We start from the raw sequence: 230,686 nt of genomic DNA on the forward strand, positions 1-230,686 counted from the left end.
TCAATCTCTCAATGAACTTGTGCTTGTTAGCGGGTGCAAAAGTAACACTTCTTTTGTCTTTTCAAAGACTTATTTCTTACTTTTTTTATTCTTTTTCTTAACTCTTTGTTAACGTGAAGCTTGGAGAGTGAAGTTTTTTAGCCCCCTAACCCCCAAAGGGGGAATTCCAGGCATCTGTTACTAAAAATGGCGCAATCCCGATAGCTATCGGGAGACAAAGGCTTACTCTTATATATAAGGTGACACGAATTGCACTTATTTGCACGAATTCGTAACTATACATAAGAAAGGAGCCAGGACGGAATTGCAAACACAAAATCCCAACGGCTTTTAGCCCCGATAGGAGCGGCACCACGCCAACCGTAGGGCGGCGTGTACAGCGGATAGCGGGCGCGACCTCTGCTAATATGCGCATGCGATAACTGCTCCTTATATATAGGTGTGTATTAATGAAACTTTGCAATGCCTAAACGTATTGTTGTTATAGCTATATACAAAAACTCACTCTTACTATATTATAATAAGAGTGAGCCAATAATAATGTTGACTATGGCAAGCTTTACAACTTACTAATATAACTGCCATAAATATCTTTAAACTGGTAACCTTCGTCAAGGCGGTCTTTACTTAGTTTTTTATACTCGGCAAGACCCCATAGTATAAATTCTTTAAAGAAGTATTGGTCTTCTACAGCAATATTTGGCTGATATTTTTGCAATAGCTGTTTAAGCGGAATAATAGAATCGAGTTGCTTTTTATATTCTTCATCGGTAGTATCATCCAATAACTCAAAACCACTTTCGTTAAAAAACCAGTCTATAATTTCCTGGTAAGGGCTTTTTTCATTTGGTTTTTCCAACTTTTCTATCTTAGGGAAATATCCAGGGAAGAAACTCTTTATCGCACTACCTATCAGTAACTCTGCAACTACGGCAGCTCCCTCCTGCTCCCCTTCATACACCAACTCTACCTTACCGGTAATTGCAGGGATAATTCCCATAAAATCGGCCAGACGAACGGTAGTCTTTTCTGTACCAGTACGTAATGCCCTACGCTCTGCAGTACTTAGCAAATTTTCGAAAGCTGTTATACTCATACGGGCGCTTACTCCACTTTTATAATCTATAAATTCGCTCTCGCGAGCCTCAAAACCTATTTGCTCTAAGAGGTCTTTGGCTAAAGATGGTACATGTATAATATCACTCTGGCGGCCGTCAAGGTTTGCTTCCTGCTCTGTAATAGTACGGGCAATGGCTACTGTTTCAGGATAATGCGTTAATATTTGCGAACCAATCCTGTCTTTAAGCGGTGTTACAATGCTTCCACGGTTTGTATAATCCTCGGGGTTTGCAGTAAATACAAACTGAAGGTCTAAATTCATACGTACTTTAAAGCCTCGTATTTGTATATCGCCCTCAGATAATATATTGAACAACGCCACCTGAATGCGAGCCTGTAAATCGGGCAACTCATTAATAACAAATATACAACGGTTAGCACGCGGTATCATACCAAAGTGTATAACCCTGTCATCTGCATAAGATAATTTGAGGTTAGCTGCTTTTATGGGGTCAATATCTCCAATCAAGTCGGCCACGGTAACATCGGGCGTAGCGAGTTTTTCATAAAAGCGATCGCTGCGGTGCAGCCAGCTTATTGGAGTATCGTCTCCTCTTTCTTCAATAAGATTTTTTGCATAGCGTGAAATAGGCTGTAGCGGGTCGTCATTAATTTCAGACCCATCCACTACAGGTATGTATTCATCAAGCAGGTTTATCATTAATCGGGCAAGGCGCGTTTTTGCCTGTCCACGCAGACCCAAAAGGTTAATATTATGGCGTGATAATATGGCCCGTTCCAGCTCTGGAATAACGGTATTCTCAAATCCCCATACACCTGTAAATACTGTTTCTCCTTTACTAATCTTGCTACGCAGGTTAGTCCTTAATTCGTCTTTAATGCTTTTACTTTCGTATCCGGCCTTTTTTAAGGCACCTAATGTTTTTATATTCTGTATATCCATTATAACTTTCTAATTTTTATTATTGACAATTGATGTGTGCTTACTGCCAATTGCCTTTTCTTTCTTCTATTGTCTCTCGTCTATTATCTTAAGTCTCTCCCTCTTTAACTGCGACTGCGACTAAAATCTACTTAACCCTCTTCTTTCTATTGGTTTCATAATCTTCAAATATCATTTCCCCAAGTCCTTTAAGTCCGGTATAAAATGCCTTGCCCTGGTTAGCCTCTGTAAATGCATTTACAAAACGTTGCAGGTAAGGGTCGCTGGCAATCATAAACGTAGTAATGGGTATGTGCAACTTGCGTGCCTGAGCCGCCATGGTATAACATTTATCTGTAATATACTCGTCAAGGCCGTTACTGTTCATGTAATAAGTACCGTCTTTTTCTTTAATACAGCTTGGCTTACCATCTGTAATCATAAAAATTTGCTTATTGGTATTACGTTTTCGGCGCAAAAGATCCATTGCCAACTGAAGTCCGGCAACAGTATTTGTATGGTACGGCCCCACCTGAAGATACGGTAAATCTTTAATAGCAATGGGCCAGGCATCGTTGCCAAAAACCAAAATATCGAGTGTGTCTTTAGGGTAGCGGGTGGTTATTAATTCGGCAAGTGCCATGGCTACTTTCTTGGCAGGGGTAATGCGGTCTTCGCCGTAGAGTATCATACTGTGGCTAATGTCTATCATTAGCACTGTACTCATTTGCGATTTATGCTGGCTGTCCTCTACTACCAAATCCTGTTCGGTAAGCATAAAAGTCTCAGTACCATTGTTTATCTGGGCATTCTTTAAGCTTTCGGTAAGCGATATCCTGTCTAACCCATCGCCAAAATGGTATTCCCTTAACTCACCGGTATGTTCATCACTGCTACCGGAATGTTTGGTTTTGTGGTTACCACTCCCGCTTTTTTTAAGGTTGCCAAAAATTTGGTTAAGTGCCTGCTGCCGAATATTACGCTCTGTTTTTGCTGTAATTTTTAGGCCGCCCGTACCATCATCTTTAACTTCATCTTTTATATAACCTTTCTTTTTAAGGTCTTCTATAAAATCATCAATGGTGTAGTTCTTATCTGTAAGTTTATATTCTTTATCAAGTTCCCGCAACCAGTCGAGCGCTTCATCAAGATCGCCGGAAGTATGCGTTATCAGTTCGGTAAAAATTTCAAAGAGTTTATCAAACGGAGACACATTGGGAGCTTCATATTGCCTGAATATAAAACCTTTTTTATTGCTTGTTTCCATAGCCTTAAAATTAAGGCAAAAACTTTAATTATAGTGTTAAAGAAAAAACGCTGTAACTATAATATTTTATAGGAGGCTATGAAGGCTAATTTAACTAATTGACACCCGCTTTTTAAATTAGGAATTTATAGAGAGCCGAATTTATACAGCATCTTACTAATTTTTATACCTATTTAATATTATTTATAAATTGGAGCAATTCTTCAACACCAAGAACAAAATCAGGTGTTACATTCTCTAATGCGGTGCGGGGCATAAAAGGCATTTCTGCAGTTGCAGGATCTTGTATTACAACCGTACCACCCTGCTGTTTTATAACTTTAAGTCCGTTAGTACCATCTGAATTAGCGCCAGATAGCAATATACCGGTTAACTGAGGCCCGTAAACTTCGGCAGCCGATTCAAAAGATACATCAATACTCGGCCTGCTGTAATTTACTTTTTCGGATGTATCAAGCGATAGCTGATGGTGAGTTTCAAAAAGCAAATGATAATCTGACGGTGCAACATATATAAAACCGGGTAGTAATGGTGTTTTATCTTCTACCTGCTTAACAGGAATAACGGTTTTCATGGCTATAAGCTCTTCGAGGGTACTGTCTTCGGCACTTTTTCTATGCAAAACAAATACAAGGGCAAATTTAGACATAAGGGTTAGCTGTGGCAATACCTTCATAAGTACTTCCAGGCTTCCGGCAGACCCGCCTACAATAACTACTTTAAAACCTATTTTATTTTCTTCCATATCTTTTCCTTATGAATCTGCTCATAGCGATCCTGCATGGATGAAAATTTTATAGTTTCCTTAGTACCCAGTGCAAGGTATCCAAGTTTAGAAAGGCTGTCATCAAAAAGCTGTAAAGCGCGTTCCTGCAAATCTTTATCAAAATAAATAAGCACATTGCGGCACAGTATAATGTCAAACTCATTAAAAGAACCATCCGACACTAAATTGTGTAGCGAAAACACCATTTTTTCTGAAAGGTCTTCGCTAAATTTTGCAAGCCCATAGTTAGCAGTGTAATATTGCGAAAAGTCGTTTTTACCTCCCATTGCCATATAATTTTCTGAATAGGATTTTATCATCCTTAACTGAAAAATACCTTTCTTGGCAGTATCTAAAACCAAAGGATTAATATCTGTGGCATAAAGTAATGATTTGTGCAGCAGGTTAGCTTCTTTAAGTAAGATAGCCATAGAATATACTTCTTCTCCTGTTGCACAGCCGGCATGCCAAAACCGTATAAATGGTTTTGTGGCAAGTATAGGTAATATCTCTTCGCGAAGTATTTTATAAAAGTGGGGATCACGAAACATCTCGGTAACATTTACCGTGATCTCCTCTACCATGTGTTTAAAGTAAGCAGCATCTGACCTTACTTTAGAGAGAAATACTGCAAAATCAGGGAAACCGTCCAGTTGAATTAACCTGTCTACACGACGCTTTAACGATGCACGCGAATAACCGCCAAAGTCGAAACCATGGTACTCATATACATCGTTAATAAGCACTTCGAGCTGTCGGTCGTTAACCATAACCGTATTAAATATTGCTTAATAATTCAAGTAATTTATCCATATCTATAGGCTTAGAAACGTAACCGTCTGCACCGGCAGCAAGGCATTTTTCTTTATCGCCATTCATGGCAAGAGCCGTAACAGATATTACAGGAGTACTAACCCGCGAAGGTATCTTTTTTATAAGAGGAATAGCCTCATACCCATCCATTTCGGGCATCATCATATCCATTAGTACTGCATCAATATGCTCATCTGTGTTAAGTAGTTTTAAGGCTTCTTCTGCACTAAGGCAGGAAACACAATCAAACGACCGCGACCGCAGCGTTGCACTAAGCGCAAATATATTACGCGCATCATCATCAACAATTAAAACTCTCTTTTTCGTCATTTTGTAATAAGCAATATATTAATGCTGGTCGTAAAGCCAAACCCTAAGCAGGGATAATAACTGGTCTATATCTACCGGTTTAGTAATGTAATCAGATGCACCTGCATTAATGCATTTTTCCCTGTCACCTGTCATAGCCTTTGCTGTAACGGCAATAACCGGCAGGGTTTTATACTTTTTATTTTCACGAATATGGGTTGCTGTTTCATAACCATCCATATTAGGCATCATCATATCAAGCAATACAACGTCTATTTCAGGGTGTTCTTCTAAAGCTTTTAGTGCTTCTTTACCATCTATAGCCGTTACAATGTTCATTTTTAACGACTCGAGCGATTTTGTAAGCGAATAAATATTACGCACATCATCATCAACTACCAGGACAGTCTTATTATGAAGTACGTTATTTAGCAGGCTTAGTTTTTTATAATGCTCTTTTTTTCCTTCAGATCCTTTATTTTCTTCTACAAGGTGCAGGAATAAAGAAACTTCATCAAGCATACGCTGATAGGAGTGTGCCGTTTTAATAACAATAGAGTCGGCATATTTTTTAATCTTAAGCTCTTCTTTCATAGAAAGGCTCTTGCCTGTAAATACAATTACCGGCAGATTTTCAAGCCCTGGATTTTTCTTAACACTTTCAAGTATATCATACGCCTGCCTGTCCGGTATTCCCATATCAAGTATTACGCAATCTACATCAGTCTGTTTAAGCGCGCTTACGCCTTCTTCTATCTCGCTCTTAATTTCCGAATTTATATTATAGGTCTCTAAAAAGTAAGCCAGGGCCTTAGCATGCTGCGGGTTATCTTCAAGAATAAGTACCTTTTGAGATTCGCGGCTTATAATATGCTCTATCCTTTTAAATACCTCGGGCATTTGCTCAAAAGCAACAGGTTTATCAAGAAAGTTTACCGCACCCTTAAGCAGGCTTTCCTGTTTAAGTTTATGCGAAGACATTATGTGTACCGGTATGTGTTTGGTTTGGGAGTTGTTTTTTAAATCTTCCATTACTTCCCATCCGCTTTTTATAGGCAACTGGATATCAAGCAAAATTCCGGCCGGTTTGTAAAGCATGGCAAGGTTTAAAGCATGGTCACCCCTTACAGATACTATACCTTTGTAACCGCGTTTTCGGCTAAATTCTAACAGCGATTTTGCAAAGTTTACATCATCTTCAACAATAAGCACTACCTTGTCTTTATCTGCAATAGTATCCCTGTCGTCAGGAACACTTTCCGGAATAAACGGGCTTATATAGCGGTATCTTAAATCAGGCTTTTCTTTGTCGTCATCTTCTCCTTCTGTAATTACCTGCGGAGCCTGTATTTGCCTGTCTTCAAACTCTTCCGGCTGTAGTAACATCGAACCTATTACCGGAATATTAAGTGTAAATTCGCTACCTTCATCAACAACGCTGCTAAGGCCTATTTCGCCACGTAATAATTTAGCAAGCTCACGGCTTATAGATAAACCTAAACCGGTACCACCATATTTACGTTTTGTAGAACCGTCTGCCTGCTGGAATGCCTCAAATACAAGAGGCTGTTTTTCGCGCGGAATACCAATACCCGTATCTTTTACAGAAAATAGTACCCGTTTTTCGTCGGTAGCATGTTTTTTAACTATAAGCGTAACAGAACCTTCAGATGTGAATTTTAATGCGTTTGATAACAAATTCTTAAGTATCTGCTCCAGTCGCATTTTATCTGTCCTGATAACTAATGGCGCATTTTCATCATCTATCTTAAATTCAATTCCTTTTTGCTTGGCTACCTCTGTAAACATGGCTTTCATGCCATCTGTAATTTCTTTAGTAGAAATATCAATTAACTCAAGTTCCATTTTACCGGCCTCTATCTTACTAAGGTCCAGTATCTCATCAATAAGTCCTAAAAGACCGTTACCGGAACTTTGTATCACCTTAGCAAATTCTATTTGCTCTTCGCTCATGTTATGGTCTATATTCTCAGACAACAACCTGCTTAATAGTAATATGGAGTTAAGAGGCGTACGCAACTCGTGCGACATGTTTGCCAAAAACTCAGACTTGTAACGTGTGGTTAACTCAAGGTCTTCCGATTTTTTTTGTATCTCGGTATTCTTTTCTTCCAGTAAAACACTACGTTCGGCAAGCTCCTCATTGGTTTGCTGCAACTCTTCCTGTTGTACGCGCAGTTCTTCTTCAGATGCCTGAAGTTTTTGCGTTTGCGCCTCAAGTTCGGCATTCATGCCTTCCAGTTCGCTGTGCTGTGCTTTAAGCTCTTCACTTTGCGCCTGTGTTTCTTCAAGCAATTCCTGTACACGTTTTCTGTTTTGGGCAGCTTTAATAGCAATACCTATATTATTAGCTACAGATTTTAAGAATTCTATTTCGCGTTTGCTATAGTTGCGCACGGCAGCAAGCTCTACAACGCCCTCTGCCTGATTATCCATTAATGGCACAGCAATAACGTGGGCAGGGATAACTTCGCCCAATGCGTAAGATATTTTTATATCATCGGCAGCGATACCTTTAAGTTCGAGCATTTTGCCCGATGCTACAGCCTGGCCCGTTAAGCCCTCGCCTATTTTAAAACGTTTTCTTTCATGATCGGCAATATAACTGTAACCAGCCGAAGCTACCAAAGAGTTGTCTTCCAGTAAATACAGTACGCCTGCATTACTATTTGTATAAACAGCAAGATACTCTATAATATCATTAGTAAGGGTTTCAAGGCTTTTTTCGCCTATCATTACCTGGTTAAGCTCTGCAATACCCGATTGCCTCCACTCGTTGTCAGACAGGGATTTAAAAGAGCTGCTAAGTGCAGCAGCCATATTATTTAAAGATACTGCTACACTACCCAAGGCATCGCCCTCGCTATCCTCTACCCTAACATCATAATTACCCTGAGATATTTGCCCTGCAATACCACTTATAACACGTATTCTTTCTGCAGTTTCTTTGTCACTTTTCTCTAATGCCAACTGTAATAAAATACGCGAATTATAATCTCTAAGTATCCTTACAAAGAATAACAGGCTTATAAACAACGCTATTAGTGCCGCAACAACTATAAGTACAGAGCTATAGGTACCATAATTTTCAGATGTACTTACCCTTTCTGTAAGCAATCCCTGCTCCTGGTTTTCCATGCGTTTTAAAATAGTACGCATTTCATCCATCAGGCTTTTACCGGCATCAAGGTCGGCCGCAAGAGATAACTGACCTCTCTTTTTTTCGTCTATACGCAGTTGCAGGTACTTAAAAAACTCTGCCATATATGGCTTAAGTTCTTTAATACTTGCCTGCTGTTTAGGGTTATCTATTGTTAACTCCTCTACATTGGCAAAGTAAGAGGCTGCATCTTCCTGAGTATTTTTATACTGCTCTAAAAATTCGGTATTACCGGTAACTAAAAAGCCACGCATACTGGTTTGTGCATCTACCAGTTCTGAGCGGCCTGCGTTAATATTATAAATAACTTCCTGTGTATGGTTTACCCACGAATTACTGTCCAGCAGGCTTCTTATACTTACAAAAGAGGCAATAGAGCTTACAAGAAGTATAAGCATTGATGCCCCGGAGCTAATAATTAAATTCCGTTTAAAAGTACCGTTCATGCAGTTATTTTACTAATGTTATTATTTTTTTAAGGATTAAACGGGCAGTATTATTATAAAACTTGCACCGTTACCATCGTGGCTTTTAGCCGTTATTATACCATTATGTTTTTCTACTATTTTTTTTGCAATAGCAAGCCCTATACCGGTACCCTCATAGCTGTTGCGATCATTAAGGCTCTGGAATATCTTGAAAATTTTATCCAGATATAGCTCATTAAACCCAATCCCATTATCGGCAACAATAATACGACAATAATTCCCTAATGCCGTAACCGGACTATTAAAATCTTTATCATTTATACGTTCGGCAGTAATAGTTATTTGAGGAATTGTATCTGGTTTTGTGAATTTGAGGGAGTTACCAATTAAATTTTGAAACAGCTGCCGTAACTGGCTTGGTACGCCGGTTATATTTGGCAGGTTATCTATCTTTATTTGTGCCTCTTTTTGCTCTACAAGATGATCAAAATCAGACAGCACTTCCTGTAATACATCATTTAACACTACCGTTTCCGGCAGTACATCAGATGATAACCTTGAATAGTCCAGCAAATCAGTAATCAGTTTACCCATTCTTTGAGACGAACGTACGGTACGGTTTACATAGTCTACAGCCTTTTCATCCCTTACTAAATAGCGCTCCTTTATAATTTTTATAAAAGTCTCTATTTTACGCAACGGCTCTTTTAAATCGTGCGATACTACCCATGCAAACTGCTGTAGCTCATGATTACGCATTTCCAGCTCCTCATTTTTTTCACTTAATTCTTTAGTACGCTCAGCTACCTTAAGCTCCAGGTTTTCCTGAGCTTCTTTACGTATTTCTATTTCTTTAGAGAGTAGGTCGCGTATATCTTTAAGTTCATTTTTTTGCTCATAAAGCTTTAAAAATGTCTTTACTTTTAAGATAAGCAAATCAGGGTCTACGGGCTTGGTAATATAATCTACCGCACCGGTTTCGTACCCTTTGGAAATGTATTTTTTTTCTTTACTGATGGCAGACAGAAATATTACCGGGATGTCCTTTGTCCTGTTACTGCCGGATAATGCCTCTGCCACTTCAAAACCATCCATACCGGGCATTTGCACGTCCATTATTATAAGCGAATAGCTTTTTTTAAGGATCATCCTTAATGCCTCCTCACCAGATTCTGCCGAGTCTGCCTGAAGGTTATGTAAATCCAGTATTTTAATAAGGGGAACAATATTTTCCCGTTTGTCATCTACTATAAGTATCATAAGGTATGGTTACATGTAGTTTTTACTTGCGGTATACCTTGTGTTACAATACTTTTTAAGGCGTTGCAAAGTTGGGCAAAATCGTTTGGCTTTTCCATATAATAAACTGCGCCGTTATTAAAACATTCCTTTTGGTAAGCCGGCGAGCATGAGGTAGAGTACATAATAACAGGAATATCTTTTAAAACAGGATTTTGCTGCATTTCTTTAAGGCAGTCTATTCCGTTCATCCTTGGCATATTAACATCCATAAAAACAAAGTCTGGCATTACCGTAAAATCAGAATTCAGTTTGACTAATGCATCAATGCCGTCCGTAGCCGTACGGCATAAAACCGTAGCATCGGCTTCATAAAGAGCCTCAGAGAAAAGCAGCTGATCGTCCGGATCATCGTCTACTAAAAATATTGTTTTGTATGTTTGATGCACAATTCAAAAGTATAAAATCATGTGTTAAAAGGTTGTTAATTCAACAACCAAATATTAACACTTTAAGTAAATATTTCACAAAGTTTCACATTCATAAACATTATACTACATACCAGTCTGTTAAGGCTAATTTACTTCATTTAACAGTACGTAATTAATGGATTTTTAATATAAACTAAAATTTTATTAGTCTACTAAAACTATAGGGTTTGTATTTTTTAAATTAATTACTACATTTGGCACCGTTAACCAGCCCAATTGTACACGATGAAACACAACTACTTTAGCATACGCCTTACCATGGCTATTGCATTTTTTTTAATGATCTTTAGTATCCTGCCAATTTTCGCACAGGACCAGATTGTAGAGATTACAGGGGTTGTTAATGATAACGAGGTTAATGGTCCGTTGCCCGGGGTAACCGTTAGCATAAAAGGCACAGCAACAACAACCGCCACAAACGAGAAAGGCGAATTTTATATTAAGACCAATATAACCTATCCGTTTACTTTAGTGTTCTCGGGCGTTGGTTTTAAATCTCAGGAACTGCAGGTGCTGTCTGCCCAAAGTAAAATATCTGTAAATTTAAATACAGAGAATACCCTGCTTAACGAAGTAGTGGTTTCTGCATCGCGGGTTGAAGAACGCATCCTTCAATCGCCTATTTCCATCGAAAAAATAGACATCAAAGCTATTAAAGACAGCCCCGCACCCACTTTTTATGAGGCGTTAGATAATATAAAGGGTGTACAACTGCTTACATCGAGCCTTACCCTTAAAGTACCTAATGCACGTGGTTTTAATGTACCTAACAACTTTAGGTTTATGCAGCTTGTAGATGGTGTAGACGTACAGGCAGCTACACTGGGTGTACCGCTTGGCAACGCCATAGGCCCTACAGAACTTGACATACAAAGTGTAGAAATTACCCCTGGCGCAGCATCTGCACTATATGGTATGAACGCTATTAATGGCCTTGCGAGCCTTCAAACACGCAGCCCGTTTACCTACCAGGGGCTAAGCCTTTACCAGCGTACAGGTGTTAACCATGTGGGCAATGATGAAAAAGACCCTGCTCTGCTTACCGAGTTTGCCCTGCGATATGCAAAGGTGTTTAAAGAAAAATTTGCCATTAAGGTAAACGGCTCCTTCTTTAGGGGAACCGACTGGATATCGAACACGTTAACCGACCAAAACCCTAATAACCTTGCCACGGCAAACCCTACTGTCCCATCACTTGATGGCGCTTTTAACCCGGCTGCCGATTTATGGAACAACTATGGCGATGAACGTAACAACAGGGTTACTGTAAACGCCACGGTAGATGGTGTATCTAAAACCTACAATGTGTCGCGTACCGGCTACTTGGAAAAAGACCTTGTAGACCCTACTGTTACAAATATAAAATTTGATGCCGGTGGTTATTATAAAATTAAAGACAACCTTGAGGCATCTTATGTATACCGTTATGGCCTTATGGACGGTACTTTTCAGCGTGGTAATAAGATAAGGCTGGATAATGCTGTGGTGCAAAACCATAAAGTAGAACTTAAAGGTGAAGAATTTTACATTCGCTGTTACGCGTCTCTTGAAAGTACAGGCGACTCCTACAACCTTAAACCCCTTGCCGATAACCTGGACCTTACCCATGCCAGTAATACCAATTGGAGAAATACATTCCAGTCGGCACTGCAAAGCTCTATTAACAGTGGTACAGCTTTGCAACAAGCCTTTGAAGATGCCCGTGCTGTTGCTGATGCCGGCCGCGTAGAACCCGGAACGCCCGAATTTGAAGCACTTAAAAACACCATAATTAAAACCAATAACTGGGATCATTTAAACTCTGGTGTTGCCGGTGCTCCTGCAACAGGTGGTGCATGGTTAAAGCAAAAATCGGCTTTATACCATGTAGAGGGCCAGTATGACCTCTCTAAATATGTGCAACTATTCGACCTGCAGGTGGGTGCTGATTACAGGCAATACCTTGTTACCCCTGATGGCAATAACTTCGTAGATTTTGCACGCCCCGTGGCAGAACGTAATGTTGCCCTGCCCGATGGTAGCTTTGGCGATAAACAGCGTTATGAAAAATACGGCATTTTTGGACAGGTAACCAAACGCTTTTTTAATAACAGGTTAAAAATAAACGCATCGTTGAGAGCCGACCGCAACCCAGAATTTGATACAAAACTTAACCCAAGGATTGCCTTAGTATATTCGCCAAAAGAGAACCACAATTTTAGGGCATCTTTCCAAAATGGCTTCCGTTTCCCGTCCTTGTTTGAGGCCTTATCGTTTGTAAATAATGGTAATGTAAGGCGTGTAGGCGGCTTGGCGCGCGTAAACCAGGGCATCGGCTTCTTAGAAAATTCTTATACACTAACTTCTATAGATGCTTTTAACGCGGCCGTAAACACCGCTGTAGATGCAGGCACCCCGCGCGCCCAGGCTGCCCTTGAGAACCGTAATGTGCTTGAAAAAGCAAACCTTCCTGTTATGAAACCGGAACAGATAAATTCTTTCGAAATTGGTTATAAAAGCGTTGTACTTAACAACTCAATATCTATAGACTGGGATGCTTACCTTAATATTTACGATGGCTTTTTAGGCCAGGTAGAAGTTGCCGTACCAAAAAATGGTGTTGTTGGGTCTGATGCTTCTGTAACAGATATGCTTACCCGAGCCAACCAGGACCGTTACCGTGTATTTACTAATAGCACCAACAAGTATAAAAGTTATGGATCTACATTTGGTATAAAATATAACTTTTACGAAAATTATAATGCAGGCTTCAACGTAAGCTACAATGATTTGATAACCAACAGTAAATCGGATATTTTTCTTACATCGTTTAATACCCCTAAATGGGTAACCAACCTTTCTTTTGGCAACAGGCAGATTATTAAAAATGTAGGCTTTAATATTACCGGCCGCTGGCAGGATGCCTTTTATTGGGAAAGTACATTAGCAAACGGCGATGTTCCTGCATATGTTACACTTGATGCCCAGGTTAACGTTAAGATACCTGTTATTTATGCTACAGCAAAAATAGGTGGTACTAACATTCTTAATAACAGGTACTACCAGTACGCTGCTGGCCCTACCATAGGTGGCCTGTACTATGTGGCATTAACTTTTGAACTTGCTAATTTGTAATATAAGTTATACGATTTCTTTTTTTGTTTGTTTGTTTAAAGGCCTGCCTGTAAAAGGGCAGGTTTTTTTATGGGTTAATGCTTACCTCGTCATAAATTACATCTATTGGCACTATTGATATATCATTAAAAGCCTGCTCTGCTTTTACCCGCCCCCTGCCTGATGCAAAACTATGGGCAGCACCCACAAAACTTCCTAATGTAAAATACCAGGACAGCTCTGTAACAGGAATGTTTCCAAGCACGGTTACACCAAGTTTAGTTCGTGCAAGAAACCAGTATGAGTCCCAATAGGAAGGATTAACTACGTTAAAAAGCAAGGCATATACTGGTAATACAACAAGTACTGTTAACACGCCCGATGTAATGGCCTGCAACAGTAAATCTGGCCGTAAAATAAGTATGAATATAGTAAACGCAACAAAAACAGCACAGCTTACTATAATAGAATTTATTCCAAATACTATGTTAAACAGCATTAAAGAAATTACTCCAACTAAAAACATGCGGCCAAACAATTTTTTACGTTTCTTATAAACCTGTTCTTTGGTTACAGAAAAAGCAAACTCATAAACACTTACTGCAATACCCATTATAGTAAAGCCAAATAAAAAATCTTCTATAGAAACAATAGATTGCCCCATTAACGTAGGAGGATGCCAGTAATCCTTAAAATACCAGTACTCTGCTACAAAACCGGCAAGACCTCCCATAATGCTTACCTTAAGCATTTTTTTACGCAAACTTTTTCTCAGCCCATACATTGTCAGCCAGGGAAAAAACAGCATTACAGATAGTAGTAAATAGGTATAGGTATCCATAGGCTTTATTAAATAGTACGGGCAACCTTAAGATTTTAGATAACTGAGGGCATTGCAACAATCTGGATATCAAATATAAAAACAAATTTAACATAATTTTTGTATTACCAATATTTTTAATCTATTTAATTTACAACAGCAATAATTATTTCAATTATAATCAGATAATTATTGTGCCAAACAACCATTTGTTGTAGATATTAATTACAAGTTTATACAACGATTTAGAACTAATAAATTGTTAAAGAAACGTGGTCGAGGGTGTTTTAGGGATATGATTTTTTAATTTGGCGAATTAATATTTAAAAAACCGGGATAAATTTCAGCATACTCAAATGCATTATCCTGATGGAAATAACGATTAAACCTTATTATATGAACTTTGAACTTGAAACCATTATAGGCATTTTGGGAGCCATACTGTCGTCATTATCATTCTTACCGCAGGTAATAAAAATATGGAAAACAAAATCGGCCGATGATCTCTCTATGCCCACTATTGTACTCCTTGCTGCTAATGCCGCAACATGGCTTACTTATGGCGTTATTAAGGATGCTATGCCACTTGCTATAACTAACGCATTAATGCTAACCATGCTACTGGTAATTATATTTTTTAAACTAAAGTTTAAACCAAAAAATAGTTAGTGGATTTTATAATTGTGTTGATTGGGTTATAACAATACGATAATTTGGAATATAACTTAAGGTTACAATTTTAAAACTTTGCAACTTAGTTACTCTGAAACTTTAAAACTGTTCAAAAAAAAACGCCTTATCGATTACTCAATAAGGCGGCTAATATTATGAAACAAAATTTGTTATGCTTTTTTACGGGCGATAACTTTCTGTACAGCTTTAACAATATGTTCAGCATCAAGGCCGTATTTAGTCATAAGTTGTGCAGGAGTTCCGCTTTCGCCAAAACTATCATCTACAGCAACATATTCCTGTGGCGTAGGATTGTTTACAGCAAGAAGCTGGGCAATACTGTCACCAAGTCCGCCAAGCCTGTTGTGCTCTTCGGCAGTAACCACGCAGCCTGTTTTGGCTACTGATTTTAATACTGCTTCTGCATCAAGAGGTTTAATGGTATGTATGTTTATAATTTCTGCATCAATACCAAGTTCAGCAAGTTTTTCACCAGCCTGTATAGCTTCCCATACAAGGTGGCCTGTTGCAAAAATACTTACGTCGGCACCTTCGTTAACCATCCACGCTTTACCAATTTCAAACTTCTGGTCGGCATCTGTAAATATTGGCACCACAGGGCGGCCAAAACGCAGGTAAACCGGGCCTTCATACTCTGCAATTGCAATAGTAGCGGCTTTAGTCTGGTTGTAATCGCACGGATTGATAACGGTCATGCCCGGAAGCATTTTCATTAAACCGATGTCTTCTAATATCTGATGTGTAGCACCATCTTCACCAAGCGTAAGGCCCGCGTGAGAGGCACATATTTTTACATTCTTGTCAGAATAGGCAACACTCTGGCGAATCTGGTCATAAACCCTTCCCGTAGAAAAGTTTGCAAACGTACCTGTAAAAGGTATTTTACCACCTATTGTAAGGCCGGCAGCAATACCTATCATGTTAGCCTCTGCAATACCTACCTGTACAAAACGCTCCGGAAACTCGTTAATAAAGTCCTGCATTTTTAAAGACCCAACAAGGTCGGCACACAAGGCCACTACCTGGTCGTTCCTTTTACCGGCTTCCAGAAGGCCGTCGCCAAACCCGGAGCGGGTATCTTTTTTATCTGTGTATGTGTATTTCTTCATCTTAAATTTCAGATTTATGATTTCAGATTTCAGATTGCCACTTTTATGTGAGTTAGATGCCGGATAGTTTGATTTTGCAGTGTTAAGAACTCATTGCGCCACCGAAGCTAAATCTGAAATCTACAATCTAAAATCTTAAATCCTTTTAGTAGTCTCCCAAGGTTTCCTCTAATTGTGCTAATGCCGTTGCAAGCTGAGCATCGTTAGGCGCTGCACCGTGCCATTTATGGCTTCCCATCATGTAATCTACACCATGGCCCATACCTGTTTTAAGCAGGATCATGATAGGTTTACCCTGACCTGTAAGTGATTTAGCTTCTTCAAGTACTTTAACTACCTGTGCCATATCGTTACCCTCACTTTCAAGAACTACCCAGTCAAAAGCAGCAAATTTAGCTTTAAGGTCGCCTAAAGAAAGTACCTGGCTTGTAGGCCCGTCAATCTGTTGGCCGTTGTAATCTACCGTACAAATAAGGTTATCTACCCTGTTGTGCGGTGCAAACATAGCAGCTTCCCATATCTGGCCTTCCTGTAGCTCTCCATCGCCGTGAAGTGTGTAAACTATAGATTTATCGCCATTAAGTTTTTTAGCTAAAGCAGCGCCTATGGCAACACTCATACCCTGCCCTAACGAACCTGATGCAATGCGAACACCCGGAAGGTGCTCATGCGTTGTAGGGTGTCCCTGCAAACGCGAATCAAGCTTACGGAACGTAGCAAGTTCTGACTTATCAAAGTAACCGGCATGTGCTAAAACACTGTAAAATACCGGAGAAATGTGACCGTTAGAAAGGAAGAAAAGATCTTCGCCATAACCGTTCATATCAAAACCTTCTTTGCGGTTCATAACCTCAAAGTAAAGGGCAACTAAAAAATCAGCACATCCAAGAGATCCACCCGGGTGGCCGCTCTGGCAGCTGTGTACCATGCGCACAATGTCGCGGCGAACCTGCGATGCTATGCTTTCTAATTCTTTTATTTCGTGTTTCATATATTATTTTGCTGTAGCCGCTGCTGCTTTGGCATGGTCTGCAAGAAATTGCGCAAGGCCGTTATCAGTAAGCGGGTGTTTAAGTAAAGCTTCGATAGCACTTAGAGGCCCTGTAATAACATCGGCACCAAGTTTAGCACAGTTAATAATGTGCATTGGGTGGCGTACAGAAGCTGCAAGGATCTCCGTTTCATAACCGTAGTTGTCATAGATAAGGCGGATATCCTCGATAAGCTGTAAACCATCGGTAGAGATATCGTCAAGGCGGCCTACAAATGGCGATACATAAGTAGCACCTGCCTTAGCAGCAAGCAATGCCTGCCCTGCAGAGAATACTAATGTTACATTGGTTTTTATACCTTTTTCAGAGAAATATTTGGCAGCTTTTACACCGTCTTTAATCATTGGCAGCTTTACCACAATGCGCTCGTGCAATGAAGCAAGCTCTTCGCCTTCGGCTACCATTTCGTCAAATGTTGTAGCAATTACTTCGGCACTCACATCGCCATCGGTAATATTGCAAATATCAACATAATGTTTTAGTACCCTGTCTTTACCGCTAATGCCTTCTTTAGCCATAAGCGATGGGTTTGTTGTTACTCCATCAAGTACACCAAGTTCGTGGGCCTCCTTAATTTGGGCAAGGTTTGCCGTGTCAATAAAAAATTTCATATTGTTATTTTTAGGTTTGTTCTACCAAAATGTAATGTAAAGGCCTGCAACGCATAATAGTGTTACTACTATAAGAGCCAGTGTAGATGGTGCTACCCTGAACATTGTTGTATCAAGACCAAAGGCTTTAGGGTTAATTTTAGGGCCTGCAAGGCTCATACCTATCATTAATATCATTGTAAAGAAGAATGACCAACCCATACAGATAAGGAAAGGTATTTCGAAAACACCTGATGTATTTTGATAAGCTGTCCATAAAATGGTTTCAGGTCCAAATACATTTACCGCGTAGCTGTTAAAGAAGATAGACAATACAAATCCTGTTATAACACCCGCAACGGCTGCAGATCCTGTTGTACGTTTCCAGAACATACCTAAAAAGAACATGGCAAAAACACCCGGGCTAAAGAAACCTGTATATTTCTGGATAAAAGTAAAGCCTCCTTCGCCACCTATTCCTAAAGCATCATTCCATGTAAGGGCTACAGAGAATATAATTGCTGCTAAAATGGCTAAACGCCCAACGATTACCAGTTTTTTCTCTTCGGCGTCTTTATTAATATACCTTTTATAAATATCCAGTGTAAAAATGGTTGATATACTGTTTGCCTTACCTGCAAGAGATGCAACAATAGCTGCCGTAAGAGCCGCTACTGATAAGCCTTTTAATCCTGTAGGAAGGAAACCAAGTATAGCCGAATAAGCGTTGTCAGCCTTAAAGGCTTCGCCTATACCCATTTCTGTTTGTAGTGCGCCATTTTTGTATAGTACATAAGCTGCAATACCCGGTAACATTACAATAACCGGCATGGCAAGTTTCATGAAACCTGCAAACAGGATACCTGTACGAGCCGTTTTAAGATCGGCTCCCAGTGCGCGTTGTGTAATATACTGGTTACAACCCCAATAGTTAAGGTTAACAATCCAGATCCCTGCAAAATACATGGCTAAGCCCGGTAACATAAGGTATTTATTAACATCGGCCTGTGTAGCGTTAGGACCCGGTTTTTGCACCATTAGCTGAAAGTGGTCTGGTGCGTCATGCATCATGGCTTTAAAACCTGCAATAGCATCGGTACCAAGGCCAAAATGGTCGCTTACAAGAGTAAGTGCAACATAAGTTGTTGCAAGGCCCCCTATTACAAGTACTACTACCTGTATAACATCGGTAAAGCCTATTACCTTCATACCTCCTAAAGTAATGATAAGCGAGAATATAGCCATCGCGATTACGATTGCGTGAAAATATTCAGGACCGGCCATAGCTGCAATAGCGATTGCGCCAAGGTATAATATCGAAGTAAGGTTTACAAATACATATAAAAACAGCCAGAAAATAGCCATAATAAGGCTTGCCGTCTGGTTATAACGCGTTTCAAGAAACTGCGGCATGGTAAATATCCTGTTTTTAAGATACACAGGTATAAACCAAACAGCCACTATAATTAGTGCAATGGCAGCGATCCACTCGTAGGCTGCTACTGCAACACCAACAACAAAGCCGTTACCGCTCATACCTATAAACTGCTCTGCAGAGATATTTGATGCAATAAGCGAAGAACCAATGGCCCACCATGTTAATGAACCTTCGGCAAGAAAGAAATCTTTAGAGTCGGATACTTCTCCCTCTTTTTTCTTCTTGCTTGTATAAATGTAATACCCGTAGCCGGATACCAGTAAGAAATAAACAATGAAAATAACATAATCTATTGTAGAAAACTTGCCCATAACTTTAAAATAAGTTTTGTTAAAAAGGCCGCAATTTTACATTGCGGCCAGGGTTAAAATGCTATTTGTAAGCAATATCGTTCCATCTAAGTTCGTTTCTAAACTCGCTTAAACGTGTATCTTTACCAATTAGTAAGTATTCAATATCTGCCATATCTGCAAAATCCTGTAACAACTCTGCCGATAGGTTCTGGCTATAAGCAGTGTGGTGTGCACCACCACCATATATCCATGCTGCACATCCGGTTTTCATATCCGGGTACGGCTGCCATAATACACGTGCCACAGGCAGTTTTGGCAATTCTTCTGTAACATCTACTGCTTTAACAGTATTTACAAGCAAACGGAAACGGTTACCCATATCTATTAACGATGCGTTTAACGCTTCGCCACCTGCAACATTAAATACAAGCCTTGCAGGGTCTTCTTTACCGCCAATACCTAATGGATGTACCTCAAGGCTTGGCTTTGTAGCAGCTAACGACGCATCAATTTCAAGCATGTGAGAACCAAGCACTAAAGAGTTAGCCGGGTCAAAATGATACGTATAATCTTCCATAAATCCGTTACCACCTTCAAGGCCACTGCCCATTACTTTAAATGCACGCACTAAAGCAGCTGTTTTCCAGTCGCCTTCGCCTGCAAAACCGTAACCATCAGCAAGCAAACGCTGTACTGCAAGTCCCGGTAATTGTATCATTCCATGAAGGTCCTCAAAGGTATCAGAAAATCCTTTAAAACCACCATCAACCAAAAATTTTCGTAAACCTATCTCTATCCTTGCAGCCTCATATACTGATGAATGCCTTTCGCCACCCGGTAGTAAATCATCTGCCATTGTATAAGTTTCCTGATATTCAGCAACTAATGCTTTTATATCGTTATCGCTAACAGCATCAATTAAAGCAACAAGGTCGCCAATACCATAACTATTTACAGAGAAACCAAATTTAAGTTCTGCCTCTACCTTATCGCCATCTGTAACAGCAACAAAACGCATATTATCGCCAAAACGTGCAAATTTAGCACCCTGCCAGTCGTTCCATCCTGCAGCAGCCCTTGTCCATGAACCTATTTCAGCCAATGCCTCAGGATCCTGCCAGTGGCCTACAACTACTTTACGGTTTTTACGCATGCGCGATACCATGAAACCAAATTCCCTGTCGCCGTGTGCACTCTGGTTAAGGTTCATGAAATCCATATCCATAGTACTCCATGGTATGTCGCGGTTAAATTGTGTATGAAAGTGAAGTAATGGTTTTTTTAAGATACTAAGACCACGAATCCACATTTTAGCAGGAGAAAAAGTGTGCATCCATGTAATAACTCCTATTACATTCTCGGCAGAGTTTGCTGCTAAAAGAGTTTCATATATTTCATCTGTCGTTTTTACTGTCGGCTTAAATACCACACGAACAGGTATTTCATTAGCACCATCTAAACCTGCGGCGATAGCTTTAGAGTGCTCTGCAACAAGGTTTAATGTTTCTTCGCCATATAAATGCTGGCTTCCTGTTATAAACCAAACTTCGAATGTTTTTAAATTGATCATGCTGTTTATTATAAAATTAATTTGTGTCTTGTGATTAAACCTCTTATTCCCAAAAAGTTATTAACGCAAACGTTAATAAAAATAAAAAATTAATAAGTGTCGAAATAACACTAATTTTTTGACATACACAAGTGTTTGGTAAAAAAAATAAACATTACACAATTTTAACATCATAAATTATAAGTATAAATACATTTTGACCATAATAGATCGTAAAAAATTATAAATACGACTTAAAGTAGGGACAAAAGCTTAAAAACATAAAGCAGGTTTTGAAATTCGTCTTAACATATTTTTTTAATTTTAAACATTTCGAATTTTAACAATTATAGAAAACAATTAACTTATAGTCAAAAATACCATAATTAAGTTACATCGCAATTTTTTTCTTTAAATTTTAATGCTACATTGAATAAGATAATAAGTGTATAATTTATACTTATTATTTTATCTTTGCTTCAATTGCAAACATTATCATTTTCTACCAATGAAATACTCTCCTAAAGTAGCCCGCGCTGCTGTTGCTGCCATGTTTTTTATGGCTGGGCTTGTTTTTGCCAGCTGGGCATCGCGCATAGCTACTATACAGCAAAAACTTAATTTATCCGACGCAGCATTAGGTGCCGTACTTTTTGCATTACCGGTAGGTTTAATGCTGTCTCTTCCCCTCTCAGGATGGGCGGTTACAAAAATAGGCAGTCGCAAAGTAGTTGCCGCGGCCTTAGCCTTATATGGTGTGGCACTTGTATCTTTAGGCCTAGCAGATAATGTTTTTTTACTAACGTGCTGCCTTACTGTATTTGGCCTTGCGAGTAATGCCGTAAATATATCTGTCAACACACAGGCTGTTGCTACTGAGGCAATGTACACCAAGCCAATAATGGCATCGTTTCATGGCTTGTGGAGCCTTGCCGGATTTATAGGTGCCGGTATAGGTACTTTTATGATAGGTAAAGGTATTCTCCCTACCCCCCACTTTACAGGCATAGCAATTGTTACCATAATTACTATTTTTATTTGCTGGAAATACCTCCATCATGATCATAACCCTGAAAGTACCGGACCTGCTTTTGTAAAGCCAGATAAATCACTTATAACTTTGGGGCTCATAGCTTTTTGCTCTATGGTTATAGAGGGCGCCATGTTTGACTGGAGTGTTATTTACTTTAAAAAAATTGTTCTTGCGCAGGGTGCCTGGATAGGTGCCGGTTATACCGCCGGCATGTGCTTTATGGCTGCCGGGCGTTTTGTAGCCGACTGGTTCTCGCACAAATTCGGGCTTAAGACAACTTTACAGGTAAGCGGATTTTTAAGCACTGTAGGTTTGCTAACCGTTGTGGTATTCCCTACCCTTGTGCCTGCAATAATTGGGTTTATGTTTGTAGGGGCAGGTATATCATCGGTAGTGCCTATGGTGTACAGTGCCGCCGGAAAATCGACTACTATGAAGCCCGGTGCTGCCATTGCTGCTGTTTCTACCATTAGTTTTTTAGGGTTTTTAATAGGCCCGCCGGTAATTGGCTTTCTTGCCGGATTATTTACCTTGAAAATTTCTTTTATCTTCCTCGCTGCAATGGGTGTTAGCGTTGTTGTATTCTCTACTAAAGCTAAGATTTAAAGCATATCTATAGATGATAGACTAACATGAACCTTTTAATTTGTAAATCTTACGATTTACAACCTTTACAGGTAATAAAAAATCATTTAATTGTAATACAACTTCAAATTAAAGCTACACGGCAAATTACAATGAAGTGTAATTTCTGAAAAAATATTTATAAGCCTGCCTATTAACTTAGATGGGCTTTTTTATTGCCTCAAATTGAACTCATATCTAATTGCTGTTAAATTATGTGATTTGTGGTTAAAAAAACAAAAAAGCCGGCTTCATTACTGATGCCGGCTTTCTCAAACTTAACCCTTTAACTTAACAAAATATGTCCCAATAATTTGTTGTGTACTACATTCTTAATATTTAATGTGGTAATGCCTCCTGAGAGAAATATAGCGTTGCGCTAACCTTAACAAACCCAAACAATGCCAAGATTAAACGTTATAAGCAATTACTTTACAGAAAATTTATAAGTGGTTTTTGTAGTATATTTTTCTCCGGGGCTTAACACAGTCGAAGGAAACTTAGGCTGGTTAGGTGCATCCGGGTAATGTTGTGTTTCTAAACAAAGGCCACTGCGTTTTTCGTAGTTGCCACCAGTTTTACTGGCTTTTGTGCCATCAATAAAGTTACCGCTGTAAAACTGTACGGCAGGCTGGTCTGTATATACCTGCATATAACGGCCAGACGCTTTGTGATATACACTTGCTACTTCTTTCAGCTTGTTGCTGCTGTCTGTAAATACCCAGCAATGATCGTAACCGCCACCTTTTTTAAGCTGGTCATCGGTAGCATTAATATCTTTACCTATTTCTTTAGCAGTAGTAAAGTCAAACGGTGTACCCGCAACAGCTTTAAGTTCTCCCGTAGGGATAAGCGTAGCATCTACAGGAAGAAATTTATCTGCTTTAATTTCTAACACATGGTCTGTAATAAGTTTACTAAAATCTCCCGAAAGGTTAAAGTAAGAGTGCTGCGTTAAGTTAATTACAGTTTTCTTATCAGTTTCAGCTTCGTAGCTTATTTCAAGTGCGTTATCATCAGTAAGCACATAAGTAACAACGGTTTTAAGATTACCAGGGTATCCTTCTTCGCCATCTTTAGCGGTGTAGCTTAGCTTAAGTGTAGGGTTAGCACCTGCCACCTCTTCGGCAGTCCATACCCTTTTATCAAAACCCTTACCACCGTGAAGTGAGTTAGGGCCATCATTTACCGGCAATTGATATGCCTTACCATCAAGGGTAAATTTACCTTTAGCAATACGGTTGCCATAACGGCCTATAACGGCACCAAAAAAATAAGGGTTGCCTTTAAAATACTCGTCTTTGTTTTTATATCCCAGAACAACATCTTCATACTTGCCATCTTTATTTGGCGCAGTAAGCGATGTAATAATACCACCCAGGGTAATTACATTTACCTTCATGCCTTTGGCATTTGTAAGTGTATATTCTCCTATTTTAACCCCTTCAGGCGTTGTACCATAGTCTGCTTTTGTAATGCCCCCTTTAGCGGCAGCAACTTGTTCTGTTTGTTCCGGCATGGTAGTTTCTTCTTTTTTTTCTTCCTTACAACCTACAAGCATAGAGCCGGTAAGCAAAAGGCAAACACCCATTTTTACTGTGTTCATAATTGGTTATTGGTTTGATTGTTTATATTTCCGGGACAGGCGCCCATCTCTCTCGTAAGATAACGCACCTGTACCGGCAATAGTATTGCTATGTGGGCAGCAACACGTAATCTTAGCTTTGCCCGTAGTACGAATCGGTTCCGTGTTTACGGTCGTAATGCTTTTTAATAAGCGAGTCTTTAAGCCTTGGCGCATTAGGGTTTATCTGCAACGTTAGATAAGCCATTTCGGCAACTGCCTCAAGAACCTTGCTGTTGTATACTGCCTTAGCAGCATTTTTACCCCAAGTAAACGGACCATGGTTACCCAGGAGCACCATCTCTACCTCTTCGTAGTTAAGACCCTTTTCCTTAAAGCAATCCAGTATTTGTATACCGGTGTTGTGTTCATAATTACCCTGTATAAGGTGGTCAGCCATTGGTGCAGCAGCAGGAATATCAGTTGTTAAATGATCGGCATGCGTAGTACCAAAAATAGGTATGTCGCGCTGCGCCTGTGCCCATGCCACAGCATAGGTAGAGTGTGTATGTACTATACCCCCTATTTTTTCCCAATGCTTATAAAGATAGGCATGCGTTTTAGTGTCGGATGACGGACGCATACTGCCTTCTACAATATTATTATCAAAATCAACGATAACAATATCTTCAGGTTTTAAAATTTCATAAGGAACACCGCTCGGCTTAATGGCAAAAATGCCTTTACTCCTGTCTACGGCGCTCACGTTACCAAAGGTATATATTACAAGTTTTAATGCATCAAGCTGCATGTTAGCCTCATAACACTCTTCCTTAAGGTCTTTATATATGGAACTCATAGTTTTTAGATTTTATTACCGTTTCTACAAATTCTCCCAACTGTATGTACGATTGTATTTGGCCTTCAAATTTAGCAACCTGGTCTGCCTGAGGGAAATATTCTGCCTCAAAATCGCTGCCCATTACTTTACTTGCCTCTATTACATTACTGTAAACACCGGCAGCAACAGCAGCATAAATAGCAGCTCCAAGAGCAGGTGCCTGGTCAGATTCTGCTACTTTTATAGGCATATCGAGTACATTAGCAAGTGTCTGCATAATAAATGGCGACTTACGTGCCACACCACCGATACCTATAACACTGTTTATTTTTACACCTTCGGCCTCAAAACGGTCAACGATCATTTTAGAACCAAAGCAGATAGCGTTAACCAGTGCTTTAAATATATGCGGCGCTTTAGTACCAAGAGACAAGCCTGTCATAGCGCTTTTAAGTTCCTGGTTAGCATCCGGCGTACGGCGGCCGTTAACCCAGTCAAGTGCTACAGGTACAGCCTCAGATAAAGGAATATGTTCTGCCTGTAATGTAAGCGTACGGATAAAGTTATTGTCTATTTCTACTTGTAGCTTAGCTTTTTGCTCGGCAGAAAGGATATCCGATTTCATTACCAGATTGTCTATTGGCCATGAAAGGATGTCTTTAAACCATGCAAGTACATCGCCAAAAGCTGACTGGCCTGCTTCAAGACCAATAAGGCCCGGAATAACAGAACCATCTACCTGGCCGCAAATACCTTTTACGGTATTGTTACCAATGATGTCAGATTGAGAGATCATGATATCGCAGGTAGAAGTACCCATGATGCGTACAAGCACGTTCTCGTCTACCTTAGCCCCTACTGCACCGGAGTGTGCATCAAAAGTACCTACAGCTACAACAGTATCTGTATTTAGGCCCAATTTTGCAGCCCATTCGGCATTAAGGTTACCGGCAACAAGGTCAGACGTGTAGGTTTCATCATATAAATTGCCACGAAGTGCAGCAAGGTACGGGTGCAGTTGCCCAAGGAATTCCTCAGACGGTAACCCGTTCCAGCTTTCATGCCACATAGCTTTATGGCCTGCAGCACAACGGCTGCGTTTAAAGCTTTTAAGGTCTTTATCGTCTATTAATAAATACGTCATAAGGTCGCAATGTTCCATCCAGGTATGCGCCGCATTTTTAACCGCTTCGTCTTCCCTAACAATGTGAAGTATTTTTGCCCAGAACCATTCAGATGAATAGATACCGCCTTCAAATTTAGTGAAGTCTTCTCCACCCCAAGAGGCAGCAAGCTCATTAATTTCATTAGCTTCTTTTATGGCTGTGTGGTCTTTCCATAAGATCATCATAGCATTAGGATTCTCTTCAAAACCTTTAACCAATGCCAGCGGAGTACCATCGGCGGCTACAGGAATGGGAGAAGAACCGGTGGTATCTATACAAATACCTACTACAGATGCAGGGTTAACCTCGCTTGTAGAAACTACCGATTTAATTGTATGCTCTAAACCTTCTATATGGTCCAGAGGATGTTGCCTGAAACGGTTAGTCTCAGGGTTACAATATTGTTTGTTTTTCCAACGGGCGTACATGTGCACTTCTGAGGCAAGCTCAGCACCGTTTTCAGTATCGATTAACACGGCGCGAACAGAATCTGTACCGTAGTCTAACCCAATTACATATTTTTTCATTAGTTTTTATTTTATTAGCTAACGCGATAGCCTTATACTATCACGTTAGCGTATATTTTGTTGCTATGGCAAATATAACATGAAAAAAATAATAAATGTGCTTTTAACACTTAATATTTTTAAGAAAGTTTAACTTTTATAACTACAAAAGACTGAGCAGGTACAGTTACATCTATAGTACTGCCATTAAGCTTAAATTCAGACTCTTTAGGAGTAATAGGCTCTGCATCAAAAGAATTCTCTGCAGACAGGTTATCACTCATTAGTGTAATGATTTTACCAGTCTTAGCCAGCTTATTTCCTTTAACGCTCATGTTAGTCCTCTGAGCTTCTTTAGAGGTATTTACAACCTTAACGATAACTTCTTTAGTATTTTTATCGGTAACGGCAGTTGCAAATAAACCATTTTGGCCTGTAATAGCTTTACCACCTTCAGTCACGGCAACAAGGTCGGTACCCGGGTTATTGCCATACAATTGCTGTACATAATAGTTAGGTGTAGCGTAGCTCTTAAGGTTATTGAACCAAATAAGGTCCGGGGTCCACTGCCATCCATCGGCATGGGCAAACAAAGGCGCATAAGACGTTAGGTTAACAACCTCAGCATTACGCTCAAGGCCAGTCATAAAAGCAGCTTCGGCAAGGGCGCCGTCCCAGTTGTTTTTATTCTCAGGACTTGCAATAGCCTTACTTTGCACAGCATATTCGCCTGCAAAAACTTTAGGGCCTTTACGGTCGTACTTGTCATAACGGGTTGCGCTGTTTTTAAACCATTCTGCTGTATTGTAAAAATGCTCATCAACTATTTTTACACCCAGCTTAGAAAGTTCTTTCCAACCATAGTCAAAATATTCACCGTCAGGGAATGGACCCGACCCCGATACTATTGTAATGTCCGGGTATTTACCATGTATGGCTTTTTCGAACACTTTATAGCGCTCTACATAATCAGGTCCCCATTGCTCGTTACCCACACCTATGTATTTCATGTTAAATGGTTTTGGGTGCCCCATGTCGCTGCGCAGTTTACCCCATTTAGTTGTAACCGCCCCGTTAGCAAATTCTATAAGGTCTGTAGCATCCTGAATGTATGGGTCAAGCTCTGCCATTGGTACCATTTCGCCGGTATTAAACTGGCAGGCAATACCACAGCTAAGAACCGGTAGCGGCTCTGCCCCTATGTCTTCCGACATCTGGAAGTACTCATAGAAACCTAAACCAAACGTCTGGAAATAATCCGGTGCCGGGCGGTGGTCAAACTCTGTATTCCAGCGGTTGATTATAAGTTCACGATCTTCAACCTTACCTACCGATTTTTTCCACTGGTAGCGTTGCTCCAGCGTGCGGCCCTCTACAATACAACCTCCGGGAAAACGAAGGAAACCAGGGTTAAGGTCGTATAATTTTTGAACAAGGTCTTTACGCAATCCTCCCGGACGGCCTTTCCAGGTATCCTGCGGGAATATCGATATCATGTCAAGGTTAATAGTTCCTGTTCCTGTAAATGATATTTTTAAATTTGCTTTAGCCTCTGTTTTTGTGGCTTTAATTTGAGCGGTATATTTTTTAAGCTCTTTGCCGGATGGGCTTACTGTAGTTTCGCCAATTATATTACCGGCAGCATCTGTAAACTGAAATTTGATTTGAGATATGTTACCTTCCTGGTTCGCAGCCATTACAGATACATTGTACAAATCGTTAGCCTTAACGCCCATACCACGGAAACCTTCGTTAACCAAAGTATAGCCTTTATCATCTTTTACCTGAACGCGTAAAAGGTGTTTGTTTACAGGATGATCGTTCTCTATAGCACTTGCATAGCCCGATTTATCGTTTAGCTTATGCCTGTCGCTGTTAGGCTGTTTCCATCCCATTAAAGGGTCGTCAAACTCAAACGAGCGGTTCTTTACCATCTCTGCATAAAGGCCACCATCTGCACCAAAGTTAATATCTTCAAAAAAGATACCGTACATGGTAGGCTGAATTTTTATGCCTGTATTAGCAAGGTTAAGTACCAGTTTGTGTTCTTTAGCAGCTGTTTTGCTTTGCGCATTGCACAGCATTGTACCGCTTAATGCAAAAGCAGACAACGCTGCAATTTTAAAAAAATGATTTTTCATTATGGGTTGTTATTGTTTAATACGTATTTATTTTGAAGCCTCCGGTATCCAGACTTCCATTTTGTTAACACCACGGTTAGACCATGAATAGTAGGGTATTGCCGTAAACTTTTGGTTACCCGTAGTTCCTTCTATTGTAAAGATGCCGTTAAGCATATCTGGCTTATGGGCTATTGCAAAAGTAGTGGTGTTATTTACCGTAATATCTTTAAAATTTTTGGCGTTGTCTTTTTCTTCCAGGGCATATACCAGCGGGCCATACTCTAACGATACTTTATTTTTATTGTCTTTAATTTTATCGCTGCTTACAACCTCACGCACCGCCATAGGGAAGTTAACTTCTACAACGTCTTTTTGTTTCCACTTGCGGTTAATTACAAAGTAACCGTTTTCTACCTTAGCTGCAACAGCCTTGCCATTCACACTAACAGTAGGCGCAGGTGTAGCGGCATTTTTGTAAGTATATAATCCGCCCGGCATAACTTCGTTACGTGCCCAGCCCGGAACACGCATTTTTACTGTAAATGAGCCTTCTTTTTCCGGGTCTACAGATAGTTTTACAGCACCATTCCACGGGTAGTTTGTTTGTTGTGCCACTTTTACCTTATGCTTATCTAATGTTACATCAGCAGTATTAGACATATACAGGTTTACATAAAGCGTATCTTTTTGATGTGCATAGATAAGCCCCGGTATTGCCGGAATAAACCGGATAAGATTTGTTGGGCAGCATGAACAATCGAACCAGCCCGAACGCGTGCAGGCACCTTTGTTGAACTCAAACTTAGCATCAGATTCCATCGGGTTAGGGTAAAAGAACTCTGTACCTGTTAAAGATATACCCGATATTAACCCATTATACATAGTACGTTCTAAAACGTCGTTATACTTAACATCGCCGGTAAGGTTAAACAAACGATTATTCCAGTACACACTGCCTATTGCAGCACAGGTTTCGTTATAAGCCGTAAGGTTTGGCAATTCGTAGTTAGCCCCAAAAGCTTCTCCATCATGCAGTGCACCAATGCCTCCTGTTATATAGGTTTTCTTTTCGGTCATGTTATGCCAAAGCTTGTCTACTGCGTTACGGTATGCTGCATCTTTTTCTATGGCAGCAATATCTGTCATTCCTGCATACAGGTAAACAGCACGTACAGCATGGCCCACAACCTCATCCTGCTCTATTACAGGCTTATGATCTTGTGCATAAGCACCATAGTTTTCTTTATTTTTAGGATCACCCCTATGGTCTAAAAAGTATTTAGAAAGTTTTAAATACTCTTTTTTACCTGTAATTTCATAAAGTTTTATTAAACCCGTTTCTATAATTTCATGGCCGGGAACAGCATGGATTTTATCATCGCCATCGCCAAAAGTTTTTACAAACAAATCGGCATTTTTAAGGGCTATGTCTAAAAAGTTGCGTTTACCGGTAGCTTTATAATGTACCGCAGCTGCTTCATACATGTGCCCTGCATTATAGTCTTCATGGCTCATGTTCATGTATTCCCAACGAACACCTTTTTCTACCTTAACCCAGGTAGCTGGTGGTTTTGCCGGGTTAATAGTACGCCACGTACAAAGATATCCATCTTTTTCCTGACCCACTTTAACAATCGCAATGATAGAATCCAGCTGTGCCTCCAGTTTAGGATTTGGTGAGCTTATAAGCGAATTTGATGCACCCTCTATTATTTTATAAACATCAGAATCATCAAAAGGCATCACGCCTCTCACAGTACCTTTCTTTTTACCTCCGGCAATCAAAAAATTTTCAAAACGCCCCTCCTCACTGCATTTTTTTATAGCATATTGGATGGTTTTTTCCTGGATGGTTTTAATGTACGGCAACCAGAAATCATCTGTTACCTTAACCTTACTAATTTCTACAGGCTGTATAGGATAGCCCGATATGAGTACGCTTTTATCTGCCTCAGCAACAGTTTCGGTTTTGTTTTTAGAGCAGCCAGCTATTACAAGAGCCAATGCCAGGCAGCTTAAAATTGTTTGTTTATTCATGATGGTTTTATATATAAATAGTAAATGAGTAAGCTCCTTACATAGTATTGTGACTATTGCAGGAACTTACCCAATTGTTTTGACTAACTAAAAATATAACTGCAATGCCTGCTTAACGAGCAAGCATAAACATTTGATAATTTATCTTCTTTATAAAGCATATAATTAATCCATAAGTGTTACTGTTGGCCAGCTATCTTCCCATTTAATCTCTTTTATTTTAAGCTTAGGTGCGCCATGCTGGGCAACATCATAAGCATGAAAAACCATATAATCTTTACCGTTAAAGGTATAAGTACTATTATGGCCCACCCCTGCCCAGTTTTTGTTACCTTCTATTACTAATGTACCTCCACCTTCATTAAGAGGTTTTCCGGCTGCATCCAGGTAAGGCCCCTGTACAGTTTTGCTCCTGCCTACCACTACTTTATAAGTGCTTTTTTCTCCGCGGCAGCAATAATCCCAGGAGAGGAACAGGTAATAGTAATCGTTCTTTTTAAATATAAACGGAGCTTCAAGCGCGGCATCTCCGGGATCTTTATCTTCCAGTTTAAAACTGCGCTCACGCCTTGCAACGGTATACCATTCCTCCGGTTGGGCAGGTGTAAGTAAGTCTTTATTAAGCTTTACCATTTTAAGTCCGTCCCAAAAAGAACCAAACGTTAGCCACGGTGTATTGTTCTCATCATATATAAGGTTAGGGTCTATGGCATTCCATAAATCCCTGTTAGGTACAGAGCGCACTACAATGCCGTGGTCTGTCCATTTATAATTTTTATCGGCTGGGTTTAGGGTTTTGTTTGTCGCTACACCTATTGCCGATGTATTTTTTGCAAACGCCGATACTGAATAGTATAAATAATATTGCCCGTTATGGTATGAAACATCCGGAGCCCAAATGTGGTTTTCAAACTTAGGCACTACGCCTTCTACCCAGGCAGGTGCAGTTTCAAAAATAGGTTTTAATTGTGTCCAGTTCGTCATGTCTTTAGACGAGAACATAGAGATACCCTTACCGGTACAAAACAGGTAGTACGTACCATCCTGTTGTATCATAACAGGATCGTGTACAATGGTTTCATTTATGGGCAGTGTTTTCTGCGAAAAAACACTGCCATAAATAAACAAAACCCAAACATAAATATTTAATCTAAAACTAACTCTCATAATTATTGCTGTATTCCTTCGGTAGTCATGATAACACGTTTCATAGTACCGTCCTGATTATAATAAAGCCTGTCTACACAAACCGATCGCCTGAAGCTGCCTCCATGAGGCTGGCTTGCCCCATTATGATAAATAAAGTATGATTTATCTTTAAAATCTATAATTGCCTGGTGGTTTGTGTTACTGTTACCGGCCAGTTCGTTAAGGATACCTTTATACTCCCATGGCCCCGTAACCGATTTACTCATTGCATAAGCTATCTTTTCCGGAAACTGGTACGCATAAGACAAGTAATACCAGTCGCCATGTTTATGTATCCACGGAGCTTCGGTATAGTTAGGCAGGTCTACAATTTGTATCTCTCCATCTATCTCTATCATATTTTCTTTAAGCTTAACGTAGTGGCACACCGTATTGCCCCAATATAAATAAGCCTGACCGTCTTTGTCTATATAAACCGTAGGGTCTATATCATCCCAGTCTATTTTGGTTTGCTTAGTCATATCATTAGTGATAAGTGCTTTGCCTATGGCATCTTTAAAAGGCCCTGTTGGCGAATCTGACACTGCTACACCAATAGCTTTACCGGGAATGGTAGCGTGTGTTACTGTAGTATACCAGTAAAACTTGCCGTTACGCTCTATAACCTGTGCTGCCCATGCATCGCCACTTGCCCATTTAAAATCGGTAGCTTTTAGCGGCACCTTATGTTCTTTCCAGTGTACTATATCGGCAGACGAATATACCAGCCACTCGTTCATCTTATAAAAGTTGAAATCGTTTGGCGCTTCATCGTGCCCTGCATACAGGTAAACCGAATCTTTATATACCATGGCAGCGGGGTCGCCGGTATATTTATCTTTAATAATAGGATTGTTAGGTTCTGCTGTTTTTGCGGTAGCTTCAACCTCCTTACTTTCATCTGTCGATGCTTTTTCTGCAGTTTCATTTTTACACGAAAAGAATAAAAAAGCACTCAACATAACCAATGCAACTTTCTTCATTTGTTTTATTTGGTATGTTAATCTATTTTTTTGCCCCAAATTGCCGTACCGCTATTATTTAATCCGGAAAGCAATATGGTAGATGTTTTACTGTTTTCCCAGTCGCGGCCACGCTCTACATGCAGTTTATCTGTAAAGCCGTTACTCCACGTAAGTGTTAACCATGATCCTGTCAAAGTCCATCGGCTTGCAACATCAGTATTCATACTACCATCTGCATTAAGCTTTAATGCTATCGACGTTTGAAAATTAGGATCTGTCTGTTCGGCTGCATAACCTGGAACAACTTGGTAGCCAAGTATAATTTGCTCATAGTTACCCACAAGGTCTGCAGTGGCAATTGCCGTTTGCTCTACACCGGCATAACGTTCCGGCGACACTATAGGCCAGCCTTCTTCTGTCCAGTACATAGGGCGAACATGCAAATCCATGTAATAACTGTCTATGCCCGGCCTGCCCTGGTGTGCCATAAAATACTGGCTGCCATCATCTTTAAATACAGCACAGTGCGATACGCCCTGCCAGCCGGAATGTCCGTTAAATTTATAAGGTGCCAGGATCATAGGAGAATCATCCAGGTTGTTATTAATATCTGCACCGGCATAATCAAGAAAAGGCCCCTGGGGAGAATCAGACCTTCCTACCCTTACATTATATTTTGTCTGTAACCAGTCATACGCTATAAACAGGTAATATTTATTAAACTGAGCATTGTAAATAACCTCCGGCCCCTCAATGTTACCATTAATGCGGTTTCCGGTAAAGCCACGTTGTGCTACCCTCACACCTTTATCTCCTCCACTTTTAGCGAGTCCCGTATCCGGGTTAAGCTCCAGCATATAAATACCGTCCCATGCAGATCCATAATACATCCAATGTTTACCCGACTGGTCTATAACTACAGTAGGGTCAATGGCATTAGTTTGTGTTGTACCGCTTGTATCTGGCGGAGATGTTACGGCGAGCCCTCTCTCTGTCCAGGGGCCCAAAGGTGTAGATGCTGTAGCAAGGCCAATTACACTAAGCCTGCCTACCTCTGATGATAAAGAGTAATACAAACGGTATTCGCTACCCACTTTTATAATATAAGGCGCCCAAAGCGAATTAAACGGCTGAGTACTTGTATTAGTCCTCGGATTGTTAAAAGAGCGTATGTATTGTGAGCCCATAGCCGGTAGCTGGTCAAAAACCCATCCTACAAAGTCCCATTTAATAAGATCTGTAGATTTACGTACCTGTATGCCCGGCCTTATATCTGCCCCATAGCATACATCTGTACTGTAGCAGTAATAAGTATCTCCATCTTTAATAATAGACGGGTCGTGCACATTACGGTAGCCCCATTGGTAAACTGTAGCCGGGCCATACCCAGGATATGTATCTGTTATACTTGCAATGTTAAAAGCAGCTGGTGTACCGCCATCTACAGGAGGTGTTACCGTAGCTGCAGGATCATCTTTAGAGCATGAAACTGTTACTATTGCCGCGAGAAATAAAATTCCTGCAGGAATTTTATTTTTTAGAGGATTATTAAATTTCATAGACTCTGTTATTTAGACTCTAACACTACTACCGAGAATGGTGGCAGGGTTACAGATAGTGTTCCTTTTTTAAATTTAAAATCTTTAAAATCTTTTGGAGTAATTGCATTTGGATTTTCAAATGTATTATGGTCCTGTAGTTTTGAAGATGAGATTATCTTAGCCGTAAAATCTTTAAGGTTTAGTTTAGCCAGGTCGATATCTACAGTAATTTTGTCTTTAGCATGAATGTTTACCAGAGATATATGCGTTTTACCATCTTTAACCGATGCCGAAGCTGATATTGCCGAAAGTTTTTTATCGCCAAATTTATATTCCGGAGAATCTACTTTTATTGGGATAAGCTTAGCATCCTGATGCACTTTGTATAAATGCATTACATGATACGTAGGTGTAAGCAGCATTTTATCGCCTTTAGTAAGTATTACTGCCTGTAGTACATTTACCGTTTGTGCAAGGTTAGCCATACGCACGCGGTCACTGTGATTATTAAATATATTTAGGGTTGTGCCTGCAATCATGGCATCCCTCATAGTATTTTGCTGGTATAAAAAGCCCGGGTTTGTGCCCTCTTCTACATCATACCATCCGCCCCACTCATCTACAATAAGCGCAATTTTTTTAGCAGGGTCATATTTATCCATTATTTCGCTGTGCTTTGTAACCAGTTCTTCCATTTTAAGGGCTGTTTCCATGGTAGCAAAATACTGTTCTTCATTAAATTTAGTCGACGATCCTTTTTTCTCCCATGTTACAAAAGAATATGAGTGAAGGGCAACGCCCTCTATAAGGTTTTTAGGAATGTCGCGCATAAGCACTTCTGTCCAGTGATAATCGGCCACGTTAGCTCCCGATGCAATGCGGAAAAGCTTGTTGGTATTATCCCAGTCGCTCATAAAAGTAGAGTACTGTTTAAAAAGGTTGGCATAATACTCTGGTGTCATGTTACCACCACAACCCCACATTTCGTTACCCACTCCCCATATAGAAACACCCCAGGCTTTCTCCCTGCTGTTCTTCTTTCTCAGGTCGCTCATAGGGCTTTTGCCACTATGGTTTACATATTGTACCCAGTCTGTAAATTCTTTAACGGTACCACTGCCCACGTTTGCAGCAAGGTAAGGCTCTGTACCAAGAATTTCGCACAGGTCTAAAAAGTCGTGCGTACCAAAGCTGTTATCCTCTGTAGTGCCACCCCACCATTGATTAACCATTGTGGGTCTTTCGTCTTTAGGGCCTATACCGTCTTTCCAGTGGTAGGTATCTGCAAAACAGCCACCCGGCCAGCGCAGGTTAGGAATCCCTAAATCTTTTAATGCTACAATGATGTCGTTACGAACACCATTGGTGTTAGGTATTTTGCTGTTTTCGCCTACATAAAAACCATCATATATACATCGGCCCAAATGTTCTGCAAAGTGGCCATAAATGTGTTTGTTTATTGTAGGTGCATTGTCTTGTGAGGCAAGGGTAATAGTTGATTTTTGTTGTGCGGATAGAGATAATACGGCTGATAAAAAAAATGCAGCTGTGAATAGTTTTTTCATATTGGGTTATGTTTAAAAACCGTAGAAGCTGAAATCAGCTTCTACGGCATAAATATTTAACAGGAATTAATTTGCAGAGTTAGGCAATGCATTAGGATTTACATCAAGCTCTGCTTGGGGTATTGGTAAATATTCTTTACCAGGAGTCCACGTCTCAAAATCTGAGTCATGAGATTTTAATAAAGTAAGCTTTTCAGCATTATATAACCATCCCCAACGGATTATATCGTGTATACGAATACTCTCTATAGAAAGCTCTAAAGCGCGCTCGTGTGCAAGTTGGTCCCTCATTTGGCTTTGCGACATTCCCGGACGGGTTACGGCAAGATTAGGTAAATTAGCACGGCTTCTTACCTGCTGAATGTATTGATAAGCCTGGGCAGTTTGTCCTTGCTCATTAAGAGCTTCGGCATACATTAAAAGTACATCTGCATAGCGCATTAAGCGATAGTTAATTTCGCTATATTCTACACCACCCTGGCTCTCTGTAGAAACACCAAAACCGTCGTGAGTATATTTACGTGGATAAATATTTCCCTGTGGATTTACCCATGGTGCGCCATTATATACTGTAATAGAATTTTCTGAAGGCTCATACGATGCTATAGATACTAATAAACGAGGATCTAAATGACCATCTACCGTACGCTCCTGCTTGTATTCATCATAAATCCAGCGAGTAGGTAAAAAGTCGGAATATCCATAACCTTCCATAGCGTAAGTATGTCCTACCGAGCTTACCTGCATCCAGGCTGATGATGGTTCGCCTCCATAGTTTTTAATGGTACCGGATCCTGTCTGAAACTGAATCTCAAATAGAGACTCTGAATTATTTTCTGTATATGGACCAAAGTTATCTTTATAGTTAGCTGTAAGGCTATAAACATTTAATTCTGGTCCATTTATAAGCTTATTAAACTCTGCCGCAGCCTGAGCCCATTTCTGAGTGTATAAATAAGACTTACCTAAAAAGCCTGTTGCAGCACCTTTTGTTGCCCTTCCTATCTGGTTAGTATCTAATCCTGAAAGATCCTGATAAGATACAGGTAACATAGTTTGCGCAGCAGTGAAATCGGCTATAATTTGTGCCCATATTTGTTCATTGCTAGCTGTAGCATTATAATACTCTGTTACATTTGTAGGTACAGAAGTAATTAAAGGTACTTTCTCATAATTTGTAACTAGGTTAAAATAAGCGAGCCCCCTTAAAAAGTGTGCCTGCCCAATACAACGTGCTTTAACAGCTTCATCCATTTCTATTGCAGGCACATATTCTATTACCTGGTTAGCGCGATAAATAGCCTGATAATAAGCAGACCACATCCAGGTTATTGGCCCCGATGTAGGTAAAATTGTAAAATTAGCAACCTGTACTAAATCCAGCCATGGGCTGTCTCCTTTAAAATCGTCTCCTCTGCCATCTGTAAGTGCAGGTGTCATACGCATATAAGACCCATCAACTATAAAGCTGTTATAAATGGCATTCACACCTTTAACGGCATGCTCTTCTGTTTGCCAAAATGATTCTGTAGTAGAGTAGTTAGGATTTGCAATGTTTAATTCGTCATCACAGCCAACTGCTGCAAATAGCAATGATATAAATAATATTGTCTTTTTCATGATCTTAAATTTTACTGAGATTAAAATGTCATTTGTACACCTACCAAATATGTTCTTGGCCTCGGATAGCTTCCTCCATCAAATCCCGGGCTAAATACTCCTGAATTAAAGTCTGGATTAAATCCTTTGTACTTAGTAAAGGTATGCAGGTTTTGTACCGTACCATATATCCTCACCGATTCTACAACTTTACCAAAAACGGCAGGCAATTTATAACCTAAAGAAACCGTATTTATTCTAAAATAGTCTCCTCTTTGTAACCATCCCGGCCTATTAGAATCTCTGTTATTAATATTTGGATCTGTAGCTGTCAATCTCGGAATATCAGTGTTAGTATTTGTTGGTGTCCATCTGTTAAGTATATCAGTACTGGCGTTTACAGCATCTCCAGACCACATTAATGTTCTGTACAATGCACTATTTATATAGTATCCTCCTGCACCAGAGCCAAATGCAGTAATGTCGAAGTTCTTATATTTTGCTGTAATATTAAGTCCATAAGTAAATGCAGGTATGGCACGACCTAAAAACGCTCTGTCATCAGCATCAATTACACCATCTCCATTCACATCTTTAAACTTTATATCTCCGGGAGCTGTACCGGCACTCTGAAATGCATGGCCCGCTACTTCTGCCTGTGATTGAAAAATCCCTTCATACACATATCCATAATGCTCACCTATTCTGCCTCCAATAACAGTTTTAGATCCTGTACTATAAATAGGCTCATTATTACCACCAAGTGCCAAAACTTCATTTTTAATAGTACTAAAGTTTGCAGAAACATCTAAGCTAAAATCACTTTTAGTAGTATAGTGGTAAGCTAATTCTAAATCAACGCCACTGTTACGAAGGCTCCCTGCATTAACAACAGGAAAAGTATTAAGAGAACCTGTTGATAAAGGAATAGGTACACCTACCAGAATATCTGTCGTTTTTTTAGTATAATATTCAGCCGTTATATCTAATGCACCATTAAATAGCGAGGCATCTAAACCAAAATTTCCAGATGTTGTAGTTTCCCATTTAATATTCTCTGTAACCACACTCGTTTGAAGCCCACCAATAACTGTATTTACACCACCGGTTGGCGTCGCAAAATTATAAAGTATGTTGTTATTTATAACCGCCTGGTATAAGTAATCACCAATGTTTTGATTACCTAACTGACCGTAGCTACCACGTAATTTTATTTGCGATACAATATCTTTAGAAACATTAAAGAATTTTTCGTTTGATAATTTCCAACCAGCCGATACTGACGGAAAAGTTCCATACCTGTTTTCTTTTGCAAAACGGGATGAACCATCTCTTCTTACAGTTGCTTCAAATAAATATCTATCATCAAAACTGTATGTAAGACGGCCAAATAACGATGAAAGATTGCTATTATATTGCGAACCACCTACTGTTTGGTTAATCCCGTTTGAAAGTACCGGTAAGTATGGCATAGGCAAACTTTCTGAATGTGCCTGTCTGTTTACAGCTTCTGTAGTTTGATAAGTTTGTCCTAATATTACATGTACATCATGTTTACCAAAAACTTTTTTATAATCAAGAGTATTTTCAACTAATGTATTTGTATATATTCTTGAATTATCATCAAGTAATGATTTACCTGAATTAAAGAAATATCCCATATTAAACTGTGGTACAAAAGAAAAATCTCTTGTCTGAGTCTTATCGTAACTTAAATTTAATTTATAAGTTAACTCATGACCGCCGCTATTTACAAGCTTAAATTCCGGATTAATAATCGCAAAAGTTCTATCTACCTCTACAGTATTAGTAAACAGTGAGTTTATACCAGGTACATTTAAAGATATAGCACCCTGCACCTCTGCTTTTGTACCACCCCAGCCACCTATGTTATTGGGATCATATAACGGCATAGTTGGTACCGCCAGCACAAGATCATTAATTAGCGGAGGCCTGCCTCCTGTTAATACATCTCCTCTAAATGTTAATGAATTTTCGAATGAATGCGTGTAGTATAATGAAGGCGACATTTTAAATATACCTTTTTCAAACGTAACATTAATACGTCCTGAATACCTTTCGTAGTTAGGACCATTACCTACAAACATTCCTTTATTACTAAAATAATCCATCGATGCATTGTAAGTCATATTTTCACCACCTCCGGAAAAGTTAAAATTCTGGTTTTGGCGTGAACCGCGCTTTAATCCAATACTCTGCCAGTCATTATCTGTATTAGAGACAAACAAAGGAGAAGTAGGGTCATTACCTGCAAGAAGCGGAACATTTGCATTCGTACGTTTTTCATTCGTAATCATTTGGTATTGTTCCCTGTTTAATACCGATATTTTTTGTGGCACCTCATCTACACCATAATAAGAACTATATTCTATTTTAAGAGGCGAATTCTTCCTGCCCCCTTTAGTAGTAATAATAACTACACCGTTTGCGGCACGCGAGCCATAAATAGCACCGGCAGCAGCATCTTTTAATATCTGAATGCTTTTAATGTCATTAGGGTTAAAATCCCTTACAGATGTACCTACAGGAACACCATCTACTATATATAATGGCTGGTTATCACCAAATGTACCAATACCTCTAATCCTGATGTTTGGAGCTGCACCGGGCTGGCCATCGTTAGTAACTGTTACACCGGATACTCGCCCCTGAATAAGCGATGACACATCACTATTAGATGTTTTAAGTGCTTCATTTACATTAACAACAGCAACAGACCCAGTTAAATTGGCTTTTTTCTGGGTACCATACCCAATAACCACAACCTCATCCATCTCTGTCGCATCTGTAGATAAGGCAACATTAATTACTGTCTGTGTTCCTACTGTAACTTCTTTGTTTGTAAAGCCAATGTAAGAAAAAACTAATACATCGTTTGCGTTGGCTTTGATAGAAAATTTGCCATCAAGATCTGTAGATACTCCGTTTGAGGATCCTTTTACAACTACGTTTGCCATTGGCAAAGTGCTGTTGTCGGTACCGGATGTTACTGTTCCTGTTATAGTGCCCTGCGCATGCAAGCCAGAAACAGATAATAAAAGAATCACAAAACCTGCAAGCTTCATGTAGCTAAACCTGCCGGAAATGTGTTTTAATAATTTGGTAATTCTCATCATAATCATTAAAATTTGGTTAGTATAATAAATGTGTTTTTTACACTTCCAAATTTAACAAAACATTTTCATAAAAAGCAAATAAAAATTTCGAAATATTAAATTTTAACATAAATAAAGTATCAACCCCATAATACTATAACGTAGTAGCGTTAACTATGCGTATTTTGCCGATATTCGCAAAAGTTTTGCAATTTACAGCCAATGTTAGTATCTTGCTGCGTTTTTATAAGGTACAAATGGATAACTATAACGATCAGGAAAAAGTATTACTTGCTGTAGACTGCATAATTTTTGGCTTTGATAACCAAAATTTAAAGATACTACTCATAAAAAGAAATTTTGAGCCCGAAAAGGGCCGATGGTCACTTATGGGAGGGTTTTTACAAAACGATGAAAACCTGGATGATGCTGCCGTAAGAGTGTTAAACCAGCTTACAGGATTGCATAATATATATATGGAGCAGCTACGTGCTTACAGTGCCATAAACCGTGACCCGGTAGACAGAACAGTATCCATATCCTACTATGCACTTATTAATATTATAGAGCATACTGCAGAAATTAATGAGAATTATTCGGCAAAATGGTTTAATATAGACGAAGCTCCGCACCTTATATTTGACCATAATATAATGGTAGCCAATGCAATGCTTCGCTTAAGATATCGCGCATCTACAAAACCCATTGGATTTGAATTGTTGCCAAAAAAGTTTACCATGAAACAGCTGCAAACACTTTATGAAGCAATTTTAGGCGAAACTTTAGACAAGCGAAACTTTATAAATAAAATAAATGCCCTTGATATTTTACTTAAAACCGAAGAGAAAGATATGGGCTCGTCCAGGAAAGGTTCTTACTTTTATATGTTTGACGAAGTAAAATATAAATTAAAAGTATCTGACGGATTTACGTTTAAATTATAAACCTTTCAACTTATTTTTTTTGAGTTTAAAAGTATAGACAAAAAACCTGATAACCTCAGGTCTTTTTGTCTATTTTGCTATGCAATTTTATAGTTACAAATAATTCGAAGCTTAAATTTTTTTCTTCGCAAGATCACCCCCACAATCAGCACAAACACACAAAAAATTAAATGTTACTTACACACTTAATTACATTAAGACCATAAGGTTAATTTTGTGTTAAGAGAATAAACTTCAACTTGTGGCGAATTGGTATTTAGTTGTCTTTTTTGTTCCTCTCGCGCCACACTTTTTTTAATGCAACATAATCTATTTTTAAGGCAGGCTCCTGTCTTGGCAGTTTATGCTCATCAAAAGCTTTAAGCAGGAAACCTTCTATCAGGAAATCTTCGGCAACGGCATCCGGGCTGTATTTTGCCTTAATATCTATACTAAATGCCTTCCCAATCTTGCTGTACCAAAAAGCTTTCCAGCCACTTTTGTGTTCTTTTATTAAATCGAACGTAGATTGCCCGGTTTGCCTGTAAACAAGCTTAACGAGTATTTGCCCTTCCTTGCGCGATAATTTTTTTAACTGACCTTCAAATTCTTCCTCCATGTATTTCTCTACTATCTTACTGTATTTTTTCTTTTCCCTGTCGGTCTTTAGCTTGCTCATTGTAGAGTTAAGAATAACAAGGCGTTCGGCCGCAACTTTAGCAAAAGGATATACCTTTAAAACCCGCCTCCTTAGCAGGAGCAGTTGTTTTTTTGTTTCTTCAGATAATGTATCCTTAACATTAGAAAGTACTATTTCCTGCAGTTGCATATTAAACGCTATAGAGTCGGTCGCTATGCTGTCCTGCACCGGATCCTGCGCCTTTGCAGCAAACCCTAAAAACAAAAGTACTATTGAAAAAATCCCTGCCTTCATCTTCAAAAATTTATGTCAAAATTATACAATAATACACAACTCTGTAATCAAATTTCTATTTTAGCCAAAAATTAAATTTATGTCGTCGAAAACTATACTAAATGATGCTTCTCTTACTTTTTTAGAGCAATATTTAAACAATGCTTCACCCACAGGTTATGAGTCTGCCGGACAAAAACTATGGATGGAATACCTTACCCCTTATGTAGACACCTTTATTACCGATACGTATGGCACTGCTGTGGGGGTTATAAACCCAGATGCACCGTATAAAGTGGTTATAGAAGGCCATAGCGACGAAATTTCATGGTATGTAAATTATATTACAGATAACGGACTGGTATACGTAATTCGTAACGGTGGCAGCGACCACATGATCGCCCCGTCTAAGCGTGTCAATATCCATACCAAAAAAGGAATTGTAAAAGGTGTGTTTGGCTGGCCGGCAATACATACCCGTAATCGTGGTAAAGAAGAGCCTGCAAAAATTGAAACTATTTTTATAGACCTGGGCTGTAATACTAAAGAGGAAGTAGAAAACCTTGGGGTACATGTGGGCTGTGTTATTACCTATCCTGACGAATTTATGGTACTTAACGAGAACAAGTTTGTATGCCGCGCTATTGATAACCGCATTGGCGGGTTCATGATTGCAGAGGTGGCCCGCCTACTTAAAGAAAATGGTAAGAAGCTACCTTTTGGTTTGTATATAACAAATTCCGTTCAGGAAGAAGTTGGCCTGCGTGGTGCCGAAATGATCACTCAAACCATTAAGCCTAATGTTGCTATTGTAACCGATGTATGCCATGACAGCACAACCCCAATGATTGAAAAACGTATTGAAGGCGATACCCAGATAGGCAAAGGCCCGGTTATTACCTATGCCCCTGCTGTACAAAACAACCTTCGTGAGCTTATACTTGATACTGCCACTAAAAACGAAATTCCGTTTCAGCGCCTGGCATCAAGCCGTGTGACGGGTACTGATACCGATGCTTTTGCATACAGCAACGGCGGCGTGGCTTCGGCATTAATATCGCTGCCGCTACGTTATATGCACACTACGGTAGAAATGGTGCACCGCGAAGATGTAGAGAACGTTATTAAACTTATTTATGAAACGCTACTGAATATAGAGAACGAGGAAACGTTTTCTTATTTTAAATAAAAAGCACTGAGGTACTTAGTATCTTAGAGACTTAGACATCAAAAATCCCGTGGCAATAATTGCTAACGGGATTTTTTTATGGTATGGGCGTTAAATAATTTATAAAACACGTTAACAAAATCTTAGTACGATTTTAGGAGCAGATTATTTTGTAAATTTATCTGTCAAAAAAACGGTAAACACTCATGGATTTTATAGATTACTACAAAGTACTTGGCCTGGACAAAAGCGCCACACAAGCCCAGATTAAAAGTGCTTATAAAAAAATGGCCCGCAAGCTGCACCCGGACCTTAACCCGGATGACAAGGACGCTAATGCAAAATTTCAGCAACTTAATGAGGCCAATGCTGTACTTACAGACCCCGAAAAAAGGGCGAAGTATGATAAGTATGGCAAAGACTGGGAGCGCGGCGAAGAGTATGAGCAATACCAGCAAGCGCAGCAGCAGCAAAGCCGTTCTCAGGGTGGTAGCGCAGGTGGCTTTGGAGGTTTTGAAGGAAACTTTGGCGGTGGCGGCGAAGACTTCTCTGATTTCTTTAGTTCGATGTTTGGCAGGCAGTCCGGTGGTGGGCGAAGCAGGGCACAATATAAAGGCCAGGATTATAACAGCGAGGTAAGCCTTACGGTGGAAGAAGCTTACACAACCCATAAGCAAACGTTTAGCGTTAACGGCAAGAGCATACGCATAACTGTTCCTGCCGGTGTAGCAGATGGACAGGTTATAAAACTTGGCGGCCAGGGTGCCCCCGGCAGTAACGGAGGCCCTAATGGCGACCTCTATATTACCTTTACAGTTACTAATAATGCGCAATATAAGCGTGTAGGCAATGACCTTTACATCACTAAAGAAATAGATCTGTTTACCGCTGTACTAGGTGGAGAAGCCCTTATAACCGCAATGAGCGGCACTATAAAGCTAAATGTAGCCCCCGGAACTCAAAATGGAGCAAAGGTGCGGTTAAAAGGCAAAGGTTTCCCGGTGTATAAAAAAGAAGGAGAATTTGGCAACCTGTATGTAACCTACACTGTTATTATACCTACAGACCTAACCGATAAACAAAAGGAATTATTTAACGAGCTGGCCGCTATCTCTAAAAAAGACTAATTATGGAAAGCAATGAATTAATACCCGTACAAATATTTCATCTTCATTACCATGTAGAGGAAACCTTTATAACATCTTTATACGACCTGCAATTAATTGAAATCACTACAATAGATAATGTTCAGTATGTCGCCATTACCCATTTACCACAGGTTGAAAAACTAATCAGGCTACACAGCGATTTTAACCTTGATGCAGATGCCCTTGCCATAGCAGCACACCTGCTCGAAAAAGTAGATACCCTGCAAACCGAATTGAATACATTGCGCAGCAGGCTGCGTGTGTATGAAGATTAGAATCACAAGCGTTAGGTACAAAAACAAAAATCCCGTAAGCACTACACTCACGGGATTTCATATCTCAGGCACTTAGATTCTTAGTCTCTAAGTGTCTTAGTTATACATTTTCTTTCTTAACTCCTGTACTTTTTCGTCGTCAAGGTATTCGTCAAAGGTCATGTGGCGGTCTATAACACCATTAGGAGTAATTTCGAACACACGGTTTGCAACCGTTTGTGCAAATTCGTGGTCATGCGTTGTAAACAACACAGATCCTTTAAAGTTTTTAAGCGAGTTGTTAAACGCCGTAATACTCTCAAGGTCTAAGTGGTTTGTAGGCTCATCAAGCATTAATACGTTAGCGCGCATCATCATCATGCGGCTAAGCATGCAACGCACTTTTTCTCCGCCCGATAGTACGCGGCCTGTTTTAAGTGCCTCTTCACCGCTAAATATCATTTTACCAAGGAAACCGCGTAAGTAAACCTCATCGCGTTCTTCTTCGGTCTTAGCCCACTGGCGCAGCCAGTCAACTAATGTAAGGTCATTTTCAAAGAACGAGTGGTTATCGCCCGGCAGGTACGACTGTATGGTAGTAATACCCCAGTCGAAGGTACCGCTATCGGCAGCCTGGTTACCATTAAGTATTTCATAAAAGGCAGATGTAGCACGGCTATCTTTAGAGAAGATAACAATTTTATCGCCTTTGTTCATGTTAAGGTCTACGTTTTTAAACAACACCTCACCATCTACAGATGCGCTTAGGTCCTTTACGTTAAGTATCTGGTCTCCGGCCTCACGCTCCTGATCAAAAATAATGGCAGGATAACGGCGGCTCGATGGTTTAATATCATCAACCTTAAGTTTTTCAAGCATTTTTTTACGGCTTGTTGCCTGCTTGGATTTTGCTACGTTAGCGCTAAAACGCATAATAAATTCCTGTAGCTCCTTCTTTTTTTCGTCGGCTTTCTTGTTTTGCTGGGCACGCTGCCTTGCAGCAAGCTGGCTACTCTCATACCAGAAGGTATAGTTACCTGAGTATTGGTTTATCTTACTAAAATCTATATCAGATATATGTGTACATACCGCATCCAGGAAGTGCCTGTCGTGGCTTACTACAATAACAGTATTATCATAATTAGCAAGGAAATTTTCTAACCAGTTAATGGTTTCAAAATCCAGGTCGTTGGTAGGCTCATCCATAATAAGCACATCCGGGTTGCCAAACAGCGCCTGCGCCAATAGCACGCGTACTTTTAGCTTACCGTCAAGATCGCCCATTAATGTGTAATGATAGTCTGCAGTAATACCAAGGCTCGATAGCATGGCAGCCGCATCGCTGTCGGCATTCCAGCCATTCATTTCTTCAAAAATTACCTGCAATGCCCCTACCCTGTCGGCATCTTTATCGCTAAAGTCCGGTTTAAGGTAAATATCATCCATTTCTTTTTTTACAGCAAACAGGGTTTTATTGCCCATCATTACTGTTTCGAGAACTGTGTTCTCGTCAAACATATTGTGGTTCTGGTTAAGAACGCTCATACGTTTGCCCGGCTCTAAGTGCACATGGCCGGATGTAGGATCTATATCGCCGGCAATGATTTTAAGAAAAGTAGATTTTCCTGCACCGTTTGCACCTATTATACCATAGCAGTTACCCTGCGTGAAAGTAGTATTAACTTCGTCGAATAAAATTCGTTTACCAAATTGTACCGATAAATTTGAAACTGATAGCATTATAAAATTTTTTGCAAAAGTATAAAATTTAAACCAGTTATTTATTATCTGCATCCATTAGTCGCATAAAGGTTATTTTAACGCTGTTTTAACAGGAATAACCAAAGAATAAAAATATTTTTGCCTTTGCACTCTAAATTACCTTATGTCTTACTCACTCAAATCTGGCTATATATTCTTCCTGCTGTTATTGCTGTCCTCCTGTGCTAAAAAAGAAGACTACAGCGCCTATTTTAGTGGTGAGGTAATTAATCCGCGAACGCGGTATGTACTTTTTAGCAAGGGTAATAAAGTTATAGATACCCTAAAGCTTGATGAAAATAACCGCTTTTACATAAAGTTCGATTCGCTTACACCCGGCCTCTACAGTTTTAAGCACGACCCTGATTACCAGTATGTTTATTTTGATAAAAATGACAGCCTTATGGTAACGGTTAATACGGCAGACTTTGACAGGTCTGTAACCTTTAGCGGGCGCGGCGACCGCAAGAATAATTTTATGATGGAGCTTTATATGCTAAATGAAATAGACCGCCATAAAGCATACGACATTTATAATTATGAGTACCCAAGGTTTAGCCAGTCTATAGACTCTGCATACGCCCTGCGAAAAAGCTTTTATGACAAGAATAAAAAGGATATACACTGGAGCAATGATTTTGACTTTTATGCCAAATCGCGGTTAGACTTAAATTATTTTTCTAAAAAAGAATATTATCCTTATGTGCATGCACGCCGCAGCGGAGAGGACATAACGCCATCGTTACCAAAAGACTATTATAATTACCGCAAACAGTTAGACGTTAATAACACTAAGCTTATAGGTTTTTCGCCATACATGCGTTACCTGAATGCAAGGCTTAACAATATGGCTATTACGCGGCACTTTACCATGAACAGCGTTGCAGAGGATGCCCTCGAAACCAACATAGACAAACTTAACATAGCAGATTCGCTATTTAGCAATAAAGATGTTAAAAATGAGGCTCTTAATACTGTAGCGTTTAATTACTTGCTGGAAGACCAGAACATTGCCAACAACCAGAAGTTCCTTAACCGTTACATGCAGTTATCTACAGATAAAAGCAAGGATAACGAGATACGAAAAATAGGCCAGGCAATAAAAAAACTTAAAGTGGGCAGCAAATTACCACTAATACACCTTGTAGGTATTGATGGTAAAGAATTTAATATTAGTGAAGGGATTACTAAAGAAACAGTAATTTTCTTTTGGACCAGTTGTGCACGTGCACACATAGAGCGCATAACCCAAAAAGTAAGTGAACTTAAAAAACTACACCCCGGTATAGACTTTATAGCTGTTAATGTTGATAGCGATGACGAATGGAAAAAAACCATGAGCCTGTACAAGTTTAATGACGCATTGCAATTGCGCAGCACTAACTTTGATGCACTCAGGAAAAAATGGGTAATAACAAAAATTAACCGCACCATTATTCTTAACCCAGATGGTACGATTAAAAATGCGTTCACAAATTTACTCGATAGAGATTTTGATAGATCACTTGATAAACTTAATCGGGACTTTCAGAAATAGAACTGATTTTGCATTTTGAAATGCCGTTAAGTTAGCCAATGTTATGGTTTTGCAGTGCTTCACACAAAAATCTAAAATCTGAAAATCCAATTATGTAATCGGTATCCATATTTCCTCTTCGCTATCATCGCTGCCGTTTTGATATTTCTCTCCCAATACCTCAAAGTGCGGTCGGTTATCTAAAGCGTAGCCCGATTGTGGGAGCCATTGTGTAAATATTTCTTTAAAAACCTTATCACCATTAGCGGGATTGCCCTTGTAATAAAATACCGCATACAAACCTGCGGGTAATGTAAGGGTTTCCATACCTGTAGCCACATCACTAAATGAAGTAACCTCTACTGCCGCCCATTTCTCAAATTCATTGGAAGGATTAAACGACTCTAAGAAATTTTGAGGGTAAATTTGCAGCGAGTAGCGGTTGCTGCCCACCACATTTGAAATTGTATTGCGCAAAGGCATAAAACTTTTCCAGAGTTCCGGAGTCCTGTTATTAATAAACGACATAGTGAGCCGTTTACCAACAAGCATTTTAGCAGGGATGGTAAGAAGTGTTGGAGTCATTATCTACTCTATAAACGAAAAAATGTAATTGCCATTAGCCGCCGCTTCATTAAACAATTGCTTTAAATAGCGCAGCCCTTCGGAAAGATGCCTTTTATTAAACGCCTGATCGTCTGACTCATCGTTATGCCAAATTTCAGGATAAACCTCGTTAGCATTAAGTTCATCGGCATCATAAAGGTTAATAAATTTATCATCAGCTACAGTTTGCAACAGCGTATTTACTGCCAAAACATTTGCCGGAGAAACATAAAACAACGGCTGCTCTACCTCATCAAAATCTTCATCAAACTCTATAGCGGTATAGTCTATCTCCTCACCAAGAAATTCAGTCGGGCTAAAAATTTCATTAATAATTTCCAAGTCGTTACCTTTAAAAAACTTAGCAAGTAAATATTGCAGGCCTTCAAAATTTTGTTCAAATACTTCTGCCCTAAAGCTTATACCCTGCAACTGGTCGAGGTTAGCTTCCTGCTTAAGTAATTCAAATTCGGCTGGGGTTATTGGGTAAAGGCTCGCGCTCTGGCTCATGATGTTTTATTTATATGCCAAAAATAAACAAAACGCGGGGCTTTCAGTTTCAACAAACAAGAAATCTTCGCATTTGCCACTAAAGTATAATTACCCTATTTTTGTAATAAAACTAAACGCCATGAAAAAACTTTTTACCGTTACAACCCTTTTTATAATGAGCCTTGGCTATGCCCAGGACTGTAGCGAAGCAACCAGTAAGGAAACCCAGAAAAAACTTAACGCAGAGTATGCCGACCCTAAAACATCGCCTCTTACTAAGGAAGATTTAAAAACGTTTAAATCGTTAGATTTTTATCCGGTAGATATAAAGTATTGCGTTACGGCAAAATTGACACGTACGCCAAAGGACAAGCCCTTTTACATGGCAACAACCAAAGCTCGTAAATCGCTTTATGTTAAGTATGGCGAACTAAGCTTTACCATAAACGGAAAGCAGTGCAAGCTGGATATTTTCCAAAACCAGGACCTTTTAAAAAATGACGAGTATAAAGATTACCTTTTCCTGCCTTTTACAGATAACACCAATGGCGAAGGTACGTATGCCGGTGGCCGCTACATAGACCTTAAAATACCAAAGGGCAATACTATGCAAATAGATTTTAACGCTGCCTACAACCCTTACTGTACCTATAACCACGACTATTCGTGCCCTATACCTCCGTCTCAAAATTTTCTTGATACCGATATTAAGGCCGGTGTTAAGGCTTATAAGAAACACTAATTATTACGTTCAGTCTTCCATTTCGACGTTAGGAGAAATCATTTAAAATTAGGCATTTCTCCACTACGCTGCGCTGCGGTCGAAATGGAAAACAACGCAGGTATAAATTATATAAAACAAGAAAGCTGCCCGATGTATCAGGCAGCTTTCTTGTTTTAAAATATTCTGTTGTAATAAAAGGTAATAAGTAAAACTTATTATGCCGAAATCCTTGGGTAGTAAACGGTGCATAACATACCATCGCCTGCTTTAAGCGGGTGAGCGCAATGTTCTGTCTGGAATTTGGCACATTTTAAACAATCTGATTCCCTGCTTAGTACAGCACGAAATTCGTAAGCGTGGCAAGCCTGTGTTTCGGCAGTAATTATTTCGTGTACGTTGCATAACTGACCTTTTACATGGTGACCGCAGTTACCGCAACAATTTGCTAATGTAATATCCATGACTTTTTCTTTTTTAATTAGTGATAGAACAAATTTACGCAGAATATATGTTAGAGAAATTCTAAATAACTGTATTTGAGCTATTTGTAAATAGACCGCTTATAAATAATGTTGTAATATCATGAATTACAGTAGATCATAATACAGTATTACTAATGCTATATAAATATTATAAAAGAAATTATTTAATATGTGAAGGCTCTTATTAAGAATATTTACATAATTTTAACAAAAAATACATGAAGCACTTATCTTTATTTATTGTTTTATTCGTCACTTCACTCTGTTTTTCGCAACAAAGTAACTCTGTCAAAGATGAATATAGGAACAAGGGTTATTTCAACATTACCCGGTTTTCATATATTTTAGTAGACAATACTAAGCAGGACATCTTTACACCAGGTGTTGGAAATTCTTCAAACGATCTTCCTACAAATAATGCAAAAGCATTTTCAATACAAACTATTAGTGGTTATTTTTTTAGTCCGTATTTCTCGGCAGGTGTTGGCATAGGTTTAGATGGATATAAAGACCCGAATATTAATACGTTTCCAGCTTTTGTAGAAGTTAGGGCTTACTTAAAAGATAGTTATAATAGCCCATTTGCTTTTATAGATTATGGCGGACTCATAAAAATAAGTGATAGCTTTAACAAAGGAAATATGTTTAATATAGGCGCAGGTTATAAAGTATTTGTGAGCGACAGGATCGCATTAATACCCGAAATCAGCTATTCGGTCAAGAACATAAGCCTTACCGATGAAAAAGTAAAAACATCAGATAATACGGTTAACATCACCGGGATTCAGTTTGGTATTGGTATAATATTTTAGTTTTGCCAGGCAATAATGATTATCGATACGAGCTTTGACGCTCATAATAATTGGGGGGAGGGCCACAGGCAAATTGCTATAGGATAGATTATTAAAGTAATCTTTTGGGATAGCGTTAACGGTTGTGTGTTGCTATGGCTTTAACTGATGATTGATAATATTGGCTTGTGCCGAAAATGACTATTGGAGCAATCAATAAATCTTAAAACGTGCTACTGTATCTTTCATAACCTGGACATCTTGATAATTGGATACTTTATACCTTATTACAGCCGAATCATTTTTTATAGTAACACTGCTATCTTCAAAGTCAAAGGATTCATCAGTCCTGATCCTGCCGATATGCTTTTCAAACAAAAAAAATTTCGTTTCATTGATTTCGTACGTTCGACCAGCATTCATTAAGCCTGCAAATTCTTTATAAATTATAAGTCCGTCTTTTTTATATACTACATCCTTTGGGTAAATAAAAAATAATAGTACAGAAGCGAGCATTGTCCCAAAAATACCGTCTGCCAACCAGGCTATAATAACTATAACCGGCGACAAAACATAAACCGCATAATAGATAACTCTCCTTTTAAAAGGCTTATAATTATAAAAAAATAGTGCAGCGCCCGTTATGCAAATAATTATCTTAGCAATAAATATTATAGTGCTATTAAAACTGATAAGTTGGCTTATAAAAAAATTAAAGAGTACAAATACCAGCAAGCCAAAATGAATACGGGTAAAGATTTGTTTTATGGAAGCCATTATGTAAGCATCATTTAAGGCATGTTTTTTTAACGGAATTAACTTAACGCCCGCACAGGCTAAAGGATTATATTATAAGCTAGCTAATCCCAATACTCATATTCTATTGTTTTATTATGATTCCGACCATGTTCAAACCACTCCACAAGTATAAGATCTCCTATTTTATTGTAAGTATTTTTATAAGCTGTATCGATGTGTCGGTCATATCTTTTTTTAAGTGTGATAGTTGCTCTTGTATCATAAAATTCTTCGAATTCTAATTTACCATCCGAATAAAATTCAGCATGGCTTATTATATCTTTCTTATAGAAAAATAGCTCGGCACTATCGCTATCTTCGCTTTTATAAGTATGTTTAATAAGACTGCCATTACCATTGTATGTAAAATCTTCACTTTCTATCAGTCTTTCTCCATTTGTATTATTAGTCCAGAATTCAGTCTTTTTAAATCTTCTATCTGTATATAGTTTTTTAAAATTGTCCAGAGATGTATCATTGTCTACATAAATTCTTTCTGTTTGTAATCTCATGTCGTTGTTATAATTATATTCAGTTTTAAAATAACTGCTGTCATTATAATACTGAAACTCTTCTATAAGTTTCAATTTGCCGCGTTCATAACAATATTTTTTCTCTCTTACTTTTTTTAGACCTGATACATCGGCACTAAAAAACACCTCATGTACTATGTTATCTTTTTCATAATCGTATTTACTTATATCGCAAAGAGTATCATGAAAATAACTGCGTAATTCGGTAAGATGTTTTTTATTATAAAAATATTCCGTTTTATAATAAAGGCCTTCTGCAATAAAAGGCACATCACTATGGTTGCTATTAGATGACAACTCTGTTAGCCTGCCTTTTTTATCAAATACATGCAAATCAATTTCACCCCAGCCATTGTCTACCACCACACGTTTTGCATTACAGGAAAAACCTAAACTTTTATTAGTAGATATTTTTTGTGCATAGACACTTGCACAGGTACAAGTTAAAAAAATAATTAAAATTTTATACGGCATTGTTAAGATAATAGTTGATTCAAATATACAAAACCTCTCCCCACAGTTTAACACTTTCTTACACAAACCCCTCACATAAAAATAGCCCAAAAATCAGTACCTTTGCGTTTTGCACAAAACTATGTTAGATTCTACCGATAATATAGAGGTTTTAGGCGCCCGCGTCCACAACCTCAAAAATATAGATGTAACCATTCCGCGCGAAAAGCTGGTGGTTATAACCGGCCTTTCAGGGTCGGGTAAGTCATCCCTCGCTTTTGATACCATTTATGCCGAAGGGCAGCGCCGTTATATAGAAACATTCTCGGCTTACGCACGCCAGTTCCTCGGCGGCCTGGAGCGCCCCGATGTAGATAAGATAGACGGACTCTCGCCGGTTATTGCCATTGAGCAAAAAACCACCAGCAAGAGCCCCCGCTCTACCGTGGGTACCATTACAGAGATTTACGACTTTCTACGCCTGCTTTATGCCCGTGCCGCCGATGCTTACAGCTACGTTACCAATGAAAAGATGGTGAGCTATAACGACGAGCAGATACGTGGCCTTATCCTCGAAAAATTTGATGGCAAGCGCATTACCATACTCGCGCCCATAGTGCGTTCGCGTAAAGGGCATTACCGTGAACTGTTTGAACAAATATCTAAGCAGGGCTTCCTTAAGGTACGTATAGATGGCGACATACGCGATATTGAAAGCGGCATGAAACTGGACCGCTACAAAAACCACGATATTGAAACCGTAATAGACCGCATGGCGGTAGACAACACGCCTGATACTGATAAACGCCTTGCCGACAGCATTAAGACGGCAATGTACCATGGCGAAGATGTTATGATGGTTATAGAGCACGACACTAACGAGGCGCGCTACTACAGCCGTAACCTTATGTGTGCGTCGAGTGGTATATCATACCCTAACCCGGAGCCTAACAACTTTTCGTTTAACTCGCCAAAGGGTGCGTGCGATAATTGTAATGGCCTGGGCACCGTAAATGAGATCAACCTTAAAAAGATAATTCCAAACCCTAAACTATCTATAAAACAGGGGGGTATTGTACCCATAGGCGAATATAAAAACTCCTGGATTTTTAAACAGTTGGAAGCCATTGGCGAAAAATATAGCTTTAAAATTACCGATGCCATAGAGAAAATTCCCGCTGAAGCTATGGAGATGATCCTTAACGGCGGCAACGATAAATTTACGGTTACCAATAAAAACCTTGGCGTAAATAAGGAATATAAAATTGATTTTGAGGGTATATCGGCCTTTATAAAAAACCAGTATGCCGAAAATGCTACGGCAGCTTTAAAGCGCTGGGCTAAGGAATTTATGGACGAAGTTCCATGCCCCGTTTGCCACGGTACGCGCCTTAAAAAAGAATCGCTGTACTTTAAACTTAACGGCCTTAACATTGCCGAGGTATCTCAAATGGATATCTCTGACCTTGCAGACTGGTTTGGTGCTATAGATGAACATTTATCTGACAAGCAAAAAGCTATAGCATCAGAGATTGTTAAAGAGATCAAGGCACGCCTTAGCTTTTTAGTAGACGTAGGGTTAAATTACCTGTCTCTAAACCGTGGCTCCGGTTCACTTTCGGGTGGGGAGGCACAGCGTATAAGGCTGGCAACCCAAATAGGTTCGCAATTGGTAGGTGTACTGTATATTCTTGATGAACCAAGTATTGGCCTGCACCAGCGCGATAACGAAAAACTTATAAAATCGTTAGAGTCATTGCGCGACCTGGGCAACTCGGTGCTCGTGGTAGAACACGATAAAGACATGATAGAGCGCGCAGACTATGTTATAGACATAGGCCCTGCCGCGGGACGTTTTGGCGGACAAATAGTTAGCAAAGGCACCCCTGCCGAATTGCTTAAAGAGCATACCCTTACCGCAGCGTATCTAAATGGTGAAAAAGAAATTGCGGTACCTAAAGTGCGCCGCCCCGGCAATGGCAAAACACTTAAGCTTAGTGGCGCTACCGGCAACAACCTTAAAAATGTTACGGTAGAGTTCCCTTTAGGTAAAATGATCGTTGTTACAGGTGTATCGGGCAGTGGCAAGAGTACGCTTATAAACGGCACGCTCTACCCTATTCTTAACGCACATTTTTTTAACGGCGTAAAAAAACCGGCTCCCTACAAAAAAATCGAGGGGCTGGAACATATAGACAAAGTTATAGACATAGACCAGAGCCCTATAGGCAGAACGCCGCGCTCTAACCCCGCTACTTACACAGAGGTTTTTAGTGAGATACGTTCGCTGTTTACACAAACACCGGAGGCTATGATACGTGGCTATAAACCAGGGCGTTTTAGCTTTAATGTTAGCGGCGGCCGTTGCGAAACCTGCGAAGGCAGTGGGCTGCGTGTTATAGAAATGAGTTTTTTACCCGATGTGTATGTAGAATGCGAAACCTGCAACGGCAAACGTTTTAACCGCGAAACGTTAGAGATAAGGTATAAAGGCAAATCAATATCTGATGTGCTGGACATGACGGTAGATGAGGCTGTGCCTTTCTTTGAGAACATCCCTAAAATTAACCGTAAGATACAAACTATTCAGGATGTGGGGCTTGGATATATAACACTGGGTCAGCAAAGTACTACGCTATCGGGCGGTGAGGCACAGCGTATTAAACTGGCATCAGAACTTAGTAAAAAAGATACCGGAAACACCTTTTATATTCTTGATGAACCTACCACAGGATTGCATTTTGAAGATATAAGGGTATTGATGGAAGTAATAAACAAGCTTGTAGAAAAAGGTAACACCATACTTATTATAGAACACAACATGGATGTTATTAAGCTGGCAGACTACATTATAGACATAGGTTATGAAGGTGGTAAAGGTGGCGGGCAGCTTATTGCCAAAGGCACTCCCGAAGAAGTTGTTAAAAACAAAAAGAGCTATACAGCACAATTCTTAAAAAAAGAATTATCTTAGTATGATGTTCTGCCGCCAGATTGCATGAAGCGAATAAATTTCTTAAACTTCATTTATTAGTTAAATTAATGTATTTGGGTATATTTGGCACCAGAAACAAATAATTAAGTAGTTAAACGGATGTAAAGCTTTATAAAGTTTACTTCGTGTTCTAAAATTTTAAAAGTACATGTCTAAAGAAAGATACAACAGCGACGACGAATGGATTAAAGAAGGGCTTACACAAAAGCCGTGGAATGAGATAAGGAGCAACGACTCCTGGGCGATTTTCAAAATCATGTCGGAGTTTGTAAACGGATTTGAAGCAATGGCTAAAATAGGGCCATGCATCTCTATATTTGGTTCGGCACGAACCAAGCCCGAAGATAAATATTACCTGCTTACCGAAGAAATTGCCGAGAAAATTGCCAATGCCGGATATGGCGTTATTACTGGTGGTGGCCCCGGTATTATGGAGGCCGGTAACAAAGGCGCCAGCCGTGGTATTGCACCATCTGTAGGATTAAATATAGAACTGCCCTTTGAGCAGCATTTTAACCCTTATATAGACCATGACAAGAACCTTAACTTTGATTACTTTTTTGTACGCAAGGTTATGTTCGTTAAGTACTCTCAGGGCTTTGTGGTTATGCCGGGTGGTTTTGGCACATTAGACGAAATGTTTGAAGCCATTACCCTTATACAGACTAAAAAGATAGCCAAGTTCCCTATAATACTTGTAGGCACCGAGTTTTGGGGCGGGCTTATAGACTGGATACATAAAGTGATTATTGATCAATTTCATAACGCCAGTGCTACAGACCTTGACCTTATAAAAGTGGTAGACACTGCCGATGAAGTTTTACAGGCTATAGATGCATTTTACAAAAAATACAGCCTTAGCCCTAATTTCTAATTGGCTTAAAAGTTTAACAGTTTAGCAAGCAACCCAAAACATAAATTTACATCGTATATAGAGTTATAAGTACACCCTTTCAACGAACCGATGTGCGCTACTTAAATTATTAGTACAAATAACTTTAAAAATACATTTTGAATTTAAAGACGAGGCTTTTTTTCATAGTTATTATAATGATGGGTTGTTTGGCACAGGCCCAGCATAAAAACACCATTACTGCAACGCTTAATACCGATACTAAAACGGTAAATGTGAAGCAGCAAATTGTGTATATAAACCAAAGCCCCGATGTATTAAATTTTATAGAGCTAAACGACTGGAACAACTCTTACTCCAGCAAGACAACTCCGCTTGCAAAGCACTTTACAGACCAGTTTATAAAAGCCTTTCACCTTGCCAAAGAGTATGACAGGGGGAACACTATTATAGCTTCGGCTAAAACCGGTGATGGAAGCACCTTACAATGGAGCCGTCCTGAAGCACACCCGGATATTGTTACCATTCAGCTTACAAAACCTTTGGCACCAAATGGACAGGTAACACTCTCGTTAGAATATGACGTAAAACTACCTAACGACCGTTTTACAAAGTTTGGTTTTGATGATAAGGACGGATCTTTTAACCTGCGCGATTGGTACCTTACCCCTTCCCGTTACGAAGACCATGCTTTTACTACGTACAGCAATGAGAATATTGATGATATTGCTAATGCTGCCTGCGATTATACAGTTAATTTACAGCTACCAAAAGAGCTGACGTTAACCACAGACCTTGCCTCCGAAAATAAAAAAAGTTCAGGAACTTATACTGAGTATACATTATCCGGCAAGAGCCGAATGGGTTTTAACCTTATTATCGAACCGCAGGACAGCTTTGAGGTTTTTAAACTTAAAGCGGCAATCGTTAGCTCTAACCTTAAAGACAGCCGAGTTACCGATGTGCAACGTGCTGTAATTGTAGATAAAATTACTGCGTTTACGGCAGATAACCTTGGAGCGTACCCGCACGGGGAGGTCGTGGTAAGCCAAACCGATTATGACCGTAACCCGGTGTACGGCCTTAACCAGTTACCTGCTTTTATAAGGCCGTTCCCTGATTCGTTTGTTTTCGAGATGCGATTTCTTAAAACCTATCTTAACGCCTACCTTAAAAACACTCTTAAGCTCGACCCGCGCAAAGACAACTGGATTTATGACGGCATACAAATGCAGCTCATAATGAAATATATAAAGGAAAATTACCCTAACGAAAAAATGATGGGTAATCTTGGTAGTCTTCCGGTAATAAGGACATACAATATTTTTACCATTGGCATAAACGACCAGTATAATTACCTTGCGTTACTTATGGCACGACGCAACCAGGACCAGCCCATAGGCGATCCTAAAAGTTCGCTAATAAAATTTAATGAGCAAATTGCAGGTAAGTATAAAGCCGGTTTAGCAATAAACTATCTCGATCAGTATTTAGGAAACAATATTGTAGAACAATCGGTAGAGCAGTTTTATAACCTAAATATTATAGCACGTACAACCAGCAGGCAGGATCTTGAAGACATCCTTAAAAACAGGACTGATAAAGATATAAACTGGTTTTTTGATAAGCTTGTCGCTACCCGCGATATAATAGATTATAAATTTGGCCCCGTTAAAAAAGAGGGAGACTCTCTTAGGGTAACTATAAAAAATGTTACAGGTACTACTGTGCCCATGTCTTTATACGGACTTAAAAAAAATAATGTGGTATATAGACAGTGGTTTGCAGGAGTTGCGAAAGACACTACATTTACCATAGCCCGTGCTGATGCCGATAAGCTTGCCCTTAACTACAATGGAGAAGTGCCGGAGTATAACCGCCGTAATAATTACAAAAAGCTTACAGGCATTTTCCCTAACAACCGCCCTGTTAAATATACTTTTTTTCAGGATCTTGAAGACCCAAGGTATAACCAGATATTTTATGTTCCCAGTTTTACATTTAATATTTACGACGGTTTTACACCGGGGCTTAGAATACACAACAAATCGCTTCTCGAAAAACCCTTTATTTTTGACGTAAGCCCATCTTATTCTTCTAAAACAAGCGAGCTTGCCGGTTCATTTTCCCTGCTTTATAACCAGTATGTGCGCGAAGGCGAAATGTTTAATGTACGTTACTCTGTATCAGGTTCTACCTTTCATTACACGCCCGATGCGCGTTATACAAAATTTACACCATCGGTACAGTTCAGGTTCAGGGATCCCGACCTTCGCAAAAACAGGAAAGAGTTTTTAACGTTGCGACAGGTAACGGTAAACCGCGAAAAAACAAATTATGTACTTACTGAGACACAAAACGAAAACTACTCAGTATTTAATGCCCGATTTAGTAAATCAGATTCAGAAATTACAAGGCATTATAACTTTAATACCGATTTACAATTGTCTGACCCCTTTGGTAAACTTGCAGGAGAAGTACAGTTTCGCCGCCTTTTTAACGACAACCGCCAGGTAAACCTGCGGGTATTTGCAGGTATGTTTATATACCGAAGTACAGCATCTGAGTTTTTTAGTTTTGGGCTTGACAGGCCTACTGATTATCTTTTTGATTATAATTACTACGGAAGATCTGAAACCACGAGCTTATTTAGCCGCCAGTACATACTTGCCGAAGGTGGTTTTAAATCGCAGCTTGATACCCGCTTTGCAAACCAGTGGATGACTACCGTAAACGGAAGTTTTAATGTGTGGAACTGGATTGAAATTTATGGCGATGCCGGCTTATTTAAAAACAAGTACAGCAGCCCTAAATTTGGCTATGACAGTGGTATACGCCTTAATCTTGTAACTGATTATTTTGAATTGTACCTTCCCGTACAATCCAGTAATGGCTTCGAGTTAACACAGGCACACTACAGCCAGAAGATACGCTTTGTAGTTACCCTTAGCCCCGGTGCCCTTTTAGGACTGTTTACGCGTAAATGGTTTTAAAAAAATATAGGCTTTAAAAATCCATAATATATATTAATTACAAATATTCGTTACACAATATTCAGTATCGGAGATTTATACTTTTGTTTTTTTATGAAAAATGAAATTTAAATTCTTGCCTCATATTTATGTTATGTCATACTTTTAATTAAATTTGTATTTCGCACAATACATTATTTTATGACCGGGACAGAAACAAAACAATCGCTTTCATATAAAGATTTCAGGGCAGAAGTGCTAAACGATTATAAAATTGCTATTACAAGCAGGGAATGCAGCCTTTTGGGCCGCCGAGAAGTGCTAACAGGTAAGGCAAAATTCGGCATTTTTGGCGATGGTAAAGAGGTACCGCAGCTTGCCATGGCAAAGGCTTTTAAAAATGGCGATTTTCGTTCGGGCTATTACCGCGACCAGACTTTTATGATGGCTATAGGGCAGCTTACCCTTCAACAGTTTTTTGCAGGCCTGTATGGACACCCCGATCTTGAAGAAGAGCCAATGTCTGGCGGGCGACAAATGGGCGGGCACTTTGCTACCCACAGCCTTGACGAAGACGGTAACTGGAAAAACCTTACACTCCAAAAAAATTCAAGTTCAGACATCTCCCCTACCGCCGGGCAAATGCCCCGTTTATTAGGCCTGGCTCAGGCATCTAAAATATACAGAAATGTTACCGGCATAAATAACAAAACTAATTTTTCTATAAATGGTAATGAGATAGCCTGGGGAACGATTGGCAATGCCAGTACCAGCGAAGGTTTATTTTTCGAAACCATAAATGCTGCCGGTGTACTACAAGTGCCTATGATAATAAGTGTTTGGGATGATGACTATGGCATATCTGTACATGCACGCCACCAGACTACCAAAGAAAATATATCTGAAATACTTAAAGGTTTCCAGCGTGAGAACGATACTAACGGTTACGAAATTATTACCGTAAAAGGCTGGGATTATGCCGAGCTTGTATCGGCTTACGAGAGGGCCGCCCGCTTAGCCCGCGAAGAGCACGTACCGGTGTTAATGCACATATACCAACTTACACAGCCGCAGGGCCACTCTACATCGGGCTCGCACGAGCGTTATAAAAATTCCGACCGCCTGTCGTGGGAAAGTGAATATGACTGTATCGGCCAGATGAAAAAATGGATGATAGAGAACAATATTGCTACGGAGGAGGATTTAAACGCCATAGACCATCAGGCAAAAGCCGATGTCCTTGATGCAAAAAAAGCGGCATGGGCGGCTTATGTAGCTCCGCTAAAAGAAGAACAGGCACAGCTTGTAGCGGTATTAAACAGTGTAGCAGTACAAAGCCCCAACAAAGTTTTTATAGAAAAAAACATTGCCGAGCTTACTGCAATTAGGGAGCCAATGCGCAAAGATCTATTAATAACGGCACGCAAAACATTACGCCTTATAATTAAAGAAAATGCTAAAAGCGCCCTGTCTCACTGGATAAAAACATATACCGAAAAAATACAGCCTAAATATAGTTCGCACTTATTCAGTAAATCAGACAAAAATATATTTTCGGTTGCGGAACAGGCCGCTGATTATGGTGATACTGCAGAAGAAGCCGACGGGCGCATGATTATCAGAAATAACTTTGATGCGTTGTTTGCCAAATATCCTGAAATGCTGATTTTTGGAGAAGATGTAGGCAATATAGGCGACGTAAACCAGGGGCTTGAGGGTATGCAGGAAAAGTATGGCGAAAACCGAGTGAGCGATGCCGGTATACGCGAGGCAACCATTTTAGGTCAGGGAATTGGCATGGCAATGCGTGGCCTGCGCCCTGTTGCCGAAATTCAGTACCTTGATTATTTATTATATGCCCTGCAAATAATGAGTGATGATCTTGCTACGCTGCATTATCGTACAGCAGGCAGGCAAAAAGCGCCTCTTATAATACGCACACGTGGGCACAGGCTTGAGGGCATATGGCATTCGGGGTCGCCTATGGGCATGATCGTTAATGCTGTGAGGGGAATACACGTTTTAGTACCAAGGAATATGGTTAAGGCGGCAGGGTTTTACAATACTTTAATGGAAACCGATGAACCCGCCCTTGTTATTGAATGCCTTAACGGCTACAGGCTTAAAGAAAAAATGCCTGTAAACCTTGGCAAATTTAAAACACCTATTGGGGTGGTAGAAACCGTTAAAGAAGGAAAGGACATTACATTAGTATCCTACGGTTCTACACTTCGTGTTGTAGAGCAGGCTGCCAAAGAATTACTTGAGATAGGTATTGATGCCGAAGTTATAGATATACAGTCTTTACTCCCTTTTGATATTAACAGCGATATTGTAAAAAGCGTTGCTAAGACCAGCAGGCTATTAGTAATAGACGAAGATGTTCCCGGTGGAGGATCGGCTTATATATTACAACAGATTATTGATGTGCAGGATGCTTACAAATACCTTGACAGCAAGCCCGATACATTGAGCGCTAAAGCTCACCGCCCGGCTTACGGTACTGATGGAGACTATTTTAGCAAACCATCTGCCGAAGATATTTTTGAAAAGGTGTATGCTATAATGCACGAGGCAAAACCTGCTGAGTTTCCTGAACTATATTAAAGTAAAAAGGCAGTTTACACTTAAAAAAAGAAAATCCCCAACGCGCGTTGGGGATTTTTGTTTTAGTTACGATTGGAAAGAATCGTATCATAGCTTATTGTGACTCACATTATTGAAAACGAGGATTTAAACTATCCTATATAAACGGTCTTAACATTTACAAACTCTTTAATACCATCTTCGGCAAGCTCACGGCCGTAGCCTGAACGTTTTACGCCTCCGAACGGCAATGCAGGGTCTGACTTAACCATTGCATTAATAAAGACCGCACCTTCCTGAAAAAGGTTTATTTTTTCTTTAAGCGCTTCAACATCGGCGGTAAATACCGAAACTCCCAAACCAAAATCTGATTTATTGCTTAGTTCTACCGCTTCTTCAAAAGTATTAAATGATAATACAGGTACTGCCGGCCCAAAAACCTCTTCGTTAAATACAGGCATATCTGTAGTAACATTAACCAGTATTGTTGGCTCATAAAACGCCTCTGTACGCTTACCGCCAAGCACTATTTTAGCCCCCATTTCTACCGATTTATTAACCTGTTTTTCCACATCTTCGGCAAGGTCTGTGCGTGCTAAAGGGCCCACATACGTATCTTCGTTTAGAGGATTACCGGCCTTAAGTTTACTAACTGCTTTAGTAAACTTTTCTATAAAAGCATCAAAAAGGCTGCTGTGTACAAAAAAACGTTTAGCCGCGATACAGCTTTGCCCGGCATTCTGAAAACGTGCGTTTACAGCTATTTCAACAGTTTTATCAATATCAGCATCCTCACACACAATAAGCCCGTTGCTGCCGCCAAGTTCTAAAACTGCCTTTTTTATTTTATTGGCCGCAATGGAAGCTACCGATGCTCCCGCTTTTTCGCTACCGGTAAGCGACACAGCCTTTACAATAGGATTTTCTATTACCGCCTTAACCTGGCTGCCCGAAATAAGTAAGTTAGTGTAAATGCCATCAGGAAAACCGGCCTCCCTAAATAGCTCTTCAATTAGTATAGCACATCCGGCAATGTTGCTTGCATGTTTAACAACAACCGTATTACCGGCTATAATTGTTGGTATCGCAAACCTAAAAACCTGCCAGTACGGAAAGTTCCACGGCATTACACCTAATATTACTCCCAGAGGCTCATAAGTGACGTAACTTTCGCTTCCATTTGCTTCAATCTGACGTTTTTCTAAAAATTTTTCAGCATGGTTTAGGTAGTATTCGCATAAAATTTGACATTTTTTGACCTCTGCAAGTGCCTGAGTAATGGGCTTTCCCATCTCTAAAGAGCACTGTTTTGCCAATAAATGTTGTTTTTTTGTTAAAGCAAATACTAAATTTTTTATAAAGTTTAGTCTTTCGTTAACGGGTGTAAAACCCCATATATCAAAGGATTTCTTACTAATTTTCAGGGTATTTTCAACTTCAGAATCAGTAATATATTGATGTTCAGATAAAAAAGTTGAGTCGAATGGGTTGATAATAGAAAACATTTTTTATTTTTGTTTAAAATTTTTATAAAAATAACACATATTTTCTTAAGTTAATTTTACTATTTTTACAAAAAATTTCAACGTACTGATAAACAAAACAATTATTTATGAAGAAAGCTGTACTCCCCCTATTACTGCTTTGCCTGGCACCGGCTTTAAGAGCTCAGGAAGCAAACACAGAAAAGCCTGCACAAGACTATAACAAGTGGACACTTGAACTTGGTGGCGGTATAAATACTGTGGCTAACCCATTGTCTCCCGGTTATGATGTTAGTTCTTACAATTTTTTTAGCGCAAACTTTGGTGCAAGGTACATGTTCAATACCAAATTTGGTTTGAAACTTGGCGTAACTTATGATGAGCTAAAGAATAATGATAATTCTCCGGAATTTAAAACTGACGTGCAAGGTGTTTCATTGCAAGGTGTTGTAAATCTTGGCCGTATTTTAGAATTCCAAACATGGACAAACCGTCTTAATGTTTTGGCACATACAGGTGTAGGTGTTGGAAGGTTTAAAAGCGACAGGACACAACAGTACTATGACCACATAGGTACATTCTTAATTGGTTTAACAGGTGAATTTAAATTATCTGAAAGGGTTAGCCTTTTTGGTGATTTTACCATGAACAATAACTACTCTCAGCAAAGAACTTGGGATGGCGGTGCTTATGAGCACAATCTTAAGCAAGGTTTTGACAGTACCCTTTACCAGGCTACTGTAGGTCTTACTGTAGCATTAGGAAGCCATGAACAACATGCTGACTGGTATATACAAGATGTTACTACAGAGCTTAACGACCTTGACAAACGTGTAGGCGATCTTGAGACTATGATGAACGACTCTGATAAAGATGGTGTTCCTGATTATCTTGATGCTGAACCTAACACTATTGCAGGTGTTGCTGTAGACAGCAAAGGACGTACTATTGATAAAAACAATAATGGCGTGCCGGATGAACTTGAAAAATATCTTGACGAAAGAGATAGCAAATCTAAATCATCTATCAGTTCAGATCTTTCTGACCTAATTAATGGTGGTTACATTAACGCTTACTTCGACTTTGGTAAAGATCAGCCTAATGCACAATCTGTAAGCGGTATTAACTTCTTAACAAGATACCTGAAAGAAAATCCATCTGCAAGTGCTGATGTAATAGGTTATGCTGACGAAGTTGGTGATGCTGAATACAACAAAGCACTATCTGCAAGAAGGGCTGCAAATGTTAAACAAATATTGGTTGACTCTGGTATAGATGCAGGAAGACTTAACATCATTGGTAATGGTGAAGATTCTTCAGTAAACAAATCATCTGCGTTTGCCCGTCAAACAGTTAGAAGGGTTACTTTTATTATCAAATAATAAGAAATCTATAATATTTTTAAAAACCTCTGCATACGCAGGGGTTTTTTTATACCTTTAAAAGAAAACATTATATGAGCCAACGCGATAACGGCATACTCGCCCTTAGAGGTGATGCCATAGGTACAATACATCCGCAGTCATCAGGAGAAGAAATTTTTCAAAATGCTACATTGAGGCCTGTATTAAAATTACAGAATGATTTATTGATAGAATCTTTCCTTAATTATGCCAATAAGCAAAAAAAGCAATTCTATACACTTACGCTTGATAAAAAACTGCAATACATAGATACAGCTATTCATAAAGATATAAAGTTTAGAAACGCCTTAAAAGGGATTGTATTAGGGGTATTTACTGTAGATGAATTTAAGGCCTACACACACAATTCATCTAATATAAATAAACGGATGATGAACATGATAATAGAACGGCTTAAAGACCAGGTGCAATTGTTAACAGAATATAACGATGTAGCGATATAAATATCGTTGTAGTTTTTTAAGGATAAAACATTTTTGCTATAAAATTTTTATAATATCATAAAAAACAGTACCTTTATATATAAATTAATCTATTATGGCACCAATTACTAATTATTCCTACTATCCCGGCGATGGTGGTGAAAACATGGAAATGAGCCATCTGTCAGGCAACACATCGTTACCTTATGATGACCTGGCAATGATTAACCCTAATGAGCTTGCTACTTTTCCTAAGCAGGTAAATTTAGAGGAGCACAGGTATTATGACCACCAGAGTCACCTGGTTAACAGGCGTACTCCGGCGAGGGAAGGAAGAAACATTACCCGAACAGACAGCCAGCCAAGCCGGCACGGTTTGTAACAAAAAATAAATGCCTTTTTGATTAGTCAAAAAGGCATTTATTTTTTATGTATAACTGTATTATTTTTTTGGCTTGAAAACTAAAACCTCTTCTATACCTTTAAGTAAAACAAGTTTATCTTTTTCTACACTTGCACCATCGGCACTTTCTAAAGCTTTAAGGTAATCACTCTCTCCATTACCCGGACAAAACATTTTTGTAGAGGCCATCTGGCTTATATTGATACCACCTTCGTCATTAATGTTATAAGAGCCATTGTAACGGTTACAACCGCCATTACCAGTAATCTTATTATCTGTAGAAAAATAAGCCACAGGGAGGCCGCTATTGTAGTTTGTAGAGTCTGCTGCTTTGCCGTTAATGGTTGTAAGCTGCCAGTTAGTATCTGTAAGTATGTCTATAGCAGGGCCGGATTTAGCAGTACCACAGCTTTCAAATAAAGCTATTAAGCCAATGGCTCCAAGAGTAAGTATTCGTTTCATTGTAAGTTAATTTAGGTTAATCCCAAATTTAATGAATATTCCTACTATACCTGCCCTATTTATAATTACTTTAATATAATGGCTTTAAAGCATGCCATTATATTTACGTATAAACCATTCTGCAGCCAGCGATACGGCAAGTATAACCAGCAACCATATCCAGTCTATTAATGGCGATTTTGTGGTTATCTCCTTTTGTAGTGCTTTGTACGATTCGTTATCAGCTAAAAATTTAATAAGGTCGTCTGCCTTATCAGGATAGTAAACAGCACCACCGGTATTAACAGCCGTTTGTTGTAAACGTGCAAGGTCTGGGTTTACAAATTGCTTTTCGATTTCAAAATCCAGCACTTCAAAACTACCGGAATAAGATGTTTTTGATGCTGCTTCTTTAACGGTAAAAGTATACTGCCCTGCCGCGAGCCCGTCAAGGTTTACCTTATATTCATTACTTCCCTTCAGGAAATCGTATGATTTAGTCAAATTTGTTTTTTTATTTTTAAGCTGTATCGTTAGCCTTGCATTATCGTCAAACTCGTAGTTCTTGTTAAAGTACTGAGCCGTTACAGGGATTACCTCTCCCGAATTATAAAAGCTTTCATGGTTAACTACTAACGATTTTCGCTTCGAGTTAGACGCTAAAAACTGAATTGTCTTATCTATAAAAATGTCAAATTGATCAAACGACTTAGTATTTACATGGCTCTCTACCCTCCATTTCCAAATGTTTTCTCCTAATAAAAATGCATTACGTGCAGCCCCATTTTCAGAAAATGCCATTATTGGGTTCTCTGTTTGTACGTTGCGTATACGTGCCTTTAATAGCACATTTACATTACTTTTTGCAGTAATAGTGCCAAAGGGGTGCTGCAGCGGCGGCAGCTGGCCAAAGCCTATATCGCTTAATGCAAAAAGGTTAAACTGTGTATTAAAATCGGCAAGGTAGTCTTCGCGCTGCGATGTCATTTTAAAGCTTAACTGGCTTTGGTACTGGTTAAGCAAATTAAAATCGGTGCTTAGCCCGGTAACTATAAGGGTATTCAAACCCGCATTTTTGTTAAGGTCTAACAGTTGTTTAAACGATGCATCGGGCTGGTATAATATGAGCACATTATAGTCCTGTAACGATTTAACTTCGGCCGGTTTAAGTATGGTAACTTTTCTTTGCTGGTTCGTTTCTATAGAACGCTTAAGCGCACCAAGATCGGGGTGGTTTATGGCTGCTACCAAAGCAATTTCCGATCGCTGGTCTATAACCTCAACAGCAAAATTCTTAGTATTATTATATTTGTTTTTCTCTGCCTCGCCCGATGATATGACAGCCTTATAGGTTTGCACACCCACTTTATCTGCGCTTAACAAAACCGACAGCGACTGTGCCTTTTTATCTTTAGAGAATGTAACTGCCTGCTTATATAAAACAGAGCTGCCCTGCATAATATTAAATACAGCATTAACCGTTTTGTTACCACTGTATTGAAGGAAAACCTCCGCAGGGAATTTATTTTTTAAGAAGGCATACTTATTTACATTAACCTGGTTTACCCTAAGGTCCAGGAATGTAGTTGTATCGCCTAATACTATTGGGTATACAGCGGTATTTTCTTTAAAGCTATATACATAATCGTTACCTATGGTCTGGTTGCCGTCTGTAAGCAGCACCACAGGGTAGTTTACATTACGGTACAGTTGCTTTAAATTTTGTGCCGCCTGGTCTACGTGTGTTTGCTTCCCTGTAAAATCGGGGGCCTTCCCGGCTTCAAAGCCATCGGAAAAAGTATAAAGCTGAACATCGTACTTGTTTTTTAAAGCCGAATTTGAAGTTATCTTATCGGCAAGCTGTTTTGCAAGATTATCCTGCCCCAGTTCTTTTATAGATAACGAATTATCTACAAGTACCGGCAAGGGTATCTTTACAGTTTCCAGGTCTTTGCGGGTTACAATGGGGTTTATAAGCAGCACAAAGATGGAAAACAATGTTATAAAACGTAAAAAAGCCAAAACAAAGTAGCGTTTCCCCTTTGTTTTGGCTTTAAAAAAATATTGGTAAAACGACAATGCCAATGCTGCAAATGCAGAAAATAGTAATAATAAAACCGTAGATGCAGTCATTTGATAGTCGTTATTCTATAAAGAAAATTAAAATTATGTTAGCATACCACCGTCTACATTCAGGGTTTGCCCTGTTATGTAAGCCGACATATCTGATGCTAAGAACACGCAGGCGTTAGCAACATCTTCCGGGCTGCCGCCACGTTTTAAAGGAATGTTTTCCCTCCAGCCTTTTACAACCTCTTCAGACAGTTTGCCAGTCATTTCAGTTTCTATAAAACCGGGTGCAATAACGTTGCAACGAATGTTACGTGAGCCAAGCTCTAAAGCTATAGATTTAGAGAAGCCTATTATACCTGCCTTAGACGCTGCATAGTTAGACTGGCCTGCATTACCTTTAACACCTACTACAGAGCTCATGTTTATAATAGAACCATGGCGCTGCTTAAGCATTGTTTTTTGTACTGCCTTAGTCATATTGAAAACCGACTTAAGGTTTACCTCTATAACTTTATCAAAATCAGCTTCAGATATTCTCATAAGCAGGTTGTCTTTTGTAATACCTGCATTGTTTATTAGTATATCAATAGCATTAAAATCGGCAAGCACGTCATCTACAAGTTTTTGCGACTCGTTAAAATCGGCTGCGTTGCTCTGGTAACCTTTAGCTTTTACACCAAAGCCTGTAAGTTCTTCTTCAAGTTCTTTTGCTGCCTCTGCAGATGCGCTGTACGTAAAAGCAACATTAGCGCCCTGTTGTGCAAAAGTAAGGGCTATACCACGGCCTATACCCCTGCTTGCGCCGGTAATAATAGCCGTTTTTCCTTCTAATAATTTCATGAGTTTGTTTGTTTATATAAGAAAGCCACAAATATAATAAATGTTTTGTGGTTTAGCTTACAGTAAAAGTATGCCTGCTCTTTTCTTCAAATGTTTTCGCCACGAATTACACAAATTAAACAAATTTTGCATGCTACAATTAATCTCTGATTTGTGAAATTAGTGTAATTCGTGGCAAAAGTTATTAGTTGTACTTATTAAGAAAATCCTGAAGGCCACCTTTTAATCCTGAACCTACGGCTTCAAACTTCCATTCATTATTTCTCTTATACAGCCTGCCAAATTCAACAGCTGTTTCTATAGAAAAGTCTTCGTCAAGCTCATACTTAACAAGCTCTGTGCTATTAGAGTTATCTACTATACGAATGAAAGAATTGCGTATCTGCCCAAAGTTCTGCCTTCTTGTATCTGCCTGGTGTATCGTTACCACAAAAGTAATCTCTGCCACTTCTGGAGCTATTTTAGAAAGGTCTATAACAATTTTTTCATCATCACCATCGCCCTGCCCTGTAAGGTTATCGCCTGTATGCGTTACAGCTTCGTCCGGCGATTTTAGGTTATTATAAAATATAAAGTGGCTATCGCTAACCAGTTTACCGTTCGCTCCTAATATAAATATGGATGCATCAAGATCAAAAGCTTCGCCGGTAGCACTGTTGTTAGTATCCCATCCTAAGCCTACGGTAAATTTTGGCGCCGCTATGCTTTGCCTTTGTCCTTTTTCTAAATTTATTGCCATTGTTTTATTTTGAATTGATGTTTATGTTAAGCATTGCCCTTAAAATATTGGTTTGCTCATCTACGTTTTGCAGGTCGTCCAGAAAATCAACCCCCGAAATTTTTTCGAGGTAAGCCGCCAGCACCCCTTCTACATCTTTAGGTAATGATGTTTTTACGGTTGCCTGCTTATCCCGTAACAGGTCGTTTTTATACTGGAGCCCCATAATAATGTCTGCCTTATTAGACATGTTTTTAGACAGGTCAATGTCTTTTGCACTATCAGCATTTAAAAAGTAAAAAGACTTGGTGCCGTTTATAAATACAAATTTATCGTTACTGTCCATAAAATCATATACCTCTGCATATGCGTTATCATGGCTTATACCACAGGCAAACTTTACCCTGAAGTTAAGTATATTAAGCCTGCCAAGCAACTTGCGCTCTATAATGGCATAGTCATTTTGGTATACTTTTTTATCGTCATGCTTTACAAGCAGGTCAAATTGTTGTGTACTTACCTCCCTGTAAAATTCGGGCGCAAGCCGTGAAGAGAACAGCATAACGGTAGCCCAGCTAAAGGGCACTGTAACATTAGTAGCCAGCATATCATACAGCTGCTTTAGCGCAGTACCCATATTCTGGTTATGGCGGCGAACCTCATCGCTAAAATTACGTGCTTCGCTTTCCTTTTCAAGCTTTTGTACCAGGTCACTATTTATATATATCTCATCGGCCATGAGCAGGTACTGCTGTTCCTTTGCTTTTTTAAGTTTCTGAAACAGGTCTGTAAGGCTGCTTGTGTATTGTACATGAAAGAGGTCCAGCTTATTAACATCGAGGTTTTTGTTAGACTGAAACAAATTGTGAATTACTTTTGTGCGTACATAAACCGCAAAGAGATCCTTATGGTTAAAAAAATTAGCTAACATTTTTAAAACCAACAATCGTTTATCGCTCTCCCGTATAACCTGAGCAAATATCTCTTCCTGCTCCTCCATTTACATTATATAATCGCCTTCTTATTTATTAAATTGCCCAAAATGCCATAAAACTCCGGCAGGGTCATGCACAAAGCATTCACTGCCCCAGTCAAGGTGCTTAATTGGGACTAACCTCACATCCTCATACTTACCGGTTAAATTTAATGCTAAAAGTTCGTCCCAAAATTGGGCAACATCTTCTACTTCCATAAAAAGCATGGTGTTGTCTACCCATTCTTTAGCATAATAGTTTTGCAGGTAAAATGAGATGTTACCCATTTTAAATACCGACATACTATCGCCCAAAACATTTTCTTCGAAACCCAGGTCGCGGTAAAAACTGCGTGAGATTTCGAAATCTTTAGATCCTATAAAAGGCCGTAGTGATTTAGCTTTAATATTCATTTCAACATTTTTAGCTAACTACTCCTTTTTTAAGTTCTTCCTCAAGGCTTTGCAAGCCGGCATCAAGCTCTCTCCTGGTTTTTGTGCCTTGTTCGTGTATCTGTTTAACCTCTGTAAGCGTATCTATCAGCGATTTTGTAGTCATTTTTAAAGTATCGAGAGATACAATTGTGTTCTCGTTCTCTTTTGCTACTTCTATACTGTTCATTTTTAGCATCTCTGCATTTTTTTGCAATATAGTATTTGTAGTTTCAGATACTTTGCGCTGTACCTCTATGTTCTGCTTTTGCCTTTGCAGGGCTACCGCAAGGGTAAGCTGGTTTTTCCAAACCGGCATTGTTGTGGTAAGTATGCTTTGGGCTTTCTCTGCAATAGAGGTGTTGTTATTTTGCACCACCCTTATTTGCGCCAGCGATTGCAATAGTATAAAACGTACTACCTTCATATCAGCAAGCCTTTTGTCAAGCCTGTTTATAAAAGTGCGCTTATCTGCTATTTCATAATCCTGGTAGTTGGCGGGGTTGCCTTCCATAACGGCAAGCTCTTCGTTTAGCTCTTTAAACTTAAGCTGGCCGGCCACAATATATTTTTCCAGTTCTTTTATAAGGTTAACATTACCGTCGAACATGGTTTGCAGCGAGGTATTGTCTTTAACCGAATTGATCATTCCTGCTTTAACCTTATTGCTTATCCTGTCTACATTAGCAGTGATCTTATCGTACTTCTGGAAAAGCTTTTTAACATCTACAACCAGTTTGTTAAGCAACGGTATACCCGATAGAAATTTCTGGAACCCACTTTTGTTAAGCTCATCTACATCTATGTAGTTAAGCTCAGACAGCAGCTCATTAATAAGCCCGCCAATCTCGCCGCCCTGCTGCGCCCTTACATTGGTAAGGAACGTGTCACTTTGCTTTGCTATAGAGTTTTGTATCTCTGCACCAAAGTTCAGTATCGAGTTAGCATCTTTTTCGCTTAGCTGGCCCGATATTGTTTTGTATTGCGCCAGGTCGTTTTCCTGAATATTGGCCAGATTAACGTTACCCTCTTTATCAATAGGTGAAAGCGATGCGCCCGTAGGTATATTTTGTAAATTATCCATAATATGTTACAGGTAGCTTTGTTGAATAGTAACCACAGTTGTTTCTATTTTTTTATCAGGGGTTGGTGCGCCTATAGCGTTAAATTTCCACTCGCCGTTCTTTTTATAAAACACGCCAAGTACCATAGTAACGCTGCCTGCAAAAGCACTGTCATTAGCAATATCATACTTTGCAAACACCTCTGTTACACGTGTAGGCGTACCTTCGTATATTCTTATAGATGCAAAAGGGATATCTTTAAAATCCTGTCCGCGAAAGCTGTTTATAAAAAATGCCACGTAGGTTGCCGATGGGTTTAACCTCGAAAAATCTACAGTTATAACTTCGTTATCAAGGCCGTCATCGCCGTTTATATCTCCGGTAAGATCGTCACCACTATGTTTAATAGCCTGGTCGTTACTTTTTAACTGCCTAAAGCTTACTGTATCTAACAGCTTTTTATTTTCATCATATACTGCACAGCTCGCATCAAGGTCTACCGCTACTTTGCTCGAAGAGAAAAAACCTTTCTTTTCTATAGCACCCCAGTTAACGCCCACACATATATTAAGTAATTTTGCACCGTTGCTTTTTTCAAGGCTAATGCGTTGCCCTTTTTCTAAATTTATTGCCATGTCTTAGTTATCTTAGTTGTATTTGTTTAAGTAATCCTGTAATCCGCCGCGCTGGCCTGCTCCCACGGCTTCAAACTTCCATTCATTATTTCTTTTATATATCCTGCCAAATTCTACAGCAGTTTCTATAGAGAAATCTTCTTCAAGCTCATATTTTACAAGTTCTGTACCTGTTACGGCATCTACAATACGCACAAAAGAATTGCGCACCTGCCCAAAGTTTTGTTTCCTTACCTCAGCATCGTGTATGGTAACTATAATACTCATTTCGGTAACACGTGGGTCTGTTTTACTCAGGTCTACAAGTATTTGCTCGTCATCGCCATCACCGTCTCCGGTAAGGTTATCACCTGTATGTTTTACCGCTTCATCCGGCGATATAAGATTGTTGTAAAATACAAAAAAATCGTCGGTAATAAGTTTTTTATTATCACCCATTATAAATACCGAAGCATCCAGGTCAAACTGCGCACCGGTAACCGATGAGTTTGTATCCCACCCAAGGCCTATGGTAAATTTTGGCGCATTAAGCGTTTCGCGCTGACCCTTCTGTAAATTGATAGCCATAATTAGTTGTTTTAATGTTGGTTAAACTTTTATTTATAAACTCCAGGTTTTCCCTGTAGTCATTTATTGTATGGTAATTGTTGCTTACCGCAAGCCTAAAGAGCTCTTGCAGTACATTAGTCGTCATATACCCTAAAAGTGTTACAAGTTCCTGCCTGTCTAATTTTAAAATATATTTTACAGTACGGGTATTAAACACAAAAGAGGGCTTGTTTATAATGGTAGCAAGGCTCTCTGCATCCTTTACAAAAAAGTAATTGTAATAATTTTCTATGTTGGGGTGTATATCTTTATTGAGAAGCTCGGCAAAATAAACAAATACAAACTCGCCCTGCACATTATGGTCGTCGAGTATTTTTTTTACAATGTACTCATGGCTGCCGGTAATTTTAATATCATCCATAAACAGGCACAGTTTGCCGCTTATGTAATTGCTGTCTATATAATAGGTATCATTAGCAATAAGTTTTACCCTGTCATTAAAATCAAGGTTGCCATAATCGGCAGTATACGTTTGGTTACGGTATATTTTACTTTCTGCCAGCGCCTTTTTGCCATGACTGTATAAAAAAGCATTCATTCTGTGTTTAAAATGCAGGCTAAGGTAATTACTCGCTGTGGGAATGGCAAGGTAAGGGCTGGGCAATATCACAATTTCATCGTGTGCCAGTATAAGTTGTTCATGTTTTTGTATAAAGCCTTCAAAAAGCTCATCGGCAAATTTTTCGGCAATTTCATTATCGCCAAATTTAAACTTGCTATACTCTGCCTCGCTAAAGGGGCAGTTATTTTTATCGTGTATTTTATGCAGGCTGTAAGTGAGGTTCATTAATTGGTGTGTTTATAATTAAGTGGGCATTAAACCCAAAATTTATAGCGCCGTGATAATCGCTTATGGCATTGTCGCCCACATGCAAAACTTCGTGCTTTGCTATGCTGCCTGTTTTTAATATTTCGGCATAAGCGTACTCATACATTTGGTAAGCCGGCTTAGAGAAGCCCGTTTCATCTGAATATACCTGAAATGTAAAGTATTCATCGAGCCCGTAAGATGCCAGTACTTTGCGTAGCGAACTCCCTTTTATAAAAGCGGTGTTGCTAAGTATATTAGTGGTCTTCCCTTCCTCGTGCAATTGCTTAAAAAAAGACGGAATATCATCCCGTAGCAATACCGGTTTATATTCTAAAAGCAAGGTTTCGGTAAGGTTGTAAAATTCCTGAAGCCGGGTTTTATTGTAAGCCTCTATATCTATCCCTAAAGCTTCAATAATAAGGTAATAAATTTCGAAGGTATCAAAATTGCGGCCCACCTTTTCGTTAATGCTGTTAGTAAGCACGTCAAATTTTCTTATAACAGCCGCCACTTCGTCAATGGGTTTATTTATAGCAAAAAAATCTTTGTATAAAAGGTTTCTCTTCGCCTTAAATTCAGGATGCGATTTAATAAGCGTAAGCCATAAATCAAAAGAAATGTGTTTGTATTTATATAATTCAGGTATCCATTTCACCATGCTGCTGTCGGTCTTAAAAATATAAATGTTGGTAAATATAAAGTTTAATCTTTTTTAAAGCAATTTATTTTATGGTTAACAAATGTAACAAAGCAATTATTAACTTTGAGTATAATCTTAAATCAGAAAATAAAATGAGCACTACTATCCTTGGGCTAAGAACCGTAATTTATAAAGTAACCGATGTTGATGCTGCAAAAACATGGTATGCAAAAGCTTTTAATACCGAGCCCTACTTTGATGAGCCTTTTTATGCAGGCTTCAATATTGCCGGTTATGAACTGGGCCTGCAGCCGGATGAAACCCTGCCCGAAGCTAAAGGTGAAAGTGTTGCTGCCTACTGGGGCGTTAATGATGTGGAAAGCGAATTTGCCAGATTTATCGATCTTGGTGCTACCGCCCATGAAGCTCCCGAAAATGTGGGTGGAGAGATTGTGACCGCTACCGTTAAAGATCTATGGGGAAATGTAATTGGGCTTATTTACAATCCTGAATTTTCATTGCCAGCAAATTAATTTATAAGTCAAATAACAACCGGTTAAAATTACAATGGTAAAGTACATTTAACCTTAAATTAAAATTGTATGCGCGCATTGCAAGTGCTTTAAAAATTTCGTTACACGATATCTCCTTTTCGCTGCAAATTCGCTGTTTAACTCCTAAAATTGTATTAAAAAATTTTAGCCGAAAGTAAATAATTCGTAATTTCAACCTGTGATACTAACAAAAGCACAACAATTGACTTATGAAACCAATAATTAACCCAAAAAATCAAGACGACATGAAACTGCTAAAATTTGTACTCGCAGCATTTGCCGGATTTGGGCTTGTAAAACTATTCGGATACTTTACCGAGGATGAGCTTAATGACGAACATGACCATGGCACATATGACGGTGAAGAATTTCCACTTTTTGTATAATCTGCCTCCACATTCAAAACACATAGCAAGCACCCATTTTGGGTGCTTTGCGGGTTTGTGCTGATTGCAAACTTTTACGAGAAATCCTTAAACTACGATTTCTCTAATATCTTTCCTGCCACTTTACCAATAGATAATCCCTGAACAATTATAGAAAACACTACCACAAAGTAGGTTATGGCTATAATAGTATCTGTATACGGGCCATCGTTAATAGAGAGTGCCAGCGCAATAGATACTCCGCCTCTTAACCCTCCCCAAACCAATATTTTTATCGTACCCTTACTAAACTTTTCCCTGAATGGTATAAATGTGGTGGGTATCCAGATGGATATAAACCTCGAAAACAAAACCAGTACAATAGAGATTACTCCCGGCACCCAGTAATCGTTGATGTTTTTTATTACCAAAAGGTGGAATCCAATAAATAGAAACAGCACCGCATTAAGTATCTCATCATTAAGTTCCCAAAACTTATCCAGATAGTCCTTTGTAACGGCCGACATGATGAACCTTCTTTTAAAGTTACCAATAATAATACCGGCAATTACCATAGTAAGAGGTCCTGAAATGTGCAGTTCATGGGCAATAAGGTAACCTCCCATTACTACAGATAACGTTATTAGTACCGATACCTTATAATCGTCTATCCTGCGCAATGCACGCGATGCTGTTACTCCCAGTATAGTACCAAGCACAAAACCTCCACCTGCTTCTTTTATTAAAAGCCAGCCAACATTTAACGGGGTTATATCGCCGGTTGTGCCCTGTGCAAGCTCTAATATTACAGCAAATACCACAACGGCAACACCATCATTAAAAAGCGATTCGCCGGCAATTTTAGTCTCAAGCGATTTACGGACTTTAGCCCCCTTAAGGATGCTTAATACTGCAACAGGATCTGTAGGCGAAATCAGCGCACCAAACAAAAGGCAGTATATATAAGGGATATTAAGATCGGCAAGCGGAATATAATATACAAGCGTACCAACCGCAAAGGTAGAAATGATTACACTTATAGTAGAAAACACTACAACAGGGCCCCGCTGTTCCCTTAAATCTTTAAGGTTAATGTGTATGGCACCGGCAAAGAGCAAAAAGTTAAGCATTGCCCCCATGAGCAGCTCCGTAAAATCGAAACCATTTATAAGTTTAGATACACGGCCTAACGGACCCGGGAAGATATTACCAAAAACAACAAGAAATATAGATACCGCCATAGCAATAACCATAACACCAATTGTAGAGGGCAGTTTAAGAAAACGGACATTTAAGTAGGCAAAAAAAGAGGCGAGTACAATGAGCACAGATAGTGAATAATATAATTCCATTGGCTTATAGTAATAAGAAAGGTTAATAGCGTATTGTTACAAACATAACAAAAAAAGCCCTTAAAACCTAACCAAACATCGTCAATACAATTGTAAATACAGTGACAGCAACGGCTATATAAATATAAAATCGGTACACTTTCTTTCCATAACTATAATCTGTTAAGGCAATAGTATCTGTAGAAGCTACAATAGTATTATCAATAAGTATCTTGTTAATCGCTTCTCTATCTTTATCCTGAAGAAAATAGGTAGTACTACTACTTACCTGTATCCCTTCATTATAGAATGCTATGTTGCTCCTCATCAGCTCCGATTCAAATATCATTGTGTCTTTAAACAGCACATGCAGTTTAAAGTGATTTTGGTGTTTTGTGCGAATAGATTGCGTTATAATTAAGTTTTATATATTCAATTTTTGGTTCACATACAGAAAACCGGGCTTTGTAACATTGAATCTACAAAAAGGCGACGTAGATACAGTAAAATCGTTTGAGAAAAGCGGCGTTAAGCTGGATGAGGAAGAGAAGCAGTAAGCAATGTAAAGTGTTCAGTGTTAAAAATTAACTTTTCAATAATTCAGACTTGTTTTTTCTGAATTGATTTTTAAGTGTGTTGAGCCTGTCTTCAAAAATTTTAGGCCTTCTTTGTTTATCATATAGTTGTGGGTTTTGTATACGGGTAATAATTTCAAGTGTCTTCATATCACTTAACATTTTCAAAGGTTTATGAAAATATTGCTTTGAGGCTTCTTCGACACCTATAATACCCCTTCCGAAATCAGTAACCTGAAGAATTCTGTTTAAACATTGTTCCTGAGTAATATTATCTTCAATCATAAAGTTGTATTGAACAAAATAGCCAAAGCTTCCATGCAATCTGGTTTGTCCATATAAAATTGCCATTTCAACAGAGGGAGATTCAATTTGTTTATTAAAACCTTCATTAGTAAAAAGATAATGCCAACCATTATTCTTAAGAGCTTCGGGATATAATGTTTTGTAAACCTTTAAAAAATTATCCGGAAGTTTTGGAGCTAACTTTATATCTTTGAAAAGCTGCTGGCGTTCTTGTTTGTTTGTAATTATATAGCCACCAAAACACAAATAACAAAATATAAATAATATAGTGATACCTGTTAGCATTAAAAAATATCTAATTATTTTTTTTAGTTGGTAAGCCATAATTTGATTTTATTACAATAATACTCAATTTTTCATTTCCATATATCTTAACTAACTTCGCATTATTAAATTATCCTTTTGGAAAACTGCATAATTATTAAAAAGAATTATATTTATCTTTGTGCAAAAGAATTAACTCATGGACTTAGCGGCAAGGAAATATCATTTTATAGAGATGCTCATGAAAGTAGAAAATGAATCTGTGATGGAACAACTTGAAAGTGTTTTAAATACTGATAATGAAATCCCGGATTTTCATAAAGCAATTTTAATAGATCGATTAGAACACCATAAAAATAATCCTACCGATGTAGTAAGGTGGAATGATGTAAAAGATACCTGGTAATGGCATACGAACTGATACTCTTATCTAATGCCTATAAAGAATTAACTGAAGCTAAAGACTGGTATAATGAACAAAGAGAAAACCTTGGTGAAGAATTTCGTGCTGAAGTTAATTTAGAGTTTGGCTATATTGAAAAATACCCTGATCATTATCAAACAAAGTTCAGTAATCTAAAGCTTGCATTAGTAAACCGATTTCCCTATGCCATATATTATCAAAAAGATGATAATTTGATGCAAATTACCATTTATGCCATATTACACACTAAAAGAAATCCTGAAGTTTTATTGAAACGAATAAGATAACCGGATTTGCAAAACGACACTTATAAAACCCTCTCTGCCCCGTCTGAAGAAACGCTGTTTAAAGAAAAGAACAGCAAGTTCTTTGGCTACGCATTCCCCATTGTTAGAGAAGACGAAGTAAAACCCCTGCTGGAAGAAGTTAGGAAAAAGCATTCTTCTGCCGGGCATTGCTGCTATGCGTTTCAGTTGGGTACCGATAAAATTTATTACCGCACTAACGATGATGGCGAACCCAACAACACCGCCGGAATGCCCATTTATGGTCAGATACAAAGTTTTGGGGTAACCAATGTGCTTGTGGTGGTAGTTCGATATTTTGGCGGTGTTAAGCTGGGCGTTGGTGGGTTAATATCGGCGTACCGCACATCGGCACAAATGGCGCTCGAAGCATCCGATATTATAGAGAAAACCATCAACGTGCAGTACACCCTTAAATTTGGCTATGCGGTTATGAACAAAGTTATGCGCGTTATTAAGGAAAAAAACCTGGATATAATATCTCAAAAAATGGAAATGGATTGCGAAATTGTAATCGCTACACGCAAAAAAAATGCCCCAATGGTACTTGCGGCATTTGAAAATTTGTATGAGGTGGTGGTAAAGTGATCAGTCACGGTCGCAGTTTTCAGTTCTTAACTTTGCGGCAATACTGTTTACTGAGACTGCGACTGAAGACTATTTCCCTATAGAATTTATACTCTCCCTAACGTATTCCGGAGGTAAAACAGGGCGCCCGGTTTTCATGTCTACAAACACTAAAACAGAGTTGCCTATTGTTAATAACTGCCCTGCTTCGTTGTATATTTCATAGTCGAATTCTATCTTAACAGACTCCTGTTTTTTAAAGATTGTTCTTACAGTTAAGAGGTCGTCATAGCGGGCAGGTTTTTTATAATTTATTGTCAAGGAAACTACCGGCAGCATGACCCCCTGCTTTTCCATAACACTATAGCTAAGCCCCAGATTTCTAAGCCATTCTACACGCCCCATCTCAAAGTATTGTGCATAATTACCGTGGTATACAACCCCCATTTGGTCGGTCTCTGCATAGCGAACGCGTACTTTAAATTCGTGAAAATTCATATATTTTAAATGTTAATATTTTATTAATTTTAGATTATGGTGCTTACAATATTTTTTTATTAAAATCAATACACCCAAAGTTTTTTTTTGAGGAATTTTGTGTCCATATTTGTTCTCCCTAAAAGGGGCGTAATCTTTGGCCTCCTTTTTGTAAGACAACTTTTAATAAACAACTAAGATTCAGGATATATGACTAAAACTGCGCAATCGGTATGGGAAAACTGTCTGGTATTCATAAAAGACAATATTCAGGATCAGGCCTACAAGACCTGGTTTGAACCCATCAGGGCAGTTGAGTTAACCGACAACGCGCTGTATATCCAGGTGCCCTCTAAATTCTTTTATGAATGGCTGGAGGAGCACTATGTAAAATTGTTAAAAGTAGCCCTTACTAAAGAGCTTGGCACCGGCGCTAAGTTACTCTATAAAATTAAAATGGAAAACACTTTTGGCAATAAACAGCCCTTTACAGAGCAGTTGCCAAGTGCCCACCGCGCCCCTGTTAAACCACAGGAGGTAGATGTGCCATTGCAAAATAAAAACCCGGAACTTAAAAACCCTTTTATAATTCCCGGCATACGCAACCTAAAAATTGAGTCTCAGCTTAATGCAAATTACAGCTTTGATAACTTTTTTGAAGGCGATGCTAACAGGCTGGCACGTTCGGCAGGATTAGCTGTGGCCAATAAACCGGGCGGTACATCTTTTAACCCACTGCTTATTTTTGGTGGTGTAGGTTTAGGCAAGACCCACTTAGCACACGCTATAGGTATCGAGATTAAAGATAAGTATCCGGATAAGACCGTATTATACATATCTGCAGAGATCTTTACGCAACAGTATATAGACTCTGTAAAACGCAATACCCGTAACGATTTTATACACTTCTATCAGTTAATAGACGTGCTTATTATAGACGATGTTCAGTTCCTTTCGGGCAAGACCGGTACACAGGATGTGTTTTTTCACATCTTTAACCACCTGCACCAAAACGGAAAACAGGTTATCCTTACATCAGACAAAGCTCCTGTAGACATGCAGGATATTGAGCAGCGATTGCTGTCCCGCTTTAAGTGGGGCCTTTCGGCAGAATTGCACCAGCCCGATTATGAAACCCGTGTTTCGATATTAAAAAATATCCTTTTTGGCGATGGTGTAGAGATGCCCGAAGAAATTATAGAATATGTAGCCCGCAACATTAAGAGTAATGTGCGCGAGCTGGAAGGTGCTATAATATCGTTAATTGCCCAGTCATCTTTCAATCACCGAGAGGTAACGCTGGAGCTTGCCAAGATGGTGGTAGAAAAATTTGTAAAGAACGTAAAGCGCGAAATATCTATAGACTACATTCAAAAAGTAGTGTCGGATTATTTCCAGCTTGATGTAGATACATTAAAGTCTAAAACCAGGAAGCGCCATGTGGTGCAGGCCAGGCAGCTTGCCATGTTCTTTGCCAAGAAATTTACAAAGGCATCACTGGCAAACATCGGTTCGCAAATAGGCGACCGTGACCACGCTACCGTACTGCACGCCTGCAAAACAATTGATAACCTTGTTACTACCGATAAACAGTTCCGTAAATTTGTTGACGACATCAACAAGAAACTATCTGTATAATGCCCATTAAAATTTTAATGGTTTGCCTGGGTAATATCTGCCGGTCGCCACTGGCCGAAGGTATACTCCAGTCTAAACTGCCTGCCGGTAAATTTATGGTAGATTCTGCCGGAACGGGCGACTGGCATGCCGGTCAGGGTCCGGACCATCGTTCTGTGCTTGCCGCAAAAAACCGCGGGCTTGACATTAGCATGCAAAAGGCACGGCAAATTAAAAAATCTGACTTTATAGATTTTGACCATATTTTTGTAATGGACTCCTCTAACTTTAAAGATGTTACACGCCTTGCCCCTACTCCAGAGGGTAAAGCGAAAGTGATATTGATGATGGACGAGATATTTCCCGGGCAAAAAGTTGATGTACCCGATCCTTATTATGGCAGTGCCAAAGATTTTGACAGCGTGTATGATATGCTCGACGAAGTTTGCGAACTTGTTGCCGCTAAATTAATTAAGGAACATTCTTAAATTATTGTAACTATATACTTTTTACGCTGAAAAATAAATCAACAAAAACTTATTACAGAGATTTTTATTAGTTTTGTTAAAACCTGAATTAATGGAAATCACAGAATTTTTCAAATGGCTTGCTATATTTTCACCAATTGTAAGCGGGATTATAGTAGGTATTGTAACTCATAAACTTTCAAATCGCTCTAAACGTATAGACATTCTGTATCAAAACAAAATCCGAGCATTTCATGAGTTTCACAAGATTCTTATTAATTATAGATTTGAATTAGAGCCGAGTATTTACAATAATCCATTTCTTGAACGAAGTTTCGATGCAAAAGGATCAGTTGAAACCCTTAACATATTAAATAATGCTTTTGTAAGTAATAGTATATATCTGAATAAAGAAAGTACAAAAGCAGTAATGGATTTGATGACTAAGATTAATTTTTTTTGCGGTTTTAATAAGCATGATTTTGAAAATATTAACCCTTATTTAGATATGGCAGTGGAAGTAAACAAAGTAGTAAATATTTTATATAAAGATCTTAATCTAAAATAATCTGGTGTAATTAAAGAATACTTGCCTAAGTAAATCAGGAGCGACTACAAATCTAAACTCAACCCGCCCTTAATTTCTATGCATATAAAATAGTATTTATTTAGTTACCTTATTACAATAACGAGTCATCACCTATCTCGTTAATGCCATTATTATAATCGTCAAGTACTTTAAGGGCTTTTTCATAATCTTCTTCCGCTACCTTTATAACCGAAGAACCAAACCCGCCCGGCGAAACAGCAAATGGTTCTATAGTTGCCATAAGCGCATTATCCTCATAAACAGGTATACCATTGCTTTCCAGTAAATTCATGATACCCATACTTTCTATAGAAGATCCGCTGAATATCTCGACTGTTTTGGTGAAGTTGCTCATGGTATGTTGATTTTATTAGTCCTAAGATACATTAAAATCGCGTAATAAAGTAATTTAATATCGCTATTTTTGCAGCCAATTAATACTTCAATACCATGTCTACGTCTATGTCTATGTCTCCTAAAGGAAAACTATATTTACTGCCTGTGCCGCTTGGCGACGATGCCGACCCAAAAGAGGTACTGCCGGTAACCATAGAAAAATCTATTGAGTTTATAGACCATTATATAGTAGAGAACGAAAAAACTGCCCGCCGTTTTATTAAGGCAATACTACCAACAAAAAAACAGCCCGACTTAAAGCTTTCTGTTTTAAACAAGCACACAAAAACATCCGAACATGCCGGTTTTTTACAACCCTGCATGGAAGGTAAAAATATTGGGCTAATGAGCGAAGCCGGATGTCCCGGCGTTGCCGATCCAGGCGCAGCCATTGTAAAACTGGCACACGAAAAAGGCATACAGGTTATTCCGCTTGTAGGGCCTTCATCTATATTGCTGGCCATGATGGCAAGCGGTATGAATGGGCAAAGCTTTGCCTTTAACGGTTACCTGCCTATAGATAAGGGTGAAAAACGTACCGCCTTAAAAAACTTCGAAAAACTATCTCAGGACAAAAGCCAGTCGCAGTTGTTTATAGAAACGCCTTTTCGCAATAATAAAATGCTGGAAGAAATTTTACTTGCCCTGCAGCCCACTACCCACCTTTGCATCGCGGCAGATATTACCCTGCCAACAGAATTAATCAAAACCAAAACCGTTGCCCAATGGAAAAAAGAAGTACCCGACCTGCACAACAGGCCATGTATTTTTATAGTACATAAGTTTTAGGAGAAAGTTGCTTAGATACTAAGGAGCTTAGGTGCTTAGAAGATTATCATTGATGAAATTCTTACAATAATCTTTTATCATATCGCGCACTGTCCTGAATTCTTCCATAATTTCATCCTCAGTTCCCTGTGCTTTAGCAGGGTCGGGAAAATTGTAATGAAACTTTCGTGCATTTGTTGGAAAATAAGGGCAACGCTCTTTAGCATTGTCGCAAACGGTAATTACATAATCAAATTCAATATTATAATACTCATCAATATTGTTTGAGGTATGGGCAGAAATATCAATACCATCCTCTTTCATTATAGCAATAGCCCATGGGTTTACACCATGGGTTTCCACTCCTGCACTATATATTTCGGCATTGCCATTGGCAAAATACCTTAAATATCCTTCAGCAATCTGGCTGCGGCAGCTGTTACCGGTACATAAAACTAATATCTTCTTCATAATTATATTCTTAACAACATCCACCTCCGGGTGTACATGCAGATCCTTCCTGACTACCTAACATTTGCAAACTCACTTTTTGCTTAGCCGGTATTCCGCAGGCATCCTGTGCAAGGCAGGCCGTTTGTTTGGCTACCAAAACAAAATCTTTTCCATCAAATTCAAGATTGTATTTACCAATGGTTTCACTTTGGTATTCCACTTCGATTTCAAAATCACCCATACCGAGTACACTTTCAGACAAGCTAATAATATCAAGTAATTTTTTAGGCTTTAACCTGTGCTCAAAATCGTTGGCATCCCATAACTGAAAATTTGCAACTTCTTCTCTGCGCACTACTCCACCACAGTCGATAAAATTTTTTGTCACCATACCTACTTCGGTTACGTGGAAATTTTCAGGAACAAATGTTCCATCAGGAAGTTTAAAATTTACAGCTTCGGCTGTATCCAAGTTTTTTTTAATTTCAGATAATTTCATAAAAAACGCATTTAATAATTAACAACATTCATTTCTTTTATTTTGAAGCGACACCATTACATAATCAAAAAACGATTTTGTCCTTTCAAATCCTTTTTCGTCTATGCAATAGCAAATCGCAGTCCCTTCAATATTCCCTTTTATAAGCCCGGCATTTTTAAGTTCTTTTAAATGCTGCGATACTGTAGCCTGGGCTAACGGCAACACCTCTACAATATCGCCACAAATACAGGTATCTACACTTAATAAATACTCTATTATTGCAATGCGGGCAGGATGGCCAATGGCTTTTGCCAATGCCGAAAGTTCATTTTGCGCATCTGTAAATTGTGCCGATTTGGTAAGACCCATTATATTTTTTATTATATCGCAATATTACGATAAATATATTTAAGTTTGCATGCAGCCTATAAAATTTTGTAGCATTTAATTCTTTTCTACTTTGTAACTTTGCAAAACCTATACATCATTATGCAAACCAGATTATTCGATTTTTCCCAGAAAGTAAATTATAAAAACGAGATACTTGCCGGTTTAACCGTGGCTATGACCATGATACCGGAGTCGCTTTCGTTTGCCATACTTGCCGGTTTTCCTCCGTTGGTGGGTTTGCATGCCGCTTTCTTAATGGGGCTTATTACTGCTATATTTGGCGGCAGGCCGGGGTTGGTTTCGGGCGGTGCGGGTGCAACAGTTATAACGCTTATAGCATTAATGAAAATGCATGGCTTAGATTATGTGTTTGCTGCTGTGGCTTTGGCTGGTGTAATACAAATACTCGTTGGCGTTTTTAAACTGGGTAAATTCATCAGGCTTGTGCCGCAACCGGTTATGTACGGTTTTGTAAATGGCCTTGCTGTGGTAATATTTATGTCGCAGTTAGGGCAGTTTAAAAAAATGTTAAACGGCCATGAAGAATGGCTAAGCGGTACACCTTTATATATAATGGCAGGGCTTGTGGCACTTACCATCGCGATAGTTATAGGTTTACCCAAAATCACTAAGGCCGTGCCGGCATCGTTAGTAGCAATAATTGTGGTGTTTTTAATAGTGATAGGCTTTGGTATACCTACTAAAACGGTTCAGGATATCGCATCGGTACAGGGTGGCTTCCCTCCTTTTCATATCCCTAATATCCCTTTTAATTTTGAAACCCTTGCAATAATATTCCCTTTCTCAATCATAATGGCTGCCGTAGGCTTAACCGAAGGACTGCTAACCCTTAACCTGGTCGACGAAATTACCGGTACGCGTGGCAACAGCAACCGTGAGTGTATTGCCCAGGGTGGCGCTAATATTGCCAACGGTTTCTTTTTTGGCATGGGCGGCTGCCCAATGATAGCGCAAACACTGGTTAACCTTTCGGCGGGTTCGCGCGCAAGGCTGTCGGGCATTATTGCTGCAATTACAATTTTATTGATTATACTCTTTGGCGCACCTGTTATAGGCAGGCTCCCTATGGCAGCATTAGTAGGTGTAATGATGATGGTTGCCATTGGTACCTTTGAGTGGGCAAGCTTTAAGGTAATCAATAAAATGCCCAAACAGGATATATTTACAGGTGTTGCAGTGGCGTTAATTACTATAGTGCTGCACAACCTCGCTTTAGCCGTTCTCGTTGGAGTAATATTATCGGCACTGGTATTTGCCTGGGAAAGCGCCAAACGAATAAGGGTAGAAAGCTTTATTGATGAAAATACTGTAAAGAACTACAAAGTTTACGGGCCACTATTTTTTGGATCTGTAACTACTTTTACCGAACAGTTTACTGTAAATACCGACCCACAGGAAGTTATTATAGATTTTAAAGAAAGCCGCGTAACCGATATGTCGGCTATAGAGGCACTCAACAAGCTTACCCATCGTTATACTGATTCGGGTAAAATATTACGCCTAAAGCACCTTAGCCATGACTGCCTGTTGCTGCTTAAAAATGCAGAAACCATTATTGATGTAAATATTATTGAGGACCCAAGCTACAGGGTTGCTACTGATAAACTTAGTTAGTCTTAAAGTACAACATACCATTAACCATTAAATTCAGCATAAATATTTAATGTTTTGTAGGGGTTTGGAGTCTGATAAAATTTCAGGCATATCAAATTTCATAATGAATTTAAAGGAAATTTCCTTACGGGAAACCTCAATAATATTATTATGTTAAAAAAACAGCATCAAAATTAAAAAATTGTTTTTTCTGCATCGTCTGCTCAAAAACACAATTAAAAACATACAATTTTATGTAATTTAGCAGCAACTCAAATTACAGCCATGCAATTATTTCCCGACTTAATTCTCTTAATGTCGCTGCTATTTATTATAGTACTTTATGTCCTGTTTAAAATTTTAAACAACAGCTCTCCACACAAAGAAAAGAAGAAGGAATTAACAGAAAAATTTCAGGAATTACGTGCTCAATCCATCAAACTTCAGGAAAATGTAAGTAGCTATATACTTACTAACAATGCCAACGAAATTATTTTTTTTGAAAATATTACGTATGGAAGTTTTTTAAAATCGCTTCAAAAAAACCATATCCAGCACCTTTCAGAAAAATCGTACATAAAGCTAAAAAACAGTAACAACAGATTATACCTAAAAAGCACAGAGACAATGCTGAACGAGCAGGCTATTAAACTTAAAGAAGCCCAAAACAAAGTTTCGGGCTTAAAATATAATTTATAAAGAGCTTGTTTAGTTAAGTCTTACTTTAGGTTCAGGATGTGCTATAATAGCAGAAGTATCATAACCGCCAAATTTCCTGATGTAGCTTTTTAATGAGGTACCAAAACCATCTTTATAGCCTTTGCTACCGTTTGTTCGCAAAAAGCTCTTAACAGAGTTTGCACCGGCAAGGTGTGCAGCAGCAAGAAGGCCCGATTCGGTAATTTTTACGCCTTTGATGATCTTGCCATCAAATTTATCAATTTCTCTTTTTAGTTCCCATTTGTTTTTACACAGCAATGCCTTAAAGGCGCGTTCCTGTAAACCGGGATTATTTAAAAAGTTTGCAGTATTGTAAATGCCCAGCGCACGTAGCGTGCTTTTGCCAAACTGGTATTTACCCATGTAACCGTAGCGGTTAACAAGTTTGTAAAGGCCCTGGCTTTCTTTTATACCTATAGCCTGTTTAAAGCCGATATACGATTTTCCGGTAAATGGAAAATTAAAGTTAATAACCTTAGCGGTTTCATCAATTGTAGGAACAGAATAATTTGTAATCTCGTCTTCGGCAAGGTGAAAACCTTCTATCCTGCCAAATTGTTTTTCTTCTTTGGCCTTAAAGCCAGAACTTACCGTTGCAATAAAAAGGGCTAAGCCCAAAAAGTACGTCCATTTTTTTATCATGAGTTTTAATTGCTCATAAACTGTCACTTTATGAATTTCACAGGCTACAAATATACACAAAAACAAAGGTTGATTTACAGCACCTTAGCAAAAAGCCTCGTTTTAACTTTATGTTAAGACCGTTATTTTTGTAGTTGTATCCCTGCAATCTCCCTTAAATAAAGGGGTTACCAAAACATTTAGTTAAGATAATTTAACACCCATTTTATGGCAAAAAAATTCCCGAACAGGCGTAAAACTGTTCGGGAATTAAAATATTTTTGTAAGAATTTACCTCTTTATACCCATCTTTTCTACCCAGGCAACGTACTTTTGACGATTAACTTCATGCTGTGCCGCCGTTACCGCAAACTCATGATAGCCAAAATTTGTAACGCTTGCGCAAAAATAAATATAGTTATGTTTTTCCGGATTTAACACTGCATCTATAGCAGTAACATCGGGCATGGCAATAGGCCCCGGTGGCAGGCCGCCATACTTATAGGTATTGTAAGGAGAATCTGTAAGAAGGTCTTTAAAGAACACGCGTTTTATAACCTGGTCAAAATCGCCCGACTCTTTTTTAATCGAATAAATAACTGTTGGGTCGGCTTCGAGCTTTATACCTTTATGAAAGCGGTTAAGATATACACCCGCCACACGCGGCCTCTCGTCGTTTTTTACGGTTTCTTTATGCACGATGGCAGCTAAGGCCGAAACCTGCAACGGAGTAAGCCCCTGCGCCTCTGCTTTAGCTAAACGATCGGGCGTCCAGAATTTGCGGTATTCTTTAATAAGTTTATCCCTTACTTTAGTTGCCGTAGTGTTCCAAAAAAATTCGTATGTATTAGGTATAAAGATGCTTAGCACATTATCTTCGTTAAAGCCATTTTCCTCAAGAAAAGTTTTATCAGTAAATGCCTGTAACAATTGCAGGCTGTCCGGCTCTATTTGCTGCGCAATACGCCCTACTGCCCTTTGCAGGGTTTCCTGGTTATTAAATGATAAGTTTACCGTTAGCGGTTGGCGCATAGCAATTATAATGTCGTTGCTGTTCATACCGTTTGTTAGTATAAATTTACCAGCTTTTACATATTTAGGGTATTCTTTCATTTCGGCAACCGTTTCAAAGTTGTCCATATTTTCAACATACGGTTTTACAAGCTCTTTTACTTTATTAAAGTCAGCTCCGGTAGGTACATAAATCGCTACTTCACTTTCATTAAATTTTGTATTGGCCGTAAATATTTTTTGATACATAAAGTATGCATACACAGAACCCACTATAACTACTACAACCGATGCAATAGCAATGATTTTTTTAAAATTCAAAGTTTTAAGTTTTAATATTTGTTAACTAATTGATAAATAGCTTCATCTAAATAAACATTGTCGCGTTTATTCCAGTCTTTTTTTATCCCTATTAATTCAAAGTCAAAATTAGTAAAAAGCATTGTACTTGCAACATTCGCCAAATCTATATTTGCGTATAACTGGTGGAGTTGCAGTTTTTTAAAAGAGTATTCTATAACCAGCCCTAAAGCTTCACCTCCAAAACCTTTTTGCCTGTCGGCCGTATCCTGAACAATGATCCCTACACCTGCCCTGTTATTTACAGGGTCAAAATCAAAAAGATCTATAAGGCCCACGGCTTCAAAACTGCCAATTTTGCAAATGGCAAGGCGCAATTGCTTCACTTCATAAATATCCTGATGGGCATTTTCTAAATATTGGCGAATAAGGAACCGGCTGTATGGAGTTTGTGTATTACTTACATCCCACATGGCTTCGTTGTTTTCCAGTTTATAAATAAACTCCAGGTCTTCCGGCTCTAAAGCCCGCAGGTAAATAGTGTTTCCTGTTAAGGTTACCATTCGGCCTCGCCTTTAAAAACAAACTGAGCCGGCCCGGTAAGGTAAACATTGGTAAATTTTTTGCCGTCCTGTTTAAAAGATACTGTAAGGTGTCCGCCCGGTGTTTGCAACGTTACACTGTCCGCTTCGGTTTTACCAAGCATTTTCATGGCAAGAGCCACAGCGGTAACACCTGTACCACAAGACAAAGTTTCATCTTCTACACCGCGCTCATACGTGCGAACCGAAAAAATGTCAGGGGCAGCCTGGCTTACAAAATTTACATTTGTTCCCTGGTTGCCATACAGGCCACTATACCTTATGTTAGCGCCAATGCCTTTTACATCAAGGTTAGGCAGGTCTTCCACCATTTCTACATGGTGCGGCGACCCTGTATCCAGGAAAACATAATCTTCATATAACGATACGGTATTTACATCTTTCATTTTCAAAGATATAATACCATTACTATCTATTGTAGCATGATGGCGGCCATCGGTTGCGTCAAATTCGGTTTCGTTATCTATAATCCCCAAAGCATTGGCAAAAGCCACGATACACCTGCCGCCATTGCCGCACATGCTGCTCTGATTTCCGTCAGAATTATAATATACCATACGAAAATCGGTACTTCCGCCGTTCTCTAATAATATAAGCCCATCAGCCCCGATGCCAAATTTACGGTCGCACAGTTGCGCAACAAGTTTGGTATCATTTTTGGGAAATATATCATCGCGGTTGTCTATCATGACAAAGTCGTTTCCGGTACCCTGGTATTTGTAAAAAGTGTATTCCATTTGTGCAGATAAGTAAGGCAAAAGTACAAATATAAACGATATATTTTACATGATACAACCCGCACTTTAACCTATTTTTTAACCTTTTAAAATTAAATACTGCTTTTTATTATGAAAAGAATTTCAAGTCTGTTTTTAGTGTCCCTGCTTAGCGGCGCCACTACTCTTGGAGCTTACAAACTGGTATTTGATAACAACAATTCCAGTTCTGCTTTATCAATAGCTGCTCCACAATCATCTTACACAAGAAACGTATCTATGGGCGGCCCCGAAAATGTTGATTTTACTGCCGCTGCAGATAAGGCCGTGCATACCGTAGTGCACGTTAAAAACACATCTTACGCTACAGCAAGCAACCCCATGATGGAGTTTTTCTACGGCTCGCGCGGTGGCCAGCCACAACCGCAGATAGGTACCGGCAGCGGTGTTATTATTACTGCCGATGGCTACATTGTTACCAACAACCACGTGATACAAAACGCATCTGAACTTGAGGTAACACTTAACAACAATAAGTCGTACAAAGCTAAACTCGTGGGTACCGACTCTAAAATGGATATTGCCCTACTTAAGGTAGATACTAAAGATAAGCTGCCTTATGCCACCTTTGGCAACAGCGACGATATGAAGGTGGGCGAATGGGTGCTTGCCGTAGGTAACCCTTACAACCTTACCAGTACAGTTACTGCCGGTATCGTTTCGGCCAAGGCAAGAAACCTTAGCAAAGATGGCCTTCAGTCATTTATACAGACCGATGCTGCCGTAAACCCGGGTAATAGTGGCGGTGCACTGGTTAATACGCGTGGCGAACTTATAGGTATCAATACCATGATATCATCTCAAACGGGTTCTTATGTAGGCTACTCTTTTGCAGTGCCAAGCAACATTGCCCGTAAAATTATAGAAGATATTATGGAGTACGGCAATGTGCAGCGTGGTGTTCTTGGTGTACAGGGTGGCGAACTTAACAGCACTGTGAGCAAAGAACTTGGCATTACAGATACCCAGGGCTTTTATGTGCAAAGTGTGGTAGATAAAAGTGGCGCCCAGCAAGCCGGCATTAAAAAAGGTGATATTATTGTTAAGATAGATGAAAAAGCCGTTAACGGATTTTCTGACCTAAATGCCGCCATTGTTACAAAGCGTCCAAATGACGTGGTAAAAGTTACGCTTAAGCGCGATGACGACCTGGTTGTTGTACCTGTTAAACTAAGCAAAAACGAGATTAACAGCTTTACTTACTCCGGTCTTGAACTGCAGGACCTTACCGCTGCCGAGAAAAAGCAGCTTAAGCTTGATTATGGTGTTAGGATCAAAGAAATTACCGATGAAGATTACATGCCTTACTACGACGAGCTTAAAGGAGGTATTATTTTAAGTATTAATAACACTAAAGCTACCGATATAGAAACTGTAAGCGGTATATTGGGCAATAAAAACCAAAACCAGCGCGTACGTGTAGAGATGCTTACAAAAAGCGGACAGGTAGTGCGTTTTATAATGTAAATTATCCTTTGTTTTTAAATAGTTAACCCCGGCTTAGTGCGTAAGCCGGGGTTTTATTTTATAGAAGTAAACAATTAGTTCACGTCTTTCTTCTCTATATTAATTGTGCTTACAGTGTTATCATCTCCGGTAATTTTCAGAGTGTAATTGCCCCTTGTAAGCGCTGTTAAATCAAGTCGGGAATAATCAGTACCTATACTGTCTACATTTACGGCCTGCCCCTGGTTATTAAATATGCTCAAGTTATTTATAACACCCGGGTATTCTACCCGCACATAATCTGTAAACGGATTAGGATATACTTTTACGGCACTCTCTGCAAATGTGGATGTAATGGTTATACCGTCCTGCACGGCACTTACTTCATCTAAATATACATAAAACTGATTTGTAAAATCAGTACCATTACCGGCAGTAACTTTAAGATATACGTTACTACCGTTTGCAGGAGTAAAGGCAACCTGCCGTATTGCACAATTATCTGATGGTATGTGGTTACTTGCTGTTACATTATCGGCAACGCTCCAGGGACCATTTTGTGTAGGCCCATACTGAACCAGCAAACTTCCCCAGTTATTCCCAGCCGCAGGCTGATAGGGTAATACCTTATCATACATAAGCACTTTATAACTGTAAGTTAACACTACCCTTTCGCCATTGCTCACACCCAGGCTGGGCGAATAAGTAACGGCAGGTGTGGCAGTGTTGGCACTATTTTTATATGCCGCCCTAAAGGCGTATGGGTTATTACAAACGGCAACATCGGTTACAACAAAGTCAGACGTTGTCCATTTATGGTTTGAAGATGAGAAATCCTGCGCATAATTTATTTGGGCACTTATGTTTTGGGTAAAAAGCAGAACTGCTGTAAGGCACAGCCCTGATATAAAATGTAGTGTAGTTTTCATGGTGATTTAAATTTTAATTCTACATTAAAGTTACACCATAAACAACTGGTTAACAATAGCAAGACCCGGTTTAACCTGACTTTGTGCCGGTGTTAATATATTTAACAAATTTAATAAAACACCCGGCATTAAACAAAAAAACGGGCAGCATGAGCCACCCGTTCCTATAAAAACTAAATCAGAAAATTAAAAAATTATTGTTTGATAACTTTTATGGTTTTTGATGCTCCATCTATCGTCACTTTAACCATGTAAGTTCCTGCAGTAAGCGATGTCATATCTATTTGAGAATTGTTTTGATTAACAGTTTTATCTAAAACTTTTTGTCCTAAAAGGTTAAATACTTCTATGCCGGTAATAGCATTTACATAATTTAGATTAAGTACATTGGTTACAGGGTTAGGATAGTATTTAAAGTTAGAAGCATTAAAGCCTTCTACGCCAGCCACAAATTCTGAGATATTAACAAGATAATCTTCTCCCTGTCCGTAGCCAAAGCCGCTACCGTCTTCATCTGAACAACCGTTTTCCGAAAAACCATCATAAAGCTTCAGCACTCTCATATTAGTTAATCCGGTTAGTGCTGTAGCAGGTATCACAATAGTACCTGTAGCCTGTTGGCCATCAACACCTGTAGAGTTTTCAATGGTATCCACCTCAAATGCCTCGCCTTCGTCTGTAAAATCCCCATCCTGGTTAAAATCGATAAGAACTGTAATATAATTTTCAAAATCTCCATCCGTATTACCTTCAACCGCTATCGGATAAGTTTGACCTAACATTACTTGTGCCGGAGGTATATTCGTAAAGTTTTCCTGACCCGCAGATCCATTTACCTCCTCAGAGCTTGCGTTATCAATACCTGCAAAAACCACACGCGATATTGGCTCAATACCTGCAGTAAATTCGAGCGCACAAGGGCAGTCCAAACCTGTATTAACTACCTGCACCGATGTACTGTTAACAGATTCGCCACTTGCAGTACAGGTTATTACTGCCCTGTAGTAAGTAGATTCGGTTTGTGCAGCCTCATACATACTGCCGGTTCCGTTTGTTGCCACATCTGTAAAGGTTACATTATCTGTAGAAGTTTGCCATTGAAATGTAAGGCCTGTAGCAGTATAAGCAGGACTCAATGACAATGAAGCCATTGCCGTATTACAAATACCTGCAGATGCCGCAATTGTAGCAGATGCACCGGGAGTACCGGCACAAGCTTCAGAGGCAGGCTGAGTAACAGTTATATCATCTATGTACAATAAGATATCTGTGTCGTCAATTGCAGGATTTGCCGTAACAATAAAACGCAGGTAAAGTGCGGTGGCAGGAGGGGTAAACATTAGTGTTCTTAAGGTACAGCTGTTAGATTCTATATGGTTATCGGGAGTTATAGTTTCAAGGGTTGTCCATGGACCGGAAGAGTTAGAAGCGTATAAGACTTTAAAATTTCCCCAATTTGTACTGTTTAATACTGCTTCCTCAGAATTATAATCTAAAATTTTGTAGTTGTAAGAGAGCGTTACTTCCTGGCCATTAGATGTACCTATAAGAGCTGTAGTTGTAGATCTTATATTAAATCCTGAAAGTGTAAAAGATTCTCCTGCAAAAGATGTTACCCCATTACAAACCAGGTCTTCGGTAGCATAAAATTCATTATCATCCCATGCAAAGGTGTCGCTTTCAAAACCTTCGGAATAATTTATTTGCGCAAAACTATTATTCCCAAAAAATAACAGGCAGGTTATTAACGCAAAGTGCCAAAGTAATTGTTTTTTCATAACATTTATTTTAAGATTAATGATTTATAAAAATAACAAAAAAATTAATCAATATTTAACAAAAATCATAAAAATATAGCTTTTAAGAAAATTATAACATTAGTAAATTATATGTAAAATCTAATTAATTCGTGATAAACACGCTTTTCTTTAATTTATCCCTAAAAAATATGGAAAATAATTTTACGAAAACGATTGAAATTATTTACATTTGCAGCACAACAACACAACTAACCTTTTACAGAATGAATAACGCTCTTTTATATGAAAAGGAAGTATCTTACCAGGCCGGAAGACGAAAGGCTGGTATAGAATTTATTAATATTGTAAGCGAATTATGGTATGATAAATCTATAGAACTGGTACTTTTTAGGAACCAGCTTATAGATAAAAGTGTGGCAGAGATTATAAACCTGCACGAATATGCAGGAGAATTTATAAAAAAGCCAATTGATGTTTTTGATACAGTTATGATTGCCCGCGCGATACAGGCCGCGCAACTGCCCCCCTCCCGTATAGATATTGGCAAACTTACTTACGAGTATCATTTAGAGGAAAACCCGCACCATGATGTTACATCGTTTATTGCAGATAAACTTAAAGGAGCTAAAGATTTTAAAAACATTGTTCCTAAAGATGTTGTACTATATGGCTTTGGCCGCATAGGCAGGCTTTTAGCCCGCGAAATGGTATCTAAAATAGGTAAAGGCGCACAATTAAGGCTTCGTGCTATTGTAGTGCGCGATAAAGATGATGCCGTACTGCTTGCTAAACGTGCCTCTTTATTAAAATACGACTCTATTCATGGCGACTTTCAGGGATCTGTAGTTGCCGATCCTTTTAATAATGCGCTTATAATTAATGGCACTACCGTTCATATCATTAGCGCATCGGCACCGGAAGATATAGACTATACCTATTATGGCATTAACGATGCCCTTCTTATAGATAATACAGGGGCCTTTACCACAGCCGATGCACTTAAGCGCCATAAAAGCTGCGCCGGTATAGAAAAAGTTTTGCTTACTGCTCCCGGTAAAGGCGTGCCAAATATTGTGTATGGCGTAAACCACGAAGAATACAACCCTGATGTTACCCATATCTGGTCGGCGGCATCGTGCACCACTAACGCTATTACACCGGTACTTAAAGCCGTTGAAGATACTTTAGGAGTTGTAAAAGGCCATCTCGAAACAATACATGCTTACACCAACGACCAAAACCTGGTTGATAACATGCATAAAAAATACCGCCGGGGCCGTGCTGCAGCACTCAACATGGTTATTACAGAAACCGGTGCTGGGAGTGCTGTGGCAAAAGCTATACCCTCTTTAGCCGGCAAGCTTACCAGTAATGCCATACGTGTGCCGGTACCTAACGGATCGCTTGTTGTACTAAACATTGAGGTTGAAAGAGCTACATCTGTTACAGAGATCAATGAGATCATAAAACATTATGCACTGGAAGGCCAGCTTGTAGAGCAAATAAAATATTCGCTTAATAACGAGCTTGTATCCAGCGATATAGTGGGGACACCTGCCCCTGCCATTTACGATAGCAATGCTACCATTGTAAGTGCCGACGGCAAAAATGTTATATTATATGTATGGTATGATAACGAGTATGGCTACAGCCACCAGGTTATTCGCCTTGCCAAATATATTGCCAAAGTGAGGCGTTTTGCCTATTATTAGTAACTGACCAATTCTTTATATTTAAATTGTGTTTTAATCCGTCCCGACCAATCCACCCGGGGCGGATTTTTTTATACCATAAACAGGTATAAAAAATCCCGGGATTACCGGGATTCAATTAAACTATAAAGCCGGTTTGCTAAGCTTTTCGGCACTTTCAACCAATGCTATAAATTCTTTCCGGTAACCCTCTGTATCATTTTTTATACCTTCACGGGCAAGCTGGTTTACCAGTTTGTAATCAAGCGTGCCTTTATATTTAGAATCGCGCAGCAACATCCCGAATCCGGCAATGGCAGTAACAAACTTAGAATCTGCACTCGCGTCCTGCCAATTGATATATTTCGCTACAACAGTTTTCTCTAACAATATACTTTTATCAGATTTTATGGGTTTGTACCTAAGTTTTACCGTCATCATTTCATTGCCCGATGATGCCACTGTTTCACTTGGTTTCTGGTACTTTAATTTATCAACAGACCCACCCTTAAATGCTACACCCACAGGTACAACTTCATACAAGGCAGTAACGCGATGGCCGGCACCAAGTTCGCCTGCATCTTTAAGGTCGTCGTTAAAATCTTCGTTATTAAGCACACGGTTTTCATAACCTATAAGCCTGTATGCCTGTACCTGCGCCGGATTAAATTCTACCTGAACTTTCACGTCTTTTGCAATTACAAACAAGTTAGCAGTAAGCTCTTTGCTAAATACTTTTTGGGCTTCCTTCATACTGTCTATATAAAAGTAATTACCATCGCCCCAATTGCTTATCTCCTCCATTGTAGCATCTTTATAGTTACCCATCCCGAAACCACAAATGGTAAGAAAAATATCTTTCCCTTTATTTTTTTGTATTAAGTCCATTAAGCCCGATCGCGAACTTACACCTACATTAAAGTCGCCATCGGTAGCAAGTATCACACGGTTATTCCCGTCTTTAATAAAGTTATCAGATGCCGTTTTATATGCCAGTTCCAGGCCTTGCCCTCCCGCTGTAGAACCTTCGGCATACAAACCTTCAAGTGCCTTTTTAATAGCGCGTTTATCATCAATAGAGGTAGAAGGCAACACCAGTCCTGCACTACCCGCATACGTAACTATAGATACACGGCTGCCGGGGCTAAGATTATCTACCATAAGCATAAAGGCATCGCGCAATAATGGTAACTTTTCGGGTGACTCCATAGAGCCTGATGTATCTAAAAGAAACACAAGGTTGCTGGGTTTAAGATTTTGGTAATCAAGGCTTTTACCCTGTAACCCTATCCGTACCAGTTGATGCCCTTTCTTCCAGGGTGCATTCCATACTTCGGTAGTAATAGAAAAAGGGTCGGCACCTGTAGGCTGCGGATAATTGTAGGTAAAATAATTGATAAACTCTTCTATTCGGACAGCCCCTTTTTCCGGCAGCCTGCCACTTTCTATAATGCGGCGCACATTGCTGTAGGATGCATTATCTACATCTATAGAAAATGTGGAAAGCGGATTACCCTTTGCTTCTTTAAAATCGTTCTCTGTAATATTGTCATACTCCTCGGTGTTGTGCACTGCTTCGGGTTTAGCAGCAACCTTGTCTGCATCTATTACAGACTCATCATTAAGAGCTGCGGGGGCCTGCATGATTTCTACTGCTTCTACAGTTTCTTCTTTTTTGTCATAAGCCTGTTTACAGCCTACAGCCATGAGCAAAAATGCCACGGCACATAATAATTGGTTCGGTTTCATGATGGTTGATTTGATTGATTATAAGCAATTAAGATATCACTCTTTAATTCAACGAAATAAACAGTATTTATATTTTATAAAATCAACTGTTTATTTTTAGCGTTAAAATATCTATAATATAGATATTTCATTCTAATCAATTATATAATTTTGATATGCACCCAACAATGAAATTACAAGATGAAATAAATTGATCCTTGTAAGCTATTATGACGACAAACTTTGAAAAGCAGGCATTACAATACAAATATTTGTGGCCTGAAAATGACACTAATGACACCGAACCACAGTTTGATGACGAGGATATAATAGACCGCCGAAATGGCTACCATGTGCTTAGTTTTATAAACAGGTTTTTAGCAGTTCACGGTCTTACTAACCTGGGCTCTTTCCACAAATTGGAGTGGATGATATGCAAATACCTGCCACAAGACCTTTATTACCGCCACGAAATTGAAGACTGGCTCAGGAAAAACTGGGGACAAAAGGTTTATTTTTATTAATAACAGTTTTTGCTCAATCCTGAACGAAATGAAGTTGAGGAATCTTAATAACAACTAATATTTCTCCTGTGTCGAAGTAGATAGCCACACCCTTAAAAAATATCTCATAAAAAAACTCCCACCTTACGATGGGAGTTTTACACTATAATAAATTATAAGAATACTTAAGCCTTTGCTTCTGCACCGGCAGCAGCAATAAGGTTTAGTGCGCTACCTGCTACAAACCAGCCTATCTGGCCTTCGTTATAACTGTGGTTTACTACAATTGTATCTGTAGTGCCATTGTCATGAGCGATCTCAATAGTAATTTGTTTACCGGGAGCAAACTCTTTAAGGTCGGTAAAATTAAAGGTATCGTTCTCCTGTATTTTATCGTAATCAGCCTCGTTATCAAAAGTAAGCGCAAGCATACCCTGTTTTTTAAGGTTGGTTTCGTGTATACGTGCAAATGATTTTACCAGTACCACTTTTACACCAAGGTGCCTTGGCTCCATAGCAGCATGCTCACGCGATGAACCTTCGCCATAGTTATGGTCGCCCACAACAATACTTGGTACACCGGCAGCTTTATAAGCACGAGCTGTTGCGGGAACAGCATCATAAACGCCTGTAAGCTGGTTTTTAACGTTATTTGTTTTTTGGTTAAAGGCATTTACTGCGCCAATAAGCATGTTGTTTGATATATTATCAAGGTGTCCACGGAAACGTAACCAAGGGCCGGCCATAGAAATATGGTCGGTAGTACATTTACCAAATGCTTTAATAAGCAATTTGGCACCTACTATATTTTCTCCATTCCACGGAGTGAACGGGGCAAGAAGCTCTAAACGCTCAGATGTAGGGCTAACAATGATCTGTACACCAGAACCATCTGCGGCAGGAGCCTGGAATCCGGGATCTTCAGCATCAAATCCTTTAGGAGGCAACTCGTTACCTGTAGGTTCATCAAGCATTACCTCTTCGCCATCTTCGTTTATTAGCTTGTCTGTAATTGGGTTAAAACCAAGATCGCCGGCAATGGCAAGTGCTGTTACAAGTTCCGGAGAACCTACAAATGCAAGAGTGTTAGGGTTACCGTCGGCACGCTTAGAGAAGTTACGGTTAAAAGAGTGAACAATGGTGTTACGCTCTTCTTTCTCGGCACCTTCCCTGTCCCACATACCAATACATGGTCCGCAGGCATTAGCAAATACTGTAGCACCAATTTTATCAAAAGTATCAATAAAACCATCACGCTCTATAGTATAACGTACCACTTCAGATCCCGGAGTGATTGTAAACTGCGATTTTGTTTTAAGGTTTTTCTCGGCAACCTGTTTGGCAAGCGATGCAGAACGTGCAATATCTTCGTAAGAAGAGTTAGTACAAGACCCTATTAAACCTACCTGGATGTTAAGAGGCCAGTTATTTTTCTCTGCCTCTTCCCTCATTTTAGATATAGGCGTAGCTAAATCAGGAGTAAAAGGGCCATTTAAGTGTGGCTCAAGTTCGCTAAGGTTAATTTCTATAACCTGGTCAAAATACTGCTCAGGATTAGCATATACCTCGTCGTCGCCGGTTAGGTATTTCGCTACTTTATCGGCAGCATCGGCAACATCGGCACGGTTTGTAGCACGAAGGTAACGGCTCATAGAATCGTCGTAACCAAAAGTAGATGTTGTAGCACCCACTTCTGCACCCATGTTACAAATGGTACCTTTACCGGTACAGGACATAGCTGTGGCTCCTTCGCCAAAATATTCTACAATAGCACCGGTACCACCTTTTACGGTAAGGATACCAGCCACTTTAAGGATAACATCTTTAGGAGCTGTCCATCCTGATAATTTACCAGTAAGTTTTACGCCAATAAGCTTAGGGAATTTAAGCTCCCACGCCATGCCGCTCATTACATCTACCGCATCTGCACCACCCACACCAATGGCAAGCATACCAAGGCCTCCGGCGTTTACAGTGTGAGAGTCGGTACCTATCATCATACCTCCCGGGAAAGCATAATTTTCGAGAACTACCTGGTGGATAATACCTGCACCCGGTTTCCAGAACCCGATGCCGTATTTATTTGAAATAGAAGAAAGGAAGTCAAATACTTCGTTACTCTGTTCTTTTGCTCGTTTTAAATCGGTTTTGGCATCAACTTTTGCCTGTATAAGGTGGTCACAGTGTACTGTAGTAGGCACGGCAACACGCGGTTTGCCTGCATGCATAAATTGTAACAGGGCCATTTGAGCAGTTGCATCCTGGCAGGCTACCCTGTCCGGTGCAAAGTCAACATAATCTTTACCTCTTGTAAAAGCCTGGGTAGCATTACCTTCCCATAAGTGAGAGTATAAGATTTTTTCTGAAAGGGTGAGCGGACGGCCAACTAAATCGCGCGCTTTGTCTACACGCTCGGCCAGGTTCTCATACACCTTTTTTATCATTTCAATATCAAAAGCCATATTTCTATAATTTAATATTATACGTTTGTTTTTACTGATAGCTAACTAGTATAACTATACAGTTACCTGATTATGGGCCGGCGAAAACTTTGTAAGATTAATTCCATCAACCGCTGCTTTATATTCATCGATAGTTGGGATGCGGCCTAAAATTGCCGACAGTACTACAACCGGTGTAGAAGCGAGTAAAGATTCGCCTTTTTTACGCTCGGTATCTTCCACAACACGCCCTTGGAAAAGACGTGTAGAAGTTGCCATTACAGTATCTCCCTTGGCTGCTTTTTCCTGATTTCCCATACAAAGGTTACAACCGGGACGCTCAAGGTACATCATGTTTTCATATTCTGTACGGGCAGTATTTTTAGGTAAAAGGTCGCTAAACTCAAAGCCGGAATACTTTTGTAACATATTCCAGTCACCTTCAGCCTTCAGTTCATCAATAATGTTATATGTTGGCGCAGCTACTACAAGCGGTGCCTTAAATTTCACTTCACCCTGTTGTTCTTCAATATTTCTAAGCATTTGAGAAACAATTTTCAAATCGCCTTTATGAACCATACAAGAACCTACAAAGCCCAAATCAACTTTTTTGTCGTTGCCATAGTAAGAAATAGCGCGAATTGTATCGTGTGTATATCGCTTAGAAACATCATCGTTATTTACATCAGGATCGGCAATCATCGGTTCTGCTATCAAATCAAGGTCAATTACAACCTCTGCAAAATATTTTGCATTCTCATCGGGGGTCAATACCGGTTTTACCCCTAATTTTATTTCAGTAATTCTCTTATTTGCTTTATCAATCAACCCTTGCAATACCTGATTGTGGTTATCCATACCTTTATCAATCATGATCTGGATCCTGCTTTTCGCGATTTCCAATGATTCGATCAAAGTATCGTTATGAGAAATACAAATTGATGCCTTTGCTTTCATTTCTGCAGTCCAGTCCGTAAATGTAAATGCCTGGTCAGCAAGAAGTGTACCAATATGAACTTCTATAATTCTGCCCTGAAATACATTTTCGCCGTCAAATTGTTGCAACATTTGTAACTGTGTAGCATGAACAACATCACGAAAATCCATATAATCCTTCATTTCGCCTTTAAAAGTAACTTTTACAGACTCAGGAATAGGCATCGATGCTTCACCTGTTGCCAGTGCGAGCGCAACTGTTCCGGAATCTGCACCAAAAGCAACGCCTTTAGACATCCTGGTGTGTGAGTCACCACCAATGATAATCGCCCATTCATCTACTACAATATCATTCAAAACTTTATGAATCACATCTGTCATAGAGTGGTAAACGCCTTTTGGGTCGCGGGCAGTAATTACACCAAAATCATTCATGAACTTCATCAGCTTCGGAATATTTGCCTGCGCTTTTTTATCCCAGACCGAAGCCGTATGGCAACCTGACTGGTACGCACCGTCAACACCCGGAGAAATTACAGTTGCCGCCATAGATTCTAATTCTTGTGCAGTCATAAGGCCTGTAGTATCCTGCGACCCCACAATATTTACCTTAACGCGTACATCCGAACCTGCGTACAGCAGTTTACCCGGCGTTACGCCAACTGCATTTGTATTGAATATTTTCTCTACTGCAGTAAGCCCCTGCCCTTCAACAGAAATTTCTTTTGACGGAGCAAACACCGGTGGAATATCAATACCTAAAGTTTGGGCTGCAAATGTTTGTATCTTTTTACCAAATACAACTGCATAAGAACCGCCGGCTTTAATGAATTCTAATTTTTGTGGTGTGAACGATTTAGAAAGGTCTATCAATTCCTTATCGCCATTATATAATTTTTTCTTCTTTGTATTAATAGTCAAAACAGTTCCCGTAGCAACAGAATAAACCTCTTCGAGAACAGGTTCCCCTTTTTCGTTACGTACAAGATTACCATCTGCATCGTGCTTTTTCTCCCAGTTTTTAAGGTCGACCCCTATACCGCCGGTAACATCAACAGTTGTAAGGAAAATCGGAGAGATACCATTTGTTCCGCCCACAATTGGAGCGATATTTACAAACGGTATGTAAGGATTTGCCTGTTTACCCGTCCAGAGTGCCACGTTGTTTACCCCCGACATACGCGACGAGCCCACACCCATTGTACCTTTTTCGGCAATCAGCATTATACTTGCGTCAGGAAATTGCATCTGGAAATCTTTGATTTCCTTTTGTTGTTGCGGCGTCATCATGCACAAGCCATGCAATTCGCGGTCGGCACGTGAGTGTGCCTGGTTACCCGGCGAAAGCAAATCGGTAGAGATATCACCTTCGGCAGCAATGTACGTAACAACTTTTATTTCTTCGGGCACCTCCGGAAGTTGTGTAAAAAACTCCGCCTGCGCATAGCTTTCCAAAATTTCTTTTGCAATTACATTCCCGCTTTCATAAGCTGCTTTTAAACGATTGGTATCTGCTTCGTAAAGGAAAACCTGTGTTTTAAGCACACTTGCAGCTTGTTTTGCAACAGAGAAATCGTGGCCAAGAGCCAAATCAAGCAATACCTCGATTGATTTACCACCTTTCATATATGACAATAATTCAAAGGCAAATGCAGGTGTAATTTCTTCAACCAAAGATCTGCCAAGAATAATTTCTTTTAAGAATTCTGCCTTTACAACTGCCGCAGAAGTTGTACCGGGTAAAGTATTATAAATAAAGAATTTAACAGAATCAGTTCTGTACGGATTAGCTACATCTTTTATTTGGGCAATAATTTCGCTTAATAATTCTGCTCCGTCTATTGGTTTTGGGTGAAGTCCCAAGGCTTTTCTTTCTTCAATTTCTTTGATATAGTCTTGATAAATATTATCGAAAGCCATAATTAAAATGTTTGTTTTCGTTTGTAAAAAGTCTGTAAATTTACTTAAACTTATTGCAATTAAAAAATTTTTAGGGATTGATTAATTTAGCAGAATTATTATTTATAAACATTCTATTTTACTGAGTATATTTTAATAAATTTAAGATTATAAGGTGTTTATTTAAGAATAGTCAATTTTTTAAAGTTATATTAACAAATCGTAAACAATCTATATAATTTTATAAAAATATGAGATTCTGAACTATTTAAAAACAGGCTTTTATTCGCAAATTACTATTACTAAACCGATGTAGCATCGTCTTTTTTCAGTTTAATAATCTTAAAATAATAATTTAGCATTACCAAAGCCATAAGTAACGCTGTGCCAAAAAGTATACTTTTAATTATAAGAAACCTAAAAGTACCACCGGTAGGTAAAGCAATAGCTGCATTATCTATAAATGATTTGCATAACATATAGCCCGAAAATACAGTAAGCACAATACTATACAGTAGCCCTATATATCTTTGTTTATGAAACAACTGAAAGGTTAACAATACAACCACGCTTATGGCCGTGTAATGGATAACGCCAAGCGACATATACGATTCAGCTATCCAGAACATTGCCAGTAGTATAAAGAAAACGGATGGGATGACGTGGAGTGATTTGTTCATAATGAATATTGACGGTGGAAATATACATGAAAAAAGCCACTCATAACGAATGGCTCATGTAATTTATACTGCAATATTTTTAAGAAACAGAATGCGGCATAGGCAGAATTTCAGGTCTTTGCATACTAAATTTAATTATCATAGCTCCTGCAATAAGTGCAGATAATAAGAACAAGCCTTCTCCTATCAGTAAAAATTTAATCCCCTCCGCAGAACCGGCAGGGAAATCGTTATGTTCACTTCTTACAGCCAATACCATAAACAATGAGAATAAGCCCAAAGCAGCACCGCTGGCAATGCCTACTACCCTTTTACTAAATATGAGCTGGAATAACATAGTTGCAATAACCGCAATAGCAAAATAATTTATAGTACCATTGGCGGTGTAGTTATCCTGGATCCAGAAAGCAGCCATGCCAATAAAAAAAACTTCAGGCAATGAGTAAAGTAATTTTTTCATAATAAAATTGATTGGTTATAACATTAACTCAATAACAATCAGTTTAGTATACATGATGCCATATAAATAAAAAAGCTGTTCTAAAACAGCTTTTGAATTATCATTTCTTCGGTAATACCTTCGGCATCTGCCTTATAGTTTTTAATAATACGGTGGCGCAGTATTCCTGTAGCCACGGCCTGTACATCTTCTATATCCGGGGAGTACTTTCCTTTTAATGCTGCATTGGTCTTAGCAGCAAGGATAAGGTTTTGCGAGGCACGCGGCCCTGCGCCCCAGTCTAAATATGTTTTAACATAATCGTTGCTTAACGGGTTGCCCGGCCTGGTTTTATTTACAAGCGTTACGGCATATTCTATAACATTATCTGCCACGGGTATGCGACGGATAAGGTGCTGAAAATCGGTAATTTCCTGTGCTGTAAACAATGGGTTTACAGTAACTTTAGTATCTGCAGTTGTACTTTTTACCACCTGAACCTCCTCTGCAAACGTAGGATAATCAAGCTTTATGGCAAACATAAAACGGTCTAACTGTGCTTCCGGCAGCGGGTAAGTTCCCTCCTGCTCTATTGGGTTTTGCGTAGCGAGTACAAAATAAGGCAGATCAAGCTTATGGTGGTGCCCGGCAATAGTTACTGCTTTTTCCTGCATGGCCTCAAGAAGTGCTGCCTGGGTTTTAGGCGGCGTACGGTTAATCTCATCGGCAAGTACAATGTTAGAAAAAATAGGGCCTTTTAAAAATTTAAACTGCCTGTTTTCATCCAATATCTCACTTCCCAAAATATCACTCGGCATAAGGTCGGGCGTAAACTGTATACGCTTAAAGTTTAACCCCAATGCCTGCGATATGGTGTTTACCATTAGTGTCTTAGCCAATCCCGGCACACCTACTAAAAGGGCATGGCCTCCGGCAAAAATGCTGAGTACTATCTGGTTTACAACTTCGTCCTGTCCTACTATTATTTTTGCTATCTCCTGTTTTAAAGCGGCCTGTTTAAGAACTAAATTTTGTATAGCTGCTACGTCTGACATAGTGATTTCTGATTAAAATTAAAGCTAAGGGTATCCTTAGCTTCAAACTTATAAATAATTTTATTGTTTACCTAAATATTAGCACACAAAGGCTTTTATTTTTTAACCCAGTTATTGGCAAATTTACAATCGCGGTATTCGCCGTTTACTTTAATATAAGTGTCCTTAATTTTTTCTGCACTCCATTTTGCAATGGTTTTAATTTGTTTTTCTTTTAGTGCAAGTTCTTTTATTTTAGTGTAATCTTTTGCATAATCAGCAGCATGCTCGTTGTAACGGTTAGTAACTGTAAGCAACTTATAGCTTTGTGTACCGCGCTGGTCTGTATCCAATATAGGCTCAGATACCTCATTGTTTTTAAGATCTGCAACCTGGTTGTATATTGTAGGATCCATTTTTGTAAGCTCAAAACGGGTTTCAAGTGTACGTGGGTTCATTAATAAACCGCCACCGTTACGCGTGTCTTTATCATCAGACTCTGATCTTGCAGCATCGGCAAAACTAATTTCGCCGCTTGTAATTTTCTTTCTTATGCTTTCGGCTTTTTCTTTAGCAGCCTTAAGTGCCTCCGGTGTAACCTTTGGCGATATTAGTATATGCCTTACATCCAGCTCCTGCCCCCTTATCTTTTCTACATAAATAAGGTGAAACCCAAATTCAGATTCTACCGGATCTGATATTTCTCCTTCGGCAAGGCTAAAGGCTGTATCCTTAAATTCCTTTACAAATTGTGTCTTACGCGTAATTTTGTAAAAGCCACCGCTTGACCTCGAGCCCGGATCTTCTGAATAAAGTACTGCCTTACTGTAAAAACTGGATCCATCCTGCACATCCTTCTTTATTTGCTTAAGCCGGTCTATAACAATTTGCTTTTCTGCCTGAGAAATTTTTGGCTTAATAACAATTTGCGCCACCTCCATTTCTGCACCAAAAACAGGCAGGTCTTCTTTGCTGAATTTTGCATAAAACTGCCTTACCTCTTCAGGGGTTATCTCTACCTCATCAATAATCTTTTTTTGCATCTGCTCTGTAAGCTTCTGCGTTTTTATCATTTCAAAAAGCTCCGTTTTAAAACTGTCAAGGCTTTTCTTTTTAAAATAGGCCACCATTTTATCTGCAGATCCTAATTGCTCTACAAAGTAGTCTATCTGGCGGTCCATAGTTTCATTAACCTCTGCATCGTGTACAATAATACTATCCTGTATGGCCTGGTGGGCATACAACTTATCTTCCATAAGTTTACCTATAAGTTCGCAGCGGGTAACATCTGCGGTAGGCACATTTTGCGCCTGCATTTCCTTATACATAAGGTCTATATCGCTGTCCAGAACCACATAATCGCCCACAACAGCTACAACACCATCTACCTTTAGCTTGTTTCCTGCAGTATATTTAACAGGCTTTACACTATCTTTAGGCGTGTTAGGTATTATTTGCTGGGCAGCTGCCGATATCCCAAAAAAAGCAAGGGCTACGAGCAATGCTATCCTGTTATTTATAAATTTCATATTTGTTATTTTTAATCGCGTCATCCGTAATTTCTTTTTGGAATTTCTTTATTAACTCCAGTTTCCTGTTATTTATTATAACCTGCTGTAAAGTTGGCTTTATATATTCAAAGGGTGCAATCTGGTTCCTGTCTATAACCTTTGTAACTTTTACCATATAAACATCCAGAGAATCCGGATATTGAAATGACGTACCGCCATGCATATACTTATCGCGGTTATCGGGGTTTATGAAAGGTAATTTTTGGTAAATGCTGTTCATATCTGTCCAGATGCTGTCGTTAAAAGCATAGCTTTTAAACTGCAATGCCATTTCGTTAAGCGTCTTAAGGTCTTTTTTATTACCGCTTAAAAAACGCTGACGGGCAAGGCTAAACTTTGGATGCTCCTTATCCATACGGATATATTTAAGGCGCACCAGCGTACCTGTAGTCCTGAAGTTTTGTTTATTGGCATTATAATACTTTACAAGCTCTTCCTGCGGCACAACGGTATCTACACTTTGCTTTACCATTTCTTCCAGGTAGGCTTTAGTATAAAGATCTGTAGTATATTGTTTTATAAGCCCGTCTAATTCCTGTTGTTTATCAGCTCCAATATTTACCACCGCAGCATCATACATTAACTTTTGCGAAGCCCAGCGGTCTATATAGCTTTTTATAATAGCAATACTATCCTGCTTACTTGTACCTTCAGGCACAATACCTTTAAGCTCTTCCCTGTCCAGGTAGGCACTATTTACCCTTGCGGCAGCCGTATCCGGCCCGGCTTCCTGCTTTTTATTGCAGGAAAACACAACAAGTGCAAAAAATAGTAACAGTGCCTTTCTCACCATTATTGGTTAAGCTCTTTTTTTACTTTATCAAAAACTTCATTATTTACCTTAACGGTAAACTCTTTCTTTAAATCATCCACCCATGTATTTTCAAGATACTGCTGGTAATCATTTACTACGCGCCCTTTAGCTTCATCAAGTGTTTTGGCACCTGCAGGAAGTACCTTAGTAGTTTTTACAACATAGTAATAATTACCCTCTTTAATAATACCGGATACTCCTGTTTTCCATTCGGCCTGTTTAGGCAGGGCATCGCTATCCTGGTCATAAGTACCCGTTTTTTCAATTACGTTTACTTTATCTTTAGTGTTTAGCTTGCCTTTAATAAAAGCAGCGTCTTTCTTTTTAAGAAGATAATCTCTTGTTTGTCTGATATTCTTTTCGCTTGTAGATGAGTACACCTCTGCCGCTACCCTTGCTTTCCACTGATAGTCTGCACTATGCGCATCATAAAACTTCTGTATACCTATAGTATCATTTTTGGCTTTATCCCAAATTTCTTTTTCCATAAGGTCAAATAACAAAAGGCCGTCACGGTACTCTTCCATCACCTGCTCAAATTCCGGGAACTCTTTTTCAAGGTTGTCGTTATAGTATGCATTAAGCTGCTCGTCTGTATAACGGTTAATAAGCACCTCTGCCGCCGCCGAAACCGGTTTTGCACTAATACCTGCCCTTTGCTGCGCATTTACATACTCAAGAAAATCTTTACCTGTAAGTTTTTTATCGTTGTTTATGGTAAGCAATGTTTTGTTGTAAGGTTCCAGGTTAGCCGGCGGTGTCCAGCCCATAGTATAAAGACTGTCGGTAAGGGTTTTAACAACCTGCTTGTACATATCTTTATCTCTTGTTACGGCAAACTTAGCTTTTATTTTTTCGTTAAGCGACTGTGTAATAAGACGTGAACGCTCGTCTCTTTTTATCCTTGTTTCAAAATCAGCTTTTACATCTTCAAACTTCTTTACCGGTTTTCTCTCTACAAGCTTAACAATATGCCAACCAAACTGTGACTCGAACGGTGCAGAAATTTGTCCCGGAGTGGTTAACGCAAAAGAATTTTCTTCAAACTCCTGAGAAGTAAGTTCACCAGAGCTAAAGCTATTTAACTCTCCACCTTTATCTGAGCTTGATTTATCTTCGCTAAACTGTTTTGCAAGAGCAGCAAAATCTTCGCCCTGTTTTAGTTTTTTATAAATATCGTCTACTTTGGTCTTTGCTTTAGCAGCTGCAGTAGCATCGGCCGTTTTTGGCTTCATGATCATTATGTGTGCCACAGTAATATCGCCACGGTTATCCCTAATGTCGTTTACTTTTACAATGTGGTAGCCAAAACGCGTTCTTGTAGGTTTAGACACCCCTCCTTTAGGTGTGTTGAATGCAGCATTTTCAAATGGGTATACCATCCTGAATACTGAAAAATACCCAAGGTCGCCCTGGTTTTCTTTTGCAGATGGGTCTTCAGATGTTTCTGCGGCAAGCTTACCAAAATCTTCTCCGGCAGCAGCACGCTTGTAAATTGCCTGCGCTTTGTTATATGCTTTAAGGGTATCTGCAGGGGCAGCATTTTCATCGGCCATAATTAATATGTGCGACGCTTTAATTTCTTTTAGCGAGCGATTGTAAGCTTCCTGTACCAGCTCTGTAGTTACTTTACTATCTGTAAGGTAATTTTTAGCAAGCTGGCCGCGGTAACTTTTAAGTTCGCCCTGGTACTTTTTATTGTTTTGCAGGCCCAGTTTATTAGCTTTATTTACTTTAAGCTTGTAACCTACAAAAAGGTCGAGGTAATTGTTAAGGTCTTTTTGCGAATCGTCTTTAACAAGGTCGAGGTTTTTGTTGTAAACCCTCACAAACTCGTCTGTGTAATACTGTTTTTCGTTAATTGTAAAAAGAACATCTTTTTTAGGAGCCGGAGCTGCCGTGGTTGTAGTTTCTTTAGATGATTTGCAGCCCGAAATAAGTAATGCCGTAAATAAAAGGCCGGAAAGAACCTGTTTTAGTCTCATTATAAAATTAATTTATATGCTTAAATACCGTTAGTAAACGTATTAAAAATTAAAAAATTATGATCGCTCATTTTTTGCAACTCACAAAAGTAAGCATTCGATGGTATTACGCAATAAATATTTGTATTAATATGAAGGCATACTAAATCTAAACTTCATTTTTTATTAAAAAAATTCAGACGGCTATTCCCGTCCAAACAAATATAAGTCAGGCTTAGCTCATAATTATCTGAAAAAGATTAAATTGCACGCAACCTGTTTACCTTTTTTGCATCTATACAATAAACCATACCACCATGAAAAAAATAGTCTTCTTTCTTACATTTGCTGCGCTTGCCATTACAGGCTGCAGCAGCGATGACAATGCAAACATTGAAATATTTGCCGAAACTCCGGATTTTATTGGCACATGGATAGAATCCGGGCCAAATCCAAGTAATAATACACTAATTTTTACGGCAACCACCGTAGAAATCTATTCCAGGTTATTTGAAAACAGTAATACGTATAATTATACTTTCGAAAACAATACATTACACTTAACCCTTCCCGGAAGCAATTATACATCTCCGCACAATGTTACACCGGTAAACCACAGTATCATGAAGTTAAGCAATATGTATATACAGGATGCTTCTATAAATTCGCCACCTATACTTACAACTTTCGAAAAGCAATACCCGCTTTAATATTTTATGTAATCCAGTAAAAAAGCAGCAGATCTTTATAGACTTGCTGCTTTTTTATTATCAAAGTCCAACCGATATTATTTCTTCACTATTATAAAGTCTGACCTTCGGTTTAGTTGGTGGTCTTCCTCGCTGCATTCTACCCCGTTAGCGCACTTGTTTATCAGGCGGCTTTCGCCATAGCCTTTTACACTTTCTATACGTTCCGGTGCTATGCCTTTTGCCATAATATAGCTGTAGGTAGATTTTGCCCTGTCGTCGCTAAGCTGCATGTTATACTCATCATTACCTCGCGAATCGGTATGCGATTCTATTTTAATTACAATGTCAGGGAAATTTTGCATTACATATACAACCTTATCCAGTTCGGCAGCAGCCTGTGGCCTTATATAATATTTATCAAAGTCAAAATATATTGGGTTAATGGCTACTTTTTCTACATCGCCGTCTTTTACAATAAGGTCGTCATATTTAGAAAGCTCTATTTCGCCCTTCCCGTTAGGCTTACCTGTGGTATAGTCCGGTTTTTTACCTTCTACAACGGCTTCGGTTCCGCAGGGAATTGTAATAATGTAAGTACCATCGGCCTTAGAGGTATCTGTATACCCCGACCCATTTACCTGTGCCTTAACGGCAACACCTTCTATAGGCTGGCCTGTTTTCTTATTAATAACCCTGCCTGTAACCAACTGCCCACAAGGAGCATTGTTAGCACGGGTAACATAATAAATATCATCGTCGCCCTTACCCCCTGCCCTGTTAGACGAAAGGTAACCAAATGCTCCATCTTTACTAACTATATAAGCAAAATCGTCAAGATTGCTGTTTATGGGTTTGCCAATGTTTTGCGGTTCGGCAAACTGGGTATCACCTGTTTTTTTACTGGTAAAAACATCGAGTCCTCCCAGGCCATAATGCCCATCTGACGAAAAATACAGCACCTCATCATTTATAAACGGGAACATTTCCCTGCCCGTGGTATTAATGGTTGGGCCTAAATTTTTGGGTTTACCAAGTTTACCATCGCTAAATATTTCGGCTATATAAATATCAGTTTCTCCTAACCCTCCGGGCATGTCTGACACGAAGTAGAGCCACTTACCATCGGCACTAACAGCAGGCTGCCCTACCGAATAATTTTTATTATTAAAAGGTACACTTTCGGGCAATGTAAGTTCCCCATTTTGTACCTGTCCTTTTATAAGTTCTATATTGTTAGTGCCATTAGCACCATTTTCAAGCCTGTCGCTTTTAGTAACATTATTGGCACTGTAGTATGCCGTTTTTAAATCGGGCGAAAAAGCCGGAGCTGCATTGTGGTAATTGGTTTGGGCTTTAGGCAAAAACTTTTGCTCGTTTATAAATGCCCCGGTTGTAGTATCTCTGTCGGAGACATATAAGGTTAAAAAAGGCTGCTCGTTCCAGGAATATACCCTGCCGTGCCCTTTTATACTATCCTTACCCGATGCATAAACTATTTTATCGCCGTAAAAAGAAGTGCCAAAATCGGCTTTATTAGTATTTACGGCGAGGTTTTCTACCTTATAAACAGGCAGATTCTTATTAAGGCTGTCTAAATGTTGTTTTTGGGTTATTAATTTTTGTTTAAACTTTTTACTGCCTTTTTTATCAAGGTATTCCCATAGCAGCTGGTCTGCTTTTTCATAACGTTCCTCTCCCCTTAAAGATAATATGTATCTCCCGAAATGAGTTTCGTCCATTGCATCTTTTTGCAATTCATACAATTTATCATACCACCGTACCGCACTTGCCATTTTACCTGTATTATAATAAGAATCTGCAGTATTGACAATTGTTTCCTGTTTTGGATTTTTTGCATCAGCAAGATACTCCTCATACAGTTTTGCAGCTTCGGTATAGGCAAACTCGGCAAAAAGCTTATCGGCCTTATGCAGTTTTTGCTGGGCAAATGCCGGTAGCACGCAAAGCAAGAGTAATATTAAGAGTAACTTTTTTGTCATTGTAGTTCTTTTAAAAAAACCTGGGCGATTTTATACGGGTGGCTTTTGGTACTATCTGGAACCTAATCATTATTTCGTGCGACCCGTTATTGTATTTATTAAGGTCGGTTGTAGAATAGTCATACGAGTATCCCACAAAAAAATTCTCTGTTACCTGTACACCTGCAAGCGCGCTCACGGCATCATTCCACCTGTAAGCAGCACCAAGCGTAACTATCTCCTGCAATAAAAAGTTTGCCGAAACATCTACGGTTACCGGTGCACCCGATACTACTTTAGCCAATGCAGCCGGTTTAAACTTAAGGTTGTCGCCAATATTTAATACATAGCCAGCCATTGCATAATAGTGCAACCTGTCAGACGTTATGCTTTCGCGGATGTCATCGTAAATATTGGTCCGGATAAAATTAGGTACAGAGATACCTGCATACCACTTATCAGTATAATAATAAATCCCCGCCCCTATTGCCGGTGCTATCTTATTATTAATGTTTGTATTTAATAACGGGTCGCCTTCCTGGTAGTAGCGGCCTCGCGACCAGTCTATACTTAGCACCCGCGCCCCGGCTTTAAGCCCAAAAGCCCATTTGCCGTTTACACCCGTGGGTATACTGTATGAAAAATTACCATCGGCATATACCTCATCGCTTGGGCCAAGCCTGTCGTTAACCACGCTTAAACCTATACCTATATTATCGTGCGTTTGAGAGTAAGGTGAATGTATGCTAAAAGACTGTGTGCGTGGTGCGCCGGGAATACCTACCCATTGCGACCGTTGCAGCAGGTTTGCCTCAAGCCCGCCGGTAGAACCGGTGTAGCCCGGGTTTACAACCAGTGTATTGTACATGTATTGTGTATATTGCGGGTCCTGCTGTGCAGTAGCACAGGTTGCTGTAAATAACAGCAGGCCGAAATATGTTTTAAAAGATGCAAATGCGCTTTTCATACACGTAATATTGTAAACCTTTTAGCAGTAGGTTTGTAAAAATAGTATTTTACTTAATAAAGTAGTGCAAATTTTGTTGCTTTTTTAAAAATGTAACGTAAAGGCTAATGCAAGTTACATTTCAAATTTTCTCATTAATAATATATAACCTATTTTTGCACCCGCAACAAACAATTGTTAAGACGGATGAGTTTTAAAGACGAAATTGAGAGAAGGAGAACATTTGGCATTATATCTCACCCCGATGCCGGTAAAACCACACTTACAGAGAAACTTCTGCTTTTTGGTGGTGCTATACAGGAGGCAGGTGCGGTAAAGAGCAACAAGATAAAAAAGGGTGCCACGAGCGACTTTATGGAAATTGAGCGCCAGCGTGGTATATCAGTTTCTACATCGGTGCTGGCATTTAATTATAAAGGCAAAAAAATTAATATCCTGGATACTCCCGGCCACAAAGATTTTGCCGAGGATACTTTTAGGACCCTTACTGCCGTAGACAGCGTTATAGTTGTAATAGACGTTGCAAAAGGTGTTGAGGAACAAACCGAAAAACTTGTTAAAGTATGCCGCATGCGCAGTATACCCATGCTTGTTTTTATTAATAAAATGGACCGCGAAGGTAAAGATGCGTTTGACCTGATGGACGAGGTAGAGCAAAAGCTTGGCCTAAGGGTTACCCCATTAAGCTTCCCTATTGGTATGGGGTATGACTTTAAGGGTATTTACAACATCTGGGAAAAGAACATTAACCTTTTTAGCGGCGACAGCAGGAAAAATATTGAGGAAACCATTGCAATATCCGATCTTAATAACCCTGAAATAGATGAGCTTATAGGCGAAAAACCAGCCACACGCCTGCGTGAGGAACTGGAACTTATAGACGAGGTGTACCCGCCATTTGACCGTCAGGAATATCTTGATGGTAACTTACAGCCGGTATTCTTTGGTTCGGCATTAAATAACTTTGGTGTGCGCGAACTTTTAGACTGCTTTATAGAGATAGCACCATCGCCAAGGCCTAAGGACAGCGACACCCGCCTTGTAAAACCTGATGAAGATAAATTTAGCGGCTTTGTGTTTAAGATACACGCCAACATGGACCCTAAACACCGCGACCGTATTGCGTTTGTTAAAATAGTATCGGGCATGTTTGAGCGTAACAAGCCTTACCTGCATGTGCGCCACAATAAAAACATGAAATTTAGCAGCCCCAATGCTTTTTTTGCCGAGAAAAAAGAAATTGTAGACATTTCGTATCCCGGTGATATTGTGGGCCTTCATGATACCGGTAACTTTAAAATAGGCGATACCCTTACCGAGGGTGAAAATATGGGCTTTAAAGGTATACCAAGCTTTTCGCCTGAGCATTTTAGATACATTAATAATGCCGACCCTATGAAAGCCAAACAGCTTGAAAAAGGGGTTGACCAGTTAATGGACGAAGGTGTGGCACAGCTGTTTACACTGGAAATGAATAACCGTAAAGTTATAGGCACCGTGGGTGCATTACAATATGAGGTTATACAATACAGGCTGGAGCATGAATATGGTGCAAAATGCAGCTACGAAAACTTCCCTGCATATAAGGCTTGCTGGCTAAAACCGGATGACCCTAAAAATGAAGAATTTGCAGAATTTAAAAGGATAAAACAAAAGTTTTTAGCAAAGGATAAATTTGGCCAGCTGGTGTTTCTTGCTGATTCTGAATTTTCTATACAAATGACACAATCAAAATATCCTTCAGTAAAATTATTTTTTACGTCGGAGTTTGAATAAAATTCCTTAAATTTAACAAGACACAACGCCGATATTAGTAGGATTGTTTAATCACAATGTTACGTCGGCGTTTTTTTTTAGGTGATAAACATCTGATTAAATGTGTGATAAAACAACATCTTGTAAATAAATACTTATTTTTTATTTATACACATTATAAACAATCGTTAATACTGTGTTAAAATTTTAACTTCGCTTCTTTACGAAGCGAATTGGCGCGAGTTTTGCAAAACGGCAGGAAGCATCCCTTAACAATAAGGAACGTTCTTAAAATTTTGCAACACACTATGATATATTTTTTTACAGTAACCCCGGTACTATTAAGCATATATAATGCTATGGGTACTATTACATTTAATTCTTTATCAGTTTGCGATAAATGAAAATAAAAATTACAATAGTTACTCTGCTAATTTTGTTAATAGCTGCAGGCTGTACATACAGCTTAAGCAGTAATGGGGACAATTTAAATGCAGATCAATTGAAATCTAAAGCTATGAAGCTGGATTCTGTTGCATCAAAATGGCAGGTAAATAAACTTACCGATAGTGCCTTTTTTTATTATAATGCTTCGCACAAGGCTTATCTTGAACTTAATGACTCTGCAAGTGCTGCTAACTCGCTATTTTCAATGTCCGAGATACAGTTTGCCGCCGGCGATTACCCGGGCAGTGAAGCCTCTGCTGCTAAAGCTTTAAATATATACGAAAGCTTTAAGGACACTAAATTCCTTTTGCGTGTTTACAAACATCTTGGCGCAACGCATAAAGAATTATCCAATATTGACTATGCTATTAGCTATTATAAAAAAGCCAGCGAAATAGAAAAAGATGCATTCGAAATTTTAAAACTACAAAGCATCATGGCCAGGTTATATATTGCCAAAAGCGATTACTTTACAGCCCTGGAGTTGCTTAATAAAGCATTAAAATCTGAAGCTATAGATAAAGACCCTGCCGTAAAGGCTACAGTACTGGACAGGATAGGATATGCCTCTTTTAAACAAGGCAACAGCAACAGCCTTAAATTAATGAACGAGGCCTTAAAAATAAGGCAAGGTATAAACAATATAAATGGCTTAACCCTTAGCTACATACATCTGTCTGAATACTACAACTCTATAGACCCTGAAAATGCTAAACTTTATGCATTAAAGGCTTATACAATTGCATGGCAATCTTCTAACTACAAGATAAAGCTTCGCTCGCTTTTAAGGCTAATAGCCGTGAGTGATGGTAAAGATGCCGATATGTACACCCATCATTATGCAATTTTAAAAAACGATGCCGACTTGAGTGCACAGGCTATTGAAAGTAAATTTAAAAAGATGCTGGATGCCGCCGCCCTAAAAGCAAATGACCCGGAAGACATTGCTAAACTGGAAGTAAGTAAAGACAATAATAAAATACTTACCCTGGCGCTTGTGGCAAGTATATTTTCATCTGTACTTCTTTTTTACCAGCTTACACAAAGGCATAAAAAAGAGCGCCTTCTTGATGCTTATGCTGCAGAGACCAGGCTATCTAAAAAAATACATGACGAAATAGCCAATGAACTTTATGGCACACTCCACTATATAGAGCATGAAGATGTGGTATCAGGATCTAAAAAAGAAAAACTTATAGAACAACTGGATAATATTTACTTAATGACCCGTAACATATCCAGAGAAAATAATGATATAGATACAGGGTTGCGTTTTCCTGTACAACTCAAACTCATGCTTGCAACTTATTCAAATGACGGCGTAAACGTAATTGTTAAGGGAATCTCTAAAATAAACTGGGAAAAGATAGAATCTATAAAAAAGATAGCAACATACAGGGTTTTACAGGAACTTATGGTTAATATGGACAAGCATAGCAAAGCCACAGTTGTACTTATAGATTTTAGTACAGAAAAAAATAAAGTTAAAATTATATACTCAGATAATGGCATTGGAACAGACTGCCCCAAAATAAATTTAAAAAATGGTTTGCAAAATGTGGAAAACCGTATGGTTTCTATAGGTGGTAGTATTAGCTTTGATTCTAAGTCTGAAAAAGGATTTCATCTTACCCTAACCTACCCTTTGCCTATTTTATATGTTTAAAAAAATATTAGTATCTGAAGACATAGACAGCATAAGTTTTGGCCTTGTATCAATACTGCAAAAAAATTACCCGTCGGAAATTCGCACCACTAAGTATTGTGATGATGCACTCTTAAAAATTAAGGCAGCATTACATGAAGGCAAACCTTATGACCTCTTAATAACAGACCTTTCTTTTAAAGATGATTACCGTGATGTTAAACTCTCATCTGGCGAAGAATTAATTGAAGCCGCGAAGAGTGAGCAGCCCGGCCTAAAAATTATTGTGTACTCAATTGATGACAAACCATACAGGATAAAAAACCTGTTTGATAAACATAAGATAAACGCTTTTGTTGCCAAAGGCAGGGATAGCAGTACCGAAATTATTGAAGCAATGGATATTGTTCATGATACTGATACTATATACACCTCTCCGCAACTATCTCATATTGCAAGGGATATGGCTATACTCGAAATTGACGAAGATGATATAATTCTCTTAAAATATTTATCTGATGGACGTACACAGCCAGAAATAAGTGAACTGTTAAAAAATGCTGGAAAAGCATCATCAAGCACCAGCAGTATAGAGAAGAGAATCAACAAATTAAAAATTTATTTTAAAGCAAATAATGCCATACACCTTATCTCTACGGTTAAGGATATGGGAATTATTTAACATTTAACTATTTTCACAAATTATCAAAAATATTTTAACATATATTTAACATTAGTTTACGGAAACCCGTAAGGCTATCTCTTAATGAGGAAGTAACTTTATTAAATAAAATATAGATAAAAAGCAGCTATTTTGAGCTTCATTTATCGATTTATTAAATATAAGCCAAATTCTTACTAATACTATAATGAGATAACATTACCGCTAACCCAAAATTAATTGCTATGAAATATATAATTGTTAAAGGAGCTAAAAGCGCAGGTAAATCTGAGACCATAAACGAGGTATGCAGAAGATTAAAACCGGAATCTATATCAAAAGTATATTTTACCGAAGCAGGAAAAATACACCTTCAAAAACTATTCTCTACATCAGATCTTAGTGATGGCACTTATATAATTACTGTGCGCAAAAAAAACATATTGCTTGTAAGTGGGGCACCCACACAGCAAAGGCTTAGCATTACAACCATATTAGAGTCTGTAAATAATTTAAATATGAGCCCCGATTTTGCAATTATTGCAATGAGGGGACTCGAAAAATTAAAGAATTTTTCTACTGCAAAGGAGTTAGAGCGATTTGGAAAATGCATATACGAGACAAAAATATGGAGAATACCATCTCATAAATATAACCTTACAGAGGAGTGGAACAAACGTATCTCTTATCTTACAGCAATTACATTACATAATATTACCTAACACAATAAATGCTCCAGTAAACGGAGCATTTATTGTGTTTGCCTACTGCAACAATTTAAAAGCTTTAGCAATAGAGCCTGCATAATTTACAGCGAAAACTGTACGTGTAATAAATATACTTTAAACCATGTTAATTTATAGTATATTTACAAATACAGATAACGTTATAGTTTTATGGAGATAGTTTTACTTATTGCACTTATTATAGTTATTGTTGTTACCATAAACTCGCTGTCTAAAAAAATAGACCGCCTGCAGGATAGCTTTTATGAGGTAAACCGAAAACTTGACCATTATAAAAAACTGGCAGAGTCTGTAGAGAAACCTGCCCTCAACCCCATCCAAAAACAGGAACCTGCACAAACCAAACAACCTGAACCACCTGTTGTCCCTGTTGCTCCTATTCCCGAGAGGCCGGCTGCACCGGTATACACTCCGCCACAGCCTGCACCACCTAAACCTGTAGTGCCTTTAGAGCGTGTTGCTGCTATAAATGCTCCTGCTCCGGCACCTAAACCCCATATAGTTTTACCACCCAAAAAATCGTGGTGGGAAAACTTTAAAGAACAAAACCCCGATCTTGAGAAATTTATTGGCGAGAACCTCATCAATAAAATTGGGATACTCATCCTGGTATTAGGTATAAGCTACTTTGTAAAATTTGCCATAGATAAAGACTGGATAAACGAACCCGCACGTGTGGGCATAGGCATACTTGCAGGAGGCATTGTAATGATGGTAGCGCACAAACTGCGTATTAACTACAAAGCCTTTAGCTCTGTACTGGTTGCAGGTGCCATCTCTATATTTTATTTTACAATTACCGTAGCATTTCATGACTATCATTTATTTAGCCAAACGGTGGCCTTTATAATCATGGTTGCCATTACAGGCTTTAGTGCATTTATATCTGTAAACTATAACCGTGCAGAGCTGGCAGCATTATCGCTTATAGGCGGCTTTGCAGCACCTTTTATGGTAAGTACCGGTAGTGGCAATTATGCTGTACTGTTTAGTTACATTGCCATATTAAATATCGGGATACTGTCTATAGCCTATTATAAAAAGTGGGCTTTTATAAATGCGCAGGCATACATTTTTACAGTACTGCTCTTTGGCGCGTGGCTGATTAGCATAGAAGATTCAGAAAATCCTCCTTATGCCGGTGCATTAATGTTTGGCTTTTTGTTCTACCTGATATTTACCCTTATGAATATCATTAACAACATACGCAATAAGACTGCTTTTACCAAAATGGAACTTACCATACTGGTAAGCAACACTTTTTTATTTTATGGTGCAGGCATGTTTATTATAGACCGTTTTATGCCGCAATACAAAGGCATGTTTACCTTACTGCTTGGTGTATTTAATTTTGTTTTTGCATGGCTATTGTACAAAAAACTGGCAATGGACCAAAAAATTATTTACATACTTATAGGCCTTACCTTAACCTTTGTAACGCTAACCATACCTATACAGTTTAACGGCAATTACATTACACTTTTTTGGGCGGCAGAAGCTGTATTGCTATTATGGCTGGCACAAAAATCGCGTATAGAAAGTTTCAGGTTTGGGTCGGTTATAGTGCATGCACTTATGCTTATAAGCCTTTTAATGGACTGGGCAAACCTTTACCGTGGCACTGAATCGCTCACTCCTGTAATTAACCCTGCTTTTTTAACGGGCTTGTTTGCTATAGCATCGTTACTCGCAGCATTAAAATTAGTAAAACGTGATACAGGTACTTATAAACTGTACGGCATTACATTTAACATAGGGGCATATACTAAAGTGTTGCAAATTGTAGCTATGCTGTTAGTATATATAGCCGGATTTATAGAGCTAAACTACCAGGCGGTTATTTACCTTGAGAGTATATATGCAGTATATAGCCTGTTGCTAATTTACCATCTTACCATGAGTATATTATTTATACAGTTTTATACCAAAAACGAACTAACACAAAAAATTGGGTCGGCTATAGGGATTTTCAATGTGGTAACATTTATACTATTCTCTTCAAGATATGCGTACTACGAGGTAGAAGATTATTTAAACACTGCTATAGCCTATAAACTGGCTTACTGGCTTCATTTTGTAGCACTGGCACTTGTGTTTTATACCGTTGCATTAGTGTATAAATTGAATCAAGAAACTATAAACACCCGCAAAAGCAAAGGTATCCTGCCCTGGATAGGTGTATTCCTACTTGTATATCTTGCCAGTAGTGAACTCATGCTGCACTGGATCGTGATTAGCATAGACCCTGTAAAAGCGATACCAAACTCTTTCGCCTTAAGTGCAGACACAGCTATAGATGTTATGCGTACACAGGTTATAAAAACAGGCTACCCTGTGCTATGGGGTATTATTGCAGGTGTACTACTAGTATTTGGCATAAAAAAACAATTAAAAAACGTTCGGATAACTGCATTGGTATTACTTGGGCTAACTATTGCCAAATTATTTATTTACGACATTAGGAATGCATCCGAAACCGGAAAGATTATAGCATTTATTTTACTGGGAGTTCTTATCTTAGTAATATCTTTTGTATACCAAAAACTAAAATTATTAGTCATTGCAGATAAACCCGAAGACACTACTAACAACACTACGACCACTAACGATGAAAACATTTAAAATAGCCCTGCTTTTACTGCTAAGCTTTAGCGGTTTTGCACAGCAGTTTACCGTTTCGTCTAAAATATCTAAAGTAAAAGCCACCGGGCTGCACAACATTGCCTTAACGCCCGATTTTCGGTGTTATGCCGATGGCAACCTTGCAGGCATACGCATATTTGACAGCAATAGTAAAGAGGTGCCTTATATATTAAGCAGCCCCGAAAAGATAAGGATAGAATCCGGTTTCGAGAAATTTCCGCTACTACTAAAGAGGATTGCAGCCGACTCTGTTTCTCAGGTTTTTATAGAGAATACATCCGGCACAAAATGGAATGAAGTAACACTTGTCATTGCAAATACAGATGCTGTTAAAACCTATAGCATAAGCGGTAGTAATGATAATAGCGAATGGTTTGGCCTGGTAAATAACCAAACGCTTAGCGGCCTGTACAGCCATGCCGATACTATGGTTTATAAAACCTTACCCCTGCCGGTTAATACTTACAGGTATTTAAAAATAGAGTTTAACGATAAAACGTCGCTTCCTCTTAATATTACAGGCGCCGGCAGGATAACCGGTAAACCTATTGCTGCAGCTCTGGTAGAGATACCTAATGCCCATGTTAAAGTTACAGAGATGCTGCTGGAAAAAAGGACCCGCGTTACCGTAACCTTTAATGATCCTGTTATTATAGACCAAATTGCCTTTAACATTACAAATCCACGATTGTATAACCGCAACGCAGCATTATTTGTATCACGCAGCCATACAGTGCGTAAAAAAACAACTACTTATCTGGAACAGGAACTTGCCTTCACACTCAATTCTGCAAATAAAAACATAATCAGCAACCTTAACCTTATAGAGAACAAGGTAGTTATAGATATTGAGAACAAAGACAATGAGCCTTTAGAAATAGCATCGGTAAAACTGTACCAAATGCCTGTAAATCTTATTGCTAATCTTACAGCGGGCGAAAACTACAGTGTTATGGCAGGAAACATACAACTGCATGAACCGGATTATGACCTTAAGGATTTTAAAAGCCAGATTCCTGCCGTATTGCCACAGGCAACCCTTAGCAAGCCGGAACCTGTAAATGCAAAACCAAAAGGTATTAATGCCGATAAAAGCCCCTGGATTATGTGGGCATGTATAGCGGCAGGAGCACTTATATTGTTTTATTTTTGCTATAACCTTGTAAGAGACATGAAAAGCAGCGAAAAAACTCATACATAAATAAGTTGCCGGGCAACGGTGTAAACCGCCTATAATTGTTATTTTTGCAGAAACAAAAAACAATCTTTTAAATGCTTATTATCGGAATTGCAGGCGGTACAGGTAGCGGTAAAACAACTGTGGTGCACCAAATAATGAATCAGTTGCCACTAACCGAAGTGGGTATTATATCTCAGGATCATTATTACCGCGAGAATAATAACCTTAGTTATGAAGACCGTGCCAAAATAAACTTTGACCACCCCCGTGCCATAGATTTTGAATTGATGACAGAGCATTTAAAAGAATTAAAGGCTGGTAATACCATTCCGCAGCCTGTGTATTCTTTTGTTACACATAACCGTACCGATGATACCATTCTTACCCACCCACGTAAAGTAATGATCGTAGAGGGTATATTAATTTTAGCTGATGCTAAGTTGCGTGACCTTTTTGATATTAAAATATTTGTTCACGCCGATAGTGATGAAAGGCTTATACGCCGCTTAAAACGCGACATTGCAGAGCGCGGCCGCGATATGGAAGAAGTACTAAACCGTTACCAAAACACGCTAAAGCCCATGCACGAGCAGTTTATCGAGCCCACAAAAGCATACGCCGATATCATCATTCCGAATGACAAATACAATACCGTAGCCATAGATGTTGTTAGGGCGGTTATAAACCAGAGAATTCTTTAATTTCAGATTTTTGATTTCAGATTTCAGATTGCCTACAGGATGTCAATAACATTATGTAATTATACTATATCAAAAGCTTTAAAAGCATTACTTTGTAATTCAGGATTTTTTAGATTATGAATTTTTTCAGGAAAATAACAACCCGATATCCCTTCTTAGCGTTTTTAAGTAACCGCTATGTGCTGGTGCTTATTTTTGTTGCGGTTTGGATAACCTTTCTTGATAATTATTCGTATTTTGAGCATCAGGCGCTTAACAAGGAAATTGAAGAACTGGAAGATAATAAAGAATATTATATTCAGGAAATCAAAAAAGACAGCACCAGTATAAAGCAATTAAAAAATGGGGAGCAGACTGAAAAGTATGCCCGTGAAAAATATTTTATGAAGCGCGATGATGAGGATATCTATATAATAGAATTTGAAGAAGACGCTAAAAAAGCCAAAGACACTACAACCACCGAATTATAAATAAACAGGAGCATTTATGAGCAATAATCTTTTTGATGAATTTGGGCCTGTGTCTTCTAAACTGTGGAAACAGAAAATCCAGTATGAACTTAAAGGCGCTGATTATAATGCCACTCTTGTTTGGGAAAGCCCTGAAGGCATTAAGGTTAAGCCTTTTTACCATATTGATGAAGCTAAAGACCCCATTACAGAAACGGTAAAAACCGAACCTTTTAAAATAGGCCAGGATATTTTTGTAAAGGATGCAGATAAAAGCGCAACACGTGCTGCAAATACTGTTAAGCGCGGTGCCGAAGCTATACGCTTTACTGTAACCGATGCTACAATTGATGCTGAAAAGCTAATTGCAGGAATTAACCCTGCTATTCCTGTATATTTTTATTTGCATTTCCTTTCAATCGATTTCGTAAAAAAGATCGATGCCATTGCCAAGGATCGTGAAGGGGCAATTTACGTGCAGCCTGATCCTATTGGCCGTCTGGCAAAAGAGGGTAATTGGTACACAAGCCTTAATGAAGATTTTGCGAAACTTAACACCATAGCATTAACATGCAAGAACATAAGTTTTATAGGTATTAATGCAGGTTTATATCAAAATGCAGGTGCTAATAGTGTACAGCAAATAGCATACACCCTGGCGCATGTTAATGAATATTTTAACCGCGTAACAAATATCAGTCAGCCCATTATTCTAAAAGTGGCGGTAGGCACCAATTACTTTTTTGAAATTGCCAAGCTGCGTGCCCTGCGCCTGCTGTTTAACCTTATTGCAAAAGAGTACGGCCATAACCATGACTGCCATATAATAGCCACACCCACAAAGCGTAACAAAACCATATACGACTATAATGTAAACATGCTGCGTACTACTACAGAGTGTATGAGCGCCATTCTGGGTGGTGCAGATACTGTTATTAATTTACCTTATGATGCCCTGTATCATAAAAGCAATGAGTTTGGCGAGCGCATTGCCCGCAACCAGCTATTGGTCTTAAAACACGAAAGCTATTTTGACAAAGTTAATAACCCGGCAGATGGTGCCTACTACATAGAAGAACTTACACAACAGCTTGCAGATAAAGCCCTTACCCTCTTTAAAGATATCGAGGCTAACGGTGGTTTTATTACACAGTTAAAAGAAGGTACGATTCAGCGAAAAATACAGGAAAGTGCAGCTAAAGAACAGGAGTTGTTTGACAGCGGTAAAGAAGTGCTTTTAGGCACTAACAAATACCCGAATAAAAATGATCGCATGGCGCATGACATGCAGTTGTTCCCGTTCTTAAAAATTAACCCAAGAAAAACGCTGGTAAGCCCCATTATAGAAAAAAGGCTTGCAGAGAAAACAGAGCAGGAACGGTTAGAAAACGAGAAAGTTAGTAACAAACAATAGCTCCCGTTTTTTAAAATTATTATATTTACTAAAAAGAAAATTATGGAAGCTATACGCCAATATATTAAAGTTACCGGAAGGAATATCAGTATCACGTTACCGGATGATTTTAATGCAGATGAAGTAGAAGTAATTATTCTGCCTAAGAATGATGATTTTTATCTGACCGATGAAATGAAAGCGGAACTTGACCTGCAACTAAAAGAACCGGCGACAGATTATATTTCTGCCGAAGAATCAATAGCGGAGCTTAAAAAAAAGTATGGAGTATAAAATTGTAGTTTCATCAAGAGCACGAAAGCACTTTGTAAAAGCCATAGATTACTATGCTGATATAAGCCCGGCAATACCTGCAAAATTTATACATGCCATAGAATCTGCTTACAAGAAATTATCTCAAAACCCATTTTTTGTTATCCGCTATAAAAACGTAAGGGCTATTCCCTTAAAAGGTTTTCCCTACCTTTTATTTTTTTGTATTGATGAAATAACTTTCGAGGTAAAGATATTATCCATTTTCCACACATCTAAAAGACCTCAGAGATATCCAAAATAATTTTGATGAGAAAAAACCTCCAGCACATACAGCTTAAACCTGTCATCCACGAACAACTCGTAGGTAATAATCCTGCAGCAGAGCCATTTGCAACTGCCGAAGGCATAAGTTTAAAGCAACTTTATACAGAAGCTGATAACGAGAATTTGGAGCACCTTGATTTTGGTGCAGGGTTTTCGCCATACCTTCGCGGGCCGTATGCCACTATGTATGTACAAAAACCATGGACAATAAGGCAATATGCAGGTTTTAGTACCGCGCAGGAAAGTAATGCCTTTTACCGCCGTAACCTTGCTGCCGGGCAAAAAGGCCTTTCTGTAGCGTTTGATCTTGCTACACACCGCGGTTATGATAGCGACCATGAGCGTGTAGTGGGCGATGTTGGCAAGGCTGGCGTAGCTATAGACAGCGTAGAGGATATGAAAGTACTCTTCGACCAGATTCCGCTAAACGAGATGTCGGTTTCTATGACCATGAATGGGGCGGTGTTGCCCATTATGGCTTTTTATATAGTTGCTGCCGAAGAGCAGGGCGTGAATCCTGAGCAGTTATCGGGTACTATTCAAAATGATATACTTAAGGAGTTTATGGTACGTAATACGTACATATACCCTCCTGCCCCATCGATGAAAATTATTGCCGATATTTTTGAATATTCGAGCCGCAGGATGCCGAAGTTCAATTCTATAAGTATATCAGGCTACCACATGCAGGAGGCTGGTGCTACGGCAGATATTGAGCTGGCTTATACCCTGGCAGACGGATTGGAGTACATTCGTACCGGGCTTGCCACGGGTATGAAGATTGACGAGTTTGCCCCACGCCTTTCATTCTTTTGGGCCATTGGCATGAACCATTTTATGGAAATTGCCAAAATGCGCGCCGGGCGTATGCTGTGGGCAAAACTGCTTAAACAGTTTAGCCCTAAAGATGAAAAATCGCTTGCGTTGCGCACCCATTGCCAAACAAGCGGCTGGAGCCTTACAGAGCAGGACCCTTTTAATAATGTAGCGCGTACGGCTATAGAGGCTGCCGCAGCAGTTTTTGGAGGAACACAATCGCTGCACACTAACGCACTTGATGAGGCTATTGCCCTGCCTACCGATTTTTCGGCACGGATAGCACGCAACACACAGATATTTTTACAGGAAGAAACTAAAATAACTAAAACCACAGATCCCTGGGCAGGCAGCTACTATGTAGAAAGCCTTACTAATGATATTGCCCAAAAAGCATGGGCATTAATTGAAGAGGTGGAAGAACTGGGAGGGATGACCAAAGCTATAGAAGCCGGCATACCTAAACTGCGCATTGAAGAAGCGGCAGCACGCAAGCAGGCCCGTATAGATAGCGGTCAGGATATTATAGTAGGCGTAAACAAATACCGCCTGCTAAAAGAAGACCCTTTACAAATTTTAGATGTAGATAACGAGATGGTTCGCCGCCAGCAACTGGAGCAGCTTGCTACCATAAAAGCAACACGCAACAGCGAACAGGTTGCCGCAAGCCTTGAAAAACTAACAGAAGCAGCTAAAACAGGTACAGGTAATTTACTGGAACTGGCTATAGAAGCAGCACGATACAGGGCAACGCTGGGCGAAATAAGCAGCGCGCTCGAAAGTGTTTTTGGCAGGTATAAAGCACAAATTAAATCATTTAGCGGTGTGTACAGCAAAGAGATAAAAAACGACGAAAGCTTTGAAAAAGCAAAACAGCTTGCAAACGAATTTGCCAAACTGGAAGGCCGCCGCCCCCGTATTATGATTGCAAAGATGGGTCAGGATGGGCACGACCGCGGTGCCAAGGTAGTAGCCACAGGTTACGCAGATGTAGGCTTTGATGTAGATATAGGCCCACTTTTCCAGACACCCGCAGAGGCTGCCAAACAGGCGATAGAGAACGATGTACACATACTTGGGGTATCATCGTTAGCAGCAGGGCATAAAACGTTAGTCCCACAGGTTATTGCAGAACTTAAAAATTATGGCCGCGAAGATATTATGGTTATTGTGGGCGGAGTGATTCCGGCGCAGGATTACCAATATCTTTTTGATGCCGGTGCCGTAGCTGTTTTTGGCCCCGGCACAAAGATTAGCGAAGCTGCCATTACAATTTTAGAGGTTTTGATACAGGGATTTGAAGAGTAAATTGCAAAATTTTATAAACTTATATGATAAAAAAAGTATTTTACCTTCTAATATTTTCGATGTTTTTATGTTGCGGACAAAGTCAGGTTGCGAAAGATTCTATAGATATGACTAAATACGATACTTTTATAAACAAGGAAAAATTCAGACAGGATCCAACCAGTTTTTATCCAGGGATAAGTGATCCTAAACTACTACCTGTTTTATCAGAAAAAATTAATCAGGCCGCTGTAGACTTCAAAAATATCTCTTTAAACAATCCAACAGAAGAAAAGTATCAAGGAAAAATTAGGGAAGGTTTAAACAGATTTTCTGACATATACCTGAAACTTGATACTGAAGATCGCGAAAAGATTTGCAGCTATTTTGAGGAACTAATGGATATTGCGGGTGTTGAAAGTTCAGGAGGGCTGTTGAATGATTTTATGTATGGATTTGATCCAGCAAAAAAAATGTAATACATGAAAACATTACAACTACTTTTCATACTCGTTTCCTTTTCGTGTTTTGCACAGATTAAAACAACGCAGCTAAATAAAGCTACATTGCCTAAAACTATTAGTTACACTGGCAGACTTATTAATGCTGTCAGATTTACTGATGCTGGTGACGAGACAATTGTGATTACTACCGAAACAGGCGAATCTCAAAGTAAGACGGAACCTGATGAATCGTACAGGGAAGCGGAACTATTTGCCTACCAGTACATTTTAACCGATGGTAAGTGGGCCTTGCAGTGGAAAATGTATGACTATGTGAAAGAATGCCCGGTAGACATTGAGTGCAACTTTATAAAGAATTCATTTGCCGTAACCGACCTTGACAAAAATGGTAAAGCCGAAGTATGGCTTATGTACATAACCGGTTGCCACGGCGATGTGAGTGCCTCTAACATGAAGGTAATTGTTTATGAGGGCTCCCAGAAATATGCAATGCGTGGCCATACTAAAGTAAGGGTCGGCGAGAATGAATTTGATGGTGGCGAATATACTTTTGACGAGCCATTTAAAAAAGCACCTGAAGCCTTCAGGAAATATGCGCTTAAACTATGGCAAAAAAACGTAATGCAAAAGTTTGAGTAAACAGCAAACATTGTAATTGTCCCAATTATACAATTACTGATTTTTTGCAATGATTATATTTGTAGAAACTGAATTAGCATGCCCATTTTAAGATCAATACAGCTACTATTATTTATAGCATTACATGTAACTTTATATGCCCAACAAACTAAGGCTGATTATTTAAACCAGAATGCATCGGCACTTAGTGACCAGTTTATCTTCCCCGAAAAAAATATTAAAGTTGTTGGTTTTGGCGCTTATCACGGCAGTGCCAAAACTGAGGATGCTGAACTATTACTTGTACAGTCGCTAATTGATAATAACAATTTGCGTTACTATTTCCCGGAAACAGATATAAGTATTGCCCACTATTTTAATGAATACCTTACAACCGGGAATGAGGTTTTACTAAAAGACCTTATTGAAACCTACGGAACACGGATACCACAGGAACGCACTATTGAAGTTTTTAATAAATGGAAAAAACTCAAAGAACTAAACGATAAGCTGCCTAAGCAGAAAAAGATACAGGTTCTTGGTGTTGACCCTATTGTAACTTATAAATACACGTACAGGCATTTGCTCAGCCTCATTAATAAGCCGGCACAATGGGCTGCGGCACTGCAATTGCAGGAAACTATTGCTAAAGACACCACTGATTTTTCGCCGTACTATGATAGTTTTTCTAAAAAACAGCTAAAAGCATTTGTTTCAGATTATGCAGCTAACGCTAAAAAATATCAGTCATTGATAAATAACGTGACCATGTTTAAGCACCTTATTGGCACCCTTAATGTAAGCTTTGATGATAGTTATAGACGAGAAAAGGAAATGTATAACAACTACCTTAATTTAGTTAAAATTTATAAGTGCAAAAACAAGTTACAATTTTTCAGGCTTGGATTTTCCCATCTTTTAAAAGCCAAAGCCCAAAAAGAAGATAAACGCGGTTCGTTTTTTTCGATGCTCGTTGACAATAATATATATCCTAAAAATGAGATCGTTTCAGTTTTGGGTTATTTAACTAAATCGGAAGTTATCTGGAAAGATAAATATGATAACGAAGGTGAATATGTATCGTCTTTAACGAATAGTAAGGAAGGTACGGGCGACTCAGAGTCAGAATACTTTAAAGGCATTGAAATTTTTAAGGAAGGTAAAAAAAGTGATCTTACCATTTTCAGTTTAAAGAGGCCAGGCAGCCCTTACAGCGAATCCGGGTGCACAGATATGGTTGAAGTTATATCGAAAGAAAAACCTGTAGATTACGAAACATCTGTAACTACAGATTTTATAGATTATGTTTTACTGTTAAGCAATTCGGGAGCAAGCCACTCTATTTACTCTGTTAAAAATAATTAGTACTTAATTTTCCTTTTTACGCTGCAAGCCAGGTTATAAAGTTTTTCTAAAAGTATGTTATTTACAACTTCTATTTCTTTTAACGTGTCCGGCAATGTTATGTTATTTTGCCTTAGCTCTGCAGATAGCTCAGCAAGATTTCTTCGTAACTGCGGACGTAATTCATTTATAATTACAAGAAGATTTGTTAAAGATAAAGGACTTTCTATAAGTGATACAGGCAGTGTGCTTATTTTTATTTTATAAAGATCCTGTGCATATACTTTGTATTCTTGTATCATGATAATAGTATTTAAGCTTATCTATAACATTTTGTATTCCAGATAATTACACCTACACAAAACTTAGGCTAACTTACAACCATTAACACACTATTAAATATCAATTATAAAATTATTAACAATTATATTAAATAATAATTATTTTATTAGCTTCTACCTTAAAAACTAAAGTTAACATATGTAATTTTAACTTTTAATATAAAACTATTTTTTCCGGATATCAATTACCTCATTAAATTCCTTTACAATTTTTTGTGTGACTGGTAACCTATAGCCTATATAGAACTCAAAATAATGCTGCTGGTCGGCAAGTTTGGTTCCCGGTCCTGAGTTATAATAAAAGGAATTGAAATTTATATTTGCCCCGGTGTAAAACTGGTTGTAATTATATCCTACAGCAGCCCTGTATTGCGCCTGCCAGGATATGCCACTGCTTTTCTCGCTGGGTGTACCGTCATTATATTTTGTAGTTATACTGTTATATCCTACCCCGCCATACACGCCGGCAGAAATTAAAAAATGGCCGTACAGTATTAAATTATAGTAGTACGCAGGGCCTGCCGCAATATCTATGTTATGGTCGGCACTATTATCGTTGTTGGATATTTTGGTGTAATAATAATTTACAGATGGCACAAAGCTGCCGGCACTCTTTTTTTGCCATTCGTTTTGTGTATACGTAGCCCTGAAGGAGTAATTGGGATTAAAAACATACGATGTACTGCCACCAATTTTAACCACCTTAAGGTCGGAGAAGAAAACATTATCATCCAACCCTAACCGCCTGCCCTCTACATAATAGCCTTTGGTGCTCATGTACTGCAAATTTTGCATCCACTTTTTTAAGTAAAAGCGTGTTCCAAAGGTAAAGTTCTTTGTTTTGCCCTTTATGTCATCGTCCTTATTAAACTTCAGGAATGTTGGCGTATAACCAAGATCTATTTCTATAAACCTAAACATGAAAGTTGCGGTAGAGCGTATCTGTTGGTTAGGGGTAATCTTAAACCGTAAATTGCTATTCCTGTCATGCACATCAAAAGACTGAAAGCCATTGCTTAAACTTAGCCTTGCAGAGAAATAATCGTCAAACTTTTCTATGTAAGGATTTGTGTTAATAGAGTCAGTTTCAGCCTGGGCAAAAACAAAATTGCCGTCTAATAAACAGTATGTTATAAATACTTTTAAGATAAGAAAATAGTGTTGCTTCATCCGATTCGTTTATGAGCCCAATTTACACTTTTTTTTATTTTGACAATCACGAAAAACTTTAGCTGTTAATAATTTGGGGAATGTGGATTGTGTAGAAAGTGTAGACAATTCTACACTATAAATTTACAAATTTAGAATTAAAACCATGATTAACAATAACTTAAAACTTCGGTATAAAGATTGGTATTTACTTGCCTGTAAGAAAACAGCCTAATTAATAATTACAAGCGCAAACATGAAAATAGATACCATTACTTCAAGCCAGCTAAACATAGATACAAACAATTATAGCAATGCCGACACTACTGTTACGGGCAAAAAACCAAAAGAAGTCTTTGTACCCGGTACACTGGTACTTATAGGCACTTTTATTTTGCTTATAGGTGCTGCATTTTTAGTATACCAACTACAGCCGGAGTTTGATCTTTTGCATGAAGAACGATTAAAATCTCCCTGGGGACTCGCACTTATCGCAATAAGCATTACGTTACTGGTGGTTAAAGGAAGCTTCTTCATATACAATTTGTTCCTTTACTTTAAATACAAACCGGTAAAATCTGTTTCAGACGATTTATTGCCAACGGTTACTGTAATCGTACCGGCATATAACGAAGGAAAACTTGTTTGGGACACACTTATAAGCCTTGCTGCCAGTAAATATCCTGAAAGCAAACTGCAAATACTGGCATTAGACGATGGCAGTAAAGATGATACATGGTACTGGATGCAGCAGGCAAAACAAAAATTAGGGAGCAGGCTCGATATTTACCAACAGCCTAAAAATATGGGTAAACGCCATGCCCTTTACCGTGGTTTTAACCTGGGCACAGGAGATGTTTTTGTAACAGTAGACAGCGACTCTGTAGTAAAAAAAGATACACTGCGCAATTTAGTAAGCCCACTGGTAACTAATAAAGAATGTGGCGCTGTTGCAGGTAATGTAAGAGTATTAAACAACAAGAATAGCATTATTGCCAAGATGCTTAATGTTAGCTTTGTACTAAGTTTTGAATTTGTACGTTCTGCCGAAAGCAGCCTGGGGTCGGTAATGTGTACACCCGGTGCGTTGGCCGCCTATCGCAGGTCGGCAGTATTTGCCTGCCTTCCTGAATGGATAAACCAGACGTTTATGGGCCAGCCAAGTGATATTGGCGAAGACCGCGCTATGACGAACATGATCATGAAACAGGGCCACCATATCCTTTTTCAAAGAAATGCTTACGTGCTTACTAATGTTCCCGAAAAATATAAAGGATTGTACAAAATGTTCATCCGCTGGGGACGCAGCAATGTAAGGGAAAACCTTATGATGTCTAAGTTCGTGTTTAAAGAATTCAGGGAAAAGTCTAAGTTGGGCACAAGGTTATTGTTCCTTAACCAGTTCCTGTCTATTATTACGGCTTATCCGTTTATTATATTAATGTTCATTTTAATACTATCATACCCGTTACTATTTTTAAGTTCTACACTGGTAGGTATATTAATTATGTCGAGTTTTCCGGTATTCTTTTATGCTAAACGTTACAGCTTATCAGAGTCGTTCTATGCTTACTCGTATAGTATTTTGTACACCTTTGGCCTGTTCTGGATAACTCCTTATGCTATTGCAACTGCAAGTAAAAGAGGCTGGCTTACCAGAGGATAAAAATTAATTTAAATTGAAACCATAAAGAGGCAGCATAGTAATTAAGCTGCCTCTTTTGCTATTCACTAATCTCAGATCATTACACTCGTAACAAGCCTCTAAAAGCCCGTGCAGCATAGTAGGACCCTGCGCCATTATGATACACAAATACTGCATTATACCGAAAATCGGCAAAAACAGCACCGCCATGTTTTCTTATCCCGGCAGGTGTTTTTATCCAGCTTGATGTTTTTGCATCAAAGTTGCCAAGTTTTTGCAACTCCCTGTATTGCGCTTCGTCTAAAATTTCAATCCCCATATCGGCAGCCATATCTATAGCAGTATTTTCCGGACGGTGTTCTTTTCTCGACTCCCACCCTTCGCGGTCATAACATACACTCCTGCGCCCTTTGGGCGTTTCGGCAGAACAATCATAAAAAATATATTCGCCGGTTTTTTCGTCTAAGGCTACAACATCGGGTTCGCCGCCGGTTAGTTCCATTTCGTTAAGCGACCATAATTTTGCAGGACTGGCTTCAAGCTTTGCCTGCACATCTCCCCATTTAATGGCCGCATGGCGGTTCATGTTTTTATTAAAGCGAACCATTAATATTTTAAATAGTTCATCACGCTCTTCAACAGGCAACTCTTTTTTAATGCTGGCCATATAGTCTTTGTATTGTAAACTTAGTAATTGATTTACGTAAATTTATGAATATTAAACATTTGACAATACATATTACCGTTAAATACTACAAAATAGTAATTCTATATTTTAATTGATTATTTTTATAAAATTTAATTTTTACACTTACCACACAATACTTATACTTTTATGAAAAAAGCTTTATTTATTACATGGATTTTTTTAGTGTTTTCGGTAGCTCTAATGGCTCAGAAAAAACCGAAGGAAATAAGGAAGAATGTCCCTGTAGATTCTATAGTTTTAAGCGACCCTTTTATACTGGCCGATAAAAAAACCAACATGTATTACATGACCGGTACCGGTGGTATGCTCTGGAAAAGTAAGAACCTTAAACTTTGGGAAGGGCCTTTTGAAGTAGCCAAAACCGACCCCACATCATGGATGGGGCCAAAGCCAATGATATGGGCTGCCGAAATTCATAACTACAAAAACAAGTACTACTACTTTGCCACCTTTACTAACCAGGCGGTTACAATTGATACCGTAAACGGAAATACTGTAGAGCGACGTGCCTCTCACGTTTTAGTAAGCGATAAACCCGATGGGCCTTTTGTACCTATGAAGGATGCCACGTATTTACCTGCCAACAAGCCCACACTGGATGGAACCTTTTGGATAGATAAAGACGGTAAGCCTTATATGGTGTATTGCTATGAATGGCTGCAGGCTGTTGACGGTACTATAGAAAAGATAGAATTGAAACCCGACCTAAGCGGATCTGTAGGCGAAGGGAAATTACTTTTTAAAGCAAGCGATTCGCCGTGGAGCCGTGAAAAAGACAAGAACGGCAAAGATGTACCTAACAGGGTAACTGATGGGCCTTATCTCTTTAAAACCGGTACTAACCGTTTGGGCATGATATGGACAAGCTGGATATATGATGTATATACTCAGGGCGTTGCCTACTCGCAAAGTGGCACGCTTGATGGGCCGTGGATTCAGGAGAAAGATCCTATTACGCCGCCCAATTATGGCCACGGTATGTTGTTTAAAACTTTAGAAGGTAAACTTTTAATGTCATTACACAGCCATAAAGACAATAAAGGGAAATACCACAGGGTGCCTCATTTTTTTGAAGTAGATATTACAGGCGATAAGTTAATTGTTGGTAAGCCCTTTATACCGTAGAAAGCTGTATATATAAACAAATTGTAACTATTTGCACTTACTTTTTGCAAATAGTATCTGCCCATGCAAATAATTCTTCAAGATCATAATCTCCACTATGCGGCTTATCCCACGGTAGTGCAAAGTCTACATTAAAACCTTTATTCTCTAAATACGTAGCAAGGATTACTGATACAGCAAGACCAGTGTCGCTGTCTTTAGACCCATGCCTTATCCTCCAGTATTTAGATGTATTGGTATTTGGTAAACCTATATATTTCATAGGATTCATGATTTTAATAATCGCCGCATCGGCAGTAGATTTAACCTGCGCATTGTTAGCTGAAAATGCAGTAAAATGTTGCTTGTCAATTTTGTCTGTGCCAAAAAGCTGGTTTTCTCCGGCTGAAAGGTCGAGCGCATCAAACGCCGGAGGAGTTTTCATACGAGTCATGTATTTTATATAACTTTCAAAATCAATATCGGTTACTTTCTTACCTTTTATGGTAAGCCATGCATGTTTCGCTAAGTCTGTTCCTTTATCAAGCTCCTTTTGTGCCGAAGCTATTACACATTTTTTTACATAATCTTTAAAAGCACCATTTCCTTTTTCATCTAACGTGAGTTTTTCTCCCCTGCTTCCTGTTAACTGTAAGTTATTTACATAAGCCGTAAATGACTTTTTAAGTTCCGATGAAATTTTCAGCTGATCAGCAGTAAGAGCGGTATTACCGGCGGTAGTATTCATTCCCGGAAATTTTCGCTGCGCGGTGCTATTTATCCCATTAAACTGCCATTCATACACCATATCGGCATTATCAAGGTTTGTTATAGGGCAATAAGCCGAAACCGCAAAAATGTCATCTGTAGCATTAGCCGCTCCCAAGGCTTTTAAGTAAGGGTCATAGTCGGTATTATTGCCCGTAGCGCCAAGAAGGGCAGATATAGCCCCGCCAGCACTGGTACCATTCGAAACAATTTTATTGGCATCTCCCGCCATACGGCTGTCGTTAAATTTTAAGTAACGTATGGCAGCTTTTAAATCTACTATTACTGCGGGTGCCTTACCTGTCTTGGTGGTCCTCCCTCTTGCTCCGGCAGATGCCACAACATAACCTTTAGAAAGTGCTGTTAAAACAGCCGACGGACGATTTGGCCCCATCATTCCCATTGGCATTGACCCGAGGCCGCCCAACGGAAGTTTTTCACCTTCAGGCGGTTTAGTTCCCGCAGGTATGTCTCCCATGTGACTTGGAAATTTTCCTTTTTTTGATGGTGATGCCGTTGCCGGATGGGCCGGCATATAGCCGCCAATTTCATTTGGAAAAAAAATAGGTGCATTAGCTCCGGTATATCCATTAATACTTTTGCCCGAAAAGTATTCTTCGGGTATGTATATGTTTAATTTTTGGTAACTCGTGTCAACAGGATTTGCGACATAAACGATATTTTCATAAGCTCTAACCTTAAAACTTTTACCTTCTAAAGTAAGTTCCTGCATTTTATAATTTTCAGGATTAAAGTTTAAATCATACACGCTCTTCTCCTGGCAAAAAGTAAATGCACTGTATAGCAGAACAACAGTATATAATAAATAGTTTATCTTATTTTTCATCATTAAATATTTAGTAAAGTAAAACTAAACATTAAATCAATGTTCATCAAACTAATGAGATGAACACCCTTATAGTTGCGGTAAAAATTCTACAAAATAAAAAAAACAGCAATTCTGACAAAGCACTAATAACAGAACCAGTAATAACAATTTAACTATTTATCTAAAAAATAGCTAAATATTTTATGTTTTGATACATAAAACTTACGAAATTAGTAGCGAATTTTGATTTTTATAATTTATAATTAGTTTTACGAAAAACAATGTCTGCAATGGAATTTAATGGCCTTAAAAATAAAAACAATTATAAGTATGTATATAAAACTACCCGCGAAAAACTTGATAAAAATGAATCTGTTGTAAGCTTTTGCTATGCAATTGCAGCCGCCTGCCTACTAATAATACTGGTAATGGTTTTACAGTATTATGGGTATTTAAAGGTTGATTGAAAATTTCACTTTAATATTATCTATTTTACATTACTAATTTTACTGATACCCTTTAGCCTGCAAATTAAACAACTCTGCATAGCGGCCGTTTTGTGCCAGGAGCTCTTCATGGGTACCTATTTCAAGCAGTTGCCCTTTATCTAAAACCAAAATCCTGTCGGCAAGCCTTGCTGTAGAAAAACGGTGCGAAATAAGAACGGCACTTTTACCTTTGGTAAGGTTAGAGAACCGCTGAAAAACCTCATATTCGGCACGGGCATCCAGCGCAGCGGTAGGCTCATCAAGAATAAGTACCTGCGCTTCTTTCATGTAAATACGCGAAAGAGCCACCTTTTGCCATTCGCCACCGGATAGTTCTACGCCGTTATTAAAGCGCTTGCCTAAAGTCTGTTCATAATGTAGTGGTAATTTATCGGCAAGGGCATCGGCAGTACTGGCTTTTGCCGCTGCTTTAATAAGCTCGACGTTATCCTGTTGGGTTATGTTACCCACAGCAATGTTGTTAGAAAGTGTCATTTGGTAACGCAAATAATCCTGAAAAATAACACCCAGGTTAAGGCGCAAATCATCAGGGTCGTAATCTTTAAGATCGGTGCCATCCAGTAAAATACGGCCTTCGGTAGGTTCATAAAGCCGCGCAAGGAGTTTTACCAGTGTCGTTTTACCTGCACCGTTCTCGCCCACTAATGCCAGTGTTTCGCCCGGATGCAATGTAAAATTTAGGTGCCTGTTTGCCCAGTTATCAGAGTGGCGGTATTTAAAACCAACATTCTCAAAAGTGAAGCCCTCTTTTATAGGCCTGGGAAAAGGAATAGGATTTTTTGATACCTGCATAACGGGCATAATATCAAAAAATTCCATAAAATCGGTCAGGTAAATTGCACCCTGCGATATGGTGGTAAACCTCAGCAATATTCCCTCGGTAAGGGTACGCAACTGTCTAAATGAGCCTGCCAGAAAAGTAAGGTCGCCTACGGTAAGTGTGCCGTTAACAGTTTTTATAATTATAAACACATAAGCCGCATAGTAGCCCGTGCTGCCCAGCATAGAAAAGAACGTTCCCCATAAAGAGCGGCGTATGGCAAGCTGGCTGTTGTCTTTATAAAACTGGTCACTCAACCGTTTAAAACGGCTGATTATAAAATCGCCCAGGTTAAATATCTTAACCTCTTTAGCTGTTTCGTCGCTGGCACCAAGAAAACGCAGGTAATCAAGTTCGCGGCGTTCGGGAGTTTGGCTGCGGGTAAGGGAATAATTTTGGTTATTAAAGTAGCTTTCGCCAATAAACGATGGCAAAATAGTTACTACTAATAACACTATAAGCCACGGGTTAAAGGCAAGCAGGCCTGTTACTAAAAATGCCATAGATATAATGTCCTGTATTTGCGCCATAGCCTGAGAGAGCAGCATGGTACGCCCCAGTGTTTGCTGCCGTGCACGCTCCAGCTTATCGTAAAACTCAGCATCTTCCGATTGTTCCAGGTCGAGCGTGGCGGCATGCTTCATTATCTTAACCGATGTATAGTTAGAGAACGAATCGCCAAGCAAACTGTCCAGAAGGCTGGTTATGCGGCTTAGGGCATCGGTAGTTATAGCAAGAGCAAATTCTAAGGCTATAAGCTGGTACAGGTACGTATGGTCGGTTCCCTCTCCCTGGCCGCTTAAGTGCACCACCTGGTCTATAATAAGTTTGCCCACATACAGCAAGGCTACGGGCATGGCACTGCGTACTATCCTGAATAAAAAACTGAAAAATGTTTTTTGCGGACTGCTTTGCCATACCAGTTTAAAAAATGCGGGCAGGTTAGAAAGTGCACTTATGCGCTCTTTAAAACCTGCTTTTTTTGCAATTGGTGGAATTTTTTCCCTCATGCTGCAAAGTTACAACCTGTAGCGCATCATCTCTATAATTTAAAAAAGAAAAAAGCAATGGCAGCCCATTCTTTCTTTACACCCTTAGCATACCCTATGGTCTGGCTGGCTGCATCCTGCACAGTACCGTTATCTTTTATATAACCTATAGTCATGTAGTTACTGCCCTGTACCCTGCCATCTTCATTTATGTACCCAAGAGTCTGGTGATAATTATCCTGTACTTTTCCGTCTTTAAAGTAACCTACGATAGTATGCAGCCTGTCCACAATTTTTCCGTCACCATCTATAGTAAGTACGGTAGTATACCCGCTATCCTGTATCTCTCCCTCTTCTGTTACATACCCTTTAGTCCCGTAATCGCTTGTTTCTAAGCTTTGGGCAGTAAGTAAATTTGCACATAATAATACAGCGGCAGTTAAAAGTATTCGTTTCATGTAATTTAGATATCTGTAGCTAAGATAAGCACTCTGTGTTAAATTAACTTTGAAATAATAGTACAGCAGGCAACTTTATTATTATAGTTTTTACCTTTGGAAAAATTTTTACAATGAATAGGAGAAAATTCTTCCGCAACGGTTCGCTTTTCACATTGGGCACTACACTTTTAAGCCCCTTTAGCAGTACTGCAAACGTATTAAACCTTGATACTTTAGATAAAAACAAAAAGGCCAAAAACATTATTTTTATGGTAAGCGACGGTATGAGTACCGGCACGCTTAACATGGCCGACTTATACCTTAACCGCAAGACTGGCAAAGGCAGCAACTGGCTGCAGCTGTACAAAGACCAGCGCGTAAACATTGCACTTATGGATACTGCTTCGGCAAGCTCTATAGTAACCGATTCTTCTGCCGGCAGCTCATCATGGGGTGGCGGTGTAAGGGTTAAAAACGGTGTGCTTAACGTGGGGCCTAACGGCGAGAAGTATATGCCTATATGGCAAAAATTTAAAAAGGCAGGCAAGATGGCGGGTTGCGTTACTACAGTGCCTATTACGCACGCTACCCCGGCAGGTTTTTGCGTTAACAACGACAGCCGCAATGCCCAGGAAGATATTGCAGCAGATTACCTTAACCTTGGTTTTGATATTATGATGGGTGGTGGCGATAAGTACTTTAGCGCCGGCCACCGCGAAGATAAAAAAGATATGTATGCCGCCTATAAAGCTAAAGGCTGGCAGGTGGTACGCAACCGTAAAGAAATGCTGGCTGCTGCCAATGATAAACAGATTCTTGGGGTTTTTGGCGAAGATGCCCTGCCGTACAGCCTTGACCGTGCCAATGATAAAACATTAACTGCAGAAACCCCTACCCTTGCCGAAATGGCACAAAAAGCCATTGACCGTATGAAAGGCCATAAAAATGGTTTTGTACTGCAAATAGAAGGTGGTAAGGTAGACTGGGGTGCACATGCTAACGATGTTGGCGCACTGTTGTATGACCAGGTGGCGTTTGATGAAGCAGTGAAAGTAGCAATAGATTTCGCTGAAAAAGATAAAGAAACCCTTGTAATTATAACTACAGATCATGGCAATGCCAATCCCGGTGTTATTTATGGCAAAGATGCCAATGCAAATTTTGACAGTATACAAAAATATACCCATACTAATGAGTGGCTGTTAAACGAGATAAAGCCAAACTTTACTGTAGCACAGGTACGCGAGCTTGTTGATGCCATGAATGGTAAATCAATATCCGAAGAGGATGCCAAGACCGTATTAAGCTATTATGATGGCCTGCATAAAGAAGATGGGGGATTGTATAATTACAAGAAGGTACCGTTTAAGGCTTTTGCAGAAATTCAGCAAAAAGGAAACTCTGTAGGGTGGATAAGTATGGACCACAGTGCCGATTATGTAAACCTCGCCATGTTTGGACCCGGCAGCGAATTGCTGAAACCTTTTGTAAAAAATACCGACCTGCATTACCTTATGCTACAGGCCGCAGAGGTGGAGAATAAATTTTAATTACATAGAAATGTTATACAAGCGCCTTAGAGTAAGGCGCTTTTTTTATATTTGAAAGGTATTTCTCAATCAGTCTTAATGAATAAATATCTTAACGAAGGATTATGGTTTTGCGTGCCTATAGTTTTTGCCGTAATAATATGCATTGTCTGGTTTAAAACTATTTTTGACCTTAATCCTTATATCAATCTTTCAGATGGAGTATCCCTGTCTGTAAATCCTTATTGCTTCATTGCAGCAATCACTACTATATTAGGATTCATTATCTTTCTATTGAGAAATTTATTTAACCATTTTGGGAGTATTGTTACCGCTGCAATATTGTTATTTTACACTACACTTTTTATATTAGTTACAACCTATATAATTTACCTTAATAAGGCGCTTGCCCCGCAGGAGGGTTGGGTAATATATCCGCCATTAAGTGCAATAGAAAAGATAGAGGTTAAGGAAAGTTTTTTTATCTGCAGCCCAGTTTACCCTGTGTTGTTTCAGTTATCATTAATAGTACTTGCTGCATTTACTGCTTTTAAAATTGGCGGAAATCATAATCGTGTAAAAACATGTAATTGAAAATCAAAAAGTTATCATTTCTTTCTTTGCCTCTTCAAATTCCGTAATCATATCTTTTACAATCCCTGCAACAGGTTTAATTTCATTTATTAATCCGGATATCTGGCCTATTTCGAGTTCGCCTTCTTCAAGGTCGCCCTCAAACATGCCTTTCTTTGCACGGGCACGGCCCAGGAGTGCCATAAGGGCTTCCTTAGTGGGTGCTGTGGTGTATAACGCATTTACATCATGAAAGAATTTATTTTTTATAAGCCTTACGGGAGCCAGTTCTTTAAGTGTAACGTGCGTGTCACCATCCTGTGCATTTACTATAGCCTGCTTAAATTTTTCGTGCGATGATGACTCTGTAGATGCAGCAAAGCGGCTGCCTACCTGCACACCATCGGCACCCAGAACCATTGCGGCAAGCATTCCCCTGCCGGTGGCAATGCCACCTGCTGCAACAAGCGGAACGGTAAGTTTTTCGCGCACCATAGGTATCAGGGTAAAGGTGGTGGTTTCTTCGCGGCCGTTATGCCCACCGGCTTCGAAGCCTTCGGCAACTACGGCATCTACACCCGCCTCCTGTGCCTTAAGGGCAAACTTAACACTGCTTACCACATGCACCACAGTAATACCCCTTTCCTTTAAAAAGGCTGTCCACGTTTTAGGATTTCCGGCCGATGTAAACACCACTTTTACACCCTCCTCCACTATAATATTCATGATCTCCTCTATGTTGGGATACAGCATGGGCACGTTAACGCCAAAAGGTTTATTGGTCGCATTTTTACATTTTTGTATATGCTCGCGCAACACATCGGGGTACATAGAGCCTGCGCCAATAAGCCCAAGCCCACCGGCATTGCTCACAGCCGCTGCCAGTTTATAGCCGCTGGCCCATATCATGCCCGCACCAATAATAGGATACTGAATATTAAAAAGTTGGGTTATTTTGTTCATTTTATGTTTTCAATTTTGTTAACAAACTTGTTATCGGTTATAAAGTTATAGCCAATATCAAAAGTCCTGGTAGTTTTGTCTTTTAGCTGAAATTTATAATACCGTCCATCGCTACTTACACGATTTACTGCGTCGTTTTTATATTTCCAATCATAACTTTCGCTAAATGAAAAATTACCTTCTTTGCCTTTTTTAACCAAATTTACAAGGTAATACGTTTCTGCATCTGTCAAGTCTAAATAATTAGTTTTCGATTTAAAATGAGACATCATGAACTCTGGTTTTGTATAATCAGGAAGATGTTCCTTAACAAGATTTAAACTTTGATATAACAAAATTACCGGATTATAAGCCCAGGTGAATTCGTCGGGACTACTCGATGCATAATCCTCTACAGATTTTACTATTTTACCATCTTTTATAAAAAGCACAGATACAGTGCGGCTATCGGTAACAGCCGTGTTATAAGATTCTTTAAGCATAAAATAATTAGCACGCTTAAAACGTAAGGCTATTTCATTAAATTCTTTTTTTGATATTTTTGAGGTATAATCGCCTTTAGCCGATGTGTGGTAACTGCCATTATAACTTACATAACCATCTTTAGAGATCATTATGGAAACCATTGGGCAAGCACCAAAACATATTGATGATGACACTATAACCGAATCAAAATCAGGCACTTTTTTTACGTCATAACGTTTCTTAACAAAAGTAGTCCATGATTTATTCCAGCCGATTACTAAAGTGTCATTACTTAATTTTCTAATTTTATATGTATCCCATCTTTTGTACGACAGATTGTATATTTTAAGAATTTCTTTATTTAAAATGTACTTGGTTAAATTTCCTAAACTATAATGTACCTTATTGTCTCTATCGGTAACAGTATCATTCTCATAACGTTTCTCATCGGTGAAGCCTAATTTGAATTCACATGTATCATTATCGAAAAATTCAAATCCACGTTTATCAAACCGTAAATGCCTTTTTACAGTATCATAAATAGCCCAATTCCCCAGTAACATTTCTTTTGAATATGAAACTTGATCATGCGCAGGTACTATTACTCTATCCTTTTTGCAGGAAACGAATAGTACCGCTATAATAAAAAGTATGATTTTCTTCATGCTATTCTTTTACCAATATTTCTGTTTGTAAATTAACAACATATTTAATTTGTTAAGGATTTAGAAAATTTGTTTTGTTTTAAAAAATCAGATCCAATGTCAATTACTTTAAATGTTGAATCTCTAAAATAAATTTTATAGTATCGTCCATCAGTTTTTACGTAATCTATCAAATTGTTACTAAGACGCAAATAATATTTTTCCTGAATTGTATGTTGAACTTCTTTTCCTTTACTTAGTAAATACATAAGATAATATACCTCAGCACCTGTTAACTCTAAGCCGCCTCCCTCAACATTAAAGTGAGCCATTACAAATTCAGGATTTGTAAAATCAGGAATCTTTTCAGGTACGAGATTTAGATTTTGATACATTGTAATTAATGGCGAGTAGGCCCATATAAATTCGCTGGGGATATTAAAACCATCATCTTCAATAGATTTTATAATTTTTCCGTTTTTAATGAGAAGAACAGATACCGTCCCGCCATCGGTTGTGCCCGCCCCATAAGCATTATCAAGCTTCATATAATCAGCTTGTTTAAATCGAAGAGCGATTTTGTTAAAATCCTTCATTGATATTTTTGATGTGTAGTTTCCTTTAGCCGATGTATGGTAACTGCCAATATAACTTACACATCCATCTTTAGAGATCATCATGGAAACTATTGGGCATGAACCAAAACATCCTGACGAAGAAACTACAACAGCATCAAAATCAGGTACATTTTTTATATCATAATATTTCTTTGTAAATGTAACCCAGGAAGAATTTTTATTAATAACGAGAGTATCATTACTTAACTTTTTCACTTTGTAACTATCCCATTTTTTATCCGACAAATTATAAATTTTCAGGCTATCCTTTGTGATTGAGTATTTTGTAAGAGTTCCTAAACTATAGAAGACCTTTTCCTTTTGTTTGTAGTCATTTTTATAACGTTCATAGTCATAAAATCCTAATTTAAAATCACATGCCCCATTTGTAAAAAATTGAAAACCAGTTTTATCATATTTCGTACCCCAAGTACCCAATATCATTTCTTTAGGAGTTAGTGCTTTATCTTGCACGGGCATAATTACTCTATCCTTCTTACAGGAAACAAATAATGCCGCTATTATAAAAAGTATGATTTTCTTCATGCTATTCTTTTACCAGCCTGCCCGTTTGTAAATCAGCACCAGATTCTATGCGGTAGCTGTAAATCCCTGTTGATAAAGCATCAACAAATACTGGGTTATTGGCCGCGATGCTCTGCTCCCAAACCCTTTGCCCAAGGCTATTAAAGATGGTTAAACTTGCGGTTTTTATATTGCCTGGAAAAGTAATGTTTATCTCGTTCCTAAAGGGATTAGGATAAAGCATATAATCTGTTTTTACACTGTCATTTAACCCAAGGCTGCCTTGCAAAGCCAAATTAAAATCGGGAATACCGTAACCATATTGGACATCAGGGTTATTGTACCTGTCGGCCGATCCCCTGATGATCTGTAAAAGCTCGGCATTTGTTTTATTAGGGAGTGCCTGCCACAGGCACGCTACTGCGCCTGCCATAATGGGGCTGGCACACGAGGTACCGTTTGCGGTAGTAATGGTGCCTTCAAAATTTGCCACTACAGCCGCAAGACCCTGCGCCATAACATCGGGCTTAATGCGTCCGTCATATGTTGGCCCCAAAGAGCTAAAGTAAGCATACTGCCGGGAGGCATCTACTGCACCTACAGTAAGTGTATTATAAGCATCGGCAGGAACGCTTATGTTAGGGTTTACCTCGCTGGCACCTGAATTTCCTGCGGCATTAACTAAAAACATCCCCCTCGAAAAAGCCACGTTAGCACCCCGCGTTATAAAGGCTGTATTGCCATCGGCATCTGCATAAGTATGGCTGTAGCGCACATTATCATAGGTGTAATATCCTAAAGAGGTGTTTATAACATCTACCCCAAGGCTGTCAGCCATTTCGGCGGCTTCTACCCAGTACGACTCTTCCACAGGATTTTCGGCAGCTACATCTTCGGTAACAAAAAGGTAGTAAAAAGCATCAGGTGCAGTACCCACAAGCTGGCCTTCGGTGTAGCCTGCCATATCGCTGAGCACTATCGTACCGTGCGATCCTCCCTGGTACACATCATTAGTACGCTGCACAAAATTATAGCCACCTATTATAAGGCCATTATCATTAAGGCGCGCAAAGGACTGGGTGGTGTTTACTCCGGGAAAGCCATTATCTAAAACTGCTACCGTAATGCCTGTCCCTGTATAATTTTGTTCATGCAGCAAGTGCGTATTAAGCATTTGCACCTGGCTGGCCGATGTACCGTAGTTAAAAGTAGTCTCTGTTTGTTGTACCCGCTGTGCATTAGCCTGCCTTTGCGGTTTGGCAACCCTTCCCCTGCTTTGTGCATTAAGGGTTCTGTCGGCAAAATCAATGCGGGCAACAAATGCTAATGCTGTAAGCGCATTTATATCATCTACGCTACCGCGGATGTGCAGCGCATTAAGCCATTTAGATTTTGCCATAACAGTAATGCCATTAGCGTTGGTTACAGCCGTAATATAATCTGCGTGAATGGGTACGTCCTGCCCGTCAAGTGCAATGTTTTGGTTAGCCCTGCGCGTAAGCGATTTTTGCGACAGCATTTCGAGCGGGTTTGCAAGATAAAATTCGGTATCGGGCTTATCGTTAAAATACACCCATGCATCTTCCTGTGCGTAGGCAATATTTACTGTAAAAAGTAATAATAGTAGTAACTTTTTCATAATGTAACGTATACCTAATTTTAAGAGGCTAAGCGACATTTATAACCTAATCCTGCTCATGGCCTGCTATGTATTGGTAAACCCAAATATACAAATATTGCCTGCTAATAAAATTGTAAAACGCCTTAATTGTTTATAATATTATAACATACCTTAACTTTGCAGCCATAATACATAACAGGATAATTTACGTAATGTAACATATAAAAGTTTAATTTTGCGTTACAATTTTTAGTTATGTTTTATCTTGTTTTTAGCATTATATGCAGCGTTACAGTGGGTATTATCTTTAAGGTATCTAAACGCTACGAAGTTTGCACCTCGCAAATTGTAATGTGGAATTACGTTTTGGCTTTAATGCTGTGCTACCTGTTCTTTCAACCCGACCTTACCCCAGTAAACACCGCTGCACCCTGGGCCATATATGCACCGCTTATGGTACTTATGCCATCTGTTTTTATGTTCCTTGCCATGTCTATAAAACACATGGGTATAGTACGTACAGATGCTGCCCAGCGTCTTTCGCTTTTTATACCTATTCTTGCCGCGTGGTTTATCTTTAAAGAAGATTTTAATACATTAAAAATCATTGGGCTTGTTATAGGTTTTCCTGCCATATTCCTTATTTTGTCTAAAAGGTCTGACACTAACAGCAATAAATGGATTTACCCTGCCGTAGTGCTGATAGGTTTTGGAGTAATAGATGTTCTCTTTAAACAAATAGCCCTTTATACCACCCTGCCTTACACCACCTCTTTATTTGTTGTTTTCTCCGGTGCTTTAGGAGTATCTGTACTTAATGTTTTGTACCAGATACTTTTTAAGTCTATAAAACCCCGAATTATAAACTTTGCTTTTGGCACGCTTGTAGGCATTTTTAATTTTGGTAATATACTGTTTTATCTTAAGGCACATAAGGCATTTGCCGAAAACCCAAGCACTGTTTTTGCCGCTATGAACATTGGGGTCATCATATTGGGCTGCCTTGCAGGTATTGTTATTTTTAAAGAAAAAGTATCCAAATATAACTATGCAGGGCTCGTTTTAGCTGTTGGCGCTATTGTAATTATTACGCTGTCGCAATTGTATACTTAAAATCAGTTATTTTTATACTGATTTATAAAATGCATTTTTGCACCATGAAAAAAATAAGCACCTACTCTATACAGCACCAGCAAAAGATATTTAACGTATCTGGAGGCAATAAGGATTATTTTTTTCTGGAACTGGGCAGCCACAGCCTTTTTTACCCCGAACCACGACGATCTGAAGCCTACTCTATCAGTTTTTTAAAAGAGGGCGAGATATTGTTACAGGCAGGTTTAGTTACGCAAGTTGTAAAAGCTCCCGCTGTTATAACCCTTGGCCCTACCGTGGTGCGAACCATTACAGAAACAGATATTCAGCCCGTAATGGAAATTATCTTTTTTACCGATGATTATCTGTTGGCTAACCGCACCAATGTATTTTACCTGATGGAATTCGACTTTTTTGAAGACGAAGACCTGCATGCGTTTGCACTGAATAAAACCCAGTCAAAAAAAATAAATCGCCTCTTTAAAATGATACGTGAAGCACTTGCCGCACATCATTTACACGAGCCTGAGATTTTGCGCAGCTGTATTAACCTACTTATTTATGAAATAAATGCTTTTCATAAATTACAGGATATTGTAAAGCCCTCGCCAGCCGAGACTATTTCTCCACTACTGGTAAACTTTAAACAGCTGCTTTATAAAGAATTCAGCAGGGAGCGCAGCGTTGCCTTTTATGCCGGCAAACTTAACATAACTCCAAAACATTTAAGCGACCTCTTAAAAAAGCAAACCGGTAAAACTGCCGGAGAATGGATAGACGAAGCTATTATTCTTGAATCAAAAGTGCTTTTGCAGAACAAGGAACTGTCAGTATCTGAGGTTAGCGAGCAGCTAAATTTTTCAGACCAGTCTGTTTTTGGAAAGTTTTTCAGGACACATACAACCCTTACCCCGCTGCAATACCGCAAAACCGCCTTGTAGAAATATCGACGAAAAGTACCGCATTTCCGACTTTATTTTAACATAAAAACGACGGAACTTTGTTGTACTAAAAATGTGATATGGAAACTTTGTGCATCATAGCTGTTATTTCTTTTTTTCTGCTGAAAAAGAATTGCTATATAATAGTTACACCTGTACTTAATACCGGTAAACCTAACGGATTTAAAATGCATTAGCCTATCAGCCTTAACTTAACCTCCTCTCCAAAGTAGAGGGGAGCAGCTACACTTTACTGCCCTTATTTTTAAAATCAATTATAACAACAACTTCATACTTACTCTCTATTTTGGAGAAGCATTGAGATGAGGCACAGGATTCCTATTTCTTAAACCGACGAAAATTAAACTCACTTTTAAACCATTCATTCCGGACAAAATGAATAACTTTTTTAATAAATACGCAATTGTTCTCCTAACATTGGGTCTTTTTTTGTACACATTATCTGCTCATGCACAGGACCAGCCTAAAGACACGTATGTATTAAGCATACAGGAGGCAGTGCTAATGGCACGAAACAATAATGACCATGTAACATCGGCACGGTTAAACCGCGAGGTTTCGGGTTCAGAGCTTAAAGAGGTTAAAAGCCATGCCCTGCCCCATATTGTACTTAATGGTACAGCAAAAAAACTTAGCAATGCCATACTTTATGAGGGTGGCGGACTATCTGACCCTGTTAACCGGCCTCCTCCCCCAGCCACATACCAGTTAAAAACAGAGATGGAAGCTTCGTTTAACCTGTATTCGGGCGGTAAGCATGAGGCCTCCATTAAAGAGTTTGAGGTTAAAACCAAACTGGCAGATGTTAGCATCTTGCAGCAACAAGGTAGCATATCACTACAGGTAGTACAACATTACTTAGAAATATTGCGCATGTCTCAGTTAGACAGCCTGTATAAAGAGCAAATAAACCGCGAAAAATTAAGGTTAAAAAACATCAATTCGCTGTATGCAAACGGCAAAGTAACCCGTAGCGATGTGCTTAGGGCCGAGATAAATTTATCAAATCAGGAATTTGCAAAAAAAGAGAACGAAAGTGACATTGATATTTTTCATAACCGCCTTAATGTTTTACTGCACCTGCCCGAAGAAACTAAAGTGGTACTTAGCGACACTACCGTTATTAAAACACTGCCTGCTATGGAAATTATGGAAACACCATCTGAAAGTAGGGCATTTACGTTACAACAGGCATCATTAAGTACAGAGCTGCAGCTGGCTAAACTTAAAGGGGCTAAAAGTAATTATTACCCTACTGTAGAGCTTATTGCCGCTTATGGTTTTAATTTCCCTAACTACCTTGTGTATCCTTATATACCTCATGCTTACTCTATTGGTTTTGTGGGTGTGCAGCTACAATACAACATATCATCCTTATACCAAAACAATCACAAAGTTGCCGCCGAAAAGCAACGCCTTCAGGAAATTAAGGTTATTGAAAGTGCTGCACGCGATGAGGTAAAACTGCAAATAACGTCGCTGCAAATTAAAATGGCAGATATGCGCGACAAGATAGCATTGGCACTACAAAACATTGAACAGTCGCAGGTTAACTACAAAATTGTGAGCACCAAATATTTTAACCAGTTGGCGCTTTTAACCGACTTACTTGAGGCTGATAATATTTACCTGCAAAGCAAATACAAACTTATAGAGGCGCAAACCTCGCTCTTAAACTACTATTACCAAATACTTTATACCACCGGAAAAATTTAATAACGATGAACACAAGATCTAAAAAATTCAATATTTTATTCAACAGCGTTGTTGTTATTATTATTGCTATTACGGTTATTTTCTTTGGCCGTTACCTATTGCATTCTTCTAATTATGAAGAAACTAACGATGCACAAATAGAAGCGTACATTAACCCGATATCGGCTCGTGTGGGTGGTTATATCCAGAAGATAAATTTTGAAGAGCATACTCCTGTGAAGGCCGGTGATACTTTAGTAATTATAGACAACCGTGAGTACCTTACTAAAGTTATGGAAGCCGAAGCCGCCCTGGAAGATACAAAAGCGCGTCTTGTAGTTTTGGATGCGCAAATAAATACCACCCAAACCGGCACTTATGTAAATAAAGACATGATAGCTGCTGCCAAAGCTAAGTTTACAGAAAAACAACAGGATTTAAAACGTTACAAGAACCTGCTTAAAGAGGAAGCCGCAACTTTGCAACAGTATGAAGAGGTTAAGGCAAAATATGATGTTGCCGAAAGCGAGTATAATGCATCGCGTAACAACCTTAAAACAACAGGCTCTAAAATAGAAGAATTGCAGGCAAGCCACGGACTGCTTAAGGCTGAAATGAAGCAAAAAGAAGCGCTGTTGCAGTTTGCTAAAATCAACCTTGCTTATACTATAATAACTGCTCCTTACAGCGGCGTACTGGGCAGGAAAACCATACAGGAAGGCCAGCAAATACAGGCAGGGCAAAGCCTTGTGCCTATTATAAACGAAGGGCAAAAATGGGTAACGGCAAACTTTAAAGAAACCCAGATACATGATATGCAAACCGGCCAGGAAGCCGAAATACATATTGATGGTTTTGAAGATAAAGTGTACCACGGCACTATTGAGGCCATTGCAGGATCTACAGGGGCTAAATTCTCGCTACTACCTGCAGATAATTCTACAGGTAACTTTGTAAAGATCACACAGCGTATTCCCGTAAAGATCAGGATCAATGAAAAAGACCTTTCCGCCTTAAGGGCAGGTATGAACGTAATTGTATCGGTAAAAAAATAAGCTATGGATAAGAATATCTATTTCAGGGAATGGATACATAACTGGACCTGGGGCATGCGAGCAGCCCTGTTCCTAATCCTTATGTTTTCTATATTACAGTTTTCGCTGTTCTCGCTTACGCAAAATTATGTGGTATCTTATTTTGGTGCACAACCCGAAGATATTACCTTTTCCATTCAGGTAACATACATATCGTTGCTGTTCTTTTTACCTATACAAATCAGGTTTTTAAATTATTTCAATACCCGTAAATACCTGATAGTTGTGTTACTGGCAGGAATTATCCTGAACCTGCTGTGTATGAAAACCAGCGATATCAATGTGTTTATTGTACTTCGTTTTTTACAAGGAATCGTGATTAGCCTTATTGCCGGAGCCATGCTTACACTAATATTCACAAGGCTTCACGAAGAAAAAAAGCAGGCTGTAGGTTACTCTGTTTTTTACGGAACGTTACTGGGCAGCAGCGTGGCGGTAGGTGCTCCATCGGCATGGATTATTGATAATATGGACTGGAGGATGATCTATTACATAGTAATCGTTTTCCAAATAATTTCTATAGTAATCGTCTACTTTATTTTTAGCAAAGAACGCAAACACAGGCAATATCCTCTATCGCAAATAGACTGGAAAGCTTATGTAGTAATGGCATCGGGAATGCTTTGTGTAGCCTATTTTATGGTGTATGGCCCAAAACAATATTGGTTTGAAAACAAGTACATAACATACGTGTTCATGACAGCCGTTTTCCTGCTTTACCTCTTTGTATACAGGCAGGTAAAAAGCAAAAGGCCCATTGTACACTTTAGTATTTTTAAATCGCCTAAGTTTATTACCGGGCTGGTTTTGCTGGGATTATTTTATGGCCTTAAAGACACCATAAACCTTGTATACAGTTATATAAGCAACGTTACGCAATGGTCTAACTACCAATATATAGAACTGGCAGTATTCAACATATCGGGTATGGCGCTGGCTATGTATGTATCATCGCAACTGGTGATGCGCAAAAAGCATAGCATCCACTTTTTTTTGGTTACAGGTTTTGGCTTTATGCTCACCTTCAACTTGTGGATGTACTTTATTATATCTCCCGATCTTGCCTTTTCAGATCTGGTGGTTCCCATATTTTTACAAGGCGCAGCATCAGGAATGTTGTTTGTACCTATAGCCACATTTATACTCTCTACCGTGCCGGTCAATACAGGTATTTCAGGCAGTTTGGTTGCGGGGCACGTACGTTTTTTTGCGACGCTGCAATCTTTCGCCGGCTATTATACCATGCAATTGTTTTATAACCAACATTACAAAGAGCAGTTTTTATCGCACCTTACCCCTTACGATTCGGTTTATACCGATGCTAATGCCACTGCTGTACAATCTTACATCGCTAGAGGCTACACCATTCAGGAAGCAGGTAACCTTGCTAATGCAAACATTGCAAAACAACTTGCTACGCAAAGCCAGTTGTTAACTTCTCAAACCATTTTTTTAATTGTTGCTACGGCAGCAGCTGTAATTATAGCGTTAGTTTTGCTATCGCCATTATTGCAAAAATTATACGAACGCTACAAAAAACCAACGATTCCGGCATTAAAAGCACAACTATAATCTACACATATTCAGTAATTTAAAATTTAATTTTAAAAAAATGTAAATTTTATTTGGAATTTAATTTTATTGTAGCTTACCTTTGCTGCAAGTTCTTTTAAAAATTATTCTTATCCAGAAAGACTGAGGGAATTGACCCTATGACGTCTTGGCAACCTGCCCCGCATTAGCGGGATAAGGTGCCACATTCAACCATGCTTTGGCATGGATAGATAAGTTTAGAAATAGTTTATAATACCTCAAAATATTATTTGCCTTTCTGACTTATCGGGAAGGCATTTTTGTTTATGCCTTTCCCGATACCTGGCTTCGAGTAGTTTTTACGAACGTAACGTTTAATAAAAAAACTAAAAGATAAACAAAATGAAAGAGCAAACAAACATCCTTAACAACCTGCCAATCGATCCATTAACCGGAAGTATTTCGGTGCCTATCTACCAAACATCAACTTTCGTTCAGGATGCTCCCGGCGTACACAAAGGCTACGACTATGCACGCAGCAATAACCCTACCCGTAAAGTTCTTGAAGATTGTATTGCCCAACTTGAAAACGGTACAAACGGCTATGCTTTTGCAAGTGGCCTTGCAGCTATAGATGCTGTTATAAAACTATTATCATCCGGCGACGAAGTTATAGCAGTAGATGATATTTACGGTGGTGCCTTCAGGTTATTTACCCATGTATACGAGAAATTTGGCATCAGCATAAAATATGTTGACACTACAAATGCCCAAAACGTAGCCGATGCCGTTACAGATAAAACAAAACTTATCTGGATAGAATCGCCTACAAACCCTACCCTTAAAATATCTGATATTGCAGCTATATCTGCTATTGCAAAAGCAAACAATATCCTCCTTTGTGTAGATAACACATTTGCTTCGCCAATAGCCCAGAAACCTCTTAACCTTGGTGCAGATATCGTGGTACACAGTGCTACAAAATACATATCGGGCCACAGCGACCTTATTGCAGGTCTTGTAGTTACCGCTACAGAGGAGCTTGGAGCCAAGATAAAATTCATACAAAATGCTTCAGGCGCTATACTTGGGCCATTTGATAGCTGGTTGGTTATCCGCGGTATAGAAACCATCAGCCTGCGTATTAAAGCTCATGCAGAAAATGCTCAAAAAGTAGCTGAATACCTGCTTACAGAAAAACTTATCAAAAACGTTTATTACCCGGGCTTACCTACGCACCATAACCATGATGTTGCTAAAAAACAGCTTAAATACTTTGGCGGTGTAGTAACATTCGACCTTGTAATAGACGATAAAGAACTTGCTTCTCAAATTGTATCCGGCACTAAACTGTTCAAGCTTGCAGAAAGCCTTGGCGGTGTAAAAAGCCTGTGTTGTTTACCAAGCGAAATGACCCACAAATCTATCCCTGTAGAGAAACGTTACAGCGCAGGTGTTACAGACAGCCTTATTCGCCTTTCTGTAGGACTGGAGGATGCCGACGACCTTATCGACGATTTAAAACAAGCCATAGCTGCTGCTGTTAATGCTAATAAAGAAGCTGTAACTGTTTAACACCTCCCCTCATGTCAAGAAAACAATTAAACATAGGCCTTTTCGGTTTTGGGTGTGTGGGCAACGGCTTGTATGAAGTCCTGCAAAAAACCCCGGCCCTTAAGGCCAGTATAAAGAACATTTGTGTTAAAGATAAAAACAAGGCGCGCGAAATAGGTGCCGAAAATTTTACTTTCGATAAAAATGACATCCTTAACGATGACTCCATTAACGTAGTAGTAGAACTTATTGATGATGCTGATGCGGCATTCGAAATAGTTTCGGCAGCATTAAAAAAGGGCAAGGCAGTAGTTTCTGCCAATAAAAAAATGGTTGCAGAGCACTTTACAGAATTGCTGCAACTGCAAAAAGAATATAATGCCCCCCTGCTTTACGAAGCAGCGGCGTGTGCAAGTATGCCTATCATCCGTAACCTGGAGGAGTACTATGATAACGACCTTTTAGAATCTATAGAAGGTATCGTAAATGGCTCTACCAATTATATATTGACCAAGACTTTCTCTGAAAACCTTAGTTATGAGGCTGCTTTAAAAGAGGCCCAGGAAAAAGGCTTCGCCGAAAGTAACCCTATATTGGACACCGGTGGTTTTGACGCAAAATACAAACTGCTTATCCTGTTGGCACACTCTTTTGGATACATTGCCCAGCCGGAAGATATCTTTAATATAGGTATAAACAACATTGGCGAACTCGAGCTTAAATATGCTAAAGAAAAAGGCTTTAAAATTAAACTGGTTGCCCAGGCATTTAAAGGATTAGACGGAGGTTTATCTGCCTTTGTTATCCCAAAATTTGTAACGCCCGAAGATCGCCTTTACCATGTAGATGATGTGTTTAACGGTATTATTACCAAGACAAGTTTTGCCGACACGCACTTTTTTGTAGGCCGTGGTGCAGGGTCATTCCCAACGGCTTCGGCTGTATTATCAGATATCTCGGCACTTAGCTATGATTATAAATACGAGTATAAAAAAATATACCGCGAAGAGAACCTGCAGCTTACAAATGATGTAGAGCTTAAAGTACTCCTGCGTCATAAAAAAGAAAATGCTGAAGCACTAAAACAGCATTTTAATACTATTGAAGAAGCTTATACTAACCACGATTCAGGCTATATTACAGGCAACATTACCCTTGATAATCTTAAAGCACTACAGGCACAAAATACCGGCGACCGCTCGTTTATACTACTTAATGTAGTTACTGAACAGGAAGCTGCCATAAATGCCGACCTTGCTTTAGCTTAAAATAAAAACGCTTTTAAACAAGCGACTACTAAACACTACACAACTACTGGCCCTGCATTATGCGGGGCTTTTTTTGTTTATAGCACAACGCAAGCGCATATTTTAACTATGTTCCTGCCTTTCGCTATATCTCCCTCCTGCGTCGGGAGGATGCCGCTACAGTCAGGGCTATACTGTCACTACAGGTACTTTTTTAAACGTTTGGTATTTGCTCGTTGTTAAAACTAATTCCAGATGAGGATTAGAATAGAGATTCTTCAACTTCGTTGCACTTCGCTCAGAATGACATGAACACGTCAAAATGATAAGTTTAGTAAGCGGCTACTTATTTTTTAAGGAATTCCAAAAGATTCTTCGACTTCGTTACTCTTCGCTCAGAATTACACAAACACGTCAAAAATGATACGTTTAACATTTAGTTAATAGCTGTTCATTTTCCTGTAAACAATTCCAAGAGATTCTTCAACTCCGCTGCGCTGCGCTCAGAATGACACAAATACGTCAAAAATGATACGTTTACCATTTAGTAAATTACTGCTCATTTCCTGTAAGCAATTCTAAGAGATTCTTCAACTCCGCTGCGCTGCGTTCAGAATGACATGAACACGTCAAAAATGATACGTTTAACATTTAGTAAATTACTGCTCATTTTCTGTAAACAATTCTAAGAAATTCTTCGACTTCGCTGTGCTCTGCTCAGAATGACATGTACACGTCAAAAATGATACGTTTACCATTTAGTAAATGGCTGCTCATTTTCGTGTAAACAATTCTAAGAGATTCTTCGGCTTCGTTGCACTTCGCTCAGAATGAGAAAATATTTAAAACGTTACACCACCAAAGAACTACGGTTGCCCTTAAATAAAAGGAGAAATACCATGAAAAAGATTATCCGGATGCACCTGTCATTCTGAGCGGAGCACAGCGAAGCCGAAGAATCTCACAATTTGAAATTTCTCGATCGTCAAATGGCAACTGCTAATTTTTAGGTCGTGATATTAACACCAAAAAATAAGGGCAGCCAAATGGCTGCCCTTACTACTATTTATTATAAACGATTATCGTTTCATTGCAAAGTGAGCTTTAAACTCTCTTACTGTATCTCCATCAGGGAAGGTAACAGTAAACCAGTAATCGTCTGATGGTAGTGGGTGGCCGTTAAAGGTACCATCCCATCCTTGTCCTTCTTCAGGGTTACTGCCCGGAGCTAATTGTTTAAGCAATTTACCATATTTATCAAAGATATAGATCCTTGATGATGGGAAGTTAGCAAGCCCAATGATGTTCCAGTAGTCGTTATAACCATCACCGTTTGGTGTAAAGTATTTAGGGTAATCTATAGTACTTACATCACTTATCGTAATAGGGTCACACGCATCGTTACCGTTAGTAACATCCCTTACGTATATGTTATGGTAGCCTACGCTAACATTTGTAAATACGTTAGAGTTTTGCCAAGGGCCATCTACATACATACTGTATTGGTAATCTCCATAACCTTCTACAAGTATAGTTATTGTCTGGTTGTCAGAGAAAGCATTGCTTACCACGTAACCATCGCCTATAAGGCTTGCAGGTCCGGACATTGTTACGTCCCATCCCGGTATCGCGTCAGACACACAGAAGTTTGGCGCACCACCTGTTACTACTACAGTATAAATACCTGTTTCGAATGCATTGTAGTTAGCCGATGTAGCACCCGGTATGGCTACCCCATCTTTAAACCACTGGAAGGTATTATCCGGTGCAGTAATGTTGCTGCTTAACTCTACATAACGTAACACTTCGTTAGTTTCAAAATCAACACAACTTGTGTGGCTGTCGTTTAAGCTTGATAATACAGGCTCCGGTAACAGGTCTATAGTAACCGGTACAGCTGTGTAAGCAGGACATCCGTAAGGAAGTGTACTCCTTATTGCAGCCCACAATACTGTAGTTGCTGTAGGGTAAACAGATGGATTTGTAATCGCATTCTGGTCTGCCCTTGCATCTGCTTCGGTTAAGTAATACGTAACTACGTAAGTGTAGGTATTATCTATTGGCACCTGAGTACCTATTATTACAGCATCAGCTTCTGTAAGGTCAACCGTTGTAATACCATCATTAATACCATCATAATCACATTCCCTTATAACTGTATCATCTACAGGGTTAGCAATTGTTTGTGGCTCTACAGAAAGTTCAAGCGGCAATACCACGTCGCACTCTGTTGCAATATTTTGTGCATAAACCCATATTGTCTGGTATCTGTATACTGTATTAGTATAACGGAAGTTAAGCGTTGGGTTAGCAGCTCCCGGAGGTGTTACCCTTGGGTCTATTGCATAAAAACGAACAATATAATCTGTTTGTACAGCTCCTGCCGGTAGTATAGTACTACGGTAGTTACCAAGGTCGAACTGTGCATAACCTGTAAAGTTAGTTTGACATATACCGTAAGGTGCTATAGACGTTGCCGGTAATGGATTAACTATAAGTTCTAATGGAACCACTACTGCACACACAGGATCTCCAGGTTCGCTGCCTGCAAGCTCTGCACGTACATATATTGTAGTACTTGCGCTTTCAAAGTTTGTAAAATCTGGTATCGGGTTAGTTCCTGCTAATGCATCGCTCTCTAATACATAATATTTTAACTGCGTAAGAGAAGAGTGAAGCAATATGTTTGCATTCGCCTCTGTAAGGTCAAACGTTGCTATACCATCACCACTCACGTCGTCACACTCCTCAAGAGGTTCTGGTGTAGGATTAGGGTTAGGCAATGGCAATACTTTTACTGTTAAGAATGTGTAACTAACACAACCTTTAGTAGTAGTTACCCTTACAAAGATATCTTTAGGGTTAACCGCCACACCATTTTCAATATTAATATATGCTGTAGGGTTAGCAATAGGCACGTTATTATCTAAATCTGCCTGCGATGCAAAGTACTCCACTACGTTATCCTGGCCAAGGCTATCCGGAGATAAAATCTCTGTATCCCTTGTGGTAAGGTCAAACGTTGTCATCATATCATTAGGCAACGCCTCATCACATAATACATAAACAGCAGGTGCAGTAATAAGCGCCGGTGCATTAACTTTAATTTCAAAGCTTGTTATGCTGAAACACTCTGTAATAGGGTTTTCAACACGTACCCATATAATATCGCCACCATGACCATTATAGGTCGCCGGGCTAACAATCATTGGCTGTCCTGCCTGTGCAGCAGCTTCACTTGCAAAATACTGTATTGTATCATTAACACCTACCTGTGGCCTGATTACAGCATCCTGTAATGTAAGGTCGAATGTAGCAAGGTTATCATGGCCATCATCATCGCGGTCATCACAAGCCTCAAGATCCTCAAGATCCGGAACTATGCTTGCAGGGTTCACAATGAAATCAAGCTGTAACGGTAAAGACACACAACCCGTAATGGTATTCGTTGCTACAACATATACAGTATGGTTAGCAGGGTTCGCATTAAGGTACGATTCTAAATTCTGTATTGGCAACACACCGTTTGTAGCGTTTAAGAATGTTTCGTAAAACGCAACATCTATATTAGCACCATTATTAACAAGGCCTTCTATAAGCTCTTGCAGGTTTATGGTAGCTTCTCCGTTACCATCTGTATCACATAATGTAAGGTCGTCTAATGTAGGAGGTGTAAGTGTAGGCAATGGCTCAACTCTTAAATCCATCAATACAACCCTGAAACATCCTGTTTCCCTCGTAGTAACCCTTACAAACAGCGTTTCTACCGTACGGGTATTTGTGTAAGCATGAGTATCAGCTTCAGGAATAGCATTGTTAGCTAACTGTGCATCCTGGAAGTTGTGGTAAAAAGTAACATCTACACCATTAATACCCGCAGTAATCTCGGCTATTTTAGTGGTAAGGTCAAATACTTCTCTCTCATCGCCCGGATTGTTTTCATCACACTGTGTGTAAGCTGTAGGGAATACAGCTATAGGAAGTGCATTAACAACAAGTTGTAATTTAACTATATCATAACAACCGGTAACATTATTAGTTACCTTAATATATATAAACTCACCTTCTGCAGTACTTGTACTTGGGTAAGCCGCAGGGTTAGGTATAGCATTTGTGTTTGCTACAGCATCTGCCTCGCTTGTAAAGTACGTTACAATAAACTGTGTAGGATCCATAGTGTTTAATACTTCAGGCTCATAGCTTGTAAGGTCAAAAACACCTATTCCGTCAGTATCGTTATCACCATTATCACATATTGCATACGGAGCTGTAGGCTCTGTAGCAACAGGTACCGGGTGAACAATAAGTTGTAATGTAGTTACACTAAAACAATCTGTAGTACTTGATTGTACACGTATGTAAAGTGTTTGTATACCATTTGTAGTTTCTGCAAATACGTTAGTATACTCAGTAGTATTCAGGATAGGGTTCCTGCCACCAAAGTAAAATGCATCATCACGCGTTTCGTGTATAGTAACTGTTACACCACCGGCAGCAGCAATAGCATCAAGCGTAGGCTGTAAGTTAAATGTAGTTACTTCGTCATTGTTAGGGTCACACTCATTAAGAGCAGGCTGTGGTAAAACAACCGGCGGCCCTTGTACTTCAAGCTGTACCGGCGTTGTATTAAGACATCCCGTCCTTGTATCTACAAGTCTGGCATATATTGTAGTAGTAACAGATGTGTAAGGAGATTCAAGCGGTGTAGCAGTACCACTATCGGCATCTGCCTGACTAGTAAAGTATGTTACAGCATAACCTCCTGCACCTTGCGTTACAACAGGTGTAATTTCGGTAAAGTTAAAATCAGCCTCGTTGCTTCCCGGTGTGTTTTCACACTCATAAAATGGTGTTAGGCTTGGGTTAACTACCGGTAACGGATTTACAACTAACCTGAAAGAGCTTATACCAATACAGCCTACGCTGCTTGTTACCCTTACCCAAATAGTTTCTGTAGGAGTTGTATTTGTATAACTTGTAATTGCTGTTATACGATCCCTGTCAGCCTGAGCGGCTGCATTAGTTTTATAAAAACTAACAGTATCTGATGGGTTGGTTGAAGCCTGGCTACTCCTGCTTGTAAGGTCAAACACCTCTACACCATCCGGCGAGTTGTTTACATCACATACCACAATATCCTGAATTGTTCCGGCAATTGGGTTAGGGAATACCGTAACCGGCAACTCTACTATAGTAGGGCAGTTAGCCTGAGCATTTGCATACGTTATCCTAAGGTAAATTATACCTGTACCTGTACTATAAGATTCTGGTAAACCTATAGCATCGGTACCATTCTCTGCACCTTCCATTGTAGTGTGGTAACTTACTATAAGCCCTGTTTGGGTACCTACAGCTTCGTCTCCTGAAAGTACAAGGTTAAATACCTGTGTAACTCCGTTATCAGGGTCATAATCATCACACGCTTCAAGCGGTGTTACAGGCTGCGCAACCGGCTTATCAAGTATTGTAATTACAAACTCTGATTCATCTGTACAAATAGCTGTAGCAGCATCGCCAGCCTGTACAAATATATATAAGGTAGTGCTTTCTGTAATTTCTGTACCTGCAGCAACCTCAGTACCTGTACCGGCAGGGCCGCCAGTAGCAGTATAGTAATGCTGCTCTGCAGATGAAAGTGCAGGTAGCGCATATGTTTCACATCCTGTAGCAGGTGCCAAAACATCGGCAACAGGAGCAGGTATAACAGTTAAGGTATAACTATTTTCATCTACGCAGTTAGGGTCTGTACCCGTTTCTGCATAAATGTAAATTGTCTGACTTGTGTTAAGTTCTGTTCCCACAGCAATAGACTGGCCACCCCCATTAGGACCACCCGGAGCTGTATAATAACCCCCAATAGCAATAAACGGTAATGTATAGGTTGCAGTACTACAAATAAAAGCGTTAGCAGGCGGCACAATTAATGGCCTTGCTGTAACCCTTACTGTAAAACTTGTAAGACTATAACAAGAGGTATTTTCTCTGCTCGTAACACGTACAATTATTGCAGATGTTCCGGTAGCCTGATATTGAGAAGGATTTTGTATAGCCACATTAGCCATTGCGTTTTGCTCGTTAGTGTGATATGATACAGTAACAGCATCTGGGTCTAAACCATCAAGAATGAAACCTAACCGGTCTTCAAGATTAAATGTTTCAGTACCATTACGGTCGTCATCACATGCCGCCATAAGCGGGATGTTTGTTCCTGCTATAGGAGAAATTGCTGAGTTAAGCGCAAAGCTGCGTGTAATATGGCAACCTGTAGCTGTATCTTCTATCCTTACATATATTAACTGACCGTCACCGGCAGACATATAAGCTGTAGGGTTACCTATAGCATCAACATTAGCATTTGCATTGGCACTCGACTCAAAATAAGTCATTGTATATAATGCCGAAGACACACCATTTAATATAATAGGATCGTTTTGACGAAGGTTATATGCAAATGGCGGGTTTGTAGGGCTACATACCAATATAGGCTGTGGCGGAGCGGTAGGAAAAGGCTGCTGCCCCCTTACCACAAAAGTTTCTGAAACTCCCCCTGCACCACAATAGGTATTATTAGCCGTGATGGTATAAGTACCCGGCGAAGTAATATTTAAAGATAAGTTTGTAGCACCGGGAATGTTAGTTCCGCCTGCTCCTGTTAACGGATCGCCACCTACAGACCACTGGTATGTAGTTTGCGCAGGATCGTAAGTACCTATTGTAGATGTTAAAACAGGTGTTACTAATCTTGACTGGCCGTTACAAAGTGTAAAATCATCTATTGGGTCAAATTCACAACCAAAACAGTTTAGTGTACCTGTACCCCCTGTCTGGTCAAAAGTAATGGTACCCGGCTGGTTACTAAAGTTAGTAAGCAACACTACATAGTACTGACCGGCAACCGCCTGTGGTATAGTAAACTGCTCTACAGATGCTGTAGAATAACTACACCCTACCATTGTACTTGGATTTAGGTTCTCTGCACCATATATAGGAGGTGGCCCGTCAAACGGTCCCCATGCTATAAAATCCACATCGATACCCGCTCCAGAAGTACTGGTTTGCGTCATTGTAAAGGTAATACTACCTGATTGGTCTACCTGTGTGTAAAACCACGCAGGGTTAGGATAAGTACCCAAACAGCCATAACTCGCAGCCTCATCTGGTATTTGTGCAGATGGGCCATCTACTGTGTTAGGAAATGGCGGAAGATCGGTATCTCCACAAAACTGTGTCTGGCTATCAGCCGTAGGGCTCTGGGCCAAAGCGGTTAAGCTAAGAAATCCTAATAAAAGTAAGAATAGATACTTTTTCATCATTTTTTAGATAATTTTAAAACGCGAAATTTACAATAAATTGGTATTAACCCAACAAAAAAAACATAATTTTTTAATATAACAGCCCAATACCTTTTTTCCCTAACTATAATTGTGAAAAATTTTAATTTTCATTAAAAATTAACATTATGATACCGTTAACACAGTCATTACAACGTTTTCGTAACTATATTTTTAGCAGTTGGTCGGTTATTTATTACCGTTCACAGACACAACACTGCTTATTATCGAAATATTATCACGATAATACATTATAATGTTATATAAATAAATTGTTAATTTAGAGTTTACAAATTCAGGCTTCTGCATCCGGCATAAAATCAACTTTTATAATTATCTTTGCAACCTGATTTTTTGACAGTAAAACACTATATAATGATTCATAACGATGATAGCCTGGACGAAATTGGAGAGAGCCATATTGGTACCAGTGCACAAACACCTTTAAGGAGTGATGCCTTTGCAATTGATGATGACCAAAAAATTGCCCTTATAAAAAAGGATGTTGAAAATATATTACTTACCCTTGGCATGGACCTTACAGACGATAGCCTGAAAGGAACCCCTAACCGCGTAGCAAAAATGTTTGTAAAAGAAATTTTTGGCGGCCTTAACCCTGCAAAAAAACCAAGCTCGTCTACTTTTGATAATAAGTATAAGTATGGCGAAATGCTTGTAGAAAAAAACATTACCGTATATTCTACCTGCGAGCACCACCTGCTACCTATTGTAGGGCGTGCGCATGTAGCTTACATATCTAACGGTACTGTGGTAGGCTTATCTAAAATGAACCGCATTGTTGATTATTTTTCTAAACGCCCGCAGGTACAGGAACGCCTTACCATACAAATTGTAGACGAACTTAAAAAAGTTCTTGGTACGGATGATGTTGCCTGCGTTATAGATGCAAAACACCTTTGCGTTAACTCCCGCGGCATTCGCGATATTGAGAGCAGTACCGTTACATCCGAATTTGGCGGTAAGTTTAAGAACGAAACTGTTAGAAGGGAATTTTTAGACTACATTAAGCTGGATACTCAGTTTTAATACATTCTTACACCTATTATATATATGCACCTGTACCAAAACCAGTCTTTAAAGATATATAACTCGCTAAGTGGCGAAAAGGAAACATTTATACCCCTGCATCCCGGTGCTGTGGGCATGTATGTATGCGGCCCTACCGTATACAGTAATGTGCACCTGGGCAACTGCCGTACCTTTATATCTTTTGATTTGGTTTACAGGTATCTTAAACACCTTGGCTTTAAAGTGCGCTATGTGCGTAACATTACCGATGTGGGGCATATAGAAGATGATGCCGATGAAGGCGAAGACAAGATTGCAAAAAAGGCGCGGCTGGAAAAGCTGGAGCCTATGGAAATAGTACAGCAGTACTCGGTGGATTTTCACCAGATACTAGAGCTGTTTAATAACCTGCCACCGGGTATAGAGCCTACAGCTACCGGCCACATTATAGAACAGATAGAAACGGTTAAGCAAATTATAGACAACGGTTATGGCTATGAGTCTAACGGGTCTGTTTATTTTGATGTAGTTAAGTTTAACAAAACCCATAATTACGGACAGCTAAGCGGTCGAAACCTGGATGATATGCTATCTAATTCCCGCGAGCTTAGCGGTCAGGAAGAAAAGCGTAACCCTGCTGATTTTGCCCTTTGGAAAAAAGCAGAGCCCGTGCATATTATGCGCTGGCCATCACCATGGGGCGACGGTTTCCCGGGGTGGCACCTGGAATGTACTGCCATGAGCACTAAATACCTGGGTAACCATTTTGATATTCACGGTGGCGGTATGGACCTTAAGTTCCCGCACCACGAATGTGAGATAGCGCAAAACGAAGCTGCCACAGGCCACTCCCCTGTTAACTATTGGATGCATGCTAACATGCTTACCCTTAACGGTAAAAAAATGAGTAAATCTACCGGTAATAATATATTGCCAAGAGAGATATTTACTGGGAACAATACCGTGCTAAGCAAAGCCTTTTCGCCATCGGTAGCGCGATTTTTTATGCTGCAGGCGCATTACCGCAGCGTGCTCGATTTTAGTAATGATGCTATTGTTGCCGCCGAAAAAGGCTATAACCGCCTTATGGAGGCCATAGACAGCCTGGGCAATATTGTTGCCGGCACAACATCTACCATAGATGTTTCTGTATGGAAACAGCATTGCTATGATGCCATGAACGACGATTTTAACAGCCCTATATTAATAGCGCACCTTTTTGAAGGTGTTAAGTATGCTAACCTGCTAAAGGATAGCAAAGAAACGCTTACGCCCGCCGACCTTGAAGTGCTTGCAAAAACATTAAACACTTTTGTATTTGATGTTCTTGGATTGCGCAATGAGGCTGGCGAAGACAGCAGTAACGAAAAACTGGATGGTGTGGTAAACATGCTCATCACTATGCGCAACGAAGCCCGTGCCAATAAAGATTTTGCACTAAGCGACCAGATTAGGATTAAACTGGCCGATTTAGGCATAGAGCTAAAAGATACACGTGAGGGCACTACCTTTACAGTAAACTAATTGTGTTGTGAAGGCAGCCCAGATACTAACCTTGCCTTTTGTACTGTTAATACGGTTCTATCAGGCAGCACTGTCTCCTCTATTGCCGTCGGCATGCCGCTATACCCCTACCTGCTCGCAATATACTATAGAGGCCCTGCAAACCCACGGCCTTATAAAGGGAGGATGGCTTGGTGCAAAACGCATACTAAGCTGCAACCCCTGGGGTGGTAAAGGTTACGACCCCGTACCGCAAAAAAACTGCAACCATAAGCACTAAAGTGATTATTATAAAATATTTTAAAAACATATAAATGACACATTTTTTAAGTTTTACCTGGAACTTTGAAGGAGCATTTCATCTTGGCCCAATAACCCTGAGATTGTACAGCCTTATGTTTGTGGTGGCTTTTGGCCTGGGGTGGATCATAACAAAAAAAATATTTGACCGCGAAGGAGAATCTGTTGAAAAACTTGATAAACTTTTTATATACACCTTAGTGGGTACGCTTATAGGCGCAAGGCTGGGGCATGTGTTTTTTTATGACTGGGAAGATTACTTTAAAGACCATCTTTCTGAAATATTACTACCATTCCGTTGGAACAGCAAGGGCGAATTTGAATTTACAGGTTTTGCAGGCCTTGCCAGCCACGGTGCGGCTATTGCCGTTATACTAACTACTATATGGTACAGCAAAAAGGTAATACACAGACCTATACTATGGGTACTGGACAGGATAACACTGGCTATAGCCAGTGGCGGTATCTTTGTAAGGTTAGGTAACTTTTTTAACAGCGAAATTTTAGGCCGCGTTACATCGCCAAACACTGCAACAGCCGTTAGGTTTATTCGTGGTGAAGACAAGATATTAAACAATAGCGATGTATTACGCATTACACGCCAGACCGACGTTAATAAAGCATACGAATTAATAGAAAAAGACCCCCGCTTTGCCGATACCCTTGCTATGATACCGTACAGGCATCCTGCACAATTATATGAGGCGTTTTGCTACATATTTGTATTTGCAATTGTGTATTATATGTATTGGAAAACTCCTGCACGTAAATACCACGGACTTTTATTTGGCGTGTTTTTAGTTTTACTATGGGCAGTAAGGTTTGCAGTAGAATTTGTAAAAGAAAGCCAGGGTGGTTTTGAAGGCAAAGACCCCGTGTTACTAACCGGCCAATGGTTAAGCATACCTTTTATACTTATAGGTTTTTATTTAATATTTACATCTAAAAACCGAACAGAGACTTTATAACATACAACCACCTTAGGGTGGTTTTTTTATGCTTTCCTTTTTAAAACGCGTAATTCAACAGGCTCCTTATTATTATAGTTATTGTAATAAAACAGTTTAGAGTTTTTTAATACTTGCAGCATATACTTTTCAGTATTGCAGGCCGTTTTTATATTAAGCAAAAAGCGGCTCGTTTATTGTAATCTATTTTGTTTAAATTTGCCCTAAAATCAGCACCCTTGAAAAAACTTTTTTTCTTACTTATACTACTTACCGTGTGGGCAATGCCTGCACTGGCACAGCAAAAAAAACCTGCTAAGATAATTATAGAGCATTCTGATTTTATAGACCGTAACCAAACCGAAATTCCGGGGGCTGTTGTACTTACGGGCAATGTACAGGTATTGCATGACGGCGTAAAAATATGGTGCAACAAAGCATATAAATTTGAAAATGAAAACTATATAAAACTTTTTGGTAATGTAAAAACAAACCAGGGGGACACCATTTTTATGGACAGTAATTATGCCGAGTACAATGGTGATAAAAAGTTTGCCTTTGCCAGCGGCAATGTTGTTATGCGATCGCCAGATATGCGACTGGTGACAGATACTGTTTATTTTGACCGTAACATTCAGCAGGCGTATTATAACTCTAACGGTACCATTTACAGCGGCGAAAATACCCTGAAGAGTAAACAGGGACGTTTTTACATTAAAGAGAAAAAGTATAACTTTTTAACGGCAGTTACCCTTACAAACCCACAGTATGTAATGAAATCTAACCATTTAGATTACTACACAAACTCCGGCCACTCGTATGTTTTTGGGCCAACCACCATTACCGGAAAAAAAGACTTTATATATACCGAGAAAGGTTTTTATGACACCAAGAAAAACCTTGCCACCCTCTTAACTAACTCCTACATTAAATATGACACCCAGATTATTAAGGGCGACAGCATGTATTATGATCGTAACCGGAATTTTTCGTCGGCAACAAATAATGTAAAAGTTACCGATACCGTTAATAAATTTCTTGTAACCGGCCACTATGCAGAGGTTTACAGGGCAAAAGATTCGCTTTTTGTTACTAAACACGCCCTTGCAGTTACGCTTGTAGAAAACGATTCGCTGTACACCCACGCAAAACGCATGGTGGTAATAGGCAAACCGGGAAGCAGGATTATTCGCGGCTACAATGATGCCCGCTTTTATAAGACCGATATGAGCGGCAAATGCGACTCTATACACAGTAATGAAAAGATTGGGTTAACACAGCTTATAAAACGCCCCGTGGTATGGAATGGCGAAAGCCAGGTTACCGGAGATGTTATCCACCTGATATCTAACAACACCACCCAACAACTTGATTCTATTAAAGTGCTTAATAATGCTTTTATAATTCAGCAGGATACCATCTGGTCTAATAAAAACCCTGCCAAGCCACGCTTTAGCCAGATAAAAGGGGTTAACCTGTATGGTAAATTTCGGGATAATAAGCTGTATGAAATAGACCTTATAAAGAATACCGAGAAGGTATATTATATGTATGACAGCGATAACGAACTTATTGGTATAGATAAAGGTGTGAGCAGCAAAATACATATAGAGCTTGAAGACAACCAGATTAATACGGTTACATCTATGATAAAACCGGAAAGTTCCAGCTATCCTGAAACCGAATTACCCGAAAATGCACGTAAGCTGCGGGGCTTTCTATGGCGTGGCGACGAACGGATACGGAGTAAGGAAGATATTTTTCCGCAGGAGGAAAAAGACCTTGATGCCGCCATTGTAAAGAAAAGTACTGCCGATAAAAAGGTAGAAGATACCCCAATGGAAATCAAGAAAGAAACCCTGGATTATGACAAGAACAACCCTAAACCTAAGCCCGTTGCTCCGCAAAATAGTGGTCAGTAGTTAGTGGTCAGTCGCAGTTTTCAGGTATCGCCTATCATTTATTAAAGTTAAACCGCTAATATTAGGTTTATGAACGAAACATATTAAAGTTAAAGAACTTTTTAATTCGAATACTCTAATATTCAGCTTCGTGCCCTTTCAGCATACGCTATTATGCATTCTGTTCAAAACTATTCGCTACACCTTGTGTACCCGGCGAAAAACTTTGTGACCTTTGTAGTGAAATTTACAGTTCGCGTTTACTGAAACAAGCATCTGTACTTATTACGTCCTGAATAAAATACTATCATGATTAACGATTTTTACAAATACCAGGCTCAAACCTCGCCCTACCCTTTAGGCATGGAAGTTTCGCACGCCGATGGCTCCTATATATATGATACCACCGGTAAAGCCTACCTCGATTTTGTAGCAGGGGTATCTGCAGCCAGCCTTGGGCACAAGCACCCGCGCGTAAACCAGGCTATTATAGACCAGCTTAATAAATACAGCCATGTTATGGTGTATGGCGAATATGCCCAGCACCCGGCTACAGAATTTTGCCGCCTTTTGGCAGAGCACCTGCCGGAACAACTTAGCAAAACCTACCTTACCAATAGCGGTACCGAAGCTACCGAAGGCGCACTAAAGCTTGCCCGCAGGGTAACCGGCCGTAGCCAGTTAATATCCTGCCATCACGCTTATCACGGCAATACTATGGGCTCTATGAGTGTTATGGGCCACGAAGAGCGCAAGCAGGTGTTTCGCCCATTAGTGCCCGATGTAGATTTTATTACATTTAATAATGAAGAAGATCTGCAAAAGATAACCACTAAAACCGCTGGTATAATATTAGAAACCATACAAGGGGGTGCAGGGTTTATACAGCCGCATAACGATTTTCTTAAAAAAGTTCGCGAACGCTGTACCGAAGTGGGTGCAGTAATGATACTCGACGAGATACAACCGGGCTTTGGGCGATGCGGTAAACTATTTGGTTTCCAGAATTATGACGTAGTGCCCGATGTTGTTGTAATGGGCAAAGGTATGGGAGGCGGCATGCCTGTAGGTGCCTTTACGGCATCGCCTGCTATGATGGACTTACTGAGCCACGACCCTAAGCTGGGACACATAACTACCTTTGGAGGGCATCCTGTTATTGCAGCTGCGTGCCTTGCAACGTTACAGGAAATTACAGAGACTGACATAATGGCGCAGGCACTGGAAAAAGAAAAGCTGTTTAGATCATTATTAGTTCACCCCTTAATAACCGAAGTGCGCGGCGAAGGGCTTATGCTTGCCGCAATGACTGAAAGGCCTGATATTACTGATAAAGTTATTTTAAGATGCCATGAAAAAGGGTTAATATTATTCTGGCTTTTGTTTGAAGGCAGAGCAATAAGGATAACACCTCCCCTAACCATTTCAGAATCGGAAATTAAAGAAGGATGTGGCATTATTATTGAAGTTATGAACCAAATTATGCAGGAAATTGCATAATATGTTGCACCTCAACGTTAGACTAAAGTTAAATATAAAGTCAGGGCGCAATAGACAATATTTAATTAATTGAAAATCAAGTTTTTAAAACAATTATTTATACAGTACGCTGTTAATTAAATTGTTTAAAAGATATTGCAATAAATTCTTTTTTAACTAAACATTTCGTAAATTTAAGAAGGATTTTTTTAAACACAAGGAGTATGAATCTGAGCCACGAAGAAGAAGATCACAGTTTATCCTTATCAAAGTTTGAATCGATGTTGAAAACCAACAAAGTACTATTCTTTGATTCTGAAGAGTTTGAAGACATCATCCTTCATTACCTCGACAGCGGTAAAATTAATTTAGCTAAGAAGGCCTTAAAACTCGGCCTGGAACAGCATCCCAGGTCCACAGGCTTAAAATTAGTTCAGGTAGAAATTTTAATTTTTGATGACAAGCTTGAAATTGCTGAAAAATTATTAAACGAGCTCTATGCCATAGAGCCCACCAACGAAGAAATTTATATACAAAAAGCTAACGTTTACAGTAAGCGCGACCAGCACGAAAAAGCGGTAGAGCTGCTTAATATAGCCCTTGAGTACACCGATGATTATGCCGATGTATACTCGCTTATAGGGATGGAATACCTTTTTATGGATAACCTTGAGCTTGCCAAAGAAAGTTTTATAAAATGCCTTGAGGAAGATACCGAAGACCACTCATCTCTTTATAATGTAGTGTACTGTTTTGACTTTTTGGACCAGAACCAGGAAGCTATTGAGTTTTTAAACAGCTTTATAGACAAGAATCCGTATAGCGAAATTGCATGGCACCAACTGGGGCGCCAGCATTACACACTTAAAGATTATGAAGGTTCATTGCGGGCCTTTGATTATGCCACACTTATAGATGAAACCTTTTTAGGGGCTTTTCTTGAAAAAGCAAAAACCCTGGAGAAGCTTAAACGCTATGAGGAGGCTATAGAATGCTACACAACCACTATGGAGCTTGATGACCCTACCTCGTTTGCATTGTTGCGTGTGGGTAAATGCCATGAAAGGCTTGGCAACTTAGAAAAAGCGCTTAAGTTTTACCTTAAAACGGTTCATGAAGATCCGTTACTGGACAAGGCATGGATAGCTATTACCGACTTTTACATTCGTCGTAAAAACTACCAGAAGGCACTTTACTACGTAAATAAAGCGATTGGTATAGACAACGAGAACAAGCTGTACTGGAAACGTTATGCCACGATAAACAACGCCCTGCATTTTCATGAAGAGGCAGAAGAAGGCTACCGTAAAGCAGTAGAGTTTGGCGATAACAATTTAGATACCTGGTTATTCTGGGTAGATACACTGCAGTTTCTTGGAGAAAACAACATGGCAATAACGACATTGTTAGAGGCCACAGAATTTTTTCCCGAAGAGTATGAAATAGAGTACCGCCTTGCAGGATTTCACTTTACACTAAACGAGACCGATAAGGGGATGTTTCACCTTAGCAACGGCCTTAGGCTAAACTTTAAAAACCACACACTGCTGGAAGATTTCTTCCCTGTAGTATTTCACACGCCTCAGGTACAGGAAGTGGTTAACAAGTATAAAAAGAAAAAATAACTGTCTTTCCTTATTATAGCACCGGTTTTATCCCGGTGCTTTTTTTTGCTGCATATTTTACAAAAAGCTTATATTTGGTAAACAGCTACACAATACTACTGTAATAATTTTACCGGCTGTTACCTTACAGGTTTGTAAAGAATATATAAATGAAAGACAAAATTTTTGGCCTCGTGGGCCGCAATATCAGCTACTCGTTTTCGGCAGGATATTTTAAGACAAAGTTTAAAGAGTTAGGTTTAAAGAAATACACTTACCTGAATTTTGATATTGAAAGTATCGATAAACTTAAGAAAATCATTAAAAAAACAGACGGTTTAAAAGGCCTCAATGTAACTATTCCTTACAAGCAGGAGGTTATTCCGCTATTGGATAAATTATCTAAAAATGCAGAAATAATAGGAGCTGTAAACACCATAACTATTTCTAAAAAAGGCAAGACCAAAGGCTACAATACCGATTATTACGGCTTTAAAAAAGCCTTAGAGCCTTTACTAATGCCCCATCATAATAAGGCTTTAATATTAGGTACGGGCGGAGCATCTAAAGCGGTGGCATTTGCTTTACGCAAAATGATGATAGAGTATGACTTTGTTTCGCGTACGGGCAGCGATACCATTTTTAGCTATGAAGAACTTACCGCAGAAGTTTTTGAAGATTACCAGATAATAATAAATACAAGCCCGGTAGGAACTTTTCCTGATGTAGACGAGTGTCCGCCGCTAAACTACCTTTTATTTACAGAAAACCACATAGCGTTTGACTTGGTGTACAACCCCGCTGAAACGAAATTTTTAAGGCTTGCCAAACAAAATGGTGCTGATACAGAGAATGGTTATGCCATGCTGGTGCACCAGGCAGAAAGGGCTTGGGAAATATGGAATAAATAATATTTTAAAGGCTATTTTTTTTATAATAATCATAGTTTACACTTATAAAAAGTAAGATTAGTATCATAATTTGATGTTTTTCTTTGAATTTAAGACTGGCTTTACTATCTTTCGGCATTAAAGCAGTTAAACCCTTAAGCATTATACAATGTTAGAAGAAAAGAATGATAACCTGCAAAACGCAGATGGAGAAGAACTTGACCCGATAACAGGTTCTGTATTACAGGACTATTCGCCGGAAAACGAAACGGAAAGCACTGATGCAAATGATGCATCTATAACCCAAATTAACGAGACCGAAGGCCAGTTGCCTTTTGCCCCGGAAGAGGTTGTAAATGGTGGCAAAGAAGTGGAAACAGCTACAGGCACAGAAACCGATGAAACGGAAACACCTGTTAATGAGGAACCACAGGCCGAAGTTGAAATTGCACCTGCCGAAACCGCATCGGAAGTTACACCATCTGAAGATACTGCTCCAGTGGCAGAAGAGGCACATGCATCTGAAGAAGAAGCACATGAGGAAGAGCACCCTGAAGAAGTGCCTGATTATGGCGCACACTCTATGGAGGAGCTTACAGCCGAACTTGAAAAACTTGCTGTTACAGAGAATGTAATGTCGGTTAAAAACCATGTTGAAGAACTTCGCAGGGAATTTTATGCTAAATACAACCACCTGATAGAGGAGAAAAAAGACGAATTTAGTCACGAAAATAACGGAGATACGACCGGGTTTGAGTACCACTTCCCTCTTAAAAATAAATTTGACGCACTGTACAACCAGTACCGTGATAAAAAAAGTACGCATTTTAAAAAGATGCAGACTGACCTTAAAGGTAACTTTGATAAAAGGCTTGCCATTGTTGAGGAACTTAAAAACCTTGCCGATGGTGGAGAGAACATGAAAGACGCCCTTAAGCAGGTTAACGAACTGCGCGAACGATGGAAAAATGCCGGTCCTATTCCGCGTGATAAATACAACCATGTATTTAATAACTTCCACTTTCATATAGAGCGTTTTTACGACCACCTGCACCTTGACAGGGAGGCGCGCGACCTTGATTTTAAACACAACCTGGAGCAAAAACAAAAAATTGTTGCCCGTGTGGAAGACCTGGTTAATGAGCCGGATGTTAATAAGGCATTTCGTGAATTACAGGCACTGCATAAAATTTGGAAAGAAGAGATTGGCCCTGTATCCCGCGACCACCGCGAAGAGATTTGGAACCGTTTTAGCGAACTTACCAAACAAATTCATGACAAGCGTGAAGCTATTTTTGCAAAATCACGCGAGGCTGAACAGGAAAACCTTGAGAACAAACAGGATATTATAGCACGAATTAATGCTATAGCATCTGAGAAAATAGCCGTGCACAGCGCGTGGCAGGGCCAGATAGACCGTATAGAAAGCCTGCGTGACCAGTTTTTTAAAGCCGGTAAAGTGCCTTTAGAGGTTAACGAAGATACATGGGCTGCCTTTAAAGCTGCTGTACGTAACTTTAATACCGTTAAAAACTCGTTTTACAAGGATATTAAAAAAGACCAGCAAACAAACCTTAACCGTAAGCTGGAGCTTGTAGAAAAAGCAAATGCGCTTAAGGACAATGAAGATTTTGAAACTACAACTCCTGTTATGAAACAAATTCAGGATGAGTGGAAAACCATAGGCCATGTGCCAAGAAAGTATTCTGACAGCGTTTGGAAAGACTTTAAAGGGGCGTGTAATCATTATTTTGACAGGCTGCATGCTAAACGTAACGAGGCTAACAGTGAAGAAATTGAGGCTTTTGACAAGAAAAAGGAATACCTGGACAGCCTTAAGGATTTTGAACTTACAGGCGACCACCGCACCGATCTTGATGCCATTAAAAAGCATATTGAAAACTGGAAATCTTTTGGCCGTGTACCACAGGCAAGAAGGCATATAGAAGGCAAATTCAACAAAATACTGGATGCGCTTTTTGATAAGCTTAGCCTTAGCAAAAAAGAAACCGATATGGTTAAATTCAGCAACAGGCTGGAGCAGCTATCTGAAGGTGACGACAACCGCGGGTTACAGAACGAGCAGTTGTTTATTATGCGTAAGATAGACGAAATTCAGGCAGAGATTTTCCAGCTGGAAAATAACATACAGTTTTTCTCTAATGCTAAAGGTAACAACCCTTTTGTAAACGAGGTTAAGAAAAACATTGAACGCCATAAAGAAGAACTTAAAACGTGGAAAGATAAGCTTAAACAAATAAGAAGCATTAACAAACCACAGGAATAAAAAAAAACCAGCTTAACGGCTGGTTTTTTTATGCTTTTATTTGTCGTTGAATAATTTCGCTGAGAATATACGGCTATGTCATTCCGACGAAGAAGGAATCTCAATTGAGATTCTTCGACTACGCTGCGCTTCGCTCAGAATGACAAAACACTCTAAACATATTACTCAGATGTTGGAGGAATCTCTATTGGGTTTACACGATTGCGTTTCGCTAAGGATGATAAAGCGGTAACCTATTTATAATCAAAAGTAACTGGGATCTTATTGGTTACAATTTGGGGTTCGCTTACAATCTTTTTTTCGTAGCGTGGTGTAATGGTAGTATCTGTATACTTTTCGTCCTTGTACTTTAAATGCTCTATAATAGCCGACACTTTTACATTAACATCTATTGGCTGAATATAATTATCATTAGCAAGTGCCATAAAATATTTGCCCTGCTGCATTCCTGTATCTGTAAAACGCTTATAAGCCGCTACACCTTTACCGCTATCAAAAGGTTTACATGGCTTATTAGCTAAAAACAATTTGTTGTTAGCCTCATTAACCAGTGCATACTCTACATCTTCACCGTTTACAGGCAATACTAAATTAGTCAGCGTACCGGCTGCAATACCACCTAAAGGTGTAGAAAAATATGTAGCGACACCTTTTACTCCCTCTACAATCATTTTACGGTTTTCCTTCCAAAATTCATTACTCTCCTTGCCTACACCCACCCAGTATGCCCAGGCCACTACTTTTTTAGTTTCGTCTTTAGCAACATAATTCAGCGGAAGTGTAAAATCTATACCAGTCTTAGTCTCTCCCATAGATGTTTTTGCATTTACGCGCTGGCTTTTATCGAGCACAATTTCTTCATACTTTTTTTCAGACAATACCACACGGCGAGTCTTCTGTACATGTAGCGTATCATACCCCACAACAACATCTTTAGTAAGTGAGTTCCAAACGGTATCCTGCTTTGTAACCCACTTAATGGCGGTATTAAAATTCTTGTCGGCACTATTTTTAGGCACACGCATTATCTTTACATTGCACACACGCTTGCCCTTTGTGTCATTTTTAAACCTGAATGCAAAAACCGATTTATTGTTTACCGTAAATTCCTGCGCTTTCTCTTTTTTAATATTTTGCCTCCTGTACTTATACGTTTCAGGATATTGCATAACGCTTACTTCGCTTACATAATTGCCGTTAGCTTCTTCTATAGTAAAAATAACCCTGTCACCCTCTGCAAAACCATATAATAACTCCTGTGTATCGGCAGGTTCCAGCTTAAGCTGCAAATCGGCCACCGCAATTTTTTGTCCGAAACACACGCCCGAAGCCAATAACACCGCAAATAAAATCCTGTTCATACTTATAATTTCTTGGCTTCGTTCCAAAACACATCCATCTCGGCAAGGGTCATGTCCTGTAATGGTTTGCCCAACTCGCCTGCTTTACTTTCTAAATACGTAAAACGTTTAATAAACTTCTTGTTCGTTCGTTCTAAAGCATCTTCGGGGTTAATATTAATAAACCGCGCGTAGTTAATAAGCGAGAACAACACATCGCCAAATTCGGCCTCCATCTTGTCTTTATCGCCTGCCTGTACCTCATCATGAAATTCAGCAAGTTCTTCCTGCACCTTTTCCCACACTTGGCTTGATTCTTCCCAGTCGAAACCCACACCTTTAGCCTTATCCTGGATGCGGCTGGCTTTAACCAGTGCCGGCAGGCCTTTAGGCACACCTTCCAGCACACTCTTCTTGCCCTCTTTAAGCTTCAGCTTTTCCCAGTTTTGTTTAACTTCCTCTTCATCTGCCACAACTACATCGCCATAAATATGTGGGTGGCGGTGTATCAGCTTTTCACAAATGCTATTTGCTACATCTGCAATATCAAAGTCGCCGGTCTCGCTGCCTATTTTGGCATAAAAAACAAGGTGCAGCAACAGGTCGCCCAACTCTTTTTTAACCTCCTGCAGGTCGTTGTCCAGTATAGCATCGCCCAGCTCATACGTCTCCTCTATGGTAAGGTGGCGCAGGGTTTGAAGGGTTTGCTTTTTATCCCACGGGCATTTTTCGCGCAGGTCGTCCATTATATCCAGAAGCCTGCCAAAGGCATCAAGCTGTTGTTGTCTTGTGTTCATATTTTATTTATTACCATGTCCAGTCACTATTATCTTCATCAAAAAAATCAGGTATAAGTATTTCTGAATGTCCACTATCTTCAACTTCCTGCCTTATCATTTCTGCCCAGCCTTCGCGAGGCTTCGTTAGATTTTTATTCTGATTATTCATTACGCTAAAATCTGCCGTTAAAATTACTCATATTTAACACAAACAAAAAATCCTGCCGCTAATTAAAACGGCAGGATCTCTGTTATATAATTGTAAGAATGCTATTCTTCAGCTTTAACCTCTTCGGCAACAGCATCATTAACTTCTTCTGTATCTGCAGCAGGAGCTTCAGCAGCAATCACCTCATCTTTACTTACAAGGCCTTTAGCCTGTAGCATGTTGTACCAGTTAAGTATCTTTTTAATGTCAGATGCATAAACCCTGTCCTCATCAAAAGCAGGCAAAGCTTCCCTAAAGTAAGACTCAAGCTTAGCATTATCCTCTTTATGAGATAAAGCCGGGCCGTTATCTTCTTTCTCAGCAATGGCACGCAACACCTCTGCAAGGCGAACCTCGCCATCATAAGTGTACACAGATATTTCAGACAGCAAGCTTACATTGCTGCGCAGGCCTACAGTAATCCTTTTTCCGTCTATAAGAGATTCAGCCACAAAGCCTGTCCTTGTTTGTATCTTTAATTCGTAAAGTCCCGGTTTTCCGGAAATAGCTAATATTTTTTCGATGCTCATTATATATAATGTTTCTTTTTTTTATTTAAGGGATGGCAAATATCTAATCTTTGGCTTTAAAAACAAAAATTATCTGCCTTTTTTGGCAATAAATTTCATCTTATAGTCAGGCCTTGTTTTGCCTTCCATAATATTTTGCAGCTTCTTCTGTATTAAACGCTTTTTAAGCGACGATATTTTATCTGTAAATAAAATACCCTCTATATGGTCGTACTCGTGTTGTATAACCCTGGCAATAAGCCCGTCATACACATCGGTATGTTTATTAAAATCTTCGTCATAATACTCTATGGTAATCGTTTCGTGGCGGTACACATCCTCACGCACTTCAGGAATGCTAAGGCAACCCTCATTAAAGCCCCACTCCTCTCCTTCTTCCTTAAGTATGGTGGCGTTTATAAAGGTTTTTTTAAAACCTGCAAGCTGTGCCTGCTCTTCTTTGCTAAGGTCTTCGTCTTCGCTAAAAGGGCGGGTATCTATAACAAACAAACGTATAGCAAGGCCTACCTGTGGGGCAGCAAGGCCCACACCAAATGCTTTATACATAGTTTCATACATATTGGCAACAAGCTCTTTAAGTTCAGGATAATCCTGGGGTATCTCTACACCTTTTTTACGCAGTACCGGGTCGCCATATCCTACTATTGATAGTATCATGTTATTTTGCTTTTATAAAGACATACACTAAGTATGCCACCGTTTGTAATAAAGTGCAAAAATAGTAAATTTAAATGATTAACCTACATCCTTACCATCTACACAAAGCAATCATGTAATCACTTAAACTTCTCTTCTTTTGTCTTGAAACAAAAGAAGCAAAAATTCAAGGCTCTAACTTCTTTCGCTACAAATTATAAGTCTCGGCTAAATCATTTGAACTCGCTTCGCTCAAACAGCAAATGATTTTTAACGCCTCAACTTATAATTTGATTAACGCAACGAAGTTTAAGGCCTTAGCTTCACTCAAACTTAGCATAATGTCTATTTATATCTAAAAAAAGGTGTATCTGTCATAATAGTTATTAGAACGGGTAAGAACAAACAGTAAATGCTAAAATTTTGTGAGAATTAACCGCACAACATAGTATTCAAAACCGCAATCACTACCTTTGCCGCATACCGTTATTATATGATACAAAGCATAAGGCAATTTACAGATAGTGCAAATTTTACCCGCGCAGTTTTAGTAACGGTTGCTGCGGCGCTCCCTGTATTTATACTTAATAAATTCGGCTTTTTTGATGAAGGCCTTACCGTTGCCATAGGTGCCTTTTTAACCTACCCGGCAGATATTCCCAGCAATTTACAGCACCGTGCTAAAGGCCTGCTTGCTGCCGTGTGTATAGTGGTGGGCAGCACGCTTGCCGTAAATGTACTGCACCCCTACCCGTGGCTGTTTTACCCTGTAATTACAGTATTTATATTTTTTCTCTCCATGATATCTGTCTACGGGCAACGTGCTACCATGGTGGCTTTCTCGGGGTTGCTGGCTATAGCGCTGGGCACTGGGCACATTAATACAGGGTGGGAAATTGTAACTTACTGTACCTTTGTTCTTGCAGGTGGGTTACTGTATACCGCACTGTCATTAACCTTTAATTTTTTAAGCCCGCACCGCTATGCCGAACTGCAAATTGCAGAATGCCTTAAGCTTACAGGAAAATACATGAAACTGCGGGGCGACCTGTGGAATGCCGATGCCGACAGGGGCGCCATTGTAGAAAAACAGCTCAACCTGCAGGTAGACATTAACCTTACGCACGAAAATTTAAGGGAGGTGCTTATTCGTAACCGCTCTAACTCCGGCAGCTCCAGCCGAAGCCGGAGGATGCTGCTCGTGTTTACCTCGCTTATGGAGATCTTAGAAATTGCCCTTTCTACCTCTTTTGACCACAGCAAGCTGCACCAAAAATTTGGCTCCCACTCTAAAGTGCTTACCACCTACCAAACCCTGGCTTACAACCTTGCCTCAACCCTTAAAAAAATTAGCAAAAGTATAGAGAACCGTACTAAGTATGTACCTAAACATAACCTGCTGGCCGACCTGGAAGCACTTGAAAATGCCATTGCCGAATATGAACAGATACTGGGCAAAGAGGATGCGGCCGAAGGCGTATGGATGCTTACAAACATGGTGCATTATGCCGAAAAGCAAATTGAAAAAATAAAGATAATTGAGCGTTCTTTTGGCATTAACGCCAGCTTTAATGACCTTGCTAAAAACCGCGACAAAGACCTGGATAAATTTCTTTCGCCGGAGTTTTACAGGATAGATACCATAAGAGAGAACCTTACATTTTCGTCAACCATCTTCAGGCATTCGCTGCGCCTTGCCATTACTATAGCATGCGGCTTTGTAATAGGTGCGCTCTTTCCGCTGCAAAACGTATACTGGATATTGCTTACCATAGTGGTTATTATGCGCCCCGGTTACGGGCTTACAAAACTACGCTCTTACCAGCGTATTATAGGCACTATTACTGGAGGTATTATTGCTTTTGCCATACTTAGTGTGGTGCACCATCCTGTAGTTATTGGCACGCTTATTATTGTGTGCATGCTGCTGGGGTACACCTTTACGGCAATTAATTACCGTATAGGTGCCACGTTTGTAACCATGTATGTTATTTTTCTGTATGGCTTGCTTACGCCGGATATTAACCATGTGCTGCAATACCGCATTATAGATACCGTGGTAGGATCTGCGCTGGCATTTATAGGTAATTATTTTTTATGGCCATCGTGGGAGTTTATGAACCTCCCGGTTTTCATTAAAAAATCTATAGAGGCGAACAGGAATTACCTTGCCGAAATTTCGCAATACTATAATCAGAAGGGCTTGGTTACTACACCCTACAGGCTGGCACGTAAAAATGCGTTTGTAGAGCTGGGCAATCTTATGTCATCCTACCAGCGTATGGCACAGGAACCAAAATCGAAACAAAAACAGCAGCAACAGGTGTATAAACTTGCGGTGCTTAACCATACGTTGCTATCATCATTGGCATCGCTGGGTACTTATACGCAATCGCATAAAACGTATAAGGCATCTGAAGCTTTTAATGTAGTAGTTACCACCGTTATAAGAAACCTTGACACTGCCATTGCCCTGCTTACCATGAATGTACTTGCCGAAGAAGCGCAGGAAGCACACAACGAAGAACTGGCTACCCGCTTTACCGAACTGAAGAACATCAGGGCACGCGAGCTGAGGGAAATACATGTAACCGATGAAGAAGAATTCAAACTAAAAATGGAAGAGGCCCACCTGGTTATAGAACAATTGGTTTGGCTTAACAGCCTTTCAGAAAAAATTGTAAAAGCGGCAAGGACGCTGGAATTGGGGAAATAAGAATTAAAATTTATTTATTTTGTTCTATTACTAATGAAGTATATAAAAGTATCATATTCGCCTTTAGTCATATTCCCTATTTTATATTCCGATTTAAAAAGACGCTTTACTGTAGCGTCAATCTTTACAGTCCTTGTAACAAAAACCACCGGCGTGTAACTTTTGCCATCAATTACAATCTTAATTCTCTCCTGCGACGGATAACCATAAATTTGGATAATGTTAATCAGTGCCCCAAAAACTTTATCAGATACTGTATCGAAAAAATCAGCGTTGTTAGCTGGCACCTCATTTCCATAACCAAGAAATTCTCCAACTGTGGGCGATGCTACCGGGTTGTTAGTTATAAGATTTTTATAGAAATACGCCAGGCCTTCACCTTTGTCTTTCTCAGTTTTTGTTATTGAAGTAAAATAATGCAGTACATTACTGTCAAGATAATGCATCAGGATAAGTTTGTTTTTTACAATGTTCTGATCACGCTTTAAAAGCGCATCTTTTTCGGGTTGGCAAAAGCCCGGTATACAGTAAAACAGTAGTAGAATAAGAGAACAATATTTCATTTAGATTATGTTTTATAGTTTTACGTTGTCTGTAATTCTCATTTTTACACCGGCATTCTTTTCCAGCCATTCTATATCGGCATCGGTTATCAATTTTTTTCTTTTCATTATAAATTTGAAATGGTTGTACTCTTTATCCGATAAATTTCCCTGTTTATTTTCGCGCTTAAAAATAGCCTTAAGCTTTTTATCATAAGCATCGCTGCGAATTATAAATATCATGCTGCCGCATGTCGCATTTTTAAAAGCACCGGCCCGCATCCTTTCGCAAGAAGGATAGCCATACTTTTCTGTAACCGTTAGCAGCATTTCAATATTCGTGCTGTAAAGAGCATCCATAAATGCGTCATTATTTATAGGCTCTGCACCGTCTTTATACCCTAAATATTCCGGAATATTATACGATGGTACAGGACTATAGCCTATAACTATTTCCCTGTAATAGCGGGAAAAACCCATGTTTGCCTTTTCTTCAGCAGGCTTTATAAAATAATTAGTAGCACACCTGTCAAGGTATTGTGCCATGGTAATCATTTCATCTACTTTAAGGTTATCTGCTTCTAACAGCGCATCTTTTTCGGGTTGGCAAAAACCCGCTACAGAACAAAGTAATATTACACAGAAATATAAATGTTTCATAAAAGCTAAACAGTTGGTTGCGTTACCAAATATAACATACTCGTACTAACAAAAAATACCCATTAATGGGTATTTTAAGGATATAGCTTATTTTCTTTTGGACATAAAAAATTTTAACGTGTCATATTCATTTTCCGACATGTTGCCAATCTTGAGTTCGGGTTTAATGAGTTTCTTTAATTTGTCGTCGCCCTTATCTGTTCGCGATACAAATATAGATGCCATCATGTTTTTCTTAGCAGCCACATTTACCTTAACCCTGCTTGCAGAGGGATACCCATACATCTCTATAATAGACACTAACGACTGGATATTTTTCTCTGCCACCCTTTCAAAAAAATCGGTTCCGTTAAGGGGTACTTCATTAGCGGCATAGCCCAGATATTCTGGTATGGTAATAGCTACTACAGGGTTGCCCGATACGATAACGCCACTATAGTAATTTACAAAATTGGTATCTTTCGAACCCTTTTTTACGTCAGGATGTTTATCATAATAAGACGTTGCCATGTGGTCCAGGTAATGCATTACCGTAAGGCGGTCTTCTACCTGTTTGTAGTCTTTTGCCAGGAGCGAATCTTTTACCGGCTGGCCAAAACCGGCAATACAGCATATAAATGCTACTGCAGAGAATATATATTTTATCATAACTTAAAGTAATTAGTTAAAAATCAACCACTAAGTTAAAACTATTACAATATCAAAACTATACCCATTAATGGGTATTTTTGCTAATTAAACACATACAAAAATGCAGAATCAGCAACAGCTAAATATACCGGCCTCCAGCCTCGATTTTTTAAAACAATTACAGCAAAACAATAACCGCGACTGGTTTAACAGCCATAAAGAAGACTATTTGCAGCAGCTTGAAATTATTGAAAAATTCGCCTACGGCCTGCTTGCCGAACTAAACATCCACGACGTTATAGAAACACCATCGGGCAAAAAAGCGTTGCAGCGCATTTACCGCGACACCCGCTTTTCGGCAGATAAAACTCCTTATAAAAAATATTGGGGTGGCGGTTTTACAAGGGCAACAAGCCAGCGAAGAGGCGGTTATTACTTTCATTTAGAAAGTGGCAATACCTTTGTGGCAGGTGGCTTTTGGGCGCCCAATGCACAAGACCTGAAACGCGTTCGCGAAGATATTAATTATGATGCCGCACCACTTAGAAAGATACTTAGCAGTAAATTGTTTACATCAACGTTTGGTACATTACAGGGCGAGCAGGTAAAGACATCGCCTAAAGGTTTTGATGCCACGCATGAAGCGATAGACCTCCTGCGCTACAAACAGTTTTTACTGATAAAACGCTTTACCGATGAAGAAGTTACAAGTCCATCATTTTTAAAAGAGGCAAGCCAGGCTTATAAAAACATGCGCCCGTTTTTTGATTATATGAGCGAGGTACTAACAACTAACAGTAACGGGCAGCCGATTTAAAAGGCAAGCTTTCTGCTAAACCCTAAGAAATTAATTACAAAAAAAGCTGTCAACACGTTGCTGACAGCTTTCTTGCAATAACAATATTATAAAACAATTTACGATTTTATAAACTCTAAAATATCTTTATTAATTGTTGCTGCTTCTGTAGCCGGCATACCGTGAGGGAAACCCGGGTAAGAAATAAACTTACTGTTAGGTAAAAGTTTTGCAGCCCTTGGTGCCTGGTTAAAAGGTACTATCTGGTCGTCTTCGCCATGTAATACAAGTACAGGTACCGTTACACTCTTAAGGTCTTCAGTAAAGTCTGATTCAGAGAATGCTTTAATACCTTCATAATGTGCCAATACAGATCCCTGCATTGCCTGTCTCCACCAGTTGTGCTTAATACCTTCCTGTACCTTTGCTCCTTCGCGGTTCCAGCCGTAAAAAGGTATTGGGAAATCATAAAAATATTGTGCCCTGCTAAAGCCTGTACCTTCACGAATTTCATCAAAAACAGATAACGGCACACCTTCGGGGTTACTGTCATTTTTAATCATGATAGGCGTTACTGCACTTATAAGTACTGCTTTTGCAACACGGTCTTTACCGTAACGTGCTACATAGCGAATAGCCTCACCACCACCTGTAGAGTGGCCTATGTGTATTGCATCCCTTAAGTCAAGAGCTTCGGTTAATTCAGCAATATCAGCTACATAAGTATCCATATCATTACCGTTAGCACTTTGTCCTGAGCGTCCGTGGCCGCGGCGGTCATGCGCTATAACCCTGTATCCCTGTTTAAGGAAAAACATCATTTGGGTGTCCCAGTCATCACCTGATAGTGGCCATCCATGATGAAAAACAATAGGTTGTCCTGTTCCCCAGTCTTTGTAATAAATTTCAGTTCCGTCTTTTACTGTAATCGTACTCATTTTTTTGGTTTTTTTGATTATTATTTAGAATTGTGTTTTAAGGATAGGTATTTTCTTTTTAAAAAAGTTTATCTCCCCTTGAAATTTACAACTTTGCGCCCAAAAACACAAGACTCTACAAATCAAATATTTAAAAATATTAAGTTAAATTTAAGTTACGAAATGTCGTATTTTTATGTAGCCATTTCTTACAATCGTAATAATAAAAAATGCCTGCAAATTTACTCTGCAGGCATTGCGTATTATATAATTGCAAACTCTTTTTTAGAAAGAAGTAAGCCCTAATACTTTATGAGAATGTTCCCTTAATTTTGCCAGTAATTCCGGCTCATTATTAAGATGCTTACCGTATGATGGTATCATGATGCGCAGTTTTTGCTGCCATGCTTCAGTTTTTACCTGCTCTGTAAAGCAGCGTTCTAAAAGCTCTACCATAATAGCAACAGCAGTACTTGCACCCGGAGAAGCACCTAAAAGCACTGCAAGAGTACCATCGGCACTATTTATAACCTCTGTACCAAACTCCAGCTTGCCGCCCTCTTTGTCATCTTTTTTAATAACCTGCACACGCTGACCGGCAGTTTCAAGTACCCAGTCTTCCATTTTTGCATCAGGCATATATTCCTTAAGTGCTTCAAGCCTGTCTTCGCGGCTTTGTGTTACCTGCTGTATAAGGTATTTTGTAAGCGGTATATTATGGTATCCGGCAGCCAGCATAGGGCCTATATTGTTTGCACGTATAGATGTAGGCAAGTCAAAATACGAACCCTGCTTTAAAAATTTGGTACTAAACCCTGCATAAGGGCCAAAAAGTAATTCTTTTTTGCCGTTTATCATACGGGTATCTACGTGGGGCACGCTCATAGGCGGCGCACCTACAGATGCCTTACCGTACACCTTGGCATTATGTTTCTGTATAATATCTTCGTTAATACATTTTAGCCACTGCCCACTCACAGGGAAGCCCCCAAAGCCTTTACCCTCTGGTATATCGGCTTTTTCAAGAAGGTGAAGCGACCCACCGCCCGCGCCAATAAACACGAACTTAGAATATACACGCACTTTCTCGCCGGTGTGCAGGTCTTTAATCTTAAATTTCCATTTGTTACTACCGTTCTTAGAGCGGCGCATGCTCGATACCTCTTTGCTAAAGAACAGGTTTACACCATCCTGTTTACCCAGCCATGCAAACATATCGCGGGTTAACTCGCCAAAGTTTACATCGGTACCTATTTTCATGTTAGTAGCGGCAATAGGGTCTTTGCTATCACGGCCTTCCATAACAAGGGGCATCCATTCTTTAAGCGTTTCAGGATCTGTACTAAATTCCATACCATGAAACAGCGGAAATTTTTGTAATGCCTCATGCCTTTTTTTAAGAAAATCTACATTATCCTCTCCCCATACAAAACTCATGTGGGGTATGCTGCGCACAAAATCTTCGGGTTTACTTATCAGTCCTTTTTCTATCAGGTAGGCCCAGAATTGTTTAGATTGCTCAAATTGTTCGGCAATTTTTACAGCCTTAACAGTTTCTACATCGCCATTAGGCAATTGCGGGGTATAATTAAGTTCACAAAAAGCAGAGTGGCCCGTACCCGCGTTATTCCACGCGTCCGAACTTTCGGCGGCAGCTACGTCAAGCCTTTCATAAATATTAATTTTTACTTCGGGCATCAGTTCTTTTAAGAACATGCCAAGCGTAGCGCTCATTATACCGGCGCCTATAAGAACCACATCGGGCTCTTGGTTGATAGTTGTGGACATCTGTATGTTTTGAAAACACAAATTTACTGGTAAAATGTCTAATAATTTGTACAATATTAGCATCACTCAGCACTATAACATACTTTTAACAAAAAAAGCGTTTTTAGAACATATTTTTTCGTGATAAATAATCCTGAAGCATTATTGTTGCCGAAATTTCATCAATCAGAGCTTTGTTTTGCCTTTGCTTCTTTTTTAATCCGCTACTTATCATCGTCTGGAAAGCCATTTTGCTTGTAAACCTCTCGTCTACTCGTATTACCTGCATATCAGGAAATTGCCCAGTAAATTTTTGGGTAAAGGCATTAATAGCCTCTGCGCTTTGCGACGGCTCTCCATTCATTTGTTTGGGGTCGCCTATAAGTACAGCCTCTACCTTCTCTTTATTAAAATAATCTTTAAGAAAATCCAGTGCTGTGGCAGATGGTATCGTGGTAAGCCCGGATGCTATAATCTGCATTTCATCGGTTACAGCAATACCGGTGCGCTTTTCACCATAATCTATAGCAAGTATCCTCATTATACAGGGTTTAAAGTTTGAGCATGCAGGGTGTAAACAGTTGCAAATATACTCTTATTTGCACACACGTGGCTTTTGTTGCCGTATGTTACACCTTACTAAAATCTTCGATACATTTTTTAGCATACAGTTTGGTAATGCTAAACACACGCTTTTTAGCCTCGCCATCTTTTTCTAATTTATGATTTGCAAGAAAGCTAACCGCCGTATTTTCAAATTCTTTTTGAAGTTCATTTATAAATGTTTCCAGCTTAGAGCCACCGGCAGATAAGTATTTTTCATTATTAAACTTCTGATAAAAATCTTTATGTAACTGGTTGCAGGAATTTTCCAGTTGCTTCTCTAATTCTTTGTACTTGAAACTCATTAATTTTAAAGTAGTCTTTTTTAATTATGTGGCAAAATAACTACAATAAGCTATAAAAAAAGTTATAAAATTTAACTCAAATTTAATAAAATTTTTCGCGCATTAAAATTTCTAATCTCTAAAAGATTTTAGTACTCATAACTACATTTTACATTACCATTTTACCATAATGCTCTACACATAGTTTGGCATGCTTTTTTGTAATTGCTCTTATAACATGTAATGCCTCAGCATTTTCGGCAATCATATTTTTTTCAATAAAAGAAGTTTCAGCTTTTTCAAACTCTGTTTTAATGACATCTAAAAAAGCTTCGAGCCTGCCCGGGCCGCCCGACTGATAGTTGAGGCTATATTGTGCAGTTAGATTTGTTATAACTTCATTACAGGCACAATCAAAATCGGTTTCTAAAGCTGAATAATCCACAATTGTACTTATTAAAGGTTAAACTTTATACAGCCTTTTTACAGACAGGCTAAATTACAAAAAAAGAGCTGTCTTAAAACAAAAAAATCTCCGCGAAGGAGACTTAACTATAAAGCAAAAAAAAATGGCAAGCGACCTACATCGCACCGCTACAACCACATACCTTTGCTGTGTTCCCACCCTGGAGGAGTCTGCAGGAGCTGGTCGTGTAGGACTTGCCGGTGCAAATATACAACCTTTTTGAATTTTTACAAGCCATTGCCCAATATAAAATACAATTGTATATTGCTTTATTATTTTTAAAGACCATGAAAAAACATAACTTATTAGCTTTCATTTTATTGGGATCGGCTTTTATTTTGCTGGGCACCGTTACAGTTGCCTGTAATGACACAAAAGATACCGAAAATAATTTATTTACTATAGATTCTGCCGGCCTAAAAGGGCAATACCAGCCGCAGGAAATGCTTCCGCTAACGGTTGCAAACACGCAAAAAAAGGAAATTGACTCGATTGTATATTATCTTAATGATACTAAACTGGGTACCGCAAAAGGCAACACTAAGTTTGATGCCCCGCTTAAAGACCAGAAATTTGGGTATCAAAACATCAAAGCACTGGTGTATTATGAAGGTAAAAACAGCGAGGCTACAGGAAGGATAGAGCTTGTATCTAACATTGAACCTAAAATATTAGGCTACGAAATTGTAAACACCTTCCCTCATGATACAGCTTCTTACACGCAAGGCTTAGAGTTTTATCGTGACACTCTGATAGAAGGTACAGGATTGTACAAAAAATCTGTGCTGCATAAGCTAAACTACAAAACCGGGGAGCCTTACAAGCAAATAGCCCTCGACGGTAAATACTTTGGCGAAGGGGTTACTATTTTTAACAATAAGGTCTACGAACTTACCTATAAAGAAAACACCGGCTTTGTTTACAATGCAGATAACCTTACTAAAGAAAAAGATTTTACTTACTTTAAACAAACCGAAGGTTGGGGACTTACCCACGACGACAAAAGTTTATATATGAGTGATGGATCTGAAAAGATATATGTATTAGACCCTGCCACACTTAAAGAAACTGACTATATAAATGTGTACACCAATAACCGCAAAATAAAATCGGTTAACGAGCTGGAATGGATAGATGGTAAAATATTTGCCAATATATACCAAACCAACCTTATTGTGGTTATAGACCCTAAAACCGGTGCTGTAGAAGGCATCCTTAATATGGCCGACCTTGAAACCAAACGAACAAAATATCCTGATACTGACGTATTAAACGGTATTGCCTACAACCCTAAAACCAAAACCATTTTTGTTACCGGTAAAAAATGGGACAAGATGTTTGAGATAAGACTAAAGTAACTATTTCAGATAAAATTTATACGAACCCTTTCAGCAATGAAAGGGTTTTTATTTATAAGTTTATAAAAGGATAAAGTCTAAATTAAATCAATGAAACCAAATTTGCTATACCTGCTATTACTTTCAATTTTTGCTTGCGGTAAAGATACTTCTGTAGCAGAAAAAGCAATATTATACACAGAAAAGGAAATAATCAAAGATGGCTTTTCAGTCATTGATAGCCTAAATAAATACACCAATAAAGATAGCCTTCTTATTGTAGATAATGCTGACGATAAATATTCAACGCTTTTTATTGGAAAAGTTGAAAAACATAGTTATGCAGTCTGGATGGAAAGTGATAGCCTCCTGGTATTTTATCAGAAGCCTGACGGAAAGCATTGGAATATTTCAAATACTTTTCATTATGGGATGCCGGTTAGCTACGTTGAGGGCGAAGATTTAAATGGTGACCGCTTTAAAGATGTAAAAGTATGTAGCTTTAACGGTGCAGCCGGAAACAGCGAAAATAGGATATTTCTGTACGATCCAGCTTCCGGGATTTTTAAATTGAATGATTCTTATTCATTACCAAATATTAAGTATAACAAAAAAGGTAATTTTGTACAATCATCCTGGTTTTCGGGCACAGTGCATTGCCAGGAAAAATATAAATATATTGTAACGAAAGACAGCCTTGTTTTTGATATGGGTGTTACTTTTTGTCCTACTGAAGCTGACGAAGGCAAAACAGGCACGCTGGAATATTATAAAAAGATAAATGGAAGAAGAATAGCAATAGAGAACAAAAAAGGCAAATCGGGCAAGCTATGGAGAAAATTCGAAAATACATTTTGGAACTCTGAACATGATATTGTAAATTGATTTTACCCGAATAACAATATAGCAAATCAATACCCATAAAAAAACCCACTCTTTCGAGTGGGTTTTCTATTTATTTAAGCTTGTCCCGGAGGGCCAAAACTCAGTGGAATTTGCGGGTGTTCTCCTTCGGTAATTGTGCCATGGGCAGCTTCAAACCTGTGGATGTTTTCGCTTAATGCCTTTAGCAGCCTTTTGGCATGCTGTGGCGTTAATACAATTCGTGATTTAACCTTAGCTTTGGGTATACCCGGCATAATGGCTACAAAATCCACGACAAACTCTGAAGAGGAATGGTTGATTATAGCAAGGTTACTATAAGTACCCTCGGCTGTTTTCTCATCCAGTTCAATGTTTATTTGTCCGGGCTGTTGTTGTTGATCACTCATTGTTATTAATAATTGTATTCCTCCTTAGGAGTTAAAAGCTCATTAAAATCTTCGTCTTTAGAACCTACAATAATTGCTTCATAGTCTCTCATACCTGTACCAGCAGGTATTCTGTGTCCTACGATAACATTTTCTTTAAGTCCTTCAAGTCCGTCTACTTTACCGGCTACTGCTGCTTCGTTAAGAACCTTGGTCGTTTCCTGGAACGATGCTGCAGATATGAACGATTTAGTTTGAAGCGATGCTCTTGTAATACCCTGTAGTACCGGAGTTGCTGTTGCAGGAACAACATCTCTTGCAGATACCTGGTTTTTATCATTACGTTTAAGCAATGAGTTCTCATCCCTTAGTTCACGCGGCGTAATAAGCTGCCCTTCTTTAAGGTTTTCAGAATCTCCTGCATCTTCAACAACTTTCATTCCGTAAAGTTTGTCGTTCTCTACAATAAAGTCAGACGTGTGTATAAGCTGGTCCTCAAGGAAAAGGGTATCACCCGGATCCTGAACCTGTACTTTACGCATCATTTGGCGAATTACAACTTCAAAGTGCTTGTCGTTGATTTTTACACCCTGTAAGCGGTACACTTCCTGAATTTCATTAACAAGATACTGCTGTACTGCCGATGGGCCTTGTATCCTAAGGATATCCTCCGGAGTAATGGCACCGTCGCTCAATGGCAATCCTGCTTTAATGTAGTCATTTTCCTGAACAAGGATCTGGTTAGAAAGTTTTACAAGGTACTTTTTAACTTCACCAAATTTAGACTCAATAACGATCTCACGGTTACCCCTTTTGATCTTACCGAATGATACTACACCATCAATTTCTGATACTACAGCTGGGTTACTTGGGTTACGTGCTTCAAGAAGCTCTGTAATCCTTGGTAAACCTCCTGTTATATCCCCGGTTTTAGATGAACGCCTTGGTATCTTAACTAAAATTTTACCTGCCTTAATCTTCTCACCGTTATCAACCATAAGGTGGGCACCCACCGGTAGGTTGTAAGAACGTATAAGTTCGCCATCTTTTCCGTAGATCAATAACGTAGGGATCAATTTCTTGTTCCTTGCTTCCGAGATTACTTTTTCCTGGAAACCTGTTTGCTCATCGATCTCAACCATGAACGATTGTCCCTGTTCGATATCTTCATAAGCTACTTTACCGGTAAACTCAGAAATAATAACTCCGTTATAAGGGTCCCACTTACATATAAGCGCTCCTTTTTCTACAACATCGCCATCTTTAACATAGATGCTCGATCCGTAAGGAATATTGTGCGTATTTAATACAATACCTGTGTTAGGATCTACCAGTTTAAGCTCTGTAGAACGTGAAACCACGATATCTACATCACCACCTTCAAGGTCTTCACCTTTAACGGTTTTAAGGTCTTCCAGTTCAAGGCGTCCTGCAAAACGGGTTACAATGCTTGATTCTTCCGATATACCACCCGCAACACCACCTACGTGGAACGTACGAAGTGTTAACTGTGTACCCGGCTCACCAATAGACTGTGCAGCAATTACACCCACAGCCTCACCCCTTTGGGTCATTTTACCTGTTGCAAGGTTACGTCCGTAACATTTAGCACAAATACCTTTTTTAGCTTCGCAGGTTAATGGAGAGCGTACTTCTACCCTCTCTATAGGTGCAGCGTTGATAGCTTTTACCTCTGCTTCTTTAATTTGCTCGCCTGCATGTACAAGTATTTCGTTATTAAGCGGGTTAATAACATCCTGTAGTGCCACACGGCCTAATATTCTTTCCCCAAGAGTCTCAACAATCTCTTCGTTCTTTTTAAGTGCGCTTACTTCTATACCACGTAGTGTACCACAGTCTACAGAGTTTACAATAACGTCCTGAGAAACGTCGTGTAGCCTCCTTGTAAGGTAACCGGCATCGGCCGTTTTAAGGGCGGTATCCGCAAGACCTTTACGTGCACCGTGGGTAGAGATAAAGTATTCAAGGATCGATAAACCTTCTTTAAAGTTAGAAAGGATAGGGTTTTCAATAATCTCCCCACCACCTGCTGTCGATTTTTTAGGTTTTGCCATCAAACCACGCATACCTGTTAACTGACGAATCTGCTCTTTCGAACCCCTCGCCCCAGAGTCAAGCATCATATACACCGAGTTAAAGCCCTGTTGGTCTTCACGGATGTTTTTCATGGCAAGCTCTGTAAGTGTGGCATTTGTAGATGTCCACACGTCAATAACCTGGTTGTAACGCTCGTTGTTGGTAATAAGACCCATGTTATAGTTAACAGAGATAGCATCTACCTGAGTGTTGGCATCATCAATAAGTTCCTGTTTCCTTGCAGGGATAATAATATCACCTAAGCTGAATGATAAACCACCCCTAAAGGCAAATTTATAACCCATGTCTTTCATGTTATCAAGGAACGCAGCTGTTGTAGGTACATCGGTAACACTTAAAATCTTACCAATAATATCCCTTAACGATTTCTTTGTTAATACCTCATTTATATAACCTGCAGCTTCCGGAACTACTTCGTTAAATAGTACCCTGCCGGCTGTAGTCTGGATGATCTTGTAAACAAGCTCTCCTGCATCATTAAAGTCTTTAGCACGTATTTTAACACGGGCATTAAGTTCTACACGGCCTTCGTTAAGTGCTATATTAGCTTCTTCGGCAGAGTAGAAAGTAAGGTCCTGGCCTAAAATTTTGTGGTCTTCTGTAGATATACGTTCTTTGGTCATGTAGTACAGACCAAGAACCATGTCCTGAGAAGGAACCGTGATAGGTGCACCGTTTGCCGGGTTAAGGATATTGTGCGATGCAAGCATTAACAGCTGTGCCTCAAGAATAGCCTCTGGCCCTAACGGTAAGTGTACCGCCATCTGGTCACCATCAAAATCCGCATTAAATGCCGTACATACTAACGGGTGAAGCTGAATCGCTTTTCCTTCAATAAGTTTTGGCTGGAATGCCTGTATACCAAGCCTGTGCAAAGTAGGGGCCCTGTTTAGTAATACCGGGTGGCCCTTAATTACATTTTCCAGGATATCCCATACTACGGGCTCTTTTTTGTCTATTATTTTTTTAGCCGATTTAACTGTTTTTACAATACCACGCTCTATAAGTTTCCTTATAACAAATGGTTTGTAAAGTTCGGCAGCCATATCTTTTGGCAAACCGCACTCAAACAATTTCATCTCAGGCCCTACAACAATTACCGAACGTGCAGAATAGTCAACACGCTTACCAAGTAAGTTTTGGCGGAAACGCCCCTGCTTACCTTTAAGTGAATCTGATAATGATTTTAGTGGCCTGTTGCTTTCGGTTTTTACAGCAGATGCTTTCCTTGTGTTATCAAAAAGTGAATCTACAGATTCCTGTAGCATACGCTTCTCGTTACGAAGGATAACCTCTGGTGCTTTAATCTCCATAAGCCTTTTTAAACGGTTGTTACGGATGATTACCCTCCTGTAAAGGTCGTTCAAATCGGATGTGGCAAAACGTCCACCATCAAGCGGCACCAATGGGCGAAGCTCCGGCGGTATAACCGGTATAACTTTTAGTATCATCCACTCAGGCCTGTTCTCCCTGTTAAAGTTAGACTCCCTGAAAGATTCTACCACCTGCAGCCTTTTAAGGGCTTCGGTTTTACGTTGTTTAGATGTTTCGTTGTTTGCACTGTGGCGTAACTGGTAAGAAAGATCGTCAAGGTTAATCCTTGCAAGCAAATCCATAATACACTCTGCACCCATCTTGGCGATAAACTTGTTAGGGTCGTAATCGTCAAGGTATTGGTTATCTGCAGGAAGGGTATCCAGTATGTTAAGGTATTCTTCTTCTGTTAAAAAGTCTAACCTGTTAAGGCTTTCACCTTCGGCAGTCTTAGCAATACCTGCCTGTATAACCACATACCTTTCATAGTATATGATCATATCCAGCTTTTTAGATGGTAAGCCAAGGATATAGCCAATTTTGTTAGGAAGCGAACGGAAATACCATATATGCGCTATAGGCACCACAAGGTTAATGTGGCCCACCCTGTCGCGACGCACTTTTTTCTCGGTAACTTCAACACCGCATCGGTCACAAACAATCCCTTTGTATCGAATCCTTTTATATTTACCGCAAGCACATTCAAAGTCCTTTACAGGGCCAAAAATACGCTCACAAAAAAGGCCGTCCCTCTCTGGTTTGTGGGTACGATAGTTAATGGTTTCCGGTTTTAAAACCTCACCCCTTGATTCAGCAAGAATAGACTCCGGCGAAGCCAGGCCTATTGATATCTTGTTAAACCTTTTAACGGTATTTTTATCTTTTAATCTTGTCATGATATGTATCTACCAATTATTAAAAAAGTATGTAAAGGGAACGGCATTAAAACCGTTCCCTTCTGGAAATTTATTCTTCTAATCTGATGTCTAATCCAAGGCCTTTAAGTTCATGCATCAATACATTGAACGATTCCGGCAATCCTGGCTCCGGCATAGTCTCTCCCTTAACGATAGCTTCGTAAGTTTTAGCCCTGCCTATAACGTCATCCGATTTAACAGTCAGTATCTCCCTAAGAGTACTTGATGCACCGTAGGCTTCAAGAGCCCAAACCTCCATCTCTCCAAAACGCTGGCCACCAAACTGAGCTTTACCTCCAAGAGGCTGCTGCGTGATAAGCGAGTATGGACCAATAGAACGTGCGTGCATCTTATCGTCTACCATGTGCCCCAGTTTAAGCATGTAGATAACACCTACGGTTGCCGGCTGGTGGAAACGCTCTCCTGTTCCTCCATCGTATAAATACGTATGGCCAAAACGAGGAATACCTGCTTCATCTGTTAACTCATTAATCTGGTCAAGAGATGCACCGTCAAAAATAGGGGTTGCAAATTTGCGTCCTAAATTCATACCTGCCCATCCAAGAACCGTTTCATAAATCTGCCCGATGTTCATACGCGATGGTACACCAAGCGGGTTAAGCACGATATCTACCGGAGTACCATCTGCAAGGAACGGCATGTCTTCATGACGTACAATTCTTGCAACAATACCCTTGTTACCGTGGCGTCCTGCCATTTTATCTCCCACTTTAAGCTTACGTTTCTTAGCGATGTAAACTTTAGCAAGTTTTAAGATGCCCGATGGAAGCTCATCACCTACCGTAATGGTAAATTTCTCTCTTCTTAAAGCACCCTGAAGGTCGTTCAGCTTAATTTTATAGTTGTGTATAAGGTCGTTAACCATTGCATTGGTATCATCGTCCGTAGTCCACTGTCCTTTAGTTAAGTGAGCAAAATCTTCAACGGCATATAACATTTTCTGGGTGTATTTCTTGCCTTTAGGCATTACTTCCTCACCAAGATCGTTCATAACTCCCTGAGAAGTTTTTCCGTTAACGATATTAAATAACTTATCAATAAGCCTGTCTTTAAGCTCTACGAACTTAACTTCAAAGTCACCTTCAAGTTTACCTAAATCGTCTTTATCTTTAGTACGTTTACGTTTGTCCTTAACGGCACGCGCAAACAGTTTTTTATCAAGAACCACGCCATGAAGAGATGGAGATGCTTTTAACGAAGCATCTTTAACATCGCCTGCTTTATCGCCAAAGATGGCGCGAAGCAGTTTTTCTTCCGGTGTAGGGTCGCTTTCCCCTTTAGGAGTGATCTTACCAATAAGGATATCGCCGGGTTTAACCTCTGCACCAATCCTTATCATACCGTTTTCGTCAAGGTCTTTAGTAGCCTCTTCGCTCACGTTAGGTATATCATTAGTAAGCTCTTCGTTACCCAGCTTGGTATCCCTAACCTCCAGTGAATAATCATCCACGTGTATAGAAGTAAAGATATCATCACGAACAACTTTTTCAGAGATTACAATAGCATCCTCAAAGTTATAACCCTTCCATGGCATGAACGCCACTTTAAGGTTACGGCCCAGGGCAAGCTCACCATTTTGTGTAGCATAACCTTCGCAAAGTACCTGGCCTTTTACAACCCTGTCGCCTCTTCTTACAATAGGCTTAAGGTTAATGCTGGTGCTCTGGTTAGTTTTCCTAAACTTAATAAGCTGGTATGTTTTCTCGTCCGGATCAAAGCTTATGCTTCTCTCGCGGTCTGTCCTGTCATATTTAATAGTAATCTGGTTAGCATCTACATACTCTACAGTACCAGTGCCTTCGGCATTGATAAGTACACGAGAGTCACTTGCTACCTGGCGCTCCAATCCTGTACCCACAATTGGGGCTTCCGGACGTAAAAGAGGAACAGCCTGGCGCATCATGTTAGATCCCATCAGCGCACGGTTAGCATCATCATGCTCAAGGAACGGAATAAGCGAAGCCGAGATAGATGCAATCTGGTTAGGGGCAACGTCTGTATAATGTACAGCCGATGGGTCCAGAACCGGGAAGTCACCTTCCTCACGGGCAATTACTTTATCTGCAGTAATATTACCCTCGTCATCCATTTCAATGTTAGCCTGCGCTATCAGTTTACCTTCTTCTTCCTCTGCGCTTAAGTAAATTGGTTCAGAAACCAGGTCTACCCTGCCATCAGTTACTTTACGGTAAGGCGTTTCTATAAAGCCCATTCCGTTTACTTTAGCATAAACACCTAACGAAGATATCAAACCAATGTTTGGTCCTTCCGGTGTTTCAATAGGGCATAAACGCCCGTAGTGCGTATAGTGAACGTCACGTACCTCAAAGCCCGCTCTTTCACGAGATAAACCACCAGGCCCAAGTGCTGATAGCCTACGCTTGTGCGTAATCTCAGCAAGAGGGTTAGTCTGGTCCATAAACTGCGAAAGCTGGTTAGTACCAAAGAAAGAGTTGATTACCGACGACAATGTTTTAGCATTGATAAGGTCGATAGGTGTAAACACCTCGTTATCCCTAACGTTCATACGCTCCCTGATGGTCCTGGCCATACGTGCCAAACCTACACCAAACTGAGCCGATAACTGCTCACCTACCGTACGTACACGACGGTTAGATAAGTGGTCAATATCATCAATCTCAGCCTTAGAGTTTATAAGCTCTATAAGGTATTTTACAATGGTAATAATATCTTCTTTGGTAAGCACCTGCTTTTCCATAGGGATATCAAGACCAAGTTTTTTGTTCATCCTGTAACGGCCCACATCCCCAAGGTTGTAACGCTGGTCTGAGAAGAACAATTTATCTATAATGCCACGAGCCGTTTCCTCATCAGGCGGTTCTGCATTACGCAGCTGACGGTAAATGTGCTCTACAGCCTCTTTTTCTGAGTTAGTAGGGTCTTTTTGAAGCGTGTTATGGATGATGGCATAATCAGCCTGGTTGTTATCATCCTTGTGCAGTAATATAGATTTTACGTTAGCCTCAATAATCTCTTCAACATTATCTTTGTCTATAAGAGTATCCCTGTCTAATATAATCTCGTTACGCTCAATAGAAACTACCTCGCCTGTATCTTCATCCACAAAATCCTCATGCCATGTGTTAAGCACACGTGCAGCAAGCCTTCTGCCTATATATTTTTTTAAACTTGTTTTAGAAACTTTAATTTCTTCAGCAAGGTCAAATATCTCAAGGATATCTTTATCTCTTTCAAAACCAATGGCTCGGAAAAGAGTAGTAACAGGTAGTTTTTTCTTCCTGTCAATGTAAGCATACATTACACTGTTAATGTCTGTAGCAAACTCTATCCATGAACCTTTAAATGGTATTACCCTTGCAGAGTATAATTTTGTTCCGTTTGCGTGGAACGACTGGCCAAAGAATACACCGGGAGACCTGTGAAGCTGGGATACAACTACACGCTCTGCGCCGTTGATAACAAAGGTGCCGCTTGGTGTCATGTATGGGATGGTTCCCAAATAAACATCCTGAACAATTGTTTCAAAATCTTCATGTTCAGGGTCTGTACAATATAGCTTTAACCTTGCTTTTAAAGGTACGCTATACGTTAGGCCCCTGTCTATACACTCTTCAATTGTATAACGTGGCGGATCAACAAAGTAATCAAGGAACTCCAGTACGAACTGATTTCTGGTATCAGTGATCGGAAAGTTTTCCATGAAGGTGTTATAAAGACCTTCGTTGCCTCTTTCATCCGATTTGGTTTCAAGCTGGAAAAAATCCCTAAAAGACTTTACCTGGATATCCAGGAAATCCGGGTAGCTTGGGATGTTTTTTGTTGAGGCAAAATTTAATCTTTCAGTCTGATTTGTTATCATCAATGGACAAAATTTTGATTAAAAAATAATAATGGTGCGTATAAAATGTTATTATACGAAAAATGGTTTAGGCCTTTGAGAGTTTTTCTCAAGGCCTAAACCTGGGTTTTAAAACCTATGTAAGCTTATTTAAGCTCAACAACAGCTCCAGCTTCTTCTAATGATTTTTTAAGACCTTCAGCCTCATCTTTAGAGATACCTTCTTTTACATTTGCAGGAGCACCGTCTACAAGATCTTTAGCTTCTTTAAGACCTAGGCCTGTAAGTTCTTTAACTGCTTTTACAACAGCAAGTTTAGAAGCACCAGCTTCTTTAAGAACTACTGTGAACTCAGTTTGCTCTTCAGCAACCGGAGCATCACCACCTGCAGCAGGACCAGCAACTACAGCAGCAGCTGCAGGCTCAATTCCATACTCATCTTTTAATATTGCAGCTAGTTCGTTAACTTCTTTAACAGTAAGGTTAACCAGTTGTTCTGCGAATTGTTTCAAATCTGCCATTTTTTCTATCGTTTTAAATAGTTTGTAATATATAATTCATTAAGTGCGTTCTGCGCGTATACCCGAGATTATTTCTCAGATAATGTTTTAAGGATTCCTGCAATTTTGCCACCACCAGATTTAAGGGCAGAAACAACATTTTTAGCAGGAGACTGAAGTAGGCCAATGATTTCGCCAATAACTTCATCCTTAGATTTAAGAGATACAAGGGCATCCAGCTGGTTGTCTCCAATAAATACTGCCTCGTGGATGTAAGCACCCTTAAGTACAGGCTTATCAGACCTTCTGCGGAATTCTTTGATGATCTTAGCCGGTGCATTACCGTTGTCTGAGATCAGGATAGAAGTGTTGCCTTTAAGTATAGTAGGTAGTTCGCCATAGTTATTGTTAGAGCTTTCCATAGCTTTAGCAAGCAATGTGTTCTTAACAACCTCAAGTTTTATACCAGCTTTAAAGCAAGCCCTTCTTAAATCAGAAGTAACTGTTGCGTTTAGACCCGAAATATCTGCAACGTAAACTACGTTCGATCCGGCTAACTGTGCAGTTAATTCTTCAATGGCTTTTGATTTTTCTTCTTTCGTCATAATAAAAAATTTTTAACTACCAATTATACCGCTTTAGGATCTAAAGGTATTGCAGGGCTCATAGTAGAAGAGATATGAATACTCTTAATGTATGTACCTTTAGCTGCAGTTGGTTTAAGTTTAATCAATGTTTGAATGATTTCGTGTGCATTGTCAGTAATTTTGTCAGCATCAAAAGAGATCCTTCCTATTCCTGCATGAACGATACCGGTTTTGTCAACTTTAAAGTCAATTTTACCAGCTTTTACTTCGGTAACAGCTTTAGCCACGTCCATAGTAACAGTACCTGTTTTAGGGTTTGGCATTAAACCACGTGGGCCTAATATTCTACCTAACGGTCCTAATTTACCCATAACACTTGGCATAGTGATGATAACATCAACATCTGTCCATCCGTCTTTAATTTTTTGAAGGTAGTCATCTAAACCTACAAAGTCTGCACCTGCAGCTTTAGCTTCTGCCTCTTTATCCGGAGTAACAAGTGCAAGCACCCTTACATCCTTACCTGTACCGTGTGGAAGGGTTACTACACCACGTACCATTTGGTTTGCTTTTCTTGGATCTACACCCAGACGCACTGAGATATCAACCGACTCATCAAATTTTGCAGAAGCAACTGTTTTGATCAATGCAGATGCATCTTTCAAACTGTACAGTTTGTTCTTTTCAATTTTTGAAGCAGCCTCTTTCTGTTTTTTTGTCAATTTTGCCATTTCTTGTTCTTTTTATTAAAAAGGAGCAGTTCCTGATACAGTTATTCCCATAGACCTTGCAGTACCCGCGATCATGCTCATTGCTTTTTCAATAGTAAAAGCATTTAAGTCAACGATCTTGTCTTCTGCAATAGCCCTGATTTGATCCCAGGTAACGTTTGCAACTTTTTTACGGTTTGGTTCTCCAGAACCTCCTTTTAGTTTGGCAGCATCCAATAACTGAATAGCAGCCGGCGGCGTTTTAACAACAAACTCGAAAGATTTGTCTTTATACACAGTAATTTGTACTGGTAATACTTTGCCGGGTTTATCTTGTGTTCTCGCATTAAACTGCTTACAGAACTCCATGATGTTTACCCCAGCAGCCCCCAAAGCAGGTCCAACCGGTGGCGACGGATTCGCAGCACCTCCCTTAACTTGTAGTTTAACTACTTTACTAATTTCTTTAGCCATTTCTTTAAAAGATTTAGCACATCTTCATTGGAAGCGAATGATGTGGTTTTATAATAAGTGTAACAAAAATTATACTTTTTCTACCTGCATAAAGCTTAGTTCCAGCGGAGTCTTTCTTCCAAAGATCTTCACCATCACTTCAAGCTTACGCTTATCTTCATTTACTTTTTCTACAGTACCGTTAAAGCCATTAAATGGCCCGTCGATAACTTTTATGGTTTCACCCACAGTAAATGGTATAGATACGTTATCTGTTTTAACAGAAAGCTCGTCTACCTTACCTAACATCCTGTTTACTTCAGAAAGTCTTAATGGAACAGCATCGCCGCCTTTTGTTTCGCCAAGGAACCCGATAACACCGGTTATGGACTTTATTATGTGTGGTATCTCGCCTGTTAAATTAGCCTCTACCATAACATATCCCGGAAAATAAACCCTGTCCTTACTAAGCTTTTTGCCATCTTTCACTGTAACTACCTTCTCGGTAGGTACAAGAACCTGAGAGATGTAATCTGCCATGCCCAGCCTGCTTATTTCGGTTTCAATGTAGTTTTTAACTTTATTTTCCTGACCGCTTACCGCCCTGACTACGTACCACTTTTTGACATTGTTATCAGTCATCACAAATAAAATTAGTTTTTTAAGAAAGCATATAACTTCGCAACAAGAACTTCAAAGCCCCTGTCTATACCAAAGGTAATCATAGCAAAAATCAACGAGAATACAGCTACTATAATGGTAAGGCGCTGCACCTCTGCCCACTCAGGCCACGTTACGTTATCTTTAAGCTCTGTAAACGCTTCAGATATATAATTGGTAATTTTCATCTTATATCTTTTTTTTTGCACGGGTGGAGGGATTCGAACCCCCATCAACGGTTTTGGAGACCGCTATTCTACCCTTGAACTACACCCGTTTGTTAAAAAGTAGCCGGCACCATAGCACCGGCTGCTTTTATAATCTATTTAATAACTATAGTATTTCAGTAACCTGACCAGCACCTACTGTACGACCACCCTCACGGATAGCGAAACGTAGACCTACGCTTAGAGCGATTGGGCTTAGTAAAGTAACTTCAATAGTTAAGTTGTCACCTGGCATTACCATCTCTACACCTGCAGGAAGAGTGATTGTACCTGTTACATCCGTTGTACGAACGTAAAACTGTGGACGGTAGTTATTATGGAATGGAGTGTGACGTCCACCTTCTTCTTTTTTAAGGATATAAACCTCTGCATTAAAATGCGCGTGTGGCTTAACAGATCCTGGCTTAACAATAACCATACCTCTTTTGATATCAGCTTTGTCAATACCACGTAGAAGTAAACCTACGTTATCTCCAGCTTCACCACGGTCAAGGATTTTACGGAACATCTCAACACCTGTAATAGTAGATGTAAGTTTTTCTGCACCCATACCAATGATTTCAACTGCATCACCTGTGTTAGCAATACCAGTTTCGATACGACCTGTAGCAACAGTACCACGACCAGTGATAGTGAATACGTCTTCAACAGGCATAAGGAATGGTTTTTCAACATCACGTACCGGCATCTCGATCCATGTATCAACAGCAGCCATAAGAGCAAGTACTGTATCAACCCACTGTGGCTCACCGTTAAGTGCACCAAGTGCAGAACCCTGAATAACTGGTCCGTTATCTCCATCATACTGATAGAAAGAAAGTAGATCACGGATTTCCATTTCAACAAGCTCTAAAAGCTCAGCATCATCAACCATATCTACTTTGTTCATGAATACAACCATTCTTGGAACACCAACCTGGCGACCTAAAAGGATGTGCTCACGAGTTTGTGGCATAGGACCATCTGTTGCAGCAACTACAAGGATAGCACCGTCCATCTGAGCAGCACCCGTAACCATGTTCTTAACGTAATCCGCGTGACCTGGACAGTCAACGTGAGCGTAATGACGGTTAGCAGTAGCATACTCTACGTGAGAAGTATTAATAGTAATACCTCTTTCTTTTTCTTCAGGAGCGTTATCAATTTGGTCAAATGATTTAGCTTCAGAATAACCAGCATCAGATAATACTTTAGTTATCGCTGCAGTTAATGTTGTTTTACCGTGGTCAACGTGCCCAATTGTACCTATGTTAAGGTGTGGCTTCGACCTATCAAAAGTTTCCTTTGCCATGATTTAATAATTTAATCTTAGTTTATAATTAGTGTTCAAATTCTTCTAAACTTTGAGCCAATGACGGGAATTGAACCCGTGACCTCTTCCTTACCAAGGAAGCACTCTACCCCTGAGCTACACCGGCCTTTACAAGTTTTGTAAAAAACCTGCTGTTTTTGTGGGGAGAGAAGGATTCGAACCTTCGAAGATTTCTCAACGGATTTACAGTCCGTCCTCGTTGGCCGCTTGAGTATCTCCCCTAACCTTACTTTTCAGTTGTATTTTTAAAACCCGCATCCCTACAACGTGATAGGGATTTCCTGAAATTCAACATATTAACTCTTTTTAACAAGGCTAATCTGTATTTCCAGGCTGCATTCAAAATTTTAGAGCCGATAGAGGGACTCGAACCCACGACCTGCTGATTACAAATCAGCTGCTCTAGCCAACTGAGCTACACCGGCAATTCATTAAAAAAGTCCGCTATTTCTAACGGACTGCAAATGTATATAATTTATTTTTTAATCAAAACTATTTTGCACTTTTTTTTACAATTATGAGTGCGCCCTGATTTTTTGTTTTCTTTTTACAAGTAAACGCTCCATAGACTCTGCCGCGAGCTCTACCGCCTCTTCAAATGTTTTACACTGTTTTTTAACTATAAATTCATCTCCGGGTACCATTAATTTAATCTCAGCTATCTTGTTTTGCTTCTCACTGGTATTATCCAGCTTAAAAAAAACCTCAGAACTTACCACTTTATCATAGTACTTTTCCAGCTTATCCATCCTTACCTGAACATAGCCTACCAGTTTAGTGTCAACATTAAAGTTAACTGCGTGAACATTTACTTTCATAATTAAACAATTTAGTATTAAACATTTAAGAATTACCCTGGCTGCGCGGGTGTGCACCTTTATATACCTTTTTTAACTCTGCAAGACTGCTGTGGGTATATATTTGCGTAGATGATAAACTGGCGTGCCCTAACAATTCTTTCACTGAATTTAAATCGGCCCCGTTATTGAGAAGGTGTGTGGCAAAAGTGTGGCGCAATACATGCGGGCTTCGCTTTACCTTACCGGAGACAACACTAAAGTAACTATTTATTAACCTGTACACAAACGATTCGCTTACTTTTTTTCCTTTATCTCCTAAAATTAACATAGCCGGCTCACTAATGTTTTGCAATTCCCTGCGCACCGTTACATATTTAGCAATAAGCTGCGCTGTACAATCCAGCACAGGCACAAGGCGCTCTTTGTTGCGCTTTCCCAGCACCTTAAGGGTTTTATTACCTGCATCATAACTATTTAGCGTAAGCGAAATAAGCTCTGCACGGCGTATACCTGTAGTATATAGCAACTCTATAATGAGGCGGTTACGCATTCCTTCAAAATCATCAGGGTAATTATTAAAATCTATAACATCTTCCAGTTCTTTTTCAGAAAACGGAACCTGCACCTTGGTTTCAGCTTTAAGCGACCGGTGTTTTTGTAACGGATTTATAGTTATTTGCTTAGATTTAAGCAAAAACTTATAGAAAGATTTTAGCGAAGATATTTTTCTGTTAACTGATTTGTTTGCAATACTACCCTCTACAAGAAAAACTACCCAACTGCGTATGTGGCTATAGTTTACCTCTTCCAGAGTAGCATCGGCATCTTCTGTTTTTATAAATTTTTCGAAAGCAGTTACATCATCAAGATATGCCCGAAGCGTAAGCAGCGAATAATTTTTTTCCTTAAGCAGGTAATCGTGGTATGCCTGTTTACTTTGCACCATAAAAAAAACCGTTAACAGCAAAGTTAAACTTTTACTGCCAACGGTTCCTATTCAAAGCCCCAAAAAATTATTATTAACTCTCGGCAGCGTCTCTAAGACCCTGGATGTAGTTAGCTTTTGATACTTCAGTTCTACGTAGTACTGAAGGTTTGATGAACGCCTGACGACTCCTTAGCTGACGAACAACTCCGGTTTTGTCGAATTTACGTTTGTAACGCTTAAGCGCTCTATCGATATTTTCTCCGTCTTTAATTGGTATAATTAACATAGTATAACACCTCCTCTCATTAAGGCTGCAAAGCTATAAAATATTATATATACCAAACAACTTTAATCTGCTTTTATTTTACCTCTATTATACAGGTTTACAAAACATAACAAATAACCGCAAATTTACGCAATACAATACACAAAAAAATAGCCCCCTGCAATAAATACAGGAGGCTAAAAAACAAGTCGAGTTAGTTAGTTTTTAAGTATGTTTCTTGATATTACAAGCTTTTGTATTTCGGTTGTGCCTTCGCCAATGGTACACAGCTTAGCATCCCTGTAAAATTTCTCTACCGGATAATCTTTTGTATAACCATAGCCACCATGTATTTGCACAGCTTCGTTTGCTACACGCACGCAAACTTCGCTCGAATACATTTTACCCATAGCACCTGCAAGTGTTACCGGCTTGTGGTTATCTTTAAGGAAAGCCGCTTTGTGCAGCAACAATTCAGATGCTTCAATCTCTGTAGCCATATCAGCCAGCTTAAAGGCTATGCCCTGAAAACTGCTTATAGGCTGCCCAAACTGGTGGCGTTCTTTACTGTATTTTAAAGCAGCTTCATAAGCGCCTTTTGCAATACCTAAAGATAACGCACCTATAGAGATACGCCCGCCGTCGAGCACTTTCATGGCCTGTATAAAGCCCTCGCCCACTTCGCCAAGGCGGTTAGCATCAGGAATGCGGCAATTGTCAAAAACCAGTTCGGCAGTTTCGCTGGCACGCATGCCCAGCTTATTTTCTTTCTTGCCACTGGTAAAGCCCTGCATGCCTTTTTCAAAAACAAAAGCTGTCATACCTTTAGAGTCACCCTTTTCTCCGGTGCGTACAATAACCACAGCTACATCGCCCGATTTTGCATGGGTAATAAAGTTCTTAGCCCCATTAACCACCCAGTGGTCGCCATCTTTTACAGCAGTAGTGTTCATACCGCCCGCATCGCTGCCGGTGTTGTGCTCTGTTAATCCCCAGGCACCTATATATTCGGCTGTAGCCAGTTTAGGCAGCCATTTCTTTTTTTGTTCTTCGTTGCCAAAAGCAAGTATATGATTGGTGCAAAGCGAGTTGTGCGCCGCTACAGATAACCCTATAGACGGGTCTACCTTGCTTATCTCTTCTATAACAGTAATGTATTCATGGTAGCCAAGGCCACTACCCCCATATTCTTCGGGTACCAGGACGCCCATATAGCCCATTTCGCCCAGCTGTTTAAAAAGTTCTACCGGAAAATGCTGCGATTCGTCCCAATCCATAATGTTAGGGCGGATGTGAAGTTCTGCAAACTCCCTGATCGATGCTGCGATCATGGCCTGCGTTTCGTTATAGTCAAAATTCATTTTAAAGACTTATTTTTTAGTATTCCAAATATAAACGAATTATTTTTGACTTTAATGTAAAAATATCATTAATTTTTGACAATTCGTCAAAATTAACAATTTTACCATTCATACTCCTTTGTGTAATGATGGCTTTTGCAATTTCCCTGTTAAAATAAGGGAACCGCAAAAGTTGCTGTAGTGAAGCAGAATTAACGTTAATTGTATTTATTTGAGGATTGCCGCTTACTTTAAATCCTTTACGTAGTCCGGCAACAGCTTCGGGAGAAAAATCAAAATCATCCATCTGGTCCATGCTTACAAAAGCACCAAGATCGGCACGGCGGCGCAATATTTTTTTGGCAAAGGCAGGTCCTATACCGTAAACCGCAATAAGGTCTTCTTCTAATGCCGAGTTAATATCTATAGCAGGTTTGGTAATTGATTTTTTAGAATCAAATTTTTCAGGATAGTTATTAGCAGGATATTTTTCTGCAGACGCATACTCCTGTTTAGGTGCAGTTTGCTCCCTGTTTTTTTTATTTACCCAATCAGGAAATTTAAAGTAAGGCGATAATTTTGCCAAAAGGCTGTCGGGCACTTTAGTAACCGCCTTAAAATCAGCCGCAGAGTTTACCCATTTGCCGTTTTTGCGAAAAGCGTGCAGGCGGTCTATCTGCTCGGTAGTCATGCCCAGGGCATAGCCTTTATAATCAGTTATAAAATTAGGATTAAAGGGATAAATTGTGGTTTGCTTCTCTCCTTTCTTAGCTTTAAGCGCATCTATTTTAGATTGCAATGACAGCCATTGTTTTTCTTCTGCCGATTTCCCGGTTTCAGAAGTAAAATCAGCTTTACTGATAAAATAGTAACCTGCTTGTATACCTATAATAAGGAAGCATAGTGCCAGTATGCCTTTGCGTTGGTCTTTAGTGAGGTTATGGTGGAGGTTTTTGAACATTAGCTCAGGTTCTTAGGCTCTTAGAATCTTAGGGACTTAGTATTAGAGATCAAAAACCGATGTTCGTTTAGTATACACCATATCTTTTAACCGTAGCCAGAAAGCCAGCGTTATATAAACACCAAACCATAAACCGGCAGTTACAAACGTTATGTATATAAAAAACAAGCGCACATTTGTGGCGCGCATGCCCAGCTTATCGGCAAAGCGCGAAGCTACCTCAAAGCCATGCCTTTCAAAAAAATGCCTGATGTTTGTTATTAATGCCATATTTAATTTGTTTAAAGTTGCTTATCAGCACTTTTGCCTGTTCCCTTCTCCCTTTTGCCTTCTCCCAAAACCCAAAACTACAAATAAAACCTTTACCTTTTTAAAAGCTCTAAGCCTAAAGCGCATTGCAGGCAGCGTTTGTGGTTGCAGTATTCGTTCTTGAGCTGCAACAGCGACTGGCTGTCATAAGCCGACTGCGTTTCCATTTTAAACGATTTAAACTTATCTATTATGGCATTCTTTTCGGCGTCAATCTGCTGCATTAGCACAACCAGCTCTTCACCGTTCTCTTTACCCATGCTCCTGCCATATGCAAACTTAAACGGGATAACAGTATTAATGATAAGCAGGTCTATAAACGAATGCGATAAGGGTTTGCGTTTTTTAGGGCTCTCCTTGTCAAACCTGTAATGCGTTTGCCAATAGCTGCCTGCCTGAACATTAAATATAGAATACAAGTCGGCCAGCGTTGAAGCCTCTATAATCTTAGAAAATAAATTTTGGCTTGTGTGGTACAGTTGCCCCAGCTGAGAAAGACGGATGGTAGGAAAATTATCGGGCCGGTGTCTAAAATATTCAACGCTATTTACATGTACAGATTCTAACCTGTGCTTGTGCACCATATAAGCATAGCGCCCCTGCAGGTCTTTAGCATAAACATCTTCATGATCGCCATCAAGCATACCGGCACGGCCAAAGAGCAATGCCTCAATATTTTCGGCATCAAAACTTTCTTTGCGAACAATGCTAAATGGCAGCGACTTTGCCACTTCATAAAATACCTCGCCATTAGTGTTAAGCCCAAAGTTCTTCGCGAGGAAACAAAATAAAACCGCCTCCCAGTCGGCATTCGTTGCTGCAGCCAATTGTAGTATGGGCAGGGCTTTACGTTCCAGTCGCTCAAAAAAGAGGCGTTCTTTCCAGTTGTTTACCACAAAAGAGTCCATGGTTTCAAGGTCCCTTTCACAGAATATCCATGTTTTGGACGAAGCCAGTGCATTGTAACTTACCAGCAGTGCAGGGTCTACATGGTGCTTAAGTTCCAGCACCGGAATTTCAGAGTTATCCCTGCGCATAACCTCTATATCATGCTCCCATACCACATGCAAAATTACGTTGTCATAATTAGTATCGCGCTCGTGGCTGTGCAGGTACCAGTCGGACGACTTTATATGGATCTCTACATTGCCTGCCCACTTTTGCCCGCCTATAACCACCTGCGCATTAAAAAAGTCGGGCCCGGCAAGCTGAAGGTACTGCCCGCCATTAACAATGGTTACAGGTTCGCCCTGCACCGTGGTTAATCCCTGTGTTGCAAACTTTTTAAACTGCCACACATGGTGCAGGAAATCTTCTTTCATAAGCCTAATTGAACGCCTAAAATACAAAAATTCGATAATTTATAGAATATATTTTATTCCGTTTTTTATGTAGCTTATAAAGCACCATCTGGTAATGGCTGAATTACTTTACCTCTTTCTTCACTACCTTAAACTCCAACGCCTGGCTTCCTAAAAGCCCGTCGCCACTAACGCCCTCTATCATTATTTTATACTTAGAAGTAATGTCAGACGTATAAAATTCTATTTCGGCAACACCGCTGGCATCGGTAATAAGGTTTGGGTTCCAGTATAAGGTGTTTCTGAAATCGTTAGTATTATCAATAGTTTCGGCATCATAAACGGGACTGTAAAATTCTTTGGCCGGGTAGTAGCTTTTAATACGTGTCATATTAAATTTTGCTAACAATTCGTCCTCAGTATAATGATGAAACCTGTACGGGGCAAGAAACACATTTGTATCCGGGTCTTTATATACCTGTCCCTCTACTGGCCTGAGCCCGTTAAAAGGATGCCGGGGGCAGTTGAGCACTCCAAACTCACATACATAATCTACATTATTAGACAGGCTGTCCAGCTTACCCAGGTATTTATCTCTGAAAGCACGCTTCTTTTTTACCCTTGCAGTAAGCACTACTTCATTAAGCTGGTTTACATTTTTAGCAACCTTAAAACGCTCCGGCGGTACCGGGGCTTTTTTTTGGTTACCGGGCAGTGGATATACAAATTGTTTTTTTGCTGTTATCTTCCTGATTTTTTCAGTGGCTGGGTCAACGATGCGCTGTATGGCTATATCACTGCTACTTTGTAACAGTTTAAAATAGGCATACTCTCTTTTATCAAACTGTAAATTTTCAGGAAATATGGTATACTTTCCTTTGCTGTCTACTTCCAGCAATGTTTTGTTTAATTCTTCAAACCCAAAATAGTTCATCACTATTTGTTGGTGCAGTTTATCTCTTGCCTTAGGCTTTTTTGCAAGAATAATCCCCGTAAGAGTATCTGATACAAATGGTTGCTTTTTTGATGCCTGCCTTGCCAAATTATCTTCCGCCCATTGGTAGGAACGCCATCCTTGTGTAAGCAATAACAAATCTAAGGCGGGTTGCCTGTTTTTATTTTGGGGGTTAAAATAATATCCGGGGTTGCATATTTTTCCTTTTACCTGTGTAGAAAGCTGGTAATAACTTTCTATGGTTTCAGAATTTTTAGGATCAAGGTACACATCATCTGAAATACTTACACCAAAATGAGCTACAATTGGGCCTCCCTTGTCGTCAACTGCAGTAAACTTAAGCTTTACCTTGTCTTTTGTTCCGTACTCTATTTTATCTAATGTAGCGGTAATATTCAGTTTTTTGTCCTCATTTATAAATATAAGGCGCTCTGCCACAGGCTTAAATTCAGAATCAAAAAGGGTGACTTCTGCAATACCGGACGGGATATCTCCCACTGGCATTTTTATACGTTTCTCGCCATTAATGGTAAATTGTGCCGTGTTATATACTGTACCCCTAAGCTGAAGGCGGACGTACATTTTTTGTTCGGGCAATGCTTTGCTTTTTGCTACCCTTAAATTTAAGGTATCTGCATTTTTAGAGAGTAACTGCAATACGTAGCCTGTAGCTGCCACTTTGGGTAACGGATAATTTGTATTGTAACCTTCAAGCTTTACAGAATAAGCGTCGTCTGCCAATGGAATAATGTAAAAAGACCCCATACCGCCGTGATAGCTTGCTATACTAAACATTGCCTTTGTGCCATTGTATATTACGCCTTTTACTTCTACAGGGTTTCCTTTATTGTCTACAGATTTGAAAGCTACTTTACTTGTAATTCCTGCCACTAAATGCCCCCCTTCCGGCATGAACTGAAAATCTATACTATCGGTTTGTACAGCCGCGGTTTCAGCCTGTGATTTCTCCTTTAACGCATCAATACTTTTTATAATTACAATCTTTTTTACTGACTTTATTTCGTTATCATCTGCGTTTACCGAAAATCCTGTTTGCGCTACCAGCGCATATTCGCCGGGCTGTAAGGTGTCCTGTATATAAATATGCCCATCTGTAAATCCATTTTTTACGGCATATTTTTCTTCCCACACTACTTTTTTGTGAGGCATTTGAAGCAAGCTAACATATAGCGTTTTTGTATTTTGGGAGGGTGTAAAGAATTGCGAATTTAAAACATAGCCTTTAAACCATAGGTCTTCGGATGTTTCATAAATATCCTTACTGGTTTGAAGGTAGACTTCTTCGCGGGTGTGATTTGCTGTTATATTTTCTAAACGGTTAGAAATTATATCAGGCACACTATTAGCTTCCTGGGCATCTGTAACAGATGTAAGAAATAATAAGGTTGCCCATACTATCCAGGATACAACATTTTTAAAAGCGATATACTTATTTGAAATACCCACGCTTAGGAGATTTATTATAAATATATCAAATTATTTGAAGCTAAGTGAAGTGGTGTAGTGATTTAATCCTATAAAAAGCACCCTGATTAGCACGATTTAATTTACTTAACATATTCTAAGCATGCTAAAATATCCTCTTTCTCTAATTCAGGATGATCCTCAATTATATCATTTGTAGACATACCAGATCCAAGCATATCAATGACCACATCTACAGGCCAACGCATGTTTCTTACGCATGGTTTACCATGACAAATTTCAGGATCTATTGTAATTCTTTCTAAAAGACTCATGCTATTTAGTTTTTACCTCAAAAATACCAAATATTTTAAAACAAAGTAACAATGTGTTAGGTAATTGTAAGATACAAAAAAAGCGCATCGTTAAATGCGCTTTGTCTTTATGCTTCTACAGAAACTATCTCTGCCCCGGTTACAAACATTTGGTAAATCACTTCTGTTTGCGCTGCGTTGGGCATGTATTCATTTGTCATACTATATAGGTGTTTGGTTATTTTATTTATTTATTTTTAGAATGGAACATCGTCATCATCGGCGGGGCTGTTCATGTTACTGCCAAAGGCATCATTTGCAGACGGCAGGTTTTTAGTAATAAAGGCATTGGCACTATCGTTCATGCTTGATGGTAATTCGTCAAACGGCGAACTAAAGTCGTCCAGGTTATCAAACTTACCAAGGCTGCCTATAAATTTAAGCCTGATATTCTCAAGGCCACCATTACGGTGCTTAGCCACAATAAATTCGGCCTGGCCCTGTGTAGGAGACTGCTCCTCATCATCCCACTCCTCAATTTTATAATATTCAGGGCGGTAAATAAACGATACGATATCCGCATCCTGCTCAATCGCACCTGATTCCCTAAGATCCGACAGTAAAGGCCTCTTGCTCGACCCACGGGTCTCTACCGCACGCGATAGCTGCGACAGGGCAATTACAGGCACCATAAGTTCTTTGGCAAGCGCCTTAAGGTTACGGGAAATAGTAGAGATTTCCTGCTCACGGTTACCGCCGTTTTTACCGTTTCCGCCGGCAGTCATTAATTGAAGGTAATCTACAATGATCATCTTGATACCAAACTGCGATGATAGCCTTCTTGCCTTGGCACGTAAATCGAAGATGGAAAGCGATGGTGTGTCATCTATGTAAAGGGGCGCTTTTTCAAGGTCCTTTACCTTGATACTTAACTGCTCCCACTCGTGTTTTTCTAATTTACCGGTACGCAGTTTTTCCGACGGTAATCCTGTTTCGCTCGATATCAAACGGGTTATAAGCTGTACCGATGACATCTCCAGCGAGAATAACGCTACGGGATGCCCAAAATCTATAGCCATGTTACGCGCCATAGAAAGTACAAATGCCGTTTTACCCATACCCGGCCTTGCCGCTATAATAATAAGGTCGCTTGGCTGCCAGCCACTTGTTAGTTTGTCCAGGTCATGAAAACCGGTTGCCACACCACTCATCCCCTCTTTTCCGGCAATCTCTTCAATACGTTTCTTGGCTTGTATTACAAGGCTTTGTGCCGTTTCAGAGCTTCGTTTAATGTTACCCTGGGTAACTTCATATAGTTTCGACTCGGCTTTATCGAGCAAATCAAATACATCGGTAGTCTCGTCATAAGCTTCTTCAGATATTTCTGCCGAGATGCGTATAAGGCTGCGCTGTATAAATTTTTGCAGGATTATACGTGAGTGAAACTCAATGTGTGCCGACGATGATATTTTTTGGGTAAGCTGTATAAGGTAAAAGTCGCCACCGGCAAGCTCCAGCTTGCCCACTTTTCTTAGCTGTGCAGATACCGTAAGTAAATCTACAGGCTGTGTATCGTTAAAAAGCTGTACAATGGCCTCAAAAATATGCTTGTGGGCTTCTTTATAAAAGGCATCGGCCTGCAGGATATCGATAACTTCATCAACCCCTCTTTTATCAATCATCATAGCACCCAGTACTGCTTCTTCTAAATCAAGAGCCTGAGGCTGAATTTTGCCTTGCTCAAGAGAGATAAGCCTGGATTTGTCTATCTTCTTTGGGTTAATATTTTTTAAATTCTCCATGTTGCGAATGTACTCAAAATTGAGGCGGGTATGTTAGGTAATTGTTAAGGCACATCTGTTCATAACTTGTTTATAAGCAAGCCCTGATTGTTCATAAGCCAAAAAAAATCCGAAGCTGTAAGGCTTCGGATAAAATGGTACTAAAAGGCCGGTTATTCTTTAAACTCGCCCATTTTACTGTACTTATCCATCCTTTGCTCTACAAGATCGTGTGTTGATAAGTCTTTTAGTTCATTATATGCTTTTAATATATATTCTTCTACGCTTTTAAAGGTAGTTTCCCTGTCATAATGCGCGCCACCAAGTGGTTCCGGGATAATATCGTCTATTAGGTTTTGCTTTTTCATGTCAAACGCCGTTAGCTTTAAAGCTTCTGCCGCCTGCTCTTTATATTCCCAGCTTCTCCACAAAATAGACGAACATGATTCTGGCGATATTACAGAGTACCATGTGTTTTCCAGCATATACACCCTGTCTCCCACACCTATTCCTAATGCTCCACCAGATGCTCCTTCTCCTACTATAATGGTAATGATAGGCACTTTAAGGCGGCACATCTCAAAAATATTTCTTGCAATGGCCTCTCCCTGTCCGCGCTCTTCGGCTTCAAGGCCTGGGTAGGCTCCCGGGGTATCTACTAATGTTATAACAGGCACGCCAAATTTCTCGGCCATTTTCATTAACCTTAGCGCCTTGCGGTACCCTTCCGGGTTAGGCATACCAAAGTTACGAAACTGCCTTGTCTTGGTATTAAAACCTTTTTGCTGGCCTACTATCATAAACGACTGCCCGCCTATTTTGCCAAGCCCACCTATCATAGCTTTATCATCTTTAAAGCCGCGGTCGCCAAACAACTCCAGGAACGTATCTCCTGTTAACGCCCTAACGTGGTCCATAGTGTAGGGACGGCTTGGGTGTCTTGACAGTTGTACCCGTTGCCAGGCTGTAAGGTTTTTATATATTTTCTTTTTAGTCTCTTCGAGTTTTTTCTCAATCTGTTTGCAGGTATTGGATACATCCACATCCGACTCCTGGCCAATAACAGTGCATTTATCTAACTGCTCTTCCAGTTCCCTGATAGGAAGCTCAAAATCTAAATATTCCATAGTAAAGGCAGATTTTTTATTTTAGTGAAGCTGCAAAGATAAAACTTTTAATGTAAGTATGGCAATCCTCATGCCCAATTACTTCGCGGTTTCGGCTTTGTTTTTTAGCACTCCGTTGATTATCACGGTAATTAATATAATGGCAGCACCTATGTAAAAGGTGTAACCCATTTGTTCATCGGTCTTAAAGACTATTAATGCAAGAATAATCCCATAAACAGGCTCAAGGTTTATGGTAAGCATCATGGTATAAGCACTTATAAATTTCATGACTTTTACGGCAGCAATTTGTGCATAAGCAGTGCAAAACGAGCCCAATATAAATAGCCAGAGCCAGTCCCATTGAGATAGCGTAAAAAACTCCTGTGTAAACTGACCCGTAAAAAACAGGTAGAGCGAAAAGAAAAATATGCCGCCTAAAAGCTCATAAAGCGATATGGTTACAGGGTTATATTCTTTAGCGAACTTACCGTTGATAATAGCAAACAATGCCGATAAGCAGGCCGATATTAACGCTATACCAATGCCCAGTAGTAAATGGTTTGTACCTGTAGGTGTATTATGTATTACATTTCCCACAGCAGATAATGAGAATGGCCCCGAAGATATCTGGGTAACCAGTGCCACAAAAAATTCGCCGTATATTATGATACTGAGTGCCAGTATAACCACCATGCTCAATATAAGCTCATACCACACCACTTTTTTACCATAAAACACGGTTTCTAAAAGCGATGCAAAGAATGCCCCGGTAGAAAGGCACGCCAGTGTAACAGAGATATTACTGACTTTTATGGCTTGAAAAAACGTAAACCAATGTACGGCAATTACAAGCCCCGCTATAATAAAACGGATAAATGTTTTAAGGGATATTTTAAAGGGAGCCTTTGTTATTATGGCATATACTATCATTATAGCTACACCTATACACATCCTGAACCATACCAGCGGCATGGCACCTATAGTAATAAGCTTGCCCAGTACTGCCGTAAAGCCCCAAACAAATACTATAAAATGCAGGTGAAGGTAATTTTTAAAACTATCGCCTTGCATTACTGAGGAGTATTACAGCAAGTATGCCAAAGGTTACATTAGGTATCCATACGGCAATAAGCGGCGAAAACGTAGACTTCTCTGCCATAGTGCCAAATACTTTATCAAAAAATATAAAAGTAAAAGCCAGCACGATACCAAGTGCAAGATTAACCCCCATACCGCCACGGCGTTTCATGGCAGACACTGCCACGGCAATTACCGTAAGTATAAATGCCGATGTAGGGATGCTGTATTTTTTATATTTTACTACGAGGTAGGCATTTATATTGCCGGAGCCACTTTCTTTCTCTTTATCAATAAAGCGGTTAAGCTCGCCCAGCGTCATGGTTTCGGCGGCATAAACCGTAGGTGTAAGATCATCGGGCTTAAAGTTGAATTTAAACTTTTTCATGGGCGAAGATTCCAGCACATCCCCCATTTCGCCCACTGTTCTTTTTGTAAAGGTAGACAACACATAAGTACTGTCTTTATCATCAAAACGGATTGTGCCCGCGTTCATTTTATAAACCAACTTATTATTGTCAAACTTTTCCAGGTTAAAGTTATAACCTGTTTGTGTAGCAAAATTAAAACTGCTCACATAAATGTATTCTGTTTCGCTTATTTGTTTGTAAACATCGGTACTTTGCCGCGACTCCGGGTTGCTTTTTAAATATTTGTACCTAAAATCGTTAAAGCCTTTACTGGCTTTAGGCACAAAGAAAAAGCCCATTAGCAATGCCAGCACAGATATCATGGTAGCCCCTATAATATAAGGCCTTAAAAACCTGAAAAACGAAATACCCGACCCTAATATCGCGATAATCTCGGTATTATTAGCCAGTTTACTTGTAAACCATATTACCGACAGGAACAGGAATATAGGGAACAGCAGGTTAGCAAAATATATGGTAAAATTACCGTAGTAAATAGCCACTTCTTTAAAAGGTACTTTATTTGCAAGTATCTTATTTACTTTTTCAGATACGTCTATAACTATCCCTATAGGGATAAACATGAGCAGCATTACAAAAAAAGTGGCTAAATAGCGCTTAAGAATGTACCAGTCTATTATTTTCACAGCGTGCTTTTTATCAAATATAAAAAATTAAAGCCTTTGGCTCATTTGCTTAACCATCTTTTCTTTCCAAGCATAAAAATCGCCTGCTATAATATGCTCCCTGGCCTCGCGCACCAGCCACATGTAAAATCCAAGGTTGTGTATGGTAGCAATTTGTTTACCAAGGTATTCATTAGCAGCAAAAAGGTGCCTTAAGTAGGCTTTAGTATACTGGGTATCTACAAAGGTAATGCCCATCTCGTCTACCGGAGAAAAATCATCTTCCCACTTCTTGTTCTTAATATTTATGGTGCCGTTTGCAGTGAATAACATACCGTTACGGGCATTACGTGTAGGCATAACACAGTCGAACATATCTACACCAAGGGCAATATTCTCTAATATGTTTATTGGCGTGCCCACACCCATAAGGTAACGTGGTTTATCTTCGGGTAGTATGCTGCACACCACATCGGTCATGGCATACATCTCTTCAGCAGGTTCACCCACGCTAAGTCCACCTATAGCGTTACCCACAGCACCGGCATTAGCAATATATTCGGCAGATTGCTGGCGAAGGTCGGTATACGTACTTCCCTGTACAATAGGAAAAAACGCCTGGCTGTAGCCATATTTATACGGTAGTTTTTCCAGGTGCGATATACAACGGTCCAGCCAGCGGTGCGTCATGTGCATCGACCTTTTGGCATAGCGGTAGTCGCACGGGTAAGGTGTACACTCATCAAAAGCCATAATAATATCGGCACCTATGGTACGCTGAATTTCCATAACGCTCTCTGGCGAAAAGAAATGGTAGGAGCCATCTATGTGCGATTTAAACTTTACGCCTTCTTCTTTGATCTTTCGGTTAGCCGAAAGCGAGTATACCTGGTAACCACCACTATCGGTAAGTATTGACCTGTCCCAGTTCATAAATTTATGCAGTCCGCCGGCTTTTTCCAATATTTCGGTTTGCGGGCGAAGGTACAAATGGTAGGTATTGCCTAATATAATATCGGGGTTAATATCCTCTTTTAGTTCGCGCTGGTGCACGCCTTTAACGGTACCCATTGTGCCCACAGGCATAAAAATGGGAGTTTGTATAACACCGTGATCGGTAGTAAGGGAGCCCGCCCTGGCTTTGCTTAACGGGTCTTTAGTAACTAAATCAAATTTCATGGTTCTCTTTTACAGCGTGCAAAGATAACTTTATTATTTCAGATTTATGATTTCAGATTTCAGATTATGCGGTGGCGATTGCAGCGTTTACATAATGATTCAAATTTAACAACCTCCATTAAAATATTTAAAGGCATTCTACCTTACCTGCTCTATCAACTCCAACCGCTTAACTATGGTGCTTTTCATTAACAGCGTTCCGGGAGATAACACTGCATTAGCTCCTATCCTGCAGCCATCGCCAACCAACGAACCAAATTTTGTTGCACCTGTGCCTATAATTTTTCCGTTATAAAGCACCGATATATTTTTATTTGCACGTTCGTTATAATGGTTAGCAGCTACAGACCCAGCTTCAAAATTTACATTGTGGCCAATAATGCTATTACCCACATAATTAAAATGTGCAATGGCAGTTCCGCTGCAAATAATACTGCTTTTAACTTCACATCCTGCACCTATTTTTACATTTGCATCAATAAATACACCTTCCCTAAAATAGGCATTAGCACCAACAAAACTATTTTCGCCTATAATCGATGGCGCTTTTATTATCGCGCCGGTTTCAACCACCGCCGTTTTGTGGATGGCAACACTATTTACAATAACATAATCATCCCCTAAATCAGGAATAATTTCTTCAAAAATACATTTCAAATTAGAGGTTATCTCCCATGGAATTACGCTTTTATATATTGGGAACAGAATAGAAAAATCACGTATAAAATCATTTATATCAACCATGTAACAATTTTTATAAATATCAAAGATAACTATTTACAACTTAGCTCAAATTACAACTTATCTCAAAATGACATTTGCAGTTGTCATTTCGACGAAGGAGGATTTCTTACGAAAATAAACATATCAGAAATTTTCAACTCCGTTGCACTTCGCTCAAAATGACATAGCTGCCTCCAAAGCATTGCAGCCTTCAATTCCATTTAAAATTTTCTACATCGTGCCCAAAAAAAAACCACTTTCAGCTTTGTGTTCTTAGTGAAACCTTGTGGACTTCGTGGTAAAAATACACTCCTAAATATGCTGCTGTCATTCCAACGAAGGAGGAATCTTTTACAAATTATATCTTCGGGTTATGTCAATCGTATGACACTACATACACAAAACAAAAAAATATGTTTCGCATTTATTTTTTTAACCAATAGACCGGCAATAAACTACGGTTTGCTTAAGCAAATATGCAAGCAAACTGTTTCATTTTTGAAAGACACGTCTTCAAGATATGTTTAACATATGGGAAATGAAATTGAAAATAGAAATGTAATTATAAAAGAAAATAAAGATAGTAAAAGAAAATGAAATCACGCGGAAAGCGGTTGCGAAAGAAAATCATAAGTGTAACATAAACACTTGTAAACACTGGGGTTTGCGTAAATTTTCGCAAATAAAACACTTGCCATAACTGTAAAAAAGTAGTACCTTTGCACCGTCTAATTTTAACTCAAAAAATGAAACCAAACACACAACAACTCATTGATTTAACTACCCAGGTAAGGCGCGATATTTTGCGTATGGTGCATGCCGTAAACTCCGGCCACCCCGGTGGTTCGCTTGGCTGTACCGAATTTTTGGTAGCTCTTTACCAGGCCATCATGGACCGCAAAGAAGGCTTTGATATGGACGGGCTTGGCGAAGATGTTTTTTTCCTGTCTAACGGCCACATCTCGCCGGTTTTTTACAGTGTACTGGCACGCAGCGGCTACTTTCCGGTTTCAGAATTAGCTACATTCCGCTTACTTAACTCAAGGCTGCAGGGCCACCCTACTACTCATGAAGGTTTGCCGGGCGTGCGCATCGCATCGGGCTCTCTTGGGCAGGGCTTAAGTGTTGCTCTGGGCGCAGCTCAAACAAAAAGACTTAAGGGAGACAAGCACCTTGTGTACACGCTGCACGGCGATGGCGAACTACAGGAAGGCCAAAACTGGGAGGCTATCATGTATGCATCCGCTTACAAAGTTGATAACCTCATTGCAACGGTAGACGTAAACGGCAAGCAGATTGATGGCCCTACTGACGAGGTATTGCCTATGGGCAGCCTGAGTGCTAAATTTATCGCTTTTGGCTGGGAGGTTGTAGAGATTATTGCAGGTAACAACATAGAGGCTATCCTTGCAGGCATGGCAGAAGCGAAGGCTAAAACAGGCAACGGCAAACCCGTTTGTGTACTATTGCATACCGAAATGGGCAACGGTGTAGATTTTATGATGCACACCCACGCATGGCACGGCAAAGCGCCTAATGACGCACAGCTTGCACAGGCTTTTGAACAAAATGCTGCTACTTTAGGGGATTATTAATTTATTTCAGATCTCAGATTGTAGATTTCAGATTTAGCTTCGGGAACGGTAATCGTGCCTGAAAAGTTAAACTGAAAATATTGCAATCTAAAAGATTTGTCCATACTGCAAAGAGCATCCGTGGCAATCTGAAATCTGAAATCATAAATCTGAAATTAAAAAATGACAAAATATAACAATACAGGAAATAAAGATACACGCTCTGGTTTTGGGGCAGGCCTTACCGAACTGGGCCAGACGAACGAAAATGTGGTGGCACTGTGTGCCGACCTGATAGGTTCGCTTAAAATGGATGATTTTAAAAAGAACCATCCGGAACGTTTTTTCCAGATAGGCATTGCCGAAGCTAACATGATAGGCATGGCTGCCGGTATGACCATTGGCGGAAGCATTCCGTACACAGGTACGTTTGCAAACTTCTCTACAGGAAGGGTGTACGACCAAATCAGGCAATCAGTAGCCTACTCAGATAAAAACGTAAAAATATGCGCCTCGCACGCCGGCCTTACGCTGGGCGAAGATGGTGCCACCCACCAGATACTGGAAGATATTGGCCTTATGAAAATGCTTCCGGGCATGACGGTTATTAATACCTGCGATTATAACCAGACAAAAGCCGCTACTATTGCCATTGCAGAGCACCACGGCCCTGTGTATCTACGTTTCGGCCGCCCGTCGGTTCCTAACTTTACGCCGGAGAATGGAGCGTTTGTAGTGGGCAAAGCAGTGCTTTTAAGCGAAGGGACAGATGTTACCATCCTTGCTACCGGCCACCTGGTTTGGGAGGCACTTGTAGCTGCCGAGGCCCTTGAGGCTAAAGGCATCTCTGCCGAGGTAATAAACATACATACCATTAAGCCGCTTGATGATGAGGCCATCCTTAAATCGGTTGCTAAAACAGGTTGCGTAGTTACCGCCGAAGAGCATAACATACTGGGTGGGCTTGGCGAGAGCGTTGCCCGCGTACTTAGCTTAAACAACCCTGCGCCACAGGAATTTGTGGCCGTACAGGACAGTTTTGGCGAAAGCGGAACTCCGGAACAGCTTATGGAAAAATACAAACTGAACAACCAGGCTATTGAAGCGGCTGCCGAAAAGGTAGTTGCCCGTAAAAAATAGTTTTCTTAGTTTTTTGATATAGGGTCCCGGGGCGAAAGCTTCGGGATTTTTTTGTTTATAAATTTATCTTTTTAATTGGAACACGGATGACGCGGATTGAGAACGCGGATTCCACGGATTTTTTTATCAGACTATAAGTACGTATGAGTGTAGTTGGCTCCCCTCTTTGAGAGGGCGGAATATTGTGTGGACAAAATATTAACCTCACTCCAACCCTCTCCAAAGGAGAGGGGGTAGCTGCACTCAGATATGTAAATTTTGTTTCTAAACTATACCTCAAAAATTTAAGAAAGATATCCGTTGTTGGCTCCCCTTTCCCTGGGAGAGAGGTTGGGGGGTGAGGTCAATTGAGAGTGATAATAGAGGTGTGTCTATACGATAGTCCAGAGGAAAGATATGCCACGATTGCTCATAGGCTACAACATACCGTACCTCCGTTACTCATCAAACCTCATAAACAAACACCTAAAAAACCCCACTGCCCCGACAGCGGCGGTATCCTGCCGACCGAAGGGAGGCAGATAAAGCCAAAGGCGGGTGCGCCCATCCCTGAAAAGCACTTAGATGGCTGCTCCCCATAAAACAAAAAATCCCAACCTTTGCAGATTGGGATTTTGTATTTATTATGTTGTATAACTGCTATGGATGGCAGGTAGGGTCTAAATAAGGCTTAACACCACTGTTAGAACATGGTGCCTGGTAAGGCGGGGTACTTGGGTCATCATCATTTATATTATTAAACGTATAATATTCAACAGGATTTGATGTCCCGGGTATCCTTAATTCGGTTTTAGTAGTGTAACCGTCGCCATCATCATCCGGGTCAAGATAGTTTGGTATACCATCGCCATCGGTATCATTGTATAAAATATCTGTTGCGTTGCCTATTTCGTCTTTGTTAAGAATAGTATCGCCATCAAGGTCGGTATCCTGCACGGCATACAGCCTAAAGCTAAATACAAGCGGCTGGTATGCGCCTATTACACTGCCCGATCCTGTATTATAATATCCAAAATCTGACGGAAGGAACATTACACCCGCACCATAATCAAGGTATTGGTTAGGTTCAGATGGCGGAACACCCGGGTCTGGTACACCGGCTCCAAAAAGCGGTATAATTTCCTGCCAACCTTCTATAGTATTGGCTAATGATGATGATACCTGTGGAAATGGAGAATACTCAAACTGCACATCGCTAAGCAATGTACCGTTGTAAGCTACAAGTACATCGTCGCCCCTTGTGGGCTTATTGCCCGCACCTTCGCGAAAGCTTAGGTAGTATAATGTATACTGTACACTATTTAGTGTTACAATTTTGTTACGTAACGGATATTCGGTCTGGTCCCATACAGATACCTGCGGGCCACTGTTTGCAACAATAGAGTCGAACGTAGCCTCAAGATTTTCGTTTACCACAAGGTAGTGGCTTTTAAGGTAATCTTCTATCTGTACCTTTTCTGTAGCATATTGTACGGCATAATCGCGGGGTGGTGCAATATCTACACTGTCATCCTTTTTACACGATGCAAAAAAAGTTATAAATACAACAAGGCCAAGAGCCTTTAAAAATTGGTTCATTTTAATTTTTTTTAATGGGGTGCAAGATACAATTTTCCTTTATTTTTGTAGTTGTTATAACAGCTATTTTTAGTTATTAGTATGAGGATAGATAAATATTTATGGTGTGTGCGTTATTATAAAACCCGCAGTATTGCCACACAAGCCATACAAAAAGGCCATGTTACGGTAAACGGACAGGCAGCAAAAGCATCTAGAGAGGTGTACCCTACCGATAAAATTACCGTGCGACGCGACCAGATTAAATACCTGATCACAGTGCTGGATATTCCTGCAAACCGTGTAGGCCCTAAACTGGTAGACATATACCGCAAGGATGAAACGCCGCCGGAATCTTTTGAGCATTTAGAATTACTGCGCCTAAGCAAAGAGCATTACCGTGCACAGGGTACCGGAAGGCCCACCAAGAAAGACCGTCGCGACCTGGACGAATACGGGCTGGACATTGACGACGACGATGCCGACGAGTAACCCTTTGACCTACTAATTTACCAACAAACAACAACAATGAAAAATATTATACTTACCAAACAGGCTATAGAATATAAAACAAGGCGTATTGCCTACCAGATATATGAAACTTTTGCCGATGAAACCGAGGTGGTTTTAGCAGGAATAGCCAGCAATGGCTACCTGTTTACTAAAATGATCGCTGCCGAACTGGAAAAAATAAGCGACCTTACTATTACCTTATGCGAGGTTACCATAAATAAAGAGCAGCCCCTGCAGCCGGTAACCACATCGCTGGCACCGCAGGACTACACTAATAAGGCACTCGTACTGGTAGACGATGTGCTTAACAGTGGCACTACGCTTATATATGGCGTAAAGCATTTTCTTGATGTTCCGCTTAAAAAGTTTAAAACTGCCGTACTGGTAGACCGTAACCACAAGCAATACCCCGTTAAGGCCGATTTTAAGGGCCTCTCCCTGTCTACATCTATGCTGGAGCATATAGAGGTAGTTTTAGATGGCAATGAGCCTTATGCGAGCTTAAACTAAAAAAGGCTTACTATTTCGTTTACTACAAGAGCCGGCGTTTTAGCATCGGTAGTTACATTATGTTTTGCATGATGGTAATACCAGCTGCGGTCGAACAAATGCTTGGCTACAAACTCATGCATTTCTTCGTCGTTTAAGCCGGCCACAAGCGGGCGCGTTTTTCCCTGCCCCTTTATACGGGTTATAATCTCGTCTATGCCCGTTTTTAGGTATATAGATACTACATCGTCCCGTTGCAGCAATAAATGGTTGTTAGCATAGCAGGGTGTGCCACCACCCAGGGCAATAACAAAATCTTCTTTTACATCTATTAATCCCCTAAGGGTATCATGTTCCAGTTTGCGAAATTTAATCTCTCCTTCGGTTTCAAATATCTGCGATACGGTTTTTCCGGTTTCTTTTTCGATAACTTCGTCGAGATCGAGGTAGGGAATTTCCATTGCGGCAGATAATAATCGGGCAGTTGTGGTTTTTCCGGAGGCCATGTAGCCACAAAGTATTACTTTTCTCATATAATAAGCCCCTATAAATTAAGGCGTTGAATAAATTATTAAAAAAAAACTCAAATTTATGACAAAAAGGCTTTGAAAAATAATAAAAACATGCGTATATTTGCACCCGCATTGAGGGAATGATTTTAATGACTCGATAGCTCAGCCGGTAGAGCACATCACTTTTAATGATGGGGTCCTGGGTTCGAATCCCAGTCGGGTCACAAATTTTTTTAAATCATTCCCTTAATGCTACGACTCGATAGCTCAGCCGGTAGAGCACATCACTTTTAATGATGGGGTCCTGGGTTCGAATCCCAGTCGGGTCACAAAAAGTTAAGCCGCATTATTGCATCGCTTAACTTTTTTTTTGCGGTATACTTATGTTTATTTACTGTGAGGCCACGTGGAGAAACTGGTAGACTTGCCATCTTGAGGGGGTGGTGCTGAAAGGCGTATGGGTTCGAATCCCATCGTGGTCACGAAATAATAAATGAGAGATAAAATAAACAAAGCTTGCTTTAGGATATTTTATCTCTCATTTTTGTTTTAGAGCAAATTATACGATATTGGTAAGTAAAAATCAAAACACATCAACATGAGTAATAAAGCAATATTAGAAAAAGCAAATGCTGCTGTAACCGCAGGCGACAATGAGGGATTTTTGTCTTTTTGTACCGATGATACTAAGTGGACGTTTATAGGCGACCAGACCCTGCAGGGTAAAGAAGCCGTTAGGCAATATATGGCAAAGACATATATAGAGCCGCCAAAGTTTATGGTACAAAATTTAATTGAGGAGGGAGATTTTGTTACCGCCATTGGGAAAATAAGCATGAAAGATGAAGGCGGTAAAACAATCAAATATTCCTACTGTGATGTGTGGCAATTTCGCGATGGCATAATGCATGAATTAAAGGCTTTTGTAATTGAAGATTGAGTAACGACAACGCACACAAAATATATATCTTTACGACAATGAACCTCCCACCTTACCCTGATTTTCCAACCATAGCCAGTGACACAATCACATTGAGGCAAATTGAACCTACGGATATTGGTGATATTATAGAAATTTCATTTTATGATGCCTTGCAGGCAACTACATTATATCTGGCAGCAGAAATGCAGGCTAAAATTAATAAGGATTACTTAAACGGCGAATCCATACACTGGGGTATTGCAGATAACGCAACTGATAAAATTATAGGTACCTGTGGGTATTACAGGGGGTTTGAAAATGCATCCGGCGAGCTTGGCTGTGTATTGCTACCACAGTATTATGGTAAGGGCTACATGACACAGGCAATGGCCCTGGCTATACGTTTTGGGTTTGAAACCATGAACCTTGAACGCATTTGGGCAGAGACCACTATAGATAATGCAGGTGCTATAAAACTTTTAGAACGGCTTAACTTTATTAAGACTGAAATTGCTATTGATAGTGTTACCTACGGGTTAAAGAAGCCGTAATATTAACCGGACTATACATGTAAAAACGAAACCCACTTTAAATTTTGATTTAAAGCGGGTTTAACTTCTTTTAAAGAAACGTATTTATTTATTTTAGGGCATAGTTAAGGTAACCACCATCGGCTACTATCTCTGTTCCTGTAATAAAACTTGCCGCATCAGATGCTAAAAACAATACGGTTGTTGCAATTTCATCTGGGTGGCCTATTCTTTGCAATGCTGTAGCGGCAGCTAAACCGGCTTTTGCTTCGGCAGGCAAGGCACCTTCTAAGCCCGGTGTCTGAATTGGGCCAGGGCTAAGTATGTTTACACGGATTTTTCTTTCTGCTAATTCATTTGCCGCAATTTGGGCAATCTTATTTAATGCCCCCTTAGTTGCAGAGTACACGCTGGTGCCTAAATTTGATGCTGTTGCAACCGTAGAAGATGTGAATACTACCGATGCACCGTTTACTAAATAAGGAGCTAACTTTTGCAGGGTAAAGAAATGCCCTTTTACGTTAGTATTAAACTGCGCATCAAAATCTGCTTCAGTTACCTGATCTATGGTTGTAAATACTGCAATCCCGGCATTAAGGAAAAGCACATCTAATTGGTCGCCGCTTTCGGCAATTGCTTTCTCCAGAATTGCAATACCGTCTAAATTTGAAGTATCAGACACTACCGTCTTTAATTTTGGGCTATTAATCTCGTTAGACGCCTTTTGTAAGTTTTCAGCATTTCTGCCGGTAATCCAAACTTTTGCCCCTGCGTTAATAAATGCTTTTGCAGTTGCTAATCCTATTCCGGTGGTTCCGCCGGTTATAACCACGTTTTTATCTGTAAAATTCATTGTAATTTTATTTTATAATTATACTACAAAGCTATAACAGTAAAATATATTTTAGTTACTTTGTAACAAAAAGTAACAGTAACATTTGGGTAACAAAGTAACTTATGGAGGAATATATATGTAACAACATCGACCCTAAAAAAGAGGTAAGGGCAGTTCATGATGCAATGGATGTACTAAACGGCAAATGGAAAATCTCTATCATCTCGTCTATTTGTTATTATAACAAAAGACGGTTCTCGGATATTTTGAATGATGTAAACGGAATATCAAACAAAATGCTGAGCAAAGAATTAAAGGAACTCGAAATTAATAAGCTCATTAAACGGACAGTTTTAGAGACCCAACCCATAAGTGTACAGTATCAGTTAACAGAATATGGCCTTACCTTAAAGACTATAATTAACGACCTTGCCGCATGGGGAATACAACACCGGAAAGTGATTATTGCCGATATGCAAAATAAAAGGGCAATCCCTGATTTGGCCTGATATATTTTAACGTATCAGTAACACATTTGGCACAGGTTGTGCGGTGTTTAATGCACTGCAAATATAAAATGAACACTATACCACAAGATAGTAAATGAAGAAACAGGAATATGCCATTGTAGATATAGAGACCACAGGCGGCAACGCCAGTGGCAGCCGCATTACAGAGATTGCCATTATTATTCATGATGGCACAAATGTTACAGACCGTTGGGAAACGCTTGTTAACCCGCAAAAGGAAATTCCGCTGCCCATTTTTGCGCTTACGGGCATTAGTAACGATATGGTGCGCCACGCCCCTGTATTTGATGATATTGCCGCAAAAGTACTGCAAATGCTTACCAACCGTATTTTTGTCGCACACAATGTAAACTTTGATTACTCGTTCGTGCGGCACCAGCTGGAAGAATCCGGTTTTAAATGGACGGCAAGAAAACTGTGTACTGTTCGCGCATCAAGAAAGATAAAGCCGGGGCTTGGCTCTTATAGCCTGGGCAACCTTTGCCAATCGTTACATATAATTTTAGAGAACCGGCACCGTGCAGGAGGCGATGCCGATGCTACAGCTATATTATTTTCGAAATTACTGGAGTGGGACACAGAGGGTGAGATTACAAAAATGGTTAAGAAGACTGCACAGGACCAACGCCTGCCCCCTAACCTCCCGCCCGCCCACTTTGAGCAGCTGCCCGAAAAACCGGGTGTCTACTATTTTTATAACCAGGCACAAAAGGTTGTTTATGTGGGCAAGGCGGTTAACATAAAAAAACGTATAGCTTCGCACTTTAGCGGACATAAAATTACACCGCAAAGGCAGCATTTTTTAAGGGATATATATGCTATTTCATTTGAAGTATGCGCTACCGAGTTAATGGCACTATTGCTGGAATGCACCGAGATTAAAAAACTTTGGCCGGAATACAACAGAGCTTTAAAACGCTTCGAGCCTAAATTTGGCCTTTATGAGTATGAAGCACGGAGTGGCTACAGGTATCTGGTAATTGGCAGGGTAACAAAATTTCAGGCCTGCATTGAGGTTTTTAACAGCCTTAATGATGGTGCAAATGTATTGCGGCGCCTTGCTGCACAGTTTGAAATTGACCATAGATTTTGCAAGTATTGCACAGACAATGAAAGTGAAAGCATTAAAAACAGCGACCTCGCTAATTTACCCGATGTTGAGCAACATAATAGTAAGATAGAAAATGCCATTGAATTTCTTTTAAAGAACAGGCCAAGCTTTGCCATTGTAGATAAAGGCCGGGATAAAGACGAGCGTAGTTGTATATGGGTTGAGGATGGCCACTTTTATGGCATGGGCTACATGACATCTGATATTGGGTTTAAGGAGCCGGCAGAAATGAAGAACCATGTTATAACCTACAGGAGCAACCATTACATTATGCAACTGGTATCTAACTATGCAATAAAATATCCGGGCAAGGTTATAGTCTTAAAGCAGAATGTAGCCGGTTTATAAACAAAAAAGTCCCGGACTCTATAGCACGGAACTTGTTTAAAGCTTTTTATAAAATGTTTATCTCCTGTTTTAGAGAGCCTTTTTAATTTTTTTAGGCTTTACCGGAAAGTCTTTTTCCTCTTCACGTTCTTCAGAAATTTTGTTTACGGTACAGGTTATGGCAAAAAGTGCAACAATTACCCCAATGCTGGCAATAAC

202 protein-coding genes, 7 tRNA genes, 1 other RNA gene and 1 riboswitch (1 of these 211 cut by a window edge) are annotated in these 230,686 nt (G+C 39.5%); of the genes, 83 read left to right on the top strand and 127 right to left on the bottom strand.

Going from position 1 to position 230,686, the window contains the following annotated elements; translation table 11 throughout:
- Window positions 1-559 precede the first annotated feature (559 nt).
- From F565_RS0103430 to F565_RS0103465, 8 genes are all read right to left on the bottom strand, one after another.
- The gene (locus F565_RS0103430; protein ID WP_020211799.1) at window positions 560-2,023 is read right to left on the bottom strand and encodes a hypothetical protein; all 1,464 of its coding nucleotides are present in this window, start codon (window positions 2,021-2,023) and stop codon (window positions 560-562) included.
- A 127-nt stretch (window positions 2,024-2,150) separates the two neighbouring features.
- The gene (locus F565_RS0103435) at window positions 2,151-3,269 is read right to left on the bottom strand and encodes a vWA domain-containing protein (RefSeq protein WP_020211800.1); all 1,119 of its coding nucleotides are present in this window, start codon (window positions 3,267-3,269) and stop codon (window positions 2,151-2,153) included.
- A 169-nt stretch (window positions 3,270-3,438) separates the two neighbouring features.
- A complete protein-coding gene (locus F565_RS0103440; RefSeq protein ID WP_020211801.1) occupies window positions 3,439-4,014 on the bottom strand; it encodes a chemotaxis protein CheB in 576 nt (191 codons plus the stop codon).
- A complete protein-coding gene (locus F565_RS0103445; RefSeq protein WP_020211802.1) occupies window positions 3,996-4,805 on the bottom strand; it encodes a CheR family methyltransferase in 810 nt (269 codons plus the stop codon). Before F565_RS0103445 ends, F565_RS0103440 begins: the two co-directional genes overlap by 19 nt.
- A 7-nt stretch (window positions 4,806-4,812) precedes the next feature.
- On the bottom strand, window positions 4,813-5,178 hold the full coding sequence (locus F565_RS0103450) for a response regulator (RefSeq protein ID WP_020211803.1): 366 nt from the start codon (window positions 5,176-5,178) through the stop codon (window positions 4,813-4,815).
- Between the two features lie 18 nt (window positions 5,179-5,196).
- Window positions 5,197-8,784, bottom strand: a complete 3,588-nt coding sequence (locus F565_RS0103455; protein ID WP_026299861.1) for a response regulator — start codon at window positions 8,782-8,784, stop codon at window positions 5,197-5,199.
- Window positions 8,785-8,820: 36 nt separating this feature from the next.
- Entirely contained in the window at window positions 8,821-10,026 is a 1,206-nt protein-coding gene (locus F565_RS0103460; protein ID WP_020211805.1) for a hybrid sensor histidine kinase/response regulator, read from the bottom strand.
- On the bottom strand, window positions 10,023-10,454 hold the full coding sequence (locus F565_RS0103465; RefSeq protein WP_020211806.1) for a response regulator: 432 nt from the start codon (window positions 10,452-10,454) through the stop codon (window positions 10,023-10,025). Before F565_RS0103465 ends, F565_RS0103460 begins: the two co-directional genes overlap by 4 nt.
- Before the next feature lie 267 nt (window positions 10,455-10,721).
- Here F565_RS0103465 and F565_RS0103470 point away from each other — a divergent pair, with 267 nt between their 5' ends.
- Window positions 10,722-13,610, top strand: a complete 2,889-nt coding sequence (locus tag F565_RS0103470; RefSeq protein WP_020211807.1) for a TonB-dependent receptor — start codon at window positions 10,722-10,724, stop codon at window positions 13,608-13,610.
- Window positions 13,611-13,677: 67 nt separating this feature from the next.
- Here F565_RS0103470 and F565_RS0103475 read toward each other — a convergent pair whose 3' ends face one another.
- On the bottom strand, window positions 13,678-14,430 hold the full coding sequence (locus F565_RS0103475; protein ID WP_020211808.1) for a lycopene cyclase domain-containing protein: 753 nt from the start codon (window positions 14,428-14,430) through the stop codon (window positions 13,678-13,680).
- 375 nt (window positions 14,431-14,805) lie between these two features.
- On the opposite strand from F565_RS0103475, the gene F565_RS0103480 reads away from it, so the two are divergent.
- Window positions 14,806-15,078, top strand: a complete 273-nt coding sequence (locus tag F565_RS0103480) for a SemiSWEET family sugar transporter (RefSeq protein ID WP_026299863.1) — start codon at window positions 14,806-14,808, stop codon at window positions 15,076-15,078.
- A gap of 173 nt (window positions 15,079-15,251) precedes the next feature.
- Here F565_RS0103480 and F565_RS0103485 read toward each other — a convergent pair whose 3' ends face one another.
- From F565_RS0103485 to araA, 5 genes are all read right to left on the bottom strand, one after another.
- Window positions 15,252-16,211 carry a transketolase family protein gene (locus F565_RS0103485; protein WP_020211810.1) on the bottom strand — a complete coding sequence of 320 codons (960 nt, stop codon included), beginning with the start codon at window positions 16,209-16,211 and terminating at the stop codon, window positions 15,252-15,254.
- 145 nt (window positions 16,212-16,356) lie between these two features.
- Window positions 16,357-17,202 carry a transketolase gene (locus F565_RS0103490; RefSeq protein ID WP_020211811.1) on the bottom strand — a complete coding sequence of 282 codons (846 nt, stop codon included), beginning with the start codon at window positions 17,200-17,202 and terminating at the stop codon, window positions 16,357-16,359.
- Window positions 17,203-17,205: 3 nt separating this feature from the next.
- Entirely contained in the window at window positions 17,206-17,874 is a 669-nt protein-coding gene (gene fsa / locus F565_RS0103495; protein ID WP_020211812.1) for a fructose-6-phosphate aldolase, read from the bottom strand.
- A gap of 21 nt (window positions 17,875-17,895) precedes the next feature.
- Entirely contained in the window at window positions 17,896-19,602 is a 1,707-nt protein-coding gene (locus F565_RS0103500) for a sodium:solute symporter family transporter (RefSeq protein WP_020211813.1), read from the bottom strand.
- Window positions 19,603-19,663: 61 nt separating this feature from the next.
- Entirely contained in the window at window positions 19,664-21,154 is a 1,491-nt protein-coding gene (gene araA, locus F565_RS0103505) for an L-arabinose isomerase (protein WP_020211814.1), read from the bottom strand.
- Window positions 21,155-21,641: 487 nt separating this feature from the next.
- Between araA and F565_RS0103510 the strand changes: the two genes are divergently transcribed.
- Window positions 21,642-22,772 (top strand): MFS transporter, encoded by a 1,131-nt coding sequence (locus tag F565_RS0103510; RefSeq protein WP_020211815.1) that lies wholly within the window; start codon window positions 21,642-21,644, stop codon window positions 22,770-22,772.
- A 445-nt stretch (window positions 22,773-23,217) separates the two neighbouring features.
- Here the strand turns inward: F565_RS0103510 and F565_RS0103515 are convergent, their stop codons facing one another.
- The 11 genes from F565_RS0103515 to F565_RS0103565 form a co-directional block, all read right to left on the bottom strand.
- Window positions 23,218-24,396 carry an aldose epimerase family protein gene (locus F565_RS0103515; protein WP_026299864.1) on the bottom strand — a complete coding sequence of 393 codons (1,179 nt, stop codon included), beginning with the start codon at window positions 24,394-24,396 and terminating at the stop codon, window positions 23,218-23,220.
- A 112-nt stretch (window positions 24,397-24,508) separates the two neighbouring features.
- On the bottom strand, window positions 24,509-25,213 hold the full coding sequence (locus F565_RS0103520; RefSeq protein ID WP_020211817.1) for an L-ribulose-5-phosphate 4-epimerase: 705 nt from the start codon (window positions 25,211-25,213) through the stop codon (window positions 24,509-24,511).
- On the bottom strand, window positions 25,197-26,888 hold the full coding sequence (locus F565_RS0103525; RefSeq protein ID WP_020211818.1) for a ribulokinase: 1,692 nt from the start codon (window positions 26,886-26,888) through the stop codon (window positions 25,197-25,199). Before F565_RS0103525 ends, F565_RS0103520 begins: the two co-directional genes overlap by 17 nt.
- Before the next feature lie 119 nt (window positions 26,889-27,007).
- Entirely contained in the window at window positions 27,008-29,008 is a 2,001-nt protein-coding gene (locus tag F565_RS0103530; protein ID WP_020211819.1) for an alpha-L-arabinofuranosidase C-terminal domain-containing protein, read from the bottom strand.
- A 27-nt stretch (window positions 29,009-29,035) separates the two neighbouring features.
- Window positions 29,036-31,027, bottom strand: a complete 1,992-nt coding sequence (locus F565_RS0103535; RefSeq protein WP_020211820.1) for a glycoside hydrolase family 127 protein — start codon at window positions 31,025-31,027, stop codon at window positions 29,036-29,038.
- A 165-nt stretch (window positions 31,028-31,192) separates the two neighbouring features.
- Window positions 31,193-32,194, bottom strand: coding sequence for an arabinan endo-1,5-alpha-L-arabinosidase (locus tag F565_RS0103540; RefSeq protein ID WP_026299865.1), 1,002 nt, complete (start codon window positions 32,192-32,194; stop codon window positions 31,193-31,195).
- Window positions 32,195-32,196: 2 nt separating this feature from the next.
- Window positions 32,197-33,198 (bottom strand): glycoside hydrolase family 43 protein, encoded by a 1,002-nt coding sequence (locus tag F565_RS0103545; RefSeq protein WP_020211822.1) that lies wholly within the window; start codon window positions 33,196-33,198, stop codon window positions 32,197-32,199.
- A 17-nt stretch (window positions 33,199-33,215) separates the two neighbouring features.
- Window positions 33,216-34,739 carry an arabinan endo-1,5-alpha-L-arabinosidase gene (locus F565_RS0103550; protein WP_020211823.1) on the bottom strand — a complete coding sequence of 508 codons (1,524 nt, stop codon included), beginning with the start codon at window positions 34,737-34,739 and terminating at the stop codon, window positions 33,216-33,218.
- 8 nt (window positions 34,740-34,747) lie between these two features.
- Window positions 34,748-36,286, bottom strand: coding sequence for an alpha-N-arabinofuranosidase (locus F565_RS0103555; protein WP_020211824.1), 1,539 nt, complete (start codon window positions 36,284-36,286; stop codon window positions 34,748-34,750).
- 66 nt (window positions 36,287-36,352) lie between these two features.
- Window positions 36,353-37,906: a RagB/SusD family nutrient uptake outer membrane protein gene (locus F565_RS0103560; protein ID WP_020211825.1), complete on the bottom strand. Its 1,554-nt coding sequence runs from the start codon at window positions 37,904-37,906 to the stop codon at window positions 36,353-36,355.
- Window positions 37,907-37,926: 20 nt separating this feature from the next.
- Entirely contained in the window at window positions 37,927-41,022 is a 3,096-nt protein-coding gene (locus F565_RS0103565; RefSeq protein ID WP_231559624.1) for a SusC/RagA family TonB-linked outer membrane protein, read from the bottom strand.
- 236 nt (window positions 41,023-41,258) lie between these two features.
- On the opposite strand from F565_RS0103565, the gene F565_RS0103570 reads away from it, so the two are divergent.
- Entirely contained in the window at window positions 41,259-41,945 is a 687-nt protein-coding gene (locus F565_RS0103570; RefSeq protein WP_035642499.1) for an NUDIX hydrolase, read from the top strand.
- Window positions 41,946-42,201: 256 nt separating this feature from the next.
- Here F565_RS0103570 and F565_RS0103575 read toward each other — a convergent pair whose 3' ends face one another.
- Window positions 42,202-42,858, bottom strand: a complete 657-nt coding sequence (locus F565_RS0103575) for a DUF4294 domain-containing protein (RefSeq protein ID WP_020211828.1) — start codon at window positions 42,856-42,858, stop codon at window positions 42,202-42,204.
- A 79-nt stretch (window positions 42,859-42,937) separates the two neighbouring features.
- Between F565_RS0103575 and F565_RS0103580 the strand changes: the two genes are divergently transcribed.
- The 3 genes from F565_RS0103580 (at window position 42,938) to F565_RS0103590 (ending at window position 45,428) form a co-directional block, all read left to right on the top strand.
- A complete protein-coding gene (locus tag F565_RS0103580; protein WP_020211829.1) occupies window positions 42,938-44,026 on the top strand; it encodes a M42 family metallopeptidase in 1,089 nt (362 codons plus the stop codon).
- Between the two features lie 185 nt (window positions 44,027-44,211).
- Window positions 44,212-45,132: a DnaJ C-terminal domain-containing protein gene (locus F565_RS0103585; RefSeq protein ID WP_020211830.1), complete on the top strand. Its 921-nt coding sequence runs from the start codon at window positions 44,212-44,214 to the stop codon at window positions 45,130-45,132.
- A 2-nt stretch (window positions 45,133-45,134) separates the two neighbouring features.
- Window positions 45,135-45,428 (top strand): chaperone modulator CbpM, encoded by a 294-nt coding sequence (locus tag F565_RS0103590; RefSeq protein WP_020211831.1) that lies wholly within the window; start codon window positions 45,135-45,137, stop codon window positions 45,426-45,428.
- A gap of 96 nt (window positions 45,429-45,524) precedes the next feature.
- Here the strand turns inward: F565_RS0103590 and F565_RS0103595 are convergent, their stop codons facing one another.
- Window positions 45,525-47,147 (bottom strand): ABC-F family ATP-binding cassette domain-containing protein, encoded by a 1,623-nt coding sequence (locus tag F565_RS0103595; protein WP_026299866.1) that lies wholly within the window; start codon window positions 47,145-47,147, stop codon window positions 45,525-45,527.
- A gap of 145 nt (window positions 47,148-47,292) precedes the next feature.
- Here F565_RS0103595 and F565_RS0103600 point away from each other — a divergent pair, with 145 nt between their 5' ends.
- A complete protein-coding gene (locus tag F565_RS0103600) occupies window positions 47,293-48,705 on the top strand; it encodes a TlpA family protein disulfide reductase (RefSeq protein ID WP_020211833.1) in 1,413 nt (470 codons plus the stop codon).
- Between the two features lie 90 nt (window positions 48,706-48,795).
- Here F565_RS0103600 and F565_RS0103605 read toward each other — a convergent pair whose 3' ends face one another.
- Together F565_RS0103605 and F565_RS0103610 are read right to left on the bottom strand one after the other, a co-directional pair.
- Window positions 48,796-49,269, bottom strand: coding sequence for a GyrI-like domain-containing protein (locus F565_RS0103605; RefSeq protein ID WP_020211834.1), 474 nt, complete (start codon window positions 49,267-49,269; stop codon window positions 48,796-48,798).
- Between the two features lie 3 nt (window positions 49,270-49,272).
- Entirely contained in the window at window positions 49,273-49,800 is a 528-nt protein-coding gene (locus F565_RS0103610; protein WP_020211835.1) for a DUF1877 family protein, read from the bottom strand.
- Between the two features lie 121 nt (window positions 49,801-49,921).
- On the opposite strand from F565_RS0103610, the gene F565_RS0103615 reads away from it, so the two are divergent.
- Complete coding sequence (locus F565_RS0103615) at window positions 49,922-50,524, top strand: DUF1684 domain-containing protein (RefSeq protein WP_026299867.1); 603 nt, start codon at window positions 49,922-49,924, stop codon at window positions 50,522-50,524.
- 197 nt (window positions 50,525-50,721) lie between these two features.
- Here the strand turns inward: F565_RS0103615 and F565_RS0103620 are convergent, their stop codons facing one another.
- Window positions 50,722-50,967 (bottom strand): hypothetical protein, encoded by a 246-nt coding sequence (locus tag F565_RS0103620; protein WP_020211837.1) that lies wholly within the window; start codon window positions 50,965-50,967, stop codon window positions 50,722-50,724.
- A 239-nt stretch (window positions 50,968-51,206) separates the two neighbouring features.
- Between F565_RS0103620 and F565_RS22275 the strand changes: the two genes are divergently transcribed.
- Window positions 51,207-51,800: a hypothetical protein gene (locus F565_RS22275; RefSeq protein ID WP_020211838.1), complete on the top strand. Its 594-nt coding sequence runs from the start codon at window positions 51,207-51,209 to the stop codon at window positions 51,798-51,800.
- 192 nt (window positions 51,801-51,992) lie between these two features.
- Here F565_RS22275 and F565_RS0103630 read toward each other — a convergent pair whose 3' ends face one another.
- Together F565_RS0103630 and F565_RS0103635 are read right to left on the bottom strand one after the other, a co-directional pair.
- The gene (locus F565_RS0103630) at window positions 51,993-52,556 is read right to left on the bottom strand and encodes a hypothetical protein (RefSeq protein WP_020211839.1); all 564 of its coding nucleotides are present in this window, start codon (window positions 52,554-52,556) and stop codon (window positions 51,993-51,995) included.
- Between the two features lie 83 nt (window positions 52,557-52,639).
- Window positions 52,640-53,584, bottom strand: coding sequence for a hypothetical protein (locus F565_RS0103635; protein ID WP_020211840.1), 945 nt, complete (start codon window positions 53,582-53,584; stop codon window positions 52,640-52,642).
- 121 nt (window positions 53,585-53,705) lie between these two features.
- On the opposite strand from F565_RS0103635, the gene uvrA reads away from it, so the two are divergent.
- The 4 genes from uvrA to F565_RS0103655 all read left to right on the top strand — a co-directional run bounded on the left by uvrA (window position 53,706) and on the right by F565_RS0103655 (window position 62,990).
- Complete coding sequence (gene uvrA, locus F565_RS0103640) at window positions 53,706-56,537, top strand: excinuclease ABC subunit UvrA (RefSeq protein WP_020211841.1); 2,832 nt, start codon at window positions 53,706-53,708, stop codon at window positions 56,535-56,537.
- A gap of 169 nt (window positions 56,538-56,706) precedes the next feature.
- Window positions 56,707-57,432, top strand: coding sequence for an LOG family protein (locus tag F565_RS0103645; RefSeq protein WP_020211842.1), 726 nt, complete (start codon window positions 56,707-56,709; stop codon window positions 57,430-57,432).
- A gap of 179 nt (window positions 57,433-57,611) precedes the next feature.
- Window positions 57,612-60,404, top strand: a complete 2,793-nt coding sequence (locus F565_RS0103650) for a gluzincin family metallopeptidase (protein ID WP_231559626.1) — start codon at window positions 57,612-57,614, stop codon at window positions 60,402-60,404.
- Window positions 60,405-60,584: 180 nt separating this feature from the next.
- On the top strand, window positions 60,585-62,990 hold the full coding sequence (locus tag F565_RS0103655) for an alpha-ketoacid dehydrogenase subunit alpha/beta (RefSeq protein ID WP_020211844.1): 2,406 nt from the start codon (window positions 60,585-60,587) through the stop codon (window positions 62,988-62,990).
- Between the two features lie 131 nt (window positions 62,991-63,121).
- Here F565_RS0103655 and F565_RS0103660 read toward each other — a convergent pair whose 3' ends face one another.
- On the bottom strand, window positions 63,122-64,474 hold the full coding sequence (locus tag F565_RS0103660; RefSeq protein WP_020211845.1) for an NAD-dependent succinate-semialdehyde dehydrogenase: 1,353 nt from the start codon (window positions 64,472-64,474) through the stop codon (window positions 63,122-63,124).
- Window positions 64,475-64,581: 107 nt separating this feature from the next.
- Between F565_RS0103660 and F565_RS0103665 the strand changes: the two genes are divergently transcribed.
- The 3 genes from F565_RS0103665 to F565_RS0103675 all read left to right on the top strand — a co-directional run bounded on the left by F565_RS0103665 (window position 64,582) and on the right by F565_RS0103675 (window position 66,681).
- The gene (locus F565_RS0103665) at window positions 64,582-65,835 is read left to right on the top strand and encodes an OmpA family protein (protein ID WP_020211846.1); all 1,254 of its coding nucleotides are present in this window, start codon (window positions 64,582-64,584) and stop codon (window positions 65,833-65,835) included.
- Window positions 65,836-65,909: 74 nt separating this feature from the next.
- The gene (locus F565_RS0103670) at window positions 65,910-66,320 is read left to right on the top strand and encodes a hypothetical protein (RefSeq protein WP_020211847.1); all 411 of its coding nucleotides are present in this window, start codon (window positions 65,910-65,912) and stop codon (window positions 66,318-66,320) included.
- A 94-nt stretch (window positions 66,321-66,414) separates the two neighbouring features.
- Complete coding sequence (locus F565_RS0103675; RefSeq protein WP_020211848.1) at window positions 66,415-66,681, top strand: hypothetical protein; 267 nt, start codon at window positions 66,415-66,417, stop codon at window positions 66,679-66,681.
- Window positions 66,682-66,741: 60 nt separating this feature from the next.
- Here the strand turns inward: F565_RS0103675 and F565_RS0103680 are convergent, their stop codons facing one another.
- From F565_RS0103680 to F565_RS0103730, 11 genes are all read right to left on the bottom strand, one after another.
- Window positions 66,742-67,164 carry an META domain-containing protein gene (locus F565_RS0103680; RefSeq protein WP_020211849.1) on the bottom strand — a complete coding sequence of 141 codons (423 nt, stop codon included), beginning with the start codon at window positions 67,162-67,164 and terminating at the stop codon, window positions 66,742-66,744.
- A gap of 84 nt (window positions 67,165-67,248) precedes the next feature.
- Window positions 67,249-69,276, bottom strand: a complete 2,028-nt coding sequence (locus F565_RS0103685; RefSeq protein WP_020211850.1) for a hypothetical protein — start codon at window positions 69,274-69,276, stop codon at window positions 67,249-67,251.
- 33 nt (window positions 69,277-69,309) lie between these two features.
- A complete protein-coding gene (fabG, locus tag F565_RS0103690; protein ID WP_020211851.1) occupies window positions 69,310-70,056 on the bottom strand; it encodes a 3-oxoacyl-[acyl-carrier-protein] reductase in 747 nt (248 codons plus the stop codon).
- A 184-nt stretch (window positions 70,057-70,240) separates the two neighbouring features.
- Window positions 70,241-70,795 (bottom strand): TerD family protein, encoded by a 555-nt coding sequence (locus F565_RS0103695; RefSeq protein ID WP_020211852.1) that lies wholly within the window; start codon window positions 70,793-70,795, stop codon window positions 70,241-70,243.
- Between the two features lie 4 nt (window positions 70,796-70,799).
- Window positions 70,800-71,774, bottom strand: a complete 975-nt coding sequence (locus F565_RS0103700) for a hypothetical protein (protein ID WP_020211853.1) — start codon at window positions 71,772-71,774, stop codon at window positions 70,800-70,802.
- Window positions 71,775-71,795: 21 nt separating this feature from the next.
- Window positions 71,796-72,161 (bottom strand): VOC family protein, encoded by a 366-nt coding sequence (locus tag F565_RS0103705; RefSeq protein WP_020211854.1) that lies wholly within the window; start codon window positions 72,159-72,161, stop codon window positions 71,796-71,798.
- A 10-nt stretch (window positions 72,162-72,171) separates the two neighbouring features.
- Window positions 72,172-73,263, bottom strand: coding sequence for a toxic anion resistance protein (locus F565_RS0103710; RefSeq protein ID WP_020211855.1), 1,092 nt, complete (start codon window positions 73,261-73,263; stop codon window positions 72,172-72,174).
- Between the two features lie 6 nt (window positions 73,264-73,269).
- The gene (locus F565_RS0103715; protein ID WP_020211856.1) at window positions 73,270-73,878 is read right to left on the bottom strand and encodes a TerD family protein; all 609 of its coding nucleotides are present in this window, start codon (window positions 73,876-73,878) and stop codon (window positions 73,270-73,272) included.
- Between the two features lie 12 nt (window positions 73,879-73,890).
- Window positions 73,891-74,445 (bottom strand): TerD family protein, encoded by a 555-nt coding sequence (locus F565_RS0103720; RefSeq protein ID WP_020211857.1) that lies wholly within the window; start codon window positions 74,443-74,445, stop codon window positions 73,891-73,893.
- Entirely contained in the window at window positions 74,405-75,274 is an 870-nt protein-coding gene (locus tag F565_RS0103725; RefSeq protein WP_020211858.1) for a phosphoribosyltransferase family protein, read from the bottom strand. The genes F565_RS0103720 and F565_RS0103725 overlap by 41 nt, the downstream gene beginning before the upstream one ends.
- Window positions 75,249-75,956 (bottom strand): HAD family hydrolase, encoded by a 708-nt coding sequence (locus tag F565_RS0103730; RefSeq protein WP_020211859.1) that lies wholly within the window; start codon window positions 75,954-75,956, stop codon window positions 75,249-75,251. Before F565_RS0103730 ends, F565_RS0103725 begins: the two co-directional genes overlap by 26 nt.
- A gap of 134 nt (window positions 75,957-76,090) precedes the next feature.
- On the opposite strand from F565_RS0103730, the gene F565_RS0103735 reads away from it, so the two are divergent.
- Both F565_RS0103735 and F565_RS22795 read left to right on the top strand, forming a co-directional pair.
- Window positions 76,091-76,471 carry a VOC family protein gene (locus F565_RS0103735; RefSeq protein ID WP_035642510.1) on the top strand — a complete coding sequence of 127 codons (381 nt, stop codon included), beginning with the start codon at window positions 76,091-76,093 and terminating at the stop codon, window positions 76,469-76,471.
- A gap of 230 nt (window positions 76,472-76,701) precedes the next feature.
- On the top strand, window positions 76,702-76,878 hold the full coding sequence (locus F565_RS22795; protein ID WP_020211861.1) for a hypothetical protein: 177 nt from the start codon (window positions 76,702-76,704) through the stop codon (window positions 76,876-76,878).
- A gap of 92 nt (window positions 76,879-76,970) precedes the next feature.
- On the opposite strand, the gene F565_RS0103745 is transcribed toward F565_RS22795, so the two are convergent.
- The 3 genes from F565_RS0103745 to F565_RS0103760 all read right to left on the bottom strand — a co-directional run bounded on the left by F565_RS0103745 (window position 76,971) and on the right by F565_RS0103760 (window position 79,393).
- Window positions 76,971-78,209 carry a cation:proton antiporter gene (locus F565_RS0103745; RefSeq protein WP_020211862.1) on the bottom strand — a complete coding sequence of 413 codons (1,239 nt, stop codon included), beginning with the start codon at window positions 78,207-78,209 and terminating at the stop codon, window positions 76,971-76,973.
- A 67-nt stretch (window positions 78,210-78,276) separates the two neighbouring features.
- Complete coding sequence (locus F565_RS0103750) at window positions 78,277-78,537, bottom strand: hypothetical protein (protein WP_020211863.1); 261 nt, start codon at window positions 78,535-78,537, stop codon at window positions 78,277-78,279.
- Between the two features lie 235 nt (window positions 78,538-78,772).
- Entirely contained in the window at window positions 78,773-79,393 is a 621-nt protein-coding gene (locus tag F565_RS0103760; RefSeq protein ID WP_020211864.1) for a transglycosylase domain-containing protein, read from the bottom strand.
- A gap of 139 nt (window positions 79,394-79,532) precedes the next feature.
- Here F565_RS0103760 and F565_RS0103765 point away from each other — a divergent pair, with 139 nt between their 5' ends.
- The 3 genes from F565_RS0103765 to F565_RS0103775 are packed head-to-tail and all read left to right on the top strand — an operon-like array spanning window position 79,533 to window position 80,650.
- Complete coding sequence (locus F565_RS0103765; protein WP_020211865.1) at window positions 79,533-79,739, top strand: hypothetical protein; 207 nt, start codon at window positions 79,533-79,535, stop codon at window positions 79,737-79,739.
- Window positions 79,739-80,044, top strand: a complete 306-nt coding sequence (locus F565_RS0103770; RefSeq protein ID WP_020211866.1) for a hypothetical protein — start codon at window positions 79,739-79,741, stop codon at window positions 80,042-80,044. Before F565_RS0103765 ends, F565_RS0103770 begins: the two co-directional genes overlap by 1 nt.
- Before the next feature lie 6 nt (window positions 80,045-80,050).
- Entirely contained in the window at window positions 80,051-80,650 is a 600-nt protein-coding gene (locus tag F565_RS0103775) for an IMPACT family protein (protein WP_020211867.1), read from the top strand.
- A 69-nt stretch (window positions 80,651-80,719) separates the two neighbouring features.
- Here F565_RS0103775 and F565_RS0103780 read toward each other — a convergent pair whose 3' ends face one another.
- Window positions 80,720-81,127, bottom strand: a complete 408-nt coding sequence (locus F565_RS0103780) for an acyl-CoA thioesterase (RefSeq protein ID WP_020211868.1) — start codon at window positions 81,125-81,127, stop codon at window positions 80,720-80,722.
- A 189-nt stretch (window positions 81,128-81,316) separates the two neighbouring features.
- On the opposite strand from F565_RS0103780, the gene dnaA reads away from it, so the two are divergent.
- From dnaA to F565_RS0103795, 3 genes are all read left to right on the top strand, one after another.
- The gene (gene dnaA, locus F565_RS0103785; protein WP_020211869.1) at window positions 81,317-82,744 is read left to right on the top strand and encodes a chromosomal replication initiator protein DnaA; all 1,428 of its coding nucleotides are present in this window, start codon (window positions 81,317-81,319) and stop codon (window positions 82,742-82,744) included.
- Complete coding sequence (locus F565_RS0103790) at window positions 82,744-83,211, top strand: low molecular weight protein-tyrosine-phosphatase (protein ID WP_020211870.1); 468 nt, start codon at window positions 82,744-82,746, stop codon at window positions 83,209-83,211. The genes dnaA and F565_RS0103790 overlap by 1 nt, the downstream gene beginning before the upstream one ends.
- 91 nt (window positions 83,212-83,302) lie before the next feature.
- Complete coding sequence (locus tag F565_RS0103795; protein WP_020211871.1) at window positions 83,303-83,758, top strand: hypothetical protein; 456 nt, start codon at window positions 83,303-83,305, stop codon at window positions 83,756-83,758.
- Between the two features lie 112 nt (window positions 83,759-83,870).
- On the opposite strand, the gene F565_RS0103800 is transcribed toward F565_RS0103795, so the two are convergent.
- On the bottom strand, window positions 83,871-84,134 hold the full coding sequence (locus tag F565_RS0103800) for a putative signal transducing protein (RefSeq protein WP_020211872.1): 264 nt from the start codon (window positions 84,132-84,134) through the stop codon (window positions 83,871-83,873).
- Between the two features lie 107 nt (window positions 84,135-84,241).
- On the opposite strand from F565_RS0103800, the gene F565_RS0103805 reads away from it, so the two are divergent.
- Window positions 84,242-84,964 carry an SAM-dependent methyltransferase gene (locus F565_RS0103805; RefSeq protein WP_020211873.1) on the top strand — a complete coding sequence of 241 codons (723 nt, stop codon included), beginning with the start codon at window positions 84,242-84,244 and terminating at the stop codon, window positions 84,962-84,964.
- Between the two features lie 27 nt (window positions 84,965-84,991).
- On the opposite strand, the gene F565_RS0103810 is transcribed toward F565_RS0103805, so the two are convergent.
- The 3 genes from F565_RS0103810 to F565_RS0103820 are packed head-to-tail and all read right to left on the bottom strand — an operon-like array spanning window position 84,992 to window position 86,246.
- Window positions 84,992-85,414 carry an arsenate reductase ArsC gene (locus F565_RS0103810; protein WP_026299872.1) on the bottom strand — a complete coding sequence of 141 codons (423 nt, stop codon included), beginning with the start codon at window positions 85,412-85,414 and terminating at the stop codon, window positions 84,992-84,994.
- Window positions 85,415-85,424: 10 nt separating this feature from the next.
- Entirely contained in the window at window positions 85,425-85,895 is a 471-nt protein-coding gene (locus tag F565_RS0103815; RefSeq protein WP_020211875.1) for a DUF6428 family protein, read from the bottom strand.
- An 18-nt stretch (window positions 85,896-85,913) separates the two neighbouring features.
- Window positions 85,914-86,246 (bottom strand): ArsR/SmtB family transcription factor, encoded by a 333-nt coding sequence (locus tag F565_RS0103820; protein WP_020211876.1) that lies wholly within the window; start codon window positions 86,244-86,246, stop codon window positions 85,914-85,916.
- A gap of 120 nt (window positions 86,247-86,366) precedes the next feature.
- Here F565_RS0103820 and F565_RS0103825 point away from each other — a divergent pair, with 120 nt between their 5' ends.
- Complete coding sequence (locus tag F565_RS0103825) at window positions 86,367-87,902, top strand: SulP family inorganic anion transporter (RefSeq protein ID WP_020211877.1); 1,536 nt, start codon at window positions 86,367-86,369, stop codon at window positions 87,900-87,902.
- Window positions 87,903-88,166: 264 nt separating this feature from the next.
- The gene (locus tag F565_RS0103830) at window positions 88,167-88,580 is read left to right on the top strand and encodes a hypothetical protein (RefSeq protein WP_154652525.1); all 414 of its coding nucleotides are present in this window, start codon (window positions 88,167-88,169) and stop codon (window positions 88,578-88,580) included.
- Window positions 88,581-88,589: 9 nt separating this feature from the next.
- Here the strand turns inward: F565_RS0103830 and F565_RS0103835 are convergent, their stop codons facing one another.
- The 4 genes from F565_RS0103835 to dapF form a co-directional block, all read right to left on the bottom strand.
- Window positions 88,590-89,243: a hypothetical protein gene (locus tag F565_RS0103835; RefSeq protein ID WP_020211879.1), complete on the bottom strand. Its 654-nt coding sequence runs from the start codon at window positions 89,241-89,243 to the stop codon at window positions 88,590-88,592.
- Between the two features lie 270 nt (window positions 89,244-89,513).
- Complete coding sequence (gene mltG / locus F565_RS0103840; RefSeq protein WP_020211880.1) at window positions 89,514-90,554, bottom strand: endolytic transglycosylase MltG; 1,041 nt, start codon at window positions 90,552-90,554, stop codon at window positions 89,514-89,516.
- An 11-nt stretch (window positions 90,555-90,565) separates the two neighbouring features.
- Window positions 90,566-91,096, bottom strand: a complete 531-nt coding sequence (locus tag F565_RS0103845; protein ID WP_020211881.1) for a GNAT family N-acetyltransferase — start codon at window positions 91,094-91,096, stop codon at window positions 90,566-90,568.
- Window positions 91,090-91,872, bottom strand: a complete 783-nt coding sequence (gene dapF / locus F565_RS0103850; protein WP_020211882.1) for a diaminopimelate epimerase — start codon at window positions 91,870-91,872, stop codon at window positions 91,090-91,092. Before dapF ends, F565_RS0103845 begins: the two co-directional genes overlap by 7 nt.
- 111 nt (window positions 91,873-91,983) lie before the next feature.
- On the opposite strand from dapF, the gene F565_RS0103855 reads away from it, so the two are divergent.
- Window positions 91,984-93,378: a S1C family serine protease gene (locus F565_RS0103855; RefSeq protein WP_020211883.1), complete on the top strand. Its 1,395-nt coding sequence runs from the start codon at window positions 91,984-91,986 to the stop codon at window positions 93,376-93,378.
- 74 nt (window positions 93,379-93,452) lie between these two features.
- On the opposite strand, the gene F565_RS0103860 is transcribed toward F565_RS0103855, so the two are convergent.
- Window positions 93,453-94,286, bottom strand: coding sequence for a T9SS type A sorting domain-containing protein (locus F565_RS0103860; protein WP_020211884.1), 834 nt, complete (start codon window positions 94,284-94,286; stop codon window positions 93,453-93,455).
- A gap of 194 nt (window positions 94,287-94,480) precedes the next feature.
- Window positions 94,481-96,064, bottom strand: a complete 1,584-nt coding sequence (locus F565_RS0103870) for a T9SS type A sorting domain-containing protein (RefSeq protein ID WP_020211886.1) — start codon at window positions 96,062-96,064, stop codon at window positions 94,481-94,483.
- 245 nt (window positions 96,065-96,309) lie between these two features.
- On the opposite strand from F565_RS0103870, the gene F565_RS0103875 reads away from it, so the two are divergent.
- On the top strand, window positions 96,310-97,758 hold the full coding sequence (locus tag F565_RS0103875; protein WP_020211887.1) for a glyceraldehyde-3-phosphate dehydrogenase: 1,449 nt from the start codon (window positions 96,310-96,312) through the stop codon (window positions 97,756-97,758).
- Window positions 97,759-97,881: 123 nt separating this feature from the next.
- On the opposite strand, the gene F565_RS0103880 is transcribed toward F565_RS0103875, so the two are convergent.
- On the bottom strand, window positions 97,882-99,486 hold the full coding sequence (locus tag F565_RS0103880) for a vWA domain-containing protein (protein WP_154652526.1): 1,605 nt from the start codon (window positions 99,484-99,486) through the stop codon (window positions 97,882-97,884).
- A gap of 209 nt (window positions 99,487-99,695) precedes the next feature.
- Between F565_RS0103880 and F565_RS0103890 the strand changes: the two genes are divergently transcribed.
- Entirely contained in the window at window positions 99,696-99,989 is a 294-nt protein-coding gene (locus F565_RS0103890) for a hypothetical protein (protein WP_020211890.1), read from the top strand.
- 164 nt (window positions 99,990-100,153) lie between these two features.
- Here the strand turns inward: F565_RS0103890 and F565_RS0103895 are convergent, their stop codons facing one another.
- From F565_RS0103895 to F565_RS0103930, 8 genes are all read right to left on the bottom strand, one after another.
- On the bottom strand, window positions 100,154-102,430 hold the full coding sequence (locus F565_RS0103895; protein WP_020211891.1) for an aconitate hydratase: 2,277 nt from the start codon (window positions 102,428-102,430) through the stop codon (window positions 100,154-100,156).
- A 54-nt stretch (window positions 102,431-102,484) separates the two neighbouring features.
- Entirely contained in the window at window positions 102,485-105,265 is a 2,781-nt protein-coding gene (locus F565_RS0103900) for a bifunctional aconitate hydratase 2/2-methylisocitrate dehydratase (protein WP_020211892.1), read from the bottom strand.
- Window positions 105,266-105,546: 281 nt separating this feature from the next.
- Window positions 105,547-105,924, bottom strand: coding sequence for a hypothetical protein (locus F565_RS0103905; protein ID WP_154652527.1), 378 nt, complete (start codon window positions 105,922-105,924; stop codon window positions 105,547-105,549).
- A 79-nt stretch (window positions 105,925-106,003) separates the two neighbouring features.
- Window positions 106,004-106,384, bottom strand: coding sequence for a hypothetical protein (locus tag F565_RS0103910; protein ID WP_020211894.1), 381 nt, complete (start codon window positions 106,382-106,384; stop codon window positions 106,004-106,006).
- A gap of 80 nt (window positions 106,385-106,464) precedes the next feature.
- Window positions 106,465-107,418, bottom strand: a complete 954-nt coding sequence (locus tag F565_RS0103915; RefSeq protein ID WP_020211895.1) for an AAA family ATPase — start codon at window positions 107,416-107,418, stop codon at window positions 106,465-106,467.
- Between the two features lie 95 nt (window positions 107,419-107,513).
- Window positions 107,514-108,926: a peptidylprolyl isomerase gene (locus tag F565_RS0103920; protein WP_020211896.1), complete on the bottom strand. Its 1,413-nt coding sequence runs from the start codon at window positions 108,924-108,926 to the stop codon at window positions 107,514-107,516.
- Window positions 108,910-109,761 carry a peptidylprolyl isomerase gene (locus tag F565_RS0103925; protein WP_020211897.1) on the bottom strand — a complete coding sequence of 284 codons (852 nt, stop codon included), beginning with the start codon at window positions 109,759-109,761 and terminating at the stop codon, window positions 108,910-108,912. Before F565_RS0103925 ends, F565_RS0103920 begins: the two co-directional genes overlap by 17 nt.
- On the bottom strand, window positions 109,761-111,767 hold the full coding sequence (locus F565_RS0103930; protein ID WP_020211898.1) for a peptidylprolyl isomerase: 2,007 nt from the start codon (window positions 111,765-111,767) through the stop codon (window positions 109,761-109,763). Before F565_RS0103930 ends, F565_RS0103925 begins: the two co-directional genes overlap by 1 nt.
- 296 nt (window positions 111,768-112,063) lie before the next feature.
- On the opposite strand from F565_RS0103930, the gene F565_RS0103935 reads away from it, so the two are divergent.
- Entirely contained in the window at window positions 112,064-112,456 is a 393-nt protein-coding gene (locus F565_RS0103935) for a membrane lipoprotein lipid attachment site-containing protein (RefSeq protein WP_020211899.1), read from the top strand.
- A gap of 77 nt (window positions 112,457-112,533) precedes the next feature.
- Here the strand turns inward: F565_RS0103935 and F565_RS0103940 are convergent, their stop codons facing one another.
- Together F565_RS0103940 and F565_RS0103945 are read right to left on the bottom strand one after the other, a co-directional pair.
- Window positions 112,534-114,438 carry an OmpA family protein gene (locus F565_RS0103940; protein WP_020211900.1) on the bottom strand — a complete coding sequence of 635 codons (1,905 nt, stop codon included), beginning with the start codon at window positions 114,436-114,438 and terminating at the stop codon, window positions 112,534-112,536.
- Between the two features lie 10 nt (window positions 114,439-114,448).
- A complete protein-coding gene (locus F565_RS0103945) occupies window positions 114,449-115,384 on the bottom strand; it encodes a PorP/SprF family type IX secretion system membrane protein (protein ID WP_020211901.1) in 936 nt (311 codons plus the stop codon).
- A 186-nt stretch (window positions 115,385-115,570) separates the two neighbouring features.
- On the opposite strand from F565_RS0103945, the gene F565_RS0103950 reads away from it, so the two are divergent.
- From F565_RS0103950 to F565_RS0104025, 15 genes are all read left to right on the top strand, one after another.
- The gene (locus F565_RS0103950; RefSeq protein WP_020211902.1) at window positions 115,571-117,160 is read left to right on the top strand and encodes a peptide chain release factor 3; all 1,590 of its coding nucleotides are present in this window, start codon (window positions 115,571-115,573) and stop codon (window positions 117,158-117,160) included.
- Between the two features lie 481 nt (window positions 117,161-117,641).
- Window positions 117,642-119,252, top strand: a complete 1,611-nt coding sequence (locus tag F565_RS0103960) for a tetratricopeptide repeat-containing sensor histidine kinase (protein ID WP_154652528.1) — start codon at window positions 117,642-117,644, stop codon at window positions 119,250-119,252.
- Window positions 119,245-119,913 (top strand): response regulator, encoded by a 669-nt coding sequence (locus F565_RS0103965; protein ID WP_020211905.1) that lies wholly within the window; start codon window positions 119,245-119,247, stop codon window positions 119,911-119,913. Before F565_RS0103960 ends, F565_RS0103965 begins: the two co-directional genes overlap by 8 nt.
- A 224-nt stretch (window positions 119,914-120,137) precedes the next feature.
- On the top strand, window positions 120,138-120,614 hold the full coding sequence (locus F565_RS0103970; protein ID WP_020211906.1) for a hypothetical protein: 477 nt from the start codon (window positions 120,138-120,140) through the stop codon (window positions 120,612-120,614).
- A 174-nt stretch (window positions 120,615-120,788) separates the two neighbouring features.
- A complete protein-coding gene (locus F565_RS21160; RefSeq protein WP_020211907.1) occupies window positions 120,789-123,260 on the top strand; it encodes a DUF2339 domain-containing protein in 2,472 nt (823 codons plus the stop codon).
- Complete coding sequence (locus F565_RS0103980; protein WP_020211908.1) at window positions 123,247-124,482, top strand: discoidin/SUN/FTP domain-containing protein; 1,236 nt, start codon at window positions 123,247-123,249, stop codon at window positions 124,480-124,482. The genes F565_RS21160 and F565_RS0103980 overlap by 14 nt, the downstream gene beginning before the upstream one ends.
- Window positions 124,483-124,553: 71 nt before the next feature.
- Window positions 124,554-125,162 (top strand): uridine kinase, encoded by a 609-nt coding sequence (gene udk / locus F565_RS0103985; protein WP_020211909.1) that lies wholly within the window; start codon window positions 124,554-124,556, stop codon window positions 125,160-125,162.
- 116 nt (window positions 125,163-125,278) lie between these two features.
- Window positions 125,279-125,632: an FtsB family cell division protein gene (locus F565_RS0103990; protein WP_020211910.1), complete on the top strand. Its 354-nt coding sequence runs from the start codon at window positions 125,279-125,281 to the stop codon at window positions 125,630-125,632.
- Window positions 125,633-125,648: 16 nt separating this feature from the next.
- Window positions 125,649-127,025, top strand: a complete 1,377-nt coding sequence (locus tag F565_RS0103995) for a methylmalonyl-CoA mutase subunit beta (protein WP_020211911.1) — start codon at window positions 125,649-125,651, stop codon at window positions 127,023-127,025.
- A gap of 42 nt (window positions 127,026-127,067) precedes the next feature.
- Complete coding sequence (locus tag F565_RS0104000) at window positions 127,068-127,298, top strand: hypothetical protein (protein ID WP_020211912.1); 231 nt, start codon at window positions 127,068-127,070, stop codon at window positions 127,296-127,298.
- The gene (locus F565_RS0104005; RefSeq protein ID WP_020211913.1) at window positions 127,288-127,581 is read left to right on the top strand and encodes a type II toxin-antitoxin system RelE/ParE family toxin; all 294 of its coding nucleotides are present in this window, start codon (window positions 127,288-127,290) and stop codon (window positions 127,579-127,581) included. The genes F565_RS0104000 and F565_RS0104005 overlap by 11 nt, the downstream gene beginning before the upstream one ends.
- 5 nt (window positions 127,582-127,586) lie before the next feature.
- Complete coding sequence (gene scpA, locus F565_RS0104010; RefSeq protein ID WP_020211914.1) at window positions 127,587-129,728, top strand: methylmalonyl-CoA mutase; 2,142 nt, start codon at window positions 127,587-127,589, stop codon at window positions 129,726-129,728.
- A gap of 23 nt (window positions 129,729-129,751) precedes the next feature.
- A complete protein-coding gene (locus tag F565_RS0104015; protein ID WP_020211915.1) occupies window positions 129,752-130,186 on the top strand; it encodes a DUF4844 domain-containing protein in 435 nt (144 codons plus the stop codon).
- Between the two features lie 3 nt (window positions 130,187-130,189).
- Window positions 130,190-130,810, top strand: coding sequence for a M949_RS01915 family surface polysaccharide biosynthesis protein (locus tag F565_RS0104020; protein WP_020211916.1), 621 nt, complete (start codon window positions 130,190-130,192; stop codon window positions 130,808-130,810).
- 78 nt (window positions 130,811-130,888) lie between these two features.
- Complete coding sequence (locus F565_RS0104025; RefSeq protein ID WP_020211917.1) at window positions 130,889-132,154, top strand: hypothetical protein; 1,266 nt, start codon at window positions 130,889-130,891, stop codon at window positions 132,152-132,154.
- On the opposite strand, the gene F565_RS0104030 is transcribed toward F565_RS0104025, so the two are convergent.
- Together F565_RS0104030 and F565_RS0104035 are read right to left on the bottom strand one after the other, a co-directional pair.
- Window positions 132,151-132,435, bottom strand: coding sequence for a hypothetical protein (locus F565_RS0104030; RefSeq protein ID WP_020211918.1), 285 nt, complete (start codon window positions 132,433-132,435; stop codon window positions 132,151-132,153). The two genes, F565_RS0104025 and F565_RS0104030, sit on opposite strands and share 4 nt — an antisense overlap.
- A gap of 204 nt (window positions 132,436-132,639) precedes the next feature.
- Window positions 132,640-133,644, bottom strand: coding sequence for a DUF4421 family protein (locus tag F565_RS0104035; RefSeq protein ID WP_020211919.1), 1,005 nt, complete (start codon window positions 133,642-133,644; stop codon window positions 132,640-132,642).
- Between the two features lie 235 nt (window positions 133,645-133,879).
- Here F565_RS0104035 and F565_RS0104040 point away from each other — a divergent pair, with 235 nt between their 5' ends.
- Window positions 133,880-135,289, top strand: coding sequence for a glycosyltransferase family 2 protein (locus tag F565_RS0104040; RefSeq protein ID WP_020211920.1), 1,410 nt, complete (start codon window positions 133,880-133,882; stop codon window positions 135,287-135,289).
- 79 nt (window positions 135,290-135,368) lie between these two features.
- On the opposite strand, the gene F565_RS0104045 is transcribed toward F565_RS0104040, so the two are convergent.
- Complete coding sequence (locus F565_RS0104045; RefSeq protein ID WP_020211921.1) at window positions 135,369-135,935, bottom strand: DUF4256 domain-containing protein; 567 nt, start codon at window positions 135,933-135,935, stop codon at window positions 135,369-135,371.
- 168 nt (window positions 135,936-136,103) lie between these two features.
- Between F565_RS0104045 and F565_RS0104050 the strand changes: the two genes are divergently transcribed.
- Entirely contained in the window at window positions 136,104-137,102 is a 999-nt protein-coding gene (locus tag F565_RS0104050) for a glycoside hydrolase family 43 protein (protein WP_020211922.1), read from the top strand.
- A 37-nt stretch (window positions 137,103-137,139) separates the two neighbouring features.
- Here the strand turns inward: F565_RS0104050 and F565_RS0104055 are convergent, their stop codons facing one another.
- On the bottom strand, window positions 137,140-138,696 hold the full coding sequence (locus F565_RS0104055) for a subtype B tannase (RefSeq protein WP_020211923.1): 1,557 nt from the start codon (window positions 138,694-138,696) through the stop codon (window positions 137,140-137,142).
- Between the two features lie 263 nt (window positions 138,697-138,959).
- On the opposite strand from F565_RS0104055, the gene F565_RS0104060 reads away from it, so the two are divergent.
- Window positions 138,960-139,145, top strand: coding sequence for a hypothetical protein (locus F565_RS0104060; protein WP_020211924.1), 186 nt, complete (start codon window positions 138,960-138,962; stop codon window positions 139,143-139,145).
- 39 nt (window positions 139,146-139,184) lie between these two features.
- Here F565_RS0104060 and F565_RS0104065 read toward each other — a convergent pair whose 3' ends face one another.
- Together F565_RS0104065 and F565_RS0104070 are read right to left on the bottom strand one after the other, a co-directional pair.
- Window positions 139,185-141,017, bottom strand: coding sequence for an ABC transporter ATP-binding protein (locus tag F565_RS0104065; protein ID WP_020211925.1), 1,833 nt, complete (start codon window positions 141,015-141,017; stop codon window positions 139,185-139,187).
- A gap of 32 nt (window positions 141,018-141,049) precedes the next feature.
- Entirely contained in the window at window positions 141,050-141,454 is a 405-nt protein-coding gene (locus tag F565_RS0104070) for a 5-fold beta-flower protein (protein WP_020211926.1), read from the bottom strand.
- 113 nt (window positions 141,455-141,567) lie between these two features.
- Here F565_RS0104070 and F565_RS0104075 point away from each other — a divergent pair, with 113 nt between their 5' ends.
- Both F565_RS0104075 and F565_RS0104080 read left to right on the top strand, forming a co-directional pair.
- Window positions 141,568-142,986, top strand: coding sequence for an alkaline phosphatase (locus tag F565_RS0104075; protein ID WP_020211927.1), 1,419 nt, complete (start codon window positions 141,568-141,570; stop codon window positions 142,984-142,986).
- 78 nt (window positions 142,987-143,064) lie between these two features.
- Window positions 143,065-143,559 carry a hypothetical protein gene (locus F565_RS0104080; protein WP_020211928.1) on the top strand — a complete coding sequence of 165 codons (495 nt, stop codon included), beginning with the start codon at window positions 143,065-143,067 and terminating at the stop codon, window positions 143,557-143,559.
- A gap of 3 nt (window positions 143,560-143,562) precedes the next feature.
- On the opposite strand, the gene F565_RS0104085 is transcribed toward F565_RS0104080, so the two are convergent.
- The 4 genes from F565_RS0104085 to F565_RS0104100 form a co-directional block, all read right to left on the bottom strand.
- Entirely contained in the window at window positions 143,563-144,501 is a 939-nt protein-coding gene (locus F565_RS0104085; RefSeq protein WP_020211929.1) for an NAD(P)H-dependent flavin oxidoreductase, read from the bottom strand.
- Entirely contained in the window at window positions 144,498-145,529 is a 1,032-nt protein-coding gene (locus F565_RS0104090) for a DUF6438 domain-containing protein (protein ID WP_231559625.1), read from the bottom strand. The genes F565_RS0104085 and F565_RS0104090 overlap by 4 nt, the downstream gene beginning before the upstream one ends.
- A gap of 146 nt (window positions 145,530-145,675) precedes the next feature.
- On the bottom strand, window positions 145,676-146,773 hold the full coding sequence (locus F565_RS0104095) for a DUF6438 domain-containing protein (RefSeq protein WP_020211931.1): 1,098 nt from the start codon (window positions 146,771-146,773) through the stop codon (window positions 145,676-145,678).
- Between the two features lies 1 nt (window position 146,774).
- Complete coding sequence (locus F565_RS0104100) at window positions 146,775-148,391, bottom strand: S8 family serine peptidase (RefSeq protein ID WP_020211932.1); 1,617 nt, start codon at window positions 148,389-148,391, stop codon at window positions 146,775-146,777.
- A 237-nt stretch (window positions 148,392-148,628) separates the two neighbouring features.
- Here F565_RS0104100 and F565_RS0104105 point away from each other — a divergent pair, with 237 nt between their 5' ends.
- The 7 genes from F565_RS0104105 (at window position 148,629) to F565_RS21180 (ending at window position 157,574) form a co-directional block, all read left to right on the top strand.
- Entirely contained in the window at window positions 148,629-149,486 is an 858-nt protein-coding gene (locus tag F565_RS0104105) for an EamA family transporter (RefSeq protein WP_020211933.1), read from the top strand.
- 44 nt (window positions 149,487-149,530) lie between these two features.
- Window positions 149,531-150,409, top strand: coding sequence for a helix-turn-helix domain-containing protein (locus F565_RS0104110; RefSeq protein WP_020211934.1), 879 nt, complete (start codon window positions 149,531-149,533; stop codon window positions 150,407-150,409).
- Between the two features lie 450 nt (window positions 150,410-150,859).
- The gene (locus tag F565_RS21165) at window positions 150,860-152,146 is read left to right on the top strand and encodes a TolC family protein (protein ID WP_169336015.1); all 1,287 of its coding nucleotides are present in this window, start codon (window positions 150,860-150,862) and stop codon (window positions 152,144-152,146) included.
- A gap of 5 nt (window positions 152,147-152,151) precedes the next feature.
- Entirely contained in the window at window positions 152,152-153,180 is a 1,029-nt protein-coding gene (locus F565_RS0104125) for an HlyD family secretion protein (RefSeq protein WP_020211937.1), read from the top strand.
- 3 nt (window positions 153,181-153,183) lie between these two features.
- On the top strand, window positions 153,184-154,791 hold the full coding sequence (locus F565_RS21170) for an MFS transporter (RefSeq protein ID WP_020211938.1): 1,608 nt from the start codon (window positions 153,184-153,186) through the stop codon (window positions 154,789-154,791).
- A 107-nt stretch (window positions 154,792-154,898) separates the two neighbouring features.
- A riboswitch (SAM riboswitch) is annotated at window positions 154,899-155,010 on the top strand.
- 144 nt (window positions 155,011-155,154) lie between these two features.
- Window positions 155,155-156,327, top strand: a complete 1,173-nt coding sequence (locus F565_RS21175) for a trans-sulfuration enzyme family protein (protein WP_020211939.1) — start codon at window positions 155,155-155,157, stop codon at window positions 156,325-156,327.
- Between the two features lie 11 nt (window positions 156,328-156,338).
- Window positions 156,339-157,574 carry a homoserine dehydrogenase gene (locus tag F565_RS21180; RefSeq protein WP_020211940.1) on the top strand — a complete coding sequence of 412 codons (1,236 nt, stop codon included), beginning with the start codon at window positions 156,339-156,341 and terminating at the stop codon, window positions 157,572-157,574.
- A 1,058-nt stretch (window positions 157,575-158,632) separates the two neighbouring features.
- On the opposite strand, the gene F565_RS0104145 is transcribed toward F565_RS21180, so the two are convergent.
- The gene (locus F565_RS0104145; RefSeq protein WP_081621309.1) at window positions 158,633-164,866 is read right to left on the bottom strand and encodes a T9SS type B sorting domain-containing protein; all 6,234 of its coding nucleotides are present in this window, start codon (window positions 164,864-164,866) and stop codon (window positions 158,633-158,635) included.
- Window positions 164,867-165,259: 393 nt separating this feature from the next.
- Here F565_RS0104145 and folE point away from each other — a divergent pair, with 393 nt between their 5' ends.
- The 9 genes from folE to F565_RS0104200 all read left to right on the top strand — a co-directional run bounded on the left by folE (window position 165,260) and on the right by F565_RS0104200 (window position 176,824).
- Complete coding sequence (gene folE, locus F565_RS0104150) at window positions 165,260-165,931, top strand: GTP cyclohydrolase I FolE (RefSeq protein ID WP_020211942.1); 672 nt, start codon at window positions 165,260-165,262, stop codon at window positions 165,929-165,931.
- A 24-nt stretch (window positions 165,932-165,955) separates the two neighbouring features.
- Window positions 165,956-167,437, top strand: a complete 1,482-nt coding sequence (gene cysS / locus F565_RS0104155; RefSeq protein WP_020211943.1) for a cysteine--tRNA ligase — start codon at window positions 165,956-165,958, stop codon at window positions 167,435-167,437.
- A 7-nt stretch (window positions 167,438-167,444) separates the two neighbouring features.
- Window positions 167,445-167,696, top strand: a complete 252-nt coding sequence (gene yidD / locus F565_RS0104160; protein ID WP_020211944.1) for a membrane protein insertion efficiency factor YidD — start codon at window positions 167,445-167,447, stop codon at window positions 167,694-167,696.
- Window positions 167,697-167,730: 34 nt separating this feature from the next.
- Window positions 167,731-168,684, top strand: a complete 954-nt coding sequence (gene lgt / locus F565_RS0104165) for a prolipoprotein diacylglyceryl transferase (RefSeq protein WP_020211945.1) — start codon at window positions 167,731-167,733, stop codon at window positions 168,682-168,684.
- A 218-nt stretch (window positions 168,685-168,902) separates the two neighbouring features.
- Window positions 168,903-170,585 (top strand): OstA-like protein, encoded by a 1,683-nt coding sequence (locus F565_RS0104175; protein WP_020211947.1) that lies wholly within the window; start codon window positions 168,903-168,905, stop codon window positions 170,583-170,585.
- A 288-nt stretch (window positions 170,586-170,873) separates the two neighbouring features.
- The gene (locus F565_RS0104180; RefSeq protein WP_020211948.1) at window positions 170,874-172,064 is read left to right on the top strand and encodes an aspartate aminotransferase family protein; all 1,191 of its coding nucleotides are present in this window, start codon (window positions 170,874-170,876) and stop codon (window positions 172,062-172,064) included.
- Window positions 172,065-172,267: 203 nt separating this feature from the next.
- Window positions 172,268-173,668 carry a tetratricopeptide repeat protein gene (locus tag F565_RS0104185; protein ID WP_026299876.1) on the top strand — a complete coding sequence of 467 codons (1,401 nt, stop codon included), beginning with the start codon at window positions 172,268-172,270 and terminating at the stop codon, window positions 173,666-173,668.
- Window positions 173,669-173,817: 149 nt separating this feature from the next.
- On the top strand, window positions 173,818-174,558 hold the full coding sequence (locus F565_RS0104190) for a shikimate dehydrogenase family protein (RefSeq protein WP_020211950.1): 741 nt from the start codon (window positions 173,818-173,820) through the stop codon (window positions 174,556-174,558).
- Window positions 174,559-174,706: 148 nt separating this feature from the next.
- On the top strand, window positions 174,707-176,824 hold the full coding sequence (locus tag F565_RS0104200) for a DUF349 domain-containing protein (protein WP_020211952.1): 2,118 nt from the start codon (window positions 174,707-174,709) through the stop codon (window positions 176,822-176,824).
- Between the two features lie 233 nt (window positions 176,825-177,057).
- On the opposite strand, the gene F565_RS0104205 is transcribed toward F565_RS0104200, so the two are convergent.
- The 5 genes from F565_RS0104205 to def form a co-directional block, all read right to left on the bottom strand.
- The gene (locus F565_RS0104205) at window positions 177,058-178,185 is read right to left on the bottom strand and encodes a hypothetical protein (RefSeq protein ID WP_020211953.1); all 1,128 of its coding nucleotides are present in this window, start codon (window positions 178,183-178,185) and stop codon (window positions 177,058-177,060) included.
- Window positions 178,186-178,187: 2 nt separating this feature from the next.
- On the bottom strand, window positions 178,188-178,961 hold the full coding sequence (gene mazG / locus F565_RS0104210) for a nucleoside triphosphate pyrophosphohydrolase (protein WP_026299877.1): 774 nt from the start codon (window positions 178,959-178,961) through the stop codon (window positions 178,188-178,190).
- 10 nt (window positions 178,962-178,971) lie between these two features.
- A complete protein-coding gene (locus F565_RS22800; protein WP_020211955.1) occupies window positions 178,972-179,112 on the bottom strand; it encodes a hypothetical protein in 141 nt (46 codons plus the stop codon).
- 101 nt (window positions 179,113-179,213) lie between these two features.
- Entirely contained in the window at window positions 179,214-179,681 is a 468-nt protein-coding gene (locus tag F565_RS0104220) for a DUF5606 family protein (RefSeq protein ID WP_020211956.1), read from the bottom strand.
- Window positions 179,682-179,750: 69 nt separating this feature from the next.
- Entirely contained in the window at window positions 179,751-180,338 is a 588-nt protein-coding gene (gene def, locus F565_RS0104225) for a peptide deformylase (protein ID WP_020211957.1), read from the bottom strand.
- Window positions 180,339-180,810: 472 nt separating this feature from the next.
- Between def and F565_RS0104230 the strand changes: the two genes are divergently transcribed.
- Window positions 180,811-183,033 (top strand): FUSC family protein, encoded by a 2,223-nt coding sequence (locus F565_RS0104230; protein WP_020211958.1) that lies wholly within the window; start codon window positions 180,811-180,813, stop codon window positions 183,031-183,033.
- Between the two features lie 14 nt (window positions 183,034-183,047).
- Here F565_RS0104230 and F565_RS0104235 read toward each other — a convergent pair whose 3' ends face one another.
- From F565_RS0104235 to F565_RS0104245, 3 genes are all read right to left on the bottom strand, one after another.
- Window positions 183,048-183,596: a hypothetical protein gene (locus F565_RS0104235; protein ID WP_020211959.1), complete on the bottom strand. Its 549-nt coding sequence runs from the start codon at window positions 183,594-183,596 to the stop codon at window positions 183,048-183,050.
- Window positions 183,597-183,608: 12 nt separating this feature from the next.
- Complete coding sequence (locus tag F565_RS0104240; RefSeq protein ID WP_020211960.1) at window positions 183,609-184,235, bottom strand: hypothetical protein; 627 nt, start codon at window positions 184,233-184,235, stop codon at window positions 183,609-183,611.
- An 87-nt stretch (window positions 184,236-184,322) separates the two neighbouring features.
- Complete coding sequence (locus tag F565_RS0104245) at window positions 184,323-184,883, bottom strand: hypothetical protein (protein ID WP_020211961.1); 561 nt, start codon at window positions 184,881-184,883, stop codon at window positions 184,323-184,325.
- Between the two features lie 103 nt (window positions 184,884-184,986).
- Between F565_RS0104245 and F565_RS0104250 the strand changes: the two genes are divergently transcribed.
- Complete coding sequence (locus tag F565_RS0104250; RefSeq protein WP_020211962.1) at window positions 184,987-185,682, top strand: DUF2461 domain-containing protein; 696 nt, start codon at window positions 184,987-184,989, stop codon at window positions 185,680-185,682.
- A gap of 98 nt (window positions 185,683-185,780) precedes the next feature.
- Here F565_RS0104250 and F565_RS0104255 read toward each other — a convergent pair whose 3' ends face one another.
- The 6 genes from F565_RS0104255 to ffs all read right to left on the bottom strand — a co-directional run bounded on the left by F565_RS0104255 (window position 185,781) and on the right by ffs (window position 189,898).
- Window positions 185,781-186,599, bottom strand: coding sequence for an alpha/beta fold hydrolase (locus F565_RS0104255; RefSeq protein WP_020211963.1), 819 nt, complete (start codon window positions 186,597-186,599; stop codon window positions 185,781-185,783).
- Between the two features lie 264 nt (window positions 186,600-186,863).
- On the bottom strand, window positions 186,864-188,366 hold the full coding sequence (locus tag F565_RS0104265) for a malate:quinone oxidoreductase (RefSeq protein WP_020211965.1): 1,503 nt from the start codon (window positions 188,364-188,366) through the stop codon (window positions 186,864-186,866).
- 103 nt (window positions 188,367-188,469) lie between these two features.
- Window positions 188,470-188,889 (bottom strand): Holliday junction resolvase RuvX, encoded by a 420-nt coding sequence (gene ruvX, locus F565_RS0104270; RefSeq protein ID WP_026299878.1) that lies wholly within the window; start codon window positions 188,887-188,889, stop codon window positions 188,470-188,472.
- 85 nt (window positions 188,890-188,974) lie between these two features.
- Complete coding sequence (locus F565_RS0104275) at window positions 188,975-189,253, bottom strand: hypothetical protein (protein WP_020211967.1); 279 nt, start codon at window positions 189,251-189,253, stop codon at window positions 188,975-188,977.
- A 148-nt stretch (window positions 189,254-189,401) separates the two neighbouring features.
- Window positions 189,402-189,677 (bottom strand): hypothetical protein, encoded by a 276-nt coding sequence (locus F565_RS0104280; protein ID WP_020211968.1) that lies wholly within the window; start codon window positions 189,675-189,677, stop codon window positions 189,402-189,404.
- Between the two features lie 123 nt (window positions 189,678-189,800).
- An RNA gene (gene ffs, locus F565_RS22595) (signal recognition particle sRNA small type) lies at window positions 189,801-189,898 on the bottom strand.
- Between the two features lie 87 nt (window positions 189,899-189,985).
- Here ffs and F565_RS0104285 point away from each other — a divergent pair.
- Window positions 189,986-191,056 (top strand): glutaminyl-peptide cyclotransferase, encoded by a 1,071-nt coding sequence (locus F565_RS0104285; RefSeq protein ID WP_026299879.1) that lies wholly within the window; start codon window positions 189,986-189,988, stop codon window positions 191,054-191,056.
- 90 nt (window positions 191,057-191,146) lie between these two features.
- The gene (locus tag F565_RS0104290) at window positions 191,147-191,920 is read left to right on the top strand and encodes an XAC2610-related protein (protein WP_020211970.1); all 774 of its coding nucleotides are present in this window, start codon (window positions 191,147-191,149) and stop codon (window positions 191,918-191,920) included.
- A gap of 74 nt (window positions 191,921-191,994) precedes the next feature.
- Here the strand turns inward: F565_RS0104290 and F565_RS0104295 are convergent, their stop codons facing one another.
- The 29 genes from F565_RS0104295 to F565_RS0104435 form a co-directional block, all read right to left on the bottom strand.
- Complete coding sequence (locus tag F565_RS0104295; protein WP_020211971.1) at window positions 191,995-192,306, bottom strand: DUF3467 domain-containing protein; 312 nt, start codon at window positions 192,304-192,306, stop codon at window positions 191,995-191,997.
- 5 nt (window positions 192,307-192,311) lie between these two features.
- Complete coding sequence (rpoC, locus tag F565_RS0104300; protein ID WP_020211972.1) at window positions 192,312-196,613, bottom strand: DNA-directed RNA polymerase subunit beta'; 4,302 nt, start codon at window positions 196,611-196,613, stop codon at window positions 192,312-192,314.
- 70 nt (window positions 196,614-196,683) lie between these two features.
- The gene (rpoB, locus tag F565_RS0104305) at window positions 196,684-200,496 is read right to left on the bottom strand and encodes a DNA-directed RNA polymerase subunit beta (protein WP_020211973.1); all 3,813 of its coding nucleotides are present in this window, start codon (window positions 200,494-200,496) and stop codon (window positions 196,684-196,686) included.
- 125 nt (window positions 200,497-200,621) lie between these two features.
- On the bottom strand, window positions 200,622-200,996 hold the full coding sequence (gene rplL / locus F565_RS0104310; RefSeq protein ID WP_020211974.1) for a 50S ribosomal protein L7/L12: 375 nt from the start codon (window positions 200,994-200,996) through the stop codon (window positions 200,622-200,624).
- A gap of 68 nt (window positions 200,997-201,064) precedes the next feature.
- A complete protein-coding gene (rplJ, locus tag F565_RS0104315) occupies window positions 201,065-201,580 on the bottom strand; it encodes a 50S ribosomal protein L10 (protein ID WP_020211975.1) in 516 nt (171 codons plus the stop codon).
- 23 nt (window positions 201,581-201,603) lie between these two features.
- Window positions 201,604-202,293, bottom strand: coding sequence for a 50S ribosomal protein L1 (gene rplA / locus F565_RS0104320; protein WP_020211976.1), 690 nt, complete (start codon window positions 202,291-202,293; stop codon window positions 201,604-201,606).
- 15 nt (window positions 202,294-202,308) lie between these two features.
- A complete protein-coding gene (gene rplK / locus F565_RS0104325; protein ID WP_020211977.1) occupies window positions 202,309-202,746 on the bottom strand; it encodes a 50S ribosomal protein L11 in 438 nt (145 codons plus the stop codon).
- 69 nt (window positions 202,747-202,815) lie between these two features.
- Window positions 202,816-203,367 carry a transcription termination/antitermination protein NusG gene (nusG, locus tag F565_RS0104330; protein ID WP_020211978.1) on the bottom strand — a complete coding sequence of 184 codons (552 nt, stop codon included), beginning with the start codon at window positions 203,365-203,367 and terminating at the stop codon, window positions 202,816-202,818.
- A gap of 11 nt (window positions 203,368-203,378) precedes the next feature.
- Window positions 203,379-203,573, bottom strand: a complete 195-nt coding sequence (gene secE / locus F565_RS0104335) for a preprotein translocase subunit SecE (protein ID WP_035643030.1) — start codon at window positions 203,571-203,573, stop codon at window positions 203,379-203,381.
- Between the two features lie 18 nt (window positions 203,574-203,591).
- Window positions 203,592-203,662, bottom strand: a tRNA-Trp gene (locus F565_RS0104340).
- Between the two features lie 56 nt (window positions 203,663-203,718).
- On the bottom strand, window positions 203,719-204,903 hold the full coding sequence (tuf, locus tag F565_RS0104345) for an elongation factor Tu (protein ID WP_020211979.1): 1,185 nt from the start codon (window positions 204,901-204,903) through the stop codon (window positions 203,719-203,721).
- 55 nt (window positions 204,904-204,958) lie between these two features.
- Window positions 204,959-205,030 (bottom strand) — tRNA-Thr (locus F565_RS0104350).
- Between the two features lie 34 nt (window positions 205,031-205,064).
- A tRNA-Tyr gene (locus F565_RS0104355) sits at window positions 205,065-205,145 on the bottom strand.
- A 130-nt stretch (window positions 205,146-205,275) separates the two neighbouring features.
- Window positions 205,276-205,349 (bottom strand) — tRNA-Thr (locus tag F565_RS0104360).
- A gap of 90 nt (window positions 205,350-205,439) precedes the next feature.
- Window positions 205,440-205,742: a ribosome hibernation-promoting factor, HPF/YfiA family gene (gene hpf, locus F565_RS0104365; RefSeq protein ID WP_020211980.1), complete on the bottom strand. Its 303-nt coding sequence runs from the start codon at window positions 205,740-205,742 to the stop codon at window positions 205,440-205,442.
- 25 nt (window positions 205,743-205,767) lie between these two features.
- Window positions 205,768-206,670, bottom strand: coding sequence for a tyrosine-type recombinase/integrase (locus tag F565_RS0104370; RefSeq protein WP_020211981.1), 903 nt, complete (start codon window positions 206,668-206,670; stop codon window positions 205,768-205,770).
- A gap of 73 nt (window positions 206,671-206,743) precedes the next feature.
- Window positions 206,744-206,938 carry a 30S ribosomal protein S21 gene (gene rpsU, locus F565_RS0104375; RefSeq protein WP_020211982.1) on the bottom strand — a complete coding sequence of 65 codons (195 nt, stop codon included), beginning with the start codon at window positions 206,936-206,938 and terminating at the stop codon, window positions 206,744-206,746.
- A 197-nt stretch (window positions 206,939-207,135) separates the two neighbouring features.
- A complete protein-coding gene (locus F565_RS0104380; protein WP_020211983.1) occupies window positions 207,136-208,278 on the bottom strand; it encodes an acyl-CoA dehydrogenase family protein in 1,143 nt (380 codons plus the stop codon).
- Window positions 208,279-208,294: 16 nt separating this feature from the next.
- A complete protein-coding gene (locus F565_RS0104385) occupies window positions 208,295-209,218 on the bottom strand; it encodes a ComEA family DNA-binding protein (RefSeq protein WP_020211984.1) in 924 nt (307 codons plus the stop codon).
- Between the two features lie 42 nt (window positions 209,219-209,260).
- Window positions 209,261-209,488 carry a PspC family transcriptional regulator gene (locus F565_RS0104390; RefSeq protein ID WP_020211985.1) on the bottom strand — a complete coding sequence of 76 codons (228 nt, stop codon included), beginning with the start codon at window positions 209,486-209,488 and terminating at the stop codon, window positions 209,261-209,263.
- A 92-nt stretch (window positions 209,489-209,580) separates the two neighbouring features.
- Window positions 209,581-210,849 carry a DUF2851 family protein gene (locus F565_RS0104395; RefSeq protein ID WP_020211986.1) on the bottom strand — a complete coding sequence of 423 codons (1,269 nt, stop codon included), beginning with the start codon at window positions 210,847-210,849 and terminating at the stop codon, window positions 209,581-209,583.
- Window positions 210,850-210,952: 103 nt separating this feature from the next.
- A complete protein-coding gene (locus tag F565_RS0104400) occupies window positions 210,953-213,250 on the bottom strand; it encodes a hypothetical protein (RefSeq protein WP_020211987.1) in 2,298 nt (765 codons plus the stop codon).
- A gap of 101 nt (window positions 213,251-213,351) precedes the next feature.
- Window positions 213,352-213,543, bottom strand: coding sequence for a DUF433 domain-containing protein (locus F565_RS0104405; protein ID WP_020211988.1), 192 nt, complete (start codon window positions 213,541-213,543; stop codon window positions 213,352-213,354).
- Window positions 213,544-213,779: 236 nt separating this feature from the next.
- The gene (gene dnaB / locus F565_RS0104410; RefSeq protein ID WP_020211989.1) at window positions 213,780-215,324 is read right to left on the bottom strand and encodes a replicative DNA helicase; all 1,545 of its coding nucleotides are present in this window, start codon (window positions 215,322-215,324) and stop codon (window positions 213,780-213,782) included.
- A 152-nt stretch (window positions 215,325-215,476) separates the two neighbouring features.
- A complete protein-coding gene (locus F565_RS0104415; RefSeq protein WP_020211990.1) occupies window positions 215,477-216,430 on the bottom strand; it encodes an acetyl-CoA carboxylase carboxyltransferase subunit alpha in 954 nt (317 codons plus the stop codon).
- Window positions 216,431-216,508: 78 nt separating this feature from the next.
- Window positions 216,509-217,483 carry a DMT family transporter gene (locus F565_RS0104420; RefSeq protein WP_020211991.1) on the bottom strand — a complete coding sequence of 325 codons (975 nt, stop codon included), beginning with the start codon at window positions 217,481-217,483 and terminating at the stop codon, window positions 216,509-216,511.
- Entirely contained in the window at window positions 217,470-218,546 is a 1,077-nt protein-coding gene (locus F565_RS0104425; RefSeq protein ID WP_020211992.1) for an LptF/LptG family permease, read from the bottom strand. Before F565_RS0104425 ends, F565_RS0104420 begins: the two co-directional genes overlap by 14 nt.
- Before the next feature lie 27 nt (window positions 218,547-218,573).
- Entirely contained in the window at window positions 218,574-219,704 is a 1,131-nt protein-coding gene (tgt, locus tag F565_RS0104430) for a tRNA guanosine(34) transglycosylase Tgt (protein WP_020211993.1), read from the bottom strand.
- A gap of 138 nt (window positions 219,705-219,842) precedes the next feature.
- Complete coding sequence (locus tag F565_RS0104435; protein WP_020211994.1) at window positions 219,843-220,448, bottom strand: DapH/DapD/GlmU-related protein; 606 nt, start codon at window positions 220,446-220,448, stop codon at window positions 219,843-219,845.
- Between the two features lie 725 nt (window positions 220,449-221,173).
- Between F565_RS0104435 and F565_RS0104440 the strand changes: the two genes are divergently transcribed.
- Window positions 221,174-222,022, top strand: coding sequence for a transketolase (locus F565_RS0104440; protein ID WP_020211995.1), 849 nt, complete (start codon window positions 221,174-221,176; stop codon window positions 222,020-222,022).
- Between the two features lie 162 nt (window positions 222,023-222,184).
- The gene (locus F565_RS0104445; protein WP_020211997.1) at window positions 222,185-223,141 is read left to right on the top strand and encodes a transketolase family protein; all 957 of its coding nucleotides are present in this window, start codon (window positions 222,185-222,187) and stop codon (window positions 223,139-223,141) included.
- Between the two features lie 639 nt (window positions 223,142-223,780).
- Here F565_RS0104445 and F565_RS21185 read toward each other — a convergent pair.
- The gene (locus F565_RS21185; protein WP_020211998.1) at window positions 223,781-224,719 is read right to left on the bottom strand and encodes an FKBP-type peptidyl-prolyl cis-trans isomerase; all 939 of its coding nucleotides are present in this window, start codon (window positions 224,717-224,719) and stop codon (window positions 223,781-223,783) included.
- 81 nt (window positions 224,720-224,800) lie between these two features.
- On the opposite strand from F565_RS21185, the gene F565_RS0104455 reads away from it, so the two are divergent.
- Both F565_RS0104455 and F565_RS0104460 read left to right on the top strand, forming a co-directional pair.
- Entirely contained in the window at window positions 224,801-225,190 is a 390-nt protein-coding gene (locus tag F565_RS0104455; RefSeq protein ID WP_020211999.1) for an RNA-binding S4 domain-containing protein, read from the top strand.
- Between the two features lie 36 nt (window positions 225,191-225,226).
- Window positions 225,227-225,721: a phosphoribosyltransferase family protein gene (locus F565_RS0104460; RefSeq protein WP_020212000.1), complete on the top strand. Its 495-nt coding sequence runs from the start codon at window positions 225,227-225,229 to the stop codon at window positions 225,719-225,721.
- Here F565_RS0104460 and F565_RS0104465 read toward each other — a convergent pair.
- On the bottom strand, window positions 225,718-226,233 hold the full coding sequence (locus F565_RS0104465) for a shikimate kinase (RefSeq protein WP_026299881.1): 516 nt from the start codon (window positions 226,231-226,233) through the stop codon (window positions 225,718-225,720). The two genes, F565_RS0104460 and F565_RS0104465, sit on opposite strands and share 4 nt — an antisense overlap.
- A gap of 130 nt (window positions 226,234-226,363) precedes the next feature.
- Here F565_RS0104465 and F565_RS0104470 point away from each other — a divergent pair.
- The 5 genes from F565_RS0104470 (at window position 226,364) to F565_RS0104490 (ending at window position 227,685) form a co-directional block, all read left to right on the top strand.
- Window positions 226,364-226,436: transfer RNA gene (locus tag F565_RS0104470), tRNA-Lys, on the top strand.
- 32 nt (window positions 226,437-226,468) lie between these two features.
- Window positions 226,469-226,541, top strand: a tRNA-Lys gene (locus F565_RS0104475).
- A gap of 71 nt (window positions 226,542-226,612) precedes the next feature.
- Window positions 226,613-226,694, top strand: a tRNA-Leu gene (locus tag F565_RS0104480).
- A 116-nt stretch (window positions 226,695-226,810) separates the two neighbouring features.
- The gene (locus tag F565_RS0104485; RefSeq protein WP_020212002.1) at window positions 226,811-227,152 is read left to right on the top strand and encodes a nuclear transport factor 2 family protein; all 342 of its coding nucleotides are present in this window, start codon (window positions 226,811-226,813) and stop codon (window positions 227,150-227,152) included.
- Between the two features lie 38 nt (window positions 227,153-227,190).
- Window positions 227,191-227,685, top strand: coding sequence for a GNAT family N-acetyltransferase (locus F565_RS0104490; RefSeq protein WP_020212003.1), 495 nt, complete (start codon window positions 227,191-227,193; stop codon window positions 227,683-227,685).
- A gap of 88 nt (window positions 227,686-227,773) precedes the next feature.
- On the opposite strand, the gene F565_RS0104495 is transcribed toward F565_RS0104490, so the two are convergent.
- Window positions 227,774-228,517 (bottom strand): SDR family oxidoreductase, encoded by a 744-nt coding sequence (locus F565_RS0104495; RefSeq protein WP_020212004.1) that lies wholly within the window; start codon window positions 228,515-228,517, stop codon window positions 227,774-227,776.
- A 104-nt stretch (window positions 228,518-228,621) separates the two neighbouring features.
- Between F565_RS0104495 and F565_RS0104500 the strand changes: the two genes are divergently transcribed.
- Window positions 228,622-229,008 (top strand): winged helix-turn-helix transcriptional regulator, encoded by a 387-nt coding sequence (locus tag F565_RS0104500; protein ID WP_020212005.1) that lies wholly within the window; start codon window positions 228,622-228,624, stop codon window positions 229,006-229,008.
- Window positions 229,009-229,102: 94 nt separating this feature from the next.
- Window positions 229,103-230,488 carry an exonuclease domain-containing protein gene (locus F565_RS0104505; protein WP_020212006.1) on the top strand — a complete coding sequence of 462 codons (1,386 nt, stop codon included), beginning with the start codon at window positions 229,103-229,105 and terminating at the stop codon, window positions 230,486-230,488.
- A 69-nt stretch (window positions 230,489-230,557) separates the two neighbouring features.
- Here F565_RS0104505 and F565_RS22805 read toward each other — a convergent pair whose 3' ends face one another.
- Window positions 230,558-230,686, bottom strand: partial view of a hypothetical protein gene (locus F565_RS22805; RefSeq protein ID WP_020212007.1) — the 3' portion only. Its footprint extends 24 nt past the window's final position; only the last 129 of its 153 coding nucleotides appear in the window; the start codon falls outside the window, past its right edge; the stop codon is at window positions 230,558-230,560.

It is taken from the genome of Flavobacterium rivuli WB 3.3-2 = DSM 21788 (assembly GCF_000378485.1).
GTDB lineage: Bacteria > Bacteroidota > Bacteroidia > Flavobacteriales > Flavobacteriaceae > Flavobacterium > Flavobacterium rivuli.

What these genes read in the sequence shown, in the direction of transcription:
- F565_RS0103430 (WP_020211799.1), bottom strand. Translation starts at nt 2,023, where the DNA reads ATGGATATACAGAATATAAAAACATTAGGTGCCTTAAAAAAGGCCGGA.
- F565_RS0103435 (WP_020211800.1), bottom strand. Translation starts at nt 3,269, where the DNA reads ATGGAAACAAGCAATAAAAAAGGTTTTATATTCAGGCAATATGAAGCT.
- F565_RS0103440 (WP_020211801.1), bottom strand. Translation starts at nt 4,014, where the DNA reads ATGGAAGAAAATAAAATAGGTTTTAAAGTAGTTATTGTAGGCGGGTCT.
- F565_RS0103445 (WP_020211802.1), bottom strand. Translation starts at nt 4,805, where the DNA reads ATGGTTAACGACCGACAGCTCGAAGTGCTTATTAACGATGTATATGAG.
- F565_RS0103450 (WP_020211803.1), bottom strand. Translation starts at nt 5,178, where the DNA reads ATGACGAAAAAGAGAGTTTTAATTGTTGATGATGATGCGCGTAATATA.
- F565_RS0103455 (WP_026299861.1), bottom strand. Translation starts at nt 8,784, where the DNA reads ATGAACGGTACTTTTAAACGGAATTTAATTATTAGCTCCGGGGCATCA.
- F565_RS0103460 (WP_020211805.1), bottom strand. Translation starts at nt 10,026, where the DNA reads ATGATACTTATAGTAGATGACAAACGGGAAAATATTGTTCCCCTTATT.
- F565_RS0103470 (WP_020211807.1), top strand. Translation starts at nt 10,722, where the DNA reads ATGAAACACAACTACTTTAGCATACGCCTTACCATGGCTATTGCATTT.
- F565_RS0103475 (WP_020211808.1), bottom strand. Translation starts at nt 14,430, where the DNA reads ATGGATACCTATACCTATTTACTACTATCTGTAATGCTGTTTTTTCCC.
- F565_RS0103480 (WP_026299863.1), top strand. Translation starts at nt 14,806, where the DNA reads ATGAACTTTGAACTTGAAACCATTATAGGCATTTTGGGAGCCATACTG.
- F565_RS0103485 (WP_020211810.1), bottom strand. Translation starts at nt 16,211, where the DNA reads ATGAAGAAATACACATACACAGATAAAAAAGATACCCGCTCCGGGTTT.
- F565_RS0103490 (WP_020211811.1), bottom strand. Translation starts at nt 17,202, where the DNA reads ATGAAACACGAAATAAAAGAATTAGAAAGCATAGCATCGCAGGTTCGC.
- fsa (WP_020211812.1), bottom strand. Translation starts at nt 17,874, where the DNA reads ATGAAATTTTTTATTGACACGGCAAACCTTGCCCAAATTAAGGAGGCC.
- F565_RS0103500 (WP_020211813.1), bottom strand. Translation starts at nt 19,602, where the DNA reads ATGGGCAAGTTTTCTACAATAGATTATGTTATTTTCATTGTTTATTTC.
- araA (WP_020211814.1), bottom strand. Translation starts at nt 21,154, where the DNA reads ATGATCAATTTAAAAACATTCGAAGTTTGGTTTATAACAGGAAGCCAG.
- F565_RS0103510 (WP_020211815.1), top strand. Translation starts at nt 21,642, where the DNA reads ATGAAATACTCTCCTAAAGTAGCCCGCGCTGCTGTTGCTGCCATGTTT.
- F565_RS0103515 (WP_026299864.1), bottom strand. Translation starts at nt 24,396, where the DNA reads ATGAACACAGTAAAAATGGGTGTTTGCCTTTTGCTTACCGGCTCTATG.
- F565_RS0103520 (WP_020211817.1), bottom strand. Translation starts at nt 25,213, where the DNA reads ATGAGTTCCATATATAAAGACCTTAAGGAAGAGTGTTATGAGGCTAAC.
- F565_RS0103525 (WP_020211818.1), bottom strand. Translation starts at nt 26,888, where the DNA reads ATGAAAAAATATGTAATTGGGTTAGACTACGGTACAGATTCTGTTCGC.
- F565_RS0103530 (WP_020211819.1), bottom strand. Translation starts at nt 29,008, where the DNA reads ATGAAAAATCATTTTTTTAAAATTGCAGCGTTGTCTGCTTTTGCATTA.
- F565_RS0103535 (WP_020211820.1), bottom strand. Translation starts at nt 31,027, where the DNA reads ATGAATAAACAAACAATTTTAAGCTGCCTGGCATTGGCTCTTGTAATA.
- F565_RS0103540 (WP_026299865.1), bottom strand. Translation starts at nt 32,194, where the DNA reads ATGAGAGTTAGTTTTAGATTAAATATTTATGTTTGGGTTTTGTTTATT.
- F565_RS0103545 (WP_020211822.1), bottom strand. Translation starts at nt 33,198, where the DNA reads ATGAAGAAAGTTGCATTGGTTATGTTGAGTGCTTTTTTATTCTTTTCG.
- F565_RS0103550 (WP_020211823.1), bottom strand. Translation starts at nt 34,739, where the DNA reads ATGAAATTTAATAATCCTCTAAAAAATAAAATTCCTGCAGGAATTTTA.
- F565_RS0103555 (WP_020211824.1), bottom strand. Translation starts at nt 36,286, where the DNA reads ATGAAAAAACTATTCACAGCTGCATTTTTTTTATCAGCCGTATTATCT.
- F565_RS0103560 (WP_020211825.1), bottom strand. Translation starts at nt 37,906, where the DNA reads ATGAAAAAGACAATATTATTTATATCATTGCTATTTGCAGCAGTTGGC.
- F565_RS0103565 (WP_231559624.1), bottom strand. Translation starts at nt 41,022, where the DNA reads ATGATGAGAATTACCAAATTATTAAAACACATTTCCGGCAGGTTTAGC.
- F565_RS0103570 (WP_035642499.1), top strand. Translation starts at nt 41,259, where the DNA reads ATGGATAACTATAACGATCAGGAAAAAGTATTACTTGCTGTAGACTGC.
- F565_RS0103575 (WP_020211828.1), bottom strand. Translation starts at nt 42,858, where the DNA reads ATGAAGGCAGGGATTTTTTCAATAGTACTTTTGTTTTTAGGGTTTGCT.
- F565_RS0103580 (WP_020211829.1), top strand. Translation starts at nt 42,938, where the DNA reads ATGTCGTCGAAAACTATACTAAATGATGCTTCTCTTACTTTTTTAGAG.
- F565_RS0103585 (WP_020211830.1), top strand. Translation starts at nt 44,212, where the DNA reads ATGGATTTTATAGATTACTACAAAGTACTTGGCCTGGACAAAAGCGCC.
- F565_RS0103590 (WP_020211831.1), top strand. Translation starts at nt 45,135, where the DNA reads ATGGAAAGCAATGAATTAATACCCGTACAAATATTTCATCTTCATTAC.
- F565_RS0103595 (WP_026299866.1), bottom strand. Translation starts at nt 47,147, where the DNA reads ATGCTATCAGTTTCAAATTTATCGGTACAATTTGGTAAACGAATTTTA.
- F565_RS0103600 (WP_020211833.1), top strand. Translation starts at nt 47,293, where the DNA reads ATGTCTTACTCACTCAAATCTGGCTATATATTCTTCCTGCTGTTATTG.
- F565_RS0103605 (WP_020211834.1), bottom strand. Translation starts at nt 49,269, where the DNA reads ATGACTCCAACACTTCTTACCATCCCTGCTAAAATGCTTGTTGGTAAA.
- F565_RS0103610 (WP_020211835.1), bottom strand. Translation starts at nt 49,800, where the DNA reads ATGAGCCAGAGCGCGAGCCTTTACCCAATAACCCCAGCCGAATTTGAA.
- F565_RS0103615 (WP_026299867.1), top strand. Translation starts at nt 49,922, where the DNA reads ATGAAAAAACTTTTTACCGTTACAACCCTTTTTATAATGAGCCTTGGC.
- F565_RS0103620 (WP_020211837.1), bottom strand. Translation starts at nt 50,967, where the DNA reads ATGGATATTACATTAGCAAATTGTTGCGGTAACTGCGGTCACCATGTA.
- F565_RS22275 (WP_020211838.1), top strand. Translation starts at nt 51,207, where the DNA reads ATGAAGCACTTATCTTTATTTATTGTTTTATTCGTCACTTCACTCTGT.
- F565_RS0103630 (WP_020211839.1), bottom strand. Translation starts at nt 52,556, where the DNA reads ATGGCTTCCATAAAACAAATCTTTACCCGTATTCATTTTGGCTTGCTG.
- F565_RS0103635 (WP_020211840.1), bottom strand. Translation starts at nt 53,584, where the DNA reads ATGCCGTATAAAATTTTAATTATTTTTTTAACTTGTACCTGTGCAAGT.
- uvrA (WP_020211841.1), top strand. Translation starts at nt 53,706, where the DNA reads ATGTTAGATTCTACCGATAATATAGAGGTTTTAGGCGCCCGCGTCCAC.
- F565_RS0103645 (WP_020211842.1), top strand. Translation starts at nt 56,707, where the DNA reads ATGTCTAAAGAAAGATACAACAGCGACGACGAATGGATTAAAGAAGGG.
- F565_RS0103650 (WP_231559626.1), top strand. Translation starts at nt 57,612, where the DNA reads ATGGGTTGTTTGGCACAGGCCCAGCATAAAAACACCATTACTGCAACG.
- F565_RS0103655 (WP_020211844.1), top strand. Translation starts at nt 60,585, where the DNA reads ATGACCGGGACAGAAACAAAACAATCGCTTTCATATAAAGATTTCAGG.
- F565_RS0103660 (WP_020211845.1), bottom strand. Translation starts at nt 64,474, where the DNA reads ATGTTTTCTATTATCAACCCATTCGACTCAACTTTTTTATCTGAACAT.
- F565_RS0103665 (WP_020211846.1), top strand. Translation starts at nt 64,582, where the DNA reads ATGAAGAAAGCTGTACTCCCCCTATTACTGCTTTGCCTGGCACCGGCT.
- F565_RS0103670 (WP_020211847.1), top strand. Translation starts at nt 65,910, where the DNA reads ATGAGCCAACGCGATAACGGCATACTCGCCCTTAGAGGTGATGCCATA.
- F565_RS0103675 (WP_020211848.1), top strand. Translation starts at nt 66,415, where the DNA reads ATGGCACCAATTACTAATTATTCCTACTATCCCGGCGATGGTGGTGAA.
- F565_RS0103680 (WP_020211849.1), bottom strand. Translation starts at nt 67,164, where the DNA reads ATGAAACGAATACTTACTCTTGGAGCCATTGGCTTAATAGCTTTATTT.
- F565_RS0103685 (WP_020211850.1), bottom strand. Translation starts at nt 69,276, where the DNA reads ATGACTGCATCTACGGTTTTATTATTACTATTTTCTGCATTTGCAGCA.
- fabG (WP_020211851.1), bottom strand. Translation starts at nt 70,056, where the DNA reads ATGAAATTATTAGAAGGAAAAACGGCTATTATTACCGGCGCAAGCAGG.
- F565_RS0103695 (WP_020211852.1), bottom strand. Translation starts at nt 70,795, where the DNA reads ATGGCAATAAATTTAGAAAAAGGACAAAGGCAAAGCATAGCGGCGCCA.
- F565_RS0103700 (WP_020211853.1), bottom strand. Translation starts at nt 71,774, where the DNA reads ATGGAGGAGCAGGAAGAGATATTTGCTCAGGTTATACGGGAGAGCGAT.
- F565_RS0103705 (WP_020211854.1), bottom strand. Translation starts at nt 72,161, where the DNA reads ATGAATATTAAAGCTAAATCACTACGGCCTTTTATAGGATCTAAAGAT.
- F565_RS0103710 (WP_020211855.1), bottom strand. Translation starts at nt 73,263, where the DNA reads ATGGATAATTTACAAAATATACCTACGGGCGCATCGCTTTCACCTATT.
- F565_RS0103715 (WP_020211856.1), bottom strand. Translation starts at nt 73,878, where the DNA reads ATGGCAATAAATTTAGAAAAAGGGCAACGCATTAGCCTTGAAAAAAGC.
- F565_RS0103720 (WP_020211857.1), bottom strand. Translation starts at nt 74,445, where the DNA reads ATGGCTATCAATTTACAGAAGGGTCAGCGCGAAACGCTTAATGCGCCA.
- F565_RS0103725 (WP_020211858.1), bottom strand. Translation starts at nt 75,274, where the DNA reads ATGAACCTCACTTACAGCCTGCATAAAATACACGATAAAAATAACTGC.
- F565_RS0103730 (WP_020211859.1), bottom strand. Translation starts at nt 75,956, where the DNA reads ATGGTGAAATGGATACCTGAATTATATAAATACAAACACATTTCTTTT.
- F565_RS0103735 (WP_035642510.1), top strand. Translation starts at nt 76,091, where the DNA reads ATGAGCACTACTATCCTTGGGCTAAGAACCGTAATTTATAAAGTAACC.
- F565_RS22795 (WP_020211861.1), top strand. Translation starts at nt 76,702, where the DNA reads ATGAAACCAATAATTAACCCAAAAAATCAAGACGACATGAAACTGCTA.
- F565_RS0103745 (WP_020211862.1), bottom strand. Translation starts at nt 78,209, where the DNA reads ATGGAATTATATTATTCACTATCTGTGCTCATTGTACTCGCCTCTTTT.
- F565_RS0103750 (WP_020211863.1), bottom strand. Translation starts at nt 78,537, where the DNA reads ATGATATTTGAATCGGAGCTGATGAGGAGCAACATAGCATTCTATAAT.
- F565_RS0103760 (WP_020211864.1), bottom strand. Translation starts at nt 79,393, where the DNA reads ATGGCTTACCAACTAAAAAAAATAATTAGATATTTTTTAATGCTAACA.
- F565_RS0103765 (WP_020211865.1), top strand. Translation starts at nt 79,533, where the DNA reads ATGGACTTAGCGGCAAGGAAATATCATTTTATAGAGATGCTCATGAAA.
- F565_RS0103770 (WP_020211866.1), top strand. Translation starts at nt 79,739, where the DNA reads ATGGCATACGAACTGATACTCTTATCTAATGCCTATAAAGAATTAACT.
- F565_RS0103780 (WP_020211868.1), bottom strand. Translation starts at nt 81,127, where the DNA reads ATGAATTTTCACGAATTTAAAGTACGCGTTCGCTATGCAGAGACCGAC.
- dnaA (WP_020211869.1), top strand. Translation starts at nt 81,317, where the DNA reads ATGACTAAAACTGCGCAATCGGTATGGGAAAACTGTCTGGTATTCATA.
- F565_RS0103790 (WP_020211870.1), top strand. Translation starts at nt 82,744, where the DNA reads ATGCCCATTAAAATTTTAATGGTTTGCCTGGGTAATATCTGCCGGTCG.
- F565_RS0103795 (WP_020211871.1), top strand. Translation starts at nt 83,303, where the DNA reads ATGGAAATCACAGAATTTTTCAAATGGCTTGCTATATTTTCACCAATT.
- F565_RS0103800 (WP_020211872.1), bottom strand. Translation starts at nt 84,134, where the DNA reads ATGAGCAACTTCACCAAAACAGTCGAGATATTCAGCGGATCTTCTATA.
- F565_RS0103805 (WP_020211873.1), top strand. Translation starts at nt 84,242, where the DNA reads ATGTCTATGTCTCCTAAAGGAAAACTATATTTACTGCCTGTGCCGCTT.
- F565_RS0103810 (WP_026299872.1), bottom strand. Translation starts at nt 85,414, where the DNA reads ATGAAGAAGATATTAGTTTTATGTACCGGTAACAGCTGCCGCAGCCAG.
- F565_RS0103815 (WP_020211875.1), bottom strand. Translation starts at nt 85,895, where the DNA reads ATGAAATTATCTGAAATTAAAAAAAACTTGGATACAGCCGAAGCTGTA.
- F565_RS0103820 (WP_020211876.1), bottom strand. Translation starts at nt 86,246, where the DNA reads ATGGGTCTTACCAAATCGGCACAATTTACAGATGCGCAAAATGAACTT.
- F565_RS0103825 (WP_020211877.1), top strand. Translation starts at nt 86,367, where the DNA reads ATGCAAACCAGATTATTCGATTTTTCCCAGAAAGTAAATTATAAAAAC.
- F565_RS0103830 (WP_154652525.1), top strand. Translation starts at nt 88,167, where the DNA reads ATGCAATTATTTCCCGACTTAATTCTCTTAATGTCGCTGCTATTTATT.
- F565_RS0103835 (WP_020211879.1), bottom strand. Translation starts at nt 89,243, where the DNA reads ATGATAAAAAAATGGACGTACTTTTTGGGCTTAGCCCTTTTTATTGCA.
- F565_RS0103845 (WP_020211881.1), bottom strand. Translation starts at nt 91,096, where the DNA reads ATGGTAACCTTAACAGGAAACACTATTTACCTGCGGGCTTTAGAGCCG.
- dapF (WP_020211882.1), bottom strand. Translation starts at nt 91,872, where the DNA reads ATGGAATACACTTTTTACAAATACCAGGGTACCGGAAACGACTTTGTC.
- F565_RS0103855 (WP_020211883.1), top strand. Translation starts at nt 91,984, where the DNA reads ATGAAAAGAATTTCAAGTCTGTTTTTAGTGTCCCTGCTTAGCGGCGCC.
- F565_RS0103860 (WP_020211884.1), bottom strand. Translation starts at nt 94,286, where the DNA reads ATGAAAACTACACTACATTTTATATCAGGGCTGTGCCTTACAGCAGTT.
- F565_RS0103870 (WP_020211886.1), bottom strand. Translation starts at nt 96,064, where the DNA reads ATGAAAAAACAATTACTTTGGCACTTTGCGTTAATAACCTGCCTGTTA.
- F565_RS0103875 (WP_020211887.1), top strand. Translation starts at nt 96,310, where the DNA reads ATGAATAACGCTCTTTTATATGAAAAGGAAGTATCTTACCAGGCCGGA.
- F565_RS0103880 (WP_154652526.1), bottom strand. Translation starts at nt 99,486, where the DNA reads ATGAAACCGAACCAATTATTATGTGCCGTGGCATTTTTGCTCATGGCT.
- F565_RS0103890 (WP_020211890.1), top strand. Translation starts at nt 99,696, where the DNA reads ATGACGACAAACTTTGAAAAGCAGGCATTACAATACAAATATTTGTGG.
- F565_RS0103895 (WP_020211891.1), bottom strand. Translation starts at nt 102,430, where the DNA reads ATGGCTTTTGATATTGAAATGATAAAAAAGGTGTATGAGAACCTGGCC.
- F565_RS0103900 (WP_020211892.1), bottom strand. Translation starts at nt 105,265, where the DNA reads ATGGCTTTCGATAATATTTATCAAGACTATATCAAAGAAATTGAAGAA.
- F565_RS0103905 (WP_154652527.1), bottom strand. Translation starts at nt 105,924, where the DNA reads ATGAACAAATCACTCCACGTCATCCCATCCGTTTTCTTTATACTACTG.
- F565_RS0103910 (WP_020211894.1), bottom strand. Translation starts at nt 106,384, where the DNA reads ATGAAAAAATTACTTTACTCATTGCCTGAAGTTTTTTTTATTGGCATG.
- F565_RS0103915 (WP_020211895.1), bottom strand. Translation starts at nt 107,418, where the DNA reads ATGTCAGACGTAGCAGCTATACAAAATTTAGTTCTTAAACAGGCCGCT.
- F565_RS0103920 (WP_020211896.1), bottom strand. Translation starts at nt 108,926, where the DNA reads ATGAAATTTATAAATAACAGGATAGCATTGCTCGTAGCCCTTGCTTTT.
- F565_RS0103925 (WP_020211897.1), bottom strand. Translation starts at nt 109,761, where the DNA reads ATGGTGAGAAAGGCACTGTTACTATTTTTTGCACTTGTTGTGTTTTCC.
- F565_RS0103930 (WP_020211898.1), bottom strand. Translation starts at nt 111,767, where the DNA reads ATGAGACTAAAACAGGTTCTTTCCGGCCTTTTATTTACGGCATTACTT.
- F565_RS0103935 (WP_020211899.1), top strand. Translation starts at nt 112,064, where the DNA reads ATGAAAAAAATAGTCTTCTTTCTTACATTTGCTGCGCTTGCCATTACA.
- F565_RS0103940 (WP_020211900.1), bottom strand. Translation starts at nt 114,438, where the DNA reads ATGACAAAAAAGTTACTCTTAATATTACTCTTGCTTTGCGTGCTACCG.
- F565_RS0103945 (WP_020211901.1), bottom strand. Translation starts at nt 115,384, where the DNA reads ATGAAAAGCGCATTTGCATCTTTTAAAACATATTTCGGCCTGCTGTTA.
- F565_RS0103950 (WP_020211902.1), top strand. Translation starts at nt 115,571, where the DNA reads ATGAGTTTTAAAGACGAAATTGAGAGAAGGAGAACATTTGGCATTATA.
- F565_RS0103965 (WP_020211905.1), top strand. Translation starts at nt 119,245, where the DNA reads ATGTTTAAAAAAATATTAGTATCTGAAGACATAGACAGCATAAGTTTT.
- F565_RS0103970 (WP_020211906.1), top strand. Translation starts at nt 120,138, where the DNA reads ATGAAATATATAATTGTTAAAGGAGCTAAAAGCGCAGGTAAATCTGAG.
- F565_RS21160 (WP_020211907.1), top strand. Translation starts at nt 120,789, where the DNA reads ATGGAGATAGTTTTACTTATTGCACTTATTATAGTTATTGTTGTTACC.
- F565_RS0103980 (WP_020211908.1), top strand. Translation starts at nt 123,247, where the DNA reads ATGAAAACATTTAAAATAGCCCTGCTTTTACTGCTAAGCTTTAGCGGT.
- udk (WP_020211909.1), top strand. Translation starts at nt 124,554, where the DNA reads ATGCTTATTATCGGAATTGCAGGCGGTACAGGTAGCGGTAAAACAACT.
- F565_RS0103990 (WP_020211910.1), top strand. Translation starts at nt 125,279, where the DNA reads ATGAATTTTTTCAGGAAAATAACAACCCGATATCCCTTCTTAGCGTTT.
- F565_RS0103995 (WP_020211911.1), top strand. Translation starts at nt 125,649, where the DNA reads ATGAGCAATAATCTTTTTGATGAATTTGGGCCTGTGTCTTCTAAACTG.
- F565_RS0104000 (WP_020211912.1), top strand. Translation starts at nt 127,068, where the DNA reads ATGGAAGCTATACGCCAATATATTAAAGTTACCGGAAGGAATATCAGT.
- F565_RS0104005 (WP_020211913.1), top strand. Translation starts at nt 127,288, where the DNA reads ATGGAGTATAAAATTGTAGTTTCATCAAGAGCACGAAAGCACTTTGTA.
- scpA (WP_020211914.1), top strand. Translation starts at nt 127,587, where the DNA reads ATGAGAAAAAACCTCCAGCACATACAGCTTAAACCTGTCATCCACGAA.
- F565_RS0104015 (WP_020211915.1), top strand. Translation starts at nt 129,752, where the DNA reads ATGATAAAAAAAGTATTTTACCTTCTAATATTTTCGATGTTTTTATGT.
- F565_RS0104020 (WP_020211916.1), top strand. Translation starts at nt 130,190, where the DNA reads ATGAAAACATTACAACTACTTTTCATACTCGTTTCCTTTTCGTGTTTT.
- F565_RS0104025 (WP_020211917.1), top strand. Translation starts at nt 130,889, where the DNA reads ATGCCCATTTTAAGATCAATACAGCTACTATTATTTATAGCATTACAT.
- F565_RS0104030 (WP_020211918.1), bottom strand. Translation starts at nt 132,435, where the DNA reads ATGATACAAGAATACAAAGTATATGCACAGGATCTTTATAAAATAAAA.
- F565_RS0104035 (WP_020211919.1), bottom strand. Translation starts at nt 133,644, where the DNA reads ATGAAGCAACACTATTTTCTTATCTTAAAAGTATTTATAACATACTGT.
- F565_RS0104040 (WP_020211920.1), top strand. Translation starts at nt 133,880, where the DNA reads ATGAAAATAGATACCATTACTTCAAGCCAGCTAAACATAGATACAAAC.
- F565_RS0104045 (WP_020211921.1), bottom strand. Translation starts at nt 135,935, where the DNA reads ATGGCCAGCATTAAAAAAGAGTTGCCTGTTGAAGAGCGTGATGAACTA.
- F565_RS0104050 (WP_020211922.1), top strand. Translation starts at nt 136,104, where the DNA reads ATGAAAAAAGCTTTATTTATTACATGGATTTTTTTAGTGTTTTCGGTA.
- F565_RS0104055 (WP_020211923.1), bottom strand. Translation starts at nt 138,696, where the DNA reads ATGAAAAATAAGATAAACTATTTATTATATACTGTTGTTCTGCTATAC.
- F565_RS0104060 (WP_020211924.1), top strand. Translation starts at nt 138,960, where the DNA reads ATGTCTGCAATGGAATTTAATGGCCTTAAAAATAAAAACAATTATAAG.
- F565_RS0104065 (WP_020211925.1), bottom strand. Translation starts at nt 141,017, where the DNA reads ATGAGGGAAAAAATTCCACCAATTGCAAAAAAAGCAGGTTTTAAAGAG.
- F565_RS0104070 (WP_020211926.1), bottom strand. Translation starts at nt 141,454, where the DNA reads ATGAAACGAATACTTTTAACTGCCGCTGTATTATTATGTGCAAATTTA.
- F565_RS0104075 (WP_020211927.1), top strand. Translation starts at nt 141,568, where the DNA reads ATGAATAGGAGAAAATTCTTCCGCAACGGTTCGCTTTTCACATTGGGC.
- F565_RS0104080 (WP_020211928.1), top strand. Translation starts at nt 143,065, where the DNA reads ATGAATAAATATCTTAACGAAGGATTATGGTTTTGCGTGCCTATAGTT.
- F565_RS0104085 (WP_020211929.1), bottom strand. Translation starts at nt 144,501, where the DNA reads ATGAACAAAATAACCCAACTTTTTAATATTCAGTATCCTATTATTGGT.
- F565_RS0104090 (WP_231559625.1), bottom strand. Translation starts at nt 145,529, where the DNA reads ATGTTACTGGGGAATTGGGCTATTTATGATACTGTAAAAAGGCATTTA.
- F565_RS0104095 (WP_020211931.1), bottom strand. Translation starts at nt 146,773, where the DNA reads ATGAAGAAAATCATACTTTTTATAATAGCGGCATTATTTGTTTCCTGT.
- F565_RS0104100 (WP_020211932.1), bottom strand. Translation starts at nt 148,391, where the DNA reads ATGAAAAAGTTACTACTATTATTACTTTTTACAGTAAATATTGCCTAC.
- F565_RS0104105 (WP_020211933.1), top strand. Translation starts at nt 148,629, where the DNA reads ATGTTTTATCTTGTTTTTAGCATTATATGCAGCGTTACAGTGGGTATT.
- F565_RS0104110 (WP_020211934.1), top strand. Translation starts at nt 149,531, where the DNA reads ATGAAAAAAATAAGCACCTACTCTATACAGCACCAGCAAAAGATATTT.
- F565_RS0104125 (WP_020211937.1), top strand. Translation starts at nt 152,152, where the DNA reads ATGAACACAAGATCTAAAAAATTCAATATTTTATTCAACAGCGTTGTT.
- F565_RS21170 (WP_020211938.1), top strand. Translation starts at nt 153,184, where the DNA reads ATGGATAAGAATATCTATTTCAGGGAATGGATACATAACTGGACCTGG.
- F565_RS21175 (WP_020211939.1), top strand. Translation starts at nt 155,155, where the DNA reads ATGAAAGAGCAAACAAACATCCTTAACAACCTGCCAATCGATCCATTA.
- F565_RS21180 (WP_020211940.1), top strand. Translation starts at nt 156,339, where the DNA reads ATGTCAAGAAAACAATTAAACATAGGCCTTTTCGGTTTTGGGTGTGTG.
- F565_RS0104145 (WP_081621309.1), bottom strand. Translation starts at nt 164,866, where the DNA reads ATGATGAAAAAGTATCTATTCTTACTTTTATTAGGATTTCTTAGCTTA.
- folE (WP_020211942.1), top strand. Translation starts at nt 165,260, where the DNA reads ATGATTCATAACGATGATAGCCTGGACGAAATTGGAGAGAGCCATATT.
- cysS (WP_020211943.1), top strand. Translation starts at nt 165,956, where the DNA reads ATGCACCTGTACCAAAACCAGTCTTTAAAGATATATAACTCGCTAAGT.
- lgt (WP_020211945.1), top strand. Translation starts at nt 167,731, where the DNA reads ATGACACATTTTTTAAGTTTTACCTGGAACTTTGAAGGAGCATTTCAT.
- F565_RS0104180 (WP_020211948.1), top strand. Translation starts at nt 170,874, where the DNA reads ATGATTAACGATTTTTACAAATACCAGGCTCAAACCTCGCCCTACCCT.
- F565_RS0104185 (WP_026299876.1), top strand. Translation starts at nt 172,268, where the DNA reads ATGAATCTGAGCCACGAAGAAGAAGATCACAGTTTATCCTTATCAAAG.
- F565_RS0104190 (WP_020211950.1), top strand. Translation starts at nt 173,818, where the DNA reads ATGAAAGACAAAATTTTTGGCCTCGTGGGCCGCAATATCAGCTACTCG.
- F565_RS0104200 (WP_020211952.1), top strand. Translation starts at nt 174,707, where the DNA reads ATGTTAGAAGAAAAGAATGATAACCTGCAAAACGCAGATGGAGAAGAA.
- F565_RS0104205 (WP_020211953.1), bottom strand. Translation starts at nt 178,185, where the DNA reads ATGAACAGGATTTTATTTGCGGTGTTATTGGCTTCGGGCGTGTGTTTC.
- mazG (WP_026299877.1), bottom strand. Translation starts at nt 178,961, where the DNA reads ATGAACACAAGACAACAACAGCTTGATGCCTTTGGCAGGCTTCTGGAT.
- F565_RS22800 (WP_020211955.1), bottom strand. Translation starts at nt 179,112, where the DNA reads ATGAATAATCAGAATAAAAATCTAACGAAGCCTCGCGAAGGCTGGGCA.
- F565_RS0104220 (WP_020211956.1), bottom strand. Translation starts at nt 179,681, where the DNA reads ATGAGCATCGAAAAAATATTAGCTATTTCCGGAAAACCGGGACTTTAC.
- def (WP_020211957.1), bottom strand. Translation starts at nt 180,338, where the DNA reads ATGATACTATCAATAGTAGGATATGGCGACCCGGTACTGCGTAAAAAA.
- F565_RS0104230 (WP_020211958.1), top strand. Translation starts at nt 180,811, where the DNA reads ATGATACAAAGCATAAGGCAATTTACAGATAGTGCAAATTTTACCCGC.
- F565_RS0104235 (WP_020211959.1), bottom strand. Translation starts at nt 183,596, where the DNA reads ATGAAATATTGTTCTCTTATTCTACTACTGTTTTACTGTATACCGGGC.
- F565_RS0104240 (WP_020211960.1), bottom strand. Translation starts at nt 184,235, where the DNA reads ATGAAACATTTATATTTCTGTGTAATATTACTTTGTTCTGTAGCGGGT.
- F565_RS0104245 (WP_020211961.1), bottom strand. Translation starts at nt 184,883, where the DNA reads ATGATAAAATATATATTCTCTGCAGTAGCATTTATATGCTGTATTGCC.
- F565_RS0104250 (WP_020211962.1), top strand. Translation starts at nt 184,987, where the DNA reads ATGCAGAATCAGCAACAGCTAAATATACCGGCCTCCAGCCTCGATTTT.
- F565_RS0104255 (WP_020211963.1), bottom strand. Translation starts at nt 186,599, where the DNA reads ATGAGTACGATTACAGTAAAAGACGGAACTGAAATTTATTACAAAGAC.
- F565_RS0104265 (WP_020211965.1), bottom strand. Translation starts at nt 188,366, where the DNA reads ATGTCCACAACTATCAACCAAGAGCCCGATGTGGTTCTTATAGGCGCC.
- F565_RS0104275 (WP_020211967.1), bottom strand. Translation starts at nt 189,253, where the DNA reads ATGAGTTTCAAGTACAAAGAATTAGAGAAGCAACTGGAAAATTCCTGC.
- F565_RS0104285 (WP_026299879.1), top strand. Translation starts at nt 189,986, where the DNA reads ATGAAAAAACATAACTTATTAGCTTTCATTTTATTGGGATCGGCTTTT.
- F565_RS0104290 (WP_020211970.1), top strand. Translation starts at nt 191,147, where the DNA reads ATGAAACCAAATTTGCTATACCTGCTATTACTTTCAATTTTTGCTTGC.
- F565_RS0104295 (WP_020211971.1), bottom strand. Translation starts at nt 192,306, where the DNA reads ATGAGTGATCAACAACAACAGCCCGGACAAATAAACATTGAACTGGAT.
- rpoC (WP_020211972.1), bottom strand. Translation starts at nt 196,613, where the DNA reads ATGACAAGATTAAAAGATAAAAATACCGTTAAAAGGTTTAACAAGATA.
- rpoB (WP_020211973.1), bottom strand. Translation starts at nt 200,496, where the DNA reads ATGATAACAAATCAGACTGAAAGATTAAATTTTGCCTCAACAAAAAAC.
- rplL (WP_020211974.1), bottom strand. Translation starts at nt 200,996, where the DNA reads ATGGCAGATTTGAAACAATTCGCAGAACAACTGGTTAACCTTACTGTT.
- rplJ (WP_020211975.1), bottom strand. Translation starts at nt 201,580, where the DNA reads ATGACGAAAGAAGAAAAATCAAAAGCCATTGAAGAATTAACTGCACAG.
- rplA (WP_020211976.1), bottom strand. Translation starts at nt 202,293, where the DNA reads ATGGCAAAATTGACAAAAAAACAGAAAGAGGCTGCTTCAAAAATTGAA.
- rplK (WP_020211977.1), bottom strand. Translation starts at nt 202,746, where the DNA reads ATGGCTAAAGAAATTAGTAAAGTAGTTAAACTACAAGTTAAGGGAGGT.
- nusG (WP_020211978.1), bottom strand. Translation starts at nt 203,367, where the DNA reads ATGACTGATAACAATGTCAAAAAGTGGTACGTAGTCAGGGCGGTAAGC.
- secE (WP_035643030.1), bottom strand. Translation starts at nt 203,573, where the DNA reads ATGAAAATTACCAATTATATATCTGAAGCGTTTACAGAGCTTAAAGAT.
- tuf (WP_020211979.1), bottom strand. Translation starts at nt 204,903, where the DNA reads ATGGCAAAGGAAACTTTTGATAGGTCGAAGCCACACCTTAACATAGGT.
- hpf (WP_020211980.1), bottom strand. Translation starts at nt 205,742, where the DNA reads ATGAAAGTAAATGTTCACGCAGTTAACTTTAATGTTGACACTAAACTG.
- F565_RS0104370 (WP_020211981.1), bottom strand. Translation starts at nt 206,670, where the DNA reads ATGGTGCAAAGTAAACAGGCATACCACGATTACCTGCTTAAGGAAAAA.
- rpsU (WP_020211982.1), bottom strand. Translation starts at nt 206,938, where the DNA reads ATGTTAATTATACCAATTAAAGACGGAGAAAATATCGATAGAGCGCTT.
- F565_RS0104380 (WP_020211983.1), bottom strand. Translation starts at nt 208,278, where the DNA reads ATGAATTTTGACTATAACGAAACGCAGGCCATGATCGCAGCATCGATC.
- F565_RS0104385 (WP_020211984.1), bottom strand. Translation starts at nt 209,218, where the DNA reads ATGTTCAAAAACCTCCACCATAACCTCACTAAAGACCAACGCAAAGGC.
- F565_RS0104390 (WP_020211985.1), bottom strand. Translation starts at nt 209,488, where the DNA reads ATGGCATTAATAACAAACATCAGGCATTTTTTTGAAAGGCATGGCTTT.
- F565_RS0104395 (WP_020211986.1), bottom strand. Translation starts at nt 210,849, where the DNA reads ATGAAAGAAGATTTCCTGCACCATGTGTGGCAGTTTAAAAAGTTTGCA.
- F565_RS0104405 (WP_020211988.1), bottom strand. Translation starts at nt 213,543, where the DNA reads ATGAGTCTTTTAGAAAGAATTACAATAGATCCTGAAATTTGTCATGGT.
- dnaB (WP_020211989.1), bottom strand. Translation starts at nt 215,324, where the DNA reads ATGGAGAATTTAAAAAATATTAACCCAAAGAAGATAGACAAATCCAGG.
- F565_RS0104415 (WP_020211990.1), bottom strand. Translation starts at nt 216,430, where the DNA reads ATGGAATATTTAGATTTTGAGCTTCCTATCAGGGAACTGGAAGAGCAG.
- F565_RS0104420 (WP_020211991.1), bottom strand. Translation starts at nt 217,483, where the DNA reads ATGCAAGGCGATAGTTTTAAAAATTACCTTCACCTGCATTTTATAGTA.
- tgt (WP_020211993.1), bottom strand. Translation starts at nt 219,704, where the DNA reads ATGAAATTTGATTTAGTTACTAAAGACCCGTTAAGCAAAGCCAGGGCG.
- F565_RS0104435 (WP_020211994.1), bottom strand. Translation starts at nt 220,448, where the DNA reads ATGGTTGATATAAATGATTTTATACGTGATTTTTCTATTCTGTTCCCA.
- F565_RS0104440 (WP_020211995.1), top strand. Translation starts at nt 221,174, where the DNA reads ATGAAACCAAACACACAACAACTCATTGATTTAACTACCCAGGTAAGG.
- F565_RS0104445 (WP_020211997.1), top strand. Translation starts at nt 222,185, where the DNA reads ATGACAAAATATAACAATACAGGAAATAAAGATACACGCTCTGGTTTT.
- F565_RS21185 (WP_020211998.1), bottom strand. Translation starts at nt 224,719, where the DNA reads ATGAACCAATTTTTAAAGGCTCTTGGCCTTGTTGTATTTATAACTTTT.
- F565_RS0104455 (WP_020211999.1), top strand. Translation starts at nt 224,801, where the DNA reads ATGAGGATAGATAAATATTTATGGTGTGTGCGTTATTATAAAACCCGC.
- F565_RS0104460 (WP_020212000.1), top strand. Translation starts at nt 225,227, where the DNA reads ATGAAAAATATTATACTTACCAAACAGGCTATAGAATATAAAACAAGG.
- F565_RS0104465 (WP_026299881.1), bottom strand. Translation starts at nt 226,233, where the DNA reads ATGAGAAAAGTAATACTTTGTGGCTACATGGCCTCCGGAAAAACCACA.
- F565_RS0104485 (WP_020212002.1), top strand. Translation starts at nt 226,811, where the DNA reads ATGAGTAATAAAGCAATATTAGAAAAAGCAAATGCTGCTGTAACCGCA.
- F565_RS0104490 (WP_020212003.1), top strand. Translation starts at nt 227,191, where the DNA reads ATGAACCTCCCACCTTACCCTGATTTTCCAACCATAGCCAGTGACACA.
- F565_RS0104495 (WP_020212004.1), bottom strand. Translation starts at nt 228,517, where the DNA reads ATGAATTTTACAGATAAAAACGTGGTTATAACCGGCGGAACCACCGGA.
- F565_RS0104500 (WP_020212005.1), top strand. Translation starts at nt 228,622, where the DNA reads ATGGAGGAATATATATGTAACAACATCGACCCTAAAAAAGAGGTAAGG.
- F565_RS0104505 (WP_020212006.1), top strand. Translation starts at nt 229,103, where the DNA reads ATGAAGAAACAGGAATATGCCATTGTAGATATAGAGACCACAGGCGGC.